Origin of the sequence: Ruegeria sp. AU67 (genome assembly GCF_900312795.1) — a bacterium.
Classification (GTDB): Bacteria; Pseudomonadota; Alphaproteobacteria; order Rhodobacterales; family Rhodobacteraceae; genus Ruegeria; species Ruegeria atlantica.
Genome location: NZ_OMPH01000030.1, coordinates 169,345 through 335,429, shown reverse-complemented (window position 1 = coordinate 335,429; position 166,085 = coordinate 169,345). Strand labels below are relative to the sequence as shown.

Sequence of the window (166,085 nt, the reverse complement as noted above, 5' to 3'; positions counted from 1 at the left end):
GGTTTCGCGAAGCCCTGATAGACAAGGGAATAAAGCCCTGCATCCCAGGTCGGAAGTCACGCGACAAACCTCTCCGGTACGACAAGCGTCGCTACAAACGACGCAACAGGATCGAGATTATGTTCGGACGCCTCAAGGACTGGCGGCGTGTCGCTACCCGCTATGATAGATCCCCAAAGGTCTTCCTGTCGGCCATCGCTCTCGCGGCTACCGTCCTATTCTGGCTGTAAATCAATGAGTCTGGAGCCTAGAACGATCTGGGTCCGGCCAAACAATCTTTTCCAGGAACGCGGCTAATTTCAGTGAAAGCAGTGTGCTGAACTTCGACTGGAATGTGATGAAGTGAGAAGAACAAAGACGCTAGGTCCTGCGAGCCGGAGTCGAGAGGTAGGTCTCCGGCAGCCCCAATCCTAACGTCGATGTTTCTTGGTAGATCTTCTTTGGCCTTCGCAACTTTGTCCGAGTCTATTTCTATTGCGGTGACTTTGGCTCCTGCAGCGTACAAGTCTCGCGAATAGACGCCGTCACCCGCACCAACATCGACGACTTGAATACCTTCAAGTTCGCATATCGATTTTAGGTGATCGATGTGAGTCATTGCCAACTCCAGCAAATCTGATTGGTCTTGCAACAGATTAGCACACCCGTTCCCCTATTTCCGTTTTGGGTTCGGAGCGGACCTTAACTTCCCGTAGAAATTGCTTGTCCGGTGACGTGTTGAAGATCGCTCTGCGGTGGCATTTATCCAGCCTGTGGATGCACCAACGGTTACTCAGGCGAGCGTGATCAGCCACCCGCCCCAGACAATCAAAACCAAGCCCAATCCCCGGCTCAGAAACCTCCCGAATGGCAACGTCTTTTCCGCCAACACTACGATTGTAAGTACGGCAACCCACGGCAGGTTCATGACGCCCAATACAAACAACAGCACCATCAGCATCCAGCAGCAGCCAAGACAGTAGGCCCCGTGGTGAAGCCCCATCTTCGCGGCACCCAGGGTTCCCTCCTGCCAATGAGCCGTCAGAAAACTCATGGGCGAGCGGCAATGCTCCAGGCAAGCGTTCTTGAGCGGCGTCCACTGAAACAACCCGGCGAGTATCAACATCACGCCGCCCACAGTCGGCGCAACCCTCCCCATCATTGAGGAAAGCGCGCCGCCCGTGTGCAGCCACCAATTCAATACCGTCGCCGCCAGCGAGAACACCAGCCAAACCAACATATACCCCACCACGAAGCTGCCCGTTGGCACGAAGGGTCGCCCTGCCTCCTCCCGCTTCGCGCGGACCCGCTCGTAGATCATTACGGCGGGTGTAACCGAAGGCAGCATCATCGCGAGCATCATCACCGCCCACATGATAAGCATGAAGACAAAATCCGCGACGGACCACTGCATCATCATCGGCATGGCCATGTCGCCAACCATCGTCATCGAGGACGAACCAAGCCCGAGGTAAATTGTATAGGCCCACGCCAGCGCCGTGAGCGCGACTAACGCTGCCAGCACCAGCGCCCGATCTCGTCGTGCGACCCCTACAGCATTCATTAGGATGGCCTGAAGATCCGGCCCGGCCTCAGCCGGCCCAAGCGACTTGTCCGACCACACCCGACCGGCCCGTCCAGGTCACGGGCATATCCGCGTCGTTCCAAGTGGTTCCTTCACTGGGGGCCAGATCACCTTCATGCCCCTCATGCCCGAAGGCGAGGCTAAACGCGGCGTTCTGCAGTTTCATCTTGTTGCCGAGGTCATTGACCAGGCGACGGGATTTCATCTCGCCTACGCCGGCCACGCTTGCAGTTATTTCGCCATCGGCCTCGATCACGCTGATCCCGGCGCGTTTGGTTGGAAGCCAGGTCGACAACAGGCTTGCCGGCACCTCCATGCCGCCACCGGACGCACCCTGCAAGATAGTCTCCAATGCCGCCGCCTGCGCATCGCTGGCGTTTTCGTCAATGTACACTCGCCCGGTGCCGTTGGCGTCGAACAGTGTCGGCCCGGGGAAATGCAATGAGACAATCGCGTTTTGGCCAGAAAGGTCCACGCCTTCATGAGAGCCCTCGCTAATGCGTATCAACAGGGACGTCGCGCAATACCCTTGGTCCAAGAGCATAAGGTCAGCTTGTCCGAACCAGCATGGGCAAAGCATGTTGCAATTGCAGGTCTCGACGAGTTCCCCTGAAACATTCCAAGACATGATTTCTCCTCCCATCCCATATTTTCCACGGAGGCATTTTAGCAGAAAGGCTGCTTTTCACCAATCAACCAGAAGGTTAACCATGTCTCCTCAGGGCACAGAGCTGCCTATCCCTACAGCTTACATGATTAGCTGGTTGGCAGCCCAAGCCGGTCCTTCGCAACAAAGCCGCCATTCGTCACCAAGCGATCCAAACCGAAATATCATTGGGTTCTAAGCTTAACTGATTTGATCATGCTGGTTTTATCAATGTTCCCAGATATGCCCGAGTGTCGGCATCCCACGAGCTGGGGTCCTCTCCATGAGCGACCACCGCGTGGAGTTCCATGAGTTTCCATACTTCATCTTTGGTCGCTGCGATCACTTTGCCTGGGCAGGCCTCCATGCCCTCGCAATCCTTGCAGGCATATGAAAATGCGGTGTTCATCATTTTCTCCTCTTTCTGAACGGGAAAGTTGATCAAAACTCAGGAAACGTCGGGAGACCGTCGTCGAGTTTTATCCATGGCTGCTGATGTGACACGAAGACGTGGGCCTTGGGTTTCGCAATCGATGGGTCGTCCAACGTTGCAGCAGAAAACCAAGCGTCAGCACTCCAGTCTTGGCCCTCAACTTCATTTAGGGCGGCATAGGTCAACGTCGTTCCACAGTCCCGACAAAACCCGCGGCGAATACCCGAAGTTTTCTCAATGTGTTGGATTTCGCCTTTGATAACGGCGAAGTCTTCGGCGGCTACCTTAGCCCAAGTTACAAAGACACCGCCAAGGGCCATTTGGCATGAACGGCAATGGCAATGACCCGACCACGCTGGCAGGGTCGCTAACTGGTATCTAACAGCACCACAGTAACATCCACCTTGAAGTTTTTCCATCGTATCAAGATCTCCTGGCATGCGGCTAGGTTGACATCGGCACTAAAGCATCCGCTCCAATATTTTATAATAGCAGCGCAGATTTCACTGTGAATAATGTCAAGAATGCCGATATCATGCGACTCAAATAGTTTAGCCAAGCATTAGAAAATCTACAGTATGGATTGGTTGCACCTTCCCCCGATGAACGCTTTGCGCGCTTTCTCAGCAGTTGCGGAAGCAGGGAGTTACACCGTGGCGGCTGAACGCTTGAACGTGACCCAAGCGGCTGTTAGCCAGCAGGTGAAATCGTTGGAAAGACATTTGGGTGTAGCTCTCGTTGCCAGACGTGGGCGCAGCATTGAACTGACTGAGCCAGGCATCATTCTTTCACGTGAACTGGGTATCGGCTTTGAATTTATCGGAAGGGGTGTCGAACGACTGGCGGAACATGCAGCGCACCGTCCCGTTCAAGTGACAATGTCACCAGCATTCGCGGTGGAGTGGCTATTGCCGAGAATGGCAGAGTTTCAACAACAACACCCAGAGATCACTTTGATGCTGAACCCAACTTCTGAACTGGTTCAGATAAAGCCAGGTGGCATCGATGTCGCCATTCGGTATCACGACAGACGCATGCCGAGAAAAGAAGAGGATACTGTTCTTGTCTCCGACATGGTCGTGATCGGGGCACCTTCACTGTTGGGAGGCCAAGATCTGCGTGACCCGGCCTCTTTAACGAAGCTGCCCTGGTTGCAGGAACTGGGCACAAATGAGGCGGCCGACTGGTTCACCTATCATGGGGTCGTACCTCCCGAGCCATTGACCATAAATCACATGCCGGGGAACCTGATCATGACTGCGGTTCGCCGGGGCGACGGTATCACGTATTCCGCCAGAGCTTTTTTCGAGGACGATCTGTCATCTGGTCGGATGATTGAGTTGTTCTCTGAGCCACTCTTCGGCGTCTATTACATCCAGACGCAGGTGGAATTTCAGCGTCCCGAGGCTAAGGTGTTCGTCAACTGGCTAAAATCTCAGTCGCAAGTCGTATCGAGACACAACTCTGGAAGCTGAGACGTATCTATTTCCACCTGCTCTGTTTGCTCAAGACCGTTGGTTTCGCCGTTTCTTAAGGCTGCTCTGTGGAGGAGCCAGCTGCGATCAGAGCCGCCATCCCTCCATCGATAAACTGCACGTTTTGAAAACCCATCGCAGTCAATACGTTTGCCGCTGCCGCGCCTCGGTAGCTAGGAGCGCCGCCACAAGTGGTGAAAATTCGCCTTCCACGATCCTGTAACTCTTGAGATCTGTATTCACTTTCAAGGTCTGCCATCCAAGCGACGGCGCGACCAGGAGCCGGAATTGCTCTAGGGCTGATACCTGTAGCCGCCATTTCAGCGCTATCCCTCACGTCCACTACAAGTGCGTTGGGGTCTTCGATCAGTACTGCCAGCGCGTCAGTTGCTGAAATCGGATTTGCTTTGGATATTTCCTGAGCTTCCATTTGTGCGAATGTTAAGACCATATTGCCCCCGACTGCAAATCCTGCGCTATGCTACCATGCGGCTGATTTACCGCAAATCGGCACCGAAGCGATGCTTGGCAGTCTTGTCGTCGTCCAGACTGTTGCCATCAACGAAGTTAAATAAGTCCCGGTCAACGGCAAAAGCGGGCCTCGCAAATACCCCGGCCATTGCTGTTGATCAGTGATTACTGGGCGGCCAAAGCCTTCTGCCTGCAATAACACGATGCCTTGATCGGCACCTCGGCGCGAGCAGTGGCCTTGTCCAGTTGTAGCTTAATGTGGGCGGCTTCGACCATTTCACCGCGCCGGGTTAGACATTCGTGTAAGCCATGCAGGCTCCAGACGTTGCCCGGATGCTGACAGGCCCGGCTAAGCGTTGCATCCAGGCCAAGGTCTGCACGGTAAACAGCTTCGGCTTCCTCCATCTGGCCCTGCTCAAGAAGAAGAGCACCCAGCGCATGACGGGTGGGTTGCATCCAGCCCCAGGGCTCGTCGTATGGCAAGTTGTCGTCGATCTCGACTGACTTTCGCAGGTGGTCAAAGGCCGTTTCGTGCTCTCCTGCGTGATAGGCCAACTCACCCAGCATCATTTGCTCAGCGACCTTCAGAATGTCCCGGCATGTGTTGTTGAACAGCATTCGGGTCTCAGGAACTCTGGCCAGAGCATCATAGAACTTGGCTTTTTCACTCTCGGCTTCGGCGACCCTGTGTAGGTTGGCCAAGGCAACCGTCCTTGCATGCCGCATCATGGCAATGGTCACGCTGTAAAGCTCTTCATCCTCTGGCAGATCCTGATCGAGAATATCCTGCCAGAGACCAAACCTGATCAGCACATGTTGCTTCATTGGAATGAAGCCTTCAAACCAGTTCGCCATAGGCCGAAGAGTGTCTGACGGCAAGGTGTCGATCAGCTCATCGGCGGCTTCGATTGCTGCCGATGGTTGCCCCAAGAACATCGCACCGTATATTTTAAAGTGATAGTTGTGGCACCGATAGACGGAATAGAAATTGTCAGGGCCTTCGCGCTTCAGAAACTTGCGATCTGCCAATATGGCTTTGTGATTGCGCAGTACCACGTTCATGTAGTCTCCGCACAACACGTCGATATGGGTCGGCATGTGCAACAAATGCCCGGCCTCGGGCACCAGCGTGCTGAGCACATCGCCGTGACGCAGTGCCCGTTCGGGGTGGGGCGACATTTCCATCAGGTGAATGTACATGTGCAATAGTCCTGCGTGCTCCCATGCTCCGGAAAGTGTATCGAACGCATTTTCAAGCACGGATATTGCCTCGAGCGTATCGGCCCTTTCGGCGGGCTTTCCGGTCGGCAAATCCCAAAGCTGCCAGGGTGTCCGGTTCATGAGCGACTCGGCCAGAATCGCAGACGCGTCCAGGTCCTGATCGAATTCGGTGTGAACCTTTCGCATCGCATCAGCGAAGGCATCATTCCACGGGCTGAAATCCTCAATATCCGATGAGGATGGATAACGCGCTGGAATGGCATCGATTAGCGCGCGTTCAACAGGCGTCAGCCGGTCCTTTAACGACGCAGCAGCCTCGATTGACGCTTTCGCCAAGGCGATACAGTCAGGCTTCTCTTCTTCTTCGAATGTTTCCCAGGGCTTGTTGTAGTTCGGCCCAATACAATACGCGATGCCCCAGTGCGCCATTGCGCAATTTGGATCCGCAGCCACGGCATTCTGAAAGCATACAATCGCTTCTTCGTGGTTGTACGCGTAAGTCCAAGCCAAACCACGATCAAACCAAAGCTGGGCTTTGTCCGACGATGTTGTGATCTTTCGGCTGTAGCTACCGAGATCATAGTAATCCATCACAATAACCCCCTAATTAAAGGTAGGAGGTTACCACAATGGGCTGTTTCTCGATACTGGCGACATCAAAGCCGACCCAAGGCATAGACCCGACTTATATGAGCCCCATTTGATCGAAGCACTCTTCTTGGCGACTGATCAACTTATCGGCCGCGTGAGTGACGCGCCGTCGGTTTGGTTTGATTGCGTTGGGCGGGCAGTTTGTCCGACGCAACAAGCCAAAAGGATGTCCGCTATGGGGCTCAGTATTGACGTTCTCCGCGGTGATCAGGGTTGGCTTTTTGCCGGTCGATCTGGACATTCGAAACTAGACATTGCAGATCCCGAGATGCGGACTGTGCGACCATCCGCATTTTCACTCCAAAGAACCGTAGTACAGCCCAAAGCAGACATGCCACAGCAACACGCGGGACGGGAACTGCCGTTCTTTGCTAGTCGCAAAGTCATTCATGGGAAACTCAAAAAGCGGCCATTCAGGTTCAGTATGACGATCTCGACGATCCCGCGGCCGCACCTATGTCACCGAAGCGCCCTGTAGAACGGTCAGTCCACTGTAGCGTCTGTTCAGCGAGGAAAAATCGACGTCACCTCAGTTTTAGTAACGCCTAACAAAGCCTTAGATAGAACAGGAGAGGCATCAACGTTTACGGATAAGCAGAGGGCGTTGCACCTCACAAACACACCTTAGTCTGTATTTCGGGCAGTGCGAAAAGCGATCATGGTTAAGTCATCCAAACGTTCTTCATTCGTACTATAGTCTTGAAAAGCGCTGTGAATAGCCGACAATAGATATTCCGAACACGACCACTCTTCCTGTTCAAATACAGATACAATTCTCTGGAAACCAAAAGCTAAACGTTTTTCTCCACCTAATTGGTCAATCAACCCGTCAGTTGAAATAAAAAAATCTGTGATTTGATCCATTTGAACTTCGTGCTCCAAGTATTTTGGACCAATTGGAGTATCCGCATACCCAATGCTCAGCTTATCACCTCGGATTCGGTCAATGCCGGTTTTGGATTTGACCAAAAGAGACATGTGTGCACCTGCAAACGTCGCTACCCCTTTTGCTGAATCGATCTGGCATATCGCAGCGTCCATGCCGTCGTTGGAGGTCCCGTTTTCAGTATCCTGGTTTAGAAGTGAACGCGTCAAATCGCTCAACTTGGACAGCGCCAGCGACGGGCTAAGCGTTTCATTTTCGAAGTAGAGCCGCTCGAGTGTAGCGATTGCCAACATGGTCATGAAGCCTCCGGGAACGCCATGTCCGGTACAATCAATTACGGCGAGCGTCGTAATTGGGCCATCCGTTTTGACCCAGTAGATATCCCCACCAACCAAATCGCGTGGTTCCCATATGACAGCGAAGTCAGCAAAGGCGGCCTTGCACTGGCTTGTTCTGGGCAACAAACCCTGCTGAATTCGCGTGGCATAGTTTACACTTGCGACGATCTGGTGGTGCGCCTCGCGGATTTCACTGACACGTTCAACCTCCCGATCCAACATTGAGTTATAGCTTTGAACAACCTTGCCAATCTCATCTTCCGACTGGTATGGGACAATTTGAGGGTCATCGTATCGCTCGAACCTTTCAATGGCTTTCAACATTTGGCCGAGAGGTCTGTTAATGAGCCATAAAAATGCAGCGGCACCTGCTAAGATGAGTGCAAATCCCCCGAGCATTCCAAGAAGTACCACAACCCCCACTTCTGTCCTTAACTCATCGTTCAAGATCTCCTGATCAATTCGGACCAACATCGTGGCTGGCCCTGCGGCCGTCGGAACAGAAACGACGACATCTAGACCAGATTTTTTTATCTTGTCGCATCCAATAGCAGGCCAGGAAACCAAAGAATCCGAGCTTGGCTCTAACCTCTGTTCAGCGCAAATAATGTAAGGAAAACCCGAATAGACGGCGAGCAGGCTCGTTGCTTGCGCAAAATTCCCTACTTCAACCAATTCAGCCAACGGGCGTGCTATACGATTGGCAATCGTTGCAACCTCTGCGGCAACCTGATCCGTTTGAGCTTTCTTTTTAAATTCATAGTAAAAAAGAAGCACAATGGCATTTAACACGCCTCCGAGCAGGAGCGTCGCCAAAATATGCTTCAGAAATATTCGGCGCTTCAAGAATGTCCAGAGTTTACGCAATAAATGCCTCTATAGTGTTCGGCATCTAGTTCCCGATGTTCTTCATCGCGGCCTGAAGAGCGCCACGATTGTTGACGATCATCTGCACAACTTTGTAGTCCCCGGAAACTTCCCGCACAAGAAAGTCTGCCGTCACGGTGTCGCCATCTTCGGTTATCATTTCAGAGCAGACGAAATAGTCATTTCCCGCAAGAAGAACCATGGGATGAACATTCGCAGGGTAAACGGTTTCAAACGCGTTGGTTGTCGTGTCCAGATACGTGTAAGAACCGTCGACCATCACCCCATCGACATGCGAAATCATGGCGGATTGGAGCTTTGCCTTGACCTCAGTTGGAATGTCGGCCGCTGTAGCCGGGTTGGACGATATTACTACGGCAGCCACACACAATAGCCTAATCACATTAACCTCCCCACTAACAACACTGCACAATTGATACACTAAAAATGCATAAATGTGTATCTTATGATATTAAGACCTGAATTGAACTTGGTGCCACCCAAGCATGACCAAGGGGAACAGATGCTTGCAAGCGAAGTCTACGAACTACGCGCCAACCTGCGCCGACAAGGCGTTGTCTTTGCATACAGTGGTTATGTAACCGAAGGTATTCTCAGTGGTGTTGGCGATGCGTTAAAGCAGAAATTAGTGTCTGAAGATGCTGACACCAAAACTCTCCGAAGCGTTTTCGCTGTTTTTGTAGAGCAAATGCAGAACATCATCAGATATTCAGTTGAACGGCTACCAGCCGACGATGAGACCGAGGTGTTGGACATAAGTTACGGCATCGTGACTATCGGCAACGAGGCCGACGGCTATGTCGTTCATGCGGGCAATCTGATCCTTTTGAGTGACGTAGATAACATGCGAAAACGACTTTCCGAACTACGCGCCATGAATCGTGAGGAACTTAGGGCTGCGTACAAAGGCCAACTCCGGTCAGAAACTGACGCCGTCAGCAATAGTGCAGGTATCGGGTTAATTGAAATTGCGCGCCGAGCGTCAAAGCCAATAGAGTTTGATTTTATGCGGATTGACGATCAGCACGCATTCTTCGCACTCAAAGCGACGGTTTAAGAGGGTACGAATGCAGAAAATTGATATCCCGGCAACAAACCGCACCCCAGCTGTGGCGTTCGATTTTGACGTTGGCCACCTCAAACTGATTGGGGAATCCTACCCTGAAGATGTTACGACATTTTACAACCCGTTGTTTGATGTTTTGAAAAGTTGGTTGTCGGATGGTTCAGTATCCAAATGTCGTTTTGACTTTGAACTCATCTATTTCAATTCGTCCAGCGCCAAGGCCATCATGATGATCATGGAGCTTTTGGATTCCGCTGCTGAGGCGGGGAATAGCGTTGACGTCTATTGGTTTCACGACCCCGAAGACGAGACCATGGAAGAACTTGGGGAGGAGTTTGGGGAAGACCTGAAGCATGCCAAGTTCACACTGGAAAAGTTGTTGGATCGATGACTATCGACGATCTCTTTGTTCGCGAGAATGAGGCTTTGGAAGTCGCGGAAGAAGCTTTAAACACTGGACAATTTCCGAATGATGAAACACGCAAATCAATTGAAAACCTTGTCGGAGAATACAGAAAGCTGCTCAGAACCACGCGGCGCATGATGCGATTGAGTGATCGCAACGAGCGGGAACTGAATGCACTAGCCGAAAAACAGCGCATCGCCGCCGAAGAAGTTACCCAAAAAAACCAAGAGCTTGAGGCATTGTCAGGAAAGCTTGCCAAATACTTATCGCCTCAAGTCTACAACTCGATCTTTTCCGGTCGCCAAGAAGTTAAACTCGCGAGTAAGCGAAAAAAGCTGACAGTGTTTTTCTCGGACGTCGCCGGCTTCACAGAGCTTACGGATCAGATGGAATCGGAAGACTTAACAGAACTCCTGAACAGTTACCTGACCGAAATGGCGGAAGTCGCTCTGAACCACGGTGCGACGATAGACAAGTTTATCGGCGACGCAATCCTTGTCTTCTTTGGAGATCCGGAGACTAAAGGGGTGCGGGAAGATGCTTTGACATGCGTGAGAATGGCAATTGCAATGCGAGACAAGTTGACAGAGTTGCGGGCAAAATGGAGCCGTCATGGAATAAGGCAACATTTACAATGCCGTATAGGTATCAATACAGGCTTTTGTACGGTTGGCAATTTTGGAAGTGACGACCGAATGGATTACACCATTATCGGCGGCGCTGTGAACGTGGCATCAAGGTTGGAGCATCAGGCCGAGGAAGGAGAGATTTACATCTCGTACGAAACCTGGGCGCACGTGAACCACGAAATAGAGACCGAAGAAGTTGGAGCTATCCAAGTCAAAGGCGTGGCTCAACCTGTCATGACATACCGCGTCTTGGGTCAAAAGAAATCGAGACCGCGCGCAGAAAAAGTAGTATATGAAAACCCGAATTTTCAAATGGTGTTGGACCCGAGCTCGATGACACCAGAAGAACGCGCCGCAAGCTTAGAGATACTTAAGACGGCGCTTGCATCACTCCGTAAAAACGAACACTGAGGTCTCGCAGCCAGTGTTTGAACGTGTCTCGGAAAATTCCCACGAATACTCAAGAACTGTTCCATGCTGTGGACAAGGTCAGTTTTGTTCATACATCTGAATTAGATGTAACCTGCCTCAAAGGTAACTTCGACCGCGGACTGTGAGCTCACCCAAGCCAAAAGATTGCTCTTGCAGCGGACGGCTGCAATGCGATCTGCGACCGCAGAATAATGACCTACGCTTGGATGTCAGAAGAGAGCTGTTCGCCAAACTTTGCAAAGCCCGCTTGCTGGCTTTTGATCCGCTTCGGTGAGTTATTTTGGCCTGGAGCGCAGCCAATCAGGGAGTGAAAACAATGAACAAGACTTGGTTTTAGGACGCTTAGTCTAATAGTGATACAGCGGGCATCGTCCTTCAAGACATCACCGGAAGAAGCATTCGTTTTCCTGAAACCGTCGGAAATTCGCACCGGTTTTACGTGGGCGATGACCAGGCTCTCGAAAACAACATGAGCCGTCAGCCTGCTAGGCAACTTTACTGGTGACTGAGAGTATTTTGAATTGGTGGCCTGGCGGCATACCAGGCCCTCTCTAATCAAGTCTTGGCGCTAAAGACTTCGAAGTTAGGTATTCACCACACGCAACAGATGCTCAAAGTCACTCTGGACAGCGTCCTCGAGGAAGGCCCGAATTCTGGCTTGTTCGGCTCCGGCTTTTTCGGCTGCGGTCTGGCAGCGTGCCAGCACTTCAAATGCATTGGCGTTTGTTCTGGGCAGGTCGATGGTTGCAAGTTTTTTCATGTCAAATCCTCTTGTAGATTACCGGGCAACCATCGCGGGTCGAACTTAATCTCAGGTATAAGAATTGCGGATTTTTCCCCCGATCCATAGGGGGTTCTAGATTTAACATAAGTCGCAGTTATACAGCGTTTGCACTCTCGCGATCCGAAGCAGCAATTCGTTCAGAATGCGACACATGACCGAATTGAGCCCAAAGTTTCACTAGTCGGTTCGCAGTTTTGAGAGCATGGGGCAAGAGACATTCCCGCTGTCACAGTTGGCTGTGAGTTCGTTCAGCGCTGCTTCCAATCGCTTCAGCTCGTTTATCTTTTCACGCACATTGAAGATATGAAGCTCAGCCAGCTCTTTTACGGATCGGCAATCTTCTCCGTCGCCTTCGGACAGGCTGAGAAGCGTCTTTGTATCGGCTAGTGGAAAGCCCAAATCACGGCATTTTTTCAGGAAACGAAGCCTTCCAACATCGTGCGCGGAGTACATCCGCCGGTTATTCGGTGCCCGTTCTGGCTTGGGCACGATCCCTTCGCGTTCGTAGTAGCGGATCGTTTCAATGCCGACACCGCTTTGCCGGGATGCTTCCCCAATCGCAAACATGTGAGTTTTCCCGTCTTGATCCTGTAGCGACTACAGAAGTTATACGAGAAGCAGTCACTTCGACAACTCCAACTAATCAAGGGAATGAGATGCAAAAGTACCTTAGCATCAGCTATCTGGGATCACTGTCAGCACTTGGCGTCGCGACTTGCTGCGTACTGCCCATGACAATGATGTTGCTGGGACTAGGAGGCAGTTGGCTGGCCATTTTCGGAAAGATCGCGGCGGCAAGCTACTACGTATTGGCGATTTCGACGGCGCTTGTCGCTATATCGTGGCTTGTATCTTATCAGCGCGGTTCCCTAACAAAGTTGAAATGGTGGCTTTCAGGGACGACCGCAATCACAGGCTTGGCTTGGGTCGTCGTCTTCAACGAGGCCCGGATCAACGATTACCTGATAATGCAGATGTGAAACAATGACAGAGCAAACTGTAGTGCTTGAAAGCACCCTGATGTGCCCGACATGCGGTCACAGCGAAACCGAAATAATGCCGACGGATGCTTGCCAGTGGTTCTATGAATGCAAGTCTTGCGCAGCGGTCTTGAAGCCGTTGGAAGGGGACTGTTGTGTCTACTGCTCCTATGCCACGGTGCCTTGCCCGCCGATCCAGAATGGCGATAGTTGTTGCGGATGACAAAGTCTGCTTTGGTCCGCAGAGCGGTTATTTGGACGATTTGCTGTGAAAGCCCGCTTTGAGCCGATATTGTTGAAAAACTCGAAAATCCGGGAGGCCCCGATATTCTGCGAACGGGCACTCAATCCGAAAAGTCCACTGCTGATACCGATGACGGGCATTTCGGTGCCCACTGGTGGCCAGCGCCAGATTTTGGCCGCCCCCCCCTCAGCTGAAAACTCCCGTCGACCTTGTCGGGCCAGTTTCTGACCCGAGTTTACGCAAATTGGGGGTTTTCAACAATATCAGCCCAAAGTTGCCAGCGGTGCTCAGGGCGCGAAGGTCTGCGATGCGCAGAAAGCGGACTTTGCAAAGTCGAGAATAAAGGCCCGTCGTGGACGTTCCATCGCTGTCCTGAGGTTACCCGGTATCGGTCGGGTGACTGTTGTTACAGTACGTTTAGAAGCTTTGAATACCCAGCGTTTAAAACAAGAGCCGCAAGCGTCCCTGTTATCATCGCTGGTATGCCCTGCTTCCAAGTATCGAACACTAGATGGCAGAATATCGCTCCGACAGATGTGCAGAGCAACGCAAGTGCTCCTAGCGGCCCGATCCACGACGATTGAAACCAGATGGCAATTGCCCCGAAAAGTTCCCCGCATCCGACGATGAACATGATCTGCCTGTTGAGGCCGTAGCTTTCGAACATGCCCAACTGGATTTCAAAGACCTTCTTTTGCCACCCAAAAATCTTGATGGATGAAGCAAAGAGAAAAAATGCAGATAGAAGACCGACGGCGATGTTCAGGAGCAATGCTAGTCCTTCCGGTTTGATTTCTTGTAGGCTGCCGGAGATACGCCCGTCCATTTTCGAAATGCTCTGGAGAAGGCGGTTGGGTCGGCATAGCCAAGCCTTTGCGTTGTCTCGCCGACGGATTTATTGTCTTTTGCCAGCAGGCGTTCGGCTTCTTCCTGCTTAATGCGCGCGATAACTTGGGACGCCGTTTGACCGTAAGGTTCCAGCCGGTTGTTCAGTGTTTCCTGATGAAAGCCGCAAAGGTCCGCAAGCTCATCCACACCAAATCCTGAATCCGCAAGATGGACCCTGATTAGGCCTTTCAGTCCCGCAAGGAAATCCTGCGGGGCGGCCAGATCTTCATCCATAACCCTGTAGTCTGGGGGGTTTTCCAGTGCCTCTGGTCGTAGTCTGTAACTTAACCAGCTGGAGGGAAACCTGATCGAAAAACCTTGAGGATTGCACTTGATTGCCCGAACGCCGTGAAACTGACCGGGCAGCGCATCCGGGTCACTGACGCGAAGAATGACCTGGTTGGGGTCCCACCTGAAATCCAGGACACGGTGCAACAGGGATATCCATATACTCGTCAGAAACGCATCGGTTTGGCTGGGAGAAACCGAAATTTGGAAGTTCCTTTTGGCACTGAAATACGCGTGCTCTCCTTCAACAAAGAGGGATTGCGTAACGGCATTGGATTCCTTGGAAACCGCTTGTGTGAACCTGGTAAAAAAGTCTCCCAATGTAAGGGCTTCTGCCAGCATATCGCCGAGCGGGAGAAATTTGACAAGGTCAACGGATTGCCCGACCTGTGCGCAAAAATCCGGTGAAGTGGCTTCTGCCACGGCCTGATAGATCTGGTATACGGTATCGTGGCGCAGGAAATTCTTCGGGTCCATTACCTGTGCTTCGTTCAACCCCAGCGGATCAAGAACAAACGCGGGTTCGACCCCCACACTGCGAAGCGCTGCGACAACCGGGCCCGCAACTGAAGCCCTGACGAGTGGTAGCGACTGATCCGTGTTATTACCAAGTCTTCTTGTCATCTCTTCTCCAGAAATTCGCAATATTCCCGAGTGTAGGAAATTCCCACAATAAAATTATGAAACCTTGCAGTTTCCCAAAACTATTTTTCTCGAACCGGTAATCCGTCAAGCATCAAGTTATTCGAATTCTATAATGACTCCTAATTGTGCCTTTTGCGATTCTTGATGATAGGAGCCCTGATGAACGGATGTCTGATGCGCATACTTGTGCCCGCAGTACTGGCTGCGAGCCATCTGTTTCCAACTCATGCCGCTTCACAGGAAGAAAGTTTCCCGATCCTTTTCACAAATGTTCATGTCTTTGACGGGGTGAACGAGGCGCGGATCGAGAACGCAAATGTTTTGGTCGTCGATAACCTGATCGCCGAGGTCTCGACTGAGCCGCTTGTCGTTGCCAATGCGCAAATCATCGACGGCGGTGGGCGCACACTGATGCCCGGAATGCATGATCAACACGTGCATCTTACCGTGTTCAACCCTCTCAGCGATGGTTTGCGCCAGAATATCACACCCTTTCATCTTGGCGGCGTCGCGACAATTCGGTCTGAACGCATCCTGATGAATGGGTTCACCACTGTCCGGGACCTAGGCGGACCAGCAAAATCCATCGCTCGCATTATAGATTCCGGCATGTTTCCCGGGCCGCGCATTTACTCCTCTGAAGCCTTCATCACCCAGACATCCGGGCACGCGGACTTCCGTAAACTGAACGACCGGCATCCCACACTGTCTGGGCAAGGACCATCACATTGGGTCGAAAGTGAAATGAGCTTTATAGCCGATGGGCCGGATCAGATCCGGATGGCCGTACGCGAGAACCTGCGCCGCGGGGCAACCCAGATCAAAATTATGGTCAGCGGCGGTGTTACGTCCGAGTTCGACCCCCTGCATTCGCTTCAGTACCAAGCCGATGAAATCCAGATGGCAGTCAAAACCGCCGAACAGTGGGGCACATATGTGACCTGCCATGTGTTCACTGAACAGGCGATCCGAAACTGTATCGACAATGGCGCGAAGACCGTCGAACACATCCCGTTTCTGACTCCGGATGTGGCCGAGGTCATGGTTCAAAAACAGATCATGTTTGCGACCGCCGTGGCTCCGGTCTACTCGGTCTCCACCGAGCAGGCCGAAGCATTTTACACACCAGCGTCGTTTGCGAAGTGGAAGACGGTGCGGGATGCCGCGGCCAACATGATTGAAGTAATTCAAACCACGCCAGGCATGATCGACCTCTATACCCTGGGCACTGACCTCATCAACAACTGGGACCAAACGCTAGAGCAGGACAAGAAGATGAGCGACGAGTTCAAATACCTGCTTGAAGCGAATTTCACACCCTTCGACATATTGCGCATCGCAACTTCAAACGGCGCGCGCATGAACCGTCTTACTGGTTTGAACAATCCTTATCAGGACGGCCCGCTGGGTGTGGTCGAAGTGGGTGCATACGCCGATCTTCTATTGGTCGATGGGAACCCGCTGGAGGACATCCTGCTGCTGTCCGATCCCGACACCAATCTGAAGATCATCATGAAGGATGGCGTGATCTACAAGAACACACTCGACTGAGTGTCGCGTGGGGTGAACTTACCTCGGCGCCCCGCGCACTAAATTTTAAGGGAGAGAAGGACATGAATATTTCGACAAAGACGGGTGCCGTCGCGAGCCTGGTTTTTTTCACGGCCACTGCCGCGTTTGCGCAGGACACCCTGCCACAAACCCTGTTCACCAACGTCCATGTCTTTGACGGAGTAAATGAGGCGCGGATCGAGAACGCCAGCGTTTTGGTTGAAGGCAACTTGATCAAAGAAGTGTCCACCGAGGCCATCGACGCCCCTGGCGCGACGGTTGTGGATGGAGGTGGTCGCACATTGATGCCGGGGCTGATCGACAGCCACGTCCACCTGAACCTAACCGGTCTGTTCACAAGCTTTGGCGGCGCGGAATATGCGAATTGGGACGGCGTCGGCGCGATGGCAGTCGCAAACGCGCGTGATTACCTTATGGATGGGTACACAACGGTTCGCGATGCCTGTGGCCAAGGCGATGCGATGAAAAAGCTGATCGATCAGGATATTCTTGTCGGGCCACGGATTTACCCGAGCGGTGCGTGCATCGGTCCACAATCTGGTCACACGGACTGGCGCAGCCCTCGTGCCCGGGCTGAAGGTGGCCCCGTCGCACAGGTGGAAGAACTCAATCTCGCGGTCGTTGCAGACGGCGTAGACGAAATTAGAACGGCCGCGCGCCGAAACCTCAGCTATGGGGCCACGCAAATCAAGCTAACCGTCGGCGGCGGAGTTTCCTCGGAATTGGACCCGCTTTGGTCCGTTGGATACAGCGTGGAAGAAATAAAGGCAGCGGTCGACGTTGCGGCTTTTTTTGACACTTACGCCTTTACGCATGCATACACAGACGAAACTGTCCAAATGGCACTGGATGCGGGCGTCAAGGTCATTGAACACGGCCAGATGGTCACAGAAGAAACCGTGAAACGAATGGCTGATGAAGGGATATTCTGGTCCCTCAACACCGCCGGGTTCTCACCGATCCTGTTTGAGCACCCCAACTTTGCACCGGGTACGCCAGCAGGCATCAAGCTTGCGGTTGCACATGACCAAAGCAAGGATCTCATCGCGCTTGTCAAGAAATACAAACCCAAGGTCGTGCACAACGTTGATACAGTACTGTCAACGCTCGATCAGGGCCGTGCCCATCGCGATTTCGAAAAGTACCAGTTTGCTGATTGGTTCGGCAATCATGCCATGCTGGTCTCCGCTACGTCGACCGCGGGCGAACTTGCGCAGCTGACTGGCCAACGTAATCCTTATCCAGAGCAGTTGGGGGTGATCCAGGCAGGAGCCTATGCCGATATCCTGATCGTCGATGGCAACCCGCTTGAAGATCTTTCTGTCTTGGGGGCCCAACCGAAATGGTTTGACGCGGATCCGCGTGAAGAAGGTTTCGACACCATCCGTGTCATCATGAAGGACGGCAAGTTCTACAAGAATACGCTGGAATAATCGGAAAGTAGGGTGGTCTATCTTTGATAACCCCACACGTCGGCCAAGAAATCTTCCCTGAAAGGAAAGACTGTGAAACATCTCAGCCTTGGAATCTTTATGGCGATCCGTGGTTCAATTGCCGCCGCTGAGGACGCCGAAAGCATGCGTACGTTTTTGTTCATTGGCACGTCCAATAGCACCGCTTGGGAAATGCAGATCGCCAATCCGGGGGATCGCGGAGCCTCGGTGAAGGGCGGGATCGAAGCGCTCGGCGGAGAGCTTTTGAGCTATTACTGGGGGCTTGGAAATGGGAAGAACTACATCACCGTTTCCCTGCCAGACGATCCAACCTTTATCCAGGCCTTCTATGTCAGCCGCCTCGGCGACGGCTTGTTGGATGACTACCAGATGATCGAATTGATGAGCAGCGCCGACATGGCTGTTGCGCTGGAACGTGTTCCCGAAATCAAAGCTGTGGATGACGTAAAGTGATTGGAGGTTTGTCGCACCAGAGGTCGTACCTTCCACCACGACCGACCCTTGCCATTGCATTATTGAGCGCCTTTTCACTATTTGGCGGTGCTGCTGATGCCCTGGAAAATTCTGCTCAGGCGAAACTGGAGGCCGCAGCCCAGGTATCGTTGGGTGGTCCGGGATCAGCCAGCGCGCAGCAGGAGCAAGACAGGTTGCGCCGGCTGGAAGATTCGCGTTGGCCCGGTTTGGACCGTGCCATTGATCCAGCCGAGACCGCTTTGGGTCGATTTCGGGAAAACACCGGACTGGCGCTCAGTTTTGACTATCAAGCGCTATACCAGCGCAGCTCTCACAGCCTGACCGGGCAGGACGAATCTGCATCTGGTCAGCTCAGGATGATCGGGACGTGGGAATTTGCAAACCGGGGTGGTGAAAACCCGGGTAGCCTTGTCTTTATTCTGGAGAACCGACACCGGTTGGGCCAGTCCATTGCACCTTCAGCGCTGCCTGCGCAAATTGGATATCAAGGGGCAACTGCGGTCACGTTTGGGGACACAAACACGACCTTGTCGGTAGCTTACTGGCAACAAGCCTTCGCAAACGGACGCGGAGGAGTGGTGGCGGGTCGGATCGATCCGGGCGACTACTCTGACATTCTGGGTTACGTGAACCCACGAACGACCTTTTCGAACTATTCAATCCTGTTTAGCCCGGTGCTGCCAATCCCCGATCCCGGCTTTGGTGTCACGGTCGGCGGCTATCTGACGGATCAGATTTACGCGTTAGGGGTGGTCAGCGATGCCAATGGGTCTCTCACAGACATTGAGTGGTTTTCCGGGGGTAGCGAATTCTACAAATACGCCGAGATCGGCTGGACGCCCGAAAAATCAAAACGATTTCTGACAAACGTTCATCTGGGGATGTTTCACACGGATGCGCGCCGACAAGTTGGCGTACCGGAAACATATGGAGCCACACTTTCTGCCAACCATACATTCGACAACCAACTGATGATTTTCGGACGGCTGGGATGGTCCAATGGCGGGGGTGCGCTGGCCAGGCGTGCCGTCAACGCAGGCTTGATGTGGCGACCTGGCACCTACGATGATCTCCTTGGCATAGCGGCCACTGTTGCCGACCTGACGACACCAGGATTGGCCAATCAAACGACACTTGAAGCTTTCTACCGTTTGGACCTGGCCGACAATCTGGCACTGACGGCAGACGTGCAATACCTGAAAAATCCCGGATCAAACTCGAACGACCCGCTGGTCTTGGGACTGAGACTGAGGGTCAATCTTTGATGAATGCCGGGTAGCAGTTTCCGTTCGGGCTTCATTTTGGCCGGAACGGGCGGGGGCGGCAAGTGAGTGGGCCGCCCCCAACTATTTTTGATGGCAGACCTTTTCGGTCTCCTTATGATCTCTTCAGTCTTTATGTGGGAGCTTTAGTGTCATGGCGCGATACATCTACGGTTTTGTTATTTTGCTCTTTGCGGCGGCGGTATCGACTTCTAACGCTGGTCCAGCGTACGCACAGAACGCGACGAGTGAACAGGAACCTGCTGAGGTACAGCAAGAAGATCTCTTAACTCAGGTTGCCGACAAATCAATTTCTGCCGGTGACCTGGAGATACTGCTTGTTCCGCTGACGACTGATGAGCTTTCGGAAATTGCTGTTGCCTGGCAAGACCATGTCCGCAATCAACTTGAAGAAATTGCCCGTATCAATCTTAGCCTTCAGGCCGGAAACGAAGCGCAAGAAGACGACCTGAGATCACAGCTTTCTTTGATAAACGATACTGGCACTGTAATTTTGGATAATTACGCTCTGGTCTTAAACGAATGGGCCCTAAAGGGCGCCGCCGAAGAAGACCTGAGACCGCATACCGATTATGTCTTAGCGCTCAAAACTGGCGTGCTTAAAACAACGGATTTACAGACGTTATTTCACAACGCTCTCCAATGGTTGGTTTCCTGGGAGGGAGGTGCTGGTCTTCTATTGGCTGGGCTGGGTGTTTTGGCAGCTGTTTGGGTCATGATGTTTGTCGCCAAAATGGTGCGTCGTTTATCTGAGCGCGGCCTTGAAAAGATACCTACAATTTCGCGGATGCTTAAGAGATTCATTGCGACCGCAGTGTTTTGGGCAGTCTTTATTCTCGGCATTCTGGTTGTACTTGCCTTGTTTGGTGTGAACGTCACTCCTTTGTTTGCAATATTTGGTGGTTTGTCTTTCATTCTTGGCTTTGCGCTTCAGGAAACGCTAGGCAATCTCGCCAGCGGTCTGATGATCATGGTTTTAAAGCCATTCGATACCGGAGACTATATTCAGGTTGGCGGGTCATCTGGTTTTGTTGACGAGATGTCGGTCGTTTCGACAAAAATCCGAACCTTCGACAATCAGATCATCATTGTGCCGAATAGTAAGATCTGGGGTGACGTAATCACAAATGTCAGCGCATCTGATGAGCGTCGCGTCGATCTGGTTTTTGGGATCGCGTATTCAGACAACGCTGCTCACGCAATCGATGTTCTGAAGGAATTGGTCGCAAGACATGAACTATGCCTGAAGTCGCCTGATCCAGAAATATTTGTTGGTGAACTTGGCGACAATTCAGTCAATATCTTTTGTCGACCGTGGTCCAAGTCTGACGACTATTGGACTGTCTATTGGGACCTCACAGGACAAGCCAAGGAGCGGTTTGACCAAGAGGGAATATCAATACCGTTCCCGCAGCGCGATGTTCACCTGATCCCAGTGGAAGGAGTAAAGACATGAGAGCATTAGTAATATGGATGATGTCCTTTCTGCTTCTTTGCAGTGTAGCCTCGGCCCAGTCAGAAGAAGTTTTGCTGCCACAGCAGGAGCGAGAAGATCCCGAATTCATAGCACCGGTCATTGTCGACGGGGATGAGCTTTTTGTCGTCCGCGGATCCAGCGCATTGCCCGCAACGGACAGGGCCGCAAAGATTGAAGAAAGAATTGCTCAAGTTGCTGATAGATCAGAGAGCAAAACGGTCGACATCCAAATCTCCCGGGCTGAATTTGGACAACTCGTACGCGTCGACGGCCATATGGTCACTATTACCACTCAGGCTGATGCCGACCACGAACAGATGGACATTGAAGTTCTGGCCGGGCTGCAAGCAGAGGCCATCGAAAATGCCATTTTAAAGTACCGGGAAGCGCGATCCAGCGAAGGCCGCGTTGACAGCGCCTTGGCCGCTGTTGCTTGGACGGCGTTGTTTGCAGTGGTGTCATACTTCTTCTTTGCCAAACGGAAGAAGTTTCTGGGCTACGTCAGAAACAACTTGGAAAAGAGAGCGGAAAGCGTCGAGGAAGCTACAAAGTCAATCCTACGAAGCAGGGCAATCGCGTCTATCATCGTTTATTCAATTCATGCTTTGATGTGGGTGCTGTTTCTGTTTTTTCTCTATTACTACCTGTCCTTGGTTTTGCTGTCTTTCGCGGAAACCCAGGCCATCGCTCAAATTCTTCTAAAGTACGTTAGTGAGCCATTGATAAATGTTGTGCTGGCTGTCGTTGGGTACATCCCAAACCTGATCATGCTGGTGATTATTGCAGCCTTATGTCGATTTGCGATCCGCGGCCTCGATCTGTTCTTTGACAACCTGGAGAACGGTGCATTCGAAATCAAAGATTTCGAGGCGCACTGGATCGCGCCAACGAACATGCTGTTCAGGGCTTTGATCATCGTGATCGCACTGGTGTTCGCCTACCCATACATTCCGGGCTCAGGTTCCCGGGCGTTTCAAGGCCTGACAATTCTTGCCGGTATCATGGTCTCGTTGGGATCTAACACAGTTGTATCGAACATGATGGCAGGTCTGTTTGTCATCTATCGGCGCAGCACGAATGTTGGTGATCGAATAATGGTTGGCGACAAGATAGGGGACGTAACCGAAATCAAGCTTATGGAAACACTTATCAAATCCATCAAAAACGAAATGATCAGTATTCCAAACGCTCAGTTGTTGAACTCAGAGGTCGTGAATTATTCGCGCAAAGTCGATGGTCGAGGCCTTCTCGTGCACACGACGGTCGGGATCGGGTACGAGGAGCCGCCAAAAAAAATCACGGCAATGTTGATAGAGGCGGCTCATCGCACACAGAGTTTGAAGAAAAACCCGGAGCCCTTTGTACTTTGGACACAGTTGGCTGACTATGCCATCAATTACGAAATTAACGCATACACATCTCGAGGATCGAGTTTGCCTAAGATTCTGTCTGATCTACACCAAAACATCGTGGAAGTGTTCAACGAGAACGGTACGCAAATTATGACACCGTCCTACATGGCTGACCCGCCAAGTCCTAAGATTCCCACTGAGGAATGGGATGGAAAGCTTGCTCATATAGCGGAGTAAAAGAATACCAAGTCCACTCTGGGTCTACTAAACCCCGCCCTTGCAGGTTGTCGGATTAGTTTGATTGATCCAGAGCAATGGGTAGGATTAATGCAATAGTTTTCAGAACGTTTTGGGGTTCCAGATGATCAATTGGACATTTACCGCAATAGTAACGCTTCTCGCGAGTGGCGCTGTTGCCGCTGGTATGGAGCCGTGGGGTGAGTCCGGCGACTGGAAAATTTTGATCGACTCCGAGAAAGGAAATGGCTGCCTCGCGTGGAAGCCTTTCGAAGACGACATGACAATTGAAATTGGCGTCGCACCCAATCAGGCTGGCGGTTTCTTCGCCGCCTATAATCCGGCCTGGGTTCAGATTGAGGACGGGTCGACCGGCATCGTGAACTTCGATTTTGGTGACGCAAAGTTTGAAGGCGAAGCCGTAGGTGTTTTTAAAAATGGCGTCCCCGGGGGGTATGCCTTTTTCGACAACCCTGCGTTTGTAACCGAATTCGGGAAACGCCAAAGCGTCATGATAATTGGTGAAAGTGGGACCGAAGTAGAACTTGATCTGAGTGGGTCTTCAAAAGCCATCGAGGCCGTTTTGGCGTGTCAGGCAGAACAGCCTGAACCACTCAAGAACTAGGTCGTGACCGACTATTGCAGTTGAGTTATGTCTGGCACGCACGGTTGCCTGTTTGCTGGCATCGCATCAGCGCCTTCCGGAGCCTTGTTTCTAGATCCACCCACATCCAACTTGAAATTCGGTGACGAAAGTTGGCCAGTCACGTCAAACGGCCACGCGCTACGGGATAGCGGTTTGCCTACACGACGAGGTTCCGCCCTGATCCCAATAGTGTCTTTGACCCAATCCACTTGGCCCTTGGCCACCAATTGAACAGAACCCGTTTCAACCACGATGGAGTCTGAGCTTACCCGGCCGGCTTCGATGTTAATTGGTGCCACAACGCATGTTATGTCCGTGTAACCTTGACGGAGTTCCTCTGAGAACAGCCAAGGGAAAATACCAAGGCCTGCCAACTCCAGAAGGCTGGTGCTGACATAGCCTTGTGACATCGACAAAGAAGCATTGCCGCGCATGGAATTCACAAACGCTTTGCCAGACGCGGTACTGCCCGAAACGTTAAATTCACCACTCAAACGTCCATAGGCATCTATCCCGATACCCAGTTCTTCGAGAATCTCTCCGAATTCCCATCCTGAAGTTGACCCCGACAAGGAGAGCCAATCAGGTGAGTCAATCAGATTCATCACTGCCCTTAGGCTGAAGTTTCCACCGCCATATGTCATCTTGAGCGGGCCAAAATCTACGGTTCCTTCTTTTGCAGACAATTGGCTGGAAACAGAAGTTACGCCTTGTTGGCCAACAATCTCCTTAAAGTCGATTTGTACCTCGACGTCAGCCTCTCTCAGTACGCGCCGCACATCCAGAAGATCGGCAGGCTTTCCTTTCTCCTTTGGTAAAACCAGGGGCTGTACGTTGGTTTCCTTCGGTAGAACCAAGGGCTGTACGTCGGCTTCAAGATCTTTTGAAGCGTCGCCTACCAAGCTCTTAAGCTGGTCCAACGTGGCGGTCAGGTTTTTTAGATCGTTCAAATCGAGCCTTTTACTCGCAACGTTTCCGCGAATTACAGAAGCGCCCTCCGGAAATTTTGCATCCAAAGCGGCCAGAAGGTGTGACGAACCGGCTTCAAACTCGATTGAGGCGGTGAAGTCCTCGCCCTGCTTCGACGTCACTGCATCGACGGCAAGTGCGCCAATCTCGACAGGTTGCAATTTGAGCGCAGTCAGAAAACTAGCTCCGTCGCTGACATCCAGTTCCACGTCAAAATCAAGGCCTGACAGCCCTTTCAATTCGCTGACCGATAGCGCGAGGTCAAGCGCCCAAAGATCTGTGCCATAGGTGGTTGCGTTAAACCTGTTGAGCGAAACAGGCCCTCCTTCATTGGACAAGCTGAAGTCGGCATTTATGCCACCGAGCTGATCGACAAAATCTTCATCCATATTTGGCAAAATCAATTTGGCCGGCCCGTTGAGTGTGCCATCGAAGGTCACGTCCTGAAGCTGAAGCAGGTCGAGAATTTCGCCGTCGGCCTTTAGAATTGGGTCCTCAATGGGTCCAGCCTGTAAGGCGATGCCCAGCATCGCAAGCCGACCATCGGGCATGCGGCGAATGCGTTCAATAGAGGCTGGCCCGATTACGTCCAGGCCTTGGTCAAATGCGTTAGTTTGGAACAGAAGTTTCTCGAACTCGAAAGATGCAAGTGAGCCCACCATGTGCATTTCAAAGGCTGTGAACTTCAGCTCCTGGAAACTCTTTGCTGCGTTCGGCGGCTGCCCCTCAGGATAAAGCCGCGCGTCGAATAACAGATCAACGCCCCGAGCTGTGTAGAAGTCTTCTATCGATCCTTCTGCTGTAAGTTGCTGTCCGTCCTCAAGGTTTACGGTGGTCGTAAAGGTCTCGATTTTCAGAGCATCCTGAGAAACAAGCTCTGCTTGCAACTGGCCATTCCCTTCCAGAACTCGCTCCAGCCCAATGACTTCAAGAAAGTCACCGAACTCACCAGTGTCCATCTGCAAGATGGCACGATAGCCGCCTCCCTCGCTTTCCGAAAATGGTTTGCCGTCGTAGCTCACCGTCATTTCGCCAAAATTTGCGCGCGTCGTAAACGGTGCGCTATGAGGATAGTCACCCTCGATTTCGAAACTTTGACTGTTGACGGAGCCGGACCCAGAGACCTTTGTTCTTTGCCCTTCGTCTACCTGTTCCAGAGCGAGAGACTGGAGGTCAAACACGAAAGAAAAGCCAGAGGTTTGATCATCAATGTTCAACCCAATGGATGTGAAAGCTACATTCTTGTCGCTCAGGAATGAGAGGATCCCGCTACCTTCTGGGTCGCCCTCATTGGACCCGCCTGTCTCAGCTATAGCCTCTTGATTGTCCTCTTCCGTGGCGTTTTCGGGTTCAGCTTTAGGCGTCGGTCGGCCTATTCGCCAACTTGTAGTGCCGTCAGCAGCTGTAAGGAAATTCGCCTGGAGACCGTCAACGACGAGGTTGTCAAAGTGCAGACGTCGATTGGCCAAAGCAGCAACATCCAATTCCAGTTCCAGAAGGTTCAATTCTGCAAGAGATGTTTCCGGCATTGTTTGGCTCGGGATAACCACACCACCGACGTAAATGTGGGTAATGCGTCCAAGCGCGACACTTACATCGTCATTAACCACAATCGGTTGTCCGATTTGTTCAGAAAGGACTTTTTCGACCAGGTCACGTCGCATCTCCGAGAATAGCGGCGCAGCAAGTAGCAACCAAACAAGTGTGATTGTTGCAAACACAAGTAGTACGACAATCCCAATTGTTCTAAACAGCCAAGTCCTCATGCATCCCCCTGTCGTCGCCTACGCCGTTTTGTCTATCTTCAATTCGGCGTTCGCCAATCTGCTGGACTAGATGGGCACATAATTCGGTTCGCGCGCGCCGCGCATTTCGTGCTCATCGGTCCAAAGCTGCCAGGATACGGGCATCCCGTTCGTATGGGTCCTCGCGGAAATGAACGACCCCGTCTTCGACCCACGCTGTCCAGTATGTCAAAAGAACTGGCATTGGCTCAGGTAGATCAACGCGCGTCGTCTTTCCGCTATCCAAAATAGACTGCATCTTCTTTCGGCTCCAATCTGGCTCTCCCTCCATCAGAAGGCTCGCGAACTCGAACGGATACTCAAGGCGAACGCAGCCGGAACTGAGATTTCTCTCGTTTCGGTCAAAAAGGGTTTTGTCGTTTGTGTCGTGCAAGTATACACTATATTTGTTTGGAAACATGAACTTAACCAAACCCAGCGCATTGTCTGGGCCCGGTTGCTGAACCAGGGTCACGCCGGGGTTCTTCGCCCCCCAGTTTACAGCGTTTGCGGGGATTGTCTGGCCATCCTTGTTCCGAACGACATAGTTGTTGCGTGTCAGATAGGCAGGATCCTTGCGGATGCGCGAAAGTTTGTCTTTACGAAAAATCGAGGCGGGAACGGTCCAGGTGGGATTGAATTCCATATACTTGATTTCGTCTCGGAACACTGGGGTCTTTCGATAGGCTGACCCTGTGATTGATCTAGTGGTCCAAAGCGTGCCATCCGATGTGACTAAATATGTGCGGGCTCCTGCAATGTTCACCAGCACGAATTCGTCGTCGACTTCCCGCATAAGCCAGCGGCCACGTTCCAAGCTGAGACGCAGCTTGTTAATTCGATCTTCCACCGGTTTGTTTAGCGATGCGAACGTCTTACCGCCAATGACCCCATCGGCTTCTAATCCATGCCGACTCTGAAAAGATTTGACTAATTTCACCAAGTTATCGTCGTAAACCCAAGCTGTGTTTATGCCATTTTCACCATTTTCAGAAGAACCGCTTGTTTCAACGAAGCCTTCTGCCGCCAGCCTTTCGCGCAGCTTAGCGACAGCAGGGTCCACCATCTCTGGTTTAAGAACGGTTTCATCCGGAACATTGGTCCAACCGCCCTGTAAAGCAATGGCCCTATACTTACTCAGTGCTTCGACAAGCATCATATACTGCGCATTGTCGATATCGATGCGTTCGATTAAAGCGCTAAAACCTTCACCTTGAAGAAACTGATTTAGGACAACGGCTGGGTCTTGTTGAATTACCGGTTTTGAGAAGTTCCAATCGTCGTCCAGTGCATTTGGGTCGACTTTCCCAAACACCAAATGATGAACCAGTTTCACAGCAGCGTCAGTTGCCAGAATATCGAACAATGCTTGATTAGAGACATCCCCACTTTGGGCGGCCTTAAATGCGGCTTGAAGCTCAGCTAAGTCAAAATCTTCCGGTCTGAAGCCCTGTTCTATTGCACTATCCAACTCATCAAAGAGTTCGTCTGACAATTCATCGCGTGTCCACGCAGGAGTGAAGTCCCTCTCTTCGTAGAAACGCGGCACTAGGATTTCAGCATCCAAGCTCTTTCTGTCAGGTAGCGTGCTACTCACGTCCAACTTGGCACCGAGTAGAGAAGCAATCTGCTCTGATATCTCGTTTGCGACACTTGGGTTGGGGAATATTGTTACCAATGCAATTAGCGAAATCGCGACTAACGACTTACCGTGACCCACCAATACCTCCTGCAGCTTCGCGCTATATGCTGTCTCTATGTGGGAGGATACTCATACATAATGTATAATCAAATCGTAATTTATGATTTTGGTGTGGCCATTTGATTGGAGGGTTCGAGAGCTGTGTGAATATGCAGGGGATTGACGCTGAACGTCCAAACGATCCTGTGGACGAGGCGGCCCTGTTGAATCTACTGTCATTGCAGTATCGACAGAGTTGGGCGGGTTATGGCGACATTTGTATTGGTCCATGGAGCGTGGCAAGGGGGATGGTGCTGGGCTCGCGTAGCCGCCCTTCTGCGCAGGGACGGCCACGACGTTTTCACCCCGACACTGACAGGGTTGGGTGAACGTGCTCACCTCGTGAGTGACGAAACCGATCTGGCCATGCATATCGAAGATGTCCTGGGGGTAATCAGGTGCGAAGAACTCTCAGACATTGTTTTGTGTGGTCATAGCTATGGCGGCATGGTTGTCACCGGAGTCGCGGATAGAGCGCCCGGCCACATTCGCTCACTTGTGTACCTCGATGCGCTCGTACCGGGCGATGGGCAGGCGGCCTTGGATGTTTTGCCTGCGGATATCGCGGCAGGGCTTCGTGATGGTGCCGCCGATGGTAAAGTCGCGCCGGGCCCAGCGGAGGCTTTTTCGGTGAATGGAGCAGACTGTGCGTGGGTGGACCGCCGAAACGTCGCGCAACCACTCAAGACATTTGAGCAACCGATGCAACTGGTGAGCGGCGGAGCCGAGGTGGTAAAGCGGACCTACATCTATGCCACCGGCTGGGTCCCAGGGCTTGGCCAACCGTTTTTTGAGCGATACCAGCATCAGTCGGGGTGGACAGCGATTTCGGTGCCATTCGGGCACTACGTGATGATCGATAGGCCTGAAGACTTGGCCCGAATTCTAATGTCCGCAATTTGAACGTGGCCGCCGATTCCTGCACGAGTTGGCAGACAGCGAAATCGCCCGTATTAGAATGGTTATTGCTTCCATTCCGATTGTCCTACTTCAACCACCGCTTCGGGGGAAGATGTGCCGCAGCGCCGCAGGTTGTCCCGCGTCTCAACTGATCAACTGGCATTGATCTCAATGCACCAGCTTCGGGCGGCTCCTGACCGTACAGCTGGAATTGTAAAGTTCGGTTTTTGTATGTCCGCTTAGGGCTGGTAGCGGCCTATAGCGCACATTTTAGAAAACGCTGGCACTGACCCTTGCTAGACCTGCTTTGGGGCGAGTTTGTTCCACTCATCGGCGGTCATGCTTTTTCGCGTTAGCTGGTCCTCTGAGGCGAGCTGAGCTGCTTTGAGTAGGAGAAAGGCCACCGTGATGGCGTCTACCTCGCTGCGTTTCTCGAATTCTTCAGTCGTTTCATTGGGCCTTTCTTCTGGCATTCCTATTCCCCTCTGTATCTGGGCTTTCGGGCAATTGGCTAACTTTGCATATTACCTAGTAGCTCTAGGAAAGCCAGTTCCCGGGCGTGCGAGCGCTTCACAAGGAGAGGCTTTAATTCTGCAAACAAGCTCGTCCTCCAGCGCGAGTAGTTTGCATTGGTGCAGAAGGACGGGAGACCAGCTCCGTCTCCTTATTTTCGTTTTGTTGGGTGTCATCTGGTGACCCATCCTGCTCATCGTCAGACGTTGCTTCAATCTCCCGTACAGCCAACTCGGCAATTTTTCGAACCAGATATGCGCGGAACAGTCGAACGTCTGTTTCGGACGGCTGGGCTGACGCTGCTGCATCGATTGAAAGGTCGAACTTTCTCATCAGTTCTTGAGCGGGGAGATCATCCCTCTGAAGATCGCGCTTGCCTTACATCTGAAGACCTTTGTTACGCGCTGGTGCGTTGGATCGTCGATATCTATCACAATACGCCCCATTCCGGATTGGGGGCGCGCACCCCTCTGGAGCAATGGAGAACCGGCCACGATGCAGGGAACTATCCTTTGCGAGCAGCACCGCATGAGAAGCACCAGAGGCTTGCTTTTGGAGCTCGCCTCTGTCGCAAAGTCAGTAAGAATGGTGTCACCGTACTTGGTGTTTGCTACCATTTTGAGGGACTTGCCGCTTGGTTCACTCGGTATGGTAACGCTGAAGTCGAAGTGCGGTGGCTACCAGACGATATTGGTTCCATCGAAGTGCGGCTTGGTGACATCTGGGAGACGGTCCAAGCAAGCCATTGTGGGTTTTCTGGCGTACACGCGCAAGTTTGGATGGAGGCGCGACGCAGCCTCCGCACGAAAGACCAAAAGGCGCTCAAATGGCGAGATCGTGTGGTCTTCGAAGCAATCGATGCGATCAATATGATGAACCAGTAGCGCTCGCTGGAATTCGGTCTGATTTCGCAAAACTGGTCCCCTGAACGGGTCAAAAACCTCGAAGATTCCCTCTTTGTCGGGTTCAACGTTTCATCCACGGGTAATTCGACCAACCCACCTACTGACGGCTACGGAGAAATTATCTCTCCAATCGAAATTGATGAGGTGCAAGGTCCGTTGGCTGGCGACGCCCAACGGGCAGAAGAACCGGCTCCACGGCCAACCTGGAAAATCACAAAAGGCGATGAACGATGACTGAAGCCGAGAATGCTATGAAGTTCAAGTCCCTGATGGAACTGCGAACTTACCACGTAGAAACTGACCGGGATAAGCAGATTCTGCGGCAACTCAACCGCCTTCTGGAGCGCGATGAACAGGGTAACTGCTTGCCGCGAGCTGTGCGGTTTACCGGCAACCTTGAAACACGTGGCATCGCAATCATCGAAGCTGCCGGGGGCGGGAAAACAACGGCCGTCAACCGTGCTTTGTCGCGACACCCTGCGCTTCAAGACAAGCAAGGCGAGGATTGGCCGCGTTATCTCAGAATCCAGGTGCCAAGCCCGGCCTCGCTAAAGAGCTTAGGGCGCGCTGTTTTGACTGCAACCGGCTTGAATCACGTGGCCGCCAGTACAACCGCTTGGGAAATCTGGCACATTGCGCGTCATCGGCTGACTCTCCTCGATATCGTAGTGCTCTGGTTCGACGAGGCGCAGGACATGTTCCTTTCGGGTTCCGCCCGCGAAATCGATGACATGCTCAAGATGCTCAAAACCCTGATGCAAAACGATTCCGCCGTAATCCCGATCCTCAGCGGGACCGAGAGGCTTGCAGAAATCACCAGCTACGATCCACAAGTGAACCGCCGCTTTACGAAGGTCGTGCCAGCCCCACTCGCGCCGGGTCTGGACGATGGAAACTTGCTGCACCTCATCGAGTTCTTCTCCGGCGAGATTGGCTTGCATGTTGAAGCCGACAATTCACTTGCTGGCCGATTGATTCACGCAAGCCGACGACGATTTGGGCGGGCGGTGGAAACCATTCTTAACGCGATTGAATGCGCCGTTGAAGAAAACGCTTCCGAACTGACTGTGATGCACTTTGCCCAAGCTTGGGGAATGCAGGAGGGGTGTCAGTGGGAGCAGAATGTTTTAGTGTCTCCAAACTGGGCATCCATTGAACTCGACGCCGGTGCCGAAGATTTTGAGGCAGCACGCACAGTTCGACAACAGCGCCAGGTAGGATGGAAATAGCTCATGATGTTGCGCTCTGTTCTGCCCCTAATGCCCGACGAAAGTGTTGTGTCCTGGGTACGCCGCATCGGGTTGTTTCATTGTGGTTTGGAAGCATCAGAATTTTTGAAGCTCATCGGAGTGCCGCAACTTGATTTGATCTCAGGAAAGCGTCAGGCGCACGAACGCCTGGTCGAGGTTACCGGCGTTCCCATGAATGTGTTGGCTTTGGGCGCATTCGAAAAAGTGTCTGACCGACTGTTTCAGTTCAAGAAGGAACAGTTTTATCGCGAGTTCTTGGATCTGGGCTGCATGCAGTTCTGCCCCGCCTGCATGTTGTCCGACATCGAAAATGCAGTAAGTGACCTAAGCCTTGGTTTCCTGCGGATCAACTGGGCATTTGCCCCCATCCGAACTTGTGCCATCCATAACTTGCCTCTCGTCAAGAAGCAGGCTGAAAAAGCCTGGGATATCATTCGAGATTACACGAATGTCGCCGGTGACCGGAGCATGCTAGAGCAATACTTGAGCGCGTCCAAACCAAGATCCCCATCGCGGCTGCAACTCTATGTCAATGCTCGGTTTGAGAGTGCCGAAGGTAATCACTGGATGGATTCTCAGCAGATTGATTTGGCCTCCCGAGCGACCGAGATGCTGGGTGCATGCATCGAATTCGGACCCAATGTATCTCTGTCTAACCTTACCGAAGATGACTGGGATACTGCTGGTCGAGTCGGGTTTGAGTTCACCTCGCGTGGGAAGAATGGAATTTACGATGGGCTCGACTTAATCTATCGGCGCCCACGGAAAAAGCCTATTTGCTTCGCCCGAAGGGAACGTTTGGCAGGCTTTATGAATGGGTTCGGTTCAAGAAGAACGAAAAGCCCGTCGGACCCATTCGAGATGTGCTTCGCGACTTCGTTTTGGATCGGTTCCACGTACCGGCCGGAACAAATCTACTTGGTACGGTAGTGGATCGGCCCCGACGGCATACTGTGGCATCGCTGTCAGCCAAATACAGATTGAACCATGGAACAACGGCACTAGCGCTACGAAAGTCAGGTCTTCTGCCTCTTGCCTGCGAGGACGCTGATGAACGGAGAACCTTGCCCGCCGAGCTCGCTGAACCTCTCATTGAAAAGCTGATCCGGGCCATTCCGGTCGCCAAGATTCCGCATCATATCGGATGTTCCCGCCCTCAGGCCGCCCTATTGCTAAAGAGCGGTATTCTAAGATCGGTCATTCAAGATGATGGCGACGCCAGTGGGCGTCACAAGGGCGTCGACGTGAATGACCTTAGTAAACTAATCGCAGCGATGCGCCGGTCTGGTCGCTCAGTCGCTAAACCAAGCGAAGGTATGTCAAACATTGGTGATACAGCAGGCGCTCTGAAAGCACCCACTATGGAAGTCTTGTCTTTGCTACTAGATGGACACCTTCAAAAAGTAGAGCTTCTACCAGAGCAGCTCAAGTTTCAATCAGTACTCGTCAACCTCGAAAAAGTCGCTCTCTTGATTGGGGCAAAGTCCGGGCGGGCGGGGCTTACCGTCTCTCAGGCCGCGCTAAAGCTAGGGGGCATCGCGGATACCGTACGGTTCTTATTGCAATCAAAGGATCCGGATGGCCAGCTCGCCTTGGAAGCCTGTGGACAAGTTCGCCATATGGGGGTCATGCGCGAACTGGTAGACTACAAAAGCCTGCGCAAGTTTGAGAGCCGCTTCCGAAAACTCTCAACAATTGACGGATATTGGAATCGTGAGCCCGAACGCCAACGCAACAAATTGGCCGCCAAGGGTCTTAGACCTGTTTGGGACCCAGAGATTGCTGGTGCCGAGTTCTATCGAATCTCCGACCTCTGACGACAAAACCTACAGATTTTCGACCTAGACCGCTCTTTTGAGCGGTTTTTTTTGTGGCAAGTGACTTATTTCGGTGGGCGGAAATGACCTTGTCGTATGGGTGATTTGGCCGCCGGTACTTTTAATACGGCAAGAATTTCCCGTTACTTTCAGAGAAACACCCGTGTGTCCTAGGTTCTAATGGGTTGGCGCTTCACGGTTTCAGATTGGTCTGACCAAAGAAGTGCCAAGCCTGTGTTGAGCAGGTTTGGCATTTTTTTGAAAGCCCAGCAGCACGCAGGCCAAGGACGAACGGGACGTAGTGTATTGAAGGTCGTAATTCATCAAGGTTTCCATAAAACGGGCACAACGACCCTGCAAAAGACGCTCTCGAAAAATCGGGAATACCTGAAAGATCGCGTGAATGTTCTATTGCCTGATGACTTACAAGAAGCCAGCCTGGCTGCACGGCGGTATGCGGTCTCCCCCAAGGATCGCACCCTTCGCAATTTCGGAACAATCGTTCGCGAGGCTCTGAAGCCTTTTGCGGACCAAGGTGGCAAACCCCTGCTGATCAGCAATGAAGAATTCGCTGGTTTGATCCCCGGTCGCAAAGGAGTTTGGTCATATGAGCAAACGCACGTTCTTGCCAAAACTCTGTTGGATGAGGTCTTGCGCCTGACTGATGACGCGGATCGCATAATCTATCTGTTTACGACCAGAAACGCGGCCGATTGGATAAGAAGTACGTATTGGCAAAACCTTAGCAGCCACAGAATCCGCGAGGATCTGTCACAATACGGCAAGGCGTTGCAACAGGGTGCAGATCTTGAGGCGGTGGTCCGCCGCGTGAAAGAGGCGGTTTCACCGCGCGCCGAGGTGGAATCTGTCAACGTTTCTGGTCTGGGCGATCACGATTTCCCGTTGATCAAGGCGCTGTCCATTCTAAACGTGAGATCCGATAGGCTCATCACAAGTGACAATGGGAACGTCCAGCCAGCCGGAGGCACAGACTATTTTCTGGACCTGAACCGATCGAATTTGAGCGATGAAGAGGTGGCGGCCGCGAGACGAGCTTACTTGGACAAGCTGAAGCGGTCGAATGGCATCCATTGATGAGTTGAAGCAAGGGTTGGCCCAGATTGGTACCACTGCCCAATTTAGTTGCTGTATTGCAACGATCGGACGGCTAAAATCGGATGCCCAGATAGGTTTGGATGAGCCGAAACATCATGGTTTCCAAAATGTGGCTCGGAAACGGTGGTGCATAAGAGGCGAATGCACTGGGAATAGTTTACAATTTAAAAACAAATATTTGCGCGGAGAATCGTTTTAAAATTTCTTGAGGCTGGTCCGTCGCTTTTTTGCCATTAACAATCTAAGGTTGAGTTTTTTCAGTTTTAGTCTCAGTTTGACTTGACACACCGGAAACATTTGCGTGATTGTTGAACTTCGGTCTCTTTTCCGCCAGATTCTGTCCTGATAAAAAGGTGCAGTAAGCAGTGATTTGTTGAAAGGTGCAGGCGGATACAATGACAGCCGGGGACAGCGGTCGCATATCCATTTCGTGGACGCAGACAGAGTTAAACGGACTTGAGGCGGCGCCTCAGTCTTTTTTGAAAATCGGAGCCGCATGGTCGTGGCGTGGGCAGGCTCTTTCGTTGGCCAGTCCGGCCGAGCAGGGCCTTGTGTTGTCAGGCCAGGCCGAAGCGTATTCCTCAAAATTGCAAAGCAGCATAGCACCGTCGCCGAATCTGGCGGACGGGGCGCTGGGTCGTATCGATCTGACCAATGGCGCGCAAAAGTACACGGCGCTCTTGTTTTCGGTCGCTGGAGATGCAAACCCAACGCTGGTTTTTGAAAACGGGTATCCCGCGCGCGATCAGGAATTCTGGATCAGTGCGTATACCGAGTTTGAAAGCGAAAGCAATTCGATCCCCCGGGATCAAACCGTTGTCGCTTTCCCGACGCGGTCGCCGAGGGATAATGGTTGGGAAAACGCAGTTGCGGGCGTCCGAAGCGTAGCAGACTAAAATTCCAATCAGGCCGACTGCATTCGCAAATAGCAAAAAATCCACAGCCGTGTTGACTCCGCCAGTTCTGCGGATATAAGCGCGGCTTCATTGGTGTTGGTGGGCCCTGTAAGGGGATTCCTGTCATGGGGGAAACCTCAAGAGGACAACGCCCTTCATAGTGGCCTGTACGGGCCTCGACCTAAAGAAGGAGATCAGCCGTGACCAAACGCACGTCTGCCAAGTACAAAATTGACCGCCGGATGGGTGAAAACATCTGGGGTCGTCCGAAATCCCCGGTCAACCGTCGCGAATATGGCCCCGGCCAGCACGGCCAGCGCCGCAAGGGCAAACTGTCGGACTTCGGTCTGCAGCTGCGCGCCAAGCAGAAGCTGAAGGGCTACTATGGCGACCTGACCGAGAAGCAATTCCGCCGGATCTACGCCGAAGCCGTACGTGTAAACGGTGACACCGGTGAAAACCTGATCGGTCTGCTGGAGCGTCGTCTGGACGCGGTTGTCTACCGTGCCAAGTTCGTTGCAACCGTCTTTGCTGCACGTCAGTTCGTGAACCACGGCCACGTCAAAGTGAACGGCAAACGGGTCAACATTCCCAGCTACCGTGTCAAAGAAGGCGACGTGATCGAAGTACGCGACAAGTCCAAGCAACTGGCTGTAGTTCTGGAAGCCACTGCTCTGGCCGAGCGTGACGTGCCTGACTACATCGACGCCGACCACTCGAAAATGACCGCGACCTTCGTTCGCGCGCCGGGCCTGGGCGATGTGCCTTACCCGGTCGTCATGGAACCGAACCTGGTCGTCGAATTCTACGCGAAGAACTAATCTTCGCCGACATCCAGAATTCCAGGGCCGCGCAATTTGCGCGGCCCTTTTTTTGTTTGGACATGCGATGACGCGTATTGGGTTTGAAGGCTGATCCAGCAAGTTGCATCTCGGCTATTAGAAAATATCCACCGAAGTGCCCCAGTGGAACGCCTGCAGTGGGTGGGAATGCTGAAGTACACGCTTGGGTGGCGCAGGCTGTGTTTTGAATTGAACGCGTAACAACCTAAGAGCAGTATTCCAGCCTGACCATTGAAGAAGTCCGCCGAAGGCGCTGAATCAAATTGGCAGCGGCCTGCTTTCGGCGATGGCCTCCATCGCAAAGTACGAGGTCACACTGTCTAGTTCGACCTTGTCGATCAATCGCTGATACACCTTGTCATATGACGTCATATCTTGCGTGACGACTTTCAACTGATAGTCATAGTCGCCACCAATGCGGTGAAAATCCACTACCTCGGGGATGGTTAGGACATGGCTTCGAAATGCCTGTAGCCATTCAGCCGAATGGTGCCGGGTGCGCAGCATAACAAAGACCACAAGGCTCAGCCCCAATTTTTCGCGGGCGATCCGCGCGGTCGAACCGGTAATGACGCCATTTTCGTTCAACGCCTTCAGCCGCCGCCAACAGGCATTTTGCGACAACCCGACTCGGTCCGCCAACTCACGCTGGGAAAGTGTTGCGTCTGTTTGAAGTTCTCGAAGGATGCGCTTGTCAATATGATCTAATTTTTCTGCCATACAGAAGCATATGACACAAAATTATAGAAATCTACCAAAAGAAAGGTGAAGTTTCTGCGTCCTTATTCAATCATATTTGGTGATGCAATATGGAGAATTAATCATGACCTTGTCCAAATTTCGCGCAGACCTCCAATCCACCACTCGCAATTCAACCCTGCGCGACGGGCTGATCGGAGAGAATGTTCTGATTCCCGGTCTGAATGGGGACGTTCCGCTGGTTTATGCGGACTACGTCGCTTCGGGTCGTGCGCTGCAGCAGGTAGAGGATTTTGTCGCCCATGTGGTGCTGCCTTTTTATGCCAACAGCCACACTGAGGCCTCCTATTGTGGGTCGTATATGACCCGTCTGCGCCGCGAAGCGCGCGCGGAAATAGCCCGCATTGTTGGAGCAAAGGAAGACGACGCGGTGATCTTTACCGGGTCCGGCGCCACTGCGGGTCTTAACCGGCTGGTCAGTTTGATGGGAATTGAGGGGGCTGACCGGCCGGTTGTTCTGATCGGGCCGTATGAGCATCATTCGAACATCCTCCCCTGGCGGGAAAGCAAAGCGCAGGTCATCGAAATCCCCGAAGCGCCCGAAGGCGGCGTTGATCTCGGTGCACTTGAACGGACATTGGTGGACAATGCCGATTCCGATCTGATTGTCGGTTCTTTTTCCGCTGCCTCTAACGTAACCGGCATCATTACAGACCCGGACCCGATCACTCGGCTGCTCAAGTCTCATGGCGCTGTTTCGATCTGGGATTACGCCGGTGGTGGACCTTATTTGCCGATGGACATGGGGCCAGAAGATGCGCGCAAGGATGCCATCGTAGTATCCCCGCACAAGTTCCCGGGCGGCCCGGGCGCGTCCGGTGTGTTGATCGTCAATCAGAACGCAGTTCGCCGTACTTGCCCAAGTTGGCCTGGTGGCGGCACTGTCAGCTTTGTATCGCCCTGGCGCCATGACTACAGCGAGGATTTGGCCACGCGGGAAGAAGCCGGAACACCCAATGTGATCGGAGATATTCGCGCTGCGCTGGCCTTCATCGTTAAGGATGTCGTCGGCACGGATGAAATTGCTGAACGTGAAGCCCGGTACAATGAAATGGCATTGAAAGGGTGGGGCGACAATCCGAACCTGACTTTGCTAGGTACTGAAAACCCGCATCGTTTGCCGATCTATTCTTTCCTTGTGCGGGACAACTCTGGCCAGCCGGTGCATCAGCAGCTGTTTACCCGGATGCTCAGCGACATCTACGGCATTCAGGCGCGCGGTGGTTGCGCGTGTGCCGGGCCATATGCGCATCGCTTGCTGGAAATCGACCGTGAAACGTCCGCTGAATTGCATGCCGCATTGTCCGCAGGGGAAGAGATGAAGAAACCCGGATGGGTCCGCCTGAATTTCTCGTACCTTATGAGCGAAGAGACGGTTCAGTTCATCATCGACGGCGTCAATGACCTGTCCCACCGGACTGAAGAATTCACCCCTTATTACAACGCGGACCCGGCGACCGCCCGCTTCAAAGCGGCGTGACGGAATTGCCGCTTTTCTCAACGCGTTGAGGCGGGTATGAGAGGCTCCAACAACGGAGCCTCTTATGAACAAGATCACCCCGCAACCCGGCATTATGGACATCGCGCTCTATCAGGGCGGCCAGTCGCATGTGGCGGGGGTAGAGCATGTGATCAAGCTCAGCTCCAACGAAAACCCGTTCGGTCCCAGCCCCAAGGCGATTGAGGCAGTTCGCGATAGTGCGGCGACGCTGCATCGGTATCCCAGTACCGATCACGCAAGCCTGCGCTCAGCGATTGGTGAACGGCACGGGTTGGACCCTGCGCGGCTTATCTGCGGTGTTGGCAGTGACGAAGTGCTGCAATTCATCGCTCAGGCTTATGCGGGCCCGGGGGATGAGGTCATCTATACCGAGCACGGGTTTTCGATGTACCCGATCATCGCCCGCATGGCCGGCGCGACACCGGTGATGGTGGCCGAGCGGAATCGCCACGTGGATGTCGAAAACATTCTGGCCGCCGTGAGCGACCAGACCCGGATCGTGTTCGTGACCAACCCGGGCAACCCGACCTCGACCATGATCCCCGAGGCTGAATTGCTGCGTTTGGCCGAGGCATTGCCCAAGACCTGCCTGATGGTGATCGACGGGGCCTATGCCGAGTTTGTCGATGGGTTCGACGGTGGTGCATCGCTGGTGGATCAGTTTGACAACGTGATTATGACGCGGACCTTTTCCAAGGTGTACGGTCTGGGTGGAATGCGTGTCGGATGGGGCTATGCCGCGCAGTCGATTATCGACGTACTGAACCGGGTGCGTCAGCCGTTCAACCTGTCCTTGACCGCGTTGGCCGCTGCAGAGGCTGCGGTGAATGACGTGGAATTCCTGTCCTTCTGCCAGGCCGAAAATGCGCGCCTGCGGGTGTGGTTGTCGGAAGAACTGGACAAGATCGGCGTGCCCTCGGATGCGTCCTGCACCAATTTCATCCTCGCCCGCTTTGCCGACCAGGCCGAGGCCGAGGCGTGTGACGACTATCTCAAGACCCAGGGTTTGATCGTGCGCCGCGTGGCGGGCTACAACCTGCCAAACGCCCTGCGGATCACCGTGGGCGACGAAGAAGCCTGCCGCCGCGTTGTTGCGGCCATCACTGCGTTCAAAGGAGGCGCCGCATGAGCCAAGTTTACGACCGTGTGGCCTTGATCGGGCTGGGCCTGATCGCCTCGTCAATGTTCTGGGCGATCAAACGCGCCGGGCTTGCGGGCGAGGTGACCGGCTATGCGCGGTCCGAAGCCACCCGCGAAACGGCCCGTCGTATCGGCCTGTGCGACCGGGTTTGCGACAGCGCGCAAGAGGCGGTCGAGGGCGCGGATCTTGTCGTGCTCTGCGTCCCTGTCGGCGCGATGGGGGCTGTTGCAAACAATATTGCGCCCGCATTGAAACCTGGGGCGACAGTGACAGATGTCGGCTCGGTCAAGCACCACGTTATTCAAGCCGTTGGGCCGGAAATCCCTGATGGCGTTCATTTCATACCCGCGCACCCATTGGCGGGGACCGAGCATTCTGGCCCGGAATCGGGATTTGCCGAACTGTTTGACAACCGCTGGTGCTTGTTGGTTCCGGTCGAAGGCTCTGATCCGGACGCGATTGCCCGCCTGCGAGCGATGTGGGAAGGCATGGGGTCAAACGTTGATGAAATGGACGCGGATCACCATGATCTGGTTCTGGCCGTAACATCGCACGCGCCGCACTTGATCGCCTACACAATGGTTGGCGTGGCGGATGATCTGCGTCGGGTCACCGACACCGAAGTTATCAAGTATTCCGCTGCGGGGTTCCGGGACTTCACCCGCATTGCAGCCTCGGATCCGACGATGTGGCGTGACGTGTTTCTGACCAACAGGGAAGCGACGCTAGAGATCCTTGGCCGGTTTACCGAAGAGCTGTTTGCCTTGCAGCGCGCAATCAGAACAGGTGACGGCGAGCAACTATTCGACTATTTCACCCGTACACGCGCGATCCGACGCGGCATCATTGATGCCGGGCAGGACACGGATGCGCCAGATTTCGGACGGGGGAAAACGAACCCATGACACGGGGCTGGAGAACCACTCTGATTGCATTTGCAGCGCTTTGCGCAGCATCGACTCAGGCTGGTTCACTGGAACGCTCGTTAGTACCGTTGTCGCGGCCTGGCACTGTACTGGTCCCGCAACAGATCGTTCTCAGCAGCGCGGTATTGCCTCAACTGCCCTCGGCGACGATACGCCCGGAGTTGCGGCCAGCGTCGCCGCAGGTTTTGGCGGTCGCGGCCCGTCCTGCAGACCTGCCCCTGCTTGGACCAGACACGTCGCTGATGCCGTACCTGCGGCCCAAAGCCCTTGAGCAGGAGGCGCTGTTCAAAAAGCGTAAGCTGCGTAAGGGATCGGTATGCGGCGACATCAATATTCAGGGCAAGCCAGTCGGCACTGTACCCGGTAAGATCAAGGCGTGTGGGATCAAGGACGCTGTTCAGATCACCTCGGTCTCAGGTGTGACGCTTAGCCGTCCCTCCACGATGGATTGTGGAACGGCAATTGCGCTGAACAAATGGGTTGAGAAAACGGTCAAGCCGACGTTCAAGCGACGCGGGCCTGTGGTTCAATTGCAAGTTGCCGCACACTACGCGTGCCGGACGCGCAACAACCGCAAGGGCGCCCGCATTTCCGAACATGGAAAAGGCCGCGCGATTGATATCTCGGCCTTCAAGATGGCCGATGGAGAGGTTGTGACGGTCCTGAATGGCTGGCGCAAGAACCCATCGCAAAAACAACTGGTCAAGATCTGGCGCGATGCATGCGGGCCGTTTGGCACCGTATTGGGGCCAAACGCGGACCGGTATCACCGGGATCATTTCCATCTGGATACAGCCCGCCACCGTCGCGGGCCATACTGCCGTTAACGCAGGATCAGGCGGGGGGCAGGCCCCAGCGGCAAAGGCCCCAGCGCCACTAATCCGTCGCGGAAGTTAAGCTGCAAGTCCAGCGCATTTGGATTGCCGCCCAGCCCGGCCATGAAATTCAGCGCGCGTGTCACCGGATCAATCGCCTGATCGGGCAGGGCGCCTGCGGCATTGGCCATGGCAATCATGTCGCGCCAGTTTTCAGCTTTGACCGCAATTTCGCCCGTTGGGATGCCTTGGTGGTCGATATCGAGCTCACCCGCTGCAAACAAACGCAAAGCACCCCATTTCATCTCGGCGAGGTTCAGGTCAATCATTACCGGCTGCGGTCTGCCCTGTTCCAGAGCCGTGCGGTCCCACGGCTTGTTGAACGTAGCTGTCATGTCCAGTTCGAGCGTCTCAAACGCCTGCGGCAATGTGGTGGCCGATCGCATCAGTTCCCGCAGACCGTCACCCGGGGTGAACCCGTCTATACGGGCACCGATGGCATAGGTCACCGGAATAGAAGTCTGTTCCATAACCACTGTCAGCGTATCGCCGCCAGCCAGCGCTTCGGCATCATCAGTGATCAACCATGAATCCGCGGTCAAAGCCATTTTTTCCAGCACCAGCGCCACACCGGGTTGCAGCTGCAGCTCGGCTTGCAGATCGCTGGCTTCAATGGTCGCCGTCTGATCGAAATAGGACAGGCGCTGGGGGGTGTCAGCAAAGCGCAGCACCTGGCGTCCAGGCCAGATTGCAGGACTTTGGAACTCAATCCAATCGGCGCTCCATGCGGTGCCGTTGACTGGATCAGCCAGCGCCGGACTGTTCAGGCGCGTAACGTGGCGCAACGGATACCCCGCCGTTGAAACATCCGAAAAATCCGCCTGCCAACCCTGTTCCTGCTGTTTGTCGAACCAAGCGGTGATTGCATTGCGCAATCCGAATCCGGCGACGAACCAATAGGCGCTCCAGATAACCGTTAAGAAAATGACTACTCGTATTAGACCGCGCATGGCAGTTGGCCCTTTTTCCCGCGTTGAATTTGATGTTTATAGGCCGAAACGGGCAAGGACCAGAGCTATGACGATGTGGGTTTTCGGATATGGATCGCTGCTGTGGAATCCGGGCTTTCCGGTGGCGCGCAGCGAACACGCCACGCTGCATGGGTATGTCCGGTCATTCTGCATGAGTTCAATTCACCACCGCGGCACCGAAGAACACCCCGGCCTTGTACTGGCACTGGACGAACAGGCCGATGCCAATTGCACCGGCTTGGCACTCGCGGTCGAAGTCGGCCATGAAGAGCGCACCTTGCATGAATTGCGCGAGCGCGAGCTGATTTCGTCAGCTTATGTCGAGAAAAACCTTGATGTGCATTTGAACAACGGCGAAGTCGTCACCGCCGTGACTTATGTGATCGACGCAGAACATGTCCAATACTGTGGTGGCATGCCGTTAGAGGAGCAGGCGCAGATCATTGCACATGCGATTGGCGGGCGCGGACCGAATACGGAATATCTGTATAATACTGCGGAACATCTGGCCGAGATCGACCTGCGCGATCCTGATCTTGAGTGGTTAGCGCAACGGGTACGCAGTATCACAGCATAAACCCTTGGCGTCACCGGCGGATTTTGGCTAGATTCAAGCCAGAGCAGGCAAAAACCGGGAAACACGCGCATGGCGCAGGCACATCAGGGCGCGAGACCCCATTTCTCGCATCCCATTCGTCAGATTGTGATGATGTTGGTCGCAATTGGCCTGGCGGGTTTGGGCGTCTTTATGGCGCTGCCTTATGTGCTGCCGGTGTTTCAGGCCAACCCGTACCTGAACGGCTTTATCATCCTGGTTTTCATAATCGGCGTTTTTGCCTGTTTCTTTCAGGTGACACAGCTGATTGGCTCGGTGCGCTGGATCGAGGCTTTTGTTGGCGGCGTTGTCCGCGAGGACGCGCGCACCCCGCAATTGCTGGCACCTTTGGCCTCATTGCTGCGCGAACGTGGTGCACGGTCACAGATCAGTTCCAGTTCGACCCGGTCGATCCTGGATTCGGTCGCGGAACGCGTCGAGGAAGAGCGTGAGATCACGCGCTATATTACCAATGTCCTGATTTATCTGGGCCTTTTGGGCACGTTCTTTGGACTGGCGACCACTGTCCCAGCTATTGTCGACACGATCCGCAGCCTGAACCCGCAAGAGGGCGAAGAAGGACTGGCCGTGTTCAACCGCCTGATGGTGGGGCTTGAGGCCCAGCTACAAGGAATGGGCGTGGCATTCGGTTCGTCCCTTTTGGGCCTTGCCGGATCTCTGATCGTCGGTTTGCTGGAATTATTCGCTGGTCACGGCCAGAACCGGTTCTATCGTGAGCTTGAGGAATGGTTGTCCTCAATCACCCGTGTTGGCTTTGCCGCAGCTGAGGAAAGTGGGGCGGAAATTGCGGTTCTGACCCCAGTTCTGGACGCGATGTCCGAACAGATGGATGCGCTGCAGGACCTGTTTTCAGGGCATGAGGCTGATCGCGCTGCAGTGTCGGTCAAACTGGGCCAGTTGGTCGACGCGATTGGTGAGATGAATGTGCGACAGTCTGAATCCGAAGGGGTGACAGCCGCATTGGAACGCGTGGCCCTTGGGCAGGACGCCCTTCTGGATCACATGCGTGATCAGGGCACGGGTGAAGGAATTGACGCCGAAAGCCGGATGCGCCTGCGGTCGATGGACGTTCAACTTTTGCGTATCCTCGAAGAAATTTCGGCCGGTCGTCAGGAAAGCATGAGCGAACTGCGCAAGGATATCGAATTGCTGGTCAAAGCTCTGACATTGCCCCGAGGCGCCGTGCGCACCGCTCCGGAAGGAGAGTAATCCATGGCTCTGTCCCGTCGCACAGGTCAGCGTTTTCAGGGCTCGGTTTGGCCGGGTTTTGTTGACGCGATCACCGGTTTGCTGATGGTGCTGACCTTCGTTCTGACCATCTTTATGGTGGTGCAGTTCGTGTTGCGCGAAACCATTTCCGGGCAAGAGGACGAATTGACCGCCCTGTCGGACGAAGTCGCAGCGCTGGCCGGGGCATTGGGATTGGAGGAGCGTGAGAATAACCGCCTGGAGGCCCGTCTTGGCGCGTTGAACACGACCCTGTCGCAAACTGAAGATACGCTGGCGCGGGCCGAAGTGGACCTGGCCTTGTCGCAGGCACGTATCACGGATTTCGAGGCGCAGGTCGCCGCACTTCTGACGGATCAGGAGCGGGCGCGCGGTGCTATTGCAACACTGGAATCCCAGCGCGCCAAGTTGCTGGAGGACCAAGAGGCGCTGAACCTCGCACTGGCGCAAAGCCGATCTGAGATCGACGAACAGGCCGAAGCCGCCCGGCTGGCTGCCGCCCAACGCGAGGCGCTGGAGGCGTTGGTTGCGGATCTTGAACAAAGCGACGCGGCGCAATCCACCCGGATCAGTGAACTGGAAGAACAGATCAGTGCGGAAGAGGCCGCCAAGCTAGCCGAAGCTGCAGCTGCCGAGAACCTGCGCAACCGTCTGCAGGATGCAGATGCCGAGTTGACAGCAATGACACTGGCCTTGGAAGCACAGCGCAAAGAAGCTGAGGATACATTGACCCTGCTTGCCGCAGCACAAGCCGCCAGGGCCGAGCTTGAGCGCCAGTTCGGCGCGCTGGATGCGGACGAGTTGCAGGCGCAACTACAAGCCGCTTTGGCTGCGCAGACCGAGGCACAGGCCGAGGCACAATCGCAGCGATCATTAGCCGAAGAGCGTGCAAACCTATTGGCTGTGGCCCGTGAAGCGATCTCGGCGGAGAAAACGATTTCCGCAAAAGCGCAGCGAGAGACGGCGTTGTTGAATCAACAGATGGCGGCGCTGCGCCAACAACTTGGCGGGTTGCAGGCGTTGTTGGACGACTATGAAGAACGCAACGCCGCTTCGGACATTCGAATTCAGACCCTGGGTCAGGACCTGAACGCAGCTTTGGCCCGCGCGGCCTCGGAAGAACGTCGCCGGCGCCTGCTGGAAGAGGCTGAGCGTGTCCGGCTTGAAGCCGAGGCAGAAGCTCTGTCTGGACAAAATCAGGAACTGGCCGCGCAGGCCGAAGACCTGCAACGCTATCGGTCAGAGTTCTTTGGAAGACTGCGCGACGTGCTTGGGGATGAGGAGGGCGTTCGGATCGAAGGCGACCGTTTTGTATTCTCGTCCGAGGTCCTGTTTGACACGGGTTCGGCTGTCTTGTCACCGGCCGGGCAGCAGGACATCGCCAAAGTGGCCAATATCCTGCGCAGCGTGGCGGCTGAAATTCCCGAAGGCCTGAACTGGGTGATCCGCGTCGATGGTCACACCGATAACGTGCCACTTGCCGGGTCCGGGCGCTATCGCGACAATTGGGAGCTTAGTCAGGGCCGCGCCTTGTCCGTCGTGCGCTACATGGTCGATGCGCTGGGCATCCCGCCGAGCCGGTTGGCCGCAAACGGTTTTGGTGAGTTCCAGCCCGTAAACCCGGCAGACACCCCGGAGGCCCGGGCACAAAACCGCCGGATCGAGCTGAAACTCACCGAAAGGTAAACCGAGACACTCGTTAAGGGACGGGTCAGCGACGACCAAACCGAAAGCTGTTATCTGGCTTACCCGCAAAGCAGCGCGGGACGACCGGGTAACTTTCGGTCAGGAAATAGGCATACGTTCCAGATGGATATTCAGGCGAAATCGTAAAGGCTCCGTTACATTCATCCAGATTTCCGGCGCCTGCTACATAAGCGTAGTCCTCATTGAACGTGCCATCATGCTTTCCGTCGGGTGCGCTTCCTCCAGGGCGGTTGCCGCTTTTCAATCTGTACGACGACTTCATTTGCGTCACTTTCCCATCCAAAACGCCGGTCAATGCGTAAATCGGGAAGCCGTCTGCCGCGTATCCGATCAGCGGTGAATGTCGGCTGGGTTTATAGTTCAGCAGCTCAATAAAGCCCGTGGGGATGCCGTGGTAATGATATTTTCCATTGGGTTGCACATGGGCATAGTTTTCGTCGAACCCCAAAGTGACCGCGCCCCCAAGCGCATTGTAGGACCAGCCTGAGCGGGGATTGCCCTGCCAGAACTCAGCGGCCAACGGGTCGAACACGACGCCGTTCAGAGACACTCCAAAATTCCATCCCATTTCAAGCGGGGTGGTGGATCGATTGGATTTCGGGTTCGTCGGTACTTTCAAGTTGACGTGCTGCTCGGAAATGCTGTGCGGGTTGCCTTGGTTTGGAAAGCGCCCGACAAGGTGATCGGGGATCCCGTTGGCCGAGACGTGTATATTTTTGCTGGTCTCAGAGATTTCAGAGTGGCTGTGCCCCGGATCAATCGTTGCGGCCTGCAGGCGCAGTGGCTGCGTTTCTGTCTCGTCGTGATATCGAAATCTGTGCTGAGCGGTTGCTATGGCGGCAACGGCGGAAAGGGCGAATGCTACGCTCCAAACGGCGACGGTTTTGGTCATCAAAATCCCCTTTGCAATTCATCAGTGATAATGAAACGCGCAGGATTGGCTATTCCGTCGAAAAAGTTTGTGGCCGAAACGAAATCGCCCGGCTGCTGAACAACCGGGCGATTAGACTTGTTAGGCGAATGCGGCGTCTTAATCCGCGGTCAAAAGCGGAGGTTTGTCGCCCGGAATTCTTGGCTGATCGGGGCCAAGGATATCCAGGTTCAAATCGCCCTTCTTGACAGACACGCGGACCACACCACCCTTGGCCAGCTTGCCGAACAGCAACTCCTCGGCCAGTGGTTTCTTGATGTGTTCCTGAATGACACGACCCAGAGGACGTGCACCCATCTTGTCGTCATACCCTTTTTCCGCCAGCCACGCGGCGGCTTTGGGGGTCAGATCGATGGTCACATTGCGATCCAGCAATTGCGCTTCAAGCTGCAGAACGAACTTCTCGACCACTTGCAGGATGACCTCTTTCGGTAGTGGCGCGAATGAGATCACAGCGTCCAGGCGGTTGCGGAATTCGGGGGTGAACATACGCTCGATTGCGGCCGTATCCTCGCCCTCGCGTCGGTCACGGGCAAAGCCGATGGCGGCCTTGGCCTGTTCTTGTGCACCCGCGTTAGAGGTCATGATCAGCACCACGTTGCGGAAGTTCACCGTACGTCCGTTGTGATCGGTCAGCTCACCGTGGTCCATCACCTGCAACAGGATGTTGAACACGTCCGGATGGGCTTTTTCGATTTCATCCAGTAGCAGCACGCAATGCGGATGCTGGTCGACGCCATCGGTCAGCAGACCGCCCTGATCAAAGCCCACATAGCCCGGAGGCGCGCCGATCAGACGGCTGACGGCGTGCTTCTCCATGTACTCAGACATGTCAAAGCGCAGCAGTTCTACACCCAGCGTATCCGCCAGCTGTTTCGCAACTTCGGTCTTACCCACACCGGTCGGGCCAGCGAACAGATAGTTGCCGATGGGCTTTTCAGGTTCACGCAGACCGGCACGCGCCAGTTTGATCGCACTGGACAGCGCCTCGATTGCCAGATCCTGGCCGAATACAACACGTTTCAACGAGGCCTCGAGATCTTTCAGCACCTCGGCATCATCTTTGGTGACGTTCTTGGGCGGGATGCGGGCGATCTTGGCGACGACCGCCTCGATTTCCTTGACCCCGATGGTCTTGCGCCGTTTGCTCTCAGCCACCAGGTGCTGCGCCGCACCGGCCTCATCGATTACATCGATGGCCTTGTCGGGCAGTTTACGGTCGTTGATGTAGCGGGCCGATAGTTCCACTGCGGTCTTGATGGCATCGGCGGTGTATTTGATCTCGTGATGTTCTTCGAAATAAGGCTTCAGACCGCGCAGAATTTTCACGCTATCTTCGACTGAAGGCTCGCTTACGTCGATCTTCTGGAACCGGCGGCTCAGCGCGCGGTCTTTCTCAAAATGCTGACGGAATTCCTTGTATGTGGTCGAGCCCATGGTGCGCAGTTTGCCGCCCTGCAGGGCAGGTTTCAGCAAGTTCGACGCATCCATCGCACCACCCGAGGTGGCACCGGCACCGATCACAGTGTGAATCTCGTCAATGAACAGCACCGCGTCGGGGTGGTCCTCCAATTCGGTCACAACCGCCTTCAGGCGTTCCTCGAAGTCGCCGCGATAGCGGGTACCTGCCAGCAGAGCACCCATGTCGAGAGAATAAATTGTGGTCTCAGACAGCACATCTGGCGCTTCGCCGCCAACAATCTTGCGTGCCAGGCCTTCGGCGATGGCGGTCTTACCCACGCCCGGATCACCCACCAGCAGCGGGTTGTTCTTGCGGCGGCGGCACAAGACCTGAATACAACGCTCAACCTCGTCAGCTCGACCGATCAACGGGTCGACATCGCCTGCGCGCGATTTAGCGTTCAGGTCAATGCAGTACTTCCCAAGCGCGCTTTCCTTTTGTTCGCCGTCGGTAACGCCAGGTTGAGCTTCTTCCTCGACCTGATCCGCGCCGGATACCGAGCGGTTTTCGCCGTAGGCAGGGTCTTTGGCCACGCCGTGCGCGATGAAGTTTACCGCGTCATAGCGCGTCATGTCCTGCTCTTGCAGGAAATAGGCGGCATTGCTTTCACGTTCGGCAAAGATGGCGACCAGAACGTTTGCGCCGGTCACTTCGGTCCGGCCCGAGCTTTGGACGTGGATCGCTGCGCGTTGTATGACGCGCTGGAAAGCGGCCGTTGGCACGGCCTCGGAACCGTCGATATCCGTGACCAGATTGGACAGGTCTTCGTCAATAAATTCAACTAGAGTGCTGCGCAGTTCTTCCAGATCGACGCTGCAGGCTTTCATGACGCGTATGGCGTCAGGTTCTTCCAGTAACGCCAGAAGCAGATGCTCTAGCGTGGCAAATTCATGACGCCGTTCATTCGCAGCCGCCAAGGCCGCGTGGATGGCTTGTTCTAATGTGCTCGAGAATGAAGGCACGCGGGTGCTCCTCTGTCTTGGGTCGAAAGGGGCAGGCTTCGGCCGGAACCCCATCCCAACCATGTCCTCATACTATTAGAGTTTGGTTGATCGTGGCCCGGCTTCAAGGGTTTTCTTGCTCTTGACAGTCACATTTCACGTGACCGTGGCCGTGAGGAAGACAATTTGGGTACTAGAAGCTGTCTTTTCTAGTCCGAATTTCAGCAAAAACTTCTGCGGGGTCTGAATTTTGCATTCCCAAATGAGCCTGAATCGCCGGGTCAGCGGCCCGCAAGAACGGGTTTGTGGCCTTTTCCAGCGCCATCGTCGAAGGAACCGTGGGTTCTCCGGCAGCGCGCGCGCGGTTGATATCATCAGCGCGTTTTTGCAGTGCGGCATTGGTTGGATCGACGGTTAACGCGAATTTTGCGTTTGATTGCGTGTATTCGTGGCCGGAGCATACGATTGTCTCATCGGGAAGGGCGGCCAACTTGCCGAGCGAGGCCCACATCTGTGGCGCCGTGCCTTCGAACAAGCGCCCACACCCCAATGCCATGAGGCTGTCCGCGGTGAAAACAACTGCGCTGTTCGGCATGTAAAAGGCGACATGGCCAACAGTATGGCCGGACACATCCAGCACCCGAATCTGCTCGCTTCCGAATTCAAATGTATCGCCGTCGCTGACCTGCTTATCCAGTGGGGGCAGGCGGTGCGCATCGGCGGCCGCGCCAACAACTTTGGCCGGATGTCTTTCCAAAATGGCAGACAGGCCATCCACATGGTCCCAATGGTGATGGGTTAGAAGAACATGGGACAATGTCCAGCCGCGCTTGTCCAACTCGGCCAGAATGGGTCCGGCTTCGGGCGCGTCGACCAGTGCGGTATTGCCGCTTGCGGCGTCATGCGCCAGAAATGCGTAATTGTCGCTGAGACATGGGATGGTAACGACCTCAAGAGGCATGGCCTTTTGCCCTTTCGTTGCTAGACTGCGCCCAGCTAAGCCGATTGACCGGGTGTCTGCAATGCATCTTGATGTGCAGGATTTGAGGAACTTCTACTATCGCAGCACTCTGGGTCGTGCCGCGCAGGCGGCGATCCGTGGGCGACTGATCGAGCAATGGCCCGAGGCCAAGGGGCAAACGGTTGCAGGATTCGGCTTCGCGGTTCCATTGCTGCGTCCTTATCTTGCGGACGCCCGCCGCGTGATCGGTTTGATGCCAGGCCCGCAAGGCGTCATGCCCTGGCCCGCCGGAATGCCCAATGTGTCGGTTCTGACCGAAGAAACCCTGTGGCCGATTGAAACAGGTCATGTCGACAAGCTGATTGTGATGCACGGGCTTGAAACCTCGCAGCGGCCCAGCCAATTGCTAAATGAGTGCTGGCGCGTGTTGGGGCCAGGGGGGCGCGCATTCTTTGTTGTGCCCAATCGGGCTGGTTTGTGGTCGCGGACGGATAAGACCCCGTTTGGCTTTGGCCGACCGTACACAGCCTCGCAGCTGGAAAGTCAGCTCAAGGCGCATCACTTCATCCCGGAAAGTCATTGCTCGGCTCTGTATCTGCCGCCGTCATTCCGTCGTTTCTGGCTGAAATCGGCGAGCCTGATCGAAAAGACTGGCCAAAGGCTGCCAACAGTCATGGCAGGCGGAGTGCTTATGGTTGAGGTGACAAAACACATCCGACCGCCCAGCGGCAGTGTTGCAAAGGATGCCGAACGTCGTCCGATAAAGGCGCTTGATGGCCTTCTGAAACCAGCCTGAGCAGCCCGGTCATTTCCCCTCTTCAATTCGCAAAAATTGAGGGAAAAAGGACACAGGAATCGCAAAAACCTACACTTTCGTAACATTTTTCGTCTGTTTCAGCCGGATAAAAGGGTCGCACCATCCTTAAGTTATTGAAATTGAACACTTTGTGGATAAACCTGTTGCCGTGATAATATATTGCTAGCTGGGTTCGGCTCTGCTACATCCCCGGTGATTTTGATCCCCGACCGTCTGGCCGGGGTTTCTTCACGCCCCCGGGGTAGCTGCCGCAACGCGAATTCGGGGCCCAAAATATCGGAAGGGTGGACGTGTCCGAACCAGCTTCGATTTCCACAGGCATTGCCAAGCGCTATGCCACCGCGATCTTTGAGATCGCCAAAGAGAATAATGACCTCGCAGGTCTGGAAACCGGAATCAACGATCTGGCAGCAGCATTGGGCGAAAGCGCCGAACTGCGCGACCTGATCGCATCGCCTCTGGTTTCGCGTGCCGAACAAGAAGGCGCCATTACCGCAATCGCTGACAAAATGGGTCTGCACGCCATCATGCGTAACACGCTGGCTCTGATGGCTCAGAAGCGCCGTCTGTTCGTCGTTCCCGAGTTGGTGCAGGTTCTGCGCGACATGCTGGCGGACGAACGTGGCGAAGTGACCGCCGATGTCGCGTCGGCCAAGGCGCTGACTAAGACACAACTGGAAAAACTGTCCAAGACGCTGTCCGAGCGTGTGGGCAAGACCGTGACAATAAATGCGACCGTTGATGAAAGCCTCATTGGCGGTCTTGTCGTTAAAGTGGGCTCGAAGATGATCGATAGCTCGATCCGTTCGAAGCTCAACTCCCTACAGAATGCAATGAAAGAGGTCGGATAAATGGGAATCCAAGCTGCAGAGATTTCTGCAATCCTGAAGGACCAGATCAAGAATTTTGGTCAGGAAGCCGAAGTGGCCGAAATCGGTCGCGTGCTGAGCGTCGGTGACGGGATTGCCCGCGTATACGGTCTGGACAATGTGCAAGCGGGTGAGATGGTCGAATTCCCCGGCGGCATCATGGGCATGGCGCTGAACCTGGAAAGCGACAACGTTGGTGTTGTTATCTTCGGTTCCGACCGTGACATCAAAGAAGGTGACATCGTCAAGCGCACCAACTCGATCGTGGACGTTCCGATTGGTAACGGTCTGCTGGGTCGTGTTGTTGACGGTCTGGGTAACCCGCTGGACGGCAAAGGCCCCATCGAATCCACCGAGCGTGGCGTTGCTGACGTCAAAGCACCGGGCATCATCCCGCGTAAATCGGTTCATGAACCGATGGCAACCGGCCTGAAATCGGTTGACGCGATGATCCCGATTGGTCGTGGCCAGCGTGAGCTGATCATTGGTGACCGTCAGACCGGTAAAACTGCCGTTGCTCTGGACGCCATCCTAAACCAGAAAACCTACAACGATGCAGCAGGCGACGACGAGTCGAAGAAGCTGTACTGCGTTTACGTTGCGATCGGCCAAAAGCGTTCGACCGTTGCGCAGCTGGTGAAGAAACTGGAAGAGTCCGGTGCGATTGACTACTCGATCGTTGTGGCCGCAACCGCGTCCGACCCGGCGCCGATGCAGTTCCTGGCACCCTATGCCGCAACCGCAATGGCTGAATTCTTCCGCGACAATGGCCGCCACGCACTGATCATCTATGATGACCTGTCGAAACAGGCTGTGTCCTATCGTCAGATGTCGCTGCTGCTGCGTCGTCCGCCCGGACGTGAAGCTTATCCTGGCGACGTTTTCTATCTCCACTCCCGCCTGCTGGAGCGTTCGGCGAAGCTGAACGAAGACTTCGGTGCTGGCTCGCTGACCGCGCTGCCGGTTATCGAAACGCAAGGTGGTGACGTTTCGGCGTTTATTCCGACCAACGTGATCTCGATCACCGACGGCCAGATCTTCCTGGAAACCGAACTGTTCTATCAGGGCATCCGTCCAGCCGTGAACACCGGTCTGTCGGTTTCGCGTGTGGGCTCTTCGGCTCAGACCAACTCGATGAAGTCGGTTGCCGGTCCGGTTAAGCTGGAACTGGCTCAGTACCGCGAAATGGCTGCGTTTGCGCAGTTTGGTTCCGACCTTGACGCCGCGACCCAGCAGTTGCTGAACCGTGGTGCGCGTCTGACCGAGCTGATGAAGCAGCCGCAGTACTCGCCGCTGACCAACGCTGAAATCGTCTGCGTCATCTTTGCCGGCACCAACGGTTACCTCGACAAGATCGACGTTTCCGATGTTGGCCGTTACGAAGCTGGCCTGCTGGCGCACCTGCGTGGCAAGCACGCCGACCTGCTTCAGTGGATCACCGACGAAGATCCCAAGATTAAGGGCGACGCTTCCGACAAGATCAAGGCTGCGCTGGACGAATACGCCGCAACCTTCGCTTAAGGGAGAGGCGGGCACATGCCAAATCTTAAGGATCTTAAAAACAGGATCGAGTCGGTCAAATCGACCCGCAAGATCACCAAGGCCATGCAGATGGTCGCGGCTGCAAAACTGCGCCGCGCCCAGGAATCTGCCGAAGCCTCGCGTCCCTATGCTGAACGGTTCAATGCCGTGATGGCGGGGCTGGCGGCATCGGTCGGGGGCAGCGACAGCGCCCCCAAGCTGCTCCGTGGTACGGGTAGTGATGATGTCCACCTGCTGGTTGTCATGACAGCTGAACGCGGCCTGTGTGGCGGCTTCAACTCGAGCATCGCCAAGCTGGCCCGTGTCAAAGCGGAAGAGCTGCGCCTGAAAGGCAAGACGGTCAAGGTTTTGACTGTCGGCAAAAAAGGCCGCGACGCGCTCAAGCGTGACCTTGGCGATCTGTTCGTTGGACATATCGACCTGAGCGAAGTCAAGCGTCTGGGTTACACCAACGCGCAAGACATCGCCAAGGGCATCCTGTCCCGTTTCGATGGGGGTGAGTTCGATGTTGCCACGATCTTCTACTCGAAGTTCGTCAACGTTGTGACCCAGATCCCGACGGCACAACAGGTCATCCCAGCCTCGTTTGAGGATACCGAGGGCGACGACAGTGGTGCCGTGTTCGACTACGAGCCCAGCGAAGAGGCCATTCTGGCCGATCTGCTACCAAAGGGGGTTGCGACTGCAATCTTCTCGGCTCTGCTCGAAAACGGAGCCTCGGAACAGGGTGCACGTATGTCCGCGATGGACAACGCAACACGCAACGCGGGTGAGATGATCGACAAGCTGACGATCCAGTTCAACCGTTCGCGTCAGGCCGTGATCACCAACGAGCTGATTGAAATTATTTCCGGCGCTGAGGCGCTGTAGAGACAAACCGGAGACGAAACATGGCGAATGCAAAAGGCAAAGTCACACAGATCATCGGGGCCGTCGTCGACGTGCACTTCGAAGATCAGCTGCCAGAAATTCTGAACGCGCTGGATACAACCAACAACGGCAAAAAGCTGGTTCTGGAGGTTGCACAGCATCTGGGCGAAAACACTGTCCGCACCATTGCGATGGACGCAACCGAAGGTCTGGTTCGCGGCGAAGCTGTAACTGACACCGGCGCACCGATCGCGGTTCCGGTCGGCAACGCAACACTGGGACGAATCCTGAACGTTGTGGGCGAACCTATCGACGAAAAAGGCCCCGTTGAAACCAAAGAAACGCGCGCCATTCACCAGCCTGCGCCAGACTTTTCGGATCAGGCAACGGAATCCGAAGTTCTGGTTACCGGCATCAAGGTTGTTGACCTGCTGGCCCCTTACGCCAAAGGCGGTAAGATCGGTCTGTTCGGCGGCGCCGGCGTAGGTAAAACAGTTCTGATCATGGAGCTGATCAACAACATCGCCAAAGTGCACTCGGGCGTGTCCGTGTTCGCGGGTGTTGGTGAACGGACCCGTGAAGGCAACGACCTGTATCACGAGATGATCGAATCCGGTGTTATCGTTCCCGAAAAGCTGGAAGATTCGAAAATCGCGCTGGTGTACGGCCAGATGAACGAGCCTCCGGGTGCACGTATGCGGATCGCTCTGTCAGGCCTGACCCTTGCGGAACAATTCCGTGACGCAACCGGTACCGATGTTTTGTTCTTTGTCGACAACATCTTCCGCTTCACACAGGCAGGTTCCGAAGTGTCCGCCCTGTTGGGCCGTATCCCTTCGGCGGTGGGCTATCAGCCGACGCTGGCGACCGACATGGGCGCGATGCAGGAACGGATCACCTCGACCAAGTCGGGCTCGATCACCTCCGTGCAAGCCGTCTACGTCCCTGCGGATGACCTTACCGACCCCGCGCCTGCGACGTCGTTCGCGCACCTCGATGCGACCACCGTTCTGAACCGTGCGATCTCGGAAAAGGGTATCTACCCGGCTGTTGACCCGCTCGATTCGACCTCGCGTCTGCTTGATCCGGCGATCGTCGGTGAAGAGCACTATACCGTTGCGACCGACGTTCAGCAGATCCTTCAGCGCTACAAGTCGCTGCAGGACATCATCGCCATCCTTGGCATGGACGAACTGTCGGAAGAGGACAAACTGACCGTGGCTCGTGCCCGTAAGATCGAACGCTTCATGTCGCAGCCGTTCGACGTGGCACAGGTCTTCACCGGCTCGCCCGGCGTTCAGGTTCCTCTGGATGTCACCATCGCGTCGTTCAAGGCCGTTGTGGCTGGCGAATACGATCACCTGCCCGAGGCAGCCTTCCTGATGGTTGGCGGCATCGACGACGTGATCGCCAAAGCGGAGAAGATGGCCGCAGAAGCTGCCTAAGGAGCAAACCTGATGGCAAACACGATGCAATTTGACCTCGTCAGCCCCGAGCGAAGCCTTGCTTCGCTCAGCGCGACCGCGGTCCAGCTTCCCGGCGCGGACGGGGACATGACGGCGATGCCTGATCATGCCCCCACCATCACGACGCTGCGCCCGGGCATCCTGAAGGTCGAGGCACCCCAAGGGTCCAGTGAATATCTGGTCACCGGCGGGTTTGCTCAGATCAATGGCGATGGCCTGTCGGTTCTGGCCGAAAAAGCCATTCCGGTCGCCGAAGTGACACAGTCGCATCTGGACGATCTGGTCGCCGAGGCGCGTGCTTCGCACGAAGCAGCCAAGGCAGGCGATGATCAGACAATTGTCGATGACGCTGCCAAACTGCTGGCCGACATGGAAGCCCTTGGAACGCATATGAGCCTGTAAGGCTCACCGCATTCCGACAGTTAGAAACGGCCCCGTAAACACGGGGCCGTTTTTTTATCGTGATTTTATCAATGCGACGGGTTAAGGTCCGGAATTACATAGATAAAGACAAATCAATGAAGACGTTTCGAACCCATCCAATTGGTATTGACCAAGGCGAGGCAGTTATTTTTTCCGAATTTGCCGATGGTGGCGAAATGTGGACGGGCGAAGGACCGCGCCAGCGGCGGTCGAGCGTTATGTTCAACCAACCGTTCCGATCAAATCCGGTGGTTCAGATCGGTGTCTCTTTGTGGGATGTGGATACATCTTCCGCTCTGCGCGCCGAAGTTACGGCCGAAGACATCACGCCAGAGGGTTTTAGCGCCGTTTTCCGCACATGGTCGGACACGCGGATCGCCCGGATACGGGTCACATGGACCGCCATCGGAGAGGTGCCCCATAACGACGATTGGAATATCTCTTAACGCAACAGGCCCCCTGTCAGGGGGCCAATGTGAGGTCTCTGGATAGTTAAGGCGGGTTATTCGCCCGACGCTTCGATCATGTCCACACGAGTTGCGTGGCGGCCACCTTCAAACTCGGTGCCGAGGAAAGCATCCACGATATCAAGGGCCTGACCTTCGCCCACGACACGCGCGCCGATCGACAGCATGTTGGCGTTGTTGTGCGCGCGGATCATGCGGGCCGAAAAGGCGTCAGAACATACGCCACAGCGAATACCCGGAACTTTGTTGGCCGCCATCATGATCCCCTGACCCGTACCACATAGTACGATCCCAAGGTGGCAATCGCCCGAGGCAACGGCCTGAGCCGCAGCATTACCGTGGATGGGATAATGTGTGCTTTCAGGCGTCTTGGGGCCGATATCGACAACCTCCCAGCCTTGCGCTGCGATGTGGTCGGCGACCGCTTGGCGCAGCTCGATAGCCGCGTGGTCGCTGGAAAGAACAATGCGTTTTGAGGCTGTCACGGGTACGTCCTGTCTTGCTGTGTTGACAAAAAAGGGCGGCTGTTACGCCGCCCAACTCGGTCAGTCCATGTGATACATCGACTCGTAGATCGGTGTCAGTGTCTTGTCCTCGAACAATGAAGACACGCTTGTTCCGTTCCAGATGTTCAGGATCGCCTGTGTGAAAATAGGCGCGGTTGGCACGATGCGGATGTTCTTGGCGTTGGTGATCTCTTTGGTAGGCTGGATCGTGTCGGTCAGCACCAAAGATTTCATTACAGAATTCGTCACACGTTCGACCGCCGGGCCACTCATGACACCGTGGGTGATATACGAATGTACCTCTTTCGCGCCGTTATCCAGCAGGACCTGAGCGGCCTTGCAAAGCGTACCGGCAGTGTCGCACATGTCGTCGACGATCAGGCAGATTTTGTCTTTGACGTCGCCAATCACTGTCATCTCAGCCACTTCGCCAGCCTTTTCGCGGCGCTTGTCCACGATCGACAGGGGGGCGTTGATGCGCTTGGCCAATTCCCGCGCGCGGGCAACGCCGCCAACGTCAGGTGATACGACCATAAGCTCGTCCAGATTGTCCTGGAACTGGTGTTTCACATCCAGCGCAAAAATCGGCGATGCATAAAGGTTGTCGACAGGCATGTCGAAGAACCCCTGAATCTGTGCTGCGTGCAGGTCCATGGTCAGGATCCGCTCGATCCCAGCACCGGTCAGCATGTTGGCCACCAGCTTGGCGCTGATTGGCGTCCGCGCCTTGGTGCGTCGGTCCTGACGGGCATAGCCAAAGTAGGGTATCACGGCGGTGATACGCTGAGCAGAAGACCGACGCAGTGCATCGGCGATGATCAGCAACTCCATCAGGTTGTCATTCGCCGGGTTCGATGTCGGTTGGACAATGAACATATCCTCACCGCGTACGTTTTCGAACACTTCGACGAAAATCTCGCCGTCATTGAAGCGCTCGACCCGCGCATCGACCAAATTCTGATCGACGCCGCGATACAGGCTCATGCGTCGCGAGATGGATTCGGCAAGAGGAAGGTTGGCGTTCCCAGCGATAAGCTTGGGTTCGTTGAGTGTCGGCATCGGCTGAGGTCCCCGGGCAGCAATGGCAATGTGACAGATTCGTGATGTTGACACCGCTTAGCACGGGTCTAACGTCCAGCAAAGATAACGCAGCGGAGAAAGTGCAGATGACCCAGATTGACTACTATTTTGCGACACTCTCGCCCTATACCTATCTGGCGGGTATGCGGTTGGAAGAGGTTGCGGCGAAACATGGCGCGACGATCAACTACAAACCGCTGGATATTGTCGCCCTGTTTGGGCGCACGGGGGGCACTCCACCCAAGGACCGCCATATTTCGCGGATCGAGTACCGGGCGCAGGAACTACAGCGACAGTCCAAGCAGCTTGGTATGGAGTTCAATCTGCAACCCGCGCATTGGCCAACCAATGCGGCGCCATCATCCTATGCGATCATTGCCGCGATCAAGGATGGATCAGGCGATGTCGGCAAGCTTGCGCATTCCTTCGTGCGGGCCTGTTGGGCCGAGGAGAAAGACATCGCGCAGGATGACGTGATCCGCGATTGCCTGACACAGGCTGGTTTTGATCCGGGGCTGGCGGATAGCGGCCTTCTGGTGGGCGCGGAAACTTATGCCGCCAATCTGGAAGAGGCCGTGGATCGCGGCGTATTTGGCGCGCCGTTTTACATCACCGAAGACGATCAGCGGTTCTGGGGGCAGGACCGGCTGGATGATCTGGACCGCCATTTGTCGGAACTGAAGGGGTGAGGGACACCCCCCTGACAGACAACACTTTTGTCAGAACGTTGGGGCAGGGCGCGCGCAGGGTGCTCGCCCTGCACTGCACAATCGCGCATTCCGGGGCGTGGTCGGGGCTGGCGACGGCTCTAGAGGGCGAGGCGACATTTACGGCCCCCGACATGCCGTCCCATGGCCGCAGCGCGGACTGGGATGGGCACGGGGATCTCTTTGACCAAGTGACCCAACTGTCGGCCGCGCATTTGACCGAACCGATGGACGTGATCGGGCATTCCTTTGGCGGGATGCTAGCCCTTCGGCTGGCTGTCGAGTTTCCGGACCTGGTCCGCAGTGCGGTCCTGATCGAGCCAGTGTTCTTCGCGGTTGCGATTCAGGACACGCCCGATTTGGTGCGGCAACATGATGAAGAGGCGAAACCTGTCTCTGATGCGCTCGCGGCCGGAAATTTTGAGCAGGCCGCCCGTTTGTTCAACCGGATGTGGGGCGCACAGGACGGCCCACGATGGCCCGAGTTGCCAGAGCGGACACGCACGGGAATGATCCGTGGTATTCACGTTGTGCCCGCCGTTGATGACGCTTTGTTCCTTGATCAGCAGGGGATGCTGAACCCAGGCGTTCTGGACCGCGCATCTATGCCGGTTCTGATCCTGAGCGGGTCTGAGACGCACCCCGTCATGTCCGCGATCGGAGAAGGTCTTGCCCGGCGGCTTCCCAATGCCAGAACGGGCGTTGTTTCGGGTGCTGACCACATGGTCCCAATCACGCACCCGGATCAGACGGCTGCCGTCATTCGAAAGTTTTGGGGTGGTCTATCCTGAACCATGTTGTGGACAGGATGACGCCCCTAATCCCCGAAATCACAACAAGCCAATGAACCTGTCGATATCATTCGAGTTGATCGACCAGTCGCAGACCAGTCGACAGGCCAAGATCTCGTCGTCATCCGCACCGTCCAGCTCTGCGCCCCACAGATGATAAACCGCACCCGCTTGGTGCAACTGCTTGTGACGCGCGCGCGAAAACTGCGCAAAGATCATATTGGCTTGCGGCTCATGCAGGAAGGTTGCGCCTTTGCCGCGTAGACCATCGGCCAGATGCGCGCAGTTAGCGTTGGCTTGCCGCGCCATCTGCAGCCACAGATCATCGTTCAGATATGCGGCCATCTGGGCGGACAAGTAACGATGCTTGGAGAACAGATGCGCACCGCGCTTGCGCCGCAGTTCGAATTCCCAGGCCTTGGATTCGTCAAAGAAAACTACCGCTTCGACACCCATCAACCCGTTCTTGGTGCCGCCAAAGCTGACCGCATCGACGCCCGCTTTCCACGTCATCTCAGCGGGCGAGCAATTAAGCGCGACCAATGCGTTAGTGAACCGGGCACCATCCAGGTGAACTGGCAGGTCGTATTCTTTGGCGATACTGCACAGCGCCTGCAACTCGGCCAGTGAGTAAACCGAGCCACGCTCTGTCACCTGAGTGATCGACACGGGCCCACGCTGGGGGCCGTGCACGCCACGTGTTTCTTCCGCCAAAATCGAGCGACGCAGCGCTGCGGGCTCCATCTTGTCGCCGCCCGGCACCAGTGTCAGCTTTGCGCCGCTATAAAACTCGGGCGCGTTGCATTCATCCTCGTGGATATGCGCGACGGGTGAACAGAACACGGTTTCCCATGGGTTTGAGAGTGTCGCCAGAGCCAGCGAATTCGCGGCTGTTCCTGTAGCCACCAGATAGACCGCCGCGCCAGGCGCTTCGAAGATTCCGCGAATACGATCGCGCACTTCGTTCATCAGGGTGTCCGCGCCATAGGCCATTTGATAGCCCTGATTGGCTTCGTTCAATGCGGCCATAACCAGCGGGTGAACCGGACCGGAATTGTCAGAGGCGAAATACATCAGCTGGGTTCCTCAATGATATAGTCTTCCCACTCTTCCAAGGGGGTTTCGAATTCGGACACCGTGCGCCCCTGAACTGACATGCCAGCTGCGTGCACGCTGTCCGGTGTACCTGATATCAGGGGATGCCATTCGTAAAGTGGCTTCCCTTCCCACAGCAGCCGATAGGCGCAGGTTTGGGGCAGCCAATAGGCGTGATCGTCGATGTTGTTGGGCTTCATCACGATGCATTCCGGGACGAATTGGTGGCGGATGTCGTATTGTGTGCAGCGGCAGGTCTCATCGTCCAGCAGACGGCAGGCGACGCAGGTCAGGGCGACCTCGCCGGTGTCCTCATCCTCAAGCTTGTTCAGGCAGCATTTGCCGCAGCCGTCGCACAAGGCTTCCCATTCGCGCTGGTTCATCTTGGTCAGCGGTTTGCGTTCCCAGAACCGGGAGGTAAGACCTTTGCGATCAATCGGGTCGGCGGTCATAGCGCGGCCAGCAGGGTGCGCGCCTCGTCGCAATCGGCATCCATCTGCGCAATCAAGGCGTCCAGCCCGTCAAAGGTCATCTCGGGGCGCAGGTAGTCGACCAACCCGACCGACAGGGTCGAACCGTACAGATCGCCTGAGAAATCGAACAGGAAGGTCTCGATATTCGGAACCTCTCCGTTGAACATAGGCCGTACGCCAACCGAGGAGGCGCCGTGATAGCTGCCCTGATGAGGTCCGTCGAGCACATCGACCAGCACCGCATAGACGCCAAATTTTGGCGGGTGCAACCCTTCGATGGACATGTTCGCGGTGGGGAACCCAAGCTCGCGACCGCGTTGTTCGCCGCCGATCACTTCGCCCTCGACGCGGTGCCAATGGCCCAGCATTGCCGCTGCGTCGCGGGGGCGGCCATCGGTCAGCGCGGTGCGGATACCAGTCGAGGATACCACATCGTCAGACCGTTCCATCAGCGGTGCAATGGTGACGCCAAACCCCATCTCTTGCCCGAACCGGGCCATATCTTCGGCGGTGCCACTGCGCCCTTTGCCGAAACAGAAATCCGCGCCGACCACGACGTGCGATAGACCAAGTCCCTCGCAGATGACATTGCGGGCAAAGCCTTCGGGCGTCAGACCGGCAAGCGCTGTATTGAACGGCAATTCGTACAGCTTTTGCACACCCAGTTTCTCCAACCGGTGCGCACGTGCGTTTCCGCGCATCAGACGAAAAGGTGGGGCATCGGGTGCAAAGTACTCGCGAGGGTGAGGCTCGAACGTCAGAACACCAAGCGGAGCATCCGGGGCCACGCTTTGTGCAAGTTCAATCACCGACTGATGGCCCACATGCACGCCATCAAAGTTCCCGATTGCCACACTGGCACCGCGGTCTTCTGGCTCGACAAACTGGAAATCACGGATGATCTGCATGCAGCTTGCCTAGCGGGACTGGAGACCGGGTTCAAGCACCTGATTGGTCCAAATGCTGCGCAACACAAAAGGGCACCGTTTCCAGTGCCCTTCAAAAAAATAAAGGTATCGAAGCTTCAGTCGAACTTGCGCGAAGGGGCCAAAACCATGGCTTCGCCTACAAGCACCTTTTTGCCATCGACCGCACAGTGACAATCCAGCTTCACGCGCCGCTTGGCAAAGTCTATGTCGATCACCTTGACCTCGGCATAGACCATATCGCCAGGGCGCACCGGAGCCAGGAATTTGAGCGACTGCCCCATATACACGGTGCCGTGGCCCGGCAGCTGCTCGCCGATCACGGCCGAGATCAGGCCCGCCGTCAACATGCCGTGGGCGATACGCCCTTCAAAGATCGTGTCGCGGGCATAGTCGTCGTCCAAGTGTACCGGATTCCGGTCCGTAGAAACCTGCGCGAACATCTCGATATCTTCGTCCGTCACCACTTTGCGCAGGTGGCGGGTCATGCCCATCTCGATGTCTTCAATACAGATCGTGCCGCGTGGAAGATTATCCAACATGTCGCCCTCACTCGAGTTCAGTGGGCAACAAAACAACTCAAGTCGCCCCGGTTTGGCAACTTTATTACTTCGCAGCTGCAGAAAATCAAGTCTTTTCTGACTACCTCAATCGACCGATTGTGTAGGTAGGATTGATGTTTTCCCTTGCAATATAATCACTTAGGGATTCATGATGCGGATGATGCTCAGTTTTTGTTTCCGCTGCGGCCAAACCACCCGAGATGAACAGAGAATCAATCCCTTCGCCCATACCCCCGAGAATGTCCGTATGTGGGCCGTCTCCGATCACAAGAATGTCGCCATCAGGGATGTCATGACCCAATTCCTGCAGCCTGCGCCGCGCAAGATCATAGATCGGCGGGTGGGGTTTTCCGAAATACAGGCTCTCGCCTCCCATCTCGGTATACAGCTTCGCCAACGCGCCCGCGCACCATTCGCGTATCTCGCCCCGGTCAACAACGATGTCGGGGTTGGCGCAGAGCAGCTTTATGCCTTTCTGCTTGGCATAGAGGAAATCGGCGCGATTGACCGCCGGATCCGCCATTGGGTCGAACGGCCCGCAGCAGACGATCCCTTCGGCCTCATCCAGCGGGACACGTTCGATGTGGATCGGATGGTGTAGTATTTTCAGCGGCTCAAAGAAACCCGCGTCGCGTTCCCATTCCCCCATGAAATAGACTTTTTCACCAACCGCCCCTCGGAACATGGCCGACCGAGCCGAGTCCCCGCTGGTGGCGATGGTGTCATAGGCATCTGCGGGGACATTGAACTGCCCAAGCTGCTCAGCCACGCCAGCACGCGGTTTGGGTGAGTTGGTGACCAGTACAACGATCCCGCCTTGCGCCCGGTAGCTTTGCAAAGCCGCGACTGCCTCGGGGTAGGCAGTGATGCCGTTGTGAACGCATCCCCACAGGTCAACGAACAGTGCCTTGTAGCGGCCTGAAATCTCGGAAAGCGTGTGGATGATCTGGGTCATGGGAGCCTCGGGACCTGAAATTCTGAGTTGTGACAGCTATGGCAAAGCTTTCACCTCTTGGCCATCCCGCAATACCAATTGCGGGTCGAACACGGTGTGTCTGATCGTGTCATTCGGCGATTTCTTCGACATCGGGTGCTTGTTGGACGTTTTCGGTGCCCAATATGATCTGTGCGCCGATCCTGTTCTGGAAACGCACTACGACCAGATAACCCGGCCCCAGTTCTTTCTGAAGTACGTCGACCAAAGGCGTGTCGCGCAGGGTCTCGGGTAGCAAACCGGCGATCGAGGATACTTTGTAAGCGGCTTCAATCGGAAGGTCCACGATCAGCCAAATATCGGCGTGTTTACGTTTGGCATTCACGTCCACGCGGATGATCTCGACCGACACCGGATCGGCCCAGTCCCGGATCGTTTGTGCCAAGTGTGCCTCGGTCCGGGTTTCGAGGTAACGGTTGTAGGTCGACTTTCCCAGTTGAAGGACAACGAAGGCTAGGAATGCCAGTGTCACCACCACGCTTGCGGTGAAGTTCAGCTTGCGCCGACCCTTGCTAAAAACCACGGCGCGCGCCGCGTATACGATGTAAACTGCGCAAGCGGACAGAATGATCGCACCAAGGTTGGTGGCGAAAAGCAGGCCAGCTTCATAGGCCTCGGCGGGCTCGTCGAAATACAGCAACACACCCGATGCAGACAGAGGTGGCACCAATGACACGCCGATGGCTGCACCGGGAAGCAGGCTGGCCTCGGACCGGTTGATCTGAACGTAGGCGGCGGCCACCCCGGCGGCTAGCGCAACGATTAGATCCTCGGTGCCCGGATCTGTTCTGGCCAGAACCTGATCGGGGATCAGAATACCGCGCGGGACGTCGGCAACATAGACGAGAAGCCACGCCAGCAAGACGCTGATTACCGCCGCGCCGCAGACAATCAGAGCTAACTTGAACGCGCGACCCAGCCATCCCATGACCATCGCCGCCGCAACCCCAAGGATCGGGGTCATCAATGGCGCAACAAGCATTGCGGCAATGACCACCGCACCGGAATTTCGCAGCATGCCCATCGTGGCGATCACCACGGATAAGGTCAGAAGCATGGCAAACCGCCGCCAATAGGCAGGTTTGTCCTTGCCCTCAAATCTCAGGATGTCGCGTGTGGTGCTGAACTTGCGGGAACTCATGAACGTCGTCTGACCCAATTCGCTGTCTGGCTTTTGATGTCAGACTACCAACGGATACCATTCGCGCAAAACATTAGTGGCAAAGAAAAAAGGCGTCCATGTTGGGGCGCCTTTCGATTGGGATGTCTGCCAGCGTCAGACCTTGAGGTTCGGGATGATCTGTTTTTTGCGGCTCATGATGCCGGGCAGGACTACGGCATCGCCGTCCACGCTTGCGCCAAAGCTCTTTTTCGCGACGCTTTTGACCAGATCGTTGGGTACCAGCAGAGTGGCCTCTTCGTTCAGGATATCGACTACGAACAGCAGAACCTGATCAACGCCGTCTTCCTTGGCCACGTCAGCCATCGAACCCGCCAGGCTGGCCTTGCGATCCAGTACAACGCCCGGTGCGGTGGTTTCCAGAACCGAAACGCGGAACTTGGTGCCGTCGACCTCGTATTCCTTGCTGTCCATGCGGATCAGTTCGGCGTCCGAAAAGGACGATACATCTGATTTTGCCGCGAACATTTCGGCGGCATAGGTCGCAACGTCCAGGCCCAGCTCGGCAGCCAGTTTCTCGGCCACTGCGCGGTCATGTGCGGTGGTGGTGGGAGAGCGGAATTCCAGCGTATCCGACAGAATGCAGGTCAGCGCGGCGGCTTTGATGGCGTCGGGCATCTTGGCGGCGTCGTCACCGATCAGGTCCATCATGATGGTCGCCGTGCAGGCCAGCGGGCGCACGGTGATGTCGATCGGACCTTTGGTTTCCAGCCCACCAACCAGCTTGTGGTGGTCGATGATTGCGCGAATGTCGGCGCTGTTTACGCTGGCTGGCAGCTCGGCCGGGTTGTTGGTGTCCACGATGACTACCGGTGCGCCCTCGGCCACGTCCTTGATGATGCGCGGCTTTGGCAGGTCCCAGCGCTGCAGCAGGAATGCCGCTTCGGTGTTGGGTTCGCCCAGCAAAACCGGCTCAGCCTGTTCGCCTTTGATTTCGTTCAGGTACCATGACCACAGGATAGGTGAGCCTGTGGAGTCGGTGTCGGGGGATTTATGTCCAAATACGAGCGTTGTCATGTCAGCGTCCTGAGGGTGATCATTTTGCGCGCCTTATAGGGCGGTCCGCCGGGGTTGTCACCCGACAGTGTTTACGCTGCGACGGTTGGTCTGAAATCGAGGTGGGTCAGAACGGGGCGCGGGTCAAGGTGTACCCGGTCTGATGCAATTGGTTCAGCAGCCCGTAGTCGCCCCCAAGATGCCCGGCACCGACCGCGATCACGACAGTTTGGTCCTGAATGTTAAGAATTTTCTGCATCCAGTTGCTGTTGCGCTCGACCAGAAGCTTTTGCTCGAAATCATTCCATTCCTCGTCGAATACTTCGGGCGACAGGCCCGAGTCTTCCAAGCCCTGCAGGCGGGCGAGCTGTATGATTTCGACATGTTTCTCTTCCAGGTAGGCGTTGGCCATCGTCGCCAGTTGATCCTCGCTGCCGCCCATTGCGCCGGCCATCCGCACAAGGGACTGGACCTGCTTTTCGATGGGGTGGCTGTCGAACATACTCATAAGATCGGCAATCTGTTCAAGCGAGCGTTTGGGGATGCCCAATTCGTCAGCCAGCTGATCCAGACGGGCGTCCATCCCGTGGTTTGCAGTGGGGTCCTGCATCATGCACGGGGGGATGCCCAACATCATGCTTAGAAACCAGGGACGCATTTTGGCTGCCATCCAGCCAGGGATACCGCGTTCGGATAACCCGTCAGACAGGGCAGACCAGTCCTCCTCGGACATCAGGTCAATCAGGCTGGGTCCCGAGGTGATCATCACCGGGCTCATGTCCTTGGCCAGGTCTTGTTCAAACGCGTCCATTTCTTCCTGCGTTACCTCGAAATAAAACGCGTCCGCATCGCTGAGGGCCGGCGTTAGTCGTTCGACCACTGCGTCCATGCGTGGGTCATTGGCATGCAACGTACCAACAAGGTGCAGGGTCGTGTCGCCCTTGGACGCGATCCAGTGATTACCTTCGGGAAACGGGATATCGGCCACTGCCTGTTGCAGTTCGGACTTTACCGCAGGGTTCAGTCCCGGCCTCAGATCATTCCCTTCGCATGCGGCCTGTACGGCGGCGGGCAGGATTAGGAAAAGCAGAGGTGCAAACAAGCGCATAAGGATCATCTCGGAATCTTCAGTGTGACCGCGACATTGCCTTTGCGCAGCAATGTATTCAAGCCAGATGCAGGTGATGGCTGGCGTTCGCGGCAAATTTGCATAGCATGGCGGAATGGACCGCGAGCAGGATCTATACCCGCCGATCAAGGCGCTGTTCGAGCGTCAGGGCTATACCGTCAAAGGCGAAGTCGGCGCTGCCGATATCGTCGCTGTTCGGGATGGCGATGAGTCGGTGATTGTTGAGCTGAAGCTGCGGTTCTCATTGGCGCTGTTTCATCAGGCGATCACGCGATTAAGGGTGACTGACCAGGTCTATGTTGGTGTGTGCAAACCCAAGGGGCGAACGGCGCGGCGTGCGTTAAAGGACAATTTGGCGCTGTGCCGCAGACTTGGTCTCGGTCTGATCACTGTACGTGCCGACGGCGCGGTCGAGGTGCAATGTGACCCGGGCCCGTATGCACCGCGAAAAAACAAAGTAAAGGCGGCTCGCCTGCTCCGTGAATTTGACCGGCTTGAAGGTGATCCCAACGCAGGTGGGGCCACCCGGCACGGGATCGTGACGGCCTATCGTCAGGACGCGCTGAAATGTGCAGCCCATCTGGCCGAATGCGGAGCGACAAAGGGGGCGGAAGTTGCCCAATCCACCGGCGTCGCCCAGGCCACGCGCCTGATGCGGGACAATCACTACGGGTGGTTCGACAAGGTCGAGAAAGGGGTCTATGCGCTGTCGGCTACGGGGGCCGAAGGGTTGAAGCACTGGGCGTATAGCTGGGAAGATGCGAACTAGTCAGGCCGTGCGGCGATTTCGGAAATCATGGCGCGGGCTATATCTGAAAGGACGGCGTTGCGTTCAGGAAATGGCGCATCGCTTTCGGTCAGATAGATGGCGGCCAGATAGGTGCGGGGCTCGGATGTCTGCAAAAAGGCAACGATCGCACGGCTGCCGTGGCCTCCGGCACCGGTCTTGTCCCCGATCGTCCACCCGTCAGGCACGTGCGCGCGGATAAGACCGTTGGCCACTTGATCGTCTATCATCCATTGCCTGAGTTGTGCGGAGGATGCGGGTGAGAGCGCCTGGCCAAATAACAACCGGTCGAGCGTCGCCAGTATTGCCCGAGGCGTTGTAGTGTCGCGCGGATCGCCTGGAGTGGCTTCGTTCAGCGCCGTCTCCCATCGATCAAGGCGGGTGATGTCGTCGCCGTTTGTCCGAAGAAACTCGGTCAGTCCGGCAGGCCCATCCAGGCGGCGCAACAGCAGATTGGCCGCAGCATTGTCGCTGATCGTCATCGTTGCTTCGCATAGCGCTCCGACAGTCATACCGGTCTCAACATGTTTGCTGGTGACAGGGGAGTAATCTACCAGGTCCGTCGTCTGGTACGTGACGTGATCTGACAGGCTTTCCGTACCTGCATCCACCTCTGCCAGCACGGCGCCGCACAAGAGCGTTTTGAACGTGCTGGACATCGGAAACAGCTCATCCGCGCGGTATGAAACCTCCCATTCGTTGCTGGGATCATAAAGGAGCAGCCCGATCCGGGCATCAAGGCGGCGCTCCCAGCTCTGGACCGTTTCGGTAAGGGGCTGCGCCTGTGCTGATGTGGCTAAACCAACAGTAATAGTAATTAAAAACAACAGGGTAGTTGTGATTTTCCTGAGCCCACGCATCGAATCTGCCTTGGTCAAATGTGGTCGCCATCACCTTAGTTGGCTAGGGCGCTGTGTAAACCGGGCGTTCTGGGGCTCTGCGTGCGAAAAATATTCAGGCAACTTGTTGACTCGGTCATTTCGACCCCCTAGCTATGCGTCGTTATCACTCTCTACTACCGAGTGCTAACGCCTCGCTGAAAGGCGGGGGAGGATAGATAAACTTTGAGCCCAAGGAGCTGCAAAGATGGCATTGAAACCGCTTCATGACCGTGTGCTGGTTCGTCGTACCGAAAGCGATGAGAAAACCGCAGGCGGGTTGATCATTCCCGAAAGCGCAAAAGAAAAGCCCAGCGAAGGCGAAGTCGTTTCGACCGGTGAAGGCGCGCGCAAGGACAGCGGCGAACTGATCGCAATGGCTGTAAAAGCTGGCGACAAGATCCTGTTCGGCAAGTGGTCGGGCACCGAGGTTCAGGTCAACGGCGAAGAGCTGCTGATGATGAAAGAAAGCGACATCATGGGGATCATCGAGTAAGCGCCCACGCTTCTCTGATCTTCATTTCCAACATTTTTCTCAAGGAGAAACAACATGGCTGCTAAGGACGTCAAGTTCGACACCGATGCCCGCAACCGCATGCTGTCAGGTGTGAACATCCTGGCCGATGCTGTCAAAGTAACCCTGGGCCCCAAAGGCCGCAACGTGGTGCTGGACAAATCCTTCGGCGCACCGCGCATCACCAAAGACGGTGTATCGGTTGCCAAGGAAATCGAACTGGAAGACAAGTTCGAAAACATGGGCGCGCAGATGGTGAAAGAAGTCGCCAGCCGCACCAATGATGAAGCTGGCGACGGCACCACCACTGCAACTGTCCTGGCTCAGTCGATCGTCAAAGAAGGTCTGAAGCAGGTTGCTGCTGGCCTGAACCCGATGGACCTGAAGCGCGGCATCGACCTGGCAACTGCCAAAGTCGTTGAAGGCATCAAAGAGATGGCGCGTGAAGTCAAAGACTCGGCAGAAGTCGCTCAGGTTGGCACCATCTCGGCCAACGGCGAAGCCGAAATCGGTCAGCAAATCGCAGACGCGATGCAGAAGGTTGGCAACGAAGGCGTTATCACCGTCGAAGAAAACAAAGGTCTGGAAACCGAGACCGATGTTGTCGAAGGTATGCAGTTCGACCGTGGCTACCTGTCGCCTTACTTCGTCACCAATGCTGACAAGATGATCGCAGATCTCGATGATTGCATGATCCTGCTGCACGAAAAGAAACTGTCCTCGCTGCAGCCGATGGTTCCGCTGCTGGAGCAAGTGATCCAGTCGCAAAAGCCTCTGCTGATCATTGCTGAGGATGTTGAAGGCGAAGCGCTGGCAACTCTGGTTGTCAACAAACTGCGCGGCGGCCTGAAAATTGCTGCTGTCAAAGCACCGGGCTTCGGCGATCGCCGCAAGGCCATGCTGCAGGACATCGCAATCCTGACCGGCGGTCAGGTCATCAGTGAAGATCTGGGCATGAAGCTTGAGTCCGTGACCATGGATATGCTGGGCACCGCCAAGAAAATCGAAATCACCAAAGACGAAACCACCATCGTTGACGGTGCTGGCGAGAAAGCCGAGATCGAAGCACGTGTTGCTCAGATCCGCACTCAGATCGAAGAAACCTCGTCGGACTACGACCGTGAGAAGCTGCAAGAGCGCGTTGCCAAACTGGCAGGCGGTGTTGCTGTTATCCGCGTAGGTGGCATGACCGAAGTTGAAGTGAAAGAGCGTAAGGATCGTGTTGACGATGCTCTGAACGCAACGCGCGCAGCCGTACAGGAAGGTGTTGTTGTGGGCGGTGGCGTTTCGCTGGTTCAGGCCGGTAAAGCACTGGACGCTCTGAAAGGCGCAAACGCTGATCAGGATGCAGGCATCAATATCGTGCGTAAAGCCATCGAAGCGCCGCTGCGCCAGATTGCTGAGAACGCAGGCGTCGACGGCGCAGTTGTTGCAGGCAAAGTTCGCGAATCTTCGGAAGCGGCCTTTGGTTTCAACGCTCAGACCGAAGAGTATGGCGACATGTTCTCGTTCGGCGTTATCGATCCGGCCAAAGTTGTCCGCACTGCGCTGGAAGATGCAGCATCGGTTGCTGGCCTGCTGGTCACCACCGAAGCAATGGTTGCTGACAAGCCTGCCAAAGACGGCGCGCCTGCTGGCGGCGGCATGCCCGACATGGGCGGCATGGGCGGCATGATGTAAGACCTCGAATTCGCCTCGGCGAATTCTGACGGTCCCGACAGGCGCTTGGCTGTAAGGCCAAGCTGCCGAAGGGGAAGCCTTAAAACATAGGGACGGGGTCGCCTTCGGGCGGCCCCGTTTCGTTTTGCGGACCACACGCGGGGATGTGAGTGTGCAAAACGGGCCGAAACCGGTTATGCGGTTGATATGAAACTGTTCCTACTCACGTGCCTGACGATGTGCGCCTTTGCGTCCAACTCAATACTTAATCGTCTGGCGATCGATAGTGGCGCCAGCGATCCTGCTGCCTTTGCCGTGGTGCGGGTCTTAGCTGGTGCAGTGGTGCTGGCTGGATTGGTTCTTCTGAGGGCTGGTCATTTGCCCCTGTTTGACCGGCGCAGGGTTGCCGGGGCGGGGTCGTTGTCCCTGTACATGATCGGATTCTCTGTCGCCTATCTGACGCTGGACGCGGGTCTTGGCGCGCTGATCCTGTTCGGGGTGGTGCAGGTGACGATGTTCACTGTGACATCAGTGAAAGGCACTCTGCCCACTGGTCGGCAGATCGCGGGCGCCGCAATCGCGTTGCTGGGGTTGGGCTACGTGCTTTGGCCGTCCGGATCGTTACAGGTCAACCCGGTCGGATCAGCCCTGATGATTGCAGCCGGGATCGGCTGGGCAATCTATTCGCTGGTTGGCAAGTCCGAACCGGATGCCTTATCCGGCACTGCGGCCAATTTTGTCGTGGCATTACCCGTGACAACGCTGGCTTTGTTGGCGACAGGAGGGGCTTGGCACATGACCGCTAACGGATACTTGCTGGCCGCGTTGGCTGGCGCAGTCACCTCGGGGATGGGGTATGCGCTGTGGTATCAGGTTCTGCGGGAATTGACGCCCACAACGGCGGCCGTCGTGCAACTCAGCGTTCCGATCATAGCCATTATTGGCGGTGTCCTCCTGCTGGGTGAGGCCGCCAGTCTGCGCCTGATCCTGGGGGCGGGTCTGGTATTGGGCGGAATTGCACTGGCCGTTCTGCTCAGGACGCCGCGGTAGGGGTTTATTCGCTGGACGTTAGACCTTATCTGGCGGCTATGCGTTACTTGCTTGCCCTCATTCTGTTCTTTGTACCTGCCATTGTGCAGGCAAAATGCGTGGTCCTGCTGCATGGGCTGGCACGGACCGAAGCGTCCTTTACCGTCATGGAACAACTGTTCAAGACGCATGGTTATACCGTCGTGCGTCCGGGATATCCGTCTACGGACCTGCCTATTCCCGACCTGACTGCACAGACACTGCCGGACGCGTTTGCCGAATGCGGTGACGACAAGGTCAATGTGGTTGCGCATTCGATGGGCGGCATCCTGTTGCGCTATTGGCTGCAGGATAACCATCCGGAGAATCTGGGTCGCGTGGTCATGCTCGGTCCGCCCAATCAGGGCAGTCAGTTGGTGGACGAACTTAGCGCTTATGAGGTGTTTGGGATGCTGAATGGTCCGGCTGGCCTGGCGCTGGGCACGGGCCCCGAAGGTATCCCAAGGCAACTGCCGCCTGCGGATTTCGAACTGGGTGTCATCGCCGGTGAGAATTCGCTGAACCCACTGTTTTCGTCGATGATTGATGGTTCGGATGACGGCAAGGTCTCGGTTGAGACCACCAAGGTCGACGGGATGGCGGACCATATCGTTCTGCCAGTGACCCACACTTTCATGATGAACAACCCCCGCGTGATGGCGCAGGCGCTGCATTTCATCGAGTTTGGACAGTTTGACCCACAGATCACATGGCTGGACGGGGTGATGGAAATCATCGACGAAATCTGCATCGGGCAGGATTGCTCGGAACCCGCGTCGGAGCCTTCCCAATGACTGCACTTTCTCTGACTTTATCCGGCGCAGAGGTCTTGTTGCCGGACCAAGGGATGACTCGTGCAGACCTGCCCATTTCCGCTGGGATCGTGCAGGAGGACCGCGTAGGCAGAACAATCGATCTGTCGGGATATCTTGTGATGCCCGGTATCATCGATCTGCACGGTGATGGGTTCGAGCGCCACATCGCACCGCGACGAGGGGCGATGAAGCAGATGGACGAGGGCATCCTGTCGGTCGAGGCCGAACTGGCCGCCAACGGGATCACGACGGCGGTTCTGGCCCAGTTCCTGAGTTGGGAGGGCGGCGTGCGCGGCCCTGAATTCGCTGGCCAAGTGTTTGATGCTATCGCGTCGGTCAAAGATCGCGTCGTGACCGATCTGCTGCCTCAGTTACGGTTCGAAACATACATGCTGGCGGAATACCCCAGCCTGCCTGAACGCATCACCGATTGGCAGGTGCCCTATGTCGTGTTCAACGACCACTTGCCGCATGACCGGTTGGCCGAGGGGCGCAAGCCGCCACGTTTGACGGGTCAGGCGCTTAAGGCCGGGCGCAATCCGGACGCACATTTTGAGATGCTGCTGTCCATGCATGCCCGGCGGTATGACGTGCCCGCTGCATTGGACACACTCTGCGAGACTCTGGCCGAGCAGGGTGTCCGTATGGGCAGCCATGACGACGCTACGGCCGAAACTCGTGCCGATTGGCGGGCACGAGGTGCTCAGATTGCCGAGTTCCCAGAAACGCTAGAGGCGGCTGAGGCCGCGCGGGCCGCAGGGGATCACGTTATCCTCGGCTCTCCCAACGTGGTGCGTGGCGGATCGCATAAGGGTAATGTCAGTGCACTGGACCTGATCACGATGGGGCTGTGTGATGCCTTAGCATCGGACTATCACTATCCCAGCCCGCGGCGCGCTGCGCTGATGCTTGCCAAATCTGGCCTGCTGGATTTGGCAATGGCGTGGGCGCTGGTGTCATCAGGGCCGGCACGGGTGCTAGGGCTGCAGGACCGGGGCACACTTGCCCCTGGTCAGCGCGCAGATATGGTGATCCTTGAGGAGAAATCTCACCGCGTCGCCGCCACGCTGGCGGGCGGGCGGGTTAGCTTCATGTCAGGCGATATCGCCGCACGATTCGTCGGCTGAGTTACCGCGAGATGCGGTTGAAATGCGCCATTTTGCGGCCTGGTTTGACCTCAGCTTTGCCATAGAGATGAAGCGCCACGTCGCGTTCCCGTGCCAATTCCGGCACGCGGTCCATATCGTCGCCGATCAGGTTCTCCATGACCACGTCCGAATGGCGCTGCCCATCACCCAAGGGCCATCCCGCCACGGCGCGGATATGCTGTTCGAACTGATCCACAGCGCAGCCGTTCTGTGTCCAGTGACCCGAGTTGTGCACCCGAGGCGCAACCTCATTTACGATCAAACCTTCTGACGTGACGAACAGTTCGACACCCATGACACCGACGTAATCCAGCGCGTTCAAGATATTGGCGGCCAGAAGAACAGCATCGGTTCGTTGCGCCGGGGCAAGGCGGGCAGGGACCGTCGTTGTATGCAGAATGCCATCGCGGTGTACGTTCTCGCCGGGATCGAAACAGGCCACCTGTCCGTCGATACCGCGGGCGGCGATGGCCGATACCTCGTGGCTGAAATTGACGAAGCCTTCAAGGATCGCGGGTGCACCTGCCATATCGGCCAGCGCTGCCTCGGCATCTTCCGGGCTACGCAGGCGCACCTGCCCCTTGCCGTCATAGCCAAAGCGACGGGTTTTCAGGATGGCCGGCGTGCCGATCTGGTCAATCGCTGCCTTTAGGCTGTCCAGATCGGTGATGTCGGCAAACGGAGCTGTTTTCAGCCCTAACCGGGCAAGGAAGTTCTTTTCGGTTAGTCGATCCTGACTGACCCGAAGCGCCTCGCGCCCTGGATGGATAGGGCAATGAGATTCCAGCAGGTCCAGCGCTTCGGTTGGGATGTTTTCGAATTCATAGGTGATGACATCAACCGACTCGGCAAACGCTTTAAGCGCCGCAGCGTCGTCATAGGCTGCAGTGGTCACATGATCCGCCACCTGACCGGCGGGTGGGTTGGCTCCCGGCTCAAAGATGTGGGTTACAAAGCCCAACCGGGCCGCCGCGACGGACAACATCCGGCCCAATTGGCCACCGCCCAGAATTCCAATCCGCGCCCCCGGAGCAAGCATGTCCGTCATCAATCAGTCTCCAACCTTTTTCCAATCGCCTGCAGGGCCGAGCGCAGCGCATCATGTGCGTTGCCCGCATGCAAGGCCTGCGTCATTTGCAGGCTGAGTGTTCCATCAGTTGCCAGCGCGTCCCGTTCTTCGGCCAAACGCCCGGCTTGCCCGGTTTGCATTGTGTGCAGAAACCCGGATAGCAGCTGTGTCGTATAAAACTCTGAGGCATCCGCGTCGCCCGTTTGCTCGGCCAGCCACTCGGCACCCGTTGCCAACACGTCCAGAATGCCCGGGACCATGGCGCAGACGGCAAAATGTGCATTCAGCGCGGCCTCGTTGGATACCTTGACGACCGGGTTTTCGGGCTCGAACAATTCAGCCAGCAAGGCGTCGTTTCCGAACGCTGCAAGCGGGCATCCACCTTGCTGAAGAAAACCCAATGGGATCGTTTGCACAAAGTCAGTTGCGGGGGCGCATAACGCAGCAAGCTGATCCACCGATACAGCCGCCATCACTGACACGATCTGCTGATCCGAGCGAAAGTTTAGCTGTTCCAAAACTTCCGGGGCGATTTGGGGGCGCAGGCAAAGAAAAACGATATCTGATGCGTCAAGAACCGCTTGTGGGTTCGCGACCACAACATCCAGTTCAGCTTTCAGTTCGGCCGAGACTGTGGCGTTGCGCTCTGTCACAGCGATCTCGTGCCCTTTTGCCGCAAGAAAACGCGCAATGGGGGCTGCAATATGTCCGGTTCCGAAGAAGCCGATACGGCTCATCCCTGCGGTTCCTCGGGGATCGAGGCCGAAAGGGCCGCGCGCCAGGCATCCAGACGATCAGCCAGCGCTGGGTCTTGCAGAGCAAGGATACCGGCCGCCATCAACCCGGCATTGGCCCCACCGGCCGAGCCGATAGCCATCGTCGCCACCGGGAAACCTTTGGGCATCTGCACAATGGAATACAGCGAATCAACGCCGGACAGGGCGCGGGTCTGAACAGGCACACCGATCACCGGCACGCGCGTCTTTGAGGCCATCATCCCAGGAAGATGCGCAGCACCGCCCGCACCGGCGATAATCACATCCAGGCCGCGCCGAACGGCGGTTTTGCCATAGTCCCAAAGGCGATCAGGGGTGCGGTGGGCCGAAACGATGCGTTTTTCATACGCAATGCCCAGTTCATCCAGAATGTCTGCGGCTTCTTTCATCGTGGGCCAGTCCGACTGGCTGCCCATGATGATCCCCACTTTCACATCGCTCATCCGCTTGTCGCCCTTGCCTGCCGAAAGAGCGCGCACTATAGCCAAATCGGCCTATCTGGCAATGCGGTACAGGGCCTTCAGGCGATGATATCCGGGGTCAGACGATCCTCGATCAGGCGAATGATGTCCTTAAGGCGCAGTTTCTGCTTTTTCAGCCGCTTGATCGTTAACTGATCCGACGTCCCCGTCGCTTGCAGCGCCTCGATCGCTTCGTCCAGATCGCGGTGCTGGCGGCGAAATACCTCCAGCTCGACCCGAAGAACTTCATCTGTTTTCATTGAAATGTCAGTGGGCGCGTTCATGGACGACTCGGTTGTTGTTGTGGTGCTTTCCACACAAGATAGTGAGTCAGGGTTTATCCGGCCAGACCTTGTGGACATCCCTGCATATTCCCATATTCTATCATACGCGGTTGCCAAAACGGGACCGCACCACACGTCGCTTTGGCAATAAAGGACGAAAATACGTGTCGAAACTTACTCTTGGCTCATACCCGCATCTTTTGGGGTTCGAGCAATTGGAACGCCTTCTGGAACGGTCTGCAAAGGCCGGAAACGAAGGATACCCGCCCTATAACATCGAACAGACCTCGGATTTTTCCTATCGCATCACCTTGGCTGTGGCCGGTTTTGCGGAACAGGACCTGTCGATTACCATCGAGGATCGCCAACTGGTGATCCGGGGCCGTCAACGCGACGATAGCGAGGGGCGCATCTTTCTGCATCGCGGCATCGCGGCGCGTCAATTTCAGCGCATGTTTGTTCTGGCGGACGGTGTCGAGGTGGGCGAGGCGATCATGGAAAACGGTCTGCTGCATGTGGATCTGACCCGCGCCGTGCCTGAAACCGTGGTTCAGACAATCAATATACGGAAGGGGTAAGAGCAATGAATACACCGATTGAAATCAACACCGAAGGCGACCGGATCGTTTATGTAAAAGCCGTCGATGTGGCTGACCTGCCGCGTGAAGTGCGCGAACAGGCTGGTGATCTGGATCAGCTCTACGCTGTGCATGACTCGGATGGTCAGCAACTGGCCCTGGTCGCAGATCGCAAGCTGGCCTTTATTCTGGCGCGCGAACATGACTTTTCCCCGGTGGCCGTGCACTAAAACGGCCCCCGCAGCGTGTGATTTTCCCGTGACATCCGCCGCCCCACGGGTGAGATATGCGAACCAATACGGGTTCGCAGGGCGGAGGCACCAAACATGAGTTGGTTTGATTTTGACTGGGTGGACGCATTCAGCGACCGCGCCTTTGGCGGCAATGGATGCGCTGTGGTGCATGGTGGGGCCGTCCTACCCAAAGATGTCTGCACGGCTTACGTTCGCGAAACGTCCTTGGTCGAATGTACCTTTACCGGGCCGTCTGACGTGGCCGACGTCCGAGTGCGCTATTTTCTAGCCAGCCGTGAGATCCCTTTTGCGGGGCATCCCACAATAGCCACTGTGGCGGCGATGCGGTCGCGTGGCCTGTTTCAGGGGGATGCGCTGACACTGGACACCGGGGCAGGGATCGTTTCAATCCAACTCAACGATGATAAGATTGAAATGACACAGGTTGCCCCGCAATTCGGTGCGATCGTTCCTGCCAATCTGGTTGCCGCTGCCATCAGCCTACCGGAAAGTGCGATCATCTCGCCACCTCAGATGGTTTCAACCGGGTTGCCGTTTTGCGTCACTGTGCTGCGCGACCTCGAAGCGCTACGTGCCGCAAAGCTGGCACAAGAACCGCTGCGCAAGGTGATAGAGGCCGGAGGATATTCCGGAACGGACATGGCCGAGCCATTTATTGTGGCGCTGGAGGGCGCGACCGAGGCGGGCGACACGTTCTCACGCCTTTTGATGTTGCCGCCCAGCCCGCCCGAGGATCCGTTCACCGGCTCCGCAACCGGGGCGATGGCAGCTTATCTCTGGAAATATGGCCTGATGCCCAAGGACACGTTTACGGCAGAACAGGGCCACGACTTGGGCCGCCCCGGCCAAGCGACCGTGATACGCGTTGGACCTGCCGATGCGATGACCGGTATTAAGGTGGCGGGCCGTGGCTATATTCTGATGCGCGGTCAGGTCAATTTGCCCGGGCAACCGTAATGACTGAACCCGCGATCGCCATCCTGCCCTACGGGCATCGGTTGGGTCCGAAATTGGCTTCGGTTCCATTGTCCGATCTGATCTGGCCCGAAGGGTGCCCCGAGCGCTTGATGGGCAAAACAGTTGGCGATCTTGAGCGTACGGACCATCTGATCATGTATCCCAATTCTACCGTGCATTTACGCCTGCGCCGGGGCACCCGCGCCCGGATTTCGCTGATGATGGGCGAACCGTCGGCCATTCACGCCAAGCACGACAAGATGCTCCGCTACACATGGCGGCGGTTCTTTCGGGTGATGACGTTTCATGATGTGCCGCTGCAGAACCTTCCGAACGCTGTGTTTCTGCCCTACGGCGTGACCATGGTGCCGGATTGGCGCGACCTCAACGTAGAGAAAACGAAGTCCTGCTCGCTCATTGCCTCAGCCAAACGCGATCTGGAAGGGCATCAACTTCGCCATTCGGTGATTGACTGGGTGCATGAAACGGGCGCTGACGTTGATATCATGGGGCGGGGATACACGCCGTTTGATCGCAAATCCGACGGGCTGGCTCCGTATCGCTATTCCGTTGTGATCGAGAATGTGCGCGAGAAGAACTATTTCTCGGAAAAGCTGACGGATGCGGTCCTGTGTTCAACGGTCCCGATCTATTGGGGGTGCCCGAATATCGGGGACTTTATGGGCACTGCCGGTATGATCCTCTGTGAGTCCGAGGCCGACATTCAGCGCGCGATCAACAGCCTGTCCGCTGACGACTATGCCGAACGCCTGCCGCATCTGAAAGCTGCGCAAAGCAAGGCGGCAGAGTTCGGTGACTTTGAGGGCCGTGTGGTGCGAATCCTGCGTGAACAGATAAACGCGGCCTAGTCGTCCGATGGCCGCGGGGCCAGCCACCCCACCGGCAAGATCGGATTCGCCGAGGCGTCGATCCCATGTCGAAGGCAAAGCCGCTGCAGATATGATCCGCTGACCGGCAGCCCGGCGGTTTTGCCTGCCATGAACTTTTTCTGATGTCCGTAGATGTGGACTGAATGCACCTTATCCCGTTCGATCTCGGCCGTGGAAATGCGCGGATCGTGGAGTTGCCATAGCTGATCCTTGTCCAATGGATAGAACACTTCCGGCTGCATCGCGTGGCTGTCTTCGCCAGTCTGGCGCAGAAAGAACTCCAGCGCCTTGGGGCCAGAGCTGCCCCAGGGCAGTGTTTCAATGCCCCAGGTTTCACCGTTTCGGATGCGCCTGCGATTGTGTCGAAGCAGCCGACCGCCGCGCCAGGGCTGGGTTGGGTTGGCCGAGGTCACGAAATCAATCCATAACGCCAGCGTCTCTGAACCTTCCGGCAGCCGCAGGACGCCGTTGGGAAAGGTGCCTGATTGCGACGATCCGAAAATGTAAGACGAAGAAAAGTCGAATGGCTTGACGCAATAGGCATCCAGATCGACCCAGATGAACGGAGTTTTCTGCATAAGCCGCAGTCGAAAGATGTCAGAAAACACTGCGACCCCTAACCGGTCTTCCGGTCGAAAATCAAACGGCGCTGGCCAAAGGATATCAGAAGCGGGCCGTATCTCGGTGCCGCTAGGCACGCCTTCGATGTCATGCACGGTATACATGATAAACCGGTGACCGTTATCCAGGTAGGATTGAATGCATAACGCCTCGAGCCAGCTCAAGTCTGAACCAAACCAGAAACTGGCAATTGCAGGCAGGTCGCGGGTCATGGGCACTTTGCGTTTTGGTTAGGGTCTGCATTTGCACCAAGGCAGCGTGCGCTTGTCAATCCAACAAAAAAAGCGGCCACTGCTGGCCGCTTTGATTGTTCGTTGTAGCAATTAGGATGCTGCAATCAGACCCATGCTTTCCAGTTTCAGCAGAACCTGATGGGCGCAGTTGTCGACCTCGACATTTTCGGTCTCGACGCTCAGTTCGGGGTCCGCGGGAACATCATAAGGGTCCGAGATTCCGGTGAACTCTTTGATCTTGCCTTCGCGGGCCAGCTTGTACAGTCCCTTGCGGTCGCGGCGTTCGCATTCCTCAATGGTGGTGGCCACGTGAACCTCGCAGAAGGCGCCGAATTGTTCGATCTCTTCCCGGACCGCACGGCGGGTCGTGGCATAGGGCGCGATCGGGGCGCAGATTGCGATGCCGCCGTTCTTGGTGATCTCGCTGGCTACATAGCCAATGCGGCGGATGTTCAGGTCGCGGTGCTCCTTCGAAAAGCCCAGCTCAGACGACAAGTTTTTCCGAACGATGTCACCATCCAGCAAGGTAACAGGGCGGTCGCCCATCTCCATCAGCTTGACCATCAGCGCGTTGGCAATCGTCGACTTGCCCGAGCCTGAGAAGCCGGTGAAGAAGACCGTGAATCCCTGCTGCGAACGGGGTGGGAAGCGGCTGCGCAGTTCCTGTACAACTTCGGGGAACGAGAACCACTCCGGAATCTCCAAACCTTCACGCAAACGGCGGCGTAACTCGGTGCCCGAGATATTCAGGATAGTGACATTGTCCTTGTCCAAAATCTCATCGTTCGGCTCGTATTGCGCGCGTTCCTGCACGTAAACCATGTGTTTGAAATCGACCATCTCTACGCCGATCTCATCCTGGTATTTGCGGAACAAATCCTGCGCATCGTAGGGGCCGTAGAAATCTTCGCCCTGGCTGTTCTTGCCTGGGCCTGCATGGTCACGACCGACGATAAAGTGGGTGCAGCCGTGGTTTGCACGGATTAGCCCGTGCCAGACGGCCTCGCGCGGGCCTGCCATGCGCATTGCAAGATTCAACAGTGACATTGATGTGGTCGAGGCTGGGTATTTGTCCAGCACTGCCTCATAGCAGCGCACGCGGGTAAAGTGGTCGACGTCGCCAGGTTTGGTCATGCCCACGACCGGATGGATCAGCAGGTTGGCCTGCGCCTCTTTCGCGGCGCGGAACGTCAGTTCCTGGTGCGCGCGGTGCAGCGGGTTGCGGGTCTGGAACGCAACGATACGCCGCCAGCCGACTTTGCGGAAATAGGCGCGCAGCTCGTTCGGAGTGTCGCGGCGCGCGCGGAAGTCATAATGGACAGGCTGTTGAATACCGACCACAGGCCCGCCCAGATAAACTTTGCCTGCGACGTTGTGCAGGTAGTTCACCGCCGGGTGGGCGTCGTCATCTGCGCCAAAGACTTTTTCGGCCTCGCGTGCCTTGTCAGGCGTCCAGTGGTCCGTGACTGTCATGGTGCCCAGAATGACGCCTTCCTGATCACGCAAAGCGATGTCCTGGCCCAATTCGATTTTGTCGGCGAACGCCTCGTCTACGTCCAGAGTAATAGGCATCGGCCACAGTGTGCCGTCGGCCAGACGCATGTTCTCAACGACATTGTCGTAGTCCGCCTCGCCTAGGAAACCTTTGAGAGGGTTGAACCCGCCGTTCATCAGCAGTTCCAGATCGCAGATCTGGCGCGGGCTCAGGTCCCAGCTGGTCAGATCTGCGGCTTCCACCTTCAGTTTCTGTGCTGAATCGTAGGACACGAACAATTCGGGGATCGGGGCCAGGTTACTTAACATCGTCATGGGATTACTCTTGTAAAAGTGCTGCTTTGCCATTGATTAAGGGGCGTTTGCCCCGGCTTTTGGGTGAAGTCCATATACTTTGGTGAAACAAAGGACGATATGTGCGGTTTTTCTACGCAATGGAAGGATATTCCGGTTTGTGTGGCAATCTGCGAAGCTGGTTCCCGAGGAGGGCAACAATTCCACCCAATTCAGGGCGAGTGTTCTTATGCAGCCACACTGGCGTTCAAATCCGCCGCTTTAGGGACGGGCAGGGCGGGAATCGGTCGCGTTACGCCACGCAGGTCGAATGGGCGAACCTGCCGCATATCACCGTTATATCCTGCCGCCAGCAACAACTCTTCCGAGACCAAAAGTTCGCAGCCCAAGTTCTTGGTTTCGGCCTCTAACCGGCTGGCCACATTTACGGTGTCGCCGATGATTGTACGGGCGGCGTGGCCCGCAGCACCGATTTCACCCAGAACAAGGTCCCCCAGATGCAAGCCCATTCCGATGCGGATCCGGGGGCTGCCCTCTGTTTCCAGCTGCTGGTTGAAACGCTGCAAGGCAAGGCTGATATCAATGGCCGCTTTCATCCCGGCGCGAGCAGAGCTTTGGGCGTCGTTGGTTTCGAACACGGCCAACAGGCCGTCGCCCATGTATTTGTCGACCACTCCACCCTCGGCCGTGATCGCGGGGACGATGGCGTCGAAAAAGCGGTTTAGCAGGAAAACGATGTCATAGGGCAGTTGGCCAGCGGTGCGCGAGGTAAAGCCGCGCATGTCCAGAAACAGGACCGCCAATTGCCGTTCCTGACCCTGGCTTGCATGTGCCCGGTGTCGGGCGCCATCTGGACGGAACATGCGAAACGCTGTGATCGGAGCCATCGGTCGGATTTGACATGCCAGCCGGGCACCCGCCGGGGCGCTGACCGCAGCTAGGCTTCGGGCTTCGACCTCACCAGGTTCGGGCAGTTGATCCCCGCCCGCCTCGACAATCACGCGGCAGGTGGTGCAGCGCCCTTTGCCACCGCATAGCGCCGTGTGTGGAATGCCGTTGGCTTGGGAAATTTCAAGCAGGGTCATCCCTTTTTCGGCAACGACCTCAGGGCCTTGAGCGTACTTGACGCGCACGGAATGTCGGCGGCGCCACAGCTTGCGGATCGCAAATACCGCCAGGGATGCGCCAAGGGCCACCCAGAACGCCATGAGCGCATTGTCTTTTACGCTGAACAGGTGCTGGAAGTCTTCGGGAGAGGGCCAGTTGTAATGCTCGATATATTGTTCGCGCAAAAACGGGTCTGCAAAATCAGCCCAGATTCGGCGCCCTTCCGTCAGCACTCCGGCAAGGGCAAATGTGGGAACAAACACAGCCAGGCCAATCAGATATGGCACCAATTTGGGCCACCAGCGGGTCAGCCGCAGCCACATGTGCAGTCCGATACAGCCATGTACCCACACCACCAGCAACAACAGGCTTTGCATCCAGACCGCGTAGCTGGGCCACATCAGAGCGATGATATAGCCCATTTCATCGTTCACATCGTACACCGTGTTCGCATAGCGCGTTTGCACGATATGCGAGATCAGCTGCATTGGTATCAACAACCCCAGAACCATCTGCAACCCTGTGCTGAACGGCATGCGCAAAGTCCGGCGCTGGCTGATCGAGTACAGGGCTAACCCCGCGTGAATCAAAAGAGCAGCATAGAGAATTACGCTGCCGACATCGTGACGTGTGATTACATGCCGGGCATCCTGCATGTCATGCAGGTAGTCCGTGTGAAACAGACCAAGGCCGATGTTGATGAAGTGAAAGAACGCAAAGGCGAACAGAACTAGGCCGCTGCCGATCCTCAGCCGGGTTGCCCACCCGCCTTGCCACAGAACAGTTTTCAATCAGATCACCTGCGTTGGTCTCGCCTGAGGTCGAGTCTGATACGCCGTAGCTTAGCGGTCAAGCGCAGGTTGCGGATAGGGCGGTGTCCAATCAGTTGGCGGCGTATTCACACGGATCAGCGAAGGAGACGGGTCGAACAGGACAATGTGGCTGAGATCGGGGCGCGAGCGTGAGCTGTATAGCAACCCGTCAGCCCCTGCGTCACGCGCGCGGTCCGAGAACCTCCATGTCGGCGAGGTGCCCTGCTTGGCGTGAATGCCCTGCCAAACGACCGATGCCTCGCGCTGTCCACGTAAGTCGACCAGTTTTGCGCCTGTCACGGTTGCCCGCTGTAAGACCCGTGGTGGATCGCCCGCCGAAACATATCTTCGAATAGCGACCCCAGCACCTTCTGCGCTGAGCGAGGCGTAAAGCGCCGTCTGCCCTGAGTAATGAAAACGCCCCTCCGGCGCCCTTGCAGGGGCCAAAGGGGCGTTCAATTGCGTCAGAAAGAGAATTCTCCAGGCCGGGCCAGAGAATTCCAGCATCAGATCAATCCTGTTCGGCCAGGAAACGCTCGGCGTCCAGTGCGGCCATGCATCCCATGCCGGCGCTGGTCACAGCCTGCCGGTAGATGTGGTCCGTCAGATCCCCGGCGGCAAAAACACCCGGCACCGAGGTCTCGGTCGAACCTGGCTTGGTCACGACATAGCCGCCCATATGGCTTTCCAGTGAGTCTTTGACCAGTTCATTGGCAGGTGCGTGTCCGATCGCGACAAAAACGCCTTTGCAGGGGATCTCGGTAATCCCGCCGGTCTTCACGTTTTTGACCCGCACACCTTCGACGCCCAGCGGGGCATCGGTGCCGGTCACCTCTTCCAACTCGTGGAACCACAGGGGTTCGATTTTTTCATGCTTCAGCAGCCGGTCCTGCAGGATCTTTTCTGCGCGCAGCTCATCACGACGGTGGATCAAAGTGACCTTGCTGGCAAAATTGGTCAGAAACAGCGCCTCTTCGACGGCGGTGTTGCCGCCACCGATGACCACGATTTCCTGCCCGCGATAAAAGAAGCCGTCGCAGGTCGCGCAAGCCGAAACGCCAAAGCCCTTAAACTTCTCTTCCGACGGCAGGCCCAGCCATTTGGCGCGCGCGCCGGTGGCCAGAATGACGGCATCTGCTGTGTAAACAGTGCCGCTGTCGCCGGTTGCGGTGAACGGGCGATTGCTGAGGTCCAGATCGTTGATGATGTCACCGATGACCTCGCAGCCCATCGCCTTGGCATGGTCTTGCATGCGCACCATCAGGTCGGGGCCTTGAACCTCTGTATCGCCGGGCCAGTTTTCGACCTCGGTCGTTGTGGTCAGCTGGCCACCCGGCTCGATGCCCTGAACCAGAATCGGTTCCAGCATCGCGCGGCTTGCATAAACGCCGGCCGTGTAACCGGCCGGTCCCGATCCGATGATCAGAACCCTGGTGTGTCGTGTTTCGGCCATAGTACCCCCAACTCGATCTGCCTGATTGGGGCGCGTGGCCCCTGACGGATGGATATAGCGAGCGTCGCGCAGGGCTTAAACCCCCAACCTTTTGACAGGCAGCCATGCATTTGCGGCATGGTGCCCAAAAAAAGAACATTGAAAATATAGAATATTGCGCAGGTGCGAAAGATAATTGCGCATTGGTCGGGTGCTGATATAACAACCGAAAAATTAGGAGCATTTCATGGTCGCGATACGGCTGGATGAGATTGACCGCAAGATTTTGGCAGAATTGCAGGCAGACGGTCGCATGACCAATGTCGAGTTGGCAAAACGCGTAGGTATTTCAGCGCCGCCTTGCCTGCGGCGCGTGCGTACGTTGGAAGAATCCGGGCTTATTCGCGGCTACCATGCCGATGTGAACTCACGCGAGTTGGGGTTCGAGGTTCAGGTCTTTGCCATGGTGGGGCTCGAAAGCCAGGCCGAATCCGAACTGAACGCATTTGAGGAACGCTGCCGCGAATGGCCGCTAGTTCGGGAATGCCACATGTTGAACGGCGAGGTGGACTTTATCTTGAAATGCGTCGCCCCCGACCTGAGCAGTTTTCAGCAGTTTCTGACAGGCGAACTGTTGACCACGCCCAATGTAGCCAGTGTCAAAACATCGCTGGTTATTCGCGGCGCCAAAGACGATCCCGGCGTTCCCTTCGACGTTCTGGAAGAGCGAATGAACCGGACGGCGTGAACATCATTCGCTTTTGATGCGGTTTTGACGGCGGCAGAAAAGCTGCGACCGTCAAAGATAAAACCCAACTAATTATCAGCTGCATAATGCCCCCACACTGCAGTTAGTTTTTGTCGTCACGCAGAAAGCGCATTTATCTCACCGTCTCCTGCGCGTGGTAGAACCAGTGGACCAAAATCACTCAGCGATTCGATATGCGCAAACAAGTTCAAGTAGATCGATCTGAGCGATTGGCTGATCTGGCGTGCGGCATTGACACCCGGATGGTATGATTCGAATTGCAGGCCATCGACCTTGATGACCGAATGACGTTTCAGGCAGATGTGAAACAGCTCAATCGGGGTCGGCGGCAATGTTTCGATCACGCTCATACCGTCCTGGAATTCATGGACAGGGGTCAGAATCTCGCCCCCGTCGTGCAAATGGCGCAGATGCGCAGGTGTGGCCAGCAGACGAGCTGCGGGTCCCGCAATCACGCCGGACAACGGTTTTTGCATCCCAAATGTATCAGCCATGATCCGAGTTAGAGGGCGTGTTCGGCCACGCGAGTCCTCGCGCCCGGGAATCAGGGTCACCGAACCTTTCCAAAGCACTTTTTGCAAGGCACCGTCCTGTGTCAGAATCGAGTCGCCCGGCAGCAAATCTTCGATTGCCAATGGGCCATGTTCGGTTTCTACTAGGGATCCGCGTGTAAAGGCGCAGAAGGCGTCTTCGAACATGGGCAATGCCGGGGCGATGTGGCGCGTTTGCGAAACATCTCCGTTCGGCATCAAGGTGCTGACCTCATAGCGCCGCAACTGCGCCTTTGGTCTTGCGTTTGTCCTCGGAATTTCGCGCAGCATGGCCGAAGTTTCGACCGCATTTCTGGCTGCGCGCGCGAAAGAATGTGGAATGGTCATTTTTATTCCGTCCCCTCTAAAACACCGCTCAGACGGGCAGAGCCCTCCGTACAGGGCAACCTGAATGGCATTGTTTTTGTCTTCAGGGAGACGGCGATCGCAGGTAGCACGCCTTGCAGACGTTGCAAGGCAAGGAATTTACGATTTTCTTTGGTCATCACGCTGACCCCCCAAGACAAACTCTCTAAAACGCAAGCGAAAATTGCCTGCGCACACACGCCCCTGAACCTAGCCGCTGGAAATTTCAGCGGTAGGTCACACACCGGCCCGGAGCACCCCTCCGATGTGTGTCTTGACCCTTGGAACCGGCAGCTTGGTTCCTTGGGCGTTTTGATCAGAGTCGTGTTGCCAAGCGGCGTGCGACCCTGACCGAATTGCTGGAAACCCGTTTCCACGGCATCTCCGGCGCGTGCTTTCTTGTGGCCGCAACAACGGCACTGAGAAAGCGAGATTTAACCTTCATCTTTGTTCCTGCTCACGGTGTGGGCCATTGCCCATTTCCCTTTGAAAGCCAATGTGGTCTGCCAATACGGCACCGATAAGGCTGATCCGGGATTAATTCAGGAAAAGTGAAGGTCGGCAGTTCCTCTTCTTTCGAACTGTCACACACTGCTGGAGAATCGACTGGTAAACATCTGAGTGCGGACAATAAAAGTGAAAATATCTCGACTCAGGTAGACACAAAAAATATGGCAAAAAAGCGGCGAAATCGCCACATTTGGCGCGCGCCCTATAATTTTATGGCGGAAATCAGGCGGCCATAATCGGCTTCTTTCGCGTGGGTGGAGCGGCGGTAGGAATAAAACCTGTCCGGGTCCGAATAGGTGCAGTGCCGCGTCCATTCGGCCTCACCCACCCCGGCTTGCCGCAATTTGTGCAGACCAAAGGCGGGCAGGTCGAACTGCAGCCGATCCCCATTGCCATTCGCAAAGAACCTAAGGTTTTCGGGCGAATCCGCCGCGAATTCATCCAGAAAATCTGGACCGACCTCATAGGCGTTTTGAGAAATCGTAGGACCAATGACAGCCACGGTGTTTTCCCGCTTTGCGCCCAATGCCTCCATCGCGTCCAGGGTTGCCTCCAATACACCGTCCAACGCTCCGCGCCACCCGGCATGCGCAGCCCCGATCACATTCGCGTCAGAATCGGCAAACAGGACCGGTTGGCAATCCGCTGTCAGAATCGTCAGTGCCAGTCCCGGGGTTGCGGTGACAACCGCATCCGCTTTGGGTTTGTCGCCATTTATCGGAGCGTCCACCGTGAGAACAGTTGGGGAATGCACTTGATGCACACCAACCAAAGCGTCCGGGTTGACTTCCATCGCGGCGGCCACGCGCTGACGGTTCACCGCCACTGCTTCGGTTTGGTCAGACGAGCCATAGCCGCAGTTCAAACCCGCGAATATTCCGGAAGACGCACCGCCCCGACGGCTGAAGAACCCGTGGCGGACAGGCGATAGGACGTCCGAGGTCAGAATTTCCAATGTCATGGTTCCAGTCCCGGTGGAGGTGCAGCGTAAGAAGGATAGAGACCCAGTACTTTGAACAGATTTCCCATTTCCTCGGGATGCGTCAACCGGCGATGTGCAGCAATGAGCGTCTCAAGCTCAGACCCGCCGAGTGGCGCAGCCAGCGCCTGTGCGCGGGCTGTGATGCCCAACCGTTCCAGAAACATGCCCTGAGGTGTCAGCTTTGTATGGGCGCAACCGGCGGCGCGTGCGGCAATAGCAAGGGGCTCGAAATCTACATGCGCGGTCAGATCCGCCCGACCCGGAGATTGCAGGGGATCAACACGTTCATGTGATTGCAAAGCTTGAAACGTGTCGCCCAGCGAATGCCAGTCACCGTAATCCACGATCAGACCCGCCCCGCCATAAGTGGCGATCCGCCCAGCGATCTCGGTCAGGATCGGAATTGCGGCCGCGCAAAGTTCAACCAGATCGCCATCTTGGGTGTCTATCATGCGATCCGTTAGCGCGACCTGAGCTGTGTTCGGCCCCAGCCCATACGTCAGCGATTCGCCCTGCACACCGATCAGACGTTCGCACCAGCCATCGCCGTCACGTATGAATTGGCGGACTGGCAGGGCATCAAAAAATTCGTTCGCCACCAGAAACAGGGGTGCATCGGGGAGGTCTGTGAGCATATCGATCCAACGCGGGTTGTGACCGCTCAGCGATTGCGCCTGTCTGTCCCGCAGGGCAGGGGAGGCTTCGAACAAAACAATTTCTGCGGCCTCGTGAAACCCGGATACGCTGCTGGTTGCGCGCAGGATATCCGCCATCAGGGTGCCGCGACCCGGTCCCAACTCTGCTAGAATGAATCTGTCCGGCTTGTCCTGATCCATCCAGCTTTGCGCCAGTGCAAGTCCGATCATTTCTCCGAACATCTGGCTGATTTCCGGGGCGGTGGTGAAATCCCCCTGCGCGCCCAGCGGATCACGAGTGGTGTAGTATCCAAACTTGGGGTTCAGCAGGCATTCAGTCATGAAATCGGCCACGCTCATCGGGCCATTCAGCGCAATTTGCGCCAGTAGGTGATCCTTAAGGTTCATTGAGTGCGTCGCGCGCGCAGCGCAAACCACAGGCCAAGCGCGATCATTGGCAGCGACAGCATTTGCCCCATGGTCAGGCCATAACCACCCACGTGCCATGCCAGCCCCAGCGGATTCCCGGCCGAGACGAACTGTGCGTCAGGCTGACGAAAGAACTCAACAATGAAACGCGAGGCACCATAACCTGCCAGAAATACACCCATCACCAGACCGGGCTTGTGAAACGCCCCACGTCGATAGGCCATCCACAGCAAAAGTGCGCCCAGCAACAAACCTTCCAGTGCGGCTTCATAAAGTTGTGAAGGGTGTCTGGCACACATCCCGGCTACAACACCCGGGCAGTCCTGTGCGGCACCACCTGGAAAGATCACCGCCCATGGAACGTCGCTGGGTCGCCCCCAAAGCTCGGCATTAGTGAAATTCGCCAACCGCCCTAACAACAGCCCGGGCGGCACAGCATGTGCGATCAGATCAGCCAAAGACAATACCGGCACCTGGTAACGCCGAGCATAGAGATAGGACGCAACGACAACCCCCAGCAGACCACCATGGAAGGCCATGCCGCCCTGCCAGATCATCAAAATCTCTAGTGGATGCGATAAGTAATAGGCCGGTTGATAAAACAGAACGAATCCCAGTCGCCCGCCGAGAATCACGCCGAGGATGATCCACGTGATCAGATCCTCAAGTTGCTGCGGCTTCATCGGTGGTGTCTGATCAGGCCAAAGGGCCGGGCGCTTCAGCGCTGCAGTACCCAATCGCCACGCGATCAGAATGCCGGCGATATAGGCCAGTGCGTACCATCTAAGTGCGAACTCCATCCCGAACAGCGAGATCGAGAAAACTTCGGGCGAAAGGTCGGGGAAATTCAGAACAGCCTGCATGTGCGTCTCATTGCCCGGGGTTAGCGGGGCAAGTCAACCTTGAGCCCGGGCCATTCTTTACCCATATAGAGACCAACCGCAATACCGGAGTAAAGCCATGCAAACCCGTAACAAGATTCTTGATGACGTTTCCCAACTGATGACCAACGCTATGGGCGTGGCCCAAGGCGCGAAGGACGAGGCCGAAAACGCGATGAAGTCGATGATCGACCGCTGGCTGGCCGACCGCGATTTCGTCACGCGCGAGGAATTTGATGCTGTGCGGGCCATGGCCCAGAAAGCGCGCGAAGAGAACGCAGCGCTTGAGGCGCGTATTGCGGCGCTTGAAACCAAGCTGGACAAATAAGTTCCGTACACTCGAGATTTTGAAAAAAGAATGCCGCCGCGCAATCCACGCTGGGATTGTACGGTGTTGTGTATTCTGACGTCTTGCCAAATTTAATCAAGACAAAGCTGTCGGTGGCACCGATATTTTGATTGCCGTTGCCGACTGTCCACAACTTATTGCTGTTATCCCCAACAAATAGGGTTGCCAGAACCCTGCCCGCGGCGCACCATATCTAGTACAGGCAGACTGGGGAAGCCCGGCTTGTAGAGCAAGCAACTAGCGCTGGGGCGCTGCCAGCCCCTAAAAGGCTAGAGATTAGTGAGGTGGCATTATGGCCCTTTCCGAACAGTTTCTCGAAGAAGACCTTCATCCAATCGACATTGTTGAACATCTTGCCGAACACCACGACTGGGATTTCGACCGGATCGGGGATGATCAGATTGCCATGGCTGTCGAAGGGCAGTGGCGCACCTATTCGATCACCTTGGCCTGGTCCAACTATGACGAAACGCTCCGCATGGTGTGCTCTTTCGAAATGGAACCGCCATCCGAGCGTGAAAACGTGCTTTATGAGCTGCTCAACAAGATGAACGATCAATGCTGGGCCGGTGCATTTACGTATTGGGCCAATCAAAAGCTGATGGTCTACCGATACGGTTTGGTTCTTGCGGGTGGCCAGATGGCCAGCCCGGAGCAGATCGACACGATGATCACCGCCGCGGTTCTGAGCGCCGAGCGCTATTATCCCGCGATTCAACTGGTCACTTGGGGCAACCGCGATCCCGAGGATGCAATGCAGGTCGCCATTGCAGAGGCCTACGGCCGCGCGTAAAGATTTGCCCCAAACCGGATAAGGAGAGGGGCAATCATGGACATGTCACGCGTCGCTGAGCAGGGGCTGGTTCTTCTGGGGTGCGGCAAGATGGGTTCGGCCATGCTCGCCGGTTGGTTGGAGCATGGCCTTCCTGCGTCAGCAGTTTGGGTGATCGACCCTTATCCATCTGATTGGTTGAAATCGCTGGGCGTCAATATCAACACTCCATTGCCCGAGGCCCCGGCGGTTGTGCTGGTTGCCGTAAAACCTCAAATGATGGGCGAGGCGCTACCGGGAATCAAAGCGCTGGGCGGAGGCCGCAGCTTGTTCGTCTCAGTCGCTGCGGGTACGTCGATTGCTACGTTTGAGGATGTGTTGGGCGACGGCACACCTATTGTCCGGGCGATGCCGAACACACCAGCTGCCATCCGTCAGGGAATTACTGCGTTGATCGGCAATTCGGCCGCTTCGGATGCCGATGTCGCCTTGGCCGAAAATTTGTTGTCCGCAATCGGAAACACGGTTTGTCTGGATGATGAGGCGCAGATGGACGCTGTGACAGGCCTCAGCGGTTCGGGGCCAGCTTACGTCTTCCACTTGATCGAAACGCTGGCAGCTGCCGGACAAGCGCAGGGCCTGCCGTATGATCTCGCAATGAAGCTGGCCAAATCGACCGTTGCCGGGGCAGGGGCTTTGGCCATGGCGGCAGAGGAAGACCCCTCGCAATTGCGCGTCAACGTGACGTCGCCAAACGGTACGACGCAAGCCGCACTTGAAGTGCTGATGCATGAGGAAGAGGGTTTCCCCGACTTGCTGCACCGCGCCGTCAAGGCCGCAACTGACCGATCCAAGGAGCTGTCCCGTGAGTGAGATTTCATTCGACGATTTTATGAAGGTCGACATCCGGGTCGGTAAGGTCGTCCGCGCAGAGCCTTACCCAGAAGCTCGCAAGCCCGCGATCAAGATGTGGATCGACTTTGGTGACGAAATTGGCGAGCGCCGAACCTCGGCCCAGATAACGGCGCATTACGATCCGGCGACGTTGGTTGGCAAGCAGGTGATGGCCGTTGTCAATTTCCCACCGCGCCAGATCGGCAAGTTCATGTCCGAGGTTCTGGTGCTGGGCCTGCCCGACGACAAGGGCGAAATCGTTCTGATCGGTCCGGATAGCGAGGTTCCAACCGGCGGACGGATGCACTGATGAAACTTTTGATCGCACGCCCCATGACCGCCGCTGTCGAGGCGCGGGCCCACGCCGAATTCGACGTTGAAATCCGCAGCAGCACGTTGCCAATGTCGCCCGACGAAATGCGGCGCGCATTGGCTGTGTTCGATGTGGTGGTTCCGACGTTGGGGGATCAGTTTTCGGCCACAATCTTCTCCGAAGTGCCGCAACCGCGCTGCAAACTGCTGGCCAATTTCGGTGTGGGGTACAACCATATCGACGTCGCTGCCGCGCAGGCGGCAGGGATTCAGGTCACTAACACGCCCGGTGCGGTTACCGATGCCACAGCTGATATCGCGATGACCTTGCTGTTGTCGACTGCACGCCGCGCGGGCGAGGGGGAACGGCTGGTCCGCTCGGGCAACTGGCAAGGCTGGCATCCGACCCAAATGCTGGGTCATCATGTGACCGGCAGACGTGTTGGGATCGTCGGGATGGGCCGTATTGGCCAAGCGATTGCGTGGCGTTGCCATTTCGGTTTCGGGATGGACGTGGCGTACCAGTCGCGCAGCCCGAAAGAGGTGGAATTTCCCGCAGAACACATACCGGACCTGAAAGAACTGGCTGCTGCGGTCGATTTCCTGGTGCTCGCCGTGCCCGGCGGTGCGCAAACGCGCCACCTTATCAATGCGCCGGTGCTGGAGGCGATGAAACCTTCGGGCATCTTGATCAACATCGCGCGCGGAGAAGTTGTGGACGAATCCTCCCTGATCGCTGCCCTGCAATCCGGTCAGATCGCAGGCGCGGGCCTTGATGTGTATGAGTTCGAACCCACCGTTCCGCAGGCCCTGCGCGATATGGAGAATGTGACGATATTGCCCCATCTTGGCACCGCGACCGAAGAGGTCCGCACCGATATGGGGCATGTAGCGCTGGACAACGTTACAGCTTTCGTCGCGGGGCGATCTTTGCCGAACCCGGTCTAGCGCCCGACGGCCTCGCGCCAGTGTTTGCGGCAGAGCGAAACATAGGTTTCATTGCCGCCGATCTGTACCTGTGCGCCTTCGGTGATGGCGTTGCCGTTTTCGTCCTGACGGATGACCATCGTGGCCTTGCGCCCACACTCGCAAATGGTCCGCACTTCGCGCATCTCGTCTGCCAACGCCAGCAAGGCAGCGGAGCCGGGAAACAGGTGGCCCTGAAAATCCACGCGCAAACCATAGGCAAGGACAGGCACCCGCAGGTCATCCACTGCGCGGGCCAATTGCCAGACTTGCTCTTCGGTCAGAAATTGCGCCTCATCAATAAAGACGCAGGTGACGTTCCCTTTTTTCAGGCGCTGTTCAATCATCGCAAAAACGTCGGTTTCGGCGGCGAACGTGTCCGCATCGGCCGATATGCCGATCCGCGACGCAATCCTGCCAACACCGGCCCGGCCATCAAGGGCCGCGGTCATCAAATAGGTGTCCATCCCCCTCTCACGGTAATTGTGCGAGGCTTGCAGCAACACGGTCGATTTTCCCGCGTTCATCGTCGAATAATTAAAGTATAGTTTTGCCATGGGTTGGGTCTAAAACGCCTGTCCAATTCGGGCAAGCCATCAATAGCCTTCAATAAGCGACGCCGCCATTATCGTTGCGGAGGTCGAGCGTAAGCCCATTGGGGATGGATCCCCCCGCCCCAACAACGGCGACGCCGTCGGCCAACATGCGGCCTAACCGTAGCGGGACAAGAATACCGACCCGCAATCACTCATTACCGGCATTAAATGCCGCCACTCACTCACAAAACCCCCGCATATCTGAGGGATAGCCAACATATGACATTTCAATTATGAATCGAGTATGGGAATTTTCTTTTCCCTTTCCCCCGCAATGGCAGATTTAGTGGGGCGTGCAGGCAGTAAAGGTAAAAACATGGCAGATATCGGGGCCTACCTGAAAAAACACACAGAAGCGCTGGTTAAAGACGTGGGAATCGAATCCGCGTGCGAGATTACAGGCAAATCCAAAGCCACGTTGGGCCGTTATTATTCTGACAATTTCGAACATACTGATCGGTTCATGCCGGTCGATGCGGTGGCGCGGCTTGAGGCAGTGGCAAACTTCCCCCACGTCACCTCGGCGCTTGCCGATCTGAAAAATATCACCCTGTCCTATGACGGGCGCAATGACGACAGCCCCCGCACTGGCGGAGTGAATTCCGACGTCATCGCGCTGAGCCAGCGGTTTGCGATGCTGATGACCGAATATCAATCGGCGATCGAGGATGGCATCATCACGGTGAACGAAGCCAAGCGCCTTCTGCGGGAAACCAGCCAGCTGCAACAGGTCCTGCTGGACATGAAGCTGCACCTGGAAGAGGAAAGCGTGAGCTGACGGCGGTTTGCTTTGTTTTTACTACGGTCAATTACCCCTCGCATGGGGATCACGCGATAAACTATGTTTGACTTCCATTCGCCCAAGCTTCCTAAACCTCTGAATCTTGATCTTGCCTTGCTGAACGGCGGCGGGTCATGTCCGAGCCAGTTCTATGGCCAAACCCATGACGAACGGGATGTTTATGTTCGCTACCGAGGCGGTCGGTTGAGCGTTCAGATTGCTGAAAAACCCGGTGCCGACCCCATCAGCGCCAAGCCTATTTTGTCGGCTGATGTTGGCCCGACCTTAGACGGAACGATTTCGCTGAGGCAGTTCTGCCGCTATTTTGATGTCACTGTTCAGGGTGTTGTACCCACGGAAGCCAGCCCTGATGCAGACAGAAACACAGACCTGTCCGGAGAAACAACCTACCTTCGAGCTTACTTGGACCGGATCACGCTCGAAACGTCTCGGGTAATTTTAAAGGTCTGTACGCAGGCTTTTCCGAATGCGATTTTGGTGCTCCGGTCTTGGACGAAAAGTTCAGGATGAAAGAGTTGGCCGAGGTGACAACGGATGTAACCGATGATGGTGTTTGGCTGATCGACGGTACAACAAGCATTGCGGACATAAAAACATGCCTAAGCCGTTACGTTTTGCCAACGGAGGGGCAGCTCCAGATTCATTTGAGATTCGATCTTTGGAAGTGGCCCCGCTCTCGGTACTCTCAAAGAAGCTGTGAAATTGCCTCTCAGGATCTGGGACGAAAGCTGATTGTCGCTGGTTTTAGGGGAATGCCCAAAGATGAAGAAGTGGCGTTTTCCAGTTTTCAAATTTCGACACAATTCCCGACGTCGGATTTTGCGGCACGGGCCGGGCTTTCCGTACTAGGTGACGCGCTGAAAGCGGTATTGCCCGAAGCTGGTTTAAAGCAGGTCAATTTGGACACGGATCAGGTTGTAGCGACGTTCACTCGGCCTCTAGACCCAGCCTTGTACCAATGGTGTAAGTCAAGGCCAAACCGTTGGTTGGAAGTAACACGCGAGAGCGGCGACGGCCCTTGGCTGGGTGTTTGCCCCAAGTGACCACGGCATATCACCCGTGCCGCTTTACAATCACCGATCCCACCGAATACCCCGCACCGAATGAACAGATCAGGCCGACATCTCCGTCTGACAGGTCATCCGAATACTTGGAAAACGCGATGATGGACCCGGCCGAGGAGGTATTGGCATAATCCTGCAGGATGTTGGGCTGTTCGCTTGCTTCGGGCTCGCGCCCCAGAACCTTTTTGCCGATGAAATCATTCATCGTCTTGTTGGCCTGGTGCAGCCACAGGCGCTTCAGGTCATCGCTGTTCACGCCTTCCGCGTCCATGTGATCAGAGATGTGCTTGCTGACCATCGGCAGCACTTCTTTGAAGACTTTGCGTCCGTTCTGCATGAACTGCATGTCACGGCGGTCGACCACCCCGTCAGGGCGTGAACGGCGCAGGAAGCCGTTGTTGTTGCGAATATTGTTCGAGAATTCGGTCGCGCAGCGTGTCGACAAAATTTCGAAATGCGGACCCTTCGCGTCTTCGACCCGCTCGATCAAAGTGGCAGTGGCCACGTCGCCAAAGATGAAATGACAATCGCGGTCGCGCCATTCCAGATGGCCTGAACAAATCTCGGGGTTTACCACCAATGCGGCGCGGACCGAGCCGGAGCGGACCATGTCCGCGGCGGCCTGAATCCCAAAAGTGGCCGAAGAACAGGCGACATTCATATCAAACCCGAACCCGTTGATGCCCAGGGCCTGCTGAATCTCGATGGCGACGGCAGGATAGGCGCGTTCGTGGTTCGAGGCAGCGCAGATCACCAGATCAACGTCCTCGGCGCAGCGCCCGGCTTGTTTCAGCGCTTTTTTGCAGGCGTCCACGGCCATCTCGGTCATAATGCCCGGTTCGTCATCGCCACGTTGACGCAACAAGGGATGCATCACGTCAGGGTCCAGAACACCGTCCTTGTCCATCACATAGCGTTTCTCGATGCCGGAGGCTTTGAAGATGAACTCTTCCGACGAATGCTGCATCGGCTCAATCTCACCTGCCGCGATTGCGTCTGCGTTTTGGGCGTTCATCTTGTCGGCATACTTATTGAAAGCCGTGACAAGCTCGGCGTTGGTGATGACGTTTTCGGGGGTGAAAACACCTGAGCCAGTGATCGCGGGCGTGTACATGATAAGACCTGAATGTTTCGGATTCGCCCAAAATGCAGTCATATATGGGTTAGATCAAGAGACGTTGACCCAAGGGAATGTCAAAGTTTGCGCTGAAACCCACTTCACATCTTGAATAGTTCATATTTCGAAGTATATGCGGGGCCAAAGTTACAAACGGATTCACCGATGACCCATGACGACAGTGCGCTGATCCGCTGCCTCAGCCCCGAAGTGCAGGCGATGATGGGGGTCTATGCGCTGTACTGGAAACTGGAAGAAAGCCTGGACGCACTAGAGGTCGGGCTGAGCCATCAGGAATGCCATATGATGGTCAAGCTTGAGCGACCCAAACGCATGGGCGTTTTGGCTGCAGACATGCTGACGGTGCCGTCCACCATCACGTCAACCGCTGACGCGCTAGAAGAGGCAGGATACCTGACCCGACAACGCGATCCGGAAGACCGTCGGGCGTGGTTGTTGGTTCTGACCGACAAGGGACTTGAGATGCGACAGGTTCTGATGTCCGAGGCGGGGGACCTATTCCGCCGAGCCTCTGGGCTGGATGCTGACGAAACTGCCGAATTTGCACGACTGGCCCGGAAAATCCGGGAAAATATAATGAAAACAGGAATTCCTGAGGGATTGAAGAAATGAAACTCTTCACTGTACTGAGCGTCGCTCTGACCGTGTTCGCCACTTCCGTTTTGGCGCAGGATAGCGCCAAGCCCGTAAAACTAATGATGGTCCAAGAGACATCGCCCGGTTTCTCGCGCCAGTTTTTTGGTCGCGTCGCTGCGCGGCAGACGGTCGATTTGGCCTTTCAGGTTTCCGGGCAAATCGTCGAAATGCCGGTGACCGAAGGGTTCGTGATACCCAAGGGTGAGCTGATTGCACAACTGGATCAGGAGCCATTCCAGCGCCGTTATGACCGCGCTGTGCTGCAAATGGATCAGGCGGATCGTACGGTAGCCCGTCTTTCCCGTTTGCGCGGAACCACAGCCAGCCAGGTGGCGGTGGATGACGCGGAAACCGAAGCGCAACTGGCGGATATCGCTGTCCGCGATGCAGAATACGATCTGGAACATGCGACACTGACCGCGCCGTTTGACGCGCTGGTCTCACGCCGAACGGTCGAGGCTTTTACGACTGTAAACGCAGGGGCGCCCATCGTGCGTATCCACGATATGTCCGAATTGCGGATCGAAGTAGATGTTCCGGAAATCCTGTTCCAACGATCGGGTCAGGAAGATGACATTGCGATTACGGCGAAGTTTCCAACCAGCGACCAGGTCTTCCCTCTGCAGATCCGGGAATTTGACGCCGAAACCTCGAGCGTGGGTCAGACTTTCCGCATCCAATTTGGCCTCACGCCACCTGAAGGGTTGCAGATATTGCCGGGTTCGTCGGTGACCGTGAATGTGAAGGTCCAGGACGCTCGGACAGGTATCGTTGTGCCCGCAACGGCCATCATTTCGGACGCAGAGGGCGGTCTGGGCGTCATGGTGTTTTCACCAGTTGGGGCCGATGAAGGCGCCGTCCAGCTTGTGCCGGTTACCATCGAACCCACACAGACCGGCGAAGTCCGTGTTCTGACCGGGTTGAGCGATGGTGATGAGATCGTCGTCGCGGGTGGCAGCACTTTGACAAATGGCCAAGCCGTTCGCCGCTTTGTCGGCTTCGCAAACTGAAGGGCGGATCAATGAACATTGCGCGCGCATCTATTGATCGCCCGATCTATACGTGGCTGATAATCCTGATCGCCCTGTTTGGTGGCGTCTGGGGTTTCCTGTCGTTGGGACGTCTGGAAGATCCGGCCTTCACCATCAAAAACGCGGTCATCGTGACCCAATATCCCGGTGCAACCGCTGAACAGGTGGCGCTGGAGGTGTCCGAGCCACTAGAATCCGCCATCCAGCAAATGGGTGAGGTTGATACGATCACATCCGTGAACCAGCCCGGTCTTTCGCTGATCGAGGTTGAGATCCAATCGACATATGACGGAACCGAATTACCTGAAATCTGGACCAAGCTGCGCGCCAAAGTGCGTGATACGGCCCGCAGTCTGCCCTCCGGTGTGCAGGCACCGCTGGTCAATGACAGGTTCGGCGACGTGTTCGGGCTGTTCTATGCGGTAACGGCTGATGGGTTTTCAGATGCTGAAAAACACGAACTGTCGACCTATTTGCGGCGCGAATTGCTGACCGTCGAAGGCGTCGCAGACGTAGAAGTGATGGGCCTGCCGCAAGAAGCGATCTTTGTAGAGCCCGATCTGGCCATCTCGGTGAACCAGAATGTGCCACTGCAGTCCCTCAACGAGGCCATTGCCAATGCGGATTCGGTGAACGCTTCGGGCTCGGTCCGCTCAGAGAATGACCGCACGACCATCCTTACTGCCGAAGGGTCGGACAGTGTCTCAGCGATTGCGGGATTGTCGGTAGGCTCGCAAGGGCAGGTGATCAACCTGTTTGATATGTCCGACGTGTATCGTGGTCGCCAGACCGACCCCGAGGTGATGATCCGGTTCAACGGGACCGAAGCTTTCACATTGGGCATTGCGGGTCTGTCTACCGAAAACATTGTCGAGGTCGGCAAACGCGCTGATGCAAAACTCGCCGAGCTGGACTCGCAAATCCCGTTTGGCGTCGAAATCCTGCCGATCTACCAACAGCACGTGGTGGTCGAGCAGGCCTCGAATGACTTTCTGGTTAATCTCGCCATGTCCGTGACCATTGTGGTTATCGTACTCGCGGTGTTCATGGGATGGCGCGCGGCGGTTGTTGTTGGCTCAACCCTGTTGCTGACCGTGGTGGGAACGCTGCTGTTCATGTCGATGTTCTCAATCGAGATGGAGAGGATCTCGTTGGGTGCGCTGATCATCGCGATGGGTATGTTGGTGGATAACGCCATCGTTGTGGCTGAGGGCATGCAGATCGCGATGCTGCGCGGGAAAAACTCGCGCGATGCCGCGGATGAAGCTGCTTCCAAGACGCAAATCCCGTTGTTGGGCGCAACCGTCATCGGGATCATGGCCTTTGCAGGGATCGGTCTTAGCCCTGATGCGACGGGTGAATTCCTGTTCTCTTTGTTTGCTGTAATCGGTATCTCGCTGCTGCTGAGCTGGGTGCTGGCTTTGACGGTGACACCGATGCTGGGCCACTATTTCTTCAAGCAGGGTGAGGCAGGCGCTGTGGATGCCTATGGCGGGATCATGTTCCGTGTCTACGGCAGCATCCTGCGTTGGGCGCTCCGGTTCCGCTGGCTGGTTGTTGCCGGTTTGATTAGCGTCACTGTTGCCTGTTTCGCCGGGTTTGGACTGGTCAAACAGCAGTTCTTCCCGGATTCGAACACGCCGCTGTTCTTCGTGCATTACAAACTGCCGCAAGGTACGCCCATCGCGCGAACGGCCGAGGATATGGCCGTATTCGAAGAATGGCTGGACAAACGCGACGATGTCGTTGCCGTCACCACATTTGTTGGGCAGGGGGCAACCCGGTTTCTGCTGACCTATTCGGCAGAGAAACCGAACCCCAGCTATGGCCACATGATCATCCGTACCGAAACTCTGGATGACATTCCCGCATTGCAGGCTGATCTAGAGGCGTTTGGCTCGGCTCAATTCCCGGAAGGCGAGTTCCGCACCAAGCGTCTGATCTTTGGCCCTGGCGGCGGTGATCCGATCCAGGCCCGGTTCTCGGGCAGTGATCCGGCCGTTCTGCGGCAGCTTGCGGACGAGGCGATTCAGCGGATGCGCGGTGCGTCCGAGAACGCTTTGCATGTCTATCAGGACTGGCGTGAAAAAGAACTGGCGGTTCAGCCTATCTATGCGACAGAACGAGCGCAGACTGCCGGTGTCACCCGTGAAGATATCGCCGGAACGCTGCAATTTTCGACCGATGGTATTAGGGCGGGTGTATTCCGGGAACGCGACCGTTTGATCCCGATCATCATCCGCCGCCCTGCGGACGGAGATTACTCGATCGTCGATCAGGTCGTGTACTCGGATCAGTCCGAAAAGTTTGTGCCAATCGAACAGATGGTCGACGGGTTCGAGTACAAATCACTCAACACGCTGGTTCATCGACGTGACCGGGTGCTGACCATTACTGTCGGCGCCGAAATTCCGGCGGGTCTAACGGCGGCTCAGGTCCACTCGGAAGTGCGCGCTGCCATCGAAGAGATGGAGCTGCCCGCAGGGTATCGCATGGAGTGGGGTGGCGAGTTCGAAAACGCCGGTGACGCCAACGAAAGCCTGGGTCGTCAGTTGCCGGTCAGCCTGCTGATCATGGTGCTGATTTCGGTGCTGATTTTCAACGCTGTCCGTCAACCGATTATCATCTGGTTGCTGGTGCCGATGTCCGTGAATGGCGTGGTTATCGGGTTGTTGGGTACTGGTCTTCCGTTCACCTTCACGGCGCTGCTGGGTCTGCTCAGCCTGTCGGGGATGCTAATCAAGAACGGCATTGTTTTGGTCGAGGAAATCGATCTGGTCCGCGAAACCGGCAAAGGTCTGCGCGAGTCGATCATCGAGGCCTCGGTCTCACGTCTGCGCCCAGTGATGCTGGCCGCGATCACCACTATTCTGGGCATGGCGCCGTTGCTGACGGATGCGTTCTTCAAGTCCATGGCGGTAACGATTATGGGCGGTCTGGCCTTCGCGACTATCCTGACGATGGTCGCAGCGCCCGTCTTCTACATGATCTTCTTCTCGCGGGATGAAAAGCGTGAGATGAAAGAAGCTGCAGTTTGACGGCGAGGCCCTTCATCAATACCTTCAAACCCGGCCAGAGGTTTATCCGGCCGGGTATTTTGATCAGTCGACAAGGTCAACCGCGGCCTGCGTTTCAGATGCCAGTGTTTTTCGCGGGATAAGTCTGCCGCGTGACTTTAGCAGCCCAATCGTATGGACGTGCCACGACGTAAACCAAAGTAGGCCGGAGGGCACGATGCAGAACGGCGCGAGCGCCGGAAAGGAACTTGAAGCGCGCAAATATCAAACGGTATGCCTGCCAAAAATCGGTGTTGAATTGGAGCTTTCGCTTTTTGTCATGTGTCGCTGAGCCGAAGTCGTAAGGTAGTTTGAATTCGGCTTAATAGGGAAAATGATCCGTCACTTTCGATGACGTCCCGTCTGTTGATGATAGGTGGGTTTAGTCTCGTTAGGTTATCACAGAGCTGGGTTAAACTCTGGTTATTGAGAAAGGAGGCTGCCTTCCAAAATTTGCAACCCAATTCCAAGCAAATTTTGATGCAGATCCCCGTGAAAGCGCGGAACTGCCCCAAAGCGACCCTCGGGAAACACGGACTAATTTCTGAAATCGCTGACGAACTGCTTGTTTCAAGTTTCTTTAAGGCTTTTCCATCTCTTCCTAGTCAGAAAATGAAACCAGTACGCGTTCGCAATTCCGGTGAATGAATATTACTTTGACGGGAGCGATGCTACCATCTCCGCCAGTAGGATGTCTTCCTCGCTACATTGAGCATCAAAAAAGCTGAGGAACTCAAGTTGACGTGCGTTGTGGGTATGCTGGTTAAATGCATCCCCACGGGTCATTTTAACGGTGGTCCAAAACTCACGGCTTTGAACTGCGTAGTGATTAATTTGAAATTTCTGGTTGTCTGACACGGTTCGCGACGAGTCTGCGCCGCGCACGGAATGCATTGATAGGTGCAACACCTTCTTAATAACACTCGTCCTAACGGCGTACTTTCTACCTTTGTGTGGATAAAGGTGTGGCCACTTTTGATGTAGTGACAACCTTAAACTAGTGGGGTGTTTGATATGTCCAGAACTGCCGAACATGGACCAGTTGACATAAATCACATCAATATCTTCGTATGCACGCAACGCCTCTGGCAGTAATTCTCCGTCCTTACAAAACCAAAACTCATCCAAGTCAGCCACGATCAGCCACCTAAACCGCTTAGCAATCTCAAAATGTCTGAAAGCCCGCCAATAGTGGTGCAATTGCTTGTGGCGTTTTGGCAGCGATATCACCTCAACAAAACCGGAATCAATAAATTCAGATAGCAACTCCATCGAGTTATCTGTGCTGCCGTTGTCTATCAGAAAAACCTTGTCAGCGCCTTGCCACTTATAATGTTCAACCCATTCTCGAATATTCAGTGCTTCGTTTTTGAAAATACCTAGGACGCAGAGTTGATTGTCATAAGTTCCTAGATTTCTCAACTTTCGCTGTTTCTTGCGGTTTTGTTTGCGCTGTGCATTCCATTGACGAATGGAAGATCGAATAGAATTGATCTTATTGTTCTCCGAGGTGTAGAGGGGGACACGCATGGCCTATAGTACACACTATCTCTTTTCGCCGGATGCATACCGGTTTTTGGCGAGATTGCAAATCACCTAGACAAGCTGTTCTTGTTGGCCGCCCATATCGTGAAAGGGTAACACAAATCAGCGAATAAACCTGTTTCAGATCAATGGGACAAAGGGCACATCACACGCTGCAAGCGTCATCATTGCGGCTAAAACCATAAACTTACGCATTTGTTTTTTCCTCTGCTCAATCACAGAAAAGATGCGCGCCCGGGGACATAAGGTCAACGGGCGCGCGAAACGTTCGGTCCTGTAAGCAGGTTAAGGCCGATCAGCCCTGCAGCGATCTAACCTCGACATCACCCTCGGTCTGCGCCTTGATTGCCAGCGCGGCGGCGTGGCTTGCGGCAGCAGTCGTGTAGTACGGGATTTTGTCGTACAGAGCGATAGAGCGGATGGCTTTGCTGTCCTCAACCGCCTGCGCACCTTCGGTGGTGTTCATCAGCAGCTGAACCTGACCGTCTTTCAACATGTCGACCACGTCCGGGCGGCCTTCATAGACCTTGTTGACGATCTCACAGGCAACGCCCTGCTCGGCCAACCAGCTTTGTGTGCCTCGGGTCGCGACAAGCGAGAAGCCTTGTTCCGTCAGAACCTGAGCGGCTTCAAGCATGGCCGCACCCTTGTCGGCGTCCTTGATCGAGATAAATGCACGACCCGAAGAGGGCAGAACCATGCCTGCGCCCATCTGCGCCTTGAGGAAAGCACGCGGGAAGTCGCGGTCCCAGCCCATGACCTCGCCAGTGGAACGCATTTCCGGGCCCAAGATGGTGTCGACGCCGGGGAAGCGGGCAAAAGGCAAAACAGCCTCTTTCACCGAGAACCAAGGCATGTCCGGATCGGCCAGCGTCATCTGGTCGGCAATCTTGGTGTCCTGACCTTCCTTATAAGCGGGGCGCATGGGGAAGTTCGACAGTTTCTCACCGGCCATGACGCGCGCTGCAATCGAAGCAATTGCGCTGTCGGTCGCCTTAGCCACAAACGGTACTGTCCGCGAGGCGCGCGGGTTCACTTCGATCAGGTAGATCTCATCGTCTTTGATCGCGAACTGCACATTCATCAGGCCGACAACGTTCAGCGCTTTGGCCAGCTTGAACGTCTGGCCCTTGATCTGATCGATAATCTCTGCCGATAGCGAGTAGGGCGGCAGCGAACAGGCCGAGTCGCCGGAATGGACGCCCGCCTCTTCGATATGCTGCATGATGCCAGCCACATGCACGTCAGTGCCGTCGCACAGCGCGTCCACGTCCAGCTCAACTGCACCAGCCAAGTAGCTGTCCAGCAGTACTGGGCTGTCGCCCGAGACGACCACGGCCTCGTTGATGTAGCGCCTCAGTTGATCCATATCGCGCACTATTTCCATCGCGCGACCACCCAGAACGTAAGAGGGGCGGATCACCAGCGGGAAACCGATCTCTTCAGCAATATCCAGCGCCTGCGCGTCGGTTGATGCGATACCGTTTCTGGGCTGTTTCAGGCCCAGATCATTGACCAGCGCCTGAAAGCGTTCACGATCCTCGGCCAGATCGATGGCATCCGGAGTAGTGCCCAGGATCGGAATGCCTTCGGCTTCCAGCGCGTTGGCCAGTTTCAGGGGGGTCTGACCGCCGTACTGAACAATCACGCCGTGCAGGGTGCCGTTTTCCTGTTCCTTCGTCAGGATTTCCATGACGTGTTCGAAAGTCAGAGGTTCAAAATACAGACGATCCGAGGTGTCGTAGTCGGTCGACACGGTCTCGGGGTTGCAGTTAATCATGATGGTTTCATAACCAGCGTCGGTCAGCGCGAAACAGGCGTGGCAGCAGCAATAGTCGAACTCGATGCCTTGACCAATCCGGTTCGGGCCACCGCCAAGGATGACGACTTTCTTGCGGTCAGATGGACGTGCCTCGCATTCTACGTCACCCATCATGGGGGCTTCGTAGGTCGAGTACATATAGGGCGTCTGCGCCTCGAACTCGGCGGCGCAGGTGTCGATGCGTTTGAACACGGCTGTAACGCCCAGATTGCGGCGCGCCCGGCGGACGTTGTCTTCGTCACGACCAGTCAGATTTCCCAAACGCGCGTCAGTAAAGCCCAGCATCTTGAGCTTACGGATGCCTTCCTCGGTCACGGGCAGGCCGTCTTTGCGCACTTGGCGTTCGGCTTCGATGATCTCGCGGATACGGGCAAGGAACCAAGGGTCGAACTTGGTGACGCCAAAGATCTCATCATCGGTCAGCCCGTGGCGCATTGCTTGAGCAATGGTGCGCAGACGGTCGGGCGTCTGCTGGCTAATCGCCTTGATAACGGCGGCCTTGTCGACGGCTTCGTCCCAGACACCGACATTCAGGCCGGGGATTTCCACCTCATCAAACCCGGTCAGACCCGATTCCATCGAAGCCAGCGCCTTTTGCATCGATTCGTGGATGGTACGGCCGATAGACATGGCCTCACCCACCGATTTCATGGCGGTGGTCAGATAAGGTTCAGACCCAGGGAATTTCTCGAAGGCGAATTTCGGAATCTTGGTGACAACATAGTCGATGGTCGGCTCAAAGCTGGCAGGGGTGACTTTGGTGATGTCGTTGTCCAGCTCATCCAGCGTATAACCGACGGCCAGCTTGGCCGCGATCTTGGCAATCGGGAAGCCGGTTGCCTTTGACGCCAACGCCGAAGACCGGGATACGCGCGGGTTCATCTCGATCACGACCATCCGTCCGTCGACCGGGTTGATCGCCCATTGTACGTTCGATCCACCGGTCTCGACCCCAATCTCGCGCAGCACGGCAATCGAGTGATTACGCATGACCTGGTATTCTTTGTCGGTCAGCGTCAGGGCCGGGGCAACGGTGATCGAGTCACCCGTGTGCACGCCCATCGGGTCGATGTTTTCGATGGAGCAGACGATGATGGCATTGTCGGCGGTGTCGCGCACCACTTCCATCTCATATTCTTTCCAGCCCAAAAGGCTTTCATCGATCAGAATCTGGCCCACTGGCGAGGCATCCATGCCGGTCCGACAAATATGGATATAGTCTTCGCGGTTATAAGCCACGCCGCCGCCTGTGCCGCCCAGCGTAAAGGCGGGGCGGATGATCGCGGGTAAGCCTACATTTTCAAGGGTTTCGAGGGCCAGCGCCACACCGGCGTCCAGGTCTTTCTTACCGCTTTCGTTCTTGGGGGCAGTCACGATCTCGGCCTTGGGGTTTTCGATGCCCAGCCGGTCCATCGCCTCGCGGAACAAGGCGCGGTCTTCAGCCATTTCGATGGCGTCGCGCTTGGCACCGATCATCTCGACCCCAAACTTGTCCAGCACGCCCATCTCTTCCAGCGCAAGCGAGGTGTTCAGGCCGGTCTGCCCGCCCATGGTGGGCAGCAGCGCGTCGGGGCGTTCTTTTTCAATGATCTTGGCGACAACTTCTGGCGTGATCGGTTCGATATATGTCGCGTCGGCCAGCCCGGGGTCGGTCATGATCGTGGCGGGGTTTGAGTTCACCAGAATGACCCGGTATCCTTCTTCCCGTAGTGCCTTGCAGGCCTGAGCGCCGGAATAGTCGAACTCGCAAGCCTGACCAATAACAATGGGGCCCGCCCCGATGATCATGATCGACTGAATGTCGGTTCTTCTCGGCATGGCCACGTTCCTTCGATTGTCCGCGATTCAGGGCACCCCCAAGCGCCCAAATTGTCCTGCGTTATAGGGACCGCGCGAAAAGGTGCAAGGGGGATCGGAAACAGGGGCGAAATTGCCGCTTTCCCCCCTTTCCCTTGGCGGCGTATTCTCTATACCGCGCAGCACGGCAAATGAGGATGCAATTGCGTATTCGTTTTGATCAGGGGCCAGCCGGGTCAGGAACCAGTTTTGACCGGCCAGCCGAGATGATCCGCGCGGACAATGCGGAGGACGTGCCCCAAGCGTTGGAGGCGCTGGACGAGGCGCGCGCGCAAGGGGCTTGGTTGGCCGGCTATGCCAGCTATGAGCTTGGGTACGTGCTGGAACCGCGTCTGTATGACCGCATGCCAGATGGCCGCCGGCTGCCTTTACTATGCTTCGGCGTTTATGATCGCCCCATTCAGCGGGAATTGCCCGCTGCATCCGGCGGGGTGACCCATTTTGAACCGCGTTGGGACGAGGGACGGTACACGCAGGCGTTTCGACACGTGCATGACGCCATTGGGGCAGGGGATATCTATCAGGCCAACCTGACATTCCCGATTGATATGACTATAGAGGGCGACAGCGCCGCGCTTTATGCCGCGCTCACGGCCGGACAGCCCGTAGGTCACGGCGCGCTGATCCAGCAGGATGGGTTGCCCGATCTACTCAGCCGGTCTCCCGAGTTGTTCTTTCGCACAAACGCGGACCGCGGGATCGAAACCCGCCCGATGAAGGGGACCCAACCCCGCAGCGAGGATATGGCCGAAGACGCCCGGCGTCGGGCGTTCCTGGCGGTCGACGAAAAGAACCGGGCTGAAAACCTGATGATCGTGGATCTGTTGCGCAACGATATCAGCCGCGTCGCGATGCCCGGATCCGTCAAGGTGCCCGAGCTGTTCAAGGTCGAAACCTATGCGACTGTGCATCAGATGATCTCGCTGGTGCAGGCGCAGCTGCACATGGGCGCCGAGCTGTCCGATATCCTGACGGCTCTGTTTCCCTGCGGTTCCATCACCGGTGCTCCCAAAATTCGAGCCATGGAGATTTTGTCCGATCTCGAACCCTGGCCTCGCGATGTTTATTGCGGTGCGATCGGCTGGGCCGCGCCGGACGGGCGTTCAGAATTCAATGTGGCGATCCGGACGCTGATGGTCGAGGATGGCTCGGCCACCCTCAACGTCGGCGGTGGAGTGATCTGGGACAGCACGGCCCCATCGGAATATGAGGAAGCGCTATGGAAAGCTCGCTTTGCCCACCAGCTGACCCTGACTTCCGCCTGATCGAAACACTGGCCTTTCGACCCGGGCAAGGGTTCGTTCGCCGAGATCGGCATCTGGCCCGTATGGCTCGGTCAGCTGCGGCCATGGGCATTCCTTTCGATGCGGGCGCCGCTATCCAGGCACTGGACAATGTCGTAGGGCAATCACCTCTGCGGTGCCGGCTTACGCTGGCAGTTGATGGAACATACGATGTCACAACCGGAGCTTTGGCCGATAACCCACCATTATGGCGGGTCACGGTCACCGATATGCGGCTTGCCGCGTCGGATGTTTGGTTGCAGCACAAGACAACACAACGCGCGGTTTATGACACCGCCCGCGCATCGCTGCCGGACGGAATAGACGAATTTCTGTTCCTGAACGAACGTGACGAACTGTGCGAAGGGACCATCACCAACCTGTTCCTGCACATGCCGGACGGCCGACGTCTGACGCCAAAGCTGACCTGCGGATTGCTTCCGGGAATTCTGCGTGAAGAACTGATTGATAATAAACAGGTTACCGAAAGCGTCTTGTTCTTGACCGATCTGAAAAACGCGGAAAAAGTTTTCGTAGGGAATTCCTTACGTGGCCTGATCCGGGCGGAGTTGGCGGTATTGTGAGCAAACAAAGCGATTGGGCGCATGAAGGGGCGCATCACGGGCGGCTACGGCTGGAGTTCGGTCTGTTCTTTGTCGCAGTACCAGTTCTGATTGCAGTCTTCTTCCCTCCGAATTGGATGTTTCCGTCGCTGTTCACGTTCACGGCCATCGGTATCATCCTGCTCCACTACACACCTGGCTTTGCCTGGGCCGAACTTCGGTACAATTGGCGCAATTGGACGTGGCGCGAGCTCGCTCTCTTCACTGTCGCCATGGCGGCGTTTTGCTCGGCGGTCGTCATGGCGATGCGACCGGATGTTGCATTTCGCATGCTTATCTACCGGCCCGAATTCCTGACAGTGATCTGGCTGGCTTACCCGATTGCTTCGGCCCTGCCGCAAGAGCTTTTGTTCCGGTCGCTGTTCTTCCGCCGCTACCAGGCGATCCTGCCAAACGGTAAGGCGGCTTACCTTCTGAACGCGTCCCTGTTTTCGCTGGCCCACCTGATGTACTGGAGCTGGATCGTCGCCGTCATGACCTTTGGCGGAGGGCTGTTGTTCACTTGGGCCTACCGCCAACGCGGGTCGTTTGTCTATGCGGTCCTGCTGCACGCGATTGCGGGAAATATCATCTTTGCGGCGGGTCTGGGCATCTATTTCTATTCCGGCAACGTGCAAAGGCCGTTTTGACAGCGCGACCTGCCTTGACTTTCCAAGCCTGACAGGGTGTATCGGCGCGACGAATTCTGCGCCCGAAGGGATATATCCATGCACGCCTATCGCAGCCACACCTGCGCCGCACTGACCGCCGCCAATGTCGGTGAAACCGTCCGCCTGTCCGGTTGGGTGCATCGGGTACGAGATCACGGCGGCGTGCTGTTCATCGATCTGCGCGATCATTTCGGCGTGACACAGGTTCTGTGTGATGGTGACAGTGCAGCTTTTGCCGAGCTGGAGAAAGTACGTTCGGAATGGTGTATCCGCATCGACGGCACCGTCAAAGCACGTGACCCGGAACTGGTGAATGCCAAGCTTCCCACTGGCGAGATTGAGGTTTACGTTCGTGAACTGGAAGTGCTGGGCGCGGCTGACGAGCTGCCGCTAATGGTGTTCGGAGATCAGGAATACCCCGAGGAAACGCGTCTGCGCTACCGTTACTTGGACCTGCGCCGCGAGGCGATGCAGCAGAACATGACCCTGCGTTCGGACGTTGTCGCCTCGATGCGCAAGCGCATGTGGGATCAGGGCTTCCGAGAATATCAGACACCGATTATCACCGCATCGTCGCCTGAAGGCGCGCGTGACTTCCTTGTGCCGTCGCGTTTGCACCCGGGCAAGTTCTACGCGCTGCCGCAGGCCCCACAGCAGTTCAAACAGCTGATCATGGTGTCGGGCTTCGACAAGTATTTTCAGATCGCGCCCTGCTTCCGTGACGAAGACCCGCGGGCCGACCGCTCGCCCACCGACTTCTACCAGCTTGACCTTGAGATGTCATTTGTCGAACAGCAGGACGTGTTCGACACGATCCAGCCGGTTCTAACCGGTGTGTTCGAAGAGTTCGGCGGAGGGCGTAAGGTCGATCAGGAATGGCCGCAGATTTCCTACAAGGATGCTGCATTGTGGTACGGTTCCGACAAGCCGGACCTGCGCAACCCTATTAAAATGCAAGTGGTCTCCGACCACTTCCGCGGGTCTGGTTTCGCGATTTTCGCGAAGCTGCTGGAGCAGGAAGGCACCGAAATCCGCGCCATCCCCGCGCCGACCGGTGGTAGCCGTAAGTTCTGCGACCGCATGAACGCCTTTGCTCAGAAAGAGGGTCTGCCCGGCATGGGTTACATCTTCTGGCGCGATCAGGGCGAAGGGATGGAGGCCGCCGGTCCGCTGGCCAAAAACATCGGTCCCGAACGCACCGAGGCCATCCGTCAGCAACTGGATCTGGGTGTCGGCGATGCGGCATTCTTCCTGGGTGGCAAGCCGAAAGCCTTTGAAAAGGTCGCTGGTAAAGCGCGTGATGTGATTGGTGAGGAACTGAACCTGACCGAGAAGGACCGCTTTGCCTTTGCCTGGATCGTGGACTTCCCGATCTACGAGCAGGACGAAGAATCCGGTGCCATCGACTTTGAACACAACCCGTTCTCGATGCCGCAGGGTGGGATGGAAGCGCTGCTGGGGGACCCCTTGGACGTGCGTGGCTATCAGTACGACCTCGCCTGTAACGGATATGAACTGGTTTCGGGTGCGATCCGAAACCACAAGCCCGAGATCATGCTGAAGGCCTTTGAGCTGGCAGGCTATGGCGAGGATGAAGTCAAAAGCCGCTTTGGTGCGCTGTTCAACGCCTTCCATTATGGTGCCCCGCCGCACGGTGGCTGCGCCGCTGGTATCGACCGTATCGTGATGCTGTTGGCCGATGAAGCCAACATCCGCGAGGTCATGATGTTCCCCATGAACCAACGTGCCGAGGACCTGATGATGGATGCGCCATCCGATCCGACTTCGGATCAGATGATGGAGCTGGGCCTGCGGATCATCCCTCAGGACTGATAATAACAAAACCCGCTGCTTACCCTGCAGCGGGTTTTCTCATGGCTTGCGCTTGTGCAAAGGTCATGGCAATGGACCGGTATTCATAGCTTGGTCACAGGTCTGCATAGCCCGTTTGTTGGCGACCTATTCCCATGGGACCCTAAATGACTTCCGGCTGGAGCGAATATCACGGGCGGTAGCGCGGGTTTGCCAGTAGACCCAAAGGCACAGGATCGTTGCGGTTATGAAGTAAGCGATCATCATCTCAAATCGCCTCACGCTGTTCCAAACGGGTCTGCACAATCCCGGCGACCTGAGCGGCCACGGCCGTTATTGGGGTCCCGTCTGCCCGGGACTCGGCAAGCCGCTGGGCCGCTTCGGCCAAAACCGTATCCTCGGCATCGCGGGCAACCCCGCGCAGAAACTGTGCCGCGTAATCCAGCGTGCGCTGATCATTCGGACCAGCCAGAATGTCGGCGATATGGGCCATGTCATCCTGATAGGCCAACGGATCGGCGTTAATGATTTCATCCCGGACGGCATGCAGGCTGCTGGGGCGGCGATCTTCGGGCAAACGTTCCAGGACGGACCTCTGAAAATAGGCCAGCGATTTGAGGGGTTTCGCCAGAAACCCGTCGGCACCGGCCCGCATTGCGGTGCGTTTCATGTGGTCATCCCCGGACATGCCAAGAATGGCCCCAATACGAGGCGCAGCCTCAGACAGATCGGCGATCAGATCCGCGCCGGACCCGTCCGGCAGACCCATGTCCACGATGATGACAGAGGGGCGGTAGATCTGCAGGTGACGCCGTGCCGATTGCAGGCAATCCGCCCGCCTGATGCGCGCGCCGCTGTGCAGGCACATCAAGCGGATGGCGTCGCAGGCATAGCGGCTGTCTTCCACAACCAGAATAGTTTGTCCCAGCAGGGGCCGCGTGGCCGTCGGCTGCGCGGGAGAGGCGAAGGGGCTCGAATCGTCCATGGCGGAACTCCTAATCAGCAGATACCTCACGCTAGGAACTTCTGGCTAACAGGGCGTTAACGGCAATTTGGCGCACTTGTTCTTTGTTCAATCTGCCCCCATAACCGCTGCAACGCAGAATAGAGGAGAGTTCCATGATTGGTCGACTGAACCACGTAGCCATTGCCGTACCCGATCTTGAGGCCGCCTCTGAGCAGTACCGCAACGCGCTGGGCGCGAAAGTCGGCGCGCCACAGGATGAGCCGGATCACGGCGTCACAGTTGTGTTCATCGAACTGCCCAATACCAAGATCGAACTGCTCTATCCGTTGGGCGATGACAGCCCGATCAACGGGTTTCTGGAAAAGAACCCCGCTGGCGGCATCCACCATGTCTGCTATGAGGTCGAGGATATCATCGCTGCCCGCGATCACCTGAAGGAAACCGGCGCACGCGTGCTGGGTTCGGGTGAGCCCAAGATCGGTGCGCATGGTAAACCAGTGCTGTTCCTGCACCCCAAAGATTTTAACGGCTGCCTGGTCGAGCTGGAACAGGTGTAACCTAACCCCGGAGGGGATGAGATGTCGATTACTGGTGCGGCCGTTCTGTTCGCCGTGATCTGGTTCATGACCTTGCTGGTGGTGCTGCCAATCCGCATCAAGACGCAGGGCGATCTGGGTGATATCGTTCCGGGCACCCACGCGGGCGCACCGGAAGAGCATCACCTGAAGAAAAAGATGTGGATCACCACCGGTATCACGGTGGTGCTCTGGGCCATTATAGCAGGCATCATCCTGTCCGGCGTGATTTCTGTGCGTGATTTCGACTGGCTGAACCAGCTGGAGCCGCGCGGCTGATCTTTAAGCCATAGGCCCTGATAGCTTGTGGTAGATATGGGTGAACGTTGCGACGCCAAGGATTGGGATCACAAGGTTCACCAGGGGCACGGATAGCGGGATCGCCATCAAAATGCCTGCCATCCAGATGGTCGTTGCGTGTTTGGCGCGCAGCTTACGTGCACCTTCCCGACCCAACCTGCGCATGGCAGCCAACGTAAAGTATTCCCGTCCCAACAAGAAACCGTTCATGCCCCAGAAGATGAAGGGGGCGAGCGGAGTAAAGATCGCATAGAGGATCAGGGCCAGCAGATTGGCAACGACCAAAACTCCCATGAAGCTCAGCCCGTCGCGCAGGCTTTCGCTGAACGGAATGCCGGGCACAGCAGGCAAAGATGGGTAATGCTTGTCTTCGACCGCTTGCGCCACGTCTTCCAGAAACATCGACGTAATCGCCGAGGCCACCGGGACCATCAGAAATATTGGCAGGATCAGGACGACAAAGATGCCGGAATAGTTCAGCACGTCGTTCAGCCACGGCACGGCACCGATAAAGGGCAGAGAGATTTCGTTCCCCGACAGCCGGTTGATCAGCCAGATCGCCAAAGCACAGGCGGCGATCAACAAAACGATCGTCAGACCAACGCCGCGCAACAGGACAGCCCGGAACTTTGGGTCGCCGATCTGTCCCAGCGCCGCAAAAAAGGCGTTGAGAATGGTCATTCCGAAACCCACTGCGTCAACCCATCCACGTCGGGGCGGGGTCTTTCGGGCGGTGCTTTGCCCTCGGTCGCGATATGGACCAGACCCGCGACGCGTTCGTTTTCTTGCAGCCCGAACGCTTTTTGGCAAAAGTCGCGGTCGTGGGTCTGCCAACCGGACAGCCAGTTTGCGCCCCAACCCGCAGCAAGTGCCGCGTTCAGCAAAGCCAGGCACACTGCGCCAGCGGAATAGGTCTGTTCGATTGCAGGGATTTTCGCGGAGGGTTTTTGAACCTCGATCACGGCGACCGCCAGATGGCCCATGTCGAACTGATTGCGGACCTTGGCTATGTCCTCAGCGGATTTACCCAGCGCCGAGCCACATTCTTCGGTCAATTGCGCAAGGCGCGGCATGGCACTATTCTCAAGCACGATAAAACGCCAGGGTTCCAGCTTGCCATGATCCGGGCTGCGTGCAGCGGCGGTCAGCAGGGGTGACAGCTGGTCCCGCGTGGGCGCGGGTTCAATCAGCGTTTTTGCAGGGCGCGACCGGCGCGATTGCAGAAACTCCAGAGCGGCCGGATTCTTCAAGGACATATGTTAACTTCCTTTACATAGGCGGTTGTGTATGTGGTTGAACATCTGGCGGGTTTCAAGGGCAAGTGGCTGGATGCAGGAGATCAATTTCACTCCCTGAGCGTTCGTGCAAGGGTGTTCAAGAAGAAGAAAGGGAAGATGGCCAAACCAAAGCTGCGAAATGTACCGGATCCGGGCGCGCGCGCCGTACCCGATGAAGGGATCGAGGTCCGGGTCACGCCGAAAGCTGCGAAGGATGGGATTTTGACCGATCAGGGAAACATTCGCATCTTCGTCACCGCGCCGCCCGAAAACGGCAAGGCAAACGAGGCGGCGCGTAACATATTGGCCGTGGCCATGGGGGTGGCACCGTCTACTCTGATTCTCAGGCGGGGGCAGGCGTCGCGCGACAAGGTATTTGTCTATTTACCCTGATCCGGTGTTTCCCGGATTTGGTACACGCCTTCCGGCAAATCTAAAGCCGCCGCCAGATCGCGCACCTGTTCAGGGGATAACGTGATCCTCTGAATCTGATCCGTGCGCGGGTCCAATTGTTCAAGCGTCACACATTCGGCGAAGCTGTTGATGACGACATCCTCTTGCAAAGGCTTTGGGCCTTCGTCCACCAGAGTAATGACTGTCGAGTCGAATTCATGCTCAATCGAAAACATGAAAGCAGAGTGCAGGTCAGCCGAATGCAATGCAACCCGTAGCTTACCAATCGGGCTGTGGTGATTGGCGCGGCTCCGCGCTATGGTCGTGAAAAAGGGCCAACCGTTTCAAAGGATTATGAATGTATCGTCTGATCTGTTTGTTTCTTCCTCTTTTTCTGGCGGCCTGTAGTGCTGGCGAGATGCGGCTGCAGCCTGCGACCCAATGGTCGGGGACCTTGGGCGAGTATCAGGTAGAGGCGGCTGCGGTTCGGGATGTCAGCCGCTCTATCGGCAAGGAAGCCCGGGCTGAGTGTCTGAAGCGGGCCAAAGTCAAAAATTGTGATTTCACGGTTCTTGTTGATCTCAATCCACAAGCGGAAGCGAATGCGTTTCAGACCTTGGATGACAGGGGCCAGCCGGTGATCATAATGACCCGATCCATGATTCAGTCGGCGCAAAATCCAGATGAGCTGGCATTTGTACTCGGGCACGAGACCGCTCATCATCTGCTGCGTCACATTCCGCGCCAGGCCGAAAACGCACAGGAAAGCGCAGTCATATTCAACAATCTGGGCAAGCTCTTTGGAGAAGAGGGAGAAGACCTGGAGCGCACACAGAAAATTGGGGCGGAAGTTGGTGTGCAATTGAATGTTAAGGCCTTCGAGCTTGAGGCTGACCAGTTGGGCACAATCATTACCCACAATGCCGGATATAACCCGTTGATCGGTGCAAAGTACTTTGAGCGCATCCCGGACCCGGAGGACAGTTTTCTCGCGTCACATCCGCCGAATGCGCAACGTGTGCAGATGGTCCAGAACACGGCCCGAAAACTTGGGCTGACGCAATGACCCAAATAGCAAGGCTGGGCGTAATCCTGACGGATCGTGGATCAAAGTACGCGGTGTCGGGAGCTGCGGTGCAAACGCGCGAGGACGTGGATGCCGTTTTGCAAGACCTCAAGTCCGACAAAGCCTATGCCAAGGCGACGCACAATACCTGGGCGACGATCTTGCCGACAGGGGCTCTCAAGGCCGACGACGGCGAAAGCGGTGCCGGAATGGTCATCCTGCGCATGCTCGAAAGGGCCGGACTGGAGGGCCACATCATCATTGTCACCCGCTGGTACGGGGGTAAAAAGCTGGGCGGTGACCGCTTTCGCAGGGTGCAGGATGCCACCCGCGCCTATCTGGACCATATTGGCGCCGGGTCTTGACCTGAGTCAAATGCCTGTTCGGGCCGCTGCGCTATCCTGTCAGAACTGTGCGACAGGGAGACAGCGCAATGCTTGGCAAAAATACTCTGAAACGACATGCGGAACTGGTCGACCAGATGGCAACCCACGTCGGGGTCGATCTGGAAGATGCGGCCATAGGCGGTGATGTCTCGATTGACCAGATCTCTGATGCGGTCCTGAGATGCAGTGATTGTTCGAACCCAGATCATTGTGCGCAATTTCTGGCACAATCTGCCCAAGGCCAGAAAACCCCGGAATATTGCAGGAACACGTCACTGTTTGACCGCCTCACTTCGCTGTCGGAAAGCAAGCGCGACGGTTAAGAAAAATCATGCCGCGCCATTGCTGTGTTTGACGGCGCTTTGTGCAAACAAAAGGCAGACATGCCAATGACTCGAGATACTCTGGGCGACGTGGAGAAACACTTTTGGCTAACCCGGTCGGTGGCCAGATGTATGGATGTTTCGTTGACCGAAGCGATGGCCGAGGGGCGGTTGACCACCAATGGTTATGCGGAGATCGTGACGCGCTGTCGTGCCTCTGGGTGTAGCGACCAATGCGAATTGTGGCTTTCGAAGCAACAGTTCAAAACCAATTCGGCTCCTGAATTCTGCGCGAATGCAGAACCGCTGAACGCTTTGAAGGCTTAGTCAGCGCTTGGAATGCGAACCGTCGCACAGCGGTGGATTGGCTGTTTGTTTGCAGCCGCAAAAGAACACCTTCTTGCTGGTTTCGGCAGTAAACTTCACCGGTTCAAACTGGGTTCCCTTGTGTGAACCATCGCAGAAGGGCTGACGCCCTGACTTGCCACAGGCACACCAGAAATAGGTTTTCCCTTCGGTCACTTCGACCGGGTAGGGGGCTTTTTGGGCAGGTTTCGGCTGATCTGACATGTGGCTGCTCCGCTTTTGGCTAATGTCGTGAAACAACTATAAGCCCTTCGCGCGAGGCGTGTAGAGCGCTTTTTTTCTTTATACAGCAGCATGGTTTTGCCGCTCTCACAAATCCGTGATTGATTTTGTTGCAATAATTTCAACGAGGTCGTATTTTGAGACTGGCCCCAGAAAAAAGGGCAATATGAGAAAATTTTTAGAGGAATGACGGACATGAAACTTAAATTTGCTGCCGTTAGCGCAATTGCCCTGGTTCTGGCTGCATGCTCGCAGCAGGAAGAGCCGACGCCGGTTTACATCACACCTGAGTACGACAAGTTCGGCACACCGAGCTGCCCGGCTGGAACCGAGCTTGCCACGACCGAAGCGGGACAGACCATCTGTAACCCGGTCGCTCAGTAAGAATTCTGCGGGCGGTCTTGTTTTGACCGCCCGCTTACTCAACGCAGCCGACCGCCCTTGTTGGGCGGTTTTTTTGTGCCCGCTTTATGCCGACGCGGACTCGGATCAGAATGCGTCGAAAATTGGCAATCATCACCTCACCAGCCGTCAATATCCGTATCCAAATGACTTGCGGTGATAGTGTTGACGCTTTGACCCGTACCGTGGCGCATAAAGGAAGCGATAGGATTTCTTTTTTAGCTTTTGCTGAACGTAGGGCGCGTTCTTAGGAACCGGTTTCGGGTGGTAGACTTTGGGTGTGTAGACTTTCGGAGAGTAATAGTGCCGGTGAATGCGGATATTATTGCGGTTATGAGCATTCTGCGAATTTGACCCAACAACAATTTGGCCGCTCGCTCCAACGGTGATGCTGCCTGCGGTAGCCGGGAAGGCAAAAAGTTGGGACGCAAGTATCGCGGCCATGCAATTGAAAGAGATTGCACGAAAGTATGCCATGAAAACCCTCCTTCTAGCGAGTTGAGGTTTTCATTCATGGTCCGGGAAAATCCCGTCTCAAGCCAATAAACTTAAATCACGCTCTGCCTATCGAGGGTGAACGGCACATTAGGCTTAGGTGCGTGTGCCCCATAAATCGTATTCGCCGGCCTCATCGATCTCGACCGACACGATGTCACCAGGCTTCAGGTCATCAAAACCCTCATCGATGAACAGATTCCCGTCGATCTCGGGCGCGTCTGCTTTGGTGCGGCACGTGGCGGCTTCGTCATCAATCTCGTCCACGATCACGTCGATGGTCTGGCCAACCTTCGCGGCCAGCTTAGCCTCGGAGATGGCCTGCGCTTTTTCCATGAAGCGGTCCCAACGCTCTTGCTTTACCTCGTCTGGTACGTGATCCGGCAGTTCGTTTGATCGCGCGCCATCGACGTTTTCGTATTGGAAGCAGCCAACACGATCCAGTTGCGCCTCGTCCATCCAATCCAGAAGGGTCTGGAACTCGGCCTCGGTCTCGCCCGGATAACCGACGATAAAGGTCGACCGCAGCGTGATGTCCGGGCAGGTTGCGCGCCACGCCGCGATCTCGTCCAAAGTCTTGGCTGCCGCTGCCGGGCGCGCCATACGTTTCAGAACGTCCGGATGGGCATGCTGGAACGGAATATCCAGATAGGGCAGGATGTTGGATCCGGTGTCTGCCATCAGGGGGATCAACTCGCGAACATACGGGTAGGGGTAGACATAGTGGAGCCGAACCCAGGCATCCAACTGCCCCAGCTCACGCGCCAGATCGGTGATGTGGCTGCGCACCTCGCGATCCTTCCACGGGTTCACGTCGTATTTCCGATCCAACCCATAGGCGGATGTATCCTGCGAGATCACCAACAATTCACGCACGCCGTTGTCGACCAGTTTTTCGGCTTCGCGCAGTACAGCATGTGCCGGACGGCTGGCGAGTTTCCCACGCATGTCGGGGATGATGCAGAACTTGCATTTGTGGTTACAGCCCTCGGAAATCTTGAGATAGCTGTAATGGCGTGGTGTCAGTTGCACACTTGCGGCGGGCAGCAGGTCCACAAACGGGTCAGGATCGGGCGGCACGGCCGCATGCACCGCATCCAGCACCTGCTCGTATTGGTGCGGGCCGGTAACAGCCATGATGCGTGGGTGATGTTCGCGGATGTAATCCGGTTCCGCACCCAGACAGCCGGTCACGATGACTTTGCCATTCTCCACCAGAGCCTCACCAATTGCGTCTAGCGACTCGGCCTTGGCACTGTCGAGAAACCCGCAGGTATTCACGATCACGGCATCCGCGCCTGAATAGTCGGGCGAGATGCCGTATCCTTCGGCACGAAGGCGGGTCAGAATGCGCTCACTGTCGACCAGAGCCTTGGGGCAGCCCAAGGATACCATGCCAATTGTTGGCTGGTTCGAACGTGGCGTCTCGGGCATCCGGGCGGCGGGCGCCAGGTCGGGGCGGAGGTTTGGCGGGTTCGTTGTCATTGCGCGGCATATAGTGGGGAACGCTTCCCCTTGCAAATGCGGCGCGGGCTTTGGATGATCTTTTTAACGCATGAAAAAGGCGGAGAGCAGAATATGAAGTGGCTGTTGCGCATAGTTTTCCTGTTGGTGGCGGTTTTTGGCTTGGTCATCGGGGCCTTGCTGCTGATGCCCGGCGACAAGTTGGCCACCATATTGGCCGAGCAGGTCCGCACCCAAACCGGGCGTGACCTGAAGCTTACGGGCGATGTGAACCTGTCTTTCTGGCCCGTGCTGGGGCTGGAAACCGGTCCGGTGACTTTTGGAAATGCACAATGGGCCGGTCCTGAACCAATGCTAAGCGCCGAAAGCCTGGCCGTGGGGGTTGATGCTACCGCGCTGATCTCCGGGGACCTGCGCATCAAACGGGTGATCGCCGATAATCCGGCTCTGCGTTTGGAACTTTCGGATGGGCGTGGGAATTGGGAACTTTCGGCACCCGCAAACACAGCCTCGGCGGGGGCCGCAAGTGGCGCGGTACCGCAAGGGCAGCAGGGCGAGGTGACGCTGGATCATCTGAAGCTGACGAACGCGCGCTTGGTCTACATCGAAAATGGCGCTACTAAGTTCGATTTTGCCAATGTCAATCTGACGGCCAGTTGGCCGAACGTTTCAGCGCCTCTGCAGGTTCAGGCTCAGATGGCGGTGCCCGGGGGGGCGGTCGATGTCGACCTCAAGATTCAAGATCTGCCAGCTTACGCGTCCGGCGCGGTAACGCCGCTGGATTTGACCATGACCGCGCCCGGAGGAGAGTTCGGTTTTGCAGGCCGGGTCAATTTGGCTGGTGAAATGGATGGCAGATTGCTGGCCAAAACGACGAACACTGAACGTATGCTGGCTGCTTTTGGTCAGGCCGGTGTTGGGGTGCCATTGGGACTGGGGCGCGAGGCCGATGTGGCTGGGCAGATGACCTATACCAGCGATGGTCGGATTTCGCTGCGCAACTTGGTGGCGTTGCTGGATAATAATCGCCTGACTGGTGAGGCAGATATCGTTATCTCGGACCCGCCGCAGATTACCGCACGGCTGGAAGGCGGTGACCTAGATCTTACTCAATTCAATGATACGCTTGGTGGCGCTGGCGGAGGGTCGGCGCCGTCGCCTGACCAAGGGTGGTCGACCACCCCGATTGATGCGTCTGCGCTGGCCTTGGCGAATGGCAAAATCCGCCTCAAAGCCAATTCCATTGCCGTACCGGGACTGACGCTGGGACCCAGCGATCTGACGCTTAACCTTGATCGATCCAGAGCGGTTCTTCAGATGAACCCTGCCACATTGTTTTCAGGGCATCTGAACGGGCAAGTGGTTGCCAACAACCGGAACGGTTTGTCGGTCGGCGGCAAACTGACCGCGGATGGCATGGACGTACAGCAAGCTCTGTCCGCCCTTGGCGAGATCGAGCGGTTGTCCGGCACCGGATCAGGGTCGTTTGAGTTTCTGGGAGTTGGGCAGACCGAAGATCAGATTATGCGCTCACTCAGCGGGAAGGGTCGTGTGGACGTGGGCAGGGGCGTGATCTCGGGGTTTGATCTGGACCGCCTGATGGGCCGCAGCGGGGGCGAGCGCGGCACAACCGTGTTCAACAGCTTGTCTGCCAGCTTCACCATGGATCAAGGGGTGTTGTGGAACAACGACCTGTTGATGTCGCTGGATAACTTCCGGGCCGACGGTTCCGGTCGGGTCGGAATCGGCAACCGCGATATCGACTATCTTTTCACACCTGTGGCGCTGCGCGCGAATTCGGGTAACGGCATCGCGGTGCCAGTGAAAATCGTCGGACCATGGAGCAACCCGTCGATTAAGCCGGATCTGACCAAAGCCATCGAAGCTGTCGCCGAAGGAAAGACCAAGGAGCTTGAAGATGAGGCCAAGCAGAAAGTCTTGGACAAGGTCGGGGACGAGTTGAATACGACGATCACGGACAGTGATCAGATCGAAGACGCGATCAAGAACAAACTGGAAGACGAAGTGAACAAGGGGCTGCTTAAGCTGTTTGGCGGTAACTAAAGCGCGCCAATACGCAAAGGCTTCGGGGCAGAAGGCGCCCCGAAACGCAGTAGCGCTTAGATGGTCTGATCGTAGTCGCCCACGCCTGGTTCCGTGCGAATGACCGCGTCGATATCGGCGAAGATTGCGCGCATTTCATCCTCGCTCTGGCTGCTTTCGCAGACCACAACAAGGTTCGGAGTGTTCGAGGACGCGCGAACCAGACCCCAACTGCCATTGTCCAGAATGACACGAGCGCCATTGACAGTGACGACCTCTTTGATCGCGCGACCGGCAAAGCTGTCTCCGGCATTTGCTTTTGCAACCAGCTGGTCGACTAACCGCTGAAGAATGTCATACTTCTCAGTATCGGCAGCATAAGGCGACATGGTCGGGGTAGACCAGGTTTTTGGCAGCGCCTTGCGCAGGTCCGACATGCTTTGCTCAGGATTGCGATCCATCAGCTTGCAGATCTCAACGGCGACGCGCATCCCGCAGTCGTAGCCGCGCCCGATAGGTTCAGCCAGAAAGTAGTGACCAGACTTCTCAAAGCCGGCCAGTGCGTTGATCTCTTTGACCCGACGCTTCATGTGGCTGTGGCCGGTTTTCCAATAATCTGCTTTAACACCAAGGGCCTGCAGTTCGGGGTCGCTGGCAAACAGACCAGTGGATTTCACATCTGCCACAAAGGTCGAGTTCGGATAAAGTTTCGCCAGATCGCGCGCCATAATCACACCGACCTTATCGGCGAAGATTTCTTCTCCCTCATCATCCACAACACCGCAGCGATCGCCGTCGCCGTCAAAACCCAAAGCCAAATCGGCACCGCTGGCTTTCACAGAGGCGGACATGTCGTGCAACATCTCCATAGCCTCGGGGTTGGGGTTATAGTGGGGGAAAGTATAGTCCAATTGGGTGTGACTGGGCACCATTTCGACGCCAATGCGCTCGAAAATCTCAGGCGCAAAGGCCGAAGCCGTTCCGTTTCCAGTTGCGCATACGACTTTCAGGGGACGGGACATTTTGAAATCACCGACCAGATCGTCGATGTATGCCTCTTTCACGCCCTCGACGAATTCGTAGGACCCACCGTCGTGGGTGGCGCCTTCGCCGTTCAAGACAATGTCACGCAATTCCGACATCTCATCAGGGCCGTGGGTCAGCGGGCGGTCAAAGCCCATCTTCACCCCGGTCCAGCCGTTCGGGTTGTGGCTGGCTGTGACCATGGCCACGGCCGGCACATTCAGATGGAATTGCGCGAAATAGGCCATAGGGCTAAGCGCGGGGCCAATATCTTTGACCTGAATACCCGCCTGCATCAGGCCCAGGATCAGCGCATTCTTGATCGCCAGCGAGTAGTCGCGATAGTCGTTGCCCACCGCGATCACCGGTTCGATCCCACGATTGCGCATCTGTGTGCCCAGACCCAAGCCAAGCGCGGTCATGCCGGGCAGGTTGATCTCTTCAGGGTATTTCCAACGTGCGTCATATTCGCGAAAGCCGGTGGGCTTGATCATCGGATCGCGTAGAAAACTCCAGGTGTTCGGGGTCACCTCAGGGATGGGTTTCGTCATGCTATTGCTCTTACTCAAATCTGTATAGGATTGGCTTTGGCCAATGCATCAAAGCGCATCAAAGTGTCAATCAATTGAGGCATTTGGTCCAGATAGATCATGTTAGGCCCGTCTGACGGAGACTTGTCCGGGTCTTCGTGTGTTTCAATAAACACAGCACCCACGCCGATGGCGGCAGCTGCGCGCGCCATCACCGGAGCAAATTCACGCTGACCGCCGGTCGAACCTCCAAGCCCTGCAGGCTGCTGAACCGAGTGGGTTGCGTCCATCACAACCGGATAGCCCGTCGCCGCCATCTGCGGGAGCGAGCGCATATCTGTCACCAAGGTGTTGTACCCAAACGAGGTGCCACGTTCTGTCAGCAGAATTTTCGAGTTACCAACACTCTCGATCTTGGCGACAATGTTCGCCATATCCCATGGCGCCAGAAATTGCCCTTTTTTGACATTGATCGCTGCGCCTGTTTGGGCTGCGGCCAACACCAAGTCGGTTTGACGGCACAATAACGCGGGAATCTGCAAAACATCACAAACATTGGCGGCGTCTGAGCATTGCTCTGGCGTATGTACGTCAGTCAGGACAGGCACCCCAATTTGTTTTTTCACACCTTCCAGAATGTCCAGTCCTTTAGCAATTCCGGGCCCACGGACACCTGAAATTGATGTGCGGTTCGCCTTGTCATACGAGGCCTTAAAAACATACTGCGCACCGGCGGCATCACAGGCTTCTTTCATTTTGCCTGCTATCATCTGCGCATGATCCGCGCTTTCAAGCTGGCAGGGGCCAGCAATGATCGTCAGAGGCAGATCATTGCCGACCGTGAGATCGGAGATTTTTACATGTTTCATGTGTCTTACGAGGATACCTGTTCACGAAGGACCGACGCGGTAAGCGAGATCAACAGGTAGATACCAGCAAACAACAGAAAAGCCAAAATCGTATTTTCGAACTTGCGCGGATAGGTGGGTTCCTGACTTGGCACCGGCCTCACGGACACTGTCAGATAACGCACTTTGCGGTTTGCTTCAGTCCGTGTGGTTTCCATTTGCTGCATGGCTGTCTGCAGTATCATATCCCTGGCAACAAGATCGGCCTGTGCCATCTGAATTCGTACACTGAGCCGGGCAAGCGAGTTTTCGCCTGCAGACACATCCAGCATTTCCGCGTTAAGTTCTGCCAACACAGCTTCAAATCGCGCGATGTCCGCACGCGCACCATCCACCTTGGCCTGGTTCGGACGACGATTGTCCAGCAATGCGGCCAGTTGCAGTTCTTTGTCCTGAATCTGCGTTTCCATGGCGTCGATGCGGCCACGCAAGCTGGCGATGACATTCTGAGGGTCCAGCAGCGCGCCTTGAATCTGAAGTTCGATCAGATCTTCCTGCGCTCTCCTGCGCTCCTTCTGTGCCATTTCAAAACCATCCAGCGCGTCGCGCATCTGGTCCTCGCGCTTGAGTTCTGTGAGCCCGTTTATGGTTTCTTCGGCGTAGGACAGAAGACGGTCAGAGATGGCCACCGAAATCTGCGGATCAGGTGCCGCAACTTCCATTCGGATAATGCCATCGCTCGGGTCGTATCCGATGGTGATCATGCGCCGGAAAACCTTGTAGGCCTCTTCCAGCGTGGCGTCCGGCGAAAGCCGTTGAATAGGGTCGATCCAGTCTTGCTGGAAAATCTCTGCGAAGCCCATGTCACGTTCAAGCCTCAGCAGCGCATCCTTCGACTCAAGAAATTCCTGAGTAGCGACAGAATCCTGTGCGGTGGCGAATTGTGTGCCCGCCAAAAGCCCGCCAAAAGCTGCACCGCCCCCGTCCGCCTGCAGGATCGAGAAGGCCGAGTCGCTGGCATACATGGGCGTCGCCACACGGTAGAAATAGAACCCGACAATAAAGGTGGGCAGGAAGACAAAAACCGTCAGGCGGGCAAACAGGGCAAGCAGTTTGCGACGGCGACGGCGGGCGATGTCTTTCTGTATCTCGCCAATTTCAAGCTCGCGTCGTTGCGCAGGAGACATCTCGGGCCCGGGCAGGGTCCTTCCACCTTCGCTGACCGTTTGCGGCAAATGAATCGTGACCTTGTCCTTGGCCTGATCCTCGGTCTGCGTCGTTTCACCCGCCATCCCCAGTAGATTGGCGCGATGAAACGGATCGATGCCATTTTGGCGCAGCAAACGCACAGCATCATAGTCCGAGGTCGCCTCCAGCCCGTTCTTTTGCGCCAGTCTGCGTGCTATCCGCAATTGGCGCCCGGTCAGCCCCTCGCGTTTGATGGCGTCAATCTCGGTATTGGACTCCGAGTCATTGGCCGCAGCGGGTGGCCGCGTCGCCATGCGAATGCGCGAAATGGCGTCAGCGCGGTCTTCTTCCGTTCCCGCATTGCGGCGTTTGCGGCGCCAGTTGTAGATGCTAGCCTTGGGTTTGGTAGTCATATAGCTGCTTTGCCTCTTCCAAGGTGTCGAACATATAAAGCTGGCCATCCATCAAAACGGCAGCCTCTTGCGCAAATTTCTCCAGCACGGCCGGGCTGTGTGACACGATCACCAATGTTGTCGTGCGTAGTTTTTCCCGAAGGATGTCGCCGGCCTTCCTGTTGAAATCCACATCCGTCGACGCTGGCATTCCTTCGTCAATCAGATACATGTCGAAATCCAGAGCCAACATCAACGCAAACGTAAAGCGCCCCTTCATACCGCTGGAGTAAGTGGCCAGTGGTTGGTTAAAATACTCCCCCAATCCGCATAGCCATTTGCAGTAGGCTTCGACGTAATCGGGGTCCATCCCGTAGATGTTGGCGACGTAGCGCGCGTTTTCCAGGGCGGACAGTTTGTTTGCGACACCTCCGGTGAAACCCATAGGAAAAGACACTCGGCAGGACTTTCGAATTACGCCTTCATCGGGCTTTTCCAGGCCGGCCATCATATTGATCAAGGTAGTCTTGCCGGTTCCGTTAGGTGCAAGAATGCCAATCGAACGGCCCAATTGAACCCGAAACGAGACACTGTCCAGGATCACCTTGCGGCGTGTCCCGGTCCAGAAGGACTTACTGACATTTTCAAACTCAAGCATTGAGGGCCTGCTGCTTGCACCATTTTAAAAGTACCGGATGTGCCGGTAATCGGGTTGTTATCCTACGTTTTATGTGGGCCATATTATGTCGAGTTTTGGTGGCAATGATCAATGCACCGGCACGTGTGCTGTTGGTAATGTGACTTTTCCATCGGTTGGACCCACGCATTGCGTTGACTATCTTTCAGGGTGACCGTCAACCAATTTGATGCAGGAAACCTTGCCATCTGATGAATTCGCTACAGAAAGAAATCTCGGCCTGCCGTATTTGCGCGGAAAGATTTGCTGCGACAGAGACCGCGCATCAGCCGCGCCCAGTGGTCTGGTTTCAGCCGGGAACGCCGATTTTGGTTGCCGGTCAGGCCCCTGGCGCACGGGTGCATGAGTCGGGCCGACCGTTCACCGATCCGTCCGGAGATCGCTTACGGGACTGGCTTGGGGTGGATGAAGCTGTGTTCTACGATCGGTCACAGGTTTCGATCGTGCCTATGGCTTTTTGTTTTCCGGGTTATGATGCGCGCAAGGCGGATTTGCCGCCCCCCCCTGTCTGCGGCAAAACCTGGCATAACAAAGTCATGCAAACGCTGGGGGAAATACCCCTGACTATTTTGGTGGGTGGGCACGCTCATAAATACCACCTGCGTGCGCGCAGCTCGGTGACGGAAACGGTTCGCAACTGGCGGGACCATGCGCCGCGCGTCTTTGCCTTGCCTCATCCCTCGTGGCGGAATACGGCATGGATGAAGAAAAACCCGTGGTTCCAGACCGACCTTCTGCCGGTTCTGCGTGCACGGGTGCAAGAGGTTCTGAATGACTGAAACCACGGCTCTGGACACTACCTACGCCGCAATGACTGCCGCCCCACAAGATGATGCAGCGCGATTGAGGTTCTTCGAACGGCTTGCCGACAGCGAACTGTTTCTGATGCTGACGGAAGAGGCGAAGGGCGAAAACATCTCACCCGAGTTGTTCGACGTCGCCGATGGGCGCTTTGTGCTGGCCTTTGACCGAGAGGATCGGTTGGCGCAGTTTGCCGAACGCCCTGTCCCTTATGTGGCGCTTTCGGGCCGGGTGTTGTCCTCCATGCTCGCGGGGCAGGGGATTGGGCTGGGCCTCAACCTCGAAGTTGCGCCGTCCTCTATGCTGATCCCGTCCGAGGCGCTGGGCTGGCTGGCGGAAACTCTGCAGCATGAGCCAGAGGAGGTTCAGCAACGGTTGGCAGAGTTCTTGCCCCCTGCGGGCCTGCCCGACGATCTGTTGACCGCGCTGGACGCAAAACTTGCCACCGCAGTTGGGCTGGCGGAAGCTGCATATTTGGTGGGAACGAAGTCCGAAGGCGGTGGTTCCGGTCACCTGCTTGGGTTCATTGGTGCGGTAGAAGGGGCAGAGCCCGCACTGGCCAAGGCCGCGTCCGAGGCGTTGACGTTTTCCGGGATTGAGGCCGGGGCAATGGATGTCGGGTTCTTCGGTGCACACGATCAGGCTGCTGCCTCATTGGCGCGGATCGGTTTGCGGTTTGATCTGCCACAGCCAGAGGCGCGTGTTGTCGCGCAGACGGCACCCGGCAGTAACCCGGATAAACCGCCTATTCTGAAGTAGGAAAAAAGCCCCGCGCACGACTGATCTGCGGGGCTTTTTGTGATTATTCCGCAGCTGCTTCCAGTTTGTCCTGGGTGCGGGTTTCGAAATCGCTGGCCTCGTGACGTTCGTGCAGCTGGGTATGTGGCTCACCGAACGGGCGGTTGACCATGCGGCCCCGATGAACGGCAGGGCGCGCGTCGATCGCCTTGGCCCACCGCATGACGTTCTTGTAAGATTCCACGTCCAGGAACTCGGCGGCGCTGTAAAGGCGACCCAGAACCAGCTGGCCATACCATGGCCAGATCGCCATATCCGCGATGGTGTAATCCTCGCCTGCGATATACGTCTTGTCGGCCAGTTCGCGATCCAGAACGTCCAGCTGGCGCTTAGTCTCCATCGTAAAGCGGTCAATTGGGTATTCGAACTTTTCCGGCGCATAGGCGTAGAAATGGCCAAACCCACCGCCCAGATAGGGTGCACTGCCCATCTGCCAGAAGACCCAGTTCATGACTTCCGTACGTTCCGGTCCGGACGCGGGCAAAAACGCGCCAAACTTTTCGGCCAGATGAAACAGGATCGAAGCGCTTTCGAACACGCGTGTCGGCTTGTCGCCCGAGCGATCCCAAAGAGCGGGGATTTTAGAATTTGGGTTGGCCCCGACAAAGCCCGAGCTGAACTGATCGCCTTCGCCGATATTGACCAGCCAGGCGTTGTATTCGGCACCTTCGTGACCCAGCGCCAGCAGTTCCTCCAGCATCACGGTCACTTTCACGCCGTTCGGCGTGGCCAGTGAATATAGCTGCAGTGGGTGCCGTCCAATCGGCAGATCCTTGTCGTGGGTGGCGCCAGCGATTGGGCGATTGATGTTGGCAAATTGGCCGCCATTCTGGCTGTCCCATGTCCAGACCTTTGGGGGCGTATAGGTCGGTTGCTCGCTCATTTCTTGCCTTTCTTCGCAAAGTGCAGGTGAATTGTCCGTCCATCACAACAGCTAATGTTGCAAAGCACCAAGTCCAACCCCCCAGAGCGCAGCGTTTTTGTAACAATCCTCACCTGACATCTCACGAATTCTCATTCAACGTCACAGCGACGCGAGGCGGGCTTCGCAAGCGATCTGAATTGCCTATTGTATGTTCAGACCCGCAAGTTCGGGCAAATCAACAACCCCGAGGACAAAAGGACTTACCACCATGAAACGTTTTGCCCTAACTGTAGCTGCGGCTCTGACCCTTGCCGCTCCGGCCTTTGCTGGTGACCAGTATATTGACGGCACCGGGTTCGCCGTATCCGGCTACGATGTCGTCGCCTACCGCGGTCTGGATCAGGTTGCGGTTGGTCAATCTCAGCCCGCACCTGTACGCGGCCGTGCAGATATCACCGCGGAATACAATGGTGCCACCTGGGCATTCTCGTCTGAAGAGAACCGCGATAAATTTCAAGAGAACCCAGCCTTCTACGCACCGCAATATGACGGACATTGCGCATACGGTGTGTCGAAGGGCGGCAAAGTCCCTGCGAACCCGAACCTTTGGCGCATCGTCGATGACAGGCTTTATTTGAACATCACCGATGTCGTTGTCGGTTTCTGGGAAGAAGACGTGCCCGGCAATATCAACCTCGCCGAAGGCAACTGGCCGGGGATCGAACCCGATGCCGCATCCTCCAGCGTGATCCCGAAATTCACGTCGGAAGGCCCGATTTCAAACTAAGTGGCCACTCACCAAGCCAAAGCCCGGCGCATTTAAGCCGGGCTTTTTCGTCAATGCGCAAACGAGAATTCGTCCCGCATCTGCTGATCGGCATCGAACCGAATGCGAACGCTTTTGGCCCCAGGGAACGTACGCGCAGTAATCGCTTCGGGAACAACAACCTCCCCGCCGCCAGAGTCGTTGGACTGGAAATTCAGTACCTCGGTTTCCGTCTGGCGTGAGCTCGCCAAAACCGACGTTGGCAATGCCACGCGGTTTGCACCTTCATAGACCGGCGTTGAGACAAAGAATGTCAAATGGCGGCCAAAGAACCCGACTGCATCGGGCACATGGTCCGACTTGCACATCAGCTCGGGATCCGGTGTTTCAACCTCGTCCGATCGGTCCGGCAACGCGTTGTTCAGCAGGGCACGGCACGCGTTGATGTCGGTTGGTTCCAATGTGATAATACGACGGCGCAGTTTCGGGCGGCGAGGTTTTCCCGCCCCGACACCCTTTCCCGCCAGTCCTTCTTTTCGCAAAAAATCATATGCTTCCTTGGCGCGGGTAAATCCGGAACTGTCGCCCTCGGCCTGGTCTGGATGACCATGGAACGCAATGTTCCGCCAGGCGCTTCTGATGTCGTCCGAACTGGCCTTTTGACCCAACCCCAAAGCATGCAGTGCTTCTGTGCGGGCATTGATCTTTTCAACAGTTTCCATAACCCAATTTACTCATTACAAAACAAAAAAACGTCACTGCCTTAGTTTGAGTAAGGCGGTGAACTTGTCAAATCTCACGCAAAATTGAAGTGCTTACGGGAACAATTGCAGCGCGTCGCGGCAATTGTTCTTAGTTTCTTTCCTCGCAGTGGGATGATGTCTTTTGGGCCGACCCGGTTAGGCCACGTTTTGCAGATCAGCCTTCGGCGTTATGCCAAGGGCAAAACACACATCACGCGTCAATTCCGGCCGGTTCAGCGTGTAGAAATGCAGTTTGTCCACGCCCCCGTCGATCAGGTCCGAGCACAGCTCGGTACACAATGCCGTAGCCAGCAAATCCTCACGATCGTCCCGCACGGCCTTTTCAAACGCCTGCTCGACCCATTGGGGAATGCGCGTGCCACATCGTTTAGCGAAATTGCGTGCACCTTTCCAGTTCTCGATCGGCAGGATGCCGGGCACGATAGGCTTGTCGATGCCCGCTTTTTCGCAGGCATCACGGAACCGGAAAAACGTCTCGGCCTCAAAAAAGAACTGGGTCAGGGCCTCATCTGCGCCTGCATCCAGTTTGGCTTTGAGCCAATCAATATCGGTGCGGGCGTTTTGTGCCTCGGGGTGAATGTCGGGGTAGGCGCCGACGCGAATGTTGAACATCTCGGTCTCAGCCAGGGCCGAAATCAGTTCAACCGAATTTGCAAAACCTTCGGGGTGTGGCTCAAAACGATCCTGACCGCTTGGCGGATCACCGCGCAGGGCTACGATATCCTGTACGCCCGCCCGCGCGAAGGTATCCGCGATTTCCAGCGTTTCCTGCCGCGAGGCATCGACACATGTCAAGTGCGCGGCAACTGGTAAGCCTGACGATTTGTGAAGTGTCGCCACCGCATCGCGTGTCAGTTCCCGCGTTGTGCCACCCGCACCATAGGTGACCGAGACAAAGCGTGGCTCTAACGGGGCCAGAGTCTGGACCGTGTCCCAAAGACGAAACGAGGCTTCGAGCGTCTTGGGCGGAAAGAACTCGAATGAAATTTCTGGCTTGGTCATCTCGGCCTCATTTGATTGGTGCAGGGACCTTGTGCCAGTTCGGGCAATGTGAGACAAACTCATATTATTCAAGAACAACATGAGTATCACTGCAATGCACATTGAATTCCGCCACCTGCGTACGATCAAGGCGATCCACGAATGCGGTGGGCTTGCCCGTGCGGCGGATCAACTGAACATCACCCAATCCGCGCTGAGCCATCAGATCAAAGGGTTAGAGGATCAGGCGGGGGTTGAATTGTTCCTACGCCGGTCCAAGCCGATGAAACTGTCGGCGGCCGGGCTGCGCCTGTTGCGTCTGGCCGAACAGATATTGCCGCAAATCCAAGCCGCACAACAGGAATTCTCGTCGCTTCGGGATGGACGCACGGGGCGGATGCATATCGCGATCGAATGTCACGCGTGTTTCGAATGGCTGTTTCCAGTTCTTGAATCTTTCCGGAAATCATGGGGTGATGTGGACGTTGATATCCGCCCAGGTTTGGCATTCGACGCCCTGCCAGCACTGCAAAAAGAAGAGGTGGATCTGGTTGTCTCGTCCGACCCCGAGGACCTGCCGGGCATCGAGTTCATTGAACTGTTTGACTATGATGCCGTCTTTGTCGCTGCATCATCCCACCCGTTGGCGCAGAAAGAGTTCGTCGAGGCCGAGGATTTCCGTGGGCAAACCCTGATTACCTATCCGGTCGAGCGCACCCGGCTGGATGTGTTCAGCCAGTTGCTGATACCCGCGCGGGTCGAGCCGGCCGCAATCCGGCAGGTCGAATTGACTGCAGTGATCCTTTTGCTCGTCGCGTCGAACCGCGGTATTTCGGTGCTGCCCGACTGGGTTGTGCGCGAAGTGAAGTACAATTCCGACTACGTCACTCGCCCCCTGACCAAGGGCGGCATCACCCGCAGGCTTTACGCGGCAGTGCGCAGCGAGGACCTAGAAAAACCTTTCGTACAAGAGCTGATCAAGCTGGCCGAAACCGAGGCGCGCAAGCTGCAAGAGCAATAGGCAAAAAACGCGGGTCTGCTATGCGCATCATTCCTCTTGGCAAGGGCGCTTTGCATCAGTATACGCGCGGTTTGACCGGACAGGAGCCTTTGGACAATGGTTGGCAGTGCAAACCTCAACATCATGATCAAAGCCGCGCGTAAGGCGGGGCGTTCTTTGGTCAAGGATTTCCGTGAAGTCGAGAACCTTCAGGTTTCGATGAAAGGCGCAGGCGACTTTGTGTCCAAAGCTGACATTGCTGCCGAGGCGATCCTGAAAGAGGAACTGCTGGGCGCGCGCCCGACCTACGGGTGGCTGGCCGAAGAGGGTGGCGTGATTGAGGGCGAAGACCCGACCCGCCGCTGGATCGTCGACCCGCTGGACGGCACCACGAACTTCTTGCACGGCCTGCCGCACTGGGCGATCTCAATCGCGCTGGAACATAAGGGCAAGATCGTCGCCGGTGTTATCTATGACGCCGCCAAGGATGAGATGTTCTTTGCCGAAAAAGGCGAAGGCGCTTGGATGAACGACATGCGTATCCGCGTGTCGGGCCGTCATCGGATGATCGAGTCGATTTTCTCGACGGGCCTGCCTTTTGGTGGCCGTTCGGACCTGCCTGCGACCCTGCAGGATCTGGCGCGTCTAATGCCTGCTTGTGCCGGTGTGCGCCGCTGGGGTGCCGCCGCGCTGGACATGGCTTATGTGGCAGCGGGGCGTTACGAAGGCTTTTGGGAGCGTCGCCTGAATTCCTGGGATGTGGCCGCAGGGATCATCATCGTCCAAGAAGCGGGCGGATTTGTTCAGGCGCTAAACCCTGAAGGCAACGTTTTGGAAGACGGTGAAGTGATCTGTTCGAACGAGCCGATTTTCGATCAGTTTTCCAAGGTGATCCGAGGCTGACCGGCCATATAGCAATTCCGTAAGCGCGCCCCGATTGAGGCGCGCTTTTTTTGTTTTCAAAGGGTCGCGCGTTGTGCCAGACCTGCTTCGTCCGCCAGCCGCGCGGCGACGGATGCAACAGCGAGGTCCTGCAGACCCACGCCAGTTCCGTCGAACAGGGTGATCTCGTCAGCACTGCTCCGCCCGGGGTGATCGCCGTTGATGACCGCACCAATTGGGGTGATCTGTGTTTCGGTCAAAGTGCCGCTTCCCATGGCGTGCTGTGCCTCGCCAATCGTCGCGGATTGCGCGACCTCGTCGGTGAAAACGGTGGCCGAGGCGACCAGCGCCGGATCGACCTCCATCTTGCCTTTCGTGTCTGTGCCCATACAGGCCAGATGCGTGCCGGGTTTGATCCAGTCTTTCATCAATAGCGGCTCGAACGCCGAGGTGATGGTGATGATGACATCCGATTGGGCACCCAGCTCTTGTTGACTGACGGCTTCGAATTCCAGTCCGATTTCCTCGGCGACAGCCGCCAAACGCGGCAGCATGTCCGGGTGCGGGTTCCAGGCGACAACTTTTTCAAAGTCCCGCTGTTCAGCGGCGGCGCGTAGCTGGAAGGCCGACTGATGTCCGGCGCCAACCATGCCCAGCACTTTGGCGTCTTTTCGGGCAAGTTGTGCGATGGAAACCGCTGATGAAGCTGCTGTTCGCACGGCCGTTAGGTAGTTGCCACCCACCAATGCCGAAAGCCGCCCCGTGTCGGGATCGAACAGAAACACCGTGGATTGGTGATTGGTCAATCCTTGTTCGGCATTGCCCGGCCAATAGCCGCCGGACTTAACGCCCAACACCTGTCCATCCCGATCAAAACCGGATTTGAAACCATACAGCGCATCAGCATAGCCAAGTGCCTCGCGAACGACAGGAAAGTTCCGTGCCCCGCCGTTGGCCATCGCACCAAACACGGATTGGACCGCGTCAAAGGCCTGTTGGCGGCCCACCAGCTGTTCGCACAGGTCTTCGCCCACAATCAGCAGGCCATCTTGCGTGGTCATAGCATCCCTCATCAATAAGCCTTTCCGCGGGCCGACACGGGCCACAGAGCCTCGACCTTGCCGTCGCGCACGCCGACATACCAATCGTGGACGTTGCAGGTGGGATCACAATGTCCGGGCACAAGCCGCAGCTTGTCGTTCACCTTCAAAACGCCGTCGGGGTCGCCGATGACACCGTGTTCGTCCGAACATTTGAGGTATTCCACATCGTCGCGCCCAAAGATGAAGGGCAGGCCGCTATCGACCGATTGCGCCTTGAGGCCGGCGTCGCAGATGGCCTTGTCAGTCTTGGCATGGCTCATAACGCTGGTCAGAATGAACAGCGCGTTTTCCCATTCGCCCTGATCGATCCGTTTGCCGTTCTCGTCCAGAATGCGCCCATAATCCGCATCCATGAAAGCATACGATCCGCACTGCAACTCGTTGTAAACGCCTGAATTGCTCTCGAAGTAGTATGATCCTGTTCCGCCACCCGAGACCAGTTCACATTCGATGCCTTCGGCTTTCAAACCGTCAACCGCGTCTTTGACCATGGCGATGGCTGTATTGAGCTTCTCTTTGCGCGCCTCATAGGTGTCGAGGTGCTGCATCGCGCCTTGATAGGCCTGAATGCCGGTAAATTTCAGGTTAGGCGCAGCGTTGACTGCTTTTGCGATATCGACAACGGCTTGGGTCGTGGTCACACCACACCGACCTGCACCGCAGTCAATTTCGACAAAGACTTCAAGTTCCGTGCCGTGATCGACAGCGGCTTTGGACAGGTCGGCGACATTGTCGATGTCGTCCACGCACACAATAGTGCGCGCGCCCAATTTGGGCAGTTGCGCCAATCGGTCGATCTTGGCCGGATCACGGACTTGGTTCGACACGAGGACATCCTTGATGCCACCCCGCGCGAAAACCTCAGCCTCAGATACCTTTTGACAGCAGACGCCAACCGCACCGCCGAGCTGTTCCTGTAGCTTGGCGACGTCGACGGACTTGTGCATCTTGCCGTGCACGCGGTGGCGCATACCGTGGGCCTTCGCATAATCGCCCATCTTCTTGATATTCCGCTCCAGCGCATCAAGGTCCAGGATCAGGCAAGGGGTCTGGATTTCGCTTTCATCCATGCCGATGGCAGCGGGGATGTCGAACCCGACTTCCAGTTCTTTGATGTTCACAGGTTTGTTCATGTCGTTCCTCCTTACCCTTTCAGCCAGGGCAGTTTGTCCAGATCCACGTTGCCGCCGGTCACGATCACACCGACGCGCTTGCCGCGGAATACGTCCGGGTTCTTGAGTATGGTTGCCAGAGGCACGGCCGATGACGGCTCCATCACGACGCGTAGGTATTTCCACGTCAGTTTCATCGCTTCGATGATCTCGTCGTCAGAGGCGGTGAAAATGTCGGTCACATTTCGGGACACGAAGTGCCACGTGTTCTCTTTCAGCGGCACGAGTAGCCCGTCGGCGATGGTTTTTGGCGCATCATCGGCGATGATGTTGCCTGCTTTGAAGGACCGGTATGCGTCGTCCGCCTGTTCTGGCTCGGCGGCATAGATTGCGGTGACGGGTGCCAGGTTCGAAACCGTCAGGCACGTGCCTGAGACCATGCCGCCGCCTCCGATCGGGGCGATGACCGCATCCACTCCGTCTGTCTGTTCCAACATTTCGGCCGAGCAGGTGGCCTGACCCGCAATAACGCGCGGGTCGTTATAAGGGTGCACGAACTCTCCGCCCGTTCTGGCCTGCACTTCGGCAAAGGTCGCCTCGCGGGATGAGGTTGACGGCTCGCACTCCGTGATTGTCCCGCCATAGCGGCGCACGGCGTCCTTCTTGGCCTGCGGCGCAGTGCGCGGCATCACCACGTTGCAGGGAATACCCCGCCGTCCGGCGGCATAAGACAGGGACAAAGCGTGGTTGCCACTGGAGTGTGTGCAAACGCCCTTGGTCGCCATATCATCACTCAGGCCGAAAACCGCGTTGCTCGCACCGCGTACTTTGAACGCGCCGGCTTCTTGGAAGTTCTCGCATTTAAAGAACAGCTGCGCTCCGGTCAGGTCGTTCAAATAGTCCGACACCATGATCGGCGTGCGTCGGATGAAGGGTTTGATCCGTTCATGCGCAGCGCGCATATCTTCGATCGTCAGATCCGCTGCGGGGATGTGATCCAGCATTGCCATCCTCCTCAGGCTGCGGCCTGGGCGCGGTCAGATGGGCCGGTGCGATAGTAATCCTGTGCCGCCGCGACCCCGCTGCCCAAAGTGATCGGATAGTTCAGATCGGCCATCGCCATCTCGATTGTGCTGAGGCCGGACAGAACCATCACATCCGTCAGACTGCCCAGATGGCCGATGCGGAACGCCTTACCATTCAGTTGACCCAGTCCAATACCAAAGGACACGCCATAAGCGTTGAACGCGTGGTCAGTGAGTGTGTTGCTATCATACCCGTCTGGCACGTAGATCGCGCTGACAGTGTCAGAATACAGATCGGGCGATTGCGCGACCAGTTTCAGCCCCCAGGCGTCGACGGCGCGGCGCACACCTTCGGCCAGTCGGAAATGCCGGGCATAAACGTTCTCAAGCCCTTCTTCGAACAGCATCTTGAGGCTTTCGCGCATGCCGTAGATCAGTTGCAGCGGTGGCGTGTAGGGAAACCCACCCGATGCGTTGGCCGCCATCATATCGTCGAAGTCAAAGAAGGTGCGCGGCAGCATGGCGCTTTTCATCGCGTCCTGTGCCTTAGTGCTGACGCACAGAATTGCCATGCCGGTCGCCAGCATGAACCCTTTTTGCGACCCCGACACGGCGATATCGACGCCCCAAGCGTCAAAGTCGAACGGCATTGAAGCCAGAGAGCTGACGCAATCGACAAACAGCATCGCGGGATGGTTTTCCGAATCCATCGCTTGGCGAACCGCTGCGATGTCCGAACGCACCCCGGTGGCTGTTTCGTTGTGGGTCACCAGAACAGCGCGGATTTCATGCGCGGTATCATCGGCCAAAGCGGCCTGAAACTGATCAGCGGGTGCGCCGGTGCCCCAAGGACATTCGACGATCTGAACGTCCAGCCCGTGACGCTCGCACAGGTCTATCCAGCGATGGCTGAACACGCCGTAGCGCGCGACCAGAACCTTGTCGCCGGGGCTGAGTGTGTTGGTCACGGCCGCTTCCCATCCACCGGTGCCGCTGGCAGGGAAGGTCACGATCTGGCCGGTCGTGGTGCCGAACACCTTTTTCGTGTCCTCAAGAACGGGCGCAAAGGTTTCGACAAAATCCGGTGCGCGGTGATCCTGCGTTTGGACCTGCATGGCAAGACGCAACCGGTCTGGAATGTTGGTTGGGCCGGGTATGAAAACCGGGTTTTGGTTGGACATCTGTTATTCCTCCGCTTTGGATGTAAGTGTCCGGGAAAACCTCACGACGTGCAATTTTCTTGAAAAATATTTTCATTTTTGCAATTAAATATTTAACGCGCTGTATTTATGCAGTTTTTCGTTTTTCATTTTTGGATCTCAAAAATGAACGGTTCAGAAATAATCTGGCGCAGAGCAATGGAGTAGGGCGATGGACAATCAGAAAAGACCGCGTGGCAGGCCCAAATCCCTGTTCAAGGAAAGTTCGGCCGGGACCATGCAATCGCTGGATCGGGCGCTGGGCGTTCTGACCACGGTTGCCCGGTTGGAACGCGCAGCGCTCAGCGATCTGGCGCGCGAGATTGATGTGCCGACGGCCACGACGCACCGGATCCTGGTAACCTTGCAGAAACACGGGTTTGTTGCATTCGACGACGAACGTCAGGAATGGATGATCGGGATTGAGGCGTACCGGACCGGCGCTTCGTTCCTACGCCGCAACAGCGTTCTTGAAATCGGGCGCCCAATTCTGAGGCGTCTTATGCAGGACAGCGGTGAAACCGCCAACCTGGCGGTGCCGGATGGGTCCGAAGTAGTCTTCGTCGGTCAGGTCGAAACTCCGAACCCCATTCGCGCCTTTTTCCCGCCCGGGGCACGAACGCCGATGTATGCCTCTGGCACTGGCAAGGCGATCCTTGCAGCGATGAGCGAAACGGGGTTGGCCAAAACGCTAGCGGCGATTTATCCGGTGGAATTCACCGCGAACACGCAGATACCGGGCGACGGACTTCAACAGGATCTTTCCAAGACCCGTGCACGCGGCTGGTCGCATGACCGAGAAGAAAGATATCAGGGCATGTCCTGTATCGGCTCGGCGATTTTCAATGACCGGGGGGAGCCATGTGCAGGGATCTCGGTATCGGGTCCGACCGCTCGGTTTGGCGCGGATCGAGCGCATGCGCTGGGTGAATTGGTTCTGGCCGCAGCGCGGGAAATCACCCATCTTAGCGGCGGCCAGACCCCGAAAACCTGAAGCCCTGCTACCTGCGGGGTACGCGAGGAATACGCGACTGAGTTAGCTTGTACTTGTGTTCAGGATGCGGCGGATGGCCGTGGGTGCGGCCCCAAAAATCAGTGCCGCCGCGCCGCAGCCAGATTGGGATGCACAAGATCAGACCCACGAAAAACCCACCCGTATGCGCCCAATAGGCCACCCCGCCTTCGTCCGGGTTGCTGGCCAGACTGCCAAAGAACTGCATAGCCAACCAAACCCCCAGCATGACAAAGGCAGGTATTGTGAATATGCGGAAATAGACAATGAGGATCAGCATGATATCCACGCGGGCCTTGGGGAACAGCAGCAAGTAACCACCCATGACACCCGCAATCGCACCGGATGCGCCAATGGTCGGCACGACCGAGCCCGGCGCTGTGAAAACATGGATCAGACCCGCCCCGATTCCGGCTGCAATATAGAAAAGCAGAAAGGGCAGGTGGCCCATTTCATCTTCGAGGTTGTCGCCGAAAATCCACAGGAACAGCATGTTTCCGGCCAGATGCATCCAACCTCCGTGCAGGAACATCGAGGTCACCAGCGTCTCAAAAGCAAAACCGTCCGTGATCCGCGCCGGGATAATCGCATAGTCGTAGTACAGCTGATTGATCAGCCGGACATCGTTCATGATGCCCACATAGCTGAGGAATATCAGGATATTGGCCGCCATCAGCAGGTAGACGACATAGGGTGTTCGCCCCGAAGGGTTATGGTCGCGGATTGGAAACATGAGGCGACGCTGGGCTTTTCCCGGCCCAGCGTCAAGGCATGCTTACGCCGCACCCCCAAGCAATGCGGCATTGCCGCCCGCGGCTGTTGTATCAACGCACAGGTGACGCTCGGCCAGAACGCGCGCGCGGTCCGGAAGGCCGGGGATCAGCGGCAGGATCGGACCGTCCCGGCGGGCGAGGTGACGTTCGATCTCACGCGCTGTGTCGTCATCGCCCCACCAAAGAACGCCCGATATCCCGGTCACGTTCTCCAGCCGATGCAAGTCTAACGAACCGGTCGCCTGAATGGCCGTACCACCCAGCGCCTGAACGGCGTCGGCTTGCGCGCGCGCGGCCTCGGTTCCGGGTCCCATGCACAGCAATGGCGGGCGTGCGAATTCGCTCAACCGATTGGATTCGCCCGTCGGGCCGGGCAGGGATTGGGTCTGCACCGACGCGGGCGTACCCTGAACATCCGGCAACTCGCTCATCGGGCGTTCCCACTGCTCGTCGGACCGCTGCCGGTCCGGGGCGCAGAACCGCGTCATGTAATTCGGTCCACCCGCCTTGGGGCCTGTGCCCGAAAGCCCCTCACCGCCAAATGGCTGAGATCCTACGATGGCGCCGATTTGGTTGCGGTTGACGTAGATATTGCCCGCATGCACCGCTTCGGTGATGTGTTGCACCCGGTCGTCAATGCGTGTGTGCAAACCAAATGTCAGTCCGTACCCGGTTGCGTTAATGTCGGCGATCACCTGATCAATCTCAGATGCCTTGAAGCGAACGACATGCAGGACAGGGCCAAAAATCTCACGCTTCAGCGCGGAAATGCCGGGTATCTCAATAAGTGTTGGGGCGATGAATGTCCCTTCCGGCGGTATGCGCGTGTCCTTTAAAACGCGGCCTGCGGCGCGGGCATTGGCAACGTGATCTGCAATGCCCTGGCGCGCCGACTCGTCAATAACCGGTCCGCAATCGGTTGAGATCAACCAAGGATCTCCGACCTGTAGAGCCTGCATTGCACCGGTTAGCATTGTCAGCAAATCGTCGGCGATATCTTCCTGGACATAGAGACACCGCAAGGCAGAACACCGCTGCCCGGCAGATTGAAACGCGCTTTCGATGATAGACTGAACGGCCTGTTCGGGCAGGGCGGTACTGTCCACGATCATCGCGTTCAACCCGCCGGTCTCGGCGATCAGAGGCGTGCCGGGGCGCAGGTTGTCGGCCATGGCTGCGCGTATTTTCAACGCGGTCGCCGTCGATCCGGTAAACGCCACGCCGGATACACGCGGATCAGAGGTCAACGCCGCACCAACGGACGGGCCGCCGGGCAATAATTGCAGCACGTCGCGGGGAACGCCGGCCTCGTGCAGCAATTGAACGGCCCGATGCGAGATCAGTGGCGTTTGCGGTGCGGGCTTGGCCAGAACTGCGTTGCCTGTGGCCAAGGCTGCTGAAATCTGGCCTGTGAAGATGGCGAGCGGGAAGTTCCATGGGCTGATGCAGGTGAAAACGCCTGCCGGTTCCGCATCGGGAATGTTCGCAGCGTAGTAGCGCAGGAAATCGACCGCCTCACGCAGTTCGGCAACGGCATCGGGCAGGGACTTACCTGCCTCGCGCGCGAGCAAGGCGAAAAGCTCGCCGAAATGAGCCTCATATAGATCGGCAGCAGTATTCAAGATACGCGACCGTTCTGCTGGTGGTGCCTGCCACGGTGCCGCGGAATTCAGGGCAAGCTCGACATCCTCGGCGCTGGCGGGGGCGATTGCTCCGGGGCGATCCTGTGGTTGGGCCGGATTGGTGACCGGTTGGTCCTGTTCCGGGCTTGCATCGCCGGACAGCAGCGGCTGGGCATACCAATGGTGCGCCCGGAAAGCATCCCGCGCGGCGTCGATCTTGTCCAATGTCGGGGTGTGGTGAAGGTCGAAACCCTTCGAATTCACGCGTTCGGGTTGGAACAGGTTCGGTCCGGTTGGCAGCGGTCGTGCCTGATCCACAATGGTCAGGAACGGATCAGCGGCGACCTCTTCCGGCGGAACGTTCTCGTCCACGATTTGGTTAACGAATGACGAGTTTGCACCGTTCTCCAGCAGACGCCGCACCAGATAGGCCAGCAGGTCCCGATGCGCCCCGACCGGCGCATAGATCCGGCACCGTGTGTTGTTTTGGTCTTTGACAAGCTGGTGCAGGGTTTCGCCCATTCCATGCAGGCGCTGGAACTCGAATGGCTGGTCATCGGCCATGTGAAGGATCGCACTGACCGTATGGGCGTTGTGGGTGGCAAATTGCGGGTAAATTCGATCGGTCATACCCAGCAGTTTGCGCGCATTCGAGATGTAAGAAATGTCCGTGGCCGCCTTGCGGGTGAACACGGGAAAGCCATCGATGCCTTCAACCTGAGCTCGTTTGACCTCGGTATCCCAGTAGGCCCCTTTGACCAAACGAACCATCAGCTTTCGATCGTGACGCCCGGCCATGTCATACAGTGTGTCCAGCACGATCCCGGCGCGCGGGCCATAAGCCTGAACGACGATACCCAGGCCGCCCCAACCATCCAGGGCCGGTTCGGCCATCACCGCCTCGATCACCTGCAGAGACAGGGAGAGGCGATCTGCTTCTTCAGCGTCTACATTTAAGCCCATACCTGCTGCCTTGGCCAAAAGGGCCAAGGCCAGCAACCGGGGCACCAGTTCTTCCATGACTTCTGCTTCTTGCGCCAACTCATAGCGTGGATGGAGCGCCGACAGCTTGACGGAAATCCCCGGATTGGCTCGGATATCGTCGTGAATGCAGGCTTCGGCGATTGCAGCAATCGCCCGTGAGTAGGACAGGTGATAGCGGGCGGCATCGGCTTCGGTTCGCGCGGCTTCGCCCAGCATGTCGTAGGAATAGGTGTAGCCCTTAGCCTCCATGCCGCTGGCGCGGTCCAAGGCGGATTGGATGGTCTCGCCTAAGACAAACTGGCGACCCATTTCCTTCATCGCGCGCCCGACGGCCGTTCGGATCACGGGTTCGCCCAGCCGTTTGATCGCACCGCGCAAGACACCGACCGGAGAGGTCTTGTCTTCATCCAGCACCTTGCCTGTCAGCATCAGGGCCCATGTGGACGCATTGACCAGAGACGATGAGGATTGACCCAGATGCTTGCCCCAATCCGACGGGGCAATCTTGTCCTCGATCAGCGAGTCGATGGTGTCGGCATCGGGGACGCGCAGCAGCGCCTCGGCCAGACACATCAACGCGATGCCTTCGTCGGTGGACAGGCCGTATTCGGCCAGGAACACTTCCATCATACCGGGTGAGGTGCTGGACCTGATATCACGCACCAATTGCGCCGCAGCCGCGCAGATCGCGGCGCGGTCGGCTTCGCTCAGATCAGCATTTGCGATCAACGCGTCAAGAATTTCCGACGGATCTGCATAGGTTTTGGCATCAATGCGGGCGCGCAGGCTGTGTGACATGTGTCCTCCGGTCTTTTGAGTAATATAGTGTCGATTTTTCGGGACGATTGCCTTAGTTTTGTCTTTGGTCGGGCGATCAGCCTGTTTTTTGAGGTTTGGGCGATGCAAAAAGACTTTCCGGGGCTGGATCGGTTTGACAAATCAATTCTGGCGATTCTGGCCGAGGACGGCCGGATCCCCATCGCCGATCTCGCGCGGCGTATCGGGCTTTCGAAATCCCCAACTCAAGCACGTGTGAAGAGACTTGAGGCTGATGGCATCATTACCGGATATCGTGCCTTGCTGGACCCCATTCGCCTTGGTTTGGACCACGTAGCCTTTGTCGAAGTCCGATTGACTGACACGCGCGAGAGAGCTTTAGCCGATTTCAACGCGGCCGTTCGTAAAGTGCCTGAGATCGAACAAGCCCATATGATTGCGTCGAATTTTGACTACCTTCTGAAAATTCGCACCGGGTCTATGTCGGAATACCGCGCGGTTCTGGCCGAAAAGATCTCATCATTGCCGCATGTCGCCAGCACCTCAACCTTTGTCGCGATGGAGGCTGTGAAAGAGACCGGGGTGTCTGGGGCCTTGGATGCGATGGGTTGACGAACACGTTGCACGCGTCACCATTGGCGCATGAAACGCTTTGCTTACGCCTCAATTTTCTATGCTGCGACCGTTTTTGCGGCCAATGCGCAAGACTGCCCTGTCGCGCCAGACCATTCCGCAGATGTATCGGCGGTTCTGGAACAGATACAGAGCGCTGAAACCGAACAGTCCGCTCATGCACTGTCCGGTCAGTTATGGGAGTTCTGGACCGATGCTCCGGACGAAAGCGCGCAGGCCGTTCTGGACCGTGGCATGACACGTCGAAATGCGTGGGACTTGCTGGGCGCGATTGAAGATTTTGACAAGCTGGTCGCGTACTGCCCGTCCTACGCCGAAGGGTACAACCAACGCGCATTCGCCCACTACCTGCGTCAGGATTTTCAATCCGCGCTGCCCGACTTGGACAAGGCAATCGAGTTGTCACCCAACCATGTTGCCGCGATCAGTGGCCGCGCGTTGACTTTGTTAGGGCTTCAACGCGTTGATGAAGCGCGTGAGGCGTTGTCCCAGGCCTTGGAATTGAACCCTTGGCTATCGGAACGTCATCTCATGGCCCCGGGAGGACCGCTGGCCGTGCCGGGTGAGGATATCTGAAAAAACGCCCCCGAGCCGCAAGGCCGGGGGCGTTTTGACTATTAAGTTTTTAGCCGACCAGACCGTTATCGGTACGCTTGATTGCTATCACCGACGACCGTGGCGTGCCGCCGTCCGGCCAATTGCTGCCGGGGTGCTGGATGCCGACAAACATGGTGCGCAGATCGCTGGACCAGGCCAGACCGGTGACCTCACAGCCGTTCGGGCCGGTCATGAAACGCGCGATCTCGCCGGTGATCGGATCCCCAACCAGCATCTGGTTGTTGCCGTTGCCTGCGAAGTCTCCTTCATTGTCGTCATTTCCGTCCGTCTGGATCCAGATCAACCCGGTCGAGTCAATCACCATGCCATCGGGCGAGTTGAACAGGTTCCCTTCATTCACGTTTGCCGAACCGGCGCGATCGTCCGAGTGAACCGTCGGATTGCCCGCCATCACGTACAGGTCCCAATCGAACCCTTCGGCGGCGTGGTCGTCATTTGCGGGGCGCCAGCGCACGATCTGACCGTACTTGTTGGCCTCGCGCGGGTTGGGGGCGTTGACCGAGGTGTCATCTCCACCGGCGTTAGCCTTCACGCCACGGTTCTTGTTGTTGGTCAGACAGCAATACGCTTCTACCGCAACAGGGCTGGATGCGACCCATTCAGGGCGGTCCATGGTCGTGCCGCCGGCCTTGGACGCGGCCATACGGGTAAAGACTGCGATATCGGCTTCGTCCATCCCGGTGGTTTCCGGTGTCAGAGCCAGCCATTCGCCCTTCATGTCGTCGTTGAACTTGGCGACGTAGAGCGTGCCGTCGTTCAGCAGGCCCTCGGTTTCACCTCCCGGTTGGTAGGTGCCGTTCGACACAAACTTGTACAGGTACTCGCCCCGCTCATCGTCGCCCATGTAGACAACAACACGACCATCTGCGGCCAGAGTGACCTCGGCATTCTCGTGCTTGAAACGGCCCAGACCGGTATGCTTGACCGGCGTGCTGTCGGGCTTGGTCGGGTCGATTTCGACGATCCAGCCCGCGCGGTGCGGCTCGTTCGGGTTTTTCGACGTATCGAAACGAGGATCGAACAGTTCATAGCCGTTCCAGCTTTCGGCTTTCACACCATAGCGTTTGAAGCCATCTGCAACCTTTTGGTCGTAAGTGACGTTTTCATCGCTGGACCCGAAGTAGCCGTTAAAGTTCTCTTCGCAGGTCAGGTAGGTACCCCACGGAGTTTTACCTGCACCACAGTTGTTCATCGTACCCAACGACGTGGTTCCGGTCGGATCAGCTTCAGTTTTCAGCAGGTCGTGACCTGCTGCGGGGCCAACGATCTTCATCGGCGTGTTATGGTGGATACGACGGTTGAAAGGGCTGTCCTTGACGACCGACCAGCCATCGGGGCCTTCGGTGATTTCCATCACGGTGACACCCTGAATGTTCTGCAACTTCAGAACATCGTCGGCGTTGGCCGGAACACCTTCCTGCGCGGCGGGCAGGTTGATCTTGCGGTTCGGGTATTCGTGGTTGATCGCGATCAACTCGTGGCCCTGGAACGAGAATGTCTCCATCCCATCGGTGTTTTCACCGAAGATGCGGTCCGATTTTTCAACTGGGCCACCATCGGTGATGTCATAGCCGTCGGCATCGGAAAACAGCGGGTCGCCCCAGCGCGTCATAACCTTCCACTCATAGCCTTCTGGCACGTGAACGGTGCCGTCTGTCTGAGCAGCGATCGGCGTGAAGGCAAAGCGCGAGGCCGTAACTGCGTGTGCGGCAGTTGAACCCATCAGGCCCGCACCCATCGCGGCGGCACCCGAGCCAAAGGCCACTACGCCAGCCAGAAACCCACGGCGAGAGATGGCGTTTTCGACGACGCGATCAAAATCGTTTTCCTCGGGGCGGGGGAAATGCAGCTCGTCCCAATCGTCGGCGGACAGGGTGGTGGTATCAACGTCTTTCATGAATGGCTCCTGGCTGTCTTAGAGTAGTCGATGAAAGGCATGTAGGGCGACTTTGTGACATGTTCTTAACAACATTATTAATGACTTCAATTGGCCCTCAAGAAAAAGCATTCGGCTGGCGAAAGCATACCAAAGCTTTCTGCCAGCCGCGCTTGTTATCTTGGTAAAGTGTTGTTGTGACGATCAGGTTGTGTGATCCCCGCAGTATGCCGGTTTAAGCCAGCCGCTGCCCTGCTTCATCAAAGCGATAGGCCTTCTCGGATGCATATCCGAACCGCAACTCCTGACCTTCGGCGATGGCATGTTGGCCAAACAAACGGGCTGTGACGTCGTGGTCCTGAACTTTGGCAATCACGTTGGTGTCCCCGCCCAACTTTTCCACATGGCTGACACGCGCGGCAAGCGGGCCGTCATCTGACAGGAACAGGTCCTCGGGGCGAATTCCGATCGTGTTCTGACCGCTTTCTTGAACTAACGCTTCAGGCAGGAAGTTCATAGAAGGTGAGCCCAGGAACCCGGCGACGAACTGATTTGCGGGGTTGTTGTACAGCTCCATCGGGCTACCGATCTGCTCAACCCGACCATCGCGCAGAACAACGATCTTGTCGGCCAGCGTCATCGCTTCGGTCTGATCATGGGTCACATAGATCATCGATGCATCCAAAGCACGGTGCAGATTGGCGATCTCGATCCGAGTGTTCATCCGCAGGGCGGCGTCCAGATTGGACAGCGGCTCATCAAACAGGAACAGTTTAGGTTCACGCACAATGGCGCGCCCGATGGCGACACGCTGGCGCTGGCCACCTGACAGCTCGGACGGGTAACGGTCCAAATAGGGTTCAAGGTTCAGCATCCGGCTGGCCTTGGCGACACGGCCTTCGATTTCCGATTTGGGCTGCTTTTCCTGCTTCAGCGCAAGGGTCATATTGCCCCGAACGCTGAGGTGGGGATAGAGCGCATAGCTTTGGAACACCATCGCGATCCCACGCTTGGATGGCGGTACCAGATTGACCTGCTGCCCGCCAATGTTGATCTCACCAGACGATGCATCTTCGAGCCCCGCAATCACCCGGAGCAGGGTGGACTTGCCACAACCCGACGGGCCGACAAAGACGACGAATTCGCCTTCTTCGACCTCCAGCGTGATGTCTTTCAGGACATGCACGTTGCCAAAGGACTTGTTCACATTGTTCAGCGTCAGGGCGGTCATGATGCGGGCTCCTCAAGGGAAACGGGCTGGCCGGTTCGGATACTTTGATCCGCAGCCAGACAAATGGCGAGCGATTGGACGGCGTCATTCATATGACGGGTCAGGTCGATATCTTCGGCGATAGCGCGCAGCATATAAGCCTGCTCGGCATCACAAAGGTCTTGATGGCCGGGTTCGTCCGGCATCTCGATGGTGTGGTCGCCTTGCGGTGTATGGACCAGCAAGCCGCCGACTTTGGTATGGCCGTCGATGTCGGCAGACGCACCCTTGTTCCCATCGGCAATCGAAACGGACCCGTTGGGCGACACGATATCTTTCACAAAGAACGCGGTTTCCGACATCATCGGGCCCCATCCGGCCTCGTACCAGCCGACCGAGCCGTCGTCGAAGACCACCTGAAACTGGCCGTAATTGTACATGTCCGGTGCGATTTCATCCGACAGGCGCAGGCCCATACCATGCACCCGGACAGGCAGCGCGTCAGTGATCTGGCACATCACGTCGACATAGTGCACGCCGCAATCAACAATGGGCGAAGTGGTCTGCATCAATGCCTTATGCGTTTCCCATTCCGCGCCCGACGACTGCTGGTTCAGGTTCAACCGGAACACATAGGGTCCGCCAAGATTGCGCGCCTCATCGATCAGCCGCATCCAAGAGGGGTGATGGCGCAGGATATATCCAACCACCAGCTTACGATTCAGCCGGGTTGCTGTTTCGACCACACGCCGGGCGTCGGCGACATTAGTGGCCAGCGGTTTTTCAACAAACACATGTGCGCCAGCCTCCATCGCCGCACAGGCAAAATCCGCGTGGCTATCAGAGTAGGTGGCGACCACGACCAAGTCGGGTTTCGTTTCAGCCAGCGCCGCTGCGAAATCCGAATATGCCGGATAACCTGCAAGGTCTGGATGATCCACACGGCCAGACCGGTTCACCAAACCAACGATCTGCGCGTCGGGGTGGTGATGGTGCGCCAGCGCGTGGCACAAACCCATATTGCCGAGGCCTGCAATCAGTACGCGGGTCATTTGACTGCTCCGGATGTGATGCCGCGGATCAGCTGTCGCGAGAAGATGACGTACAGGACAAGCACCGGCAGAATGGCCATCGACAAGGCCGACAGGACCGCGTTCCAATCGGTCACGAACTGGCCGATGAACACTTGGCTGCCCAGTGTCAGGGTCTTGGTTTCTTCGGCGGGGGCCAGGATCAACGGGAACCAAAGGTCGTTCCAGATCGGGATCATGTTGAACACGGCCACGGTCGCCATCGCGGGCCGGACCAGAGGCAGAACAAGGCGGAAGAATATCGTGTATTCGGATAATCCGTCGATGCGCCCGGCATTCTTCAGGTCATCGCTGACTTGTCGCATGAATTCGGACAGGATGAATACGGCCAATGGCAACCCTTGAGCCGTATAAACAAGGATCAGCGCCCAGAGCGAGTTTACCAGCCCGGTCGCCACCATCATCTCAAGGATCGCCACGGTGCCGATACGAATGGGGATCATGATCCCCAGCGCCAGATACAGCCCCATGATCAGGTTGCCCTTGAACTGGTATTCCGACAACGCATAGGCGGCCATCGCGCCGAACAACAGGATGAAAGACAGCGATGCCACGGTGACAATCATCGAGTTTTGGAAATACAGGAAGAAATCCCCCTGCTTCATCACCGTCTCATAGCCAATCATCGAGAAGCTGTCGGCATTGGGCAGAGCCAATGGTTCGCGAAAGATCGCGCGGCGGGATTTGAAGCTGTTGATCAGGATCACAAAGACCGGAAACAGTGCGATCAGTGTGTACAGGATCAGCGCGCCGTGCATCGCGACCATGTTGAGGGGGTTATGACGTGCTTTGTTCATCGTGATGCCCTCAGAGTTGATACCGGCGCATCCGGGTCTGGACGCCGAAAAGGTAGATACAAACACCCACAAGGATGATGGCGAACATTGCCCCGGCGATAGCCGAACCCATATGCGGGTCACCCAGTTGCAGCTGGAAGCCAAAGAATGTGCGGTACATGAAGGTACCAAGAATATCGGTCGAGAAATCCGGCCCCGCCAACGCGCCTTGTGACGCGTAGATCAGATCGAATGCGTTGAAATTCCCGACGAAAGTCAAGATCGAGATGATCCCGATCGAGGGCAGGATCAGCGGCAGTTTGATCTTCCAGAAGGCCGCTGTTCCGGTGATGCCGTCGATCTCTCCGGCCTCAAGAATTTCTTCGGGGATGGTCAACAGCGCAGCGTAGATCAACATCATCGGGATGCCGACAAACTGCCAGACCGAAATCAACGCCAGTGTGGTCAGTGCATATTCCTCTTTCCCCAGCCATGGGGCGAACAGCGACTTGAGCCCGACAGCATCCAGCATCGACGGCGCGATGCCCCAAATCGGCGAGAGGATCAGTTTCCACGCGAACCCGACGATCACAAAGCTCAGGATCGTGGGGATGAAGATCGCCGACCGATACAAGGCTGCAAACCTCAGGCGCGGGTGGCTGAGCAGGGCGGCCAATGCAATCCCGATCGGGTTTTGAACCAGCATGTGGATCAGGAAGAACCAGAAGTTATTGCCCAGTGCATTCCAGAACTGTTCGGACCAGATTGGATCAAAGAACAGGGTTTGAAAGTTCTGCAATCCAACGAAAACGCGGCTTTGGTCAATCTCGGTATAGAGCGCCAGACGCAGCGTGTTGAACAGCGGGAAAATCATCACCGCCGTGTAAACAAGAACGGCCGGTGCAAGAAACACAAGGATATGCCAGCGGAAGCGGGGGCGGTTCATGGGATTGCTTTCAAAGGAGTGTCGGGGATACCCGGGCGATCACCGCCGCCCGGGTATGTGTCAGATCAGCGCTTACTGGTGCGGAGCGTACCAGGAGGACAGGCCTTTTTGCAGGTCTGCGCCCAGTTCTTCAGGGCTGTTGGCGCCCTTGATGGCGGCAACGGATGCGCCCCAGGTCTCGTTCTCAAGGTTCGGCGTGCCGCGCGACAGGATCTGATATGTCGAACGGATAGTCGATTCACATTCATCGCGCCATCCGACGAACTCTTTGGCCAACGGATCTGCCAGCTCGACCGGAGTGTTGGACAGCGGGAAGAAACCCGGCACGGCGTTGCCAAAGATTTCGGCAAACTCGGGGCTTGCGACCCACGCGAGGAAGGTCTCAGCGGCCTCGGGGTGCTCGGAAGCAGCATTCATGCCAATGCCGATATCCGTGTGGTCAGAGATATAGCAGGTGTCGCCCGCGTTTTGGACCGGCGGCTTGAACGCGCCCATCTCAAAGTCGGCCTGTGTGTTGAAGCCAGCAATCTCCCACGATCCGGCAGGGTAGATCGCAGCCCGGCCCAGAGTGAAGATGTTCTGGCTGTCGGGATAGGTCTGTGCCTCATATCCGTCGCCCAGATACTGTCCCCAGCGCGCCAATGTGGCGTAAGGGGCAGTCCAGGCTTCATCCGTCAGTTTCTGCTCGCCCGCGATCAGGGCCTGACGACCTTCTTCGCCTTTCCAATAGTTTGGGCCGATGTTGTTGTAGCCCATTGTGGCGGCTTCCCACTGATCGTTGGTGCCCATCGCCATCGGAATGTAGGTGCCGTCTTCCTTGATCTTGTCGAGTGCAGCAAAGAACTCGTCTTCGGTGGTAGGCACGTCGATGCCCAGCTCAGCAAACGCATCCTTGTTGTAAATGAAGCCGTGGATCACCGACGCCATCGGAACACAGAAGCTGGCCGAGCCGTCATCCGTCTGCCATGCCGATTTTGCCACGTCCGAAAAGTTGCTCATCGCGTCGACCGAAGACAGATCGGTCAGGTGCCCGGCCTCATACAGTGCCAGCGACGCATCAAACGGACGGCACGTGATAAGATCACCGGCCGAACCCGCATCCAGTTTCGAGTTCAACACAGCGTTGTATTCTGCCGGAGCTGATGGGGTGAACTGCAGTTTGATCCCAGGGTGTTTGGCTTCGAACGCCGGGATGATCTGTTCCTGCCACAAGGTCAGGTCGTCATTGCGCCAGCTTTCGATGATCAGCGTGACGTCCTCGGCATAGGCGCTTGAAGCCATCAGGGTCGTGCCCAGTAAGGCCAGTTTCAGGCTATTGCGTTTCATTCGTATTCTCCCAGTTGGTTAGCAGTTATTTATCTTGTTCCAGTGCGGATTTCAGAACCCCGCCGCTTGCGTCCAGAACGGCCGAGGCATCTTTGGGTGATATGCCAAGTGCGGCGATTAGCACCGCCGGCTTCACGTCTCCGTTCGCGGCGTCCAGCGCGCGTTTTGCTTTTTCCGTATCAACATTGGCGATCCGCGCGACGATCCCCGTCGCCCGCGCGCGCAACTTGTCGTTGTCGGCGCGCAGGTAAACCATCATGCCGCCGTGAACATGGCCAAGTTGCAGTGCCATGAGAGACGACAGCATGTTCAGAGCGATTTTCTGAGCTGTTCCAGCACCCATACGCGTCGAACCCGAGACCAATTCCGGCGGCGTCGCCAAAAGAATTGGGATATCTGCGCTTTCCAGCAAAGGGCTGCCTGCGTTATTGGCAATTCCGATAACGGTTGCGCCAAATGACTGTGCGATATTGCTGGCGGTCAGGGTGTATGGCGTCGATCCGCTTGCGGACACTGCGATGATCGTATCCGTTGGTTGCAATGTCGAAAGCGCGTCCGCTAGTCCGTCGGCTTCGTCTTCTGCGCCTCCGGGCATTTCGACACCGGTAGGCAGGCCGCCTGCCATATGTATACGGAGTTGGTTCGCAGGGATTGAGAAGGTGCCGCCCAGCTCTTGCGCGTCGGCAGCGGCCATCAACCCGGACGAGCCTGCGGCCACATAGTGCAGCACGCCGCCGGCGCGGATGGTCTGCGCCATGGCGTTGCCGCCCCGCGCGATCGCGTCCAATGCGCCACGCGCTGAGGCCGCGGCTGCAATCTGCCCCTCAACCAGCGCCCGAGCAGAGGCGACAGGGTCTTGTGGGTCCAGCTTGTTGGCGTCTGGATGCAGTTGTTCGGTCGGCGGCAGCGTCAAAAGAATCCCCCTTTGCGGTTCCCAGTACAATACCTATTCAATACCACTTGTCCATAATTTTATTTTTCCAATGGAAATCAACGTATTTTGTATCAAAACAGAGAAAAGCTGCGGAAATCGGCCTATTTTGGCCTTCCTAAATTCAAATAGGTATTATAATGGTATTGTCATGACTGAGTCTCTGAGCAATGCTGTACTGGCCATAGATGGTGGCGGAACCCGATGTCGGGTTGCATGTGAAGTCGATGGTATTGTCCATTCTGTTGAAACCGGGGCTGCCAATGTCTCGACAGATTTCGATGCGTCCGTCCTGCAGATGAAATCGGGGATCACCGAGATTGCGCAAACGCTTGCTGTAGATGTTCAGGACCTGACTCAGTTGCCCGCCTTTGTCGGATTGGCTGGCGTCACAGATGACCATATTGCCCGTCGCGTGCAGAGCGCGCTGGGCCTAACGCGGGCGCGCGTTTCCGATGATCGACCAGCCGCGCTGCGGGGTGCGCTCGCGTCTCAGGACGGCTTGATCGCCCATTGTGGCACGGGGTCCTTTGTTGCTTCGCAGAAGGATCGGGTGATGCGGTTTGCCGGGGGGTGGGGGCCAGTATTGGGGGATGAGGCATCTGCGCAATGGGTTGGTCGTTTTGCATTGGCAGGAGCATTGAATTCCGTGGATGGAATTCAGGTCACTAGCGATCTTACGCAGAAATTGCTGGATGATTTTGGCGGTAGTGCAGGGATCGTCGAATTTGCCGGGCGGGCGACGCCGACAGAGTTCGGCGCGTTGGCCCCGATGATTACCACTGCAGCAGTTTCCGGAGACGACGTCGCCAGAAAAATTATGCAGGCCGGTGCTACTTACATCGCCGATATGGCGGCACGTCTCGGATGGCAGCCAGAAGTCGCGATCTGCCTGACCGGCGGTATCTCTCCGCATTATGCGCACTATCTGCCTGCTGCCATGCAGTCAGAGATACGCCCTCCATCGGGCGAGCCGTTGACCGGGGCACTGGCTTTGGCGAAGGAGGTCCCGCATGAGCATTGCTGAATTCCTACGCTCTGATCTTTGGCTGACCTCGGAAAATGGTCCCCGCTACGTGCAGTTGCGGCGCAGGTTGCAAGAGGGGATCGATACGGGCGTCCTTGCGCCGAACTCATCGCTGCCATCTGAACGGGAACTGGTTGAAATCACAGAACTATCCCGCGTGACCGTGCGCAAGGCGATTCAGGAGCTGGTGCAGGAAGGTGTGATCGAGCAGCGCCAAGGGTCTGGGTCCTTCATTCGGGAACGTGTTCAAAGGGTTGAACAATCGCTGAAACACCTGACCTCGTTCACCGAAGATATGTCGAGCCGAGGAATGGAGACAACTTCAAAGTGGTTGGAGCGCGGAGTGTTTGCGCCAACCCCAGAAGAGGTCACTGCGCTGAATCTGTCAGAGGGTGAGCAGATATCCCGCATTTACCGCCTGCGCGAGGCGGACGGGCGTCCACTGGCGTTGGAACGTGCTGCGCTGCCACTTGATATCCTGCCGAATCCAATCGAAGTCACGACGTCTCTGTACGAAGTGCTTGATGGTCTGGGGCGCCGCCCGGTGCGCGCGGTGCAGAAGATATCGGCTCTGAATCTAGCCGCGCGAGAGGCCGAACTGCTGGAGGTGCCCGAAGGTGCGGCGGGGCTGAACATCGAGCGTATCTCATTTTTGAAAAACGGGCGGGTCGCAGAGATGACGCGGTCGCTCTATCGCGGCGACGCTTATGACTTTGTCGCTGAATTGCGCCTATAACCGGAAGGACCGGGATCAAATGTCCGAAAAGAACTCGAAAATGCGTCAGGAAATTCTGGAGATCCCTGATGCCGTCGACAGATTGCTCAGCACGGGGGCAGACAATATCCGAGCAGCTGCGCAAAGCGTAAGGGATACGGATCCACGTTTTTTGATCTCGGTCGCCCGGGGATCATCTGACCATGCCTGCAGCTATTTGAAATATGCCAGTGAACTGCTTCTTGGATTACCGGTTGCCTCGGTAGGGCCGTCCGTCAGTTCGATTTACGGGGTGGATCTCAGGGCAAAAGGATCTGTCTGCCTGTCCATCTCGCAATCCGGCCAAAGCCCGGATATTGTTGGCCTGACAGGGTCTTTGCGAAACTCTGGCGCACTGACAATTGCGGTGACCAACAACTCGGAATCGCGCCTGGCCGACGTGGCGGATGCAGTTCTGCCATTGCACGCGGGACCAGAGCTGAGCGTCGCAGCGACAAAGACATTTGTGACCTCGTTGGTGTCCGGTCTATGGTTGCTGGCCGAGGTCAAAGAGGATGCTGAATTGATCGCGGCGATCCAATCTTTGCCCGAATACCTGGCGCGGGCGGCACATTGCGATTGGTCGGCTGCAGCCGAAACAATCACCGGGCGGTCTTTGTTTACGCTTGGTCGCGGTCCTTCTTATGCAATCTCTGACGAAGCTGCATTGAAGATCAAAGAGACATGTCAAATCCATGCCGAAAGCTATTCAGCGGCCGAAGTGCTGCATGGCCCGGTGTCGATTGTCGAAGAAGGGTTTTCGGTGATTTCGTTCGCGGCCAATGATGCAGCCGAACAGGCGACTGCCGATGCGGCTGATGCCTTGGCCGAAAAAGGTGCTGCGGTTTTTGCGACGACCACCAAAGTAACGCGCGCGCAGGCTCTGCCAGTGGTTCGAACGGATCATTGGATCACCGACCCAATAACGGCGATTACGTCTTTCTACAGCATGGTAGAGGCCGTCGCCAGTGCGCGGGGGATCGACCCGGACGCACCGCGGCACCTTAAAAAAGTGACCGAAACGGTATGACAGAACGCAAGGTGATCTTTCGAAACGGGCCGATTTTCGACGGCAATCGGTTGTTAAACGACCACGCGCTTGTTTTTCGCGAGGGGCGTTCGGGGGAAGTTTTGCCCGACGCCGAGGTCGCCCAGGAAAAGGACGTTGTCGATCTGAACGGCGACATACTCAGCCCCGGTTTTGTGGATCTGCAGGTCAATGGCGGCGATGGCGTTATGTTCAACGATGATCCGTCGGTCGAAACGATCCGCAGAATTGCCGGTGCCCATCGCCGATTGGGGGTGATTTCGCTGCTGCCCACTCTGATCACCGACGAACCCGCCAAAACCCGCGCAGCAATAGATGCGACGATCGAGGCAGTGCGAGCACAGGTGCCGGGCGTCGCAGGGCTGCATTTGGAAGGGCCGCATTTGTCGGTCGCGCGGAAAGGGGCGCACGACGGTAATTTGATACGGCCGATGGCAGCAGCAGATTTGAACACGCTGATAGAAGTCGCAAATGCACTTCCCTGCCTGAAGGTAACTGTCGCCCCCGAGGCAGTGTCCGAGCAGCAGGTCCGCGCCATGAGCGACGCTGGTATCCTTGTTTCGCTCGGGCACAGCGATGCGGATTTTGCGACTTGCCAGCGGTATGCTGCCGCCGGTGCGCGTTGCGTAACCCATCTGTTCAACGCGATGAGCCAGCTGGGCAATCGTGAACCCGGCCTCGTCGGCGCAGCGCTGGCCAGCGGAACGCTGTCTGCAGGCATGATTGCCGATGGTGTCCATGTGCACCCCGCCGCGATGCGCGCTGCTTGGGCTGCGAAAACTGCGCCGGGTCAAATCTTTCTGGTCAGCGATGCGATGGCTGTGGCGGGAACCGATCAAACCGAATTCACCCTTGAAGGCCGCAAAATCACGCGAACCGACGGCAGGTTGACACTGGCGGACGGAACTCTGGCCGGCGCAGATTTGGACCTGACGACCGCCGTTGGCGTGCTGTTCAACCAAGTTGGCGTGCCGTTGCAGGACGCACTGGCGGCGGCCACTTCTTATCCGGCTCAGCTGATCGGGTTGGCCCCGCCAACGGTCTTTGAATACAGTTCGGTGATCCGGATATCTGCCGATTTCAGCCGTTGCGAATGGCTGCCCGCGCAATCTTGAGTTTGCCTTTGGCTGGCAGAATGACTGTCTGCGGGATGCGGTATACCGCCTGACAATTTTTGTCGACGAATTTGAAATCTGGCTTCGAACGGCGCTTGACGACATCTGACGCATCGCTTAAACCGACCAGCGCTGAGCGGGCGTCGTATACTGGCTATTACCTCAGCCTTCCAAGCTGATGAAGCGGGTTCGATTCCCGCCGCCCGCTCCAAATCAGCCCTAAAATTCTGCGTCAAATGGCCCTTTTATGTTGGGTCATATATTGTGGTTCTTGACCCGGCTTGCCGTGGCCGCCAAGAAGCGAACACTTAAGTGCGAAAAAGACGTAAGGGCCAATTATGGCGAACTCTGCCTCAGCCACGCCTAAGGGCAAACCTGCACCCGGTGCCACGGAAGAGCGTGCTGGATCGCGGAAGATAGGCGTTCTGTCGTCTCTTTGGCCATTTATGAAGCCGTATCGGGCCCTGATGACGGGTGCGGTTCTGGCACTGGTGTTGACGGCCAGCATGACGCTAACTCTGCCACTTGCGGTACGCCGGGTAGTCGACAATTTCCGAATTGAAGATGGCGAGTTGCTGGATTGGTACTTTCTGGCGGCACTGGGCATTGCCGCGATTTTGGCGGTGGGAACTGGCATCCGCTATGCGCTGGTGACCCGGTTGGGCGAGCGCGTTGTGGCCGATATCCGCAAGGCCGTGTTTAACCGCGTCATAGGAATGAGCCCCGAGTTCTACGAACGGGTCATGACCGGCGAGGTTCTCAGCCGTATCACCACGGACACGACCCTGATTCAGTCTGTGCTGGGATCGTCCGTATCCATTGCCTTGCGCAATATGCTTTTGTTCGCGGGTGGTTTGGTTCTGATGCTGCTGACCTCGGCCAAGCTAACGGGTTTGGTGCTTTTGCTGATCCCGGTGGTAGTGGTGCCGATACTTGTTCTGGGGCGTCGTCTGAGGGTCCTCAGCCGCGAAAATCAGGACTGGATCGCGGCCTCGTCGGGCAACGCAGGCGAGGCACTGAGCGCGGTGCAAACCGTTCAGGCATTTACGCATGAAAAAGCCAGCCGGAAGCAGTTCGACGATATGACTGAAACCTCTTATGCGGTTTCTCTTCGGCGTATTCAAACGCGCGCGGTGATGACGGTAATCGTTATCTTCCTTGTATTTTCGGGCATCGTCGGCGTGCTGTGGATGGGGGCTAACGACGTTCGTAACGGCGTGATGACCGAAGGTGTTCTGATCCAGTTCGTGATCTATTCAATCATCATGGCCGGCTCTGTCGCCGCCCTCTCTGAGATTTGGAGCGAGCTGCAACGTGCAGCCGGCGCGACCGAGCGTCTAGTGGAATTGCTGAATGCGCAGGATACCGTGATTGATCCGGACAAGGCAGCATCACTGCCTTCACCTGTTCGGGGCGAGATCCGTTTTGAGGATGTGATCTTCCACTATCCGGCCCGTCCGGCTGTTGTGGCACTGGACCATCTGACCCTGTCGATCCAACCGGGTGAAACCGTGGCTTTCGTTGGTCCATCGGGTGCAGGCAAAACCACAGTGATTCAAATGATCCAGCGGTTCTACGATCCGGATGCAGGTCATGTCAGTCTGGACGGCGTTGACCTGCGCGACCTCGACCGATCCGATTTCCGGCAGCACATGGCATTGGTGCCCCAGGACCCGATCATCTTTGCAGCCTCGGCCCGCGAGAATATTCGGTTCGGGCGTCTGAACGCTTCGGATGCCGAGGTTGAGGCCGCCGCGCGTGCGGCTGCGGCACATGAGTTCATCTCGAAACTGCCCGAAGGCTATGACAGCTTTGTCGGGGAACGCGGCGTTATGCTGTCGGGTGGTCAGAAACAGCGGATCGCGATTGCACGCGCCATCTTGCGTGATGCTCCGGTTCTGCTGCTGGACGAGGCGACTTCGGCCTTGGATGCCGAAAGCGAACGCGCGGTTCAGGGCGCGGTTGACCAGATGCGCGCCGGGCGCACCACACTGATCGTGGCCCACCGTCTGGCGACGGTCAAAAAGGCGGATCGGATCGTTGTGATGGAAGCCGGTCAGATCGTGGCCCAAGGCACGCACGAGGATCTGGTCGTTCAGGATGGCTTGTATGCTCGCCTGGCGCGCCTGCAATTCACCGACGGAGTTGCGGCAGAATAGCCTGACGTCGGGGAAGTCAGTTTTACGCCGCTGCGTAATTCTACAAATTTGGGCGTGGCCCCTCTAACCCGTCGCTTGCACCTGCGGGGTTTTGCTTCCATCTTGTTTTGGAAAAAACCGCGCAAGACGTGGGAGAAAAACAGGGAGGAGTCACATGGCCTTTGTGGGTTTGGAAGACAAGGCGAGAATGGAGCAGGAAATGTCGTGGGAGGATCGGGATGTTCCGGTCACTTTCCACCAGTTGCTGTCACGCACAGCAGGCAAATTTCCGAACAGTGATGCGGTCAGCTTTCAGCTCATGTCTGGTCCGACAGACAAGGCCGAGACTCTGACGTGGTCGCAACTGTTAGGCAAAGTCAATCAGGCAGCGAACCTGTTCCGGTCTTTGGGTGTCGGCGAGAAAGACGTGGTGGCCTATGTGCTGCCCAACTGTAACGAAACGCTAGTCACCATGATGGGCGGTGCAGTCGCAGGCATCGTGAACCCGATCAACCCGCTGCTAGAGCCCGAGCAGATCGCCGCAATCCTGCGCGAAACCGGTGCCAAAGTGGTTGTGACGTTGAAGTCCTTCCCCAAAACGGATGTGGCGCAAAAGGTCGAAGAGGCGGTGCGCCACGCGCCCAACGTCAAAACCATTCTCGAGATTGACCTCAACCGCTATCTGACGCCGCCAAAATCCTGGCTGGTGCCGTTCCTGCGTCCAAAGATGGGCGACAAGGAAAAACTGGCCCATGCGGATTACAAGAACTTCAATATAGAACTGGCCAAGCAGCCAACGACACTGACTTTCGAAGACAGCAAGGAAGATCGCGTTGCCTGCTATTTCCACACCGGCGGCACAACGGGCATGCCGAAGGTCGCGCAGCACAAATACTCGGGCCTTATCTACAACGGCTGGCTGGGGAACACTCTGTTGTTCTCGGACGAGGACGTGATCATGTGCCCGCTGCCCATGTTCCACGTTTTTGCCGTGCATGTGATCATGATGGCTGCCGTCTCATCCGGCGCGCATGTGGTTTTCCCGACGCCTGCGGGATATCGCGGCGACGGTGTTTTCGACAATTTCTGGAAATTGATTGAGCGCTGGAAAGTAACGTTCATCATCACCGTACCCACAGCGATTGCTGCCAAGATGCAGCGCCCCGTAGATGCGGACATCTCAAGCGTGAAGACGGCGTTCTCAGGTTCAGCGCCTTTGCCCGTCGAACTGTTCCGCAGGTTCGAAGAAGCGACCGGTGTGACCATCGTAGAAGGCTATGGGCTAACCGAGGCCACCTGTCTGGTGTCCTGCAACCCGGTGGACGGGGAAAAGAAGATTGGCTCGATCGGTATTCCGTTCCCCTATACAGATGTGAAAATCCTGCAGGATGGTCCGGACGGACCAAAGGAATGCGCCGCAGATGAAATTGGCGAGATTTGCATTTCGAACCCCGGTGTCTTTGCGGGCAATACCTATACTGAGGCGGACAAGAACGTAGGTCTTTATCACTTCGACAAATACCTGCGCACAGGTGATCTGGGACGCTTTGACGGGGACGGCTACCTGTGGATCACGGGTCGTGCCAAGGACCTGATCATTCGCGGCGGTCACAACATTGACCCGGCCGAGATCGAAGAAGCTCTGCTGGGGCACGATGCTGTTGCGTTTGCCGGTGCCATCGGGCAGCCTGACGCCTATTCGGGCGAGGTGCCTTGCGCCTTTGTCGAACTGGTCGATGGGGCCTCGGTCACCGAGAAAGAGCTGATGGAGTATTGCAATGTGCATGTCCATGAACGCGCGGCACAACCCAAGCACATGACCATTCTGGACGAGCTGCCTAAAACTGCGGTCGGTAAGGTCTTTAAGCCCGAGCTTCGCAAACAGGCGATCACGCGTATCTATAACGGCGCGTTGGAAGAGGCTGGTCTTGAGGCACGGGTCATTTCGGTCATCGACGATAAGAAACGCGGACTCGTTGCGCAGCTTGACGCGAAGGGTTCCGCAGAGGACGATGTCAGCAAAGTGCTGGGATCGTTCACCCGGCCGTGGGAGTGGGCTGCCTGACCGGGAGGAAACATGGATTATGAACGTCTGATTGATGAAGAGACTTGGGCGTTCATAAAACGAACGGCTGAAAGCTATCCCGATGATGCGGTCGAACAGTCGATCGAGGATCAGCGCCGGGTGTACGACACGATGTGTCGCGACTTTCGCCAACCCCGCCCGCAGGGGGTCGAGACTGAGGACAGGCAGGCATTTGGCGTGCCTGTCCGTGTCTACAATGCGGGTCAGCCGACGCGAACCGTCACTTATTTTCATGGTGGCGGATTTGTTGTTGGAGGTCTGGACAGCCACGATGATGTTTGCGCCGAGATCTGCGCGCAGACCGGATATCGGGTTGTGGCCGTGGACTATCGTCTGTGTCCCGAACATGTCCACCCGGCGCAGTTTCAAGACAGCTGGAATGCGACAAACTGGGTGGCGCAGGAATTCGGCGACCCGATTGTCCTTGCGGGTGACAGTGCCGGTGGCAACCTGGCGGCCGCAGTCGCCCAATACGGACGAGGTAAGTTGGACCATGTGCTGGGTCAGGTCCTGATCTACCCCGGTTTGGGTGGTGACAGCACGAAAGGGTCGTATATAGAGCACGCCCACGCGCCCCTTTTGACGCTGGATGAGATTCAATTCTACGAAAAAGTGCGTTGTGGTGGTGATATCCCGCAAGATGATCCGACCTTCGCGCCGCTTCACGACACAGATTTCTCGGGCCTACCGCCAACCGTGGTGGTGACTGCAGATTGTGATCCGCTACGGGATGATGGTGGCGCTTATTGCGACAAGATTTCAGCCGCCGGAGGGCAAGCGCATTGGATCAACGAGCCGGGCCTCGTTCACGGTTATCTGCGCGCGCGTACCAGTGTTAAGCGCGCGGCAGACAGTTTTGAGAGGATTTCGGTCGCGATCGAGGCGTTGGGTCAGCAGATCTGGCCCTACGACTGATCTCTCACTGCAGGAACGGTTTCGCCTTCATCGTTTCGGCAATGGGCGCACCCATCCGGTTCAGGATCGTGGGCGCTAGTTGCAGTTGGTCGATCACCGTGTCGACCTCGGGTCCTTCCGCGTCGCCAAAGTAGTACAGTGCCGTTTCCTGTTGTAGCGGGCTGCGCCCGCCGTGATGTCCGCGTTCGTCCTGACCGTGATCGGCGGTCACGATGACCTCATAGCCTAGTTGCCGCCAACGCGGGATGAAGGGGGCCAGCATCTCGTCTGCGACGAAACAGGCGTGGTCCATCTCCTCGCAATCATGGTAGAAACGGTGCCCCATACTGTCCAATGTGCAGGCATGCAGTAGGCCGTAATCCAGCCCATGACGCAGGCAAAGGTTGGTCAGAGTGGCATAGAGATCCACGTCAGACGGGGTCATCTGATTGGCTTTGCCATAGCCGGTCATGGTGTGAAAGCGGCCGTGGTTGATTGTCTTGCTCTCAGGCTCATCATATTCGATGTCGCGGACGTAATCGAACGGGTGGCGGTTGAAGAACTGCGACCAATAGCTGTGGGTGACCGCCCCGGTTACGCCACCAGCCTCACGAACCTGGCTAAAGACATCCTTATGGCCTAGACGAAAGACATTGCCGTTGCCGGTACAGCCATGCTCCTGGGGTGTGACACCGGTGTGGATCGAAGCATAGCAGCTGGCGGACGTGGACGGCAAAACAGCGCGTAGTTTCCACACGCGCGCCTCCCCGCTGTCTACCCAACCTTCAAGGTTACCGAACAACCGTCGGAAATTGCGCCACGGAACACCGTCCAGGATGATAAGGAGTAGTTTGCGGTCCATGTCTTTGGCCTTTTGACTAAATATTTCTGGCGACCCTAGGGGATTCGCGATCAGGGGTCTGCCCGTTCACGCCCCCAATAGCAAAATCCCGACACCTGTCATCGAACAAGGCGCCGGGATTTCAATTTTTCACTTAACTGTCACGGAAAGGGCAGGGGTCAGTTCCCGGCGCTTTCCATTTTGCGGTGGGCAACGACCTCTTCCAGCCAACCCAGATGCATCTCGGGGACGGAACTGAGCAGCAGGTCGGTATAGTCGTCGAACGGCGGGCTCAGCACCTCGCTTTTCGACCCATAGCGAACCACCCGACCCTGATACATCACCGCAATACTATCGCTAATCGCGCGCACCGTCGCCAGATCGTGGGTGATGAACAGGTATGCCACATCCTCGATCTTCTGAAGGTCCAACAGCAGTTTCAGGATGCCGTCCGCAACCAGTGGATCAAGTGCCGAGGTGACCTCGTCACAGATGATCATCTTGGGCTTGGCTGCCAGCGACCGCGCGATGCAGACACGCTGTTTCTGACCACCTGACAGTTCCGCCGGATAGCGGTCCATGTACTTTTCGCCCAGTTCGATCTCATCCAACAGTTCGACGATCCGCTTGCGTTTTTCGGCACCGCGCATGTTGAAGTAGAACTCCAGCGGGCGTCCAATGATCGTACCAACCGTCTGGCGTGGGTTCATTGCCACGTCCGCCATCTGGTAGATCATCTGCAGCTCGCGCAGGTCTTCACGGCTGCGGCCCTTCAGATCGCCACTAAGCTTGCGGCCAGCAAAGGTGATTTCACCATCGCGCGGCGGCAGCAAGCCTGTGATCACCCGCGCCAGGGTCGACTTGCCCGAACCGGATTCACCGACGACGGCCAGTGTCTGCCCCGGATGAAGCTCGACATTGACGTTGTGTAGCACGTCGAAATTCAAACCCTTGTAGCGCGCGGTAATACCTTCGACGCTTAATACCGATTCCGGTGTGGGTTTTTTCTCTTCGTGCTCGATCGAGCGGACCGAAACCAGCGCCTTGGTATACTCTTCCTGCGGGTTGTTGATGATCTGGTCGGTATTGCCATACTCGACCGTATTGCCCATCCGCAGAACCATGATGTCATCACTGACCTGAGCGACAACGGCGAGGTCATGCGTGATATAGAGCGCAGCAACGCCAGTATCGCGAATGGCCTCTTTGATCGCCATCAGAACGTCGATCTGAGTGGTCACATCCAGTGCTGTGGTCGGTTCATCAAACACCACAAGATCAGGCTCGGGGCACAGCGCCAGCGCCGTCATGCAACGCTGTAGCTGACCGCCCGAGACTTGGTGCGGGTAACGATCGCCGATATTGTCCGGATCGGGCAGCCCTAGCTTGGCGAAAAGTTCCCGCGCGCGGCCTTCGGCCTCTTTACGCGAAAACTTCTTATGTTCGACCGCAGCTTCGACCACCTGATCCATGATCTTCTTCGCCGGGTTAAACGACGCGGCCGCGGATTGCGAGACATAGGCAACCTCGCCCCCACGCAGATTGCGGATATCGCTATGCGGGGTTTTTAGAATGTCGCGCCCGTTGACCCAGACTTCGCCACCGGTCAGTTCGACACCACCGCGGCCATAAGCCATAGACGCCAAACCGATGGTCGATTTACCGGCACCGGATTCACCGATCAGCCCCAACACCTTGCCGCGTTCGAGGTCAAAGCTGACCCCGTGCACGATTTCGATGTCATGGGGCTTTTCGCCGGGCGGATAGACGGTCGCGCCGATCTTGAGGTTGCGGACCTTGAGAAGGGTATCACTCATCCCCGGCCTCCTTTCAGCGATGTGGTACGGTTCAGAACCCAGTCAGCCACAAGGTTGACCGAGATGGCGAGCGTCGCGATGGCCACAGCGGGGTACAGGGCCGCGCCGATGCCATAGACGATCCCGTCCTTGTTTTCCTTCACGATGCCACCCCAGTCCGCCAACGGCGGCTGAACGCCCAGGCCCAGGAACGACAGGGTCGAGATGAACAGGACCATGAAGATGAACCGCAGCCCGAATTCAGCCACCAGAGGCGACAGAGCGTTTGGCAGGATTTCCCGGAAGATGATCCAGCGTCGACCTTCACCGCGCAGCTTTGCGGCTTCGACATAGTCCATCACGTTGATATCCACGGCGACCGATCGAGAAAGTCGGTAAGGACGCGTGGCGTCCAACAGCCCCATCACCAGGATCAGGATTGGAACGGTCACCGGAACAATCGCCAGGATAACCAGTGCCAGGATCAGCGTCGGGATCGACATGATCAGGTCAACCATCCGGCTAAGCGCCTGGTCAGCCCAACCACCCAAAACCGCAGCCAATAGGCCCAGCGAGGTGCCTGTGATAAAGCTGAGGATCGTAGCCATCGCAGCGATAAAGATGGTCGTGCGACCACCATAGATCATGCGTGTCAGCAGATCGCGCCCGATATTGTCCGTGCCCAGCAGATGCTCGGCGCTTGACGGTTCCCACACATCACCGACCACTTCAGCCATTCCGTAAGGGGCGATCAGTGGGGCAGCGATGGCTATGAAAAAGTACAGTCCGGTGAAAAACAGACCGACGGCGGCCGAAATAGGAATGTTCTTCATCATTTCGGATGCCTCAGTCTTGGGTTGGCAAGGATAGACACAATATCGGCAACCATGTTGAGCCCGATATAGACCGCGGCAAAGACGACGCCGCAGGCCAGAACGACCGGCACGTCACGCTTGGTCACCGAATCCACCAGATATTGCCCCATGCCTGGATATACGAACACCACTTCAACAACGACGACGCCCACAACCAGATAGGCCAGGTTCAGCATTACAACGTTGACAATGGGGGAAATCGCGTTGGGAAACGCGTGGCGCGCAATGACCTGAAAATTCGAGAGGCCTTTCAGTTCAGCCGTTTCGATATAGGCCGATTGCATCAGGTTCAGGATCGCAGCGCGGGTCATTCGCATCATCTGCGCCAGCACTACCAGTGTCAGAACGAAGGCAGGCAAGGCGATGGCATTTAGCTTTTGCCCGAAGGACATTGTGTCGTTGATCATTGCGAGTGAGGAGAACCAGCCCAGTTTCACTGAGACGAAGTAGATCACCACGTAACCGATCAGGAATTCCGGGATCGAAACCGTTGTCAGGGTGATTGCAGAAATCAGTTTGTCAGGCCAGCGGTTGCGGTAACGAACGGCCAGAAGGCCTAGAAAGATAGCAAGCGGCACGGATACGACGGCTGCAGCACATGCCAGGAACAGGGTGTTCCCTAAGCGCTTTCCGATGCTTTCTGCGATGTCGAGTTTGTTGGTCAAAGACTGACCTAGATCGCCCTGCAGGATGCCGCCCAACCATTCGAAATATCGGGTTAAAGCGGGACGGTTGAGGCCCATTTCCTCGCGCAGGTTTGCCAGCGCCTCGGGGGTTGCAGATTGGCCAAGGACCGCTTGCGCAGCGTCCCCAGGCAGGGCTTCGGTGAGGCCGAAAATCAGAGCCGATGCACCGAAGAGAAGCAGGAGTCCCAGCGCAAGGCGCTGGGAAACCAGTTTGATGATAGGATGCATAATCCGTGGGCCCTATCAGGCGAACCACATCTTGCGTGACATGTTGCCATTCATCATCTCTTGGGTCGGGTCGCTTTCCCAACCTTCGAGCTGATTGGTGACGCCTTCGACAAAATCGTTGAACATCGGGCAGATCAGACCGCCTTGGTCGCGGACCATCATGCCCATTTTGCTGTAGATGTCCTTGCGTTTGTCGTTGTCCAGCTCGGCCCGTGCTGCAAACAGCATTTCGTCGAACTCTGGCACTTTGAAG

General features: G+C 56.4%; 169 protein-coding genes and 1 tRNA gene (1 of these 170 running past the window's edge). 89 read left to right on the top strand and 81 right to left on the bottom strand.

All coding sequences use genetic code 11. The annotated features are described in order from the left end of the window. The coding region (locus tag DK510_RS18495; RefSeq protein ID WP_160116402.1) for a transposase at positions 1-230 on the top strand (230 nt) is incomplete at its 5' end. A 17-nt stretch (positions 231-247) separates the two neighbouring features. On the opposite strand, the gene DK510_RS23645 is transcribed toward DK510_RS18495, so the two are convergent. From DK510_RS23645 to DK510_RS18470, 5 genes are all read right to left on the bottom strand, one after another. Then, entirely contained in the window at positions 248-598 is a 351-nt protein-coding gene (locus DK510_RS23645) for a class I SAM-dependent methyltransferase (RefSeq protein ID WP_109313331.1), read from the bottom strand. 174 nt (positions 599-772) lie between these two features. Then, positions 773-1,543: a DUF2182 domain-containing protein gene (locus DK510_RS18485; protein ID WP_109313358.1), complete on the bottom strand. Its 771-nt coding sequence runs from the start codon at positions 1,541-1,543 to the stop codon at positions 773-775. 28 nt (positions 1,544-1,571) lie between these two features. Next, a complete protein-coding gene (locus tag DK510_RS18480; RefSeq protein WP_160116569.1) occupies positions 1,572-2,192 on the bottom strand; it encodes a DUF1326 domain-containing protein in 621 nt (206 codons plus the stop codon). Positions 2,193-2,424: 232 nt separating this feature from the next. Further along, complete coding sequence (locus DK510_RS18475) at positions 2,425-2,619, bottom strand: DUF1059 domain-containing protein (protein WP_058272354.1); 195 nt, start codon at positions 2,617-2,619, stop codon at positions 2,425-2,427. Between the two features lie 32 nt (positions 2,620-2,651). After that, positions 2,652-3,062, bottom strand: coding sequence for a GFA family protein (locus DK510_RS18470; RefSeq protein ID WP_160116568.1), 411 nt, complete (start codon positions 3,060-3,062; stop codon positions 2,652-2,654). A gap of 159 nt (positions 3,063-3,221) precedes the next feature. Between DK510_RS18470 and DK510_RS18465 the strand changes: the two genes are divergently transcribed. After that, on the top strand, positions 3,222-4,118 hold the full coding sequence (locus DK510_RS18465; RefSeq protein WP_109313328.1) for a LysR family transcriptional regulator: 897 nt from the start codon (positions 3,222-3,224) through the stop codon (positions 4,116-4,118). A 55-nt stretch (positions 4,119-4,173) separates the two neighbouring features. On the opposite strand, the gene DK510_RS18460 is transcribed toward DK510_RS18465, so the two are convergent. From DK510_RS18460 to DK510_RS18445, 4 genes are all read right to left on the bottom strand, one after another. Beyond that, a complete protein-coding gene (locus DK510_RS18460) occupies positions 4,174-4,569 on the bottom strand; it encodes a rhodanese-like domain-containing protein (protein WP_109313327.1) in 396 nt (131 codons plus the stop codon). 185 nt (positions 4,570-4,754) lie between these two features. Then, positions 4,755-6,401 carry a tetratricopeptide repeat protein gene (locus DK510_RS18455; protein WP_109313326.1) on the bottom strand — a complete coding sequence of 549 codons (1,647 nt, stop codon included), beginning with the start codon at positions 6,399-6,401 and terminating at the stop codon, positions 4,755-4,757. A gap of 684 nt (positions 6,402-7,085) precedes the next feature. After that, positions 7,086-8,552: a SpoIIE family protein phosphatase gene (locus DK510_RS18450; RefSeq protein WP_109313325.1), complete on the bottom strand. Its 1,467-nt coding sequence runs from the start codon at positions 8,550-8,552 to the stop codon at positions 7,086-7,088. A gap of 25 nt (positions 8,553-8,577) precedes the next feature. After that, complete coding sequence (locus DK510_RS18445) at positions 8,578-8,955, bottom strand: hypothetical protein (RefSeq protein ID WP_160116567.1); 378 nt, start codon at positions 8,953-8,955, stop codon at positions 8,578-8,580. Positions 8,956-9,075: 120 nt separating this feature from the next. Between DK510_RS18445 and DK510_RS18440 the strand changes: the two genes are divergently transcribed. The 3 genes from DK510_RS18440 to DK510_RS18430 are packed head-to-tail and all read left to right on the top strand — an operon-like array spanning position 9,076 to position 11,085. Next, positions 9,076-9,630, top strand: a complete 555-nt coding sequence (locus DK510_RS18440) for a SiaB family protein kinase (RefSeq protein ID WP_109313324.1) — start codon at positions 9,076-9,078, stop codon at positions 9,628-9,630. A 10-nt stretch (positions 9,631-9,640) separates the two neighbouring features. Next, positions 9,641-10,030: a DUF1987 domain-containing protein gene (locus DK510_RS18435; RefSeq protein ID WP_109313323.1), complete on the top strand. Its 390-nt coding sequence runs from the start codon at positions 9,641-9,643 to the stop codon at positions 10,028-10,030. Beyond that, positions 10,027-11,085, top strand: a complete 1,059-nt coding sequence (locus tag DK510_RS18430; protein WP_109313322.1) for an adenylate/guanylate cyclase domain-containing protein — start codon at positions 10,027-10,029, stop codon at positions 11,083-11,085. The genes DK510_RS18435 and DK510_RS18430 overlap by 4 nt, the downstream gene beginning before the upstream one ends. Positions 11,086-11,689: 604 nt before the next feature. On the opposite strand, the gene DK510_RS22875 is transcribed toward DK510_RS18430, so the two are convergent. Next, complete coding sequence (locus tag DK510_RS22875; RefSeq protein WP_160116566.1) at positions 11,690-11,866, bottom strand: hypothetical protein; 177 nt, start codon at positions 11,864-11,866, stop codon at positions 11,690-11,692. A gap of 201 nt (positions 11,867-12,067) precedes the next feature. Then, the gene (locus DK510_RS18425) at positions 12,068-12,457 is read right to left on the bottom strand and encodes a MerR family transcriptional regulator (protein ID WP_010438583.1); all 390 of its coding nucleotides are present in this window, start codon (positions 12,455-12,457) and stop codon (positions 12,068-12,070) included. 89 nt (positions 12,458-12,546) lie between these two features. Between DK510_RS18425 and DK510_RS18420 the strand changes: the two genes are divergently transcribed. Both DK510_RS18420 and DK510_RS23375 read left to right on the top strand, forming a co-directional pair. Continuing rightward, positions 12,547-12,870, top strand: a complete 324-nt coding sequence (locus tag DK510_RS18420) for a hypothetical protein (protein ID WP_109313321.1) — start codon at positions 12,547-12,549, stop codon at positions 12,868-12,870. A 4-nt stretch (positions 12,871-12,874) separates the two neighbouring features. After that, positions 12,875-13,093: a GDCCVxC domain-containing (seleno)protein gene (locus tag DK510_RS23375; protein ID WP_109313320.1), complete on the top strand. Its 219-nt coding sequence runs from the start codon at positions 12,875-12,877 to the stop codon at positions 13,091-13,093. Positions 13,094-13,520: 427 nt separating this feature from the next. Here DK510_RS23375 and DK510_RS18410 read toward each other — a convergent pair whose 3' ends face one another. Together DK510_RS18410 and DK510_RS18405 are read right to left on the bottom strand one after the other, a co-directional pair. Beyond that, the gene (locus DK510_RS18410) at positions 13,521-13,940 is read right to left on the bottom strand and encodes a DoxX family protein (protein WP_109313319.1); all 420 of its coding nucleotides are present in this window, start codon (positions 13,938-13,940) and stop codon (positions 13,521-13,523) included. Further along, complete coding sequence (locus DK510_RS18405) at positions 13,889-14,914, bottom strand: AraC family transcriptional regulator (RefSeq protein WP_109313318.1); 1,026 nt, start codon at positions 14,912-14,914, stop codon at positions 13,889-13,891. The genes DK510_RS18410 and DK510_RS18405 overlap by 52 nt, the downstream gene beginning before the upstream one ends. A gap of 180 nt (positions 14,915-15,094) precedes the next feature. Here DK510_RS18405 and DK510_RS18400 point away from each other — a divergent pair, with 180 nt between their 5' ends. The 7 genes from DK510_RS18400 to DK510_RS18370 all read left to right on the top strand — a co-directional run bounded on the left by DK510_RS18400 (position 15,095) and on the right by DK510_RS18370 (position 23,409). Next, positions 15,095-16,486, top strand: a complete 1,392-nt coding sequence (locus DK510_RS18400; protein WP_160116565.1) for an amidohydrolase family protein — start codon at positions 15,095-15,097, stop codon at positions 16,484-16,486. Between the two features lie 62 nt (positions 16,487-16,548). Beyond that, on the top strand, positions 16,549-17,940 hold the full coding sequence (locus tag DK510_RS18395) for an amidohydrolase family protein (protein ID WP_109313316.1): 1,392 nt from the start codon (positions 16,549-16,551) through the stop codon (positions 17,938-17,940). Positions 17,941-18,012: 72 nt separating this feature from the next. After that, positions 18,013-18,414 (top strand): hypothetical protein, encoded by a 402-nt coding sequence (locus DK510_RS18390; protein WP_160116564.1) that lies wholly within the window; start codon positions 18,013-18,015, stop codon positions 18,412-18,414. A 62-nt stretch (positions 18,415-18,476) separates the two neighbouring features. Next, positions 18,477-19,700, top strand: a complete 1,224-nt coding sequence (locus tag DK510_RS18385) for a carbohydrate porin (RefSeq protein ID WP_109313314.1) — start codon at positions 18,477-18,479, stop codon at positions 19,698-19,700. Between the two features lie 151 nt (positions 19,701-19,851). Further along, positions 19,852-21,174, top strand: a complete 1,323-nt coding sequence (locus DK510_RS18380) for a mechanosensitive ion channel family protein (RefSeq protein WP_109313313.1) — start codon at positions 19,852-19,854, stop codon at positions 21,172-21,174. After that, positions 21,171-22,784 carry a mechanosensitive ion channel family protein gene (locus DK510_RS18375; protein WP_234999139.1) on the top strand — a complete coding sequence of 538 codons (1,614 nt, stop codon included), beginning with the start codon at positions 21,171-21,173 and terminating at the stop codon, positions 22,782-22,784. The genes DK510_RS18380 and DK510_RS18375 overlap by 4 nt, the downstream gene beginning before the upstream one ends. 124 nt (positions 22,785-22,908) lie before the next feature. Beyond that, on the top strand, positions 22,909-23,409 hold the full coding sequence (locus DK510_RS18370; RefSeq protein WP_109313311.1) for a hypothetical protein: 501 nt from the start codon (positions 22,909-22,911) through the stop codon (positions 23,407-23,409). 11 nt (positions 23,410-23,420) lie between these two features. Here DK510_RS18370 and DK510_RS18365 read toward each other — a convergent pair whose 3' ends face one another. After that, complete coding sequence (locus DK510_RS18365; protein ID WP_109313310.1) at positions 23,421-26,165, bottom strand: AsmA-like C-terminal region-containing protein; 2,745 nt, start codon at positions 26,163-26,165, stop codon at positions 23,421-23,423. 112 nt (positions 26,166-26,277) lie between these two features. Continuing rightward, entirely contained in the window at positions 26,278-27,903 is a 1,626-nt protein-coding gene (locus DK510_RS18360) for a murein L,D-transpeptidase (RefSeq protein ID WP_234999137.1), read from the bottom strand. Between the two features lie 228 nt (positions 27,904-28,131). Between DK510_RS18360 and DK510_RS18355 the strand changes: the two genes are divergently transcribed. Beyond that, positions 28,132-28,827, top strand: coding sequence for an alpha/beta fold hydrolase (locus DK510_RS18355; RefSeq protein WP_109313308.1), 696 nt, complete (start codon positions 28,132-28,134; stop codon positions 28,825-28,827). A 293-nt stretch (positions 28,828-29,120) separates the two neighbouring features. Here DK510_RS18355 and DK510_RS22870 read toward each other — a convergent pair whose 3' ends face one another. Continuing rightward, positions 29,121-29,297: a hypothetical protein gene (locus DK510_RS22870; RefSeq protein ID WP_160116563.1), complete on the bottom strand. Its 177-nt coding sequence runs from the start codon at positions 29,295-29,297 to the stop codon at positions 29,121-29,123. A 219-nt stretch (positions 29,298-29,516) separates the two neighbouring features. On the opposite strand from DK510_RS22870, the gene DK510_RS18350 reads away from it, so the two are divergent. The 7 genes from DK510_RS18350 to rpsD all read left to right on the top strand — a co-directional run bounded on the left by DK510_RS18350 (position 29,517) and on the right by rpsD (position 36,142). Next, positions 29,517-30,221, top strand: coding sequence for a Mu transposase C-terminal domain-containing protein (locus DK510_RS18350; protein WP_160116562.1), 705 nt, complete (start codon positions 29,517-29,519; stop codon positions 30,219-30,221). A 251-nt stretch (positions 30,222-30,472) separates the two neighbouring features. Next, positions 30,473-31,471 carry a TniB family NTP-binding protein gene (locus DK510_RS18345; protein ID WP_109313306.1) on the top strand — a complete coding sequence of 333 codons (999 nt, stop codon included), beginning with the start codon at positions 30,473-30,475 and terminating at the stop codon, positions 31,469-31,471. Positions 31,472-31,474: 3 nt separating this feature from the next. Beyond that, positions 31,475-32,422 (top strand): TniQ family protein, encoded by a 948-nt coding sequence (locus DK510_RS18340; protein ID WP_109313305.1) that lies wholly within the window; start codon positions 31,475-31,477, stop codon positions 32,420-32,422. A 134-nt stretch (positions 32,423-32,556) separates the two neighbouring features. Further along, entirely contained in the window at positions 32,557-33,309 is a 753-nt protein-coding gene (locus tag DK510_RS18335; protein WP_109313304.1) for a hypothetical protein, read from the top strand. A gap of 306 nt (positions 33,310-33,615) precedes the next feature. Next, positions 33,616-34,404, top strand: a complete 789-nt coding sequence (locus DK510_RS18330; protein ID WP_160116560.1) for a hypothetical protein — start codon at positions 33,616-33,618, stop codon at positions 34,402-34,404. Positions 34,405-34,820: 416 nt separating this feature from the next. Further along, the gene (locus DK510_RS18325) at positions 34,821-35,321 is read left to right on the top strand and encodes a hypothetical protein (protein ID WP_109313302.1); all 501 of its coding nucleotides are present in this window, start codon (positions 34,821-34,823) and stop codon (positions 35,319-35,321) included. A 200-nt stretch (positions 35,322-35,521) separates the two neighbouring features. Beyond that, entirely contained in the window at positions 35,522-36,142 is a 621-nt protein-coding gene (rpsD, locus tag DK510_RS18320; protein WP_109313301.1) for a 30S ribosomal protein S4, read from the top strand. A 279-nt stretch (positions 36,143-36,421) separates the two neighbouring features. Here rpsD and DK510_RS18315 read toward each other — a convergent pair whose 3' ends face one another. Further along, positions 36,422-36,883, bottom strand: a complete 462-nt coding sequence (locus DK510_RS18315; RefSeq protein WP_058275495.1) for an Lrp/AsnC family transcriptional regulator — start codon at positions 36,881-36,883, stop codon at positions 36,422-36,424. Positions 36,884-36,986: 103 nt separating this feature from the next. Here DK510_RS18315 and DK510_RS18310 point away from each other — a divergent pair, with 103 nt between their 5' ends. The 4 genes from DK510_RS18310 (at position 36,987) to DK510_RS18295 (ending at position 41,317) form a co-directional block, all read left to right on the top strand. Then, the gene (locus tag DK510_RS18310; protein WP_109313300.1) at positions 36,987-38,402 is read left to right on the top strand and encodes an aminotransferase class V-fold PLP-dependent enzyme; all 1,416 of its coding nucleotides are present in this window, start codon (positions 36,987-36,989) and stop codon (positions 38,400-38,402) included. A 64-nt stretch (positions 38,403-38,466) separates the two neighbouring features. After that, positions 38,467-39,552 carry a histidinol-phosphate transaminase gene (gene hisC / locus DK510_RS18305; RefSeq protein ID WP_109313299.1) on the top strand — a complete coding sequence of 362 codons (1,086 nt, stop codon included), beginning with the start codon at positions 38,467-38,469 and terminating at the stop codon, positions 39,550-39,552. Then, positions 39,549-40,469, top strand: a complete 921-nt coding sequence (locus DK510_RS18300) for a prephenate/arogenate dehydrogenase family protein (protein ID WP_109313298.1) — start codon at positions 39,549-39,551, stop codon at positions 40,467-40,469. Before hisC ends, DK510_RS18300 begins: the two co-directional genes overlap by 4 nt. After that, on the top strand, positions 40,466-41,317 hold the full coding sequence (locus tag DK510_RS18295; protein WP_109313297.1) for an extensin family protein: 852 nt from the start codon (positions 40,466-40,468) through the stop codon (positions 41,315-41,317). Before DK510_RS18300 ends, DK510_RS18295 begins: the two co-directional genes overlap by 4 nt. On the opposite strand, the gene DK510_RS18290 is transcribed toward DK510_RS18295, so the two are convergent. Beyond that, entirely contained in the window at positions 41,314-42,315 is a 1,002-nt protein-coding gene (locus DK510_RS18290; RefSeq protein WP_109313296.1) for a DUF2125 domain-containing protein, read from the bottom strand. The genes DK510_RS18295 and DK510_RS18290 overlap by 4 nt on opposite strands. 67 nt (positions 42,316-42,382) lie before the next feature. Between DK510_RS18290 and DK510_RS18285 the strand changes: the two genes are divergently transcribed. From DK510_RS18285 to DK510_RS18275, 3 genes are all read left to right on the top strand, one after another. After that, positions 42,383-42,913 carry a gamma-glutamylcyclotransferase gene (locus tag DK510_RS18285; RefSeq protein ID WP_109313295.1) on the top strand — a complete coding sequence of 177 codons (531 nt, stop codon included), beginning with the start codon at positions 42,383-42,385 and terminating at the stop codon, positions 42,911-42,913. A 69-nt stretch (positions 42,914-42,982) separates the two neighbouring features. Beyond that, a complete protein-coding gene (locus DK510_RS18280; protein ID WP_109313294.1) occupies positions 42,983-44,161 on the top strand; it encodes a biopolymer transporter ExbB in 1,179 nt (392 codons plus the stop codon). A gap of 3 nt (positions 44,162-44,164) precedes the next feature. Then, a complete protein-coding gene (locus DK510_RS18275) occupies positions 44,165-45,865 on the top strand; it encodes a peptidoglycan -binding protein (protein WP_109313293.1) in 1,701 nt (566 codons plus the stop codon). A 25-nt stretch (positions 45,866-45,890) separates the two neighbouring features. On the opposite strand, the gene DK510_RS18270 is transcribed toward DK510_RS18275, so the two are convergent. The 3 genes from DK510_RS18270 to gloB all read right to left on the bottom strand — a co-directional run bounded on the left by DK510_RS18270 (position 45,891) and on the right by gloB (position 50,181). Beyond that, positions 45,891-46,778, bottom strand: a complete 888-nt coding sequence (locus DK510_RS18270) for a YHYH protein (RefSeq protein WP_109313292.1) — start codon at positions 46,776-46,778, stop codon at positions 45,891-45,893. A gap of 138 nt (positions 46,779-46,916) precedes the next feature. Beyond that, positions 46,917-49,241, bottom strand: a complete 2,325-nt coding sequence (gene clpA, locus DK510_RS18265) for an ATP-dependent Clp protease ATP-binding subunit ClpA (protein WP_109313291.1) — start codon at positions 49,239-49,241, stop codon at positions 46,917-46,919. Positions 49,242-49,413: 172 nt separating this feature from the next. Then, a complete protein-coding gene (gloB, locus tag DK510_RS18260; protein WP_109313290.1) occupies positions 49,414-50,181 on the bottom strand; it encodes a hydroxyacylglutathione hydrolase in 768 nt (255 codons plus the stop codon). A 61-nt stretch (positions 50,182-50,242) separates the two neighbouring features. Between gloB and DK510_RS18255 the strand changes: the two genes are divergently transcribed. From DK510_RS18255 to DK510_RS18225, 7 genes are all read left to right on the top strand, one after another. Beyond that, entirely contained in the window at positions 50,243-50,977 is a 735-nt protein-coding gene (locus DK510_RS18255; protein ID WP_109313357.1) for a class I SAM-dependent methyltransferase, read from the top strand. 311 nt (positions 50,978-51,288) lie between these two features. Continuing rightward, positions 51,289-51,849, top strand: a complete 561-nt coding sequence (locus DK510_RS18250) for a F0F1 ATP synthase subunit delta (RefSeq protein WP_058276054.1) — start codon at positions 51,289-51,291, stop codon at positions 51,847-51,849. After that, positions 51,850-53,388 (top strand): F0F1 ATP synthase subunit alpha, encoded by a 1,539-nt coding sequence (atpA, locus tag DK510_RS18245; RefSeq protein ID WP_058275507.1) that lies wholly within the window; start codon positions 51,850-51,852, stop codon positions 53,386-53,388. Between the two features lie 15 nt (positions 53,389-53,403). After that, a complete protein-coding gene (locus DK510_RS18240; RefSeq protein ID WP_058276006.1) occupies positions 53,404-54,279 on the top strand; it encodes a F0F1 ATP synthase subunit gamma in 876 nt (291 codons plus the stop codon). Between the two features lie 20 nt (positions 54,280-54,299). Continuing rightward, positions 54,300-55,724: a F0F1 ATP synthase subunit beta gene (gene atpD / locus DK510_RS18235; protein WP_058275509.1), complete on the top strand. Its 1,425-nt coding sequence runs from the start codon at positions 54,300-54,302 to the stop codon at positions 55,722-55,724. 12 nt (positions 55,725-55,736) lie between these two features. Continuing rightward, positions 55,737-56,147, top strand: a complete 411-nt coding sequence (locus DK510_RS18230; RefSeq protein WP_109313289.1) for a F0F1 ATP synthase subunit epsilon — start codon at positions 55,737-55,739, stop codon at positions 56,145-56,147. Positions 56,148-56,263: 116 nt separating this feature from the next. Beyond that, entirely contained in the window at positions 56,264-56,614 is a 351-nt protein-coding gene (locus DK510_RS18225; protein WP_109313288.1) for an H-type lectin domain-containing protein, read from the top strand. A gap of 56 nt (positions 56,615-56,670) precedes the next feature. On the opposite strand, the gene rpiB is transcribed toward DK510_RS18225, so the two are convergent. Both rpiB and DK510_RS18215 read right to left on the bottom strand, forming a co-directional pair. Then, positions 56,671-57,120 carry a ribose 5-phosphate isomerase B gene (gene rpiB, locus DK510_RS18220; RefSeq protein ID WP_109313287.1) on the bottom strand — a complete coding sequence of 150 codons (450 nt, stop codon included), beginning with the start codon at positions 57,118-57,120 and terminating at the stop codon, positions 56,671-56,673. Between the two features lie 60 nt (positions 57,121-57,180). Further along, complete coding sequence (locus DK510_RS18215; protein WP_058275513.1) at positions 57,181-58,200, bottom strand: ribose-phosphate pyrophosphokinase; 1,020 nt, start codon at positions 58,198-58,200, stop codon at positions 57,181-57,183. 107 nt (positions 58,201-58,307) lie between these two features. On the opposite strand from DK510_RS18215, the gene DK510_RS18210 reads away from it, so the two are divergent. Next, positions 58,308-58,910 carry a 2-hydroxychromene-2-carboxylate isomerase gene (locus DK510_RS18210; RefSeq protein WP_109313286.1) on the top strand — a complete coding sequence of 201 codons (603 nt, stop codon included), beginning with the start codon at positions 58,308-58,310 and terminating at the stop codon, positions 58,908-58,910. Continuing rightward, complete coding sequence (locus tag DK510_RS18205; RefSeq protein ID WP_109313285.1) at positions 58,907-59,719, top strand: alpha/beta fold hydrolase; 813 nt, start codon at positions 58,907-58,909, stop codon at positions 59,717-59,719. The genes DK510_RS18210 and DK510_RS18205 overlap by 4 nt, the downstream gene beginning before the upstream one ends. Before the next feature lie 39 nt (positions 59,720-59,758). Here the strand turns inward: DK510_RS18205 and DK510_RS18200 are convergent, their stop codons facing one another. The 8 genes from DK510_RS18200 to DK510_RS18165 form a co-directional block, all read right to left on the bottom strand. Next, complete coding sequence (locus tag DK510_RS18200; RefSeq protein WP_109313284.1) at positions 59,759-60,793, bottom strand: low specificity L-threonine aldolase; 1,035 nt, start codon at positions 60,791-60,793, stop codon at positions 59,759-59,761. Further along, complete coding sequence (locus DK510_RS18195; protein ID WP_109313283.1) at positions 60,793-61,266, bottom strand: YcgN family cysteine cluster protein; 474 nt, start codon at positions 61,264-61,266, stop codon at positions 60,793-60,795. The genes DK510_RS18200 and DK510_RS18195 overlap by 1 nt, the downstream gene beginning before the upstream one ends. Further along, positions 61,263-62,195, bottom strand: a complete 933-nt coding sequence (locus DK510_RS18190) for a bifunctional riboflavin kinase/FAD synthetase (protein ID WP_109313282.1) — start codon at positions 62,193-62,195, stop codon at positions 61,263-61,265. Before DK510_RS18190 ends, DK510_RS18195 begins: the two co-directional genes overlap by 4 nt. A 116-nt stretch (positions 62,196-62,311) precedes the next feature. Beyond that, positions 62,312-62,755, bottom strand: a complete 444-nt coding sequence (locus tag DK510_RS18185) for a MaoC family dehydratase (RefSeq protein ID WP_058275996.1) — start codon at positions 62,753-62,755, stop codon at positions 62,312-62,314. Between the two features lie 100 nt (positions 62,756-62,855). Then, positions 62,856-63,731: a TIGR01459 family HAD-type hydrolase gene (locus tag DK510_RS18180; protein ID WP_109313281.1), complete on the bottom strand. Its 876-nt coding sequence runs from the start codon at positions 63,729-63,731 to the stop codon at positions 62,856-62,858. 109 nt (positions 63,732-63,840) lie between these two features. Beyond that, the gene (locus tag DK510_RS18175) at positions 63,841-64,911 is read right to left on the bottom strand and encodes a DUF389 domain-containing protein (RefSeq protein ID WP_109313280.1); all 1,071 of its coding nucleotides are present in this window, start codon (positions 64,909-64,911) and stop codon (positions 63,841-63,843) included. A 135-nt stretch (positions 64,912-65,046) separates the two neighbouring features. Continuing rightward, a complete protein-coding gene (locus DK510_RS18170; RefSeq protein WP_109313279.1) occupies positions 65,047-65,967 on the bottom strand; it encodes a manganese-dependent inorganic pyrophosphatase in 921 nt (306 codons plus the stop codon). A gap of 106 nt (positions 65,968-66,073) precedes the next feature. Continuing rightward, a complete protein-coding gene (locus DK510_RS18165; protein ID WP_234999134.1) occupies positions 66,074-67,063 on the bottom strand; it encodes a TraB/GumN family protein in 990 nt (329 codons plus the stop codon). 106 nt (positions 67,064-67,169) lie between these two features. Between DK510_RS18165 and DK510_RS18160 the strand changes: the two genes are divergently transcribed. After that, a complete protein-coding gene (locus DK510_RS18160; RefSeq protein WP_109313278.1) occupies positions 67,170-67,844 on the top strand; it encodes a DUF2161 domain-containing phosphodiesterase in 675 nt (224 codons plus the stop codon). Here DK510_RS18160 and bla read toward each other — a convergent pair. Beyond that, positions 67,841-68,722 carry a class A beta-lactamase gene (bla, locus tag DK510_RS18155; protein ID WP_109313277.1) on the bottom strand — a complete coding sequence of 294 codons (882 nt, stop codon included), beginning with the start codon at positions 68,720-68,722 and terminating at the stop codon, positions 67,841-67,843. The genes DK510_RS18160 and bla overlap by 4 nt on opposite strands. Before the next feature lie 226 nt (positions 68,723-68,948). Here bla and DK510_RS18150 point away from each other — a divergent pair, with 226 nt between their 5' ends. From DK510_RS18150 to DK510_RS18130, 5 genes are all read left to right on the top strand, one after another. Beyond that, positions 68,949-69,236, top strand: coding sequence for a co-chaperone GroES (locus tag DK510_RS18150; RefSeq protein WP_058275523.1), 288 nt, complete (start codon positions 68,949-68,951; stop codon positions 69,234-69,236). Between the two features lie 54 nt (positions 69,237-69,290). Beyond that, on the top strand, positions 69,291-70,934 hold the full coding sequence (gene groL, locus DK510_RS18145; RefSeq protein ID WP_109313276.1) for a chaperonin GroEL: 1,644 nt from the start codon (positions 69,291-69,293) through the stop codon (positions 70,932-70,934). Positions 70,935-71,120: 186 nt separating this feature from the next. Next, positions 71,121-71,963, top strand: coding sequence for a DMT family transporter (locus tag DK510_RS18140; protein WP_109313275.1), 843 nt, complete (start codon positions 71,121-71,123; stop codon positions 71,961-71,963). A gap of 38 nt (positions 71,964-72,001) precedes the next feature. Beyond that, entirely contained in the window at positions 72,002-72,775 is a 774-nt protein-coding gene (locus tag DK510_RS18135) for an alpha/beta fold hydrolase (protein ID WP_109313274.1), read from the top strand. Further along, positions 72,772-73,923: an alpha-D-ribose 1-methylphosphonate 5-triphosphate diphosphatase gene (locus DK510_RS18130; RefSeq protein WP_109313273.1), complete on the top strand. Its 1,152-nt coding sequence runs from the start codon at positions 72,772-72,774 to the stop codon at positions 73,921-73,923. The genes DK510_RS18135 and DK510_RS18130 overlap by 4 nt, the downstream gene beginning before the upstream one ends. Position 73,924: 1 nt before the next feature. On the opposite strand, the gene DK510_RS18125 is transcribed toward DK510_RS18130, so the two are convergent. From DK510_RS18125 to DK510_RS18110, 4 genes are all read right to left on the bottom strand, one after another. Continuing rightward, positions 73,925-74,992: a 5-(carboxyamino)imidazole ribonucleotide synthase gene (locus tag DK510_RS18125; RefSeq protein WP_109313272.1), complete on the bottom strand. Its 1,068-nt coding sequence runs from the start codon at positions 74,990-74,992 to the stop codon at positions 73,925-73,927. Next, positions 74,992-75,750 carry an NAD(P)-binding domain-containing protein gene (locus DK510_RS18120; RefSeq protein ID WP_109313271.1) on the bottom strand — a complete coding sequence of 253 codons (759 nt, stop codon included), beginning with the start codon at positions 75,748-75,750 and terminating at the stop codon, positions 74,992-74,994. The genes DK510_RS18125 and DK510_RS18120 overlap by 1 nt, the downstream gene beginning before the upstream one ends. Beyond that, a complete protein-coding gene (purE, locus tag DK510_RS18115) occupies positions 75,747-76,232 on the bottom strand; it encodes a 5-(carboxyamino)imidazole ribonucleotide mutase (protein WP_109313270.1) in 486 nt (161 codons plus the stop codon). Before purE ends, DK510_RS18120 begins: the two co-directional genes overlap by 4 nt. 77 nt (positions 76,233-76,309) lie before the next feature. Next, positions 76,310-76,534 carry a YdcH family protein gene (locus DK510_RS18110; protein ID WP_058275529.1) on the bottom strand — a complete coding sequence of 75 codons (225 nt, stop codon included), beginning with the start codon at positions 76,532-76,534 and terminating at the stop codon, positions 76,310-76,312. 164 nt (positions 76,535-76,698) lie between these two features. On the opposite strand from DK510_RS18110, the gene DK510_RS18105 reads away from it, so the two are divergent. The 4 genes from DK510_RS18105 to DK510_RS18090 all read left to right on the top strand — a co-directional run bounded on the left by DK510_RS18105 (position 76,699) and on the right by DK510_RS18090 (position 79,192). Further along, on the top strand, positions 76,699-77,112 hold the full coding sequence (locus tag DK510_RS18105) for an Hsp20 family protein (protein WP_058280036.1): 414 nt from the start codon (positions 76,699-76,701) through the stop codon (positions 77,110-77,112). A gap of 5 nt (positions 77,113-77,117) precedes the next feature. Continuing rightward, entirely contained in the window at positions 77,118-77,342 is a 225-nt protein-coding gene (locus tag DK510_RS18100) for a DUF1150 family protein (protein WP_058275531.1), read from the top strand. 96 nt (positions 77,343-77,438) lie between these two features. Next, the gene (locus DK510_RS18095; protein WP_109313269.1) at positions 77,439-78,323 is read left to right on the top strand and encodes a PhzF family phenazine biosynthesis protein; all 885 of its coding nucleotides are present in this window, start codon (positions 77,439-77,441) and stop codon (positions 78,321-78,323) included. Continuing rightward, on the top strand, positions 78,323-79,192 hold the full coding sequence (locus DK510_RS18090; protein ID WP_109313268.1) for a hypothetical protein: 870 nt from the start codon (positions 78,323-78,325) through the stop codon (positions 79,190-79,192). Before DK510_RS18095 ends, DK510_RS18090 begins: the two co-directional genes overlap by 1 nt. Here DK510_RS18090 and DK510_RS18085 read toward each other — a convergent pair. The 5 genes from DK510_RS18085 to trxB all read right to left on the bottom strand — a co-directional run bounded on the left by DK510_RS18085 (position 79,189) and on the right by trxB (position 85,227). Next, positions 79,189-80,046, bottom strand: coding sequence for a hypothetical protein (locus tag DK510_RS18085; RefSeq protein WP_109313267.1), 858 nt, complete (start codon positions 80,044-80,046; stop codon positions 79,189-79,191). The two genes, DK510_RS18090 and DK510_RS18085, sit on opposite strands and share 4 nt — an antisense overlap. A gap of 111 nt (positions 80,047-80,157) precedes the next feature. Continuing rightward, complete coding sequence (locus DK510_RS18080; RefSeq protein ID WP_109313266.1) at positions 80,158-81,876, bottom strand: bifunctional sulfate adenylyltransferase/adenylylsulfate kinase; 1,719 nt, start codon at positions 81,874-81,876, stop codon at positions 80,158-80,160. A gap of 206 nt (positions 81,877-82,082) precedes the next feature. Further along, positions 82,083-83,753 carry an adenylate/guanylate cyclase domain-containing protein gene (locus DK510_RS18075; RefSeq protein WP_109313265.1) on the bottom strand — a complete coding sequence of 557 codons (1,671 nt, stop codon included), beginning with the start codon at positions 83,751-83,753 and terminating at the stop codon, positions 82,083-82,085. A gap of 51 nt (positions 83,754-83,804) precedes the next feature. Beyond that, positions 83,805-84,281 carry an RES family NAD+ phosphorylase gene (locus DK510_RS18070; protein ID WP_109313264.1) on the bottom strand — a complete coding sequence of 159 codons (477 nt, stop codon included), beginning with the start codon at positions 84,279-84,281 and terminating at the stop codon, positions 83,805-83,807. Positions 84,282-84,285: 4 nt separating this feature from the next. After that, positions 84,286-85,227: a thioredoxin-disulfide reductase gene (gene trxB, locus DK510_RS18065; protein ID WP_109313263.1), complete on the bottom strand. Its 942-nt coding sequence runs from the start codon at positions 85,225-85,227 to the stop codon at positions 84,286-84,288. Positions 85,228-85,453: 226 nt separating this feature from the next. On the opposite strand from trxB, the gene DK510_RS18060 reads away from it, so the two are divergent. Next, entirely contained in the window at positions 85,454-85,954 is a 501-nt protein-coding gene (locus DK510_RS18060; protein WP_109313262.1) for an Lrp/AsnC family transcriptional regulator, read from the top strand. A gap of 116 nt (positions 85,955-86,070) precedes the next feature. Here the strand turns inward: DK510_RS18060 and DK510_RS18055 are convergent, their stop codons facing one another. From DK510_RS18055 to lgt, 4 genes are all read right to left on the bottom strand, one after another. Then, positions 86,071-86,853 (bottom strand): Hint domain-containing protein, encoded by a 783-nt coding sequence (locus DK510_RS18055; protein WP_109313261.1) that lies wholly within the window; start codon positions 86,851-86,853, stop codon positions 86,071-86,073. 730 nt (positions 86,854-87,583) lie between these two features. Next, entirely contained in the window at positions 87,584-88,342 is a 759-nt protein-coding gene (gene pgeF, locus DK510_RS18050) for a peptidoglycan editing factor PgeF (RefSeq protein ID WP_109313260.1), read from the bottom strand. Next, entirely contained in the window at positions 88,339-89,406 is a 1,068-nt protein-coding gene (locus DK510_RS18045) for a class I SAM-dependent methyltransferase (RefSeq protein WP_109313259.1), read from the bottom strand. Before DK510_RS18045 ends, pgeF begins: the two co-directional genes overlap by 4 nt. Then, positions 89,403-90,290, bottom strand: a complete 888-nt coding sequence (gene lgt / locus DK510_RS18040) for a prolipoprotein diacylglyceryl transferase (RefSeq protein ID WP_109313258.1) — start codon at positions 90,288-90,290, stop codon at positions 89,403-89,405. The genes DK510_RS18045 and lgt overlap by 4 nt, the downstream gene beginning before the upstream one ends. A gap of 97 nt (positions 90,291-90,387) precedes the next feature. Between lgt and DK510_RS18035 the strand changes: the two genes are divergently transcribed. The 5 genes from DK510_RS18035 to DK510_RS18015 all read left to right on the top strand — a co-directional run bounded on the left by DK510_RS18035 (position 90,388) and on the right by DK510_RS18015 (position 93,583). Then, the gene (locus tag DK510_RS18035; protein ID WP_109313257.1) at positions 90,388-90,636 is read left to right on the top strand and encodes an accessory factor UbiK family protein; all 249 of its coding nucleotides are present in this window, start codon (positions 90,388-90,390) and stop codon (positions 90,634-90,636) included. Positions 90,637-90,949: 313 nt separating this feature from the next. Continuing rightward, entirely contained in the window at positions 90,950-91,450 is a 501-nt protein-coding gene (locus tag DK510_RS18030) for a YbjN domain-containing protein (protein ID WP_058275545.1), read from the top strand. Positions 91,451-91,486: 36 nt separating this feature from the next. Then, positions 91,487-92,302: a pyrroline-5-carboxylate reductase gene (gene proC, locus DK510_RS18025; RefSeq protein WP_109313256.1), complete on the top strand. Its 816-nt coding sequence runs from the start codon at positions 91,487-91,489 to the stop codon at positions 92,300-92,302. Further along, the gene (locus DK510_RS18020; protein WP_109313255.1) at positions 92,295-92,633 is read left to right on the top strand and encodes a tRNA-binding protein; all 339 of its coding nucleotides are present in this window, start codon (positions 92,295-92,297) and stop codon (positions 92,631-92,633) included. Before proC ends, DK510_RS18020 begins: the two co-directional genes overlap by 8 nt. Beyond that, the gene (locus DK510_RS18015) at positions 92,633-93,583 is read left to right on the top strand and encodes a D-glycerate dehydrogenase (protein WP_109313254.1); all 951 of its coding nucleotides are present in this window, start codon (positions 92,633-92,635) and stop codon (positions 93,581-93,583) included. Before DK510_RS18020 ends, DK510_RS18015 begins: the two co-directional genes overlap by 1 nt. Here DK510_RS18015 and DK510_RS18010 read toward each other — a convergent pair. Beyond that, the gene (locus tag DK510_RS18010) at positions 93,580-94,158 is read right to left on the bottom strand and encodes a thymidine kinase (protein ID WP_108859299.1); all 579 of its coding nucleotides are present in this window, start codon (positions 94,156-94,158) and stop codon (positions 93,580-93,582) included. The genes DK510_RS18015 and DK510_RS18010 overlap by 4 nt on opposite strands. Before the next feature lie 355 nt (positions 94,159-94,513). Here DK510_RS18010 and DK510_RS18005 point away from each other — a divergent pair, with 355 nt between their 5' ends. The 3 genes from DK510_RS18005 (at position 94,514) to DK510_RS17995 (ending at position 96,042) form a co-directional block, all read left to right on the top strand. Next, positions 94,514-94,975, top strand: coding sequence for a hypothetical protein (locus DK510_RS18005; protein WP_109313253.1), 462 nt, complete (start codon positions 94,514-94,516; stop codon positions 94,973-94,975). Positions 94,976-95,038: 63 nt separating this feature from the next. Continuing rightward, entirely contained in the window at positions 95,039-95,509 is a 471-nt protein-coding gene (locus DK510_RS18000; protein WP_109313252.1) for a hypothetical protein, read from the top strand. Further along, positions 95,506-96,042 (top strand): hypothetical protein, encoded by a 537-nt coding sequence (locus DK510_RS17995; RefSeq protein WP_109313251.1) that lies wholly within the window; start codon positions 95,506-95,508, stop codon positions 96,040-96,042. Before DK510_RS18000 ends, DK510_RS17995 begins: the two co-directional genes overlap by 4 nt. Before the next feature lie 10 nt (positions 96,043-96,052). Here the strand turns inward: DK510_RS17995 and DK510_RS17990 are convergent, their stop codons facing one another. Further along, the gene (locus tag DK510_RS17990; protein WP_109313250.1) at positions 96,053-97,177 is read right to left on the bottom strand and encodes a beta-ketoacyl-ACP synthase III; all 1,125 of its coding nucleotides are present in this window, start codon (positions 97,175-97,177) and stop codon (positions 96,053-96,055) included. A gap of 168 nt (positions 97,178-97,345) precedes the next feature. Between DK510_RS17990 and DK510_RS17985 the strand changes: the two genes are divergently transcribed. Genes DK510_RS17985 through DK510_RS17975 form a run of 3 tightly spaced genes read left to right on the top strand, consistent with a single transcriptional unit; the run spans position 97,346 to position 101,906 of the window. Next, entirely contained in the window at positions 97,346-97,813 is a 468-nt protein-coding gene (locus DK510_RS17985) for a MarR family winged helix-turn-helix transcriptional regulator (protein WP_058275550.1), read from the top strand. Further along, the gene (locus tag DK510_RS17980) at positions 97,810-98,847 is read left to right on the top strand and encodes an efflux RND transporter periplasmic adaptor subunit (protein WP_109313249.1); all 1,038 of its coding nucleotides are present in this window, start codon (positions 97,810-97,812) and stop codon (positions 98,845-98,847) included. The genes DK510_RS17985 and DK510_RS17980 overlap by 4 nt, the downstream gene beginning before the upstream one ends. A gap of 11 nt (positions 98,848-98,858) precedes the next feature. Further along, positions 98,859-101,906: an efflux RND transporter permease subunit gene (locus tag DK510_RS17975; RefSeq protein WP_109313248.1), complete on the top strand. Its 3,048-nt coding sequence runs from the start codon at positions 98,859-98,861 to the stop codon at positions 101,904-101,906. A gap of 669 nt (positions 101,907-102,575) precedes the next feature. Here the strand turns inward: DK510_RS17975 and DK510_RS17965 are convergent. Together DK510_RS17965 and carB are read right to left on the bottom strand one after the other, a co-directional pair. Continuing rightward, complete coding sequence (locus DK510_RS17965) at positions 102,576-103,454, bottom strand: glycosyltransferase family 92 protein (protein ID WP_109313246.1); 879 nt, start codon at positions 103,452-103,454, stop codon at positions 102,576-102,578. Between the two features lie 310 nt (positions 103,455-103,764). After that, positions 103,765-107,109, bottom strand: a complete 3,345-nt coding sequence (gene carB, locus DK510_RS17960) for a carbamoyl-phosphate synthase large subunit (protein ID WP_109313245.1) — start codon at positions 107,107-107,109, stop codon at positions 103,765-103,767. A gap of 176 nt (positions 107,110-107,285) precedes the next feature. On the opposite strand from carB, the gene DK510_RS17955 reads away from it, so the two are divergent. From DK510_RS17955 to aspS, 4 genes are all read left to right on the top strand, one after another. Next, positions 107,286-108,413: an aminodeoxychorismate synthase component I gene (locus DK510_RS17955; RefSeq protein ID WP_109313244.1), complete on the top strand. Its 1,128-nt coding sequence runs from the start codon at positions 107,286-107,288 to the stop codon at positions 108,411-108,413. Next, the gene (locus DK510_RS17950) at positions 108,368-109,015 is read left to right on the top strand and encodes an aminotransferase class IV family protein (RefSeq protein ID WP_109313243.1); all 648 of its coding nucleotides are present in this window, start codon (positions 108,368-108,370) and stop codon (positions 109,013-109,015) included. The genes DK510_RS17955 and DK510_RS17950 overlap by 46 nt, the downstream gene beginning before the upstream one ends. Beyond that, positions 109,012-109,683: a CPBP family intramembrane glutamic endopeptidase gene (locus tag DK510_RS17945; protein ID WP_234999131.1), complete on the top strand. Its 672-nt coding sequence runs from the start codon at positions 109,012-109,014 to the stop codon at positions 109,681-109,683. The genes DK510_RS17950 and DK510_RS17945 overlap by 4 nt, the downstream gene beginning before the upstream one ends. Before the next feature lie 78 nt (positions 109,684-109,761). Next, the gene (aspS, locus tag DK510_RS17940; protein WP_109313242.1) at positions 109,762-111,537 is read left to right on the top strand and encodes an aspartate--tRNA ligase; all 1,776 of its coding nucleotides are present in this window, start codon (positions 109,762-109,764) and stop codon (positions 111,535-111,537) included. A gap of 247 nt (positions 111,538-111,784) precedes the next feature. Here the strand turns inward: aspS and DK510_RS17935 are convergent, their stop codons facing one another. After that, the gene (locus DK510_RS17935) at positions 111,785-112,501 is read right to left on the bottom strand and encodes a response regulator (protein ID WP_109313241.1); all 717 of its coding nucleotides are present in this window, start codon (positions 112,499-112,501) and stop codon (positions 111,785-111,787) included. A 134-nt stretch (positions 112,502-112,635) separates the two neighbouring features. Between DK510_RS17935 and mce the strand changes: the two genes are divergently transcribed. Both mce and DK510_RS17925 read left to right on the top strand, forming a co-directional pair. Continuing rightward, on the top strand, positions 112,636-113,040 hold the full coding sequence (gene mce, locus DK510_RS17930; RefSeq protein WP_109313240.1) for a methylmalonyl-CoA epimerase: 405 nt from the start codon (positions 112,636-112,638) through the stop codon (positions 113,038-113,040). Positions 113,041-113,061: 21 nt separating this feature from the next. Next, positions 113,062-113,337 (top strand): DUF1467 family protein, encoded by a 276-nt coding sequence (locus DK510_RS17925; RefSeq protein ID WP_058275562.1) that lies wholly within the window; start codon positions 113,062-113,064, stop codon positions 113,335-113,337. Between the two features lie 3 nt (positions 113,338-113,340). On the opposite strand, the gene DK510_RS17920 is transcribed toward DK510_RS17925, so the two are convergent. Then, positions 113,341-114,039, bottom strand: a complete 699-nt coding sequence (locus DK510_RS17920; protein WP_109313239.1) for an EI24 domain-containing protein — start codon at positions 114,037-114,039, stop codon at positions 113,341-113,343. Further along, the gene (locus tag DK510_RS17915; protein ID WP_109313238.1) at positions 114,036-114,614 is read right to left on the bottom strand and encodes a nitroreductase family protein; all 579 of its coding nucleotides are present in this window, start codon (positions 114,612-114,614) and stop codon (positions 114,036-114,038) included. Before DK510_RS17915 ends, DK510_RS17920 begins: the two co-directional genes overlap by 4 nt. A gap of 138 nt (positions 114,615-114,752) precedes the next feature. Here DK510_RS17915 and DK510_RS17910 point away from each other — a divergent pair, with 138 nt between their 5' ends. After that, positions 114,753-115,028, top strand: coding sequence for a DUF167 domain-containing protein (locus DK510_RS17910; protein ID WP_109313354.1), 276 nt, complete (start codon positions 114,753-114,755; stop codon positions 115,026-115,028). Here the strand turns inward: DK510_RS17910 and DK510_RS17905 are convergent. After that, entirely contained in the window at positions 115,016-115,264 is a 249-nt protein-coding gene (locus tag DK510_RS17905) for a hypothetical protein (RefSeq protein ID WP_058275565.1), read from the bottom strand. The two genes, DK510_RS17910 and DK510_RS17905, sit on opposite strands and share 13 nt — an antisense overlap. A gap of 122 nt (positions 115,265-115,386) precedes the next feature. Here DK510_RS17905 and DK510_RS17900 point away from each other — a divergent pair, with 122 nt between their 5' ends. The 4 genes from DK510_RS17900 to DK510_RS23370 all read left to right on the top strand — a co-directional run bounded on the left by DK510_RS17900 (position 115,387) and on the right by DK510_RS23370 (position 117,130). Then, positions 115,387-116,094: a M48 family metallopeptidase gene (locus DK510_RS17900; protein ID WP_109313237.1), complete on the top strand. Its 708-nt coding sequence runs from the start codon at positions 115,387-115,389 to the stop codon at positions 116,092-116,094. Next, positions 116,091-116,459 carry a YigZ family protein gene (locus DK510_RS17895; RefSeq protein WP_109313236.1) on the top strand — a complete coding sequence of 123 codons (369 nt, stop codon included), beginning with the start codon at positions 116,091-116,093 and terminating at the stop codon, positions 116,457-116,459. The genes DK510_RS17900 and DK510_RS17895 overlap by 4 nt, the downstream gene beginning before the upstream one ends. Before the next feature lie 68 nt (positions 116,460-116,527). Continuing rightward, positions 116,528-116,803 carry a DUF6455 family protein gene (locus DK510_RS17890; RefSeq protein WP_109313235.1) on the top strand — a complete coding sequence of 92 codons (276 nt, stop codon included), beginning with the start codon at positions 116,528-116,530 and terminating at the stop codon, positions 116,801-116,803. A gap of 60 nt (positions 116,804-116,863) precedes the next feature. Beyond that, the gene (locus tag DK510_RS23370; RefSeq protein ID WP_370246448.1) at positions 116,864-117,130 is read left to right on the top strand and encodes a DUF6455 family protein; all 267 of its coding nucleotides are present in this window, start codon (positions 116,864-116,866) and stop codon (positions 117,128-117,130) included. Here DK510_RS23370 and DK510_RS17880 read toward each other — a convergent pair whose 3' ends face one another. Further along, positions 117,131-117,373 (bottom strand): CDGSH iron-sulfur domain-containing protein, encoded by a 243-nt coding sequence (locus tag DK510_RS17880; protein ID WP_109313233.1) that lies wholly within the window; start codon positions 117,371-117,373, stop codon positions 117,131-117,133. A 213-nt stretch (positions 117,374-117,586) separates the two neighbouring features. Between DK510_RS17880 and DK510_RS17875 the strand changes: the two genes are divergently transcribed. Then, complete coding sequence (locus tag DK510_RS17875; protein ID WP_058275732.1) at positions 117,587-117,775, top strand: hypothetical protein; 189 nt, start codon at positions 117,587-117,589, stop codon at positions 117,773-117,775. Positions 117,776-117,922: 147 nt separating this feature from the next. On the opposite strand, the gene DK510_RS17870 is transcribed toward DK510_RS17875, so the two are convergent. After that, positions 117,923-118,270, bottom strand: a complete 348-nt coding sequence (locus tag DK510_RS17870; RefSeq protein ID WP_109313232.1) for a hypothetical protein — start codon at positions 118,268-118,270, stop codon at positions 117,923-117,925. Between the two features lie 114 nt (positions 118,271-118,384). Beyond that, positions 118,385-119,773, bottom strand: a complete 1,389-nt coding sequence (gene rimO, locus DK510_RS17865) for a 30S ribosomal protein S12 methylthiotransferase RimO (RefSeq protein WP_109313231.1) — start codon at positions 119,771-119,773, stop codon at positions 118,385-118,387. Positions 119,774-119,866: 93 nt separating this feature from the next. Here rimO and DK510_RS17860 point away from each other — a divergent pair, with 93 nt between their 5' ends. Next, the gene (locus DK510_RS17860) at positions 119,867-121,816 is read left to right on the top strand and encodes an AsmA family protein (RefSeq protein WP_109313353.1); all 1,950 of its coding nucleotides are present in this window, start codon (positions 119,867-119,869) and stop codon (positions 121,814-121,816) included. Between the two features lie 56 nt (positions 121,817-121,872). On the opposite strand, the gene DK510_RS17855 is transcribed toward DK510_RS17860, so the two are convergent. From DK510_RS17855 to DK510_RS17840, 4 genes are read right to left on the bottom strand one after another with little or no spacing between them, the layout of a single operon-like run. Then, positions 121,873-123,369: a phosphomannomutase/phosphoglucomutase gene (locus DK510_RS17855; protein WP_109313230.1), complete on the bottom strand. Its 1,497-nt coding sequence runs from the start codon at positions 123,367-123,369 to the stop codon at positions 121,873-121,875. A 14-nt stretch (positions 123,370-123,383) separates the two neighbouring features. Next, on the bottom strand, positions 123,384-124,217 hold the full coding sequence (kdsA, locus tag DK510_RS17850) for a 3-deoxy-8-phosphooctulonate synthase (RefSeq protein ID WP_109313229.1): 834 nt from the start codon (positions 124,215-124,217) through the stop codon (positions 123,384-123,386). 5 nt (positions 124,218-124,222) lie between these two features. Beyond that, positions 124,223-125,797 carry a capsule biosynthesis protein gene (locus tag DK510_RS17845; RefSeq protein ID WP_109313228.1) on the bottom strand — a complete coding sequence of 525 codons (1,575 nt, stop codon included), beginning with the start codon at positions 125,795-125,797 and terminating at the stop codon, positions 124,223-124,225. After that, a complete protein-coding gene (locus DK510_RS17840) occupies positions 125,775-126,434 on the bottom strand; it encodes an ABC transporter ATP-binding protein (RefSeq protein ID WP_109313227.1) in 660 nt (219 codons plus the stop codon). The genes DK510_RS17845 and DK510_RS17840 overlap by 23 nt, the downstream gene beginning before the upstream one ends. Before the next feature lie 230 nt (positions 126,435-126,664). Here DK510_RS17840 and DK510_RS17835 point away from each other — a divergent pair, with 230 nt between their 5' ends. Both DK510_RS17835 and DK510_RS17830 read left to right on the top strand, forming a co-directional pair. Further along, a complete protein-coding gene (locus DK510_RS17835; protein ID WP_109313226.1) occupies positions 126,665-127,252 on the top strand; it encodes a uracil-DNA glycosylase family protein in 588 nt (195 codons plus the stop codon). Then, on the top strand, positions 127,245-128,033 hold the full coding sequence (locus DK510_RS17830) for an SseB family protein (protein WP_109313225.1): 789 nt from the start codon (positions 127,245-127,247) through the stop codon (positions 128,031-128,033). The genes DK510_RS17835 and DK510_RS17830 overlap by 8 nt, the downstream gene beginning before the upstream one ends. A gap of 43 nt (positions 128,034-128,076) precedes the next feature. Here the strand turns inward: DK510_RS17830 and yghU are convergent, their stop codons facing one another. Next, positions 128,077-128,955, bottom strand: coding sequence for a glutathione-dependent disulfide-bond oxidoreductase (gene yghU / locus DK510_RS17825; protein ID WP_109313224.1), 879 nt, complete (start codon positions 128,953-128,955; stop codon positions 128,077-128,079). Between the two features lie 250 nt (positions 128,956-129,205). Between yghU and DK510_RS17820 the strand changes: the two genes are divergently transcribed. Continuing rightward, positions 129,206-129,724: a YHS domain-containing (seleno)protein gene (locus DK510_RS17820; RefSeq protein ID WP_109313223.1), complete on the top strand. Its 519-nt coding sequence runs from the start codon at positions 129,206-129,208 to the stop codon at positions 129,722-129,724. A 50-nt stretch (positions 129,725-129,774) separates the two neighbouring features. On the opposite strand, the gene DK510_RS17815 is transcribed toward DK510_RS17820, so the two are convergent. Together DK510_RS17815 and metF are read right to left on the bottom strand one after the other, a co-directional pair. Further along, complete coding sequence (locus tag DK510_RS17815; RefSeq protein WP_109313222.1) at positions 129,775-130,425, bottom strand: DnaJ domain-containing protein; 651 nt, start codon at positions 130,423-130,425, stop codon at positions 129,775-129,777. Between the two features lie 177 nt (positions 130,426-130,602). Then, positions 130,603-131,469, bottom strand: coding sequence for a methylenetetrahydrofolate reductase [NAD(P)H] (metF, locus tag DK510_RS17810; RefSeq protein WP_109313221.1), 867 nt, complete (start codon positions 131,467-131,469; stop codon positions 130,603-130,605). Between the two features lie 94 nt (positions 131,470-131,563). On the opposite strand from metF, the gene DK510_RS17805 reads away from it, so the two are divergent. Then, positions 131,564-132,469: a LysR family transcriptional regulator gene (locus DK510_RS17805; protein ID WP_109313352.1), complete on the top strand. Its 906-nt coding sequence runs from the start codon at positions 131,564-131,566 to the stop codon at positions 132,467-132,469. A 96-nt stretch (positions 132,470-132,565) separates the two neighbouring features. Then, on the top strand, positions 132,566-133,351 hold the full coding sequence (locus tag DK510_RS17800; protein ID WP_058275936.1) for an inositol monophosphatase family protein: 786 nt from the start codon (positions 132,566-132,568) through the stop codon (positions 133,349-133,351). Positions 133,352-133,407: 56 nt separating this feature from the next. Here DK510_RS17800 and bhcD read toward each other — a convergent pair whose 3' ends face one another. Genes bhcD through bhcA form a run of 4 tightly spaced genes read right to left on the bottom strand, consistent with a single transcriptional unit; the run spans position 133,408 to position 137,751 of the window. Further along, positions 133,408-134,391 (bottom strand): iminosuccinate reductase BhcD, encoded by a 984-nt coding sequence (gene bhcD, locus DK510_RS17795; protein ID WP_109313351.1) that lies wholly within the window; start codon positions 134,389-134,391, stop codon positions 133,408-133,410. Between the two features lie 11 nt (positions 134,392-134,402). Then, complete coding sequence (bhcC, locus tag DK510_RS17790) at positions 134,403-135,566, bottom strand: 3-hydroxy-D-aspartate aldolase BhcC (RefSeq protein ID WP_109313220.1); 1,164 nt, start codon at positions 135,564-135,566, stop codon at positions 134,403-134,405. 11 nt (positions 135,567-135,577) lie between these two features. Then, on the bottom strand, positions 135,578-136,549 hold the full coding sequence (bhcB, locus tag DK510_RS17785; protein WP_109313219.1) for a beta-hydroxyaspartate dehydratase BhcB: 972 nt from the start codon (positions 136,547-136,549) through the stop codon (positions 135,578-135,580). A gap of 11 nt (positions 136,550-136,560) precedes the next feature. Further along, the gene (gene bhcA, locus DK510_RS17780) at positions 136,561-137,751 is read right to left on the bottom strand and encodes an L-aspartate--glyoxylate aminotransferase BhcA (RefSeq protein WP_109313218.1); all 1,191 of its coding nucleotides are present in this window, start codon (positions 137,749-137,751) and stop codon (positions 136,561-136,563) included. 190 nt (positions 137,752-137,941) lie between these two features. Here bhcA and DK510_RS17775 point away from each other — a divergent pair, with 190 nt between their 5' ends. Next, on the top strand, positions 137,942-138,763 hold the full coding sequence (locus DK510_RS17775) for an IclR family transcriptional regulator (RefSeq protein ID WP_109313217.1): 822 nt from the start codon (positions 137,942-137,944) through the stop codon (positions 138,761-138,763). A 7-nt stretch (positions 138,764-138,770) separates the two neighbouring features. On the opposite strand, the gene DK510_RS17770 is transcribed toward DK510_RS17775, so the two are convergent. Then, on the bottom strand, positions 138,771-139,514 hold the full coding sequence (locus tag DK510_RS17770; RefSeq protein ID WP_109313216.1) for a rhomboid family intramembrane serine protease: 744 nt from the start codon (positions 139,512-139,514) through the stop codon (positions 138,771-138,773). A 42-nt stretch (positions 139,515-139,556) separates the two neighbouring features. Further along, positions 139,557-142,958 (bottom strand): bifunctional proline dehydrogenase/L-glutamate gamma-semialdehyde dehydrogenase PutA, encoded by a 3,402-nt coding sequence (putA, locus tag DK510_RS17765; RefSeq protein ID WP_109313215.1) that lies wholly within the window; start codon positions 142,956-142,958, stop codon positions 139,557-139,559. A gap of 102 nt (positions 142,959-143,060) precedes the next feature. Between putA and DK510_RS17760 the strand changes: the two genes are divergently transcribed. Both DK510_RS17760 and DK510_RS17755 read left to right on the top strand, forming a co-directional pair. After that, positions 143,061-143,549, top strand: coding sequence for an Lrp/AsnC family transcriptional regulator (locus DK510_RS17760; protein ID WP_109313350.1), 489 nt, complete (start codon positions 143,061-143,063; stop codon positions 143,547-143,549). Between the two features lie 30 nt (positions 143,550-143,579). After that, positions 143,580-144,146, top strand: coding sequence for a tetratricopeptide repeat protein (locus DK510_RS17755; RefSeq protein ID WP_109313214.1), 567 nt, complete (start codon positions 143,580-143,582; stop codon positions 144,144-144,146). Between the two features lie 49 nt (positions 144,147-144,195). Here DK510_RS17755 and DK510_RS17750 read toward each other — a convergent pair whose 3' ends face one another. The 7 genes from DK510_RS17750 to DK510_RS17720 all read right to left on the bottom strand — a co-directional run bounded on the left by DK510_RS17750 (position 144,196) and on the right by DK510_RS17720 (position 152,326). Further along, on the bottom strand, positions 144,196-146,085 hold the full coding sequence (locus tag DK510_RS17750; protein ID WP_109313213.1) for a PhoX family phosphatase: 1,890 nt from the start codon (positions 146,083-146,085) through the stop codon (positions 144,196-144,198). 214 nt (positions 146,086-146,299) lie between these two features. Further along, the gene (locus DK510_RS17745) at positions 146,300-147,295 is read right to left on the bottom strand and encodes an ABC transporter ATP-binding protein (protein WP_058275591.1); all 996 of its coding nucleotides are present in this window, start codon (positions 147,293-147,295) and stop codon (positions 146,300-146,302) included. Further along, the gene (locus DK510_RS17740; protein WP_109313212.1) at positions 147,292-148,326 is read right to left on the bottom strand and encodes a Gfo/Idh/MocA family protein; all 1,035 of its coding nucleotides are present in this window, start codon (positions 148,324-148,326) and stop codon (positions 147,292-147,294) included. Before DK510_RS17740 ends, DK510_RS17745 begins: the two co-directional genes overlap by 4 nt. After that, a complete protein-coding gene (locus DK510_RS17735; RefSeq protein ID WP_058275926.1) occupies positions 148,323-149,162 on the bottom strand; it encodes a carbohydrate ABC transporter permease in 840 nt (279 codons plus the stop codon). Before DK510_RS17735 ends, DK510_RS17740 begins: the two co-directional genes overlap by 4 nt. A gap of 10 nt (positions 149,163-149,172) precedes the next feature. Beyond that, a complete protein-coding gene (locus tag DK510_RS17730; protein ID WP_109313211.1) occupies positions 149,173-150,087 on the bottom strand; it encodes a carbohydrate ABC transporter permease in 915 nt (304 codons plus the stop codon). A gap of 72 nt (positions 150,088-150,159) precedes the next feature. Further along, on the bottom strand, positions 150,160-151,413 hold the full coding sequence (locus DK510_RS17725) for an ABC transporter substrate-binding protein (protein WP_058275925.1): 1,254 nt from the start codon (positions 151,411-151,413) through the stop codon (positions 150,160-150,162). Positions 151,414-151,438: 25 nt separating this feature from the next. Then, positions 151,439-152,326: an N-acetylmuramic acid 6-phosphate etherase gene (locus tag DK510_RS17720; protein ID WP_109313349.1), complete on the bottom strand. Its 888-nt coding sequence runs from the start codon at positions 152,324-152,326 to the stop codon at positions 151,439-151,441. A 169-nt stretch (positions 152,327-152,495) separates the two neighbouring features. Between DK510_RS17720 and DK510_RS17715 the strand changes: the two genes are divergently transcribed. The 8 genes from DK510_RS17715 (at position 152,496) to DK510_RS17680 (ending at position 161,427) form a co-directional block, all read left to right on the top strand. Beyond that, on the top strand, positions 152,496-153,371 hold the full coding sequence (locus DK510_RS17715) for a BadF/BadG/BcrA/BcrD ATPase family protein (RefSeq protein WP_109313210.1): 876 nt from the start codon (positions 152,496-152,498) through the stop codon (positions 153,369-153,371). Further along, positions 153,358-154,107, top strand: a complete 750-nt coding sequence (locus tag DK510_RS17710) for a GntR family transcriptional regulator (protein ID WP_108859343.1) — start codon at positions 153,358-153,360, stop codon at positions 154,105-154,107. Before DK510_RS17715 ends, DK510_RS17710 begins: the two co-directional genes overlap by 14 nt. Before the next feature lie 19 nt (positions 154,108-154,126). Further along, positions 154,127-155,155 (top strand): SIS domain-containing protein, encoded by a 1,029-nt coding sequence (locus DK510_RS17705; RefSeq protein WP_109313348.1) that lies wholly within the window; start codon positions 154,127-154,129, stop codon positions 155,153-155,155. After that, complete coding sequence (nagA, locus tag DK510_RS17700; protein WP_109313209.1) at positions 155,152-156,288, top strand: N-acetylglucosamine-6-phosphate deacetylase; 1,137 nt, start codon at positions 155,152-155,154, stop codon at positions 156,286-156,288. Before DK510_RS17705 ends, nagA begins: the two co-directional genes overlap by 4 nt. A gap of 136 nt (positions 156,289-156,424) precedes the next feature. After that, a tRNA-Gly gene (locus DK510_RS17695) sits at positions 156,425-156,499 on the top strand. 127 nt (positions 156,500-156,626) lie between these two features. Then, positions 156,627-158,447: an ABC transporter transmembrane domain-containing protein gene (locus DK510_RS17690; RefSeq protein ID WP_109313208.1), complete on the top strand. Its 1,821-nt coding sequence runs from the start codon at positions 156,627-156,629 to the stop codon at positions 158,445-158,447. A 154-nt stretch (positions 158,448-158,601) separates the two neighbouring features. Further along, the gene (locus tag DK510_RS17685) at positions 158,602-160,491 is read left to right on the top strand and encodes an acyl-CoA synthetase (RefSeq protein ID WP_109313207.1); all 1,890 of its coding nucleotides are present in this window, start codon (positions 158,602-158,604) and stop codon (positions 160,489-160,491) included. Between the two features lie 12 nt (positions 160,492-160,503). Next, a complete protein-coding gene (locus DK510_RS17680) occupies positions 160,504-161,427 on the top strand; it encodes an alpha/beta hydrolase (RefSeq protein WP_109313206.1) in 924 nt (307 codons plus the stop codon). 4 nt (positions 161,428-161,431) lie between these two features. Here the strand turns inward: DK510_RS17680 and DK510_RS17675 are convergent, their stop codons facing one another. From DK510_RS17675 to DK510_RS17655, 5 genes are all read right to left on the bottom strand, one after another. Next, positions 161,432-162,268: an alkaline phosphatase family protein gene (locus DK510_RS17675; protein WP_109313205.1), complete on the bottom strand. Its 837-nt coding sequence runs from the start codon at positions 162,266-162,268 to the stop codon at positions 161,432-161,434. 158 nt (positions 162,269-162,426) lie between these two features. Then, the gene (locus tag DK510_RS17670; RefSeq protein WP_109313204.1) at positions 162,427-164,064 is read right to left on the bottom strand and encodes an ABC transporter ATP-binding protein; all 1,638 of its coding nucleotides are present in this window, start codon (positions 164,062-164,064) and stop codon (positions 162,427-162,429) included. After that, entirely contained in the window at positions 164,061-164,876 is an 816-nt protein-coding gene (locus DK510_RS17665) for an ABC transporter permease (protein ID WP_058275739.1), read from the bottom strand. Before DK510_RS17665 ends, DK510_RS17670 begins: the two co-directional genes overlap by 4 nt. Continuing rightward, positions 164,876-165,832: an ABC transporter permease gene (locus DK510_RS17660; RefSeq protein ID WP_058276793.1), complete on the bottom strand. Its 957-nt coding sequence runs from the start codon at positions 165,830-165,832 to the stop codon at positions 164,876-164,878. The genes DK510_RS17665 and DK510_RS17660 overlap by 1 nt, the downstream gene beginning before the upstream one ends. Positions 165,833-165,847: 15 nt before the next feature. Further along, positions 165,848-166,085 carry the 3' end of an ABC transporter substrate-binding protein gene (locus tag DK510_RS17655; protein WP_108859350.1) on the bottom strand. The gene runs 1,349 nt beyond the window's last position, so 238 of the gene's 1,587 nt are visible here — the last part of the coding sequence; its start codon lies beyond the right edge, outside the window; its stop codon occupies positions 165,848-165,850.

Excerpts from the sequence above, each read along its gene's own strand:
- DK510_RS18380 (WP_109313313.1), top strand. The coding sequence starts at position 19,852 with ATGGCGCGATACATCTACGGTTTTGTTATTTTGCTCTTTGCGGCGGCG.
- DK510_RS18295 (WP_109313297.1), top strand. The coding sequence starts at position 40,466 with ATGACACGGGGCTGGAGAACCACTCTGATTGCATTTGCAGCGCTTTGC.
- DK510_RS22875 (WP_160116566.1), bottom strand. The coding sequence starts at position 11,866 with ATGAAAAAACTTGCAACCATCGACCTGCCCAGAACAAACGCCAATGCA.
- DK510_RS18070 (WP_109313264.1), bottom strand. The coding sequence starts at position 84,281 with ATGCTGGAATTCTCTGGCCCGGCCTGGAGAATTCTCTTTCTGACGCAA.
- DK510_RS18080 (WP_109313266.1), bottom strand. The coding sequence starts at position 81,876 with ATGACGATGTTAAGTAACCTGGCCCCGATCCCCGAATTGTTCGTGTCC.
- DK510_RS17845 (WP_109313228.1), bottom strand. The coding sequence starts at position 125,797 with ATGACTACCAAACCCAAGGCTAGCATCTACAACTGGCGCCGCAAACGC.
- DK510_RS17800 (WP_058275936.1), top strand. The coding sequence starts at position 132,566 with ATGGTTGGCAGTGCAAACCTCAACATCATGATCAAAGCCGCGCGTAAG.
- DK510_RS18475 (WP_058272354.1), bottom strand. The coding sequence starts at position 2,619 with ATGAACACCGCATTTTCATATGCCTGCAAGGATTGCGAGGGCATGGAG.
- DK510_RS17730 (WP_109313211.1), bottom strand. The coding sequence starts at position 150,087 with ATGAACCGCCCCCGCTTCCGCTGGCATATCCTTGTGTTTCTTGCACCG.
- DK510_RS18110 (WP_058275529.1), bottom strand. The coding sequence starts at position 76,534 with ATGAACGCGCCCACTGACATTTCAATGAAAACAGATGAAGTTCTTCGG.
- DK510_RS18410 (WP_109313319.1), bottom strand. The coding sequence starts at position 13,940 with ATGGACGGGCGTATCTCCGGCAGCCTACAAGAAATCAAACCGGAAGGA.
- DK510_RS18000 (WP_109313252.1), top strand. The coding sequence starts at position 95,039 with ATGTTTGACTTCCATTCGCCCAAGCTTCCTAAACCTCTGAATCTTGAT.
- DK510_RS17735 (WP_058275926.1), bottom strand. The coding sequence starts at position 149,162 with ATGAACAAAGCACGTCATAACCCCCTCAACATGGTCGCGATGCACGGC.
- DK510_RS17755 (WP_109313214.1), top strand. The coding sequence starts at position 143,580 with ATGAAACGCTTTGCTTACGCCTCAATTTTCTATGCTGCGACCGTTTTT.
- DK510_RS18060 (WP_109313262.1), top strand. The coding sequence starts at position 85,454 with ATGGTCGCGATACGGCTGGATGAGATTGACCGCAAGATTTTGGCAGAA.
- DK510_RS18375 (WP_234999139.1), top strand. The coding sequence starts at position 21,171 with ATGAGAGCATTAGTAATATGGATGATGTCCTTTCTGCTTCTTTGCAGT.
- DK510_RS17775 (WP_109313217.1), top strand. The coding sequence starts at position 137,942 with ATGGACAATCAGAAAAGACCGCGTGGCAGGCCCAAATCCCTGTTCAAG.
- DK510_RS17685 (WP_109313207.1), top strand. The coding sequence starts at position 158,602 with ATGGCCTTTGTGGGTTTGGAAGACAAGGCGAGAATGGAGCAGGAAATG.
- DK510_RS17965 (WP_109313246.1), bottom strand. The coding sequence starts at position 103,454 with ATGCGTGTCCCCCTCTACACCTCGGAGAACAATAAGATCAATTCTATT.
- DK510_RS17805 (WP_109313352.1), top strand. The coding sequence starts at position 131,564 with ATGCACATTGAATTCCGCCACCTGCGTACGATCAAGGCGATCCACGAA.
- DK510_RS18015 (WP_109313254.1), top strand. The coding sequence starts at position 92,633 with ATGAAACTTTTGATCGCACGCCCCATGACCGCCGCTGTCGAGGCGCGG.
- DK510_RS17815 (WP_109313222.1), bottom strand. The coding sequence starts at position 130,425 with ATGGAAACTGTTGAAAAGATCAATGCCCGCACAGAAGCACTGCATGCT.
- DK510_RS18290 (WP_109313296.1), bottom strand. The coding sequence starts at position 42,315 with ATGCGCGGTCTAATACGAGTAGTCATTTTCTTAACGGTTATCTGGAGC.
- DK510_RS18285 (WP_109313295.1), top strand. The coding sequence starts at position 42,383 with ATGACGATGTGGGTTTTCGGATATGGATCGCTGCTGTGGAATCCGGGC.
- DK510_RS18310 (WP_109313300.1), top strand. The coding sequence starts at position 36,987 with ATGACCTTGTCCAAATTTCGCGCAGACCTCCAATCCACCACTCGCAAT.
- putA (WP_109313215.1), bottom strand. The coding sequence starts at position 142,958 with ATGTCACACAGCCTGCGCGCCCGCATTGATGCCAAAACCTATGCAGAT.
- DK510_RS17880 (WP_109313233.1), bottom strand. The coding sequence starts at position 117,373 with ATGTCAGATCAGCCGAAACCTGCCCAAAAAGCCCCCTACCCGGTCGAA.
- DK510_RS18085 (WP_109313267.1), bottom strand. The coding sequence starts at position 80,046 with ATGACCCGCGACCTGCCTGCAATTGCCAGTTTCTGGTTTGGTTCAGAC.
- DK510_RS18035 (WP_109313257.1), top strand. The coding sequence starts at position 90,388 with ATGCAAACCCGTAACAAGATTCTTGATGACGTTTCCCAACTGATGACC.
- aspS (WP_109313242.1), top strand. The coding sequence starts at position 109,762 with ATGCACGCCTATCGCAGCCACACCTGCGCCGCACTGACCGCCGCCAAT.
- DK510_RS18420 (WP_109313321.1), top strand. The coding sequence starts at position 12,547 with ATGCAAAAGTACCTTAGCATCAGCTATCTGGGATCACTGTCAGCACTT.
- bhcB (WP_109313219.1), bottom strand. The coding sequence starts at position 136,549 with ATGCTGGATCACATCCCCGCAGCGGATCTGACGATCGAAGATATGCGC.
- DK510_RS18365 (WP_109313310.1), bottom strand. The coding sequence starts at position 26,165 with ATGAGGACTTGGCTGTTTAGAACAATTGGGATTGTCGTACTACTTGTG.
- bla (WP_109313277.1), bottom strand. The coding sequence starts at position 68,722 with ATGCGTGGGCTCAGGAAAATCACAACTACCCTGTTGTTTTTAATTACT.
- atpA (WP_058275507.1), top strand. The coding sequence starts at position 51,850 with ATGGGAATCCAAGCTGCAGAGATTTCTGCAATCCTGAAGGACCAGATC.
- DK510_RS17995 (WP_109313251.1), top strand. The coding sequence starts at position 95,506 with ATGAAAGAGTTGGCCGAGGTGACAACGGATGTAACCGATGATGGTGTT.
- DK510_RS17710 (WP_108859343.1), top strand. The coding sequence starts at position 153,358 with ATGAGCATTGCTGAATTCCTACGCTCTGATCTTTGGCTGACCTCGGAA.
- DK510_RS18165 (WP_234999134.1), bottom strand. The coding sequence starts at position 67,063 with ATGATCCTTATGCGCTTGTTTGCACCTCTGCTTTTCCTAATCCTGCCC.
- DK510_RS17835 (WP_109313226.1), top strand. The coding sequence starts at position 126,665 with ATGAATTCGCTACAGAAAGAAATCTCGGCCTGCCGTATTTGCGCGGAA.
- lgt (WP_109313258.1), bottom strand. The coding sequence starts at position 90,290 with ATGCAGGCTGTTCTGAATTTCCCCGACCTTTCGCCCGAAGTTTTCTCG.
- DK510_RS18430 (WP_109313322.1), top strand. The coding sequence starts at position 10,027 with ATGACTATCGACGATCTCTTTGTTCGCGAGAATGAGGCTTTGGAAGTC.
- DK510_RS18175 (WP_109313280.1), bottom strand. The coding sequence starts at position 64,911 with ATGAGTTCCCGCAAGTTCAGCACCACACGCGACATCCTGAGATTTGAG.
- bhcC (WP_109313220.1), bottom strand. The coding sequence starts at position 135,566 with ATGAACAAACCTGTGAACATCAAAGAACTGGAAGTCGGGTTCGACATC.
- DK510_RS18225 (WP_109313288.1), top strand. The coding sequence starts at position 56,264 with ATGAAGACGTTTCGAACCCATCCAATTGGTATTGACCAAGGCGAGGCA.
- DK510_RS17915 (WP_109313238.1), bottom strand. The coding sequence starts at position 114,614 with ATGTCCTTGAAGAATCCGGCCGCTCTGGAGTTTCTGCAATCGCGCCGG.
- DK510_RS17900 (WP_109313237.1), top strand. The coding sequence starts at position 115,387 with ATGTATCGTCTGATCTGTTTGTTTCTTCCTCTTTTTCTGGCGGCCTGT.
- DK510_RS17840 (WP_109313227.1), bottom strand. The coding sequence starts at position 126,434 with ATGCTTGAGTTTGAAAATGTCAGTAAGTCCTTCTGGACCGGGACACGC.
- DK510_RS17820 (WP_109313223.1), top strand. The coding sequence starts at position 129,206 with ATGAAACGTTTTGCCCTAACTGTAGCTGCGGCTCTGACCCTTGCCGCT.
- DK510_RS17955 (WP_109313244.1), top strand. The coding sequence starts at position 107,286 with ATGCAATTGCGTATTCGTTTTGATCAGGGGCCAGCCGGGTCAGGAACC.
- carB (WP_109313245.1), bottom strand. The coding sequence starts at position 107,109 with ATGCCGAGAAGAACCGACATTCAGTCGATCATGATCATCGGGGCGGGC.
- DK510_RS18340 (WP_109313305.1), top strand. The coding sequence starts at position 31,475 with ATGATGTTGCGCTCTGTTCTGCCCCTAATGCCCGACGAAAGTGTTGTG.
- DK510_RS17725 (WP_058275925.1), bottom strand. The coding sequence starts at position 151,413 with ATGAAACGCAATAGCCTGAAACTGGCCTTACTGGGCACGACCCTGATG.
- DK510_RS17910 (WP_109313354.1), top strand. The coding sequence starts at position 114,753 with ATGGCCAAACCAAAGCTGCGAAATGTACCGGATCCGGGCGCGCGCGCC.
- DK510_RS17920 (WP_109313239.1), bottom strand. The coding sequence starts at position 114,039 with ATGACCATTCTCAACGCCTTTTTTGCGGCGCTGGGACAGATCGGCGAC.
- bhcD (WP_109313351.1), bottom strand. The coding sequence starts at position 134,391 with ATGACCACGCAAGATGGCCTGCTGATTGTGGGCGAAGACCTGTGCGAA.
- DK510_RS23645 (WP_109313331.1), bottom strand. The coding sequence starts at position 598 with ATGACTCACATCGATCACCTAAAATCGATATGCGAACTTGAAGGTATT.
- DK510_RS18210 (WP_109313286.1), top strand. The coding sequence starts at position 58,308 with ATGACCCAGATTGACTACTATTTTGCGACACTCTCGCCCTATACCTAT.
- DK510_RS18135 (WP_109313274.1), top strand. The coding sequence starts at position 72,002 with ATGCGTTACTTGCTTGCCCTCATTCTGTTCTTTGTACCTGCCATTGTG.
- rimO (WP_109313231.1), bottom strand. The coding sequence starts at position 119,773 with ATGACAACGAACCCGCCAAACCTCCGCCCCGACCTGGCGCCCGCCGCC.
- DK510_RS18425 (WP_010438583.1), bottom strand. The coding sequence starts at position 12,457 with ATGTTTGCGATTGGGGAAGCATCCCGGCAAAGCGGTGTCGGCATTGAA.
- DK510_RS18280 (WP_109313294.1), top strand. The coding sequence starts at position 42,983 with ATGGCGCAGGCACATCAGGGCGCGAGACCCCATTTCTCGCATCCCATT.
- DK510_RS18160 (WP_109313278.1), top strand. The coding sequence starts at position 67,170 with ATGGACCGCGAGCAGGATCTATACCCGCCGATCAAGGCGCTGTTCGAG.
- DK510_RS18215 (WP_058275513.1), bottom strand. The coding sequence starts at position 58,200 with ATGCCGACACTCAACGAACCCAAGCTTATCGCTGGGAACGCCAACCTT.
- DK510_RS18095 (WP_109313269.1), top strand. The coding sequence starts at position 77,439 with ATGAGTTGGTTTGATTTTGACTGGGTGGACGCATTCAGCGACCGCGCC.
- DK510_RS23370 (WP_370246448.1), top strand. The coding sequence starts at position 116,864 with ATGCCAATGACTCGAGATACTCTGGGCGACGTGGAGAAACACTTTTGG.
- DK510_RS17935 (WP_109313241.1), bottom strand. The coding sequence starts at position 112,501 with ATGGACGATTCGAGCCCCTTCGCCTCTCCCGCGCAGCCGACGGCCACG.
- DK510_RS18470 (WP_160116568.1), bottom strand. The coding sequence starts at position 3,062 with ATGGAAAAACTTCAAGGTGGATGTTACTGTGGTGCTGTTAGATACCAG.
- DK510_RS18140 (WP_109313275.1), top strand. The coding sequence starts at position 71,121 with ATGAAACTGTTCCTACTCACGTGCCTGACGATGTGCGCCTTTGCGTCC.
- groL (WP_109313276.1), top strand. The coding sequence starts at position 69,291 with ATGGCTGCTAAGGACGTCAAGTTCGACACCGATGCCCGCAACCGCATG.
- DK510_RS17980 (WP_109313249.1), top strand. The coding sequence starts at position 97,810 with ATGAAACTCTTCACTGTACTGAGCGTCGCTCTGACCGTGTTCGCCACT.
- DK510_RS18195 (WP_109313283.1), bottom strand. The coding sequence starts at position 61,266 with ATGACCGCCGACCCGATTGATCGCAAAGGTCTTACCTCCCGGTTCTGG.
- kdsA (WP_109313229.1), bottom strand. The coding sequence starts at position 124,217 with ATGAAACATGTAAAAATCTCCGATCTCACGGTCGGCAATGATCTGCCT.
- DK510_RS18345 (WP_109313306.1), top strand. The coding sequence starts at position 30,473 with ATGACTGAAGCCGAGAATGCTATGAAGTTCAAGTCCCTGATGGAACTG.
- DK510_RS17830 (WP_109313225.1), top strand. The coding sequence starts at position 127,245 with ATGACTGAAACCACGGCTCTGGACACTACCTACGCCGCAATGACTGCC.
- DK510_RS18180 (WP_109313281.1), bottom strand. The coding sequence starts at position 63,731 with ATGACCCAGATCATCCACACGCTTTCCGAGATTTCAGGCCGCTACAAG.
- DK510_RS18045 (WP_109313259.1), bottom strand. The coding sequence starts at position 89,406 with ATGAACCTTAAGGATCACCTACTGGCGCAAATTGCGCTGAATGGCCCG.
- DK510_RS18010 (WP_108859299.1), bottom strand. The coding sequence starts at position 94,158 with ATGGCAAAACTATACTTTAATTATTCGACGATGAACGCGGGAAAATCG.
- DK510_RS17670 (WP_109313204.1), bottom strand. The coding sequence starts at position 164,064 with ATGAGTGATACCCTTCTCAAGGTCCGCAACCTCAAGATCGGCGCGACC.
- DK510_RS17750 (WP_109313213.1), bottom strand. The coding sequence starts at position 146,085 with ATGAAAGACGTTGATACCACCACCCTGTCCGCCGACGATTGGGACGAG.
- DK510_RS17860 (WP_109313353.1), top strand. The coding sequence starts at position 119,867 with ATGAAGTGGCTGTTGCGCATAGTTTTCCTGTTGGTGGCGGTTTTTGGC.
- metF (WP_109313221.1), bottom strand. The coding sequence starts at position 131,469 with ATGACCAAGCCAGAAATTTCATTCGAGTTCTTTCCGCCCAAGACGCTC.
- DK510_RS18315 (WP_058275495.1), bottom strand. The coding sequence starts at position 36,883 with ATGGCAGAAAAATTAGATCATATTGACAAGCGCATCCTTCGAGAACTT.
- DK510_RS17985 (WP_058275550.1), top strand. The coding sequence starts at position 97,346 with ATGACCCATGACGACAGTGCGCTGATCCGCTGCCTCAGCCCCGAAGTG.
- bhcA (WP_109313218.1), bottom strand. The coding sequence starts at position 137,751 with ATGTCCAACCAAAACCCGGTTTTCATACCCGGCCCAACCAACATTCCA.
- DK510_RS18455 (WP_109313326.1), bottom strand. The coding sequence starts at position 6,401 with ATGGATTACTATGATCTCGGTAGCTACAGCCGAAAGATCACAACATCG.
- DK510_RS18240 (WP_058276006.1), top strand. The coding sequence starts at position 53,404 with ATGCCAAATCTTAAGGATCTTAAAAACAGGATCGAGTCGGTCAAATCG.
- trxB (WP_109313263.1), bottom strand. The coding sequence starts at position 85,227 with ATGGCCGAAACACGACACACCAGGGTTCTGATCATCGGATCGGGACCG.
- DK510_RS18275 (WP_109313293.1), top strand. The coding sequence starts at position 44,165 with ATGGCTCTGTCCCGTCGCACAGGTCAGCGTTTTCAGGGCTCGGTTTGG.
- DK510_RS18125 (WP_109313272.1), bottom strand. The coding sequence starts at position 74,992 with ATGACGGACATGCTTGCTCCGGGGGCGCGGATTGGAATTCTGGGCGGT.
- pgeF (WP_109313260.1), bottom strand. The coding sequence starts at position 88,342 with ATGACATTGGAAATTCTGACCTCGGACGTCCTATCGCCTGTCCGCCAC.
- DK510_RS18465 (WP_109313328.1), top strand. The coding sequence starts at position 3,222 with ATGGATTGGTTGCACCTTCCCCCGATGAACGCTTTGCGCGCTTTCTCA.
- DK510_RS17770 (WP_109313216.1), bottom strand. The coding sequence starts at position 139,514 with ATGTTTCCAATCCGCGACCATAACCCTTCGGGGCGAACACCCTATGTC.
- DK510_RS17975 (WP_109313248.1), top strand. The coding sequence starts at position 98,859 with ATGAACATTGCGCGCGCATCTATTGATCGCCCGATCTATACGTGGCTG.
- hisC (WP_109313299.1), top strand. The coding sequence starts at position 38,467 with ATGAACAAGATCACCCCGCAACCCGGCATTATGGACATCGCGCTCTAT.
- proC (WP_109313256.1), top strand. The coding sequence starts at position 91,487 with ATGGACATGTCACGCGTCGCTGAGCAGGGGCTGGTTCTTCTGGGGTGC.
- DK510_RS17760 (WP_109313350.1), top strand. The coding sequence starts at position 143,061 with ATGCAAAAAGACTTTCCGGGGCTGGATCGGTTTGACAAATCAATTCTG.
- DK510_RS17870 (WP_109313232.1), bottom strand. The coding sequence starts at position 118,270 with ATGGCATACTTTCGTGCAATCTCTTTCAATTGCATGGCCGCGATACTT.
- DK510_RS17895 (WP_109313236.1), top strand. The coding sequence starts at position 116,091 with ATGACCCAAATAGCAAGGCTGGGCGTAATCCTGACGGATCGTGGATCA.
- DK510_RS18460 (WP_109313327.1), bottom strand. The coding sequence starts at position 4,569 with ATGGTCTTAACATTCGCACAAATGGAAGCTCAGGAAATATCCAAAGCA.
- DK510_RS17665 (WP_058275739.1), bottom strand. The coding sequence starts at position 164,876 with ATGAAGAACATTCCTATTTCGGCCGCCGTCGGTCTGTTTTTCACCGGA.
- DK510_RS17905 (WP_058275565.1), bottom strand. The coding sequence starts at position 115,264 with ATGTTTTCGATTGAGCATGAATTCGACTCGACAGTCATTACTCTGGTG.
- DK510_RS18325 (WP_109313302.1), top strand. The coding sequence starts at position 34,821 with ATGACAGCCGGGGACAGCGGTCGCATATCCATTTCGTGGACGCAGACA.
- DK510_RS18200 (WP_109313284.1), bottom strand. The coding sequence starts at position 60,793 with ATGTATTTCGCCTCTGACAATTCCGGTCCGGTTCACCCGCTGGTTATG.
- DK510_RS18300 (WP_109313298.1), top strand. The coding sequence starts at position 39,549 with ATGAGCCAAGTTTACGACCGTGTGGCCTTGATCGGGCTGGGCCTGATC.
- DK510_RS17705 (WP_109313348.1), top strand. The coding sequence starts at position 154,127 with ATGTCCGAAAAGAACTCGAAAATGCGTCAGGAAATTCTGGAGATCCCT.
- DK510_RS23375 (WP_109313320.1), top strand. The coding sequence starts at position 12,875 with ATGACAGAGCAAACTGTAGTGCTTGAAAGCACCCTGATGTGCCCGACA.
- DK510_RS17715 (WP_109313210.1), top strand. The coding sequence starts at position 152,496 with ATGACTGAGTCTCTGAGCAATGCTGTACTGGCCATAGATGGTGGCGGA.
- DK510_RS18255 (WP_109313357.1), top strand. The coding sequence starts at position 50,243 with ATGCATCTTGATGTGCAGGATTTGAGGAACTTCTACTATCGCAGCACT.
- DK510_RS17875 (WP_058275732.1), top strand. The coding sequence starts at position 117,587 with ATGAAACTTAAATTTGCTGCCGTTAGCGCAATTGCCCTGGTTCTGGCT.
- gloB (WP_109313290.1), bottom strand. The coding sequence starts at position 50,181 with ATGCCTCTTGAGGTCGTTACCATCCCATGTCTCAGCGACAATTACGCA.
- DK510_RS17740 (WP_109313212.1), bottom strand. The coding sequence starts at position 148,326 with ATGACCCGCGTACTGATTGCAGGCCTCGGCAATATGGGTTTGTGCCAC.
- DK510_RS17925 (WP_058275562.1), top strand. The coding sequence starts at position 113,062 with ATGTCGATTACTGGTGCGGCCGTTCTGTTCGCCGTGATCTGGTTCATG.
- DK510_RS18440 (WP_109313324.1), top strand. The coding sequence starts at position 9,076 with ATGCTTGCAAGCGAAGTCTACGAACTACGCGCCAACCTGCGCCGACAA.
- DK510_RS18130 (WP_109313273.1), top strand. The coding sequence starts at position 72,772 with ATGACTGCACTTTCTCTGACTTTATCCGGCGCAGAGGTCTTGTTGCCG.
- DK510_RS22870 (WP_160116563.1), bottom strand. The coding sequence starts at position 29,297 with ATGCCAGAAGAAAGGCCCAATGAAACGACTGAAGAATTCGAGAAACGC.
- DK510_RS18400 (WP_160116565.1), top strand. The coding sequence starts at position 15,095 with ATGAACGGATGTCTGATGCGCATACTTGTGCCCGCAGTACTGGCTGCG.
- DK510_RS17680 (WP_109313206.1), top strand. The coding sequence starts at position 160,504 with ATGGATTATGAACGTCTGATTGATGAAGAGACTTGGGCGTTCATAAAA.
- DK510_RS18055 (WP_109313261.1), bottom strand. The coding sequence starts at position 86,853 with ATGACCATTCCACATTCTTTCGCGCGCGCAGCCAGAAATGCGGTCGAA.
- DK510_RS18270 (WP_109313292.1), bottom strand. The coding sequence starts at position 46,778 with ATGACCAAAACCGTCGCCGTTTGGAGCGTAGCATTCGCCCTTTCCGCC.
- DK510_RS17745 (WP_058275591.1), bottom strand. The coding sequence starts at position 147,295 with ATGACCGCCCTGACGCTGAACAATGTGAACAAGTCCTTTGGCAACGTG.
- DK510_RS17890 (WP_109313235.1), top strand. The coding sequence starts at position 116,528 with ATGCTTGGCAAAAATACTCTGAAACGACATGCGGAACTGGTCGACCAG.
- DK510_RS18485 (WP_109313358.1), bottom strand. The coding sequence starts at position 1,543 with ATGAATGCTGTAGGGGTCGCACGACGAGATCGGGCGCTGGTGCTGGCA.
- DK510_RS18120 (WP_109313271.1), bottom strand. The coding sequence starts at position 75,750 with ATGAGCCGTATCGGCTTCTTCGGAACCGGACATATTGCAGCCCCCATT.
- DK510_RS17990 (WP_109313250.1), bottom strand. The coding sequence starts at position 97,177 with ATGTACACGCCCGCGATCACTGGCTCAGGTGTTTTCACCCCCGAAAAC.
- DK510_RS18405 (WP_109313318.1), bottom strand. The coding sequence starts at position 14,914 with ATGACAAGAAGACTTGGTAATAACACGGATCAGTCGCTACCACTCGTC.
- DK510_RS18030 (WP_058275545.1), top strand. The coding sequence starts at position 90,950 with ATGGCCCTTTCCGAACAGTTTCTCGAAGAAGACCTTCATCCAATCGAC.
- mce (WP_109313240.1), top strand. The coding sequence starts at position 112,636 with ATGATTGGTCGACTGAACCACGTAGCCATTGCCGTACCCGATCTTGAG.
- DK510_RS18090 (WP_109313268.1), top strand. The coding sequence starts at position 78,323 with ATGACTGAACCCGCGATCGCCATCCTGCCCTACGGGCATCGGTTGGGT.
- purE (WP_109313270.1), bottom strand. The coding sequence starts at position 76,232 with ATGAGCGATGTGAAAGTGGGGATCATCATGGGCAGCCAGTCGGACTGG.
- DK510_RS18190 (WP_109313282.1), bottom strand. The coding sequence starts at position 62,195 with ATGCAGATCATCCGTGATTTCCAGTTTGTCGAGCCAGAAGACCGCGGT.
- DK510_RS18185 (WP_058275996.1), bottom strand. The coding sequence starts at position 62,755 with ATGTTGGATAATCTTCCACGCGGCACGATCTGTATTGAAGACATCGAG.
- DK510_RS18355 (WP_109313308.1), top strand. The coding sequence starts at position 28,132 with ATGGCGACATTTGTATTGGTCCATGGAGCGTGGCAAGGGGGATGGTGC.
- DK510_RS18435 (WP_109313323.1), top strand. The coding sequence starts at position 9,641 with ATGCAGAAAATTGATATCCCGGCAACAAACCGCACCCCAGCTGTGGCG.
- yghU (WP_109313224.1), bottom strand. The coding sequence starts at position 128,955 with ATGAGCGAGCAACCGACCTATACGCCCCCAAAGGTCTGGACATGGGAC.
- DK510_RS18395 (WP_109313316.1), top strand. The coding sequence starts at position 16,549 with ATGAATATTTCGACAAAGACGGGTGCCGTCGCGAGCCTGGTTTTTTTC.
- DK510_RS17690 (WP_109313208.1), top strand. The coding sequence starts at position 156,627 with ATGGCGAACTCTGCCTCAGCCACGCCTAAGGGCAAACCTGCACCCGGT.
- DK510_RS18150 (WP_058275523.1), top strand. The coding sequence starts at position 68,949 with ATGGCATTGAAACCGCTTCATGACCGTGTGCTGGTTCGTCGTACCGAA.
- DK510_RS18480 (WP_160116569.1), bottom strand. The coding sequence starts at position 2,192 with ATGTCTTGGAATGTTTCAGGGGAACTCGTCGAGACCTGCAATTGCAAC.
- DK510_RS18100 (WP_058275531.1), top strand. The coding sequence starts at position 77,118 with ATGAATACACCGATTGAAATCAACACCGAAGGCGACCGGATCGTTTAT.
- atpD (WP_058275509.1), top strand. The coding sequence starts at position 54,300 with ATGGCGAATGCAAAAGGCAAAGTCACACAGATCATCGGGGCCGTCGTC.
- nagA (WP_109313209.1), top strand. The coding sequence starts at position 155,152 with ATGACAGAACGCAAGGTGATCTTTCGAAACGGGCCGATTTTCGACGGC.
- DK510_RS18230 (WP_109313289.1), top strand. The coding sequence starts at position 55,737 with ATGGCAAACACGATGCAATTTGACCTCGTCAGCCCCGAGCGAAGCCTT.
- DK510_RS17950 (WP_109313243.1), top strand. The coding sequence starts at position 108,368 with ATGGAAAGCTCGCTTTGCCCACCAGCTGACCCTGACTTCCGCCTGATC.
- DK510_RS18005 (WP_109313253.1), top strand. The coding sequence starts at position 94,514 with ATGGCAGATATCGGGGCCTACCTGAAAAAACACACAGAAGCGCTGGTT.
- DK510_RS17855 (WP_109313230.1), bottom strand. The coding sequence starts at position 123,369 with ATGACGAAACCCATCCCTGAGGTGACCCCGAACACCTGGAGTTTTCTA.
- DK510_RS17660 (WP_058276793.1), bottom strand. The coding sequence starts at position 165,832 with ATGCATCCTATCATCAAACTGGTTTCCCAGCGCCTTGCGCTGGGACTC.
- DK510_RS18170 (WP_109313279.1), bottom strand. The coding sequence starts at position 65,967 with ATGACAACGCTCGTATTTGGACATAAATCCCCCGACACCGACTCCACA.
- DK510_RS18370 (WP_109313311.1), top strand. The coding sequence starts at position 22,909 with ATGATCAATTGGACATTTACCGCAATAGTAACGCTTCTCGCGAGTGGC.
- DK510_RS17675 (WP_109313205.1), bottom strand. The coding sequence starts at position 162,268 with ATGGACCGCAAACTACTCCTTATCATCCTGGACGGTGTTCCGTGGCGC.